Source organism: Lentzea alba (genome assembly GCF_011067745.1).
GTDB classification, from domain to species: Bacteria; Actinomycetota; Actinomycetes; order Mycobacteriales; family Pseudonocardiaceae; genus Lentzea; species Lentzea alba.
In genome coordinates this window covers 1-227684 of record NZ_JAAMPJ010000002.1, presented here as the reverse complement: position 1 = coordinate 227684, position 227684 = coordinate 1, and the positions used below count along the sequence as shown (strand labels likewise).

General features: G+C 68.0%; 228 protein-coding genes, 1 tRNA gene and 2 pseudogenes (1 of these 231 running past the window's edge). 141 read left to right on the top strand and 90 right to left on the bottom strand.

The features are described from left to right. On the bottom strand, positions 1 to 1012 hold the 5' portion of the coding sequence (locus G7043_RS09350) for an alpha/beta hydrolase family protein (RefSeq protein WP_166045193.1). 131 nt of this gene lie to the left of the window's left edge; only the first 1012 of its 1143 coding nucleotides appear in the window; the start codon lies at positions 1010 to 1012; the stop codon falls past the left edge of the window. 186 nt (positions 1013 to 1198) lie between these two features. On the opposite strand from G7043_RS09350, the gene G7043_RS09345 reads away from it, so the two are divergent. Next, complete coding sequence (locus G7043_RS09345) at positions 1199 to 2140, top strand: acyl-CoA desaturase (protein ID WP_166045192.1); 942 nt, start codon at positions 1199 to 1201, stop codon at positions 2138 to 2140. A 34-nt stretch (positions 2141 to 2174) separates the two neighbouring features. Continuing rightward, positions 2175 to 2774, top strand: coding sequence for a TetR/AcrR family transcriptional regulator (locus G7043_RS09340; RefSeq protein ID WP_166045700.1), 600 nt, complete (start codon positions 2175 to 2177; stop codon positions 2772 to 2774). Between the two features lie 156 nt (positions 2775 to 2930). Here the strand turns inward: G7043_RS09340 and G7043_RS09335 are convergent, their stop codons facing one another. Continuing rightward, positions 2931 to 4037, bottom strand: coding sequence for a PQQ-dependent sugar dehydrogenase (locus G7043_RS09335; RefSeq protein WP_166045191.1), 1107 nt, complete (start codon positions 4035 to 4037; stop codon positions 2931 to 2933). 7 nt (positions 4038 to 4044) lie between these two features. Further along, positions 4045 to 4578: a DUF4291 domain-containing protein gene (locus G7043_RS09330; protein ID WP_166045190.1), complete on the bottom strand. Its 534-nt coding sequence runs from the start codon at positions 4576 to 4578 to the stop codon at positions 4045 to 4047. A 25-nt stretch (positions 4579 to 4603) separates the two neighbouring features. Between G7043_RS09330 and G7043_RS09325 the strand changes: the two genes are divergently transcribed. From G7043_RS09325 to G7043_RS09305, 5 genes are all read left to right on the top strand, one after another. Continuing rightward, positions 4604 to 5359, top strand: coding sequence for a maleylpyruvate isomerase family mycothiol-dependent enzyme (locus tag G7043_RS09325; RefSeq protein WP_166045189.1), 756 nt, complete (start codon positions 4604 to 4606; stop codon positions 5357 to 5359). 115 nt (positions 5360 to 5474) lie between these two features. Then, positions 5475 to 9029, top strand: a complete 3555-nt coding sequence (gene mfd, locus G7043_RS09320) for a transcription-repair coupling factor (protein WP_166045188.1) — start codon at positions 5475 to 5477, stop codon at positions 9027 to 9029. A 14-nt stretch (positions 9030 to 9043) separates the two neighbouring features. Further along, the gene (locus G7043_RS09315; protein WP_166045187.1) at positions 9044 to 9985 is read left to right on the top strand and encodes a hypothetical protein; all 942 of its coding nucleotides are present in this window, start codon (positions 9044 to 9046) and stop codon (positions 9983 to 9985) included. Then, on the top strand, positions 9982 to 10902 hold the full coding sequence (locus G7043_RS09310) for a MazG family protein (RefSeq protein WP_166045186.1): 921 nt from the start codon (positions 9982 to 9984) through the stop codon (positions 10900 to 10902). The genes G7043_RS09315 and G7043_RS09310 overlap by 4 nt, the downstream gene beginning before the upstream one ends. Positions 10903 to 10931: 29 nt before the next feature. Beyond that, a complete protein-coding gene (locus G7043_RS09305; RefSeq protein ID WP_166045185.1) occupies positions 10932 to 14102 on the top strand; it encodes a S41 family peptidase in 3171 nt (1056 codons plus the stop codon). A 1157-nt stretch (positions 14103 to 15259) separates the two neighbouring features. Here the strand turns inward: G7043_RS09305 and G7043_RS09300 are convergent. Beyond that, positions 15260 to 16081, bottom strand: a complete 822-nt coding sequence (locus tag G7043_RS09300) for a lytic murein transglycosylase (RefSeq protein ID WP_166045184.1) — start codon at positions 16079 to 16081, stop codon at positions 15260 to 15262. A 130-nt stretch (positions 16082 to 16211) separates the two neighbouring features. Here G7043_RS09300 and efeU point away from each other — a divergent pair, with 130 nt between their 5' ends. The 3 genes from efeU to efeB are packed head-to-tail and all read left to right on the top strand — an operon-like array spanning position 16212 to position 19416. Continuing rightward, the gene (efeU, locus tag G7043_RS09295; protein WP_166045699.1) at positions 16212 to 17036 is read left to right on the top strand and encodes an iron uptake transporter permease EfeU; all 825 of its coding nucleotides are present in this window, start codon (positions 16212 to 16214) and stop codon (positions 17034 to 17036) included. Between the two features lie 17 nt (positions 17037 to 17053). Then, a complete protein-coding gene (efeO, locus tag G7043_RS09290; RefSeq protein ID WP_313887767.1) occupies positions 17054 to 18172 on the top strand; it encodes an iron uptake system protein EfeO in 1119 nt (372 codons plus the stop codon). Beyond that, positions 18169 to 19416: an iron uptake transporter deferrochelatase/peroxidase subunit gene (efeB, locus tag G7043_RS09285; RefSeq protein ID WP_166045183.1), complete on the top strand. Its 1248-nt coding sequence runs from the start codon at positions 18169 to 18171 to the stop codon at positions 19414 to 19416. The genes efeO and efeB overlap by 4 nt, the downstream gene beginning before the upstream one ends. Before the next feature lie 3 nt (positions 19417 to 19419). Here the strand turns inward: efeB and G7043_RS09280 are convergent, their stop codons facing one another. The 4 genes from G7043_RS09280 to G7043_RS09265 all read right to left on the bottom strand — a co-directional run bounded on the left by G7043_RS09280 (position 19420) and on the right by G7043_RS09265 (position 23292). Then, positions 19420 to 20628, bottom strand: a complete 1209-nt coding sequence (locus tag G7043_RS09280; protein ID WP_166045182.1) for a hypothetical protein — start codon at positions 20626 to 20628, stop codon at positions 19420 to 19422. 220 nt (positions 20629 to 20848) lie between these two features. Continuing rightward, positions 20849 to 21226 carry a tetratricopeptide repeat protein gene (locus tag G7043_RS09275; RefSeq protein ID WP_086668852.1) on the bottom strand — a complete coding sequence of 126 codons (378 nt, stop codon included), beginning with the start codon at positions 21224 to 21226 and terminating at the stop codon, positions 20849 to 20851. A 10-nt stretch (positions 21227 to 21236) separates the two neighbouring features. After that, complete coding sequence (locus G7043_RS09270; protein WP_166045181.1) at positions 21237 to 22130, bottom strand: DMT family transporter; 894 nt, start codon at positions 22128 to 22130, stop codon at positions 21237 to 21239. A gap of 28 nt (positions 22131 to 22158) precedes the next feature. Further along, positions 22159 to 23292 carry a MalY/PatB family protein gene (locus tag G7043_RS09265; protein WP_166045180.1) on the bottom strand — a complete coding sequence of 378 codons (1134 nt, stop codon included), beginning with the start codon at positions 23290 to 23292 and terminating at the stop codon, positions 22159 to 22161. Positions 23293 to 23343: 51 nt separating this feature from the next. Between G7043_RS09265 and G7043_RS09260 the strand changes: the two genes are divergently transcribed. The 4 genes from G7043_RS09260 to G7043_RS09245 are packed head-to-tail and all read left to right on the top strand — an operon-like array spanning position 23344 to position 26917. After that, positions 23344 to 23793 (top strand): Lrp/AsnC family transcriptional regulator, encoded by a 450-nt coding sequence (locus G7043_RS09260; RefSeq protein WP_166045179.1) that lies wholly within the window; start codon positions 23344 to 23346, stop codon positions 23791 to 23793. A gap of 40 nt (positions 23794 to 23833) precedes the next feature. Continuing rightward, a complete protein-coding gene (locus G7043_RS09255) occupies positions 23834 to 25372 on the top strand; it encodes a BTAD domain-containing putative transcriptional regulator (RefSeq protein ID WP_166045178.1) in 1539 nt (512 codons plus the stop codon). Positions 25373 to 25422: 50 nt separating this feature from the next. After that, positions 25423 to 26118, top strand: a complete 696-nt coding sequence (locus G7043_RS09250; protein WP_166045177.1) for an SDR family NAD(P)-dependent oxidoreductase — start codon at positions 25423 to 25425, stop codon at positions 26116 to 26118. Between the two features lie 58 nt (positions 26119 to 26176). Continuing rightward, positions 26177 to 26917: an SDR family NAD(P)-dependent oxidoreductase gene (locus G7043_RS09245; protein WP_166045176.1), complete on the top strand. Its 741-nt coding sequence runs from the start codon at positions 26177 to 26179 to the stop codon at positions 26915 to 26917. 61 nt (positions 26918 to 26978) lie between these two features. On the opposite strand, the gene G7043_RS09240 is transcribed toward G7043_RS09245, so the two are convergent. Together G7043_RS09240 and G7043_RS09235 are read right to left on the bottom strand one after the other, a co-directional pair. Further along, complete coding sequence (locus tag G7043_RS09240; RefSeq protein WP_166045175.1) at positions 26979 to 28334, bottom strand: jacalin-like lectin; 1356 nt, start codon at positions 28332 to 28334, stop codon at positions 26979 to 26981. A gap of 143 nt (positions 28335 to 28477) precedes the next feature. Beyond that, a complete protein-coding gene (locus tag G7043_RS09235) occupies positions 28478 to 29188 on the bottom strand; it encodes an alpha/beta fold hydrolase (protein WP_313887766.1) in 711 nt (236 codons plus the stop codon). A gap of 16 nt (positions 29189 to 29204) precedes the next feature. Here G7043_RS09235 and G7043_RS09230 point away from each other — a divergent pair, with 16 nt between their 5' ends. From G7043_RS09230 to G7043_RS09205, 6 genes and pseudogenes are all read left to right on the top strand, one after another. Beyond that, on the top strand, positions 29205 to 30419 hold the full coding sequence (locus G7043_RS09230; RefSeq protein WP_166045173.1) for a cytochrome P450: 1215 nt from the start codon (positions 29205 to 29207) through the stop codon (positions 30417 to 30419). Between the two features lie 201 nt (positions 30420 to 30620). After that, a complete protein-coding gene (locus tag G7043_RS09225; RefSeq protein WP_166045172.1) occupies positions 30621 to 34427 on the top strand; it encodes a LamG domain-containing protein in 3807 nt (1268 codons plus the stop codon). Positions 34428 to 34756: 329 nt separating this feature from the next. Beyond that, on the top strand, positions 34757 to 41089 hold the full coding sequence (locus G7043_RS49820; protein ID WP_166045171.1) for a polymorphic toxin-type HINT domain-containing protein: 6333 nt from the start codon (positions 34757 to 34759) through the stop codon (positions 41087 to 41089). 1 nt (position 41090) lies between these two features. Further along, positions 41091 to 41486, top strand: coding sequence for a hypothetical protein (locus G7043_RS09215; RefSeq protein ID WP_166045170.1), 396 nt, complete (start codon positions 41091 to 41093; stop codon positions 41484 to 41486). A 261-nt stretch (positions 41487 to 41747) separates the two neighbouring features. Beyond that, a pseudogene (locus G7043_RS50355) lies at positions 41748 to 42323 on the top strand (polymorphic toxin-type HINT domain-containing protein); the annotation flags it as partial. A 29-nt stretch (positions 42324 to 42352) separates the two neighbouring features. Then, complete coding sequence (locus G7043_RS09205) at positions 42353 to 42538, top strand: hypothetical protein (RefSeq protein ID WP_166045169.1); 186 nt, start codon at positions 42353 to 42355, stop codon at positions 42536 to 42538. Between the two features lie 364 nt (positions 42539 to 42902). Here G7043_RS09205 and G7043_RS09200 read toward each other — a convergent pair whose 3' ends face one another. Next, positions 42903 to 43043: a hypothetical protein gene (locus G7043_RS09200; protein ID WP_166045168.1), complete on the bottom strand. Its 141-nt coding sequence runs from the start codon at positions 43041 to 43043 to the stop codon at positions 42903 to 42905. 10 nt (positions 43044 to 43053) lie between these two features. On the opposite strand from G7043_RS09200, the gene G7043_RS09195 reads away from it, so the two are divergent. The 17 genes from G7043_RS09195 (at position 43054) to G7043_RS09115 (ending at position 57224) form a co-directional block, all read left to right on the top strand. After that, positions 43054 to 43599, top strand: a complete 546-nt coding sequence (locus G7043_RS09195) for a hypothetical protein (protein WP_166045167.1) — start codon at positions 43054 to 43056, stop codon at positions 43597 to 43599. Between the two features lie 156 nt (positions 43600 to 43755). Next, positions 43756 to 45042, top strand: a complete 1287-nt coding sequence (gene eno / locus G7043_RS09190; RefSeq protein ID WP_166045166.1) for a phosphopyruvate hydratase — start codon at positions 43756 to 43758, stop codon at positions 45040 to 45042. A gap of 11 nt (positions 45043 to 45053) precedes the next feature. Further along, positions 45054 to 45548 (top strand): FtsB family cell division protein, encoded by a 495-nt coding sequence (locus tag G7043_RS09185; RefSeq protein WP_242642079.1) that lies wholly within the window; start codon positions 45054 to 45056, stop codon positions 45546 to 45548. Then, entirely contained in the window at positions 45524 to 46021 is a 498-nt protein-coding gene (locus G7043_RS09180; RefSeq protein ID WP_166045165.1) for a DUF501 domain-containing protein, read from the top strand. Before G7043_RS09185 ends, G7043_RS09180 begins: the two co-directional genes overlap by 25 nt. 169 nt (positions 46022 to 46190) lie before the next feature. Next, complete coding sequence (locus tag G7043_RS09175; RefSeq protein WP_242642144.1) at positions 46191 to 47504, top strand: lytic transglycosylase domain-containing protein; 1314 nt, start codon at positions 46191 to 46193, stop codon at positions 47502 to 47504. A gap of 6 nt (positions 47505 to 47510) precedes the next feature. Then, the gene (locus tag G7043_RS09170; protein WP_166045163.1) at positions 47511 to 48467 is read left to right on the top strand and encodes a helix-turn-helix domain-containing protein; all 957 of its coding nucleotides are present in this window, start codon (positions 47511 to 47513) and stop codon (positions 48465 to 48467) included. Next, the gene (locus G7043_RS50350) at positions 48424 to 48597 is read left to right on the top strand and encodes a DUF397 domain-containing protein (protein ID WP_166045162.1); all 174 of its coding nucleotides are present in this window, start codon (positions 48424 to 48426) and stop codon (positions 48595 to 48597) included. Before G7043_RS09170 ends, G7043_RS50350 begins: the two co-directional genes overlap by 44 nt. Further along, complete coding sequence (locus tag G7043_RS09160) at positions 48576 to 49127, top strand: GNAT family N-acetyltransferase (RefSeq protein ID WP_166045161.1); 552 nt, start codon at positions 48576 to 48578, stop codon at positions 49125 to 49127. The genes G7043_RS50350 and G7043_RS09160 overlap by 22 nt, the downstream gene beginning before the upstream one ends. A 61-nt stretch (positions 49128 to 49188) precedes the next feature. After that, positions 49189 to 49347 carry a hypothetical protein gene (locus tag G7043_RS09155; RefSeq protein ID WP_207310908.1) on the top strand — a complete coding sequence of 53 codons (159 nt, stop codon included), beginning with the start codon at positions 49189 to 49191 and terminating at the stop codon, positions 49345 to 49347. Positions 49348 to 49355: 8 nt separating this feature from the next. Continuing rightward, positions 49356 to 50297 (top strand): Ppx/GppA phosphatase family protein, encoded by a 942-nt coding sequence (locus G7043_RS09150; protein WP_166045160.1) that lies wholly within the window; start codon positions 49356 to 49358, stop codon positions 50295 to 50297. A gap of 177 nt (positions 50298 to 50474) precedes the next feature. Beyond that, positions 50475 to 52094 carry a peptide ABC transporter substrate-binding protein gene (locus G7043_RS09145; protein ID WP_166045159.1) on the top strand — a complete coding sequence of 540 codons (1620 nt, stop codon included), beginning with the start codon at positions 50475 to 50477 and terminating at the stop codon, positions 52092 to 52094. A 118-nt stretch (positions 52095 to 52212) separates the two neighbouring features. Further along, positions 52213 to 53142, top strand: coding sequence for an ABC transporter permease (locus tag G7043_RS09140; protein ID WP_166045158.1), 930 nt, complete (start codon positions 52213 to 52215; stop codon positions 53140 to 53142). Continuing rightward, positions 53135 to 54109, top strand: a complete 975-nt coding sequence (locus tag G7043_RS09135) for an ABC transporter permease (RefSeq protein ID WP_166045157.1) — start codon at positions 53135 to 53137, stop codon at positions 54107 to 54109. Before G7043_RS09140 ends, G7043_RS09135 begins: the two co-directional genes overlap by 8 nt. A gap of 9 nt (positions 54110 to 54118) precedes the next feature. Beyond that, complete coding sequence (locus G7043_RS09130; RefSeq protein WP_166045156.1) at positions 54119 to 55105, top strand: ABC transporter ATP-binding protein; 987 nt, start codon at positions 54119 to 54121, stop codon at positions 55103 to 55105. Continuing rightward, positions 55098 to 56093, top strand: a complete 996-nt coding sequence (locus G7043_RS09125) for an ABC transporter ATP-binding protein (RefSeq protein WP_166045155.1) — start codon at positions 55098 to 55100, stop codon at positions 56091 to 56093. Before G7043_RS09130 ends, G7043_RS09125 begins: the two co-directional genes overlap by 8 nt. 121 nt (positions 56094 to 56214) lie before the next feature. Next, positions 56215 to 56439 carry a hypothetical protein gene (locus G7043_RS09120; protein ID WP_166045154.1) on the top strand — a complete coding sequence of 75 codons (225 nt, stop codon included), beginning with the start codon at positions 56215 to 56217 and terminating at the stop codon, positions 56437 to 56439. Beyond that, positions 56439 to 57224: a DUF6338 family protein gene (locus G7043_RS09115; RefSeq protein WP_166045153.1), complete on the top strand. Its 786-nt coding sequence runs from the start codon at positions 56439 to 56441 to the stop codon at positions 57222 to 57224. Before G7043_RS09120 ends, G7043_RS09115 begins: the two co-directional genes overlap by 1 nt. On the opposite strand, the gene G7043_RS09110 is transcribed toward G7043_RS09115, so the two are convergent. Genes G7043_RS09110 through G7043_RS09095 form a run of 4 tightly spaced genes read right to left on the bottom strand, consistent with a single transcriptional unit; the run spans position 57163 to position 60750 of the window. Beyond that, positions 57163 to 57702 carry a chloramphenicol phosphotransferase CPT family protein gene (locus G7043_RS09110; RefSeq protein ID WP_166045152.1) on the bottom strand — a complete coding sequence of 180 codons (540 nt, stop codon included), beginning with the start codon at positions 57700 to 57702 and terminating at the stop codon, positions 57163 to 57165. The genes G7043_RS09115 and G7043_RS09110 overlap by 62 nt on opposite strands. Then, positions 57699 to 58163: a GNAT family N-acetyltransferase gene (locus G7043_RS09105; protein ID WP_166045151.1), complete on the bottom strand. Its 465-nt coding sequence runs from the start codon at positions 58161 to 58163 to the stop codon at positions 57699 to 57701. Before G7043_RS09105 ends, G7043_RS09110 begins: the two co-directional genes overlap by 4 nt. A gap of 45 nt (positions 58164 to 58208) precedes the next feature. Next, the gene (locus tag G7043_RS09100; protein WP_242642077.1) at positions 58209 to 59237 is read right to left on the bottom strand and encodes a hypothetical protein; all 1029 of its coding nucleotides are present in this window, start codon (positions 59235 to 59237) and stop codon (positions 58209 to 58211) included. Positions 59238 to 59289: 52 nt separating this feature from the next. Continuing rightward, positions 59290 to 60750, bottom strand: coding sequence for a S10 family peptidase (locus tag G7043_RS09095; protein ID WP_166045150.1), 1461 nt, complete (start codon positions 60748 to 60750; stop codon positions 59290 to 59292). A gap of 30 nt (positions 60751 to 60780) precedes the next feature. Here G7043_RS09095 and G7043_RS09090 point away from each other — a divergent pair, with 30 nt between their 5' ends. From G7043_RS09090 to G7043_RS09030, 14 genes and pseudogenes are all read left to right on the top strand, one after another. After that, positions 60781 to 61407 carry a uracil-DNA glycosylase gene (locus G7043_RS09090; protein WP_390827112.1) on the top strand — a complete coding sequence of 209 codons (627 nt, stop codon included), beginning with the start codon at positions 60781 to 60783 and terminating at the stop codon, positions 61405 to 61407. Between the two features lie 264 nt (positions 61408 to 61671). Continuing rightward, positions 61672 to 61878 (top strand): hypothetical protein, encoded by a 207-nt coding sequence (locus G7043_RS09085; RefSeq protein WP_166045148.1) that lies wholly within the window; start codon positions 61672 to 61674, stop codon positions 61876 to 61878. A gap of 77 nt (positions 61879 to 61955) precedes the next feature. After that, complete coding sequence (locus G7043_RS09080) at positions 61956 to 62384, top strand: hypothetical protein (RefSeq protein WP_166045147.1); 429 nt, start codon at positions 61956 to 61958, stop codon at positions 62382 to 62384. 61 nt (positions 62385 to 62445) lie between these two features. Then, the gene (locus G7043_RS09075; protein WP_166045146.1) at positions 62446 to 63048 is read left to right on the top strand and encodes a DUF4129 domain-containing protein; all 603 of its coding nucleotides are present in this window, start codon (positions 62446 to 62448) and stop codon (positions 63046 to 63048) included. Continuing rightward, positions 63045 to 63395 (top strand): hypothetical protein, encoded by a 351-nt coding sequence (locus tag G7043_RS09070; RefSeq protein ID WP_166045145.1) that lies wholly within the window; start codon positions 63045 to 63047, stop codon positions 63393 to 63395. The genes G7043_RS09075 and G7043_RS09070 overlap by 4 nt, the downstream gene beginning before the upstream one ends. Further along, positions 63392 to 64333, top strand: coding sequence for an AAA family ATPase (locus G7043_RS09065; protein ID WP_166045144.1), 942 nt, complete (start codon positions 63392 to 63394; stop codon positions 64331 to 64333). The genes G7043_RS09070 and G7043_RS09065 overlap by 4 nt, the downstream gene beginning before the upstream one ends. Next, positions 64330 to 65559, top strand: a complete 1230-nt coding sequence (locus tag G7043_RS09060; protein WP_166045143.1) for a DUF58 domain-containing protein — start codon at positions 64330 to 64332, stop codon at positions 65557 to 65559. Before G7043_RS09065 ends, G7043_RS09060 begins: the two co-directional genes overlap by 4 nt. Further along, positions 65553 to 66014 carry a hypothetical protein gene (locus G7043_RS09055; RefSeq protein ID WP_166045142.1) on the top strand — a complete coding sequence of 154 codons (462 nt, stop codon included), beginning with the start codon at positions 65553 to 65555 and terminating at the stop codon, positions 66012 to 66014. Before G7043_RS09060 ends, G7043_RS09055 begins: the two co-directional genes overlap by 7 nt. A 142-nt stretch (positions 66015 to 66156) precedes the next feature. Further along, entirely contained in the window at positions 66157 to 67482 is a 1326-nt protein-coding gene (locus G7043_RS09050; protein WP_166045141.1) for an NAD(P)/FAD-dependent oxidoreductase, read from the top strand. Positions 67483 to 67680: 198 nt separating this feature from the next. Beyond that, a complete protein-coding gene (locus G7043_RS49285) occupies positions 67681 to 67803 on the top strand; it encodes a hypothetical protein (RefSeq protein WP_269083663.1) in 123 nt (40 codons plus the stop codon). Then, positions 67800 to 68903, top strand: a complete 1104-nt coding sequence (locus G7043_RS09045) for an ATP-grasp domain-containing protein (RefSeq protein ID WP_242642076.1) — start codon at positions 67800 to 67802, stop codon at positions 68901 to 68903. The genes G7043_RS49285 and G7043_RS09045 overlap by 4 nt, the downstream gene beginning before the upstream one ends. 118 nt (positions 68904 to 69021) lie before the next feature. Continuing rightward, a tRNA-Leu gene (locus tag G7043_RS09040) sits at positions 69022 to 69098 on the top strand. Between the two features lie 265 nt (positions 69099 to 69363). Beyond that, a complete protein-coding gene (locus tag G7043_RS09035; RefSeq protein ID WP_166045140.1) occupies positions 69364 to 70464 on the top strand; it encodes an MrcB family domain-containing protein in 1101 nt (366 codons plus the stop codon). Further along, positions 70461 to 71220: pseudogene (locus G7043_RS09030) on the top strand (SDR family NAD(P)-dependent oxidoreductase). The gene G7043_RS09035 and the pseudogene G7043_RS09030 overlap by 4 nt, the downstream one beginning before the upstream one ends. Here the strand turns inward: G7043_RS09030 and G7043_RS09025 are convergent. The 7 genes from G7043_RS09025 to pqqA all read right to left on the bottom strand — a co-directional run bounded on the left by G7043_RS09025 (position 71221) and on the right by pqqA (position 76011). Continuing rightward, positions 71221 to 71904, bottom strand: coding sequence for an SDR family NAD(P)-dependent oxidoreductase (locus G7043_RS09025; RefSeq protein ID WP_166045139.1), 684 nt, complete (start codon positions 71902 to 71904; stop codon positions 71221 to 71223). Then, positions 71901 to 72641 (bottom strand): inositol monophosphatase family protein, encoded by a 741-nt coding sequence (locus tag G7043_RS09020; RefSeq protein ID WP_207310905.1) that lies wholly within the window; start codon positions 72639 to 72641, stop codon positions 71901 to 71903. The genes G7043_RS09025 and G7043_RS09020 overlap by 4 nt, the downstream gene beginning before the upstream one ends. 265 nt (positions 72642 to 72906) lie before the next feature. Further along, positions 72907 to 73782: a pyrroloquinoline quinone biosynthesis protein PqqB gene (gene pqqB / locus G7043_RS09015; RefSeq protein WP_166045137.1), complete on the bottom strand. Its 876-nt coding sequence runs from the start codon at positions 73780 to 73782 to the stop codon at positions 72907 to 72909. Then, positions 73779 to 74858, bottom strand: coding sequence for a pyrroloquinoline quinone biosynthesis protein PqqE (gene pqqE, locus G7043_RS09010; protein ID WP_166045136.1), 1080 nt, complete (start codon positions 74856 to 74858; stop codon positions 73779 to 73781). Before pqqE ends, pqqB begins: the two co-directional genes overlap by 4 nt. Continuing rightward, entirely contained in the window at positions 74851 to 75129 is a 279-nt protein-coding gene (gene pqqD / locus G7043_RS09005) for a pyrroloquinoline quinone biosynthesis peptide chaperone PqqD (RefSeq protein WP_313887764.1), read from the bottom strand. The genes pqqE and pqqD overlap by 8 nt, the downstream gene beginning before the upstream one ends. Continuing rightward, positions 75126 to 75821: a pyrroloquinoline-quinone synthase PqqC gene (gene pqqC, locus G7043_RS09000; protein WP_166045135.1), complete on the bottom strand. Its 696-nt coding sequence runs from the start codon at positions 75819 to 75821 to the stop codon at positions 75126 to 75128. The genes pqqD and pqqC overlap by 4 nt, the downstream gene beginning before the upstream one ends. A gap of 67 nt (positions 75822 to 75888) precedes the next feature. Continuing rightward, positions 75889 to 76011: a pyrroloquinoline quinone precursor peptide PqqA gene (gene pqqA, locus G7043_RS08995; protein ID WP_166045134.1), complete on the bottom strand. Its 123-nt coding sequence runs from the start codon at positions 76009 to 76011 to the stop codon at positions 75889 to 75891. A gap of 243 nt (positions 76012 to 76254) precedes the next feature. On the opposite strand from pqqA, the gene G7043_RS08990 reads away from it, so the two are divergent. Together G7043_RS08990 and G7043_RS08985 are read left to right on the top strand one after the other, a co-directional pair. Then, the gene (locus G7043_RS08990; RefSeq protein WP_166045133.1) at positions 76255 to 77250 is read left to right on the top strand and encodes a PQQ-dependent sugar dehydrogenase; all 996 of its coding nucleotides are present in this window, start codon (positions 76255 to 76257) and stop codon (positions 77248 to 77250) included. A 126-nt stretch (positions 77251 to 77376) separates the two neighbouring features. Continuing rightward, positions 77377 to 78414 carry a PQQ-dependent sugar dehydrogenase gene (locus G7043_RS08985; protein ID WP_166045132.1) on the top strand — a complete coding sequence of 346 codons (1038 nt, stop codon included), beginning with the start codon at positions 77377 to 77379 and terminating at the stop codon, positions 78412 to 78414. A gap of 14 nt (positions 78415 to 78428) precedes the next feature. Here the strand turns inward: G7043_RS08985 and G7043_RS08980 are convergent, their stop codons facing one another. The 3 genes from G7043_RS08980 to G7043_RS08970 are packed head-to-tail and all read right to left on the bottom strand — an operon-like array spanning position 78429 to position 81725. Then, positions 78429 to 79595, bottom strand: coding sequence for a polysaccharide deacetylase (locus G7043_RS08980; RefSeq protein ID WP_166045131.1), 1167 nt, complete (start codon positions 79593 to 79595; stop codon positions 78429 to 78431). Positions 79596 to 79647: 52 nt separating this feature from the next. Then, positions 79648 to 80352: a class F sortase gene (locus tag G7043_RS08975; protein ID WP_313887763.1), complete on the bottom strand. Its 705-nt coding sequence runs from the start codon at positions 80350 to 80352 to the stop codon at positions 79648 to 79650. Next, positions 80337 to 81725: an MSCRAMM family protein gene (locus G7043_RS08970; protein ID WP_166045130.1), complete on the bottom strand. Its 1389-nt coding sequence runs from the start codon at positions 81723 to 81725 to the stop codon at positions 80337 to 80339. The genes G7043_RS08975 and G7043_RS08970 overlap by 16 nt, the downstream gene beginning before the upstream one ends. 318 nt (positions 81726 to 82043) lie before the next feature. On the opposite strand from G7043_RS08970, the gene G7043_RS08965 reads away from it, so the two are divergent. The 3 genes from G7043_RS08965 to G7043_RS08955 all read left to right on the top strand — a co-directional run bounded on the left by G7043_RS08965 (position 82044) and on the right by G7043_RS08955 (position 84103). Continuing rightward, a complete protein-coding gene (locus G7043_RS08965) occupies positions 82044 to 82844 on the top strand; it encodes a Bax inhibitor-1/YccA family protein (RefSeq protein ID WP_166045129.1) in 801 nt (266 codons plus the stop codon). Between the two features lie 94 nt (positions 82845 to 82938). Next, positions 82939 to 83361, top strand: coding sequence for a GNAT family N-acetyltransferase (locus G7043_RS08960; protein WP_313887762.1), 423 nt, complete (start codon positions 82939 to 82941; stop codon positions 83359 to 83361). Continuing rightward, entirely contained in the window at positions 83354 to 84103 is a 750-nt protein-coding gene (locus G7043_RS08955; RefSeq protein WP_166045128.1) for a class I SAM-dependent methyltransferase, read from the top strand. Before G7043_RS08960 ends, G7043_RS08955 begins: the two co-directional genes overlap by 8 nt. On the opposite strand, the gene G7043_RS08950 is transcribed toward G7043_RS08955, so the two are convergent. The 3 genes from G7043_RS08950 to G7043_RS08940 form a co-directional block, all read right to left on the bottom strand. Then, a complete protein-coding gene (locus tag G7043_RS08950; RefSeq protein ID WP_166045127.1) occupies positions 84100 to 84309 on the bottom strand; it encodes a hypothetical protein in 210 nt (69 codons plus the stop codon). The genes G7043_RS08955 and G7043_RS08950 overlap by 4 nt on opposite strands. Positions 84310 to 84477: 168 nt before the next feature. Then, the gene (locus G7043_RS08945) at positions 84478 to 85698 is read right to left on the bottom strand and encodes an acetyl-CoA C-acetyltransferase (RefSeq protein ID WP_086662848.1); all 1221 of its coding nucleotides are present in this window, start codon (positions 85696 to 85698) and stop codon (positions 84478 to 84480) included. Between the two features lie 91 nt (positions 85699 to 85789). After that, positions 85790 to 86662: an SGNH/GDSL hydrolase family protein gene (locus G7043_RS08940; RefSeq protein ID WP_166045126.1), complete on the bottom strand. Its 873-nt coding sequence runs from the start codon at positions 86660 to 86662 to the stop codon at positions 85790 to 85792. A 119-nt stretch (positions 86663 to 86781) separates the two neighbouring features. Here G7043_RS08940 and G7043_RS08935 point away from each other — a divergent pair, with 119 nt between their 5' ends. The 4 genes from G7043_RS08935 to G7043_RS08920 all read left to right on the top strand — a co-directional run bounded on the left by G7043_RS08935 (position 86782) and on the right by G7043_RS08920 (position 91003). Beyond that, the gene (locus tag G7043_RS08935) at positions 86782 to 88152 is read left to right on the top strand and encodes a cystathionine beta-synthase (protein ID WP_166045125.1); all 1371 of its coding nucleotides are present in this window, start codon (positions 86782 to 86784) and stop codon (positions 88150 to 88152) included. Between the two features lie 87 nt (positions 88153 to 88239). Next, the gene (locus G7043_RS08930; RefSeq protein WP_166045690.1) at positions 88240 to 89328 is read left to right on the top strand and encodes an RDD family protein; all 1089 of its coding nucleotides are present in this window, start codon (positions 88240 to 88242) and stop codon (positions 89326 to 89328) included. A gap of 119 nt (positions 89329 to 89447) precedes the next feature. Then, positions 89448 to 89861, top strand: coding sequence for a hypothetical protein (locus G7043_RS08925; RefSeq protein ID WP_166045124.1), 414 nt, complete (start codon positions 89448 to 89450; stop codon positions 89859 to 89861). Further along, the gene (locus G7043_RS08920; RefSeq protein ID WP_207310904.1) at positions 89858 to 91003 is read left to right on the top strand and encodes a cystathionine gamma-synthase; all 1146 of its coding nucleotides are present in this window, start codon (positions 89858 to 89860) and stop codon (positions 91001 to 91003) included. The genes G7043_RS08925 and G7043_RS08920 overlap by 4 nt, the downstream gene beginning before the upstream one ends. Before the next feature lie 70 nt (positions 91004 to 91073). Here G7043_RS08920 and G7043_RS08915 read toward each other — a convergent pair whose 3' ends face one another. Together G7043_RS08915 and hppD are read right to left on the bottom strand one after the other, a co-directional pair. After that, entirely contained in the window at positions 91074 to 91319 is a 246-nt protein-coding gene (locus tag G7043_RS08915; protein ID WP_166045122.1) for a hypothetical protein, read from the bottom strand. Between the two features lie 54 nt (positions 91320 to 91373). Further along, positions 91374 to 92555, bottom strand: coding sequence for a 4-hydroxyphenylpyruvate dioxygenase (hppD, locus tag G7043_RS08910; protein WP_166045121.1), 1182 nt, complete (start codon positions 92553 to 92555; stop codon positions 91374 to 91376). A 74-nt stretch (positions 92556 to 92629) separates the two neighbouring features. On the opposite strand from hppD, the gene G7043_RS08905 reads away from it, so the two are divergent. Continuing rightward, positions 92630 to 93139, top strand: coding sequence for an Lrp/AsnC family transcriptional regulator (locus G7043_RS08905; RefSeq protein ID WP_166045120.1), 510 nt, complete (start codon positions 92630 to 92632; stop codon positions 93137 to 93139). 28 nt (positions 93140 to 93167) lie between these two features. On the opposite strand, the gene greA is transcribed toward G7043_RS08905, so the two are convergent. Next, complete coding sequence (greA, locus tag G7043_RS08900) at positions 93168 to 93662, bottom strand: transcription elongation factor GreA (RefSeq protein ID WP_086662839.1); 495 nt, start codon at positions 93660 to 93662, stop codon at positions 93168 to 93170. Positions 93663 to 93849: 187 nt separating this feature from the next. Then, positions 93850 to 94272 carry a DUF4307 domain-containing protein gene (locus G7043_RS08895; protein WP_166045119.1) on the bottom strand — a complete coding sequence of 141 codons (423 nt, stop codon included), beginning with the start codon at positions 94270 to 94272 and terminating at the stop codon, positions 93850 to 93852. A gap of 96 nt (positions 94273 to 94368) precedes the next feature. Here G7043_RS08895 and mca point away from each other — a divergent pair, with 96 nt between their 5' ends. Next, positions 94369 to 95238 carry a mycothiol conjugate amidase Mca gene (gene mca / locus G7043_RS08890; RefSeq protein WP_166045118.1) on the top strand — a complete coding sequence of 290 codons (870 nt, stop codon included), beginning with the start codon at positions 94369 to 94371 and terminating at the stop codon, positions 95236 to 95238. A 2-nt stretch (positions 95239 to 95240) separates the two neighbouring features. After that, a complete protein-coding gene (locus G7043_RS08885) occupies positions 95241 to 95528 on the top strand; it encodes a hypothetical protein (RefSeq protein WP_166045117.1) in 288 nt (95 codons plus the stop codon). Here the strand turns inward: G7043_RS08885 and G7043_RS08880 are convergent. From G7043_RS08880 to G7043_RS08865, 4 genes are read right to left on the bottom strand one after another with little or no spacing between them, the layout of a single operon-like run. Continuing rightward, on the bottom strand, positions 95525 to 96283 hold the full coding sequence (locus tag G7043_RS08880; protein WP_166045116.1) for a nucleotidyltransferase domain-containing protein: 759 nt from the start codon (positions 96281 to 96283) through the stop codon (positions 95525 to 95527). The two genes, G7043_RS08885 and G7043_RS08880, sit on opposite strands and share 4 nt — an antisense overlap. Continuing rightward, on the bottom strand, positions 96280 to 96894 hold the full coding sequence (locus G7043_RS08875; protein WP_166045115.1) for a nucleotidyltransferase domain-containing protein: 615 nt from the start codon (positions 96892 to 96894) through the stop codon (positions 96280 to 96282). The genes G7043_RS08880 and G7043_RS08875 overlap by 4 nt, the downstream gene beginning before the upstream one ends. Then, positions 96891 to 99350, bottom strand: a complete 2460-nt coding sequence (locus G7043_RS08870) for a polynucleotide kinase-phosphatase (protein ID WP_166045114.1) — start codon at positions 99348 to 99350, stop codon at positions 96891 to 96893. Before G7043_RS08870 ends, G7043_RS08875 begins: the two co-directional genes overlap by 4 nt. After that, positions 99350 to 100687 carry a 3' terminal RNA ribose 2'-O-methyltransferase Hen1 gene (locus G7043_RS08865; RefSeq protein WP_166045113.1) on the bottom strand — a complete coding sequence of 446 codons (1338 nt, stop codon included), beginning with the start codon at positions 100685 to 100687 and terminating at the stop codon, positions 99350 to 99352. The genes G7043_RS08870 and G7043_RS08865 overlap by 1 nt, the downstream gene beginning before the upstream one ends. A gap of 55 nt (positions 100688 to 100742) precedes the next feature. Between G7043_RS08865 and G7043_RS08860 the strand changes: the two genes are divergently transcribed. Beyond that, positions 100743 to 102719 carry a thioredoxin domain-containing protein gene (locus G7043_RS08860; RefSeq protein ID WP_166045112.1) on the top strand — a complete coding sequence of 659 codons (1977 nt, stop codon included), beginning with the start codon at positions 100743 to 100745 and terminating at the stop codon, positions 102717 to 102719. A gap of 56 nt (positions 102720 to 102775) precedes the next feature. Next, complete coding sequence (locus tag G7043_RS08855; RefSeq protein WP_166045111.1) at positions 102776 to 103330, top strand: hypothetical protein; 555 nt, start codon at positions 102776 to 102778, stop codon at positions 103328 to 103330. On the opposite strand, the gene G7043_RS08850 is transcribed toward G7043_RS08855, so the two are convergent. Then, the gene (locus tag G7043_RS08850) at positions 103323 to 104210 is read right to left on the bottom strand and encodes a DMT family transporter (RefSeq protein WP_166045110.1); all 888 of its coding nucleotides are present in this window, start codon (positions 104208 to 104210) and stop codon (positions 103323 to 103325) included. The two genes, G7043_RS08855 and G7043_RS08850, sit on opposite strands and share 8 nt — an antisense overlap. Before the next feature lie 47 nt (positions 104211 to 104257). Here G7043_RS08850 and pdxR point away from each other — a divergent pair, with 47 nt between their 5' ends. Then, complete coding sequence (gene pdxR, locus G7043_RS08845; RefSeq protein WP_166045109.1) at positions 104258 to 105610, top strand: MocR-like pyridoxine biosynthesis transcription factor PdxR; 1353 nt, start codon at positions 104258 to 104260, stop codon at positions 105608 to 105610. A gap of 33 nt (positions 105611 to 105643) precedes the next feature. On the opposite strand, the gene G7043_RS08840 is transcribed toward pdxR, so the two are convergent. Further along, on the bottom strand, positions 105644 to 105784 hold the full coding sequence (locus G7043_RS08840) for a hypothetical protein (RefSeq protein WP_166045108.1): 141 nt from the start codon (positions 105782 to 105784) through the stop codon (positions 105644 to 105646). A 90-nt stretch (positions 105785 to 105874) separates the two neighbouring features. Here G7043_RS08840 and G7043_RS08835 point away from each other — a divergent pair, with 90 nt between their 5' ends. The 5 genes from G7043_RS08835 to G7043_RS08815 all read left to right on the top strand — a co-directional run bounded on the left by G7043_RS08835 (position 105875) and on the right by G7043_RS08815 (position 111738). Next, complete coding sequence (locus tag G7043_RS08835) at positions 105875 to 107404, top strand: ATP-dependent DNA ligase (protein ID WP_166045107.1); 1530 nt, start codon at positions 105875 to 105877, stop codon at positions 107402 to 107404. A 207-nt stretch (positions 107405 to 107611) separates the two neighbouring features. Next, positions 107612 to 108394, top strand: coding sequence for a GNAT family N-acetyltransferase (locus tag G7043_RS08830; protein ID WP_166045106.1), 783 nt, complete (start codon positions 107612 to 107614; stop codon positions 108392 to 108394). Positions 108395 to 108575: 181 nt separating this feature from the next. Beyond that, positions 108576 to 110015, top strand: coding sequence for a GuaB1 family IMP dehydrogenase-related protein (locus tag G7043_RS08825; protein ID WP_166045105.1), 1440 nt, complete (start codon positions 108576 to 108578; stop codon positions 110013 to 110015). Positions 110016 to 110017: 2 nt separating this feature from the next. Then, entirely contained in the window at positions 110018 to 110971 is a 954-nt protein-coding gene (locus G7043_RS08820; RefSeq protein ID WP_166045104.1) for an ABC transporter ATP-binding protein, read from the top strand. Next, a complete protein-coding gene (locus tag G7043_RS08815) occupies positions 110968 to 111738 on the top strand; it encodes an ABC transporter permease (protein WP_166045103.1) in 771 nt (256 codons plus the stop codon). The genes G7043_RS08820 and G7043_RS08815 overlap by 4 nt, the downstream gene beginning before the upstream one ends. 59 nt (positions 111739 to 111797) lie before the next feature. On the opposite strand, the gene G7043_RS08810 is transcribed toward G7043_RS08815, so the two are convergent. Both G7043_RS08810 and G7043_RS08805 read right to left on the bottom strand, forming a co-directional pair. Beyond that, positions 111798 to 113090, bottom strand: coding sequence for a PhoH family protein (locus G7043_RS08810; RefSeq protein WP_390827111.1), 1293 nt, complete (start codon positions 113088 to 113090; stop codon positions 111798 to 111800). A gap of 400 nt (positions 113091 to 113490) precedes the next feature. After that, entirely contained in the window at positions 113491 to 114741 is a 1251-nt protein-coding gene (locus G7043_RS08805; RefSeq protein ID WP_166045101.1) for a DUF885 domain-containing protein, read from the bottom strand. Between the two features lie 229 nt (positions 114742 to 114970). Here G7043_RS08805 and G7043_RS08800 point away from each other — a divergent pair, with 229 nt between their 5' ends. Together G7043_RS08800 and G7043_RS08795 are read left to right on the top strand one after the other, a co-directional pair. Then, positions 114971 to 115234, top strand: a complete 264-nt coding sequence (locus G7043_RS08800) for a hypothetical protein (protein WP_313887761.1) — start codon at positions 114971 to 114973, stop codon at positions 115232 to 115234. An 87-nt stretch (positions 115235 to 115321) separates the two neighbouring features. Further along, complete coding sequence (locus G7043_RS08795) at positions 115322 to 115588, top strand: hypothetical protein (RefSeq protein ID WP_166045099.1); 267 nt, start codon at positions 115322 to 115324, stop codon at positions 115586 to 115588. A 57-nt stretch (positions 115589 to 115645) separates the two neighbouring features. Here G7043_RS08795 and G7043_RS08790 read toward each other — a convergent pair whose 3' ends face one another. Next, a complete protein-coding gene (locus G7043_RS08790; protein WP_166045098.1) occupies positions 115646 to 116428 on the bottom strand; it encodes an isoprenyl transferase in 783 nt (260 codons plus the stop codon). A 77-nt stretch (positions 116429 to 116505) separates the two neighbouring features. On the opposite strand from G7043_RS08790, the gene trhA reads away from it, so the two are divergent. Further along, positions 116506 to 117177: a PAQR family membrane homeostasis protein TrhA gene (gene trhA, locus G7043_RS08785; protein ID WP_166045097.1), complete on the top strand. Its 672-nt coding sequence runs from the start codon at positions 116506 to 116508 to the stop codon at positions 117175 to 117177. Between the two features lie 85 nt (positions 117178 to 117262). Continuing rightward, positions 117263 to 117634, top strand: a complete 372-nt coding sequence (locus tag G7043_RS08780; RefSeq protein WP_166045096.1) for a hypothetical protein — start codon at positions 117263 to 117265, stop codon at positions 117632 to 117634. A 90-nt stretch (positions 117635 to 117724) separates the two neighbouring features. On the opposite strand, the gene G7043_RS08775 is transcribed toward G7043_RS08780, so the two are convergent. After that, positions 117725 to 119119 (bottom strand): class II fumarate hydratase, encoded by a 1395-nt coding sequence (locus tag G7043_RS08775; protein ID WP_166045095.1) that lies wholly within the window; start codon positions 119117 to 119119, stop codon positions 117725 to 117727. A gap of 63 nt (positions 119120 to 119182) precedes the next feature. On the opposite strand from G7043_RS08775, the gene G7043_RS08770 reads away from it, so the two are divergent. Further along, the gene (locus tag G7043_RS08770) at positions 119183 to 120151 is read left to right on the top strand and encodes an NAD(P)/FAD-dependent oxidoreductase (RefSeq protein ID WP_166045094.1); all 969 of its coding nucleotides are present in this window, start codon (positions 119183 to 119185) and stop codon (positions 120149 to 120151) included. Between the two features lie 16 nt (positions 120152 to 120167). Here the strand turns inward: G7043_RS08770 and G7043_RS08765 are convergent, their stop codons facing one another. Beyond that, entirely contained in the window at positions 120168 to 120629 is a 462-nt protein-coding gene (locus tag G7043_RS08765) for an Lrp/AsnC family transcriptional regulator (protein WP_166045093.1), read from the bottom strand. A gap of 109 nt (positions 120630 to 120738) precedes the next feature. Here G7043_RS08765 and G7043_RS08760 point away from each other — a divergent pair, with 109 nt between their 5' ends. From G7043_RS08760 to G7043_RS08750, 3 genes are all read left to right on the top strand, one after another. Then, positions 120739 to 121680, top strand: coding sequence for a Glu/Leu/Phe/Val dehydrogenase (locus G7043_RS08760; protein WP_166045092.1), 942 nt, complete (start codon positions 120739 to 120741; stop codon positions 121678 to 121680). A 62-nt stretch (positions 121681 to 121742) separates the two neighbouring features. Then, positions 121743 to 122492 carry a hypothetical protein gene (locus G7043_RS08755; protein WP_166045091.1) on the top strand — a complete coding sequence of 250 codons (750 nt, stop codon included), beginning with the start codon at positions 121743 to 121745 and terminating at the stop codon, positions 122490 to 122492. Positions 122493 to 122502: 10 nt separating this feature from the next. Further along, entirely contained in the window at positions 122503 to 122967 is a 465-nt protein-coding gene (locus G7043_RS08750; RefSeq protein ID WP_166045090.1) for a hypothetical protein, read from the top strand. A 32-nt stretch (positions 122968 to 122999) separates the two neighbouring features. On the opposite strand, the gene G7043_RS08745 is transcribed toward G7043_RS08750, so the two are convergent. From G7043_RS08745 to G7043_RS08710, 8 genes are all read right to left on the bottom strand, one after another. Further along, positions 123000 to 123410 carry a L,D-transpeptidase gene (locus tag G7043_RS08745; RefSeq protein ID WP_166045089.1) on the bottom strand — a complete coding sequence of 137 codons (411 nt, stop codon included), beginning with the start codon at positions 123408 to 123410 and terminating at the stop codon, positions 123000 to 123002. A gap of 74 nt (positions 123411 to 123484) precedes the next feature. After that, positions 123485 to 124027 (bottom strand): L,D-transpeptidase, encoded by a 543-nt coding sequence (locus G7043_RS08740; protein ID WP_242642074.1) that lies wholly within the window; start codon positions 124025 to 124027, stop codon positions 123485 to 123487. Between the two features lie 123 nt (positions 124028 to 124150). Further along, on the bottom strand, positions 124151 to 124921 hold the full coding sequence (locus tag G7043_RS08735) for a S1 family peptidase (protein WP_166045088.1): 771 nt from the start codon (positions 124919 to 124921) through the stop codon (positions 124151 to 124153). A 131-nt stretch (positions 124922 to 125052) separates the two neighbouring features. Further along, positions 125053 to 126093, bottom strand: coding sequence for a class II fructose-bisphosphatase (glpX, locus tag G7043_RS08730; RefSeq protein WP_166045087.1), 1041 nt, complete (start codon positions 126091 to 126093; stop codon positions 125053 to 125055). Between the two features lie 67 nt (positions 126094 to 126160). Beyond that, entirely contained in the window at positions 126161 to 126376 is a 216-nt protein-coding gene (locus G7043_RS08725; protein WP_086662806.1) for an exodeoxyribonuclease VII small subunit, read from the bottom strand. Further along, a complete protein-coding gene (locus G7043_RS08720; RefSeq protein WP_242642073.1) occupies positions 126373 to 126717 on the bottom strand; it encodes a sugar ABC transporter substrate-binding protein in 345 nt (114 codons plus the stop codon). Before G7043_RS08720 ends, G7043_RS08725 begins: the two co-directional genes overlap by 4 nt. Further along, complete coding sequence (gene xseA / locus G7043_RS08715; RefSeq protein WP_166045086.1) at positions 126707 to 127945, bottom strand: exodeoxyribonuclease VII large subunit; 1239 nt, start codon at positions 127943 to 127945, stop codon at positions 126707 to 126709. The genes G7043_RS08720 and xseA overlap by 11 nt, the downstream gene beginning before the upstream one ends. Further along, the gene (locus G7043_RS08710; protein ID WP_166045085.1) at positions 127942 to 128433 is read right to left on the bottom strand and encodes a lipid droplet-associated protein; all 492 of its coding nucleotides are present in this window, start codon (positions 128431 to 128433) and stop codon (positions 127942 to 127944) included. Before G7043_RS08710 ends, xseA begins: the two co-directional genes overlap by 4 nt. A 64-nt stretch (positions 128434 to 128497) precedes the next feature. Here G7043_RS08710 and G7043_RS08705 point away from each other — a divergent pair, with 64 nt between their 5' ends. Further along, complete coding sequence (locus G7043_RS08705) at positions 128498 to 129442, top strand: 4-hydroxy-3-methylbut-2-enyl diphosphate reductase (protein ID WP_166045084.1); 945 nt, start codon at positions 128498 to 128500, stop codon at positions 129440 to 129442. Here G7043_RS08705 and G7043_RS08700 read toward each other — a convergent pair. The 3 genes from G7043_RS08700 to G7043_RS08690 all read right to left on the bottom strand — a co-directional run bounded on the left by G7043_RS08700 (position 129439) and on the right by G7043_RS08690 (position 134639). After that, entirely contained in the window at positions 129439 to 132816 is a 3378-nt protein-coding gene (locus tag G7043_RS08700; RefSeq protein WP_166045083.1) for an nSTAND1 domain-containing NTPase, read from the bottom strand. The two genes, G7043_RS08705 and G7043_RS08700, sit on opposite strands and share 4 nt — an antisense overlap. Before the next feature lie 93 nt (positions 132817 to 132909). Beyond that, positions 132910 to 133638, bottom strand: a complete 729-nt coding sequence (locus G7043_RS08695; protein ID WP_166045082.1) for a DUF6542 domain-containing protein — start codon at positions 133636 to 133638, stop codon at positions 132910 to 132912. A gap of 89 nt (positions 133639 to 133727) precedes the next feature. Beyond that, entirely contained in the window at positions 133728 to 134639 is a 912-nt protein-coding gene (locus G7043_RS08690) for a DNA recombination protein RmuC (RefSeq protein ID WP_086662800.1), read from the bottom strand. 99 nt (positions 134640 to 134738) lie between these two features. Between G7043_RS08690 and G7043_RS08685 the strand changes: the two genes are divergently transcribed. The 4 genes from G7043_RS08685 (at position 134739) to G7043_RS08670 (ending at position 139827) form a co-directional block, all read left to right on the top strand. Further along, the gene (locus G7043_RS08685) at positions 134739 to 135878 is read left to right on the top strand and encodes an exonuclease SbcCD subunit D (RefSeq protein ID WP_166045081.1); all 1140 of its coding nucleotides are present in this window, start codon (positions 134739 to 134741) and stop codon (positions 135876 to 135878) included. Continuing rightward, complete coding sequence (locus G7043_RS08680) at positions 135875 to 138751, top strand: AAA family ATPase (RefSeq protein ID WP_166045080.1); 2877 nt, start codon at positions 135875 to 135877, stop codon at positions 138749 to 138751. The genes G7043_RS08685 and G7043_RS08680 overlap by 4 nt, the downstream gene beginning before the upstream one ends. A 9-nt stretch (positions 138752 to 138760) precedes the next feature. Continuing rightward, on the top strand, positions 138761 to 139252 hold the full coding sequence (locus G7043_RS08675; protein WP_166045079.1) for a hypothetical protein: 492 nt from the start codon (positions 138761 to 138763) through the stop codon (positions 139250 to 139252). A 131-nt stretch (positions 139253 to 139383) separates the two neighbouring features. Then, positions 139384 to 139827, top strand: coding sequence for a nuclear transport factor 2 family protein (locus G7043_RS08670; protein ID WP_278185718.1), 444 nt, complete (start codon positions 139384 to 139386; stop codon positions 139825 to 139827). Between the two features lies 1 nt (position 139828). Here the strand turns inward: G7043_RS08670 and G7043_RS08665 are convergent, their stop codons facing one another. Both G7043_RS08665 and G7043_RS08660 read right to left on the bottom strand, forming a co-directional pair. Further along, a complete protein-coding gene (locus tag G7043_RS08665) occupies positions 139829 to 140329 on the bottom strand; it encodes a methylated-DNA--[protein]-cysteine S-methyltransferase (protein WP_166045077.1) in 501 nt (166 codons plus the stop codon). Next, on the bottom strand, positions 140326 to 141612 hold the full coding sequence (locus G7043_RS08660; RefSeq protein WP_166045076.1) for a bifunctional transcriptional activator/DNA repair enzyme AdaA: 1287 nt from the start codon (positions 141610 to 141612) through the stop codon (positions 140326 to 140328). The genes G7043_RS08665 and G7043_RS08660 overlap by 4 nt, the downstream gene beginning before the upstream one ends. A gap of 80 nt (positions 141613 to 141692) precedes the next feature. Here G7043_RS08660 and ychF point away from each other — a divergent pair, with 80 nt between their 5' ends. Beyond that, entirely contained in the window at positions 141693 to 142772 is a 1080-nt protein-coding gene (gene ychF, locus G7043_RS08655) for a redox-regulated ATPase YchF (RefSeq protein ID WP_166045075.1), read from the top strand. Between the two features lie 56 nt (positions 142773 to 142828). On the opposite strand, the gene G7043_RS08650 is transcribed toward ychF, so the two are convergent. From G7043_RS08650 to G7043_RS08645, 3 genes are read right to left on the bottom strand one after another with little or no spacing between them, the layout of a single operon-like run. Next, entirely contained in the window at positions 142829 to 143263 is a 435-nt protein-coding gene (locus tag G7043_RS08650) for a Uma2 family endonuclease (protein WP_207310898.1), read from the bottom strand. 9 nt (positions 143264 to 143272) lie between these two features. Then, positions 143273 to 143401, bottom strand: coding sequence for a hypothetical protein (locus G7043_RS49280; protein ID WP_278185717.1), 129 nt, complete (start codon positions 143399 to 143401; stop codon positions 143273 to 143275). Positions 143402 to 143429: 28 nt separating this feature from the next. Beyond that, the gene (locus G7043_RS08645) at positions 143430 to 144221 is read right to left on the bottom strand and encodes an SAM-dependent methyltransferase (protein WP_166045074.1); all 792 of its coding nucleotides are present in this window, start codon (positions 144219 to 144221) and stop codon (positions 143430 to 143432) included. A 73-nt stretch (positions 144222 to 144294) separates the two neighbouring features. On the opposite strand from G7043_RS08645, the gene G7043_RS08640 reads away from it, so the two are divergent. The 3 genes from G7043_RS08640 (at position 144295) to G7043_RS08630 (ending at position 149106) form a co-directional block, all read left to right on the top strand. Continuing rightward, complete coding sequence (locus G7043_RS08640; RefSeq protein ID WP_166045073.1) at positions 144295 to 147402, top strand: AfsR/SARP family transcriptional regulator; 3108 nt, start codon at positions 144295 to 144297, stop codon at positions 147400 to 147402. A 57-nt stretch (positions 147403 to 147459) separates the two neighbouring features. Further along, positions 147460 to 147615, top strand: a complete 156-nt coding sequence (locus G7043_RS08635; RefSeq protein ID WP_086662791.1) for a DUF6131 family protein — start codon at positions 147460 to 147462, stop codon at positions 147613 to 147615. Between the two features lie 276 nt (positions 147616 to 147891). Then, a complete protein-coding gene (locus G7043_RS08630; protein WP_166045072.1) occupies positions 147892 to 149106 on the top strand; it encodes a mannosyltransferase in 1215 nt (404 codons plus the stop codon). On the opposite strand, the gene G7043_RS08625 is transcribed toward G7043_RS08630, so the two are convergent. Together G7043_RS08625 and G7043_RS08620 are read right to left on the bottom strand one after the other, a co-directional pair. Then, entirely contained in the window at positions 149023 to 150006 is a 984-nt protein-coding gene (locus G7043_RS08625) for a glycoside hydrolase family 88 protein (RefSeq protein ID WP_166045071.1), read from the bottom strand. The two genes, G7043_RS08630 and G7043_RS08625, sit on opposite strands and share 84 nt — an antisense overlap. A gap of 59 nt (positions 150007 to 150065) precedes the next feature. Beyond that, positions 150066 to 150359, bottom strand: coding sequence for a 4a-hydroxytetrahydrobiopterin dehydratase (locus G7043_RS08620; protein WP_166045070.1), 294 nt, complete (start codon positions 150357 to 150359; stop codon positions 150066 to 150068). Between the two features lie 137 nt (positions 150360 to 150496). Here G7043_RS08620 and G7043_RS08615 point away from each other — a divergent pair, with 137 nt between their 5' ends. Genes G7043_RS08615 through G7043_RS08600 form a run of 4 tightly spaced genes read left to right on the top strand, consistent with a single transcriptional unit; the run spans position 150497 to position 154863 of the window. After that, a complete protein-coding gene (locus G7043_RS08615; protein ID WP_166045069.1) occupies positions 150497 to 151495 on the top strand; it encodes a thiamine ABC transporter substrate-binding protein in 999 nt (332 codons plus the stop codon). 56 nt (positions 151496 to 151551) lie between these two features. Next, positions 151552 to 153141, top strand: a complete 1590-nt coding sequence (locus tag G7043_RS08610) for an ABC transporter permease (protein ID WP_390827110.1) — start codon at positions 151552 to 151554, stop codon at positions 153139 to 153141. Beyond that, the gene (locus tag G7043_RS08605) at positions 153141 to 154094 is read left to right on the top strand and encodes an ABC transporter ATP-binding protein (protein WP_166045068.1); all 954 of its coding nucleotides are present in this window, start codon (positions 153141 to 153143) and stop codon (positions 154092 to 154094) included. Before G7043_RS08610 ends, G7043_RS08605 begins: the two co-directional genes overlap by 1 nt. 10 nt (positions 154095 to 154104) lie before the next feature. After that, on the top strand, positions 154105 to 154863 hold the full coding sequence (locus tag G7043_RS08600; protein WP_166045067.1) for an SDR family oxidoreductase: 759 nt from the start codon (positions 154105 to 154107) through the stop codon (positions 154861 to 154863). Between the two features lie 64 nt (positions 154864 to 154927). On the opposite strand, the gene G7043_RS08595 is transcribed toward G7043_RS08600, so the two are convergent. Genes G7043_RS08595 through G7043_RS08585 form a run of 3 tightly spaced genes read right to left on the bottom strand, consistent with a single transcriptional unit; the run spans position 154928 to position 157805 of the window. Beyond that, positions 154928 to 155734 (bottom strand): ABC transporter permease, encoded by an 807-nt coding sequence (locus tag G7043_RS08595; RefSeq protein ID WP_166045066.1) that lies wholly within the window; start codon positions 155732 to 155734, stop codon positions 154928 to 154930. Beyond that, entirely contained in the window at positions 155731 to 156735 is a 1005-nt protein-coding gene (locus tag G7043_RS08590) for an ABC transporter ATP-binding protein (protein WP_166045065.1), read from the bottom strand. Before G7043_RS08590 ends, G7043_RS08595 begins: the two co-directional genes overlap by 4 nt. Then, a complete protein-coding gene (locus G7043_RS08585; protein WP_166045064.1) occupies positions 156732 to 157805 on the bottom strand; it encodes a LolA family protein in 1074 nt (357 codons plus the stop codon). Before G7043_RS08585 ends, G7043_RS08590 begins: the two co-directional genes overlap by 4 nt. 154 nt (positions 157806 to 157959) lie before the next feature. Here G7043_RS08585 and G7043_RS08580 point away from each other — a divergent pair, with 154 nt between their 5' ends. Genes G7043_RS08580 through G7043_RS48135 form a run of 3 tightly spaced genes read left to right on the top strand, consistent with a single transcriptional unit; the run spans position 157960 to position 160712 of the window. After that, complete coding sequence (locus tag G7043_RS08580) at positions 157960 to 158673, top strand: response regulator transcription factor (protein ID WP_166045686.1); 714 nt, start codon at positions 157960 to 157962, stop codon at positions 158671 to 158673. Then, complete coding sequence (locus G7043_RS08575) at positions 158670 to 159929, top strand: sensor histidine kinase (protein ID WP_166045063.1); 1260 nt, start codon at positions 158670 to 158672, stop codon at positions 159927 to 159929. The genes G7043_RS08580 and G7043_RS08575 overlap by 4 nt, the downstream gene beginning before the upstream one ends. Positions 159930 to 159938: 9 nt before the next feature. After that, positions 159939 to 160712: a (deoxy)nucleoside triphosphate pyrophosphohydrolase gene (locus tag G7043_RS48135; RefSeq protein WP_313887760.1), complete on the top strand. Its 774-nt coding sequence runs from the start codon at positions 159939 to 159941 to the stop codon at positions 160710 to 160712. Here G7043_RS48135 and trpS read toward each other — a convergent pair. Continuing rightward, positions 160705 to 161628: a tryptophan--tRNA ligase gene (gene trpS, locus G7043_RS08565; protein WP_166045062.1), complete on the bottom strand. Its 924-nt coding sequence runs from the start codon at positions 161626 to 161628 to the stop codon at positions 160705 to 160707. The genes G7043_RS48135 and trpS overlap by 8 nt on opposite strands. Positions 161629 to 161798: 170 nt before the next feature. Between trpS and G7043_RS08560 the strand changes: the two genes are divergently transcribed. Continuing rightward, positions 161799 to 162101, top strand: a complete 303-nt coding sequence (locus G7043_RS08560; RefSeq protein ID WP_166045061.1) for a YciI family protein — start codon at positions 161799 to 161801, stop codon at positions 162099 to 162101. Here G7043_RS08560 and G7043_RS08555 read toward each other — a convergent pair. Then, positions 162098 to 163015: a S41 family peptidase gene (locus G7043_RS08555; protein ID WP_166045060.1), complete on the bottom strand. Its 918-nt coding sequence runs from the start codon at positions 163013 to 163015 to the stop codon at positions 162098 to 162100. The two genes, G7043_RS08560 and G7043_RS08555, sit on opposite strands and share 4 nt — an antisense overlap. Next, positions 163012 to 163167, bottom strand: coding sequence for a hypothetical protein (locus G7043_RS08550; RefSeq protein ID WP_162185756.1), 156 nt, complete (start codon positions 163165 to 163167; stop codon positions 163012 to 163014). The genes G7043_RS08555 and G7043_RS08550 overlap by 4 nt, the downstream gene beginning before the upstream one ends. A 165-nt stretch (positions 163168 to 163332) precedes the next feature. Between G7043_RS08550 and typA the strand changes: the two genes are divergently transcribed. From typA to G7043_RS08505, 9 genes are all read left to right on the top strand, one after another. Next, positions 163333 to 165228, top strand: a complete 1896-nt coding sequence (gene typA, locus G7043_RS08545; protein WP_166045059.1) for a translational GTPase TypA — start codon at positions 163333 to 163335, stop codon at positions 165226 to 165228. 365 nt (positions 165229 to 165593) lie between these two features. After that, a complete protein-coding gene (locus G7043_RS08540; protein WP_166045058.1) occupies positions 165594 to 167258 on the top strand; it encodes an ABC transporter family substrate-binding protein in 1665 nt (554 codons plus the stop codon). 301 nt (positions 167259 to 167559) lie between these two features. Further along, complete coding sequence (locus G7043_RS08535) at positions 167560 to 169338, top strand: ABC transporter family substrate-binding protein (protein ID WP_166045057.1); 1779 nt, start codon at positions 167560 to 167562, stop codon at positions 169336 to 169338. Between the two features lie 94 nt (positions 169339 to 169432). Then, positions 169433 to 170431 (top strand): ABC transporter permease, encoded by a 999-nt coding sequence (locus tag G7043_RS08530; protein WP_166045056.1) that lies wholly within the window; start codon positions 169433 to 169435, stop codon positions 170429 to 170431. Then, the gene (locus tag G7043_RS08525) at positions 170424 to 171356 is read left to right on the top strand and encodes an ABC transporter permease (RefSeq protein ID WP_242642072.1); all 933 of its coding nucleotides are present in this window, start codon (positions 170424 to 170426) and stop codon (positions 171354 to 171356) included. The genes G7043_RS08530 and G7043_RS08525 overlap by 8 nt, the downstream gene beginning before the upstream one ends. Then, on the top strand, positions 171356 to 172528 hold the full coding sequence (locus tag G7043_RS08520) for an ABC transporter ATP-binding protein (RefSeq protein WP_166045055.1): 1173 nt from the start codon (positions 171356 to 171358) through the stop codon (positions 172526 to 172528). The genes G7043_RS08525 and G7043_RS08520 overlap by 1 nt, the downstream gene beginning before the upstream one ends. Beyond that, entirely contained in the window at positions 172525 to 173517 is a 993-nt protein-coding gene (locus G7043_RS08515; protein ID WP_313887759.1) for an ABC transporter ATP-binding protein, read from the top strand. Before G7043_RS08520 ends, G7043_RS08515 begins: the two co-directional genes overlap by 4 nt. Before the next feature lie 77 nt (positions 173518 to 173594). Then, positions 173595 to 174425, top strand: coding sequence for an N-acetyl-1-D-myo-inositol-2-amino-2-deoxy-alpha-D-glucopyranoside deacetylase (gene mshB / locus G7043_RS08510; protein WP_166045054.1), 831 nt, complete (start codon positions 173595 to 173597; stop codon positions 174423 to 174425). Then, positions 174422 to 174853: a hypothetical protein gene (locus G7043_RS08505; protein ID WP_166045053.1), complete on the top strand. Its 432-nt coding sequence runs from the start codon at positions 174422 to 174424 to the stop codon at positions 174851 to 174853. The genes mshB and G7043_RS08505 overlap by 4 nt, the downstream gene beginning before the upstream one ends. Here the strand turns inward: G7043_RS08505 and G7043_RS08500 are convergent. Then, positions 174829 to 175542: a GNAT family N-acetyltransferase gene (locus G7043_RS08500; RefSeq protein WP_449279967.1), complete on the bottom strand. Its 714-nt coding sequence runs from the start codon at positions 175540 to 175542 to the stop codon at positions 174829 to 174831. The genes G7043_RS08505 and G7043_RS08500 overlap by 25 nt on opposite strands. A 162-nt stretch (positions 175543 to 175704) precedes the next feature. Between G7043_RS08500 and fdxA the strand changes: the two genes are divergently transcribed. Next, positions 175705 to 176031 (top strand): ferredoxin, encoded by a 327-nt coding sequence (gene fdxA, locus G7043_RS08495; protein WP_086662771.1) that lies wholly within the window; start codon positions 175705 to 175707, stop codon positions 176029 to 176031. A 2-nt stretch (positions 176032 to 176033) separates the two neighbouring features. Beyond that, complete coding sequence (dapC, locus tag G7043_RS08490; RefSeq protein WP_166045682.1) at positions 176034 to 177125, top strand: succinyldiaminopimelate transaminase; 1092 nt, start codon at positions 176034 to 176036, stop codon at positions 177123 to 177125. On the opposite strand, the gene G7043_RS08485 is transcribed toward dapC, so the two are convergent. The 3 genes from G7043_RS08485 to G7043_RS08475 form a co-directional block, all read right to left on the bottom strand. Next, positions 177115 to 178020 (bottom strand): hypothetical protein, encoded by a 906-nt coding sequence (locus G7043_RS08485; protein WP_166045051.1) that lies wholly within the window; start codon positions 178018 to 178020, stop codon positions 177115 to 177117. The genes dapC and G7043_RS08485 overlap by 11 nt on opposite strands. Positions 178021 to 178114: 94 nt before the next feature. After that, the gene (gene dapD, locus G7043_RS08480; RefSeq protein ID WP_313887758.1) at positions 178115 to 179071 is read right to left on the bottom strand and encodes a 2,3,4,5-tetrahydropyridine-2,6-dicarboxylate N-succinyltransferase; all 957 of its coding nucleotides are present in this window, start codon (positions 179069 to 179071) and stop codon (positions 178115 to 178117) included. Positions 179072 to 179373: 302 nt separating this feature from the next. Continuing rightward, positions 179374 to 179787 carry a hypothetical protein gene (locus G7043_RS08475; protein WP_166045049.1) on the bottom strand — a complete coding sequence of 138 codons (414 nt, stop codon included), beginning with the start codon at positions 179785 to 179787 and terminating at the stop codon, positions 179374 to 179376. A gap of 59 nt (positions 179788 to 179846) precedes the next feature. Here G7043_RS08475 and dapE point away from each other — a divergent pair, with 59 nt between their 5' ends. Genes dapE through G7043_RS08460 form a run of 3 tightly spaced genes read left to right on the top strand, consistent with a single transcriptional unit; the run spans position 179847 to position 182241 of the window. After that, complete coding sequence (gene dapE / locus G7043_RS08470; protein WP_166045048.1) at positions 179847 to 180914, top strand: succinyl-diaminopimelate desuccinylase; 1068 nt, start codon at positions 179847 to 179849, stop codon at positions 180912 to 180914. 17 nt (positions 180915 to 180931) lie between these two features. Beyond that, positions 180932 to 181708: an LOG family protein gene (locus G7043_RS08465; RefSeq protein WP_166045047.1), complete on the top strand. Its 777-nt coding sequence runs from the start codon at positions 180932 to 180934 to the stop codon at positions 181706 to 181708. Then, positions 181708 to 182241 (top strand): LOG family protein, encoded by a 534-nt coding sequence (locus G7043_RS08460; protein ID WP_242642071.1) that lies wholly within the window; start codon positions 181708 to 181710, stop codon positions 182239 to 182241. Before G7043_RS08465 ends, G7043_RS08460 begins: the two co-directional genes overlap by 1 nt. Here the strand turns inward: G7043_RS08460 and G7043_RS08455 are convergent. Both G7043_RS08455 and G7043_RS08450 read right to left on the bottom strand, forming a co-directional pair. Continuing rightward, a complete protein-coding gene (locus tag G7043_RS08455) occupies positions 182212 to 183264 on the bottom strand; it encodes a winged helix DNA-binding domain-containing protein (protein ID WP_166045045.1) in 1053 nt (350 codons plus the stop codon). The genes G7043_RS08460 and G7043_RS08455 overlap by 30 nt on opposite strands. Positions 183265 to 183274: 10 nt before the next feature. Next, positions 183275 to 184768: a CocE/NonD family hydrolase gene (locus G7043_RS08450; RefSeq protein ID WP_166045044.1), complete on the bottom strand. Its 1494-nt coding sequence runs from the start codon at positions 184766 to 184768 to the stop codon at positions 183275 to 183277. A gap of 117 nt (positions 184769 to 184885) precedes the next feature. On the opposite strand from G7043_RS08450, the gene G7043_RS08445 reads away from it, so the two are divergent. Together G7043_RS08445 and G7043_RS08440 are read left to right on the top strand one after the other, a co-directional pair. Next, positions 184886 to 185224, top strand: coding sequence for a hypothetical protein (locus G7043_RS08445; RefSeq protein WP_166045043.1), 339 nt, complete (start codon positions 184886 to 184888; stop codon positions 185222 to 185224). Then, positions 185224 to 186135 (top strand): glucosyl-3-phosphoglycerate synthase, encoded by a 912-nt coding sequence (locus G7043_RS08440; RefSeq protein WP_166045042.1) that lies wholly within the window; start codon positions 185224 to 185226, stop codon positions 186133 to 186135. Before G7043_RS08445 ends, G7043_RS08440 begins: the two co-directional genes overlap by 1 nt. On the opposite strand, the gene G7043_RS49815 is transcribed toward G7043_RS08440, so the two are convergent. From G7043_RS49815 to G7043_RS08420, 4 genes are read right to left on the bottom strand one after another with little or no spacing between them, the layout of a single operon-like run. After that, positions 186067 to 187368: an amino acid ABC transporter ATP-binding/permease protein gene (locus G7043_RS49815; protein ID WP_166045041.1), complete on the bottom strand. Its 1302-nt coding sequence runs from the start codon at positions 187366 to 187368 to the stop codon at positions 186067 to 186069. The genes G7043_RS08440 and G7043_RS49815 overlap by 69 nt on opposite strands. Continuing rightward, positions 187365 to 188714 (bottom strand): ABC transporter ATP-binding protein/permease, encoded by a 1350-nt coding sequence (locus G7043_RS08430; RefSeq protein WP_166045040.1) that lies wholly within the window; start codon positions 188712 to 188714, stop codon positions 187365 to 187367. The genes G7043_RS49815 and G7043_RS08430 overlap by 4 nt, the downstream gene beginning before the upstream one ends. After that, positions 188684 to 189307 carry a cytochrome d ubiquinol oxidase subunit II gene (locus tag G7043_RS08425; protein ID WP_166045039.1) on the bottom strand — a complete coding sequence of 208 codons (624 nt, stop codon included), beginning with the start codon at positions 189305 to 189307 and terminating at the stop codon, positions 188684 to 188686. Before G7043_RS08425 ends, G7043_RS08430 begins: the two co-directional genes overlap by 31 nt. Then, positions 189307 to 190467 (bottom strand): cytochrome ubiquinol oxidase subunit I, encoded by a 1161-nt coding sequence (locus G7043_RS08420; RefSeq protein WP_166045038.1) that lies wholly within the window; start codon positions 190465 to 190467, stop codon positions 189307 to 189309. The genes G7043_RS08425 and G7043_RS08420 overlap by 1 nt, the downstream gene beginning before the upstream one ends. A 210-nt stretch (positions 190468 to 190677) precedes the next feature. On the opposite strand from G7043_RS08420, the gene G7043_RS08415 reads away from it, so the two are divergent. Genes G7043_RS08415 through G7043_RS08395 form a run of 5 tightly spaced genes read left to right on the top strand, consistent with a single transcriptional unit; the run spans position 190678 to position 192898 of the window. Continuing rightward, on the top strand, positions 190678 to 191016 hold the full coding sequence (locus tag G7043_RS08415; protein ID WP_166045037.1) for a PadR family transcriptional regulator: 339 nt from the start codon (positions 190678 to 190680) through the stop codon (positions 191014 to 191016). Next, positions 191001 to 191678 (top strand): permease prefix domain 1-containing protein, encoded by a 678-nt coding sequence (locus G7043_RS08410; RefSeq protein ID WP_166045036.1) that lies wholly within the window; start codon positions 191001 to 191003, stop codon positions 191676 to 191678. The genes G7043_RS08415 and G7043_RS08410 overlap by 16 nt, the downstream gene beginning before the upstream one ends. After that, complete coding sequence (locus G7043_RS08405) at positions 191675 to 191971, top strand: DivIVA domain-containing protein (protein ID WP_166045035.1); 297 nt, start codon at positions 191675 to 191677, stop codon at positions 191969 to 191971. Before G7043_RS08410 ends, G7043_RS08405 begins: the two co-directional genes overlap by 4 nt. Further along, positions 191958 to 192356, top strand: a complete 399-nt coding sequence (locus G7043_RS08400; RefSeq protein ID WP_166045034.1) for an SRPBCC family protein — start codon at positions 191958 to 191960, stop codon at positions 192354 to 192356. The genes G7043_RS08405 and G7043_RS08400 overlap by 14 nt, the downstream gene beginning before the upstream one ends. Then, complete coding sequence (locus tag G7043_RS08395) at positions 192356 to 192898, top strand: DNA-3-methyladenine glycosylase I (protein ID WP_166045681.1); 543 nt, start codon at positions 192356 to 192358, stop codon at positions 192896 to 192898. Before G7043_RS08400 ends, G7043_RS08395 begins: the two co-directional genes overlap by 1 nt. A gap of 16 nt (positions 192899 to 192914) precedes the next feature. Here G7043_RS08395 and G7043_RS08390 read toward each other — a convergent pair whose 3' ends face one another. From G7043_RS08390 to G7043_RS08380, 3 genes are read right to left on the bottom strand one after another with little or no spacing between them, the layout of a single operon-like run. Next, positions 192915 to 193151 carry a hypothetical protein gene (locus G7043_RS08390; protein WP_166045033.1) on the bottom strand — a complete coding sequence of 79 codons (237 nt, stop codon included), beginning with the start codon at positions 193149 to 193151 and terminating at the stop codon, positions 192915 to 192917. 47 nt (positions 193152 to 193198) lie between these two features. Next, positions 193199 to 193984, bottom strand: coding sequence for an enoyl-CoA hydratase-related protein (locus G7043_RS08385; protein ID WP_166045032.1), 786 nt, complete (start codon positions 193982 to 193984; stop codon positions 193199 to 193201). A 10-nt stretch (positions 193985 to 193994) separates the two neighbouring features. Then, complete coding sequence (locus G7043_RS08380; RefSeq protein ID WP_166045031.1) at positions 193995 to 194792, bottom strand: PaaX family transcriptional regulator; 798 nt, start codon at positions 194790 to 194792, stop codon at positions 193995 to 193997. 230 nt (positions 194793 to 195022) lie between these two features. Between G7043_RS08380 and G7043_RS08375 the strand changes: the two genes are divergently transcribed. The 3 genes from G7043_RS08375 to G7043_RS49810 all read left to right on the top strand — a co-directional run bounded on the left by G7043_RS08375 (position 195023) and on the right by G7043_RS49810 (position 198425). Further along, entirely contained in the window at positions 195023 to 195190 is a 168-nt protein-coding gene (locus G7043_RS08375) for a DUF3117 domain-containing protein (RefSeq protein WP_065914675.1), read from the top strand. 95 nt (positions 195191 to 195285) lie between these two features. Then, entirely contained in the window at positions 195286 to 196737 is a 1452-nt protein-coding gene (locus tag G7043_RS08370; RefSeq protein ID WP_207310893.1) for a leucyl aminopeptidase family protein, read from the top strand. A gap of 89 nt (positions 196738 to 196826) precedes the next feature. Further along, entirely contained in the window at positions 196827 to 198425 is a 1599-nt protein-coding gene (locus G7043_RS49810) for a membrane dipeptidase (protein ID WP_166045029.1), read from the top strand. Here G7043_RS49810 and G7043_RS08360 read toward each other — a convergent pair. Beyond that, a complete protein-coding gene (locus G7043_RS08360) occupies positions 198407 to 199300 on the bottom strand; it encodes a LysR family transcriptional regulator (protein ID WP_313887757.1) in 894 nt (297 codons plus the stop codon). The genes G7043_RS49810 and G7043_RS08360 overlap by 19 nt on opposite strands. 52 nt (positions 199301 to 199352) lie before the next feature. Between G7043_RS08360 and G7043_RS08355 the strand changes: the two genes are divergently transcribed. Next, positions 199353 to 200597, top strand: coding sequence for an MFS transporter (locus G7043_RS08355; RefSeq protein ID WP_166045027.1), 1245 nt, complete (start codon positions 199353 to 199355; stop codon positions 200595 to 200597). Between the two features lie 1329 nt (positions 200598 to 201926). On the opposite strand, the gene glgA is transcribed toward G7043_RS08355, so the two are convergent. Further along, positions 201927 to 203078, bottom strand: a complete 1152-nt coding sequence (gene glgA, locus G7043_RS08350) for a glycogen synthase (protein ID WP_166045026.1) — start codon at positions 203076 to 203078, stop codon at positions 201927 to 201929. An 88-nt stretch (positions 203079 to 203166) separates the two neighbouring features. Between glgA and glgC the strand changes: the two genes are divergently transcribed. Continuing rightward, positions 203167 to 204381, top strand: coding sequence for a glucose-1-phosphate adenylyltransferase (gene glgC / locus G7043_RS08345; protein WP_166045025.1), 1215 nt, complete (start codon positions 203167 to 203169; stop codon positions 204379 to 204381). Here glgC and G7043_RS08340 read toward each other — a convergent pair. Beyond that, positions 204378 to 206615 (bottom strand): SdrD B-like domain-containing protein, encoded by a 2238-nt coding sequence (locus tag G7043_RS08340; protein WP_166045024.1) that lies wholly within the window; start codon positions 206613 to 206615, stop codon positions 204378 to 204380. The two genes, glgC and G7043_RS08340, sit on opposite strands and share 4 nt — an antisense overlap. Before the next feature lie 104 nt (positions 206616 to 206719). After that, complete coding sequence (locus tag G7043_RS08335; protein ID WP_166045023.1) at positions 206720 to 207352, bottom strand: O-methyltransferase; 633 nt, start codon at positions 207350 to 207352, stop codon at positions 206720 to 206722. Positions 207353 to 207550: 198 nt separating this feature from the next. Here G7043_RS08335 and sigE point away from each other — a divergent pair, with 198 nt between their 5' ends. The 5 genes from sigE to G7043_RS08310 all read left to right on the top strand — a co-directional run bounded on the left by sigE (position 207551) and on the right by G7043_RS08310 (position 211105). Further along, positions 207551 to 208153, top strand: coding sequence for an RNA polymerase sigma factor SigE (gene sigE, locus G7043_RS08330; RefSeq protein WP_166045022.1), 603 nt, complete (start codon positions 207551 to 207553; stop codon positions 208151 to 208153). Next, a complete protein-coding gene (locus G7043_RS08325; protein ID WP_242642069.1) occupies positions 208150 to 208680 on the top strand; it encodes a zf-HC2 domain-containing protein in 531 nt (176 codons plus the stop codon). The genes sigE and G7043_RS08325 overlap by 4 nt, the downstream gene beginning before the upstream one ends. A 65-nt stretch (positions 208681 to 208745) precedes the next feature. Beyond that, positions 208746 to 210266, top strand: a complete 1521-nt coding sequence (locus G7043_RS08320) for a S1C family serine protease (protein WP_166045021.1) — start codon at positions 208746 to 208748, stop codon at positions 210264 to 210266. Between the two features lie 17 nt (positions 210267 to 210283). Beyond that, the gene (gene tatB, locus G7043_RS08315; RefSeq protein WP_166045020.1) at positions 210284 to 210658 is read left to right on the top strand and encodes a Sec-independent protein translocase protein TatB; all 375 of its coding nucleotides are present in this window, start codon (positions 210284 to 210286) and stop codon (positions 210656 to 210658) included. Between the two features lie 3 nt (positions 210659 to 210661). Further along, a complete protein-coding gene (locus tag G7043_RS08310; RefSeq protein ID WP_166045019.1) occupies positions 210662 to 211105 on the top strand; it encodes a hypothetical protein in 444 nt (147 codons plus the stop codon). On the opposite strand, the gene G7043_RS08305 is transcribed toward G7043_RS08310, so the two are convergent. After that, complete coding sequence (locus G7043_RS08305; RefSeq protein ID WP_166045018.1) at positions 211102 to 212247, bottom strand: Mrp/NBP35 family ATP-binding protein; 1146 nt, start codon at positions 212245 to 212247, stop codon at positions 211102 to 211104. The genes G7043_RS08310 and G7043_RS08305 overlap by 4 nt on opposite strands. A gap of 103 nt (positions 212248 to 212350) precedes the next feature. Here G7043_RS08305 and G7043_RS08300 point away from each other — a divergent pair, with 103 nt between their 5' ends. Further along, a complete protein-coding gene (locus G7043_RS08300; RefSeq protein WP_086662734.1) occupies positions 212351 to 212818 on the top strand; it encodes a MarR family winged helix-turn-helix transcriptional regulator in 468 nt (155 codons plus the stop codon). After that, positions 212815 to 213213: an NUDIX hydrolase gene (locus G7043_RS08295; protein ID WP_166045017.1), complete on the top strand. Its 399-nt coding sequence runs from the start codon at positions 212815 to 212817 to the stop codon at positions 213211 to 213213. The genes G7043_RS08300 and G7043_RS08295 overlap by 4 nt, the downstream gene beginning before the upstream one ends. A 6-nt stretch (positions 213214 to 213219) precedes the next feature. Here the strand turns inward: G7043_RS08295 and G7043_RS08290 are convergent, their stop codons facing one another. From G7043_RS08290 to G7043_RS08275, 4 genes are read right to left on the bottom strand one after another with little or no spacing between them, the layout of a single operon-like run. Next, positions 213220 to 213705 carry a DUF1003 domain-containing protein gene (locus G7043_RS08290; protein ID WP_166045016.1) on the bottom strand — a complete coding sequence of 162 codons (486 nt, stop codon included), beginning with the start codon at positions 213703 to 213705 and terminating at the stop codon, positions 213220 to 213222. Further along, the gene (locus G7043_RS08285) at positions 213698 to 214951 is read right to left on the bottom strand and encodes a magnesium transporter MgtE N-terminal domain-containing protein (protein ID WP_166045015.1); all 1254 of its coding nucleotides are present in this window, start codon (positions 214949 to 214951) and stop codon (positions 213698 to 213700) included. Before G7043_RS08285 ends, G7043_RS08290 begins: the two co-directional genes overlap by 8 nt. 14 nt (positions 214952 to 214965) lie before the next feature. Next, positions 214966 to 215805: an aminoglycoside phosphotransferase family protein gene (locus G7043_RS08280; protein ID WP_166045014.1), complete on the bottom strand. Its 840-nt coding sequence runs from the start codon at positions 215803 to 215805 to the stop codon at positions 214966 to 214968. Further along, entirely contained in the window at positions 215802 to 216140 is a 339-nt protein-coding gene (locus tag G7043_RS08275; RefSeq protein WP_313887756.1) for a hypothetical protein, read from the bottom strand. Before G7043_RS08275 ends, G7043_RS08280 begins: the two co-directional genes overlap by 4 nt. 110 nt (positions 216141 to 216250) lie before the next feature. On the opposite strand from G7043_RS08275, the gene G7043_RS08270 reads away from it, so the two are divergent. Both G7043_RS08270 and G7043_RS08265 read left to right on the top strand, forming a co-directional pair. Further along, positions 216251 to 217210 (top strand): HpcH/HpaI aldolase/citrate lyase family protein, encoded by a 960-nt coding sequence (locus G7043_RS08270; protein ID WP_166045013.1) that lies wholly within the window; start codon positions 216251 to 216253, stop codon positions 217208 to 217210. Positions 217211 to 217356: 146 nt separating this feature from the next. Further along, a complete protein-coding gene (locus G7043_RS08265) occupies positions 217357 to 217533 on the top strand; it encodes a hypothetical protein (RefSeq protein WP_166045012.1) in 177 nt (58 codons plus the stop codon). 14 nt (positions 217534 to 217547) lie between these two features. On the opposite strand, the gene G7043_RS08260 is transcribed toward G7043_RS08265, so the two are convergent. Then, on the bottom strand, positions 217548 to 217922 hold the full coding sequence (locus tag G7043_RS08260; RefSeq protein WP_166045011.1) for a DUF4190 domain-containing protein: 375 nt from the start codon (positions 217920 to 217922) through the stop codon (positions 217548 to 217550). Positions 217923 to 218124: 202 nt separating this feature from the next. On the opposite strand from G7043_RS08260, the gene G7043_RS08255 reads away from it, so the two are divergent. The 10 genes from G7043_RS08255 to G7043_RS08210 all read left to right on the top strand — a co-directional run bounded on the left by G7043_RS08255 (position 218125) and on the right by G7043_RS08210 (position 227561). Beyond that, complete coding sequence (locus G7043_RS08255) at positions 218125 to 219321, top strand: acyl-CoA dehydrogenase family protein (protein ID WP_166045010.1); 1197 nt, start codon at positions 218125 to 218127, stop codon at positions 219319 to 219321. An 80-nt stretch (positions 219322 to 219401) separates the two neighbouring features. After that, positions 219402 to 220223: a hypothetical protein gene (locus tag G7043_RS08250; RefSeq protein ID WP_166045009.1), complete on the top strand. Its 822-nt coding sequence runs from the start codon at positions 219402 to 219404 to the stop codon at positions 220221 to 220223. Positions 220224 to 220250: 27 nt separating this feature from the next. Further along, entirely contained in the window at positions 220251 to 220850 is a 600-nt protein-coding gene (locus tag G7043_RS08245; protein WP_166045008.1) for a hypothetical protein, read from the top strand. Between the two features lie 26 nt (positions 220851 to 220876). Beyond that, positions 220877 to 221371 carry a hypothetical protein gene (locus G7043_RS08240; protein WP_166045007.1) on the top strand — a complete coding sequence of 165 codons (495 nt, stop codon included), beginning with the start codon at positions 220877 to 220879 and terminating at the stop codon, positions 221369 to 221371. A 53-nt stretch (positions 221372 to 221424) separates the two neighbouring features. Next, positions 221425 to 221985, top strand: coding sequence for a general stress protein (locus tag G7043_RS08235; RefSeq protein WP_166045006.1), 561 nt, complete (start codon positions 221425 to 221427; stop codon positions 221983 to 221985). Between the two features lie 171 nt (positions 221986 to 222156). Continuing rightward, positions 222157 to 223410 carry an ABC transporter substrate-binding protein gene (locus tag G7043_RS08230; RefSeq protein ID WP_166045005.1) on the top strand — a complete coding sequence of 418 codons (1254 nt, stop codon included), beginning with the start codon at positions 222157 to 222159 and terminating at the stop codon, positions 223408 to 223410. Beyond that, on the top strand, positions 223407 to 224366 hold the full coding sequence (locus G7043_RS08225; protein WP_166045004.1) for a carbohydrate ABC transporter permease: 960 nt from the start codon (positions 223407 to 223409) through the stop codon (positions 224364 to 224366). Before G7043_RS08230 ends, G7043_RS08225 begins: the two co-directional genes overlap by 4 nt. Next, positions 224366 to 225211, top strand: a complete 846-nt coding sequence (locus tag G7043_RS08220) for a carbohydrate ABC transporter permease (protein WP_166045003.1) — start codon at positions 224366 to 224368, stop codon at positions 225209 to 225211. Before G7043_RS08225 ends, G7043_RS08220 begins: the two co-directional genes overlap by 1 nt. Before the next feature lie 8 nt (positions 225212 to 225219). Further along, entirely contained in the window at positions 225220 to 226404 is a 1185-nt protein-coding gene (locus G7043_RS08215) for an ABC transporter ATP-binding protein (RefSeq protein ID WP_166045002.1), read from the top strand. 269 nt (positions 226405 to 226673) lie between these two features. Then, positions 226674 to 227561, top strand: a complete 888-nt coding sequence (locus G7043_RS08210; protein ID WP_166045001.1) for an SDR family NAD(P)-dependent oxidoreductase — start codon at positions 226674 to 226676, stop codon at positions 227559 to 227561. Positions 227562 to 227684 lie beyond the last annotated feature (123 nt).

The window sequence follows — 227684 nt, the reverse complement described above, 5'->3', positions numbered from 1 at the left end:
CGCTCGCCGCGGTCGCGAGGTCGCGCGACGACTGGGCCGGCACGGTGCCGTCCGCGGAGCCGTGGAACAGCAGCGTCGGCGGCTTCAACGCGGGCGGGTTGCGGACGAGGTCGAACCGGTCGAAGTCGATGCCGGCCCGCCAGCCGGACACGAGTTCGGCGATCGGCGTCAGCCAGGTCGGCACGCCCCGGTTCTCCGCCTGCAGGTTCAGCGTCTGCGTCCAGTTCGTGACGGGGGAGTCGAGCACGACGCCGGACACGGCCGCCGCGACGTCGGACCGGGCGAGCGTCTGACCGACGATCGCGCCGCCCATCGACCAGCCGTAGAGCACGACCTTCTGCGCGCCCTGGCTCTGCGCGTACTTGATGGCCGCCTCGACGTCGCGCCATTCGGTGTCGCCGAGGTGGTACAGGCCGTCCGGGGACGCGGGCGCGCCGACGTCGTTGCGGTAGGTGATCAGCAAAACGGGCAATCCGGCACTGTGCAGCTGAGGAACCACGCGCAGTGCCTCTTCGCGCGACGCACCCCGCCCGTGCACGGTGATGACCCATGTGTCCTTGTTCGTCGACGGCACGAGCCACGCGGGCATCTCGCCGAGCTCGGACGGCACCCTGACCTCGCTGTAGACCAGACCCAGCGTGGTCTTGGGGGTGCCCTCGTAGACGTCGGTCTCGATGCGGACCTTGGTGCCCTCGGGAGGCGCGGTGCCTTCCAGCAGCGGGCGTTCGACCCGGCCGTCCTCGTTCGCGGCGATGTCCCCGACCTTGGCGGCGCCGCCGGGCCAGACGATGCCGAACGTGCCGCGTTGGGTCGTGAGCTTGGACTCGGCGAGCACGACGTTCTTGTCTTCCACGCCGAGCGAGGTCTCCGGGTAGCGCTGCGGCAGCGCCTCCGCCGGTTCGAGCAGCTCCCCGCTGTAGTACCAGCCGATGCCGCCCAGAGCCCCCGTGACCAGCACGAGCAGGACGAGCAGCGTGGTCACGGAGATCCGGATGATCTTGCGTCTGGCCATTTCTCGATGATGCCTCGTCGAGGTCTCGATTCCAGGCGACACAGCGTGCTGATCCTGAGAACTGCCCATGAGTTTCCACGCGAGGTCTGGCGAAGTAGGCAGCCCTAACCTACGCTTCCGTAAGTTACGGTTGCGTAGGTACGTCATTTCCCCCAAATACGCCCCTCATCCCCCAGAGGAATCCGTATGACCCAGACGATGGACTCGTCCACCGACCAGGGACCCAAACCGCTGTTCGACGGACGGCGAAACCACGCCGAACAACTCGGCGTGTACGTGTTCGTCATCGTTCCCTTCCTCGCGTTGCTGGCCGCCGTCCCGTTCGCGTGGGGCTGGGGTCTCGGCTGGGTCGACGTGGCCCTCTTCGTCGCCTTCTACTACCTCTCCGGCCTCGGCGTGACGATCGGCTACCACCGGTACTTCACGCACGGCTCGTTCAAGGCCAAGCGCCCGCTGAAGATCGCGCTGGCGATCGCCGGCTCGATGGCGTTGCAGGGCCCCGTCATCGACTGGGTCGCCGACCACCGCCGGCACCACGCGTTCTCGGACCGCGAGGGCGACCCGCACTCGCCGTGGCTGTTCGGCACCGGACCCGCCGCGCTGGTCAAGGGTTTCTGGCACGCGCACATGGGCTGGCTGTTCGACCGCGACAAGACCAACCACAAGCGCTTCGCCCCGGACCTGATGGCCGACAAGGACATCGTGTGGGTCGACAAGCTCTTCGTGGTGTGGACGACGATCTCGCTGGCCGCGCCGGGCGTGCTGGGCGGCCTCGTCACGTGGTCCGTGTGGGGCGGCCTCACCGCGTTCTTCTGGGCCGGCCTGGTCCGCGTCGCGTTCCTGCACCACATGACGTGGTCGGTCAACTCGATCTGCCACATGGTCGGAGACCGCCCGTTCGCCGCGCGCGACCGCTCCGCCAACGTCTGGGCGCTGGCGATCTTGAGCTTCGGCGAGTCGTGGCACAACCTGCACCACGCCGACCCGACCTCCGCGCGGCACGGCGTGAAGCGCGGCCAGATCGACATCTCGGCCCGCCTGATCTGGCTGTTCGAGAAGTTCGGCTGGGCGACGCAGGTGCGCTGGCCGAGCGAGCAGCGGCTGGCCAGGATCAGTGTGAAGAAGTGAGCTTTTGTAGGCTGACTCGATGACCAGGGTCAGGATGACGGGCAAGGAACGCCGCGAGCAGCTCCTGGACGTCTCCCGCTCCCTGTTCGCCGAGAAGGGCTTCGAGGCCACCTCCATCGAGGAGATCGCGCACCGCGCGAGCGTGTCCAAGCCCGTGGTCTACGAACACTTCGGCGGCAAGGAAGGCATCTACGCCGTTGTCGTCGACCGTGAGATGCAGCGCCTGATGGACCAGATCATCGAGGCGCTGGACGGCGGTAGCCACCCCCGTGAGCTGCTCGAACACGCCGCCGGCGCGCTGCTCGACTACATCGAGGGCTCGACGGACGGGTTCCGCATCCTGGTGCGGGACTCGCCCGTCGCCTCGTCCTCCGGGACGTTCTCCTCGCTGCTCAACGACATCGCCTCGCAGGTCGAGCACATCCTCGCGCTGCACTTCGCCAAGCAGGGCTACGACCGCAAGCTGGCCCCGCTGTACGCGCAGGCGCTGGTCGGGATGGTCGCGCTGACCGGGCAGTGGTGGCTCGAGGTGCGCAAGCCGAAGAAGGACGAGGTGGCGGCGCACCTGGTCAACCTGGCCTGGAACGGCTTGTCCGCGATGGACCACAAGCCCAAGCTGCGCAGCCGGTCCTGACCGGCCCGTTGTGCAGCTGCACAACTCACGGACCTTTTTCGTGCATTTCGTTCAAGCTCCGGAGAGCGATGAAACGGTGCGGGCGCGCTGGAGCGATGTCCAGGACGGCGAGGTTGTGTCCGTGCCGTTCGTCGAGGGGTCGAGCGGCACGGGGCCTCACGCGGTTCCGGTGAGCCTCAGCAGCTTGTCGTCGGAGCCGTTCGACGTCGTGAGGTAGAGCGAGCCGTCCGGACCGGTGCGGGCGGCGCGCAGGCGGCCGTACTTGTCGTTGAGCTCGTCGGGGATGCTGACGTTCTGCACCTTGCCCGCGTTGTCGAGTGTGAAGAGCAGCAGCTTCGAGCCCTTCAACGCCGTGATGGCGAGCTTGCCGTTCCAGAACGCCGCCTGACAGATCGCCTCGGTCTCCTGCCCGGACGACCACACCGCCGGCACCGCGTCCGGGAACCGTTGGAGGTCGGTCATCGGCACGCTCTCGTCGTAACCACCCCGCGTGCCGCCACGCGACGGGTCCCAGCCGTAGTTGGCGCCGGCCTTCAGCAGGTTGACCTCGTCGTCGATCGACGGCCCGTGCTCGCTGGAGAACGCCTGGTCGGAGCCGGGCCGGAAGACCACGCCCTGCACGTTGCGGTGGCCGTAGGTGTAGACCCGCCGCTCGTTGGCGTTGGCGGAGCCGATGAACGGGTTGCCGGCCGCGCCCTCGCCGGTCTCCGGGTTGATCCGCAGCACCTTGCCGCCGAGGCTGGTGCGGTCCTGCGGGTTGCGCGCCTGCGCGATGTCCCCGGTGGCGACGTACATCGACCCGTCCGGCCCGAGCGTGGGCCGGCAGCCGGAGTGGCGCCCGCTCGAGTTCGACGGCATGCCCGTGACCAGGTCCTTGACCTTGGTGGCCTTGGCACCTTCGAGCCGGAACGTCACCAGCCGGACGTCGCGCGAGGTGTTGTAGCAAACCGTGAACCGCTGGTTGTCCGGGTGGATCACCAGGCCCATCAGGCCGCCCTCGCCGCGCGCCTGCACGTCGCCCAGATCGACGTCGACGGGCGTGACCTGGCCGCCGCGGACCAGCTTGATCGTGCCGGGGCGCTCGGTGACCAGGATCGACCCGTCGGGCAAGAACCCGAGGTCCCAGGCGTGCTGGAACCCGCCGGCGACCTCTTCGACCTGGAGACCGGTGGGCGCGGGTGCCTTCGACGGCGCGTTGCCGCCTGAGACCGGGGTGGAGCAGGCGGCGAGGAGCAGCACCGACGAAGCAACGAGTGCGCGCATGTCCTAACTATGCGTTTTGTGTCGTGGAGGTTCCGTAAGGCCGTTCGACGGGCAACAGCGCACGTGCTCCGTCCAGGTCCTGTGCACGCACTCTCTCGTGGATCTGCCGCGCCAACGCGGTCACGTCGGTGATGCTGACCGTCCACTCGTGCACGTACTTCTGCACGGCCTCACGCGTGAGACCGATCTGGATGGACCGGTGTGGCAAGGGCTCGTGGTTCAGGCCGCGTTCGGGATCCCACTGCACACGCACGGACGGCTTGCCGGAGATGTTGCTCTCGACGGCGTGCGACACCGCCCAGTCGAACCCCTCGCGGGTGATCCGCACGGCCAGCACCCGTTCCTGGCCTTCCTTACGCGCGTACCCGCAGCGGTACATCATCCAGAGGAACGACGGTTTGATCCACGTCATCCGCTCCATCTTGAACGGCGGCACGAACCGTTGCGCGGCCACGGCAGGATCGGCGATCGCGGGCGAATATGCCTGGTAGACCACGATGGACTGATCGTCGTAGTCAGCCCGTATTTCTCTTTGCTCCACGGCGACAGGATGTTAGACATCGCGCGTGCACAACGCTCTGGGGTTTTCCGACCTGCTCCGTCTGATCGACGACCGGTCCACCGCCTTCCGCTCAGCCATCGCCTCCGCCTCCAGCCTCGACCTCCCGGTCCCGACCTGCCCTGGCTGGACGCTGCGAGACCTGGCCTGGCACATCGGCGAGCGCCGCCAGATCTGGGCCGCCACCGTCGCGGCAGGCCCCGCCGACGCCAAAGCCGATCCGGAGATCGAGCCCATGCCGGAGGACCGCGACGCACTGCCGGCCTGGCTGGAGAAGTCGACGCAGGCACTCCTGGACGCGCTCACCGAAGCAGGCCCGGACCGCGAGTGCTGGGTCGGCTGGACCGACTCGCAGTCCGAACGCACCACCGGCGCGGTGGCCCGGCACCAGATCCAGGAGATCGCGGTGCACACCTACGACGCCCAGCTCACCATCGGCGAACCGCAGCCGCTGCCCGAAGAGGTGGCGGTCGACGGCGTCGAGGAGTTCCTGCTCACCTGCAACGCGACGACGTCCCCGTGGCCGCACGAGCCCGCTGTGCTCGGATACACCGTCACCGAGGGCCGCTCGTGGGCGCTCTGGCTCTCCGAGAAGGGCGCACGGGCCGAACGGCTGTCCGGGCCTGCCGAGGCCGACCTCGTCGCCGTCGGTACCGCGAGCGACATCGTCCTGACCATGTACGGCCGCATCGACCTCGACGCGCTGAAGTTCGAGGGTGACGTGGAGGTGCTCCACCGGTTGGTGGCCTGGGAGCCCGCCTGAGCCGCGCTGGAAGCCACCCGATAAGGGGTCGCGGGAGGAGCTAAGGTGGGTGGTGAGATCCCTCGTCCCAGGCAGGGGTCTGTCTGGCGTCTCCCACTCGACCGGGGTTTCTCACATGCCGCTGCTCGGCCTGCTCTCCTGCGTGCTGCCCGACAAAGCCATCCGCACGTTGGTCGACTCCGCCGGTGTGCCCGAGCTGGAGCTGGACGGTCCGCTGGCCGCCCGCCCGCTCGTGGCCGCGGCGCTGTCCACCGCCAAGCCGGTGCTCGCCGTCACGGCCACCGGCAGAGAAGCCGAAGAGCTGACGAGCGTCCTCAAAGACCTCATCGGCGCGGACCAGGTCGCGTTCTTCCCCAGCTGGGAGACGCTGCCGCACGAACGGCTGTCGCCCCGCGCGGACACCGTCGGCGCGCGGTTGCAGGTGCTGCGCAGGCTCAAGCACCCCGAGGGCAACCCGGTCAAGGTCCTCGTCACGACCGTCCGCAGCCTCATCCAGCCGATGGCGCCGGGGCTGGGCGACCTCGAGCCCGTGCACCTGGTGGTCGGCGAGGAGCAGGACTTCGCCGAGCTGATCACGCAGCTCGCCGAGAACGCCTACACCCGTGTCGACATGGTCGAGAAGCGCGGCGAGTACGCGACCCGCGGCGGCATCCTCGACATCTTCCCGCCGACCGCCGAGCACCCGTTCCGCGTCGAGTTCTGGGGCGACGAGGTCAGCGAGATCCGGCCGTTCTCCGTGCAGGACCAGCGATCGCTGCCCGAGGAGGTCAGCGGGTTCGTGGCGCCGCCGTGCCGGGAGCTGCTGCTGACCGACGACGTGAAGCTCCGCGCGGCCGAGCTCGCGGAGGAGCACCGGTCGGACGCCCACCTCGCGGAGATGCTGGAGAAGATCTCAGGCGGCATCGCGGTCGAGGGCATGGAAGCGTTGATCCCCGCGCTCTGCCCCGGCGAGCTGCAGCTGCTCACAGATGTCGTTCCCGCCGGCACGCACGTGCTGCTCAACGACCCGGAGAAGATCCGGGCCCGCGCCGCCGACCTCGTCCGCACCGGCCAGGAGTTCCTCGAAGCCTCCTGGATGGCCGCGGCGGCCGGTGGCAAGGCGCCGATCGACCTCGGCCGCAGCGCCTACCAGGGGCTGGGCGAGATCTCGGACCACGCCAAGGCGAACGACCGTCCCTGGTGGACGCTCAGCCAGCTCACCACCGACGCGTCGGACGTGGTGCACCTCGACGTCAAGCCGGTCGAGGCCTACCAGGGCGACGTCGAGCGCGCGTTCGCCGATCTCAAGGCGCACACCGCGACGGGCGGGGCGGCCGTGCTGGTCGTGCCCGGTGCCGGTACCGCGCAGCGCGCCGTCGAACGGCTCAAGGAAGCGGACGTCTCCGCGGTCTGCGTCGAATCCCTCGACGAGGCACCGAAAGCGAGCACCGTCACGGTCGTGCGCGGCGCGCTCGAAGACGGTTTCGTGCTGCCGGACCTCGCGCTGGTGGTGCTCACCGAGACCGACCTGACCGGCGGCCGCGGTGGTACGTCCACCAAGGACATGCGCAAGATGCCGTCGAAGCGGCGCAACGCGGTCGACCCGTTGGCGCTCAAGGCGGGCGACTTCGTGGTGCACGAGCAGCACGGCATCGGCAAGTACGTGGAGATGGTCCAGCGCACGGTCGCCGGAGCCACCCGCGAGTACCTGGTCCTGGAGTACGCGTCGTCGAAGCGCGGCCAGCCGGGCGACCGGTTGTTCGTCCCGACCGACCAGCTCGACGAGGTCAGCCGGTACGTCGGCGGCGAGCTGCCGACGTTGAACAAGCTCGGCGGCAGCGACTGGAAGAACACGAAGTCCAAGGCGCGCAAAGCGGTCAAGCAGATCGCGGCCGAGCTGGTGCAGCTCTACGCGGCGCGGCAGTCAGCGCCCGGTCACGCGTTCGCGAGCGACACGCCCTGGCAGCGCGAGCTGGAGGACGCGTTCGCGTTCACCGAGACGCAGGACCAGATGGCCGCGATCGACGAGGTCAAGACCGACATGGAACGCTCCGTGCCGATGGACCGGGTGATCTGCGGTGACGTCGGCTACGGCAAAACGGAGATCGCGGTCCGCGCGGCGTTCAAAGCCGTGCAGGACGGCAAGCAGGTCGTCGTGCTGGTGCCGACGACGCTGCTCGCCCAGCAGCACCTCAACACGTTCGCCGAGCGCATGCGCCAGTTCCCGGTGAACGTCAGGGGACTGAGCCGCTTCACCGACCCGCAGGAGTCGGAGCAGACCCTCGCCGGTCTCGCGGACGGCGAGGTCGACATCGTGATCGGCACGCACCGGTTGCTGCAGAAGACCGTGCGGTACAAGGACCTGGGCCTCGTGATCGTCGACGAGGAGCAGCGGTTCGGGGTGGAACACAAGGAGCACATCAAGGCGCTCCGGACCCACGTCGACGTGCTGACCATGTCCGCGACGCCGATCCCGCGCACGCTGGAGATGTCGCTCGCCGGCATCCGCGAGATGTCCACGATCCTGACCCCGCCGGAGGAACGGCACCCGATCCTCACCTACGTCGGTGCGTACGACGACAAGCAGGTCGGTGCGGCCATCCGGCGCGAACTGATGCGTGACGGCCAGGTCTTCTACGTGCACAACCGGGTCTCGACGATCGAGAAGGCCGCGAAGCGCATCCGCGAGCTGGTGCCGGAGGCCCGGGTCGTGACCGGGCACGGCCAGATGAACGAGGACAAGCTCGAACACCTCATCCAGGGTTTCTGGGAACGCGAGTACGACGTCCTGGTGTGCACCACGATCGTCGAGACCGGCCTGGACATCTCCAACGCGAACACGTTGATCGTCGAACGCGGCGACCTGCTCGGCCTCGCCCAGCTGCACCAGCTGCGCGGACGAGTGGGCCGTGGTCGGGAGAGGGGCTACGCGTACTTCCTGTACCCGGCCGAGACCCCGCTGACCGAGACCGCGCACGACCGGCTCGCGACGATCGCGCAGAACACCGAGCTCGGCGCCGGCATGGCCGTCGCGATGAAGGACCTGGAGATCCGCGGCGCCGGCAACATCCTCGGCGCCGAGCAGTCCGGTCACATCGCGGGCGTCGGCTTCGACCTGTACATCCGGCTGGTCGGCGAGGCCGTCGAGGCGTTCCGCAGGCACGCGGGGGCCGACGGAGGGGAGATCGAGGAGGAGCTCGCCGAGGTCCGGGTCGACCTCCCGGTCGACGCGCACATCCCGCACGAGTACGTGCCGGGCGAGCGTCTGCGGCTGGAGGCCTACCGCAAGATCGCGGCAGCCTCCGACGAACCCGCGCTGCAGGCCGTCTGGGAGGAGCTCAAGGACCGCTACGGCACGCCGCCGGAGCCGGTGGAGCGGCTGCTCAGCGTCGCCCGGCTGCGGCACACCTGCCGCCGCCACGGCGTCACCGAGGTCATCGCGATGGGGCAGAACCTGCGGTTCGCGAAGCTGGAGCTGCTCGACTCGCAGCTGGTCAGGCTGCGCCGGTTGTTCCCGAAGGCCGTCTACAAGCAGGCGATGGGAACGGTCACGGTGCCTAGGCCGACGGAAGGAGCGGCGGGCGGCCGGATGGGCGCACCTCAGCTGCGCGACCAGGAGCTGCTGGACTGGTGCGGTGCGTTCCTCGACTCACTCGCGGGGACTCCCGTGACCCCGGTCACCAAGGCGTGAGAGGGTAGATCCTCGTGAGCACTGTTCTGAAGCGTTTCTCGCTGGTCGGTGTTGCCGTGGCGCTGCTCGCCACCGGTTGTGCCACCGGGCCCGCGAAGGCCAGTTCGGCCGCGATCGTCGGGGGTCAGTCGATCGGTCTGAGCACCGTCCAGGACCGGACCGTGAAGGTGCTCAAGAAGGAGCCCGCGGCCCAGCAGATGCAGGACCAGGGCAAGCTCGACGGGGTTTCGCGGCTGGTGCTGGCCGACGAGATCACCCACAAGATCGCCGAGTACGCGGCGCAGCGCGAGAACATCACGGTCGACGAGACCAAGGTGTACGACGCGGTGCAGGAGAAGGGCGGGCCCGAGGCGGCCGCCAAGCAGAGCGAGCAGGACGAGACCACGATCTACCGTCGCCAGCGCGACGTGCTGGTCATGGGTGAGCTCGCGAAGCGCAACCTCTCCACGCTCGAGGTCGTGATCGACTTCTTCCAGGTCAAGGACCCGAAGGAAGCCAAGGAGAAGGCCGCCGAGGTCACCGCCGACCCCTCGAAGATGTCGCGGTTCGTGCAGGAGGCCCCGCGCACCACCGGTGGTCAGCAGGCGTCGGCGTCGAACCAGAAGGTCCGCGTCACCGAGAACCCGTCGCTGGTGCACACGATGCTCTGGGGTGTGAAGCCCGGCACCGTCGTCGCCTTCCCTGCCGACGAGCAGCAGTCCAGCTGGATGGTCGCGCTGGTCAAGGAGCGCAACACGGTCTCGCCCGTGCCCGGTGAGGACGACCTGGCCGAGCGCATCGACCCGCGCCTGCTCGCCGCGTTCGGCCTGCGGATCGCCCAGTTCCTGGCGGCGGACCTGCCGGTCGAGGTCAACCCGCGCTACGGCGTGTGGGACCCGACCGACGCGACCGTGGTCGGCAACGCCGGTGAGAGGGCCGGGTTCGTCGGCGTGCCCGCGACCAAGAACAAGTCTTGATCACCGTCGTAGTCCTGAGCGAGCGGCTCGATGCCGTGCTGCCCGCTGCCGCCCTGCCCGCGTTGCGCTCGGCCAAGGCCGTGTACGCGGGCGAGGGCGTCGCGCTGGAGTTCTGGTCTTCCCTGGGCGTGGACGGGCCCGCGCCCGACGTCGTCGAGGACGGCGCGGTGGTGATCACCACCGACGCGTCCGCGTACCCGGACGCTGTCGTGATCACGACGCCGGAGCCGATGGGCGCGGCTCTGCTCGACGCGGCCGCGGTGATGCACCGGCTGCGTTCACCGGGCGGCTGCCCGTGGGATGCGGAGCAGGATCACCTGTCGCTGCGCCAGTACCTGCTCGAGGAGACCTTCGAGCTGCTGGAGGCGATCGAGGACGGCGACCGCGCGGCCATGCGCGAGGAGCTGGGCGACGTCCTGCTCCAGGTGCTGTTCCACGCGCGGGTCGCGGCCGAGGACCCCGAAGATCCGTTCGACGTCGACGCGGTCGCGTCCGAACTGGTGGCCAAGCTCGTCGGCCGTCACCCGCACGTCTTCGAGGGCCACGACCCGGCTGTGCACGACGCGACCTCGCAACAGCACCGGTGGGAGGAGCTGAAGCAGGTCGAGAAGCGGCGCGAGTCCAGTGTGGACGGTGTCGCACTCGGTCAGCCGGCCGTCGCGCTGGCGTCGAAGTTGGTGCAGCGCACCAAACGCGCGGGCTTCCCCGTCGATCTGCTGCCCGAGGGCGACGACACGGGCACGACGCTGTTCGCCGTGACGGCACTCGCGAAGCTCGCGGGTGAGGACCCGGAGACAGAGCTTCGCCAGGTCTGCCGCCGTTTTGTCACGAACGTCCGCGATGCCGAAGCCAAGGCACGGGCCGAAGGTGTGGATTCTCTGACAGCAGAGGACTGGCGGCGTTTTTTCCGCGCCTGAAACGGTGAGCGTGGGCTAACGTCGATCTCGTGACTTACCTGCGGTATCCGCACCTCTGCGGTGACTTGGTGACGTTCGTGGCCGAGGACGACGTGTGGCTCGCGCCCGTCGGTGGGGGAAGGGCCTGGCGCGCGTCCGCCGATCAGGTACCGGCCCGCACGCCGCGGTTCTCCCCCGAGGGCACACATCTCGCCTGGGCCAGCACGATCGACGGCGCGCCGGAAGTGCGAGTGGCGCCTGTGGACGGTGGCCCCGCACGCCGATTGACGCACTGGGGTGTGGGCCGCACGGCCGTGTCCGGGTGGACGCCGGACGGACGAGTGCTCGCCGTGTCGACCACCGGGCAGATGTCCAGGCATCGCAAGCAGGCGCACGCCGTTCCGCTGGACGGTGGACCGGCCGAGGTGCTGCCGTTCGGCTGGGTCAACGACGCCTCGTTCGGCCCGGACGGGCAGGTCGTCACGTCGTCGAGCTACATGCAGGAACCCGCGAACTGGAAGCGCTATCGCGGCGGTACCGCCGGCAAGCTGTGGGTGGATCTCGACGGCTCCGGCGACTTCTCCCGGATCCTGGGCGAGTTGAAGTCGTCGCTCGCGAACCCGATGTGGGTGGACGGGCGGATCGCGTTCCTGTCCGACCACGAGGGCGTCGGCAGCGTGTACTCGGTGCTGCCGGACGGCACCGACCTGCGCCGTCACACGGCCGGGGAGTTCTACGCGCGCAACGCTTCCACCGACGGTTCGCGGGTGATCTTCCACCAGGCCGGCGAGCTGTGGCTGCTGGAAGGCCTGTCGGACCTGCGCAAGCTCGACATCAAGCTCGGCGGCCCGCGCACCGGCCGGCAACCGCACCACGTCAAGGCTTCCGGCAACATCGACTCGTTCAGCGTCGACCACACCGGCCGGGCGTCGGTGGTCGAGGTCCGCGGGTCCGTGCACTGGGTGACGCATCGTGACGGCCCCGTGCGGGTGCTGGCCGACCGGTCGGACGTCCGCGCGCGGTTGCCGAAGGTGCTCGGCGAGACCGATCACGTGGTGTGGGTGACCGACGTCGAGGGCGAGGAGGCCCTGGAGATCGCGCCCGTCGGTGGCGTCGAGCCGGGCAACACCGCGCGCCGCATCGCCTCCGGTGTGCTCGGCCGGGTCATGTCGCTGGCCGCCGCACCTGACGGCTCGCGCGTGGCCGTTGCGACGCACGACGGCCGGTTGTTGTTGGTGGACATCGCTTCCGGTGAGGTCCGCGAGGTCGTCTCGGGTGCCAACGCGCACATCACGAACCTCGCGTTCTCGCCGGACTCCGCGTGGCTGGCCTGGTCGCATCCAGGGCCGATCCCGTTGCGGCACATCAAGATGGTGAACGTGACTGATCTGTCCGTTGTGGACGTCACGCCGCTGCGGTTCGCCGACTTCTCGCCGACCTTCACCGAGGACGGCAAGTACCTGGCGTTCCTGTCGATCCGCACGTTCGACCCCGTCTACGACGCGCACGTGTTCGACCTGTCGTTCCCGACCGGGTGCCGGCCGCACCTCGTGCCGCTGGCCGCGACCACACCGTCGCCGTTCGCGCCGATGCACGGCGGCCGGCCGGTCGGTGACGAGGACAAGGACTCCGACGACGAGGACGAGAAGGCCTCCGTCACGAAGGTCGACATCGAGGGCCTGGCGGATCGGGTCGTGCCGGTGCCGGTCGCGGCCGCCGAGTACGTCGGTCTGAAGGCGGCTCGCGGCGGGCTGTTGTGGCTGCGCCGGCCGTTGCTCGGCGTTCTCGGCGACAACCTGGCGTCGCCGGAGGCCCGGCCGCCGCGCACGGTGCTGGAGCGTTTCGATTTCACGAAGCTGAAGACCGAGTGTCTGGCGGACAGCGCGGAAGCGTTTGCGGTGTCCGGCGACGGCAAGCGGATGGTCGTCGAGGACCGCGGTGACCTGCGGGTGGTGCCGTCCGACAGCAAGGCCGACGAGGACTCCGCCGACTACGTGGAGATCGACCTGTCGCGGGTGCGGGTCGTGGTCGACCCCGCGCTGGAGTGGGCGCAGATGTACGCCGAGAACGGGCGCCTCATGCGCGACCACTTCTGGCGCACCGACATGGGCGGCGTCGACTGGCAGGGCGAGCTCGACCGCTACCGGCCGCTGGTGGCCGAGCTGGGCAGCCACGACGACCTGGTCGACCTGCTGTGGGAGGTGCAGGGCGAGCTCGGCACCTCGCACGCCTACGTGTGGGGCGATCCGCCGCGCGTGCCCGCGTCCCGGCGTCAGGGTCTGCTGGGTGCGGACCTGGTGCGGGACGGCGACGCGTGGCTCGTGCAGCGCGTGATCCCCGGCGAGACGTCTGACCCGCACGCGCGTTCGCCGTTGGCCGCGCCTGGGGTGGCCGTACGCGCGGGGGACGCGATTGTGGCTGTTGACGGCCGTCCGGTCGGGCTGGCCGGTCCTGGTGCGTTGCTGGTGGGTACCGCGGGCAAGCCCGTGGAGCTGACCGTGCGGCCTGCCGGTGGTGGCGAGCTGCGTCGGGTCGTTGTCGTGCCCCTGGCTGACGAGGAGCCTCTGCGCTATCACGACTGGGTTGCTAATCGGCGTGCGTACACACACGAGCTGTCCGGTGGCCGTGTGGGCTATCTGCACGTGCCGGACATGATGGGCGCCGGCTGGGCCCAGCTGCACCGCGACCTGCGCGTGGAGCTCACGCGCGACGCTCTTGTGCTGGACGTCCGCGAGAACGGCGGCGGTCACACGTCCCAGCTGGTGATCGAGAAGCTCGGCCGCAAGATCATCGGCTGGTCGGTCGCTCGTGGGTACACGGCCTCGGAGTCGTACCCGCAGGACGCGCCGCGCGGGCCCGTGGTTGCGGTTGCCGACGAGTTCGCCGGCTCGGACGGCGACATCGTCAACGTGGCCATCAAGGAACTGGGCATCGGCCCGGTCGTCGGCGTCCGGACGTGGGGCGGTGTCATCGGCATCGACATGCTCTACACGCTGGTCGACGGCACCATGGTCACCCAACCGAGGTACGCGTCCTGGTTCAAGGGCCACGGCTGGGCGGTGGAGAACTACGGTGTCGACCCGGACATCGAGGTGGTCATGACGCCGTCCGACCGCGTTAATCGTCGTGACCCGCAGCTGGAGAAGGCTGTTTCGTTGGCTCTGGAAAGCCTTTCATCTTCGCCCGCTGCTCACGCTCCGGAGTTGCCGCCGCTGGCCTGAACACCCCATCGTGTGACTAAAGAACTGTGACGGACTGTTCCATGTGGACGATCAACCAGATGGAACAGTTGTCACCGTTCGGGGGTGTGCTGGAGATGAGTCACCGTGAAGAACCGCGCAGTGGCCGCGGATGCTTCGGGGCCGTGGTCGTCGTGCCGTTCCTGGCACTGGGCGGCATGTTCGCGCTGATCGCCCTGACCGGGTCGCCGGACGAGGCACCGCTGGCCGCGCCGCCGCCTTCCCGGCCCACCTCTCAGTGGTGGACGGAGCCGTTCGAGACCGGGACTTCCTTGTCCACGGTCACGGAGACCGTGGTGGTCGAGGGGGCGGCTCGGGAGGTTCGGGCGGCTCGGTTGGCCACTGCTGGTGGGGCTGCTACTGCCACCGTCACGGAGACTGTTCGGGTCAGCTCTACGAAGCCTGCTGCTGTTGGGCGGAATGAGCCTCCTGGTGGGGATGCGGAGGAGGAGCCCGAGCCGCCGGTGGTCACGTCCACTTCGGACAGTGGTTCACCGCCGGTGGTGACGACGTCCAGTGTGGTTCCTGGGCCGCCTACGATGCAGCCGCCGGTTTCCACTGGGCCGGCTGAGCCGACTGTGCCGCCTGGGGAGGTGCCGCCTTCCACGCCTCGGGCTGAGGATCCGGTTCCGTCTGTTCCTACTTCGCCTTCTGTGCCGACTACTCCTGTTGAGCCGCCTTGTGATCGGGCTGAGCCGGGGCCGGTGGAGCCGTCCGAGCCGTCGGAGCCGTCCGGTGAGGTTGTGATCGAGGTCGAGTTGCCGATTGCTTCCCCTGCTGAGGAATCGTCCACGTCCTCCGCGCCCTTGGCAGGGGTCTGAGAGAGGGGGCTGGGATCCTCTTCCGCTGGGTCCCAGCTTCCTTCCGTTTCTTCTGGAACGCACAGATTGTTTGTGCAGTGCGGGGTTGGGTGGTTGCCCCCGTTGGCTGGTCTGCCTCGACCTGACCGGCCTGGATCTTTGGGGTCGCCTGGCCTGCGGGGCAGCGGTTTGGCCGCTGCCCCGTTTCTGCGTGCACGTTCCGGGTGGGTGGTCACCGTGCGAACTGCTCGGCTGCGCCTTCGCTGGTTGGCGTCTGCAAGTACCACCAACTCAACATCAACAGGCTTGTAACTACACCCAACTTGTGGTTGGCGTTGGCTAAGCCACGCTGGCTCGGGCGTAGGCGTCGGCGCCGCTGAACACGTTTTGGCCGTACTCCACCGAGTTGTTGTAGGCCAGTACGGCTGCCCACCAGCCCTGGCCGGTGCCCAGGTCTCGGGTGCCGCCGCTGCACAGGTAACGCGCTGCGGTCAGGGCTGCGTCGTCGATGTTCTGCGGGTCTGCTGGGAGGCCGTCGCCTGCTGCTCGTTTCGCCCAGCGGTTCCAGGTGCCGGGGATGAACTGCATCGGGCCCACGGCTCGGTCCCAGGTCGTGTCGCCGTCCAGGCGGCCGCCGTCGGTGTCGGGGATTGCTCGGACGCCTTTGCCGCCGTTCAGGGGGATGCCGATGATCGGGCGGGACGGTAGGCCGTTGTCTTGCAGGCGGGAGCCGTTGATGTGGCCGTGGCGTGATTCCACCCTGCCGATGCCTGCCAGGGTGGCCCAGGAGATGCGGCAGGCGGGGGCTTCTCGTTGCATGGCCAGGTCGGCTGCTGCGTAGGCGTGCAGGGCGCGGATCGGGATGTCGGTTTTTCCGGCGACCCTTGTTGCCCACTCGGTTAGAGGGTTCGGGTCTGCGGTGGTGGTGCTGCCTGGGGTGGCTGCGCTGCCGGGGGCCGCTGCGCCTGGTTCTACCTCCTGGATGGGAACCAGGAACGGGGGTGGGCCCAGAGGAGCGGCGTCCTTGCGGTTCAGGGCGCCCAGGCCCCAGGCGCCGGCGGCCACTACGACGATCAGCAGCAGCACCAGGACGATGCGGCCGAAGATGTTGCCGGAGCGGTTGCGGCGGGCGGGGGACTGCTGGGGCGGCTGCGGGACCACGAGACCCAGGCTACGTGCTCTGTTGAGGGGCCGAGCGGGTGAAGAGTGATGGAACCGGCACTGATGGCGGCTGGACAATCAGGTGAGGCTTACCTTAAATAAGGCCGACCTAATTCACGGAGGCGTCGGGATGCTGTTTGCCAATGGCTTGATCGGGCTGCGGGAAGGCCTCGAGGCCGCGCTCGTGGTGAGCATCTTGATCGCATTCCTCGTGAAGACGGACAGAAGGCATGCGCTCAAGTGGGTTTGGGTCGGTGTCGCGACGGCGGTGGCACTGTCCGTGGCGGCCGGGGCGATCATCACGTTCAGTGCCGCTGGCATGACGTTTGAGCAGCAGGAAGCGTTCGGCGGGAGCATGTCGATCATTGCCGTCGCGTTCGTCACGGGAATGATCTTCTGGATGCGCAAGGCGGCCAAGACGATCGCGGCCGAGTTGCGCGGCAAAATGGACGAAGCGCTGCAAATTGGACCTATCGCCATTGTTGCTCTTGCCCTTTTGTCGGTGGGGCGGGAAGGGCTGGAGACGGCCGTCTTCTTCTATTCCAGCGTGCAGGCCGCCGGTGGTGGGACGACTGAGCCGTTGATCGGGTTTTTGGCCGGGATCGCGGTGGCGGTGGTGATCGCGGCGCTGTTGTACCAGGGGGCGATCCGGTTCGATCTCGGCAAGTTCTTCACGGTCACGGGTGTGCTGCTCGTGTTCGTGGCGGCGGGCGTGCTGAGTTACGGGATCCACGACCTGCAGGAGGCCGCCATCCTGCCCGGGTTGAACACGCTGGCGTTCGACATCAGCGACGTCGTGCCGGAGGACTCCTGGTACGGGGCGCTGCTCAAGGGGTTCTTCAACTACTCGCAGCGGACGTCCGTGCTGCAGGCCATCGCGTGGGTCGCCTACGTGGGGGTTGTTCTGTCCCTGTTCCTCATCCGGCCGCGTCGGCGCGCTGCCGTGTCCAACTGATCGATGGAGTAGCAACCGTGCGCAAAGCAGTAGTCATCCTGGGCTCGCTCGCGGTGTTGGCGGCGTGTGGCAACGGCGGCACGAGCAGCAACGCGAGCGGCAACATCGCCGTCGAGGCGAGCGACGACGCGTGCAAGGTGGCCAAGACCGAGGCGAGCACCGGCAACGTCACGTTCGAGGTGACCAACAAGGGCACCAAGGTGACCGAGTTCTACCTCTACGCGGAGGGCGACCGGATTCTCGGCGAGGTCGAGAACATCGGGCCCGGGCTCAGCCGCAAGCTGATCGTCGAGGTCACCGAGTCCGGCAAGTTCCAGACCGCGTGCAAGCCCGGCATGAAGGGTGACGGCATCCGGGGCGACTTCACGGTCACCGGTGACAGCAAGAAGTCCACCGACGGCAACGCGTTGCTCGCCGAGGCGACCAAGAGCTACCAGCGTTACGTCAACTCGCAGGCCGACCAGCTGCTCGTGAAGACCGAGGAGTTCGTCAACGCCGTCAAGGCCAAGAAGGTCGACGACGCCAAGGCGCTCTTCCCCGTGTCGCGCACCTACTGGGAGCGCATCGAGCCCGTCGCGGAGAGCTTCGGCGACCTCGACCCCAAGATCGACGGTCGCGAGGACGTCATCGCGGAGGGCATGGAGTTCACCGGCTACCACCGTCTCGAGAAGGACCTGTGGGTGTCCGGGCTGCAGGCCGACTCCGAGAAGATCGCGGACCAGCTCCTGACCGACGTCAAGGAGATCGTGGCCAAGGCGAAGAGCGTCGAGCTGACGCCGGTGCAGCTGGCCAACGGTGCCAAGGAACTGCTCGACGAGGTCGCCACCGGCAAGATCACCGGTGAGGAGGACCGCTACTCGCACACCGACCTCTGGGACTTCGGTGCGAACGTCGACGGCTCGCAGGCCGCGGTCGCCGCGCTGCGTCCCGTCGTGGAGCAGAAGGACAAGGCGCTGGTGTCCACTTTGGACGAGAAGTTCAAGGCGCTCGACGAGGCACTGGAGAAGCACCGCAAGGGTGACGGCTTCAAGCTCTACACCGAGCTGACGCAGGACGAGATCAAGGCGCTGGCCGAGGCCGTCGACGCGCTCGGTGAGCCGGTCAGCAAGGTCGCGGAAGTGGTGTCGGCCAAGTGACCGGGGTTCCGCGTCGCAGGCTGCTCGGGTTCGCGGGCGCCGGTGTGGCGCTCGCGGGCGCGGGCGCCGCCGCCGGTGTGCTGGCCTCCAAGCAGGCACCCGAGGTCGAGAACGTCGCCGCGGCGAAGGTGCCGTTCCACGGTGACATCCAGGCGGGCATCACCACGCCCGCGCAGGACCACATGCACTTCGTCGCGCTGGACGTGAAGACGAAGAGCCGCGACGAGCTGGTCGACCTGCTCAAGCAGTGGACCGTGGCCGCGGAACGGATGACGGCAGGTCAGGAGGCCGCGGAGAACGGTGCCGTCGGTGGCAACGCCGAGGCGCCGCCCAAGGACACCGGCGAGGCGCTCGACCTGCCCGCGTCCGCGCTGACGATCACGATCGGCTTCGGACCCTCGCTCTTCGACGACCGGTTCGGGCTCAAGGGCAAGCGGCCGGAACGGTTGATCGACCTGCCGCGCTTCCCGCAGGACGACCTGGACCCGTTGCGCAGCAACGGGGACATCTGCCTCCAGGCCTGCGCGAACGACCCGCAGGTGGCCGTGCACGCCATCCGCAACCTGGTGCGCATCGGCTTCGGCCGGGTCGCGGTCCGCTGGTCGCAGCTCGGCTTCGGCCGCACGTCGTCGACCACGCGCGACCAGGCCACGCCGCGCAACATGTTCGGGTTCAAGGACGGCACGCGCAACATCAAGGCCGAGGACACCGAACACCTGAAGAACCACGTCTGGGTCTCGAAGGAGGACGGCCCGGACTGGCTCGTCGGCGGCACGTACCTGGTGTCGCGCCGGATCCGCATGCACATCGAGATCTGGGACCGCACGTCGCTGACCGAGCAGGAGCAGATCGTCGGCCGCACCAAGGGCGAGGGCGCGCCGCTGGGCCAGCAGAAGGAGTTCGACGAACCCGACCTGCACGTCAGGGGCGCGGGCGGGGTGCCGTTGATCGGCGAGATCGCGCACATCCGGCTCGCCTCGCCGGAGGCGTTGAACGGGGCCAGGATCCTGCGCCGCGGCTACAACTTCACCGACGGCTCCGACGGGCTCGGCCACCTCGACGCGGGCCTGTTCTTCGTGGCGTTCAACCGTGACTCGCGCACGCAGTTCGTGCCGATGCAGCAGGCTTTGTCCACAAAGGACGACATGATGGAGTACGTCGAACACACGGGTTCGGGTCACTTCGCAGTGCCACCGGGCGTGCAGCCCGGTGGCTACTGGGGCGAAACCCTCTTCAGGAGCTGATCGTCAGGAGATCGTCTTGACCCGGACGTTGTGGGCCGCGAGCTGGGCCGTGACGTCCGGGAAGATGATCCGCTGCGAGCACTTGCGGCCGTTGCGCTCCGGCACACCGCTGCACGGGCGGATGTCGGCGGCCGCGACCGAGATCGCGGTCAGCGTGCCGCGGGCGACGAGCTTGTTGTCGGCCTGCACCGAGAAGACCGGGCCACCGCTGTCACCGTTGCCGCCCGCGCTGAAACCACCGCGGTGCAGCGCCTCGACGGCGTTGTTCACGCAGCCGAAGCTGCCGAGGCAGACGGTCAGGCCGACGTTCACGACCTGGATCTGGCAGATGGTGCCCGAGTACGCACCCGAGTCGCACAGCCAGTCGCCGACGATCGTGGCGGAGGAGCCGGCGACGTCGAGGGCGACCTGGTTCTGCTCGTTCTCGATCGAGTCGCCGATCCAGACGCGGGCCTGACCCGTGGCACCGAGGATCTCGCTGTCCGATGCCACCGCCCGGCCCTCGACCGAGCCGATGAAGTCACCCGCGGCGTTGGTGTAGTAGCTGCCGGACTGGCCGCAGTGCGCGGCGGTCAGGAGCTTGTCGGCGCCAGTGGCGTTGTCGACCACCGCGAAGCCGGAGGTGCAACCGCCCTGGACGGCGCCGTCCGGGGCGGTGTTCTGGATGTACGCACCACCCTTGAACGGCGAGGTGTCGACGAGCCGGGACGCGGCGAGCTCGACGTCGCCGGCCTGGACCTCGACCGGGACCGCGCTCTGGACCGCGGCCTTCGCGGAGAAGCCCGCCGCCTGCTTGATCGTGAGGCCGCTGCCGTCGTGCTTGGCGGCGATGCTCTGGATCGGCGCACCGGCCTTGAGCATGCGCGCGGCCTCGGCCTTGAGCTCCGCCTGCGAGTACTTGGCCGGGTGAATCTTCACGACGAGGCCCTGCGCCTTGGCGACCGCGGCCGCCGCCGTCACCTTGGCGGGCGCCTTGCCCTTCCAGTAGACGTTCAGCGTCTTGCTGCCGGCGTCGACGGAGAGTCCGCCGAAGCCGTTGCCTCTGTCGAACCGGTCGGCGATCTTGTGCAGCTTGTCCTGGGTCGCCATCAGCGCCTTGACCTCGGGCGTGATCGCGGACGGGCCACTGGGCCCCTGTGCGAGTGACGGCGTGGCCGACGCCAGCAGAGCCGCGGTGGCGGCGATCGCCGCCACCGCCGAAAGCTTGACCATCTTCACTGCCAAAAACCCCTCTGTTCGCGGCGTAACGGCGGCGCACCAGAACACGGCAGCGCGAACAGACGCGCTCACGGTAGACAGATCCCCGGATTCTGCACGGCCGTCAGACGCTCTTCGCATCCCCCTGGTGGCCTCACAGAGAAGCTAGTCGCTCACTCACCGCTCACCACGCGTCCAAACGGAGCAACGTTGCCGAACAGTCCTCAAAGGACAGTCAGCGGTCGCGTTCCACGGCCATCCTGGCGCGCACTTCGCCGAGGGCTTCCTGATACTCAGGTGACGGGTTCATCGCGACGGCCATCCGCAGTTGCGCAAGCGCCTCGGGCAGCCGGGCCAGCCGTTGCAACGTCTTGCCCAGCGCGAACCGCGCGTAGTGGTCGCTCGGATCGAGGTCGAGGACCTTGCGGAACGCCTCTTCGGCCCGGTGGAGCTGCGCCGACCCGAGATACGCCCGGCCGGCCAGCAGTTGCACGGACGGCGCCTCCCCGGCCTCGGCCAGCACCTGCTTCAGCTCGCGCAGCGCCTCCAGCGGCCGGCGCTGGGCCATCAACGCCTCCGCCTTCCGGAACGCCTCGAAGGTGCTGTCCGTCATTCGATCTACGCTACCTACCGTTCGCTGGTTCTTCGACTGCCGTACGGGCGACAGAACTCGAAGGAGTGGACGTTCCCAGCCAGCACGCGAGGAACCCGAGCACCAGGCCCGCGACCACGCCGGCCGTCGGTGTCTGCCCGAGCAACGGCCACGCGATCAACGCCGTGACGGACGGGACCACAGAGGACAGCGTGGTCATCGCCGCCGCCCCGCCGTCGCGCACCCCGACCAGGAACAGCGACGCCCCGCTCATCGAGTTCACCAGCACCAGGAACACCAGCGTCAGCCACAGCTGCCGCCAGTCCGTCACCCCGGCGCTCTCGGTCAGCGCGAGCAACCCGACCACCGGCACCGACACGGCGTGCTGCACCGCGTTGCCGCTGCGGAAGTCCGTGTCCCGGCAGAACTTCTGCTGGTAGACACCACCGGCGACGAACCCGAGCATGCCCAGCACGGTGAACACCGCACCGGACCCGAACGACCCCAGCCGGTCCCACAGCGCGGCCAGCACCGCGGCGATGCCGAACGCGAGCCCCAGCAGTTGCTTGAGTCCAATTCGGACACGGAACACCCAAGCGGCCACCACGGCCGTAAGCACCGGCGTGCACGAAATGACCAACGCCGTCACGGCCGCCGGCACGCCGAGCCGCAGTCCCAAGTACACGCCGGAGAACTGGCAGGCCTGCACCAGCAGGCCCGCGACGCACGTGTGGACGAGGGACCATCCGCGTGGCCAGCGAGCGCTCGTCACCAACGCCACGAGCGCCATCAGGGTGGCGGCCAGGGCGAACCGGATCGTGGTCATCAGGAACGGGGGAGCCACGGCGACGGCCAGCGCGCCCACCGGATAGCCGGACGCCCAGACCAGCACCGTGACGACCGCGAAGCCGGGTTTGATCCGCACGATCCCCAGGACTACCAGTCAGATCCGCTCAGCACGAGCTTTCGTTCCAGGCGACGGCCATCCTGCGCACGGCCTCGGTGATCACCTCCGGCGTGGTGGCGAGGTTCATCCGCACGAACCCCTCGCCGCCGGTGCCGAACGGGAGCCCCGAGTTCACCGCGACCCTGCCGCGCTTCAGGAACGTCCTGGCGGGGTCGTCGCCGAGACCGAGACCACGGCAGTCCAGCCAGGCGAGGTAGGTGCCCTGGCCCGGCGTGTAGCGGACCGCGGGAAGCTGTTCGGCCAGGAGCACAGAGAGCAACCGCCGGTTCTCGTCGAGGTCGCCCAGCAGCGCGTCGAGCCAGTCGCCGCCGTCCCGCAGCGCCGCGGTGTGGGCGAGGATCCCGACGTGGCTGGGACCGTGGCTCACCTCCTCCGGCAGCCGCGCGAGGTCCTCCGCCGACGCGGGGCCGGCGATCGCGAGCGCCGCCTTGAGACCGGCGAGATTCCAGGCCTTGGAGGCCGACATCAACGACAGTCCGTCGTCCGCGACGCTGAGGTACGGCACGAAGTCCGCGGTCGTGAGCGGCGCGTGGATCTCGTCGGCGACCACGCGAATCCCGTGCCGGCGGGCCAGTTCGGCGACCTCTTCGAGCTCGGCGGCGGTGTGAACGGTGCCGGTCGGGTTGTGCGGGTTGCACAACAGGTACACCGCGCCCCGGCCCGCCCGTGCGAACGCCTCCTCCAGCGCGGCGAAGTCGATCCGCCAGGAGGCGTTCAGCGGCGCCTCGACGATCGACCGTCCGAGGGACTCGACGAACTGGTAGAAGGGCGGGTACACGGGGCAGTTGACGACGACGGGCGTGTCGCGGTGGGAGACCAGCCGGAACATCTCGACGACGCCCAGCATCACGTCGGGCACGATCGCGGTCCGTTCCACGGCCGGGGCCCAGTCCCAGCGCTTCTTCGCGAACTCGGCGAGCGCCTCGGCGTAGGCGGTGCCGTGGGGATAGCCCGTGTCACCCCGCTGCACGGCGTCGGTGATCGCCCGCGCCACGGGTTCGGCGAGCATGACGTCCATCTCGGCGACCCACACCGGCAGCACGTCTTCCGGGTAGTGCCGCCACTTCATGCTCGTGCGTTGCCTCAGCTGGTCCAAGGAAAGCTGACGTAACGGGTTCATAGGGCAAAGGTAGGCGAGCAAGCGGAGGAAGTGTTTGCCATTCTTTGCTGCATGGATGCCATCGACCGCAAGATTCTTGCTGAAGTGCAGGCCGACGGACGACTTACCGTCACAGACCTCGCCGACAAGGTGCAGCTGAGCATCTCCCGCTGCCAGCGCCGGCTGCGCGAGCTGGAACGCGCCGGGGTGATCCGCGGCTACCGCGCCGTGGTGGACGCGGCCGCGATCGGGTTCGGCTTCGAGGCGCTGGTCTTCGCCAAGCTGCGGCTGGAGGCCATGGACGACTTCGACCGCGCGCTCGTCGACGTGCCGAACGTGGTGGAGGCGCAGCGCCTGTTCGGCAGCCCGGACTACCTGTTGCGCGTGGTCACCGCCGATCTCGCCTCCTACCAGCGGCTGTACGAGCAGACGCTGGCGAAGCTGCCCGGCGTGCGCGGGCTGACCTCGACGATCGTCATGAAGCAGGTGATCGAGTCACGTCCGTTGCCGGCCAATCCGTGAGACGGGAAGCGGGGAATGCTCCCGGACGTTGTGGTGTTGCATGAGCCTGCGCTTCTCACTGATGGGTCCGGTACGAGCCTGGCGCGACGAAGAGGAGATCGACCTGGGCCCGCGCCAGCAACGCGCGGTGCTGGCGGCGTTGCTGCTGAACAACGGCATCCGCCTGAGCAACGACCAGCTGATCGGCATGGTCTGGGACGAACCGACGCCGAGCGCCGTGATGGCGTTGCGGACGTACATGTACAAGATCCGCAAGGCTCTCCCCGAGCTGAACCTGAAGTCGAAGGACGGCGGCTACACGCTGCACGCCGAGCTCGTCGACGACTGCCGCGGCGAGCCGTTGGAAGGCCTGAACAGCACCTACTTCGACGCCCAGCGGGTCCGGCTCGCGCAGTACCGGCTCAAGGCGCGTGAGGACTGGCTCGAGCGTGAGCTGGACGTGCTCGAACTGCAGAAACACGTCGGCATGTTCCCGCTGCGAGAACGCCCGCGCGCGTTGCTGATGCAGGCGCTGTTCCGGGACGGCAGGCAGGCCGAGGCGTTGGACCACTTCCACCAGGCCCGCGCGCTGCTGAACGAGGAACTCGGCCTCGAACCGGGTCCCGAGCTGCGCAAGGTGCACGCGCAGATCCTCAAGGGCGACCTCCACCTGACCCGCCGGCCGGAACAGCTGCCGCCGGACCTCGCCGACTTCACCGGACGCGCGCAGGAGATCGCCCAAGCCCTCCGGGCGTTGCCGGGCACGGTCGGCATCACCGGCATGTACGGCAGCGGCAAGACCGCGCTGGCCACCAGGATCGGGCACCTGGTGAAGCACCGGTTCAAGGACGGGCAGATCTTCGTCCGCGGCAAGGACGTGGCGAACGACCTGCTGCGCGCAGTCGGCGTGGAGAACCCGTCGGGCGACAAGGCCGCGCTGTGGCGGGAGAAGGCCCGCGGCAAGCGGTTCCTGATCATCGTGGACGACCTGCAGGACGCGGCCTCGGTCCGGGACCTCGCCTCGCCCGGCTCCGCCATGATCATCACGAGTGTGCGGCGGCTGAACGAGCTGCCGGGCGTGACCTGGTTGAAGATCGCCGGGCTCGCCGACCAGGAAGCGCACGAGTTCCTCGGCAAGATCCTCGACCCCGCCAGGATCGCCGCCGAGCCGGAACAGGCGCGCGAGGTCCTCGAGCGCATGTCGGCCATGCCGAACGCCATCCGCGTGCTCGGCGGCAAGCTCGCCGCTCGTCCGAACTGGACCATCACGATGCTGCTGGCGCAGATGGAGCGGGAGACGAGGCTCGGCAACGCCATCCCGTCCGACTGCCGGGCCGTGCTGGGCCCGATGATCAAGGCGGAGCAGCAGCTCGGCGACGAGGAACTGCACCTGCTGCGGTGCTTCTCGCGGCGGGAGACCGACGTGATCGACATCTGCGCGGCGGCGGAGATGACCGGCGTCGAGCCCGGCGTCATCGAGTACCTGCTGGAGGCGTTGGCCGACGTCCACCTGATCGAACCTCTGGTGCTCGGCCGGTACCGGCTGCCGCGGTTCGTGCGGATCTACTTCGGCTGGCGCGCACCGGCGTTGACCAGCTGATTCACTCCGCGTTTACGGTTCGGCGACGGACCGGCGGAACTGTTGGAGGCATGGAACTTCAGGGAAAACGAGCACTCGTCACCGGCGCGACGTCCGGCATCGGCCGGGCGGTGGCGGTGAAGCTGGCCGAGGCCGGCGCGACCGTCTTCACCACCGGGCGTCGGGCCGGCTTCGGCGACACCCACCACGTCGTCGCCGACCTCGGCAACCTCGACGACGTGCGCCGGCTCGCCGACGAGGTCGGCGAGATCGACGTGCTCGTCAACAACGCGGGCATCTTCCCGTTCGGGCCGACGCTCGAACAGGACGTCGAGACCTACGAGAAGGTCTTCGAGGTCAACGTGCGCGGACCGTACTTCCTCACCGCCGCGCTGTTGCCGAAGATGATCGCGAAGGGCGGCGGCAGCATCGTCAACGTCTCGTCGGTGACCGCCCGCACGGGCACGCCGATCATGTCGGTCTACGGCGCGACGAAGGCCGCGCTGGACTCGTTGACGCTGAGCTGGGCGGCGGAGTTCGGCGGCCACGGCATCCGGGTCAACTCCGTTGCACCCGGCCTCACCCGCACCGAGAAGGTCGAGGAGAATCTGGGCGACGCGATCGAGCACATCGTGGCGCCGACCCCGCTCGGTCGCGCGGCCGAACCGGAGGAGATCGCGGAGGCCGTGCTGTTCCTGGCCTCGCCGCGGTCGAGCTTCCTCACCGGGTCGATCGTGACCGCGGACGGCGGCGCCATCGCGATCTGACCTGGCCGTATATCCGGAATTTATGTCCTGACCATGCGGCGTCGGCAGTTTCGTAGACATGTCAACCAAGGAACTCGCAGGCAAGAAGGCACTCGTCACCGGCGCCACCTCGGGCATCGGCCGCTCCATCGCGGTCAAGCTCGCCGAGGCCGGTGCCACCGTCTACGTCAGCGGCCGCCGCGCCGAACTGGGCAAGGAAACCGTCGAACTCATCGAGCAGGCCGGCGGCACCGGTCACTACGTCGTCGCCGACGTCGCGAACCTCGACGACGTGCGCAAGCTGGCCGAGGAGGTCGGCGAGGTCGACGTGCTCGTGAACAACGCGGGCATCTTCCCGTTCTCGCCGACGCCCGAGCAGTCCCTCGACAGCTACCAGCAGGTGTTCGACGTCAACGTCCGCGGCACCTACTTCCTCACGGCCGCCCTCGTCCCGGCGATGGTGGCTCGCGGCAACGGCGTGATCGTCAACGTCTCGTCGATCGCCGCCGTGGTCGGCACCCCGGTCGGCTCCGTCTACAACGCCTCCAAGGCCGCCATGGACGCGCTGACCAGGTCGTGGGCCGTCGAGTTCGGCCCGGCGGGCATCCGCGTGAACTCGGTCGCTCCCGGCCCGATCGCCACCGACGCCGCCGTCGAGGGAGCAGGCGAGATGTTCGAGACGATCACCGGCCTGACCGCCCTGCAGCGCGTCGGCCAGCCCGACGAGATCGCGGAAGCGGTGCTGTTCCTCGCCTCCGAGAAGTCCAGCTACGTCACCGGCGCCGTCCTCACCGCCGACGGCGGCTACGTGGCCAGTTGACCCACGGCGAAAGGCCCGTTCGTACGCCCTAGACGTACGAACGGGCCTTTCGCCGTCCGTGTCATCTGCGGTTCGGGGTGTAGATGAAGCCGATCTTGTCGACCTCGGAACCGCTGCGGCCGGTGAAGCCGGTGATCTGCCAGCCGGCGGGCGCCGTGCGGGTGGTGCAGGTCGAGGTGGTTCGGCCGCCGGCGAGTGTGCGCCCGAGGTTGGTGGTGAACTTCGCGTAGAACACCCGTGTGTGGTTGTTGTGCTTGGCTTGGCAGAGGTACGCGCTGCTCACGTACTCCGTGCTGCCCAAGGTGAGCGAGGAGAACGAACCGCCCGTCCCGCCGTGCGTCAGCTTCGTGCCGTTGCTGAGCGTCACGCCCACCTGGTCGACACGTGCGTTGCTCCGCAACGAGATCTCGGTGGCTTGGGCGCCCAACTCCACCCGGTCGACGTCGTTGAAGTAGTCGCCGTGCGGGCCGCCGAACTGTTCACTGAACTGGTACGCCGGGTTCGTCGACCAGCTGAAGCCGACGCTGAGCGGGAAGTGGTCGGACAGCATCTTGCCGGTGCCGTCCTCCCGGAACCCGGCGTGGTTGTTCTTGTAGGAGGTCGCGTTGAGCGTCAGGGCCCGGCTGCCGCGATACCAGATCTTGTCGACGACCTCGCACGCGTCGGTTGGGTTGGCGTTGTCGCACACCAGGGCGTCGCTGCCCTCGGCGGGCGCGTTGCCACCGCGGACGAGCTGCACCCACGGGTCGGTCAGGCCGTTGACGGCGGCGAAGTCGCGGATCGTCGTGCCGTCGACGGTGCGGGTGTAGCGGGTGTTGGTGTCGCCCATGACCACCACCGCGTTCCCGGCCGAGCGGCTCTGGATGAACGAGCTGAGCTGGGCGAAGTTGGAGGCCCGTGCGGCCAGATCGCCGCTGTTGCTGCCCGCGTCCGCATGCAGGTTGTAGAAGTCGACGTAGGTTCCCTCGGCCAGCCGCGTCCGCATGAACGTGAAGCCCTTGGGCGTCAGGCAGTCACCGCTGTTGGTGTCGCAGTCGTTCCACTTGACGCGCTCGAAGTCGTCTTCGTCGTACGGCTTGTTGGACAGCGTGTTCAGCCCACTGCCGAAGGGCACGCCACCGCTGGTCGGAGTTCGGTACGCGTGTGTGGTGTCCCCCGCGTACAGGTAAGCGTGGTAGTTGAAGTCCTCTTGCACGTGGACGATGTCGAACGGTCCGAGCCGTTGCCCGATCGTCGTGGTCGCGGACTTGCGGGGAGTCGGTGCGCTCGACAGCGCCTCCGGCAGTCCCGCGATGTTGTACGTCAGCGCGGTGAACGTGCCGGACTCCGCAGCGGATGCCGTGGGCGCGGTCGGCAGCACCACGATGGCGGCCGAGGCGAGTGTCACCGCCACCGCACCAGCCAGTGCTCGTCGCATGATGGGCCCTTCTCTGTGCCCTGACGCCCTTCCGGGCGGCTTCGGCGCTGGTAGGGCGCGCCGATGCTGGCGAGACTGTAAAGCTCGCGGTGCCGAGGCAGGAAGAGAATGGTGAATGAATTTCGTGTTTTTCCGGGTGTGAATCACCCTGACGGGGTGGTCGGCTGAGCCAGCACGGTGTGCAGGGACGAGGGCGACTCGACGTGCACGTTGTGGCCCGCACCGGGGAACATCACCGGCTCGGGCACCAGCTCCTCCAGGTGCTCCTGGGGGCTCATCGGGTCGTTCTCACCCGCCGCCAGCACGACGTGGGCCTGCGCCGCCATGATCAGCCCAGGCATGTCCGGCTGCCCCACCCCGAAGGCCTTCATGTCCAGGCTCGGCACCCATCCGCCGTCCACTTCGGACACACCGTGCTCCAGCTTCACGCCCGCCATCCTGGACGCCCGCTCGACGGCTTCTTCCTTGCTCGCGAAGACCTTGGCGGGCTTGGTGCTCAACGCCGCGGCCTTCTCCAACTCCTCGTCCGTCCACTGCACCTTGATCCCGACCCCGACGCACGTGGTCACCTCGACGCCGAACCACCCGCTCGCCAGCGCCAGCCCGACCACGCCGCCCAGTGAGTGCCCGATGATCGTCACCGGCTCGCGTGGAACGACCTCCGCGACAGCTGCCGCGAGCGAACCGAACGAGTACCTGGGGATCGGTCGGCTGCGGCCGTGACCAGGCAGATCCGGCACGAGCCAGCTCCCGTGCCAGTCCTTTACGACGTCCTTCCACACCTCACCGGTCGCGCCGAGCCCGTGCAACAGCACCAGCAGCGGCCCGTTTCCACCACGTTCGACATGAAGCACGTCAGAATCCCGTTCTATGCGGACCGATGCCGAGCTGATCGTCGACCCGGACACGTATACCTCGGGCGTACCGCACGACGCACTAACCCGGCTGCGCGAAAAGAACGTCGTGCGCATCGACGACTTCTGGGCAGTCTTCCGGTACGACGACGTCCGCGCTGTTCTGCGTTCGCCCACCGTCTTCTCATCGCACCGCGGCGCCACCCAGATCCGCGACCCGCAGCCCGCCGACCTGGCCTACGTCCAACGCATGATGCTCAACCAGGACCCTCCTGCGCATTCGCGGCTGAGGCGCATGCTGACCAGGGCTTTCACCCCTCGCGCCGTGGCCCGGCTGGAATCCGGGATCCGCTCCAACGCCCGTGCGATCGTCGCCGGCTTGTCCGGCGACTTCGCCGCTGATGTGGCCGATTTGCCGCTGCTGACGCTGGCTGACGTCTTCGGCGTGCCGAGGCAGGACCGCGCGCTGCTCTACGACTGGAGCAACCGCGTGATCGGCTTCCAGGACACCGAGTACGCGCTGTCGTCGAGCTCCTCCGAGGGCATGACCGACATGGCTCTGGCGGCGTTGGAGCTCCGACCTTCTGACGGCCGTGACCCGCGCTCGCGTGACGGCATGCCCGACCTCTACGCGTATGCGCACGCTCTGGGGTCTTTTAAGCGTGCGCATCCCTCTGACGATGTTTTGAGCAACCTCATGTCCGAGGACATCTCTCTTGAGGAGTTCGAGAACCTCTTCTGGCTGTTTTCTGTTGCCGGTAATGAGACTCTGCGCAACGGCATCCCCGGCGGGATGATCGCTTTACTCTCGCATCCGGACCAATACGCGCGGTTGCGGGCTGACCGTTCGTTATTGCCTACGGCCGTTGAGGAGATGCTGCGGTGGTGGACGCCTGTGATGCATTTCCGTCGTACGGCTGTGCAGGACACTTCGTTGAGCGGGGTGAAGATCAAGGCGGGGGACAAGGTCGTGGTCTGGTTCTCCGCCGCCAACCGGGATGAGCTGGTGTTCACCGAGCCTGACCGGTTCGACGTGGGGCGGCGGGAGGCTGACCATTTGAGCTTCGGGCACGGGCCGCATTTCTGTCTTGGGGCGCAGTTGGCTCGGACTCAGATGCGGGCGGTTTTCGAGGCGGTTCTGGATTTGCCGGGCATGTTGGAGCTCGACGGGGAGATCAGCCGGTTGAGGTCGAACTTCCAGAACGGCGTGAAGCACCTGCCGGTGAGGTGAGCCCACAAATCGCTCACAGTTTGGTCACACTCACCCTCTGCTCAGCCAAATGGCCGCTTGCTGGTTGTTGAGCGGTGACCGAAGCTAGCGGTCGCTGGTGGGGGATTGTGTCCAAATTGGGGGGAAATCCTGATGTCGCGTCGTCGTGCGACGCGGCATGCGCATGCGCGTGTGCTGCGGGTTCTGTGTGCCAGTGTCGCGATGGCAGTGGTCGGGCTCGGCGGGCTACCCGCTGCTCAGGCCGGACCGTCGCCCGCGAAGGCGAAGGCTGCTGACGGACCCGTGGAGGTGGTCAGCGAAACCACCGAGAGATCGAGAGTCTTCGCCAATCCCGACGGCACAAGAACCCTGGAGACAAGCCCCCAACCGGTCCGGGTCAAGAAGAACGGCGAATGGACAGCGGTCGACACCTCGCTGCACAAGCGGGCCGACGGCGGCGTCGAGGCCAAGGCGACGACCGCGGATGTCGTCTTCTCCGGCGGTAAGGACGCGCCGCTCGTGCGGATGACCAAGGGCGACAAGAACATCGCGTTGTCCTGGCCGAAGGCGTTGCCAGCACCGACGCTCGCCGGGGACAGCGCGACGTACGCCGAGGTCGAACCCGGCATCGACCTGGTGGTGCACGCGAAGCCGGAGGGCTTTTCCCAGGTTCTCGTGGTGAAGAACAAGGAGGCCGCGAAGAGCTCGCTCCTGCAGCGGGTCAAGTTCGACGCCAGCACCAAGGGGCTCAAGCTCGGGAAGGACGAGGCCGGCAATGCCAAGGTGACGGATGACAGCGGTAACAACGTCTTCACCAGCGCCAGCCCGTTGATGTGGGACTCGTCCAGCGAAGACGAGAAGTCCACCACGAAGGGACCGGCTGCCGGCGCCAAGAGAGCGTTCATGGAGACGGTCGTCGGCGCCAACGCTGTCGAGGTCATCCCCGATCAGGGAATGCTCACCGCGTCGGACACGGCGTACCCGGTCTACGTCGACCCGCCCCTCGACGCGGGTCGTCTCGGCGGCACCGAGCTGTGGGGACAAGCGCCCGGTGACACCAACTGGAACCAGTGGTACGAGGGCGTGGCCCGTGCCGGACGCGAAAACGGTGACAAGGTCACGGTCAGGTCGGCCTGGACGTTCGACATCGAGCGCCTGCGTGGCAAGGTGATCAAGACCGCCACTCTCATCACCACCCAGGTGAGTGCGTACAACTGCACCAAGAGCTTTGTGAACCTCTGGCGGACCAGCGTTGTGGGTGCGGGGTCCAACTGGAACAACGTCGGCTGGCTGAACAGACAAAGCGGCACGGACACCAAGTGCGTGAACAACAGCGCGAAGATGGGGATCGACTTCGATGCCGTCAGCGCTGTGAGCGCGGCGGCTTCGGAACAGAACACGACGCAGGTCTCGTTGGGGCTCTGGGCAGGCGACGAGACCACGAACAACGGGTGGCGGAAGTTCGAGACGAACCCGGTCCTGCACGTCACCTACAACACCAGGCCGAAACCTCCGAGTGAGCTAAAGGTCGACGGCGTGGACTGCGCGGTCGGGGACAAGCGGCCGTTCATCCGCAACGCCAACCCGGAGTTCAGCGCTCGACTGGTCGATGATGACGGATCTGAGAACCCGATTCTGAACGCGCGCTTCTACTGGGGCCTCGTGGGCGGCCCGGACAAGGGCTCCGAAGGCGTCGGGGGCGTACCGAACGGGGGGATCGCGAGGCAGCGCCAGGCAGCAGGAACCTTCGCCCACGGCGGAAAGTACGGCTGGTCAGCGGCCGCTGGCGACAACTACGACTTGTCCGATCGCTCCGGGTTCTGCGAGTTCGAGGTGGACACCGAGCAGCCTGGTCGTCCGCCGATCGTCATGTCCACCGACTTTCCCAGCGACGACGAGTTTCACGGCTATGCCGGCACGGTCGGATCGTTCACCCTCGATGCCAACGGCGTCGCCGACGTCAAGGGCTTCTACTACGGCTACGAGAACCCACCGGCGAACTGGGCTCCGGCTGACAATCTCGGCGGCAAGGCCACGGTGAAGGTCACCGCGCGGCACCTCGGTCGCAACACGCTGTACGTGCAGAGCGTCGACCGGGCGGGCAACGTCAACGTCGCGCAGCCGGTGGCGTACCGATTCCAGACCGACCAGCAGCGGCCGTCCAAGAACCGTTGGCTGCTGGACGGCAACGGTGACGATCTCGCGGACGCTCCGCATCCGTTGACCAGCTCTTCGAGCGGTGTCACCTGGGTTGCCGGACGTGACGGCCAAGCCGCGCAGCTCAACCGAGCGCAGAAGGGGATTCTGTCCACTTCGGACACTGGTGTGAACACTGGTCAGAGCTTCAGCGTCGCGGCGTGGGTGAAGCTCGACCAGAAGGGTGACTGGAACAACGCGGTCAGCCAGGACGGCAACCGCAACAGCGCGTTCTCGCTGCAGTACTCGCACTCGCTGGGCAAGTGGGCTTTCAACACTCCCAGCAAAGACACCGACGGGGCGCCGGAGAGTTGGGTCGCGTCGACCCGTCCGGCCGAGACCGGCGTGTGGACCAGGTTGATCGGTGTCTACGACGCGGCGACCGAAGAGATCAAGCTGTACGTCGACGGTGTCTACCAGGGCGCGGCCAAGCGGCAGACGCCGTGGGATGCGACCGGTGATCTGGTCGTCGGCCGCGGGAAGCAGAACGGCAACCCGATCAGCTTCTGGGGAGGCGCTGTCGACGACGTCGCCCTCTTCGACCGTGCCTTGGTCGCCGAGGACATTGCTGAGCTGTCCAACCGGCCTGCGGTCATGGAGGCTCACTGGGCGTTCGACGAAGCTGCACAGCAGGGCCCAGCGACGAAGCTGCACTCCGGCGCGACCTGGACTGCGGGTCGTCCTGGACAGGGAATCAATGCGTTGGCGCTTAACGGGGACAAGGGACACCTGTCCGCCACCACGCCTGCCGTGCGCACCGACCAGAGTTTCAGCGTCGTGGCGTGGGTGAAGCTCGATCGCAAGGGCAGTTGGTTCAACGCGGTCAGCCAGGACGGCAGCACGAACAGCGGATTCGTACTGCAGTACTCGCACTCGTCGGACCGGTGGAGCTTCGACATGCCCAACACCGATACCAACTCGCCGCAGGAGACATGGGTCAACTCCACCGCAGTCGCTCAAACCGGAGTGTGGACGCACCTCGTCGGTGTCTACGACCACGCCGCACAGCAGATGCGCCTGTACATGAACGGATCCGCGTCCGCACCGGTGAGCAAGGTGTCGACCTGGAACGCTGCCGGCAACCTCCAGGTCGGCCGCGGCAAGCTCAACGGGGCAGACTTCGGATTCTTCCCCGGAACGGTCGAAGGTGCACAGGTCTACACCAGGGCCCTGACTGCCGGCGATGTGGCGGTGGCACTGAACTCGGGCCAACCGCCTGCCGACGCGGCCTTCGGCCTCAGCTCGGCCGGCAAGCTGGCGTCTGAGGAAACCGGTGAGCACGGCGCCACTCTGCTCGGCGGTGCGTCGCTCGGCGACGGTGCGCTGATGCTGGACGGAGACTCCGGCTACGCCACCACGGCGGGCCCGGTCGTCCGCACTGACCAGAGCTTCAGTGTCGCCGCACGGGTCCGCCTCGATCGGACCAACGGCTACTTCCCGGTCATGGCCCAGAGCGGCGGACACGTGAGCGGTTTCTACCTGGAGTACTCGAAGGACGCGGGTACATGGGTGTTCTCGATGGTGGAACCGGACCGAGTTGGTCCTGCGGAACATGCAGTGGTCGCGATTGATCCGGTATTCGTCGGCGAAAAGGTTCACTTGGCCGCGGTGTACGACGCATCGGCCAGCGAGCTGCGGATCTACATCAACGGAGTGCCGCAGGGCGCTCCTGGAAAACACACCTCCACCTGGCATGCGAACGGACCGCTGCTGATCGGCCAGGGAAAGTTCAACGACGGCCTGCTCGACGAGTTTCCGGGGAAGGTCTTCGACGCTCGGTTGTACCAGGGTGTGCTCACGCCCTCTGAGATCGCAACGCTGGCTGCAGGCTGAGGGGGAGATCAGTGATGTCGGGATTCAACTGGCGTACCAGAGGTCTTGCCGCTCTGAGTGCCACCTTGGTGGTGGCCTCGACCGCGGTGGTGCCGGCCTCGACGTGGCAGGGACTGGGCTTGAACGGCTTGTCTGCTCAGGCCGCGCACAGCGTGCCGACAGCGGAGCACCCTGTGCGACCGGCTGAACCGGACGAGGCGTCGAAGCGGGCGTCGACCGGTTCGCCTGGGGTCAACTGGCCTTCGGCAGGCGGAGCGCAGGTGAGCCTCGACGACGCGCAATCCCGTGTTGGCGATCTTCCGGTTTGGGTCGGTGGCCGAACTGGCGATGTGCGAGTTCAGGTACTGGACCGGGAGGCTGCGCGCAAGGCAGGCGTGCAGGGCCCGTTGTTGCGGATCGCCGGTGCCGGCGGGCCGTTGTCCGTCAGCGTCGACTACAGCTCGTTCCGCAACGCGTACGGCGGAGACTGGGCTTCACGGCTCGGAGTGGTGCAACTGCCGGAATGTGCCCTGACACAGCCTGAGTGCGCTGGGCGGTTGCGGCTCGACTCGACCAACGACGCGGTGAGTTCCAAGGTCACCGTCAAGCTCGTGCTTCCGGGCGGAGATGACCAGACCGTCGCCCAGAGCGCCTCAGGCAGCGCGGGCGGCGTGCTGCTTGCTCTCGCTGCAGGCCCGGTGTCGTCGTCTGGCTTGGGTGACTACTCGGCGACGCCCCTCAAGCCTTCGGCCACATGGCAGGTTTCCCAGCAGACCGGCGACTTCAACTGGTCGTACCCGTTGAAGGTTCCACCGGTGCCGAGCGGCCTCACACCGCCCTTGAACATCAGCTATGCCTCATCCAGAGTGGACGGTCACACCGCCTCGACCAACAATCAGTCGTCCTGGCTCGGCGACGGCTGGGACATGTGGTCGGGGTACATCGAGCGCAGGTTCACCTCCTGCGCGGAGAACACGGATGACGTCGCGAAGAAGACCGCGGACCGATGCTGGTTCGACGAGAACGTCTCATTGGTGCTCGCCGGCTCCGGTGGACAGATCATCTACGACAAGGACCAGCAGCTCTACCGGCTGAAGAACGACGACGGCTCCAAGGTGGAGCGTCAGTTCGGCGCGGCGAACGGTGACCGCGACGGTGAGTACTGGGTCATCACGAAGTCCGACGGCACGAAGTACGTGTTCGGTCGCAACAAGCTCGATGGTTGGACCGCGGGCAAGCCGGAGACGCAGTCGGCGTGGACCGTCCCGGTGTTCGGCCGTTATGGCGGACAGCCTTGCAACAACACGAGCTCTTGGAAGGACTCGTGGTGCGACCGCGCGTGGCGGTGGAACCTCGACCACGTCATCGACAAGCACGGCAACACGATGACGTACTACTACAACAAGGAACAGAACTCATACGGCCGCAACAAGAACGAGGCGGCCTCGGTCTACACGCGCGGCGGTTCCATCGACCGCATTGAATACGGCACCAGGCTTGGCCAGGAGTACTCGGGTGAGGCGCCGGCGAAGGTCGTCTTCACCACCGCGGATCGCTGTCTGCCCGGCAGTGGCTGCAACATCGGCAACGCCGCTGACTTCCCGGACGTGCCGATCGACCAGTTCTGCGAGGGCAACACCTGTCCGGACCGGATCTCTCCGACGTTCTTCACCACCAAGCGGCTGGCGAAGGTCACCACGAAGATCGGCGGACAGGACGTCGAGAGCTGGTCGCTGAACCACACGTTTCCCACGACGGAGGACTCGAGTTCCCCAGCGTTGTGGCTGTCGGGCATCAAGCACGCTGGTCACGTCGGCGGCACCGCTGAACTGCCAGAGGTCACCTTCGACGGAAAGAAACTCGCGAACCGGGTCGGCGCACAGGACGGCAGCTTCGGCGGCTATCTCCCGTTGTACAAGTACCGCCTCACTCGCGTGTTCTCCGAGTCCGGCGGCCAGGTCTCGCTCGACTACCTCGACAGCGACTGCGATCGGAAGACTCGGCTGCCCGCTGCGGTGGACGAGAACAACCTCCGCTGCTTCCCTGTGACCTGGGCACCGCCGGGCAGGCAGGAAACCGAAGACTGGTTCAACAAGTACGTCGTCAAGGAGACCGTCGAGACCGACCGCACCGGCGGTGCACCGCATCAGCAGATCACCTACACCTACGAAGGTGATCCTGCTTGGCACTACACCGAAGACGAGATCACCCCAGTACGGCTGCGCACGTGGTCGGAATGGCGTGGTTACGGCCGCGTGAAGGTCACGAAGGGCAACAGCCAGACCGAGCGCCGCTTCTTCCGCGGCATGAACGGCGACCTCAAGAAGGACGGCAGCAGGAAGCACGCCACGGTCGTCGACTCCAGGAACGGTGAGATCGACGACTGGCCCGCAGCACAGGGCTTCCAACGCGAGGAGATCACTCGCAACGGTCCTGACGGCCCAGCGATGCTGACCGTTGTCACCAAGCCCGAGCCACGCGGCCCAACAGCACGCAAGGGTGCCGTGGAGGCCTGGATGATCAGGTCGGGCGAGACTCGCACCTTCACCGCGCTGGCGGCAGGCGGCGAGCGATCGTCAACGACGACACCGACCATCGACGCGAACGGCTTGACCACCGACGTCACCGACTGGGGCGACGACTCCACGCCGAACGACGACATGTGCACCACCCACACCTATGCCAGCAATGACGCGTTGTGGGTTCGTCATTTGCCGGTCAAGACCGAAACGTTCGCCAAGAGCTGTGCCTCGTCGCGCAACTACACCAACGACCTGATCAGCAGCTCGCGAGCTTTCTTCGACAACAGCACGAACGAAGGCGCTGTTCCCGGCGTTGGCAACGTCACGAAGTCCGAGCAGGCGCCTCGCGTTGAGAACAACAAGCCTGTCTACGAGCAGGCAGCGCGTTCGAGCTTCGACCAGTACGGCCGTGTACTCGACGCGTGGGATGCCTTGGACCGCAAGTCGTCCATGTCCTACGAGCACACCGCGGGTCTGCTGACCAAGCTGACCGTCACGAACGCCAAGGGCTTCACGGCGACCACAGCGATGAACCCGGCGTGGGGCGAGCCGACCCTCAAGACCGATGCCAACAACGGCATCACCAGGCTGACCTACGACCCGCTCGGCCGGCTCTTCGAGGTGCGGCTGCCGGGTCGCCAGACCGACGATGCCGCGAACGTCAAGTTCGAGTACTTCGTCAACAAGGACGCCGTCACCGCGGTCGCGACCACCAGTCTGACCTGGACCGGTGCCAAGTCGACCAGTTATGCCCTGTACGACGGCCTGCTTCGTCCTCGCCAGACTCAGGAGCCTTCGCCGAACACCGGCAGGCTGATCACCGACACGTTCTACAACGCGCAGGGCCTGGTAGGCCGCACGGCATCGTCGTACTACGACAAGGCTTCGCTGCCCACCAAGACTCTCGCCGCCGTGCCGACTGGAAACGAACGAGATCTCCCGGCACAGACGATCAACACCTACGACTCCCTCGGACGTGTGCTCACGTCGACGTTCCGGGGCCTTGGCGTGGACAAGTGGACGTCGACGAACGTGTACGGGGGCGACCGCATCTCGACGACGCCTCCGCCCGGAGGCACGGCGACGATGACCGTGTCCGATGCACGCGGCCGGACCACCGAGCTGCGGCAGTACAAGAACCCCACGCCGACTGGTGACTACGACACCACCAGGTACGAGTACTCGCGTGACGGAGACTTGGAGAGAGTTACCGACCCCGCTGGCAACAAGTGGGAGAGCACCTACGACCTTCTCGGTCGCAAGACCAGTTTCCGTGACCCCGACCGAGGTCTTTCGACGTCGGTCTACGACAAAGCCGGTCAGCTGACGTCCACAACGGACTCGATGAACCGGACCCTGACCTACGGCTACGACGAGCTGGGCCGCAAGAAGTCCGTCCACCAGGGTAACACCCAGCTGACGGGCTGGACCTACGACACCTTGGCCAAGGGTCTGCTGACGTCGTCGACCCGCTATTCGGGTGGCCAGGCCTACACCACCGCGATCACCGGCTACGACCCGACGGGCAAGCCGCTGGGTGCGAAGGTCCTTCTCCCAGCCACTGAGGGCAAGCTCGCCGAGAAGCAGTACCAAACCAAGACGACGTACGCCCAGGACGGCAGCGTCCTCACGGTCGATCTGCCAGCAGCGGGCGACTTGCCAGCGGAGCAACTGCAGTACGGCTACCTGCAGACCGGCCAGCCCCTCTCGCTCACCGGCACCACGCCGTACGTCGAGAAGGCCGACTACAACGAGTACGGCCAGCTGTCGCTGCTCACCATGAACAGCGGCATCTCGCAGAAGACCAAGTGGGTCCAGCAGAACTTCACCTATGAGGCGGACACCCGTCGGTTGTCGCAAACCGCGGTGCTCCGCAACAACGACACCGACAAGATCGTCGGTCAGACCGAGTACCGCTACGACCCCGCGGGCAACGTGCGCTCGGTGTTGACGGCGCCGACGAACTTCAAGACGGACGCTGACGGCAACATCACCGAGCTGCCGAACGGCAACCCGCTGTCGGTTGACTATCAGTGCTTCAACTACGACCACGTGCAGCAGCTGACCGAGGCATGGGCGGGCATCTCCCGTTGTGCCGCAACGCCTTCGCAGTCTGCTGTTGGCGGCCCTGCCGGCTACTGGCAGTCGTTCACCTACGACAAGGCAGGCAATCGCCTCACCGAGGTCGACCACGCGGCCGCGGGTGACACGCGGTCTATCTATGCGTATCCGACTGCCGGTCACCTTCTTCAGTCGGTGACATCGGAAGGGCCGTCGGGTCAGCAGCTGCAGACGTACGGGTACAACGCTGCCGGCGAGACGACGACCCGCATGGTGTCCGGGACGACGCACGACATGACGTGGGACGCTGAAGGTCATCTTGCCACCGACAAGGCTGGCGGTCAGACGACGTCGTTCGTCTACGACGCCGACGGCAACCGGTTGCTGCGCAAGGATCCTGGTGGCACGACGTTGTACTTGGCGGGTCAGGAGGTTCGTCTCGCCGCGGGTTCTTCGTCGCCTGTTGCTACTCGTTCGTATTCGTTGGGTGGTCAGGTTGTCGCGGTGCGGACGAAGGCTGCGCTGACGTGGATGGCGGGTGATCACCAGGGCACGCAGCAGTATGCGATCAAGGCTCCGGATCTGGCGGTGGAGCGTCGTCGGCAGACTCCGTTCGGTGAGTCGCGTGGTGCTGCTCCTGGTGCGTGGCCGGAGGAGAAGGGCTTCGTCGGGGGCACGAACGATCCGAATGGTCTGACACATTTGGGTGCTCGTGAGTACGAGCCGTCGACTGGTCGGTTCATCTCGGCGGATCCGATCATGGAGCTGTCGAATCCCCAGCAGATCAACGGTTATGCGTATGGCAACAGTTCGCCTGTGACGTTCTCTGATGCGTCTGGGTTGTGGGCGACGAGTTGCTTGGACGATGGCCTGAACTGCTCGACGCACCACAACACCGATAAGCCTGCGTCTCCGGAGTACACCGCGTATGCGGCTTCGAAGACGCAGCAGAACCAGCAGCTTGAGGCTGCTGGTGTGTCTCAGGCGGATCTGGCTCGGGCACAGGAGATTGAGCGTCAGTCGTGGGTTGATGTGGCGTTGGAGGCCGGCGGTGAGGTGCTCAAGGAAGTCTTGGGCATCAACGACATGGTCAAGTGCTTCGGCGAGGGTGATTTCGGGGCGTGCGCGTCGATGGTTCTCGGCGCGATTCCGTGGGGAAAGATCCTCAAGGCCGGCAAGATCGTCAAGGCGTTGGAGAACGCTGTTGGCGCGGTGAAGTCGTTCCTGAAGCAGCAGGAGTGGGCGAAGAACCTGCTCGGCCGCGCCCGCGATGCGCTGAGCCGTAAGCGGGAGGTGACCGGCGATTCCTGTGAGGTGAACAGTTTCACGCCTGAGACACAAGTGTTGATGGCGGACGGGTCACGCAAGCCGCTGGCTGAGGTGAAGGTCGGCGACACGGTGCTCGCCACTGATCCGGAAACAGGCGAGACAGCAGCGAAGACCGTCGCGCGGGTGATCATCGGCGAGGGCTACAAGAACCTGGTCGAGGTCACCGTCGACACCGACGGAGTCGCGGGTTCGGCGACCGAGACCGTCACCGCTACCGATGGGCACCCGTTCTGGCTGCCAGGCGAGCAGCGATGGGCCAAGGCTTCCGAGCTGACCGCTGAGAAGGGGCTGCTGAACTCCGCCAGCCTTGAGTTGAAGGTCACGGCGGTGCGACAGTGGACCGAAAAGGCGAAGGTATTCAACCTGACGGTCGAGGGTATCCACACGTACTATGTACTGGCGGGGCTCACGCCGCTTCTGGTTCATAACTGCGGTACCGACGGTCCGAAGTTTGGTCAGGCATGCACCTGCAGTTCTGATCAGAGTTTTGCGAGGCTCGGGACCAGCAAGGAAAGCACTGGGCGCCTCGCCTCACAGGCGCAAAAGGCGGAAGAGAACCCGAAATCATTTGGGCATGGGGTTTCGGTTCGAGCGGTCGACGGTGCTGTTGAAGGTGCATCTGTCGCAACCCGGGGGCAAATAGAGGCAGCAGGGTTCTCGCTGATCTTCACTCCTACTCGAAATCTCCCAATGCATCACACTCTGATAGTTCCGAAGCCGGTAGACTCGGTAGTTCAAAGAGCGTTCAACGCTGTTTTTGGGCGGAGCTAAGGTGAGCGAGAGTTTGACTGAGAAGCTTGAGCGGCTGCAGGTCCTAGTCATCTTTGATTGGCGCGATGGGCCAATCGAAGGGGTCGTGAGGCGCGCGGGTGGAGACGCCTGCTGGTACTTCAAGTTGTTCGCGGAGCGGCTGGAAATGGAGACTCTCGACGATCGTCTCTTCGCCTTCTGGACGATTCCAGATTCGGATAGCTCGATCCTGCGCGAAGAGTTCGGCGAGGATGATCAAGGCGGTCATGTTTGGCCGGTGTCTGGCGGGCTCGGTTCGGCTAAGGTGCGCAGCATCGTTGAGGAGCTTCTGTCTGCCAGGACAGGATCGCCGAACCTGATAATTCGAACTCCAGATCTTGTTGAGATATTCGGCGTTTGGAATGTGGTGCCGGACTAAGTGGTCGATAGGCTCACCGGGGTTTGATTCCGGTGAGCCTATCGTGTGTGGCGGGCGTCTGATCATCGATCGTGGTTGTCTCTGGGAACTGCGCTGTGTCGCGGCTTCCGGTCGCAATTATGATTCGTGTCTGAATAGCTTCAAGCCTGGGATGCAGGTGTCGATGGCGGACGATCTGGTCGAGGTCACCGTCGACACCGACGGTGCTAAGGATGCGGCGACCGAGACGATCACCGCTACTGAAGGTCACCGTTCTGGCTTCCCAACGAGCAGCGCTGGGCCAACGCCTCGGATCTGGCCGCAGGGCAGGATCTGGCCACTTCAGCTGGTATGCAACTGCGGATCGTTGCGAAGCGAGCGTGGACGGAAAAGGCTCAAGTCCTCAACCTGACCGTCGAAGGAATCCATACCTACTACGTGCTGGCCGGCAATAAGCCCGTCCTTGTTCATAACTGCGGCGAAACGATGGATTTCGCGCACGGGACGACTACCTCTCATGCCGATAACATTGCTGCAAATGGGCTAAGTGGTGATGCCGCGCGAGCTGCGTCCAGCGGTGGATCGGTCGGACAGCCTGGGAACTTGTTCACTTATGAAGTAAATCCTGGGGACAGTGACACCCTTAGCGCAGCTGCGACGTTTGGTGGTACTCGGACCGGTCCGGGTGAGAGGCCTGCGCTGCTCGTCTTTCAAATGTGTAGGTGCCAGTACGATCGACTCACGGCTGCGGGGCATATCACAACCCGTGTAACTGACGAGGTCAGCGGTCGGGTAGAGCACATCTTCGGTGCTGAAGCCATGCCCTTCCTTACCCAGATTTACAGGAGAAATTTCTGATGACAGCTTCTGGCGGATATGACGCAGATATGCCCATCGTGGAGCGGCATCTGGAGAAGTATCAGCGCGCGCTTGCCAGCGTTCGGCGCACCCATCGGGGACGCCCGGTGGCGGAAGTGCGTGAGACTCTTGCTGTGGCGTTCGAAGCGGAGGGGATCCAAGTCTGGGATGAAGTGGTCGACGATGCGGCTCGCCTGATTTCCAGTGAGGAATAGGGCTGCGGGAAACTTCTAACCGGATTCGGGAGGGCGCTAAAGGCAAGTAGTGGCGGCGGCCTGGTTGCTTGCATGAGCTACAGTGTCTGGATTCATCCTGTGGAATCAGAAAAGGAAGGTGTGTCAGGAGAGTTGGTGCTCGTTTTCCGGAGTTAATCTGCTAAGTGTTTAGGCTGGCGGATTTGGCAGTCCAAAGAAGGTTCAATGCTGGGATTATAATGCGGCCTTCGATGGATTGGTGTGATGGTTTGTTTGCGTCCTTGGGTGAAAGTTGGGTGCCTTTGGGGACTTGTTGTTGAGTTGATGGATTATTGATGCTCATCGAGCGTTGGTCTCGCTGATCAGGATTTGGGTGTGCAGATGATTATGAAGAAGATTTGATGCGGTTCGTATTGGTATTCACCGTGGTTGTGCTTTCGGCCTGCTCGTCGGCACCGGCCGAGCCGCGGCCTGCGCCGCCCACGTCGACGACGACAGTCACGTCCACCATGTCGACACCGGACATGGTGCGAGCGATGGATCCGAAGGTGAAGGCGGCGCTCGTCGCGCCGGAAAGCTTCCAAGACATCGGCAGCGAGTTCCGGCTGGATCGACCGCTGCTGACTGACGCGATCGGCAACACCGACGGTTATCTCAGTGATGTGTGCCTGAAGACTCGCGTCGACACCGGCATCTCGACCTCGCGACGGCGCGTGTGGAATGGCTCCGTGGGCATCCAGCAGGATGTGTACGGGTTGATCGGCGTCACCAGCGCGCATGTCCTCGACACAGTGCGCGCCAAGGCTCGCTCATGTAAGACGTACGTCTTGACGCTCAACAAGCCCGAGCGGGTGGTCAAGGCCGACGTCGAACTACCCGGACTGCCTGGCGTCGATGGCTCGTACGGCGTCTGCGAAAGCATGGCTGACGTTTCGGAGCGAAACTGGAACTGCACGGCCTTCATCTCGCGTGGTGCCCTCGTCGTCTCGGTCTCGATCACCGCCCGCAGTGAAGATTCGGCGCGTGCGCACCTGGCCGTGGTGTTGCCCCGCTTTGCTGCGGGTCTCCAAAAAGAGGGCTGACCAGTGGGGTCTGGGCGGCAGGTGGAGGCGTCTGGCACGATTCAGACGACCGGCGCCTGCGGCCCCGCTGTGATCCTGAGGTGGCGAGCCCCGGCCGGTCACCTGGCCCAAGTAGGCTCGTCGCGAGACGAGACGCAGGAGAAACAGGGAGCGCAAGTGGCGGTCATCGAGCAGGTCGGAGCACGCGAGATCCTTGACTCGCGCGGCAACCCCACCGTCGAGGTCGAGGTGGCGCTGGACGACGGCACGCTGGAGCGTGCGGCTGTTCCGTCGGGTGCTTCGACCGGTGAGCACGAGGCGGTGGAGCTGCGCGACGGCGACGCCAAGCGGTACCTGGGCAAGGGTGTCGAGCGTGCGGTCACCGCTGTGCTCGACGAGATCGGCCCAGAGCTGGTGGGCATCGAGGCCGTCGAGCAGCGCGTGGTCGACCAGAAGCTCGTTGACCTCGACGGCACGCCGGACAAGGGCCGGCTCGGTGCCAACGCGATTCTCGGCGTGAGCCTCGCGGTGGCGAAGGCCGCGGCTACCTCGAGTGGTCTGGAGCTGTTCCGGTACGTCGGTGGGCCGAACGCGCACGTGCTGCCCGTGCCGATGCTGAACATCCTCAACGGTGGCTCGCACGCCGACACCGAGGTGGACATCCAGGAGTTCATGATCGCGCCGATCGGCGCGGAGACGTTCCGCGAGGGTCTGCGCTGGGGCACCGAGGTCTACCACGCGCTGAAGTCCGTGCTGAAGAGCAAGGGGCTCGCCACGGGTCTGGGTGACGAGGGTGGTTTCGCCCCCAGCCTCGCCAGCAACCGCGACGCGCTCGACCTGATCCTCGAGGCCATCGAGAAGGCCGGTTACCGGGCGGGCCGTGACGTCGCGCTCGCGCTCGACGTGGCCGCCACGGAGTTCTTCTCCGACGGCGCCTACACGTTCGAGAAGAACAAGCGGTCCGCCGAGCAGATGATCGGCTACTACTCCGAGTTGGTCCGCGACTACCCGATGGTGTCCATCGAGGACCCGTTGTCCGAGGACGACTGGGACGGCTGGGTGCAGATGACCGCCGAGCTGGGCGAGAAGGTCCAGATCGTCGGCGACGACCTGTTCGTCACGAACCCGGAGCGCCTGGAGGAGGGCATCTCCCGCCGCGCCGCCAACGCGCTGCTGGTGAAGGTCAACCAGATCGGCACGCTGTCCGAGACGCTCGACGCGGTCTCGCTGGCCACGTCGTACGGCTACAAGTCGATGATGTCGCACCGTTCCGGCGAGACCGAGGACACGACCATCGCCGACCTCGCCGTCGCGACCGGTGCCGGTCAGATCAAGACCGGTGCGCCGGCGCGTGGTGAGCGCACCGCGAAGTACAACCAGCTGCTGCGCATCGAGGAGTCGCTGGGTGACGCGGCGCGCTACGCCGGTGAGCTCGCGTTCCCGCGTTACACGCCGGAGAGCTGAGAAGCTGAGGTATGGCCGAGCGCGCGCGTCGTCCCCGTCGCCCCCGCGAAGAGCGGGAGGCGCGGCCTGCGCGCGCGCGAAAGCCACCACGTCCCAAGGCGCCGTCGCGTCGTGGTGACGGCACGGGTGGCGCGTTCGGCATGACCGGTACGCGGCGGGCCGCGATGTTCGCGATGGTGCTGTGCGCACTGGCGTTGAGCATCGCGGTCCCGCTGCGGACCTACCTCTCGCAGCGTGACGAGCTGCGTGACGTGGGTGCCGAACAGCAGAAGCTGCGCGAGACGGTCGCGGCGCTGGAACAGAAGAAGGCGCAGCTGCAGGACCCGGCGTACGTGGAGATCGAGGCGCGCAAACGGCTGCACTGGGTGCGGCCCGGCGAGACGCCGTACATCGTGCAACTGCCGGGTGACGAGAGTCGCAACACTGAATCGGAGAGGCCGTCGGGCAAGCCCGCGGCACAAGGGTCTTGGTACGAGGAACTGTGGGAATCGGTGACGCACAAGTAAGTGCTGCTGACCTGGAAACGGTCGCCAAGCAGCTCGGCCGCACGCCGCGCGGGACACGTGCGATCGCCTCGCGGTGCCCCAGCGGGCACCCGAACGTCGTGCAGACGAACCCGCGGCTGCCCGACGGGACGCCGTTCCCGACGCTCTACTACCTGACCTGCCCGAAGCTGAACTCGCTGGTCAGCACGTTGGAAGGCGGCGGGCTGATGAAGGAGCAGCAGGAACGGCTGGCGGAGGACGAGGAGCTCGCCGCGGCCTACCTGCGCGCGCACGAGGCGTACCTCGCGGAGAGGGACGCCATCGAGTCGTTGGGCACGCAAGTCACCGCGGGCGGCATGCCGAGCAGAGTTAAGTGCCTTCACGTGCACGTCGCTCATGCCCTCGCGAAGGGCCCTGGGGTCAATCCCATGGGGGACGAAGCACTGGCACTCTTGAAGGAACAGTTGCTCTGGCCTGCAGGGGACTGTGCCTAGCCTTCCGCCGAGTTAACAGTCAACGGAACCGAACACACGCTTCACTCCGTCTTGGGTACACCTAGTCTCCGGAGTGGGGCAGGGTGGAACGGGTCAGCGATGTGGGGGCGGCGCCGTAACTGCAGGACGGCGCGCCGCGATGACGCACGAGAGGTGAGTATTCGTGGCAATGGCCAAACTGCGCGGTCCGTCGGCGCTGAGCCCCAGGCAACGGGGCTTCGCCGTGGCTGCGCTGGCTGCGATGCTCGCGCCGGCGATGATCGTCGGCACGAAGCTCGTGGACTGGGTCAACCTCTCCAAGCACCAGGACATCAACGTCGCCCTCGGCCAGGCCGACGTCTACGGCGCCCTGCGCTACGACCCGGCTGAGCTTGGTGCCTCCGGCAGGCTGCCGCTCTCCGAGGAGCTGAGCGCCGCCCTGATCGCCGACCTCGAGGACGGCGACATCGATGGCGACCTGGACAACGACCCCGGCCTGATCGACGACCTCCCCGGCGAACACGGCATCCCCGGCGTCGTGCTGGAGGCGTACCTCCGCGCCGAGGACAAGATGGCCGAGCTCGTGCCCGGCTGCCACCTCGACTGGGCCCTGCTGGCCGGCATCGGCAAGATCGAGTCGAACCACGCCAACAACGGCCGCCTGAACGCCGTCGGCGACGCCGTTCCCAAGATCCTCGGCCCGGTCCTCAACGGCAGCCCCGGCGTGGCCGCCATCCGCGACACCGACGGCGGCCGCCTCGACGGCGACAGCGCCTGGGACCGCGCGGTCGGCCCGATGCAGTTCATCCCGGCCACCTGGGCGAGCTTCAGCGGCGACCTCAACGAAGACGGCATCGTCAACCCGAACAACATCTACGACGCCGCCCTGGGCGCCGGCCGCTACCTGTGCGCGGGCGGCGGCGACCTGACCAAGCAGAGCGACCGCGCCGCCGCCGTCTTCCGCTACAACAACTCCTCGTCCTACGTCCAGACGGTCCTCAAGTGGGCCAAGGAGTACGGCGACAACGTCGACACCCTGCCGCTGCTGCCGGACACCGGCAACAACCAGCAGAACCCGGCCCCGACCAACCCGGGCACCCCCACCACCCCGCCGAACAACGGCGGCACCACCCCGCCCTCGACCCCGCCGTCGACCCCGGGCAGCACCCCGCCGTCGCAGCCCTGCGGCACGCCGATCCCGTCGACGTCGACCACCACCTCGACGACGACCACGACGTCGACGCCGCCTTCGTCGACCCCGGTGTGCCCGACGCAGCCGACGACTTCCACCACGACGACCACGACGACCACCACGACCACGACGACGACCACGCCCGTCCAGTCGGACCCGCCCGTGCAGTCCTCCACCGGGAACACGGGAACGTCCTCGGGCACGTCGTCGGGTGCGTCGTCGACCGGTGGTGGCAGCAGCGCCAACACCAGCAGCGGCAGCAGCGCGGCCGAGTCGCCGTCGGTCAGCTTGGTAACGACCACGCCCAGCTAGTCCGGCGTGTCGCGTTGGAACGATTCCAAGTCGTACTTCGTTCGGGGCGATTCGGGCAGAAACGTTGGGGCTAAGGGGAGTTCGTCTCCTAGCTTCGTCGTCATGCCGAAGCGCAACTCAAGCGTGGTGGGCCGGGAGTTCGGTATTGGCGTGCGCAACGCCATCGAACAGAGCGGCATGACCCAACGCCAACTAGCTGAACTGTTGGACTGGCAAGAGGCCAAGATTTCCGACATGGTGCAGGGCAAGGGCGGCGTCACCGAGGCCGAGGTGCGTGAGCTGCTGGCCTACTGCCGTGTCGACCGTGACGAGGTCCGCCGGTTGCTCGCCCTCTACAACGAATCCAGGGAAAAGGGCTACCTGCGGTTCATGGAGGGTGGGGCGTTGGTCCCGTTGCGCACCCTGATGAATCACGAACGAGGTACCAGCAAGATCACCACGTGGTCGTTGACCGTGGTGCCGGGCCTGATGCAGATCGCCGCGTACATACGCGCCCTGATGGAGAGTTCGAGCGTGATCAAGCCCGCCGACATCGACGGTGCGATCAGGATGAAGCTCGAGCGGCAGGCGCTCTTCCACGGTGACCGGGAGTTCGTCTTCTACCTGCACGAGAGCGCGCTTCGGCTGCCAGTCGGCGGGCCGGCGGTGATGAGGGCGCAGTTGCTGCACATGCTGACGATGACGATGCGTCCGTACATCACCCTCAGGATCGTGCCGACGTCGATCGGCGCGCACGCCGGCGTGGCGACGTCGTTCATCAAGCTGGAGTACGAGAAGCACCCGCCGGTGATCTGGCTCGAAGCGCTCAGGACCGGCCTCTTCCTCGATGACGCAGAAACCATGAGCGCTTACGACGACCTGTTGAAGCTGCTCGACGTGCAGGCCCTCAGCGTCGAGGAATCCAGAGAACTGATCATCGGTGCACTGCCGCCAGAGCAGCAGCCACCACTCGACCACGAATGACCTCGTCGAGGTCGGCCGCGGCATCGGCATCCGTGACAGCAAGGCCCCCGCCTCCCACCTCGCGGTAAATCGCGAGGCGTGGACGGCGTTCCTTGGCATTGTGAAGGCGTGCGCCCTGACTACCCGCTGAAGACCGAACGCCTCGTCCTGCGCCCCTTCGAACCGGGCGACCTCGACGACCTCCACGCCTACCGCTCCGACCCCGACGTCTGCCGCTACCTCTACAGCGAGCCCGGCACGATCGAGGAGACCCAGCAACGCCTCGACAAGAGCCTGACCATGGACGAGCTGACCGAGGAAGGCCAGTGGCTGGTCTGCGCGGTCACGCTCGACGACCGGGTCATCGGCGACGTCGTGCTCAAGTGGGTCAGCGAGAAGGACCGCCAGGGCGAGCTCGGCTACGTCTTCAACCCCGCCTACCAGGGCAACGGCTACGCACGTGAGGCCGCGCAGGCCATGCTCAGGATCGGGTTCGAGGAGATGGGCCTGCACCGCATCACCGCCGTGTGCGACGTGCGCAACGAGCCGTCGTGGCGGCTGATGGAACGCCTCGGCATGCGCCGGGAGGCGCACTTCCGGGAGAGCGAGATGTTCAAGGGCGAGTGGGGTGACTGCTTCATCTACGCCCTGCTCGAAGAGGAGTACGACGGTACGGCCTGACTATCCGATCCGGACGGAGCGTCTCGTCCTGCGGCCGTTCGACCTCGGGGACCTCGACGACGTGCTGGTCTACCGGTCGCTCCCCGAGATCACCGAGGAGGGGCAGTCGCGGGGCATGCGCCGGGAGGCTCACCTCCGGCACTGCGAGATCGTCAAGGGCGAGTGGGGCGACCGTTTCGTCTACGCCATGCTTGCCGGGGAGCATCGGCAGCTGAAGTAGGGGTGATCATGTCGCGGGTTGCGGCCATCGACTGCGGGACCAACTCGATCCGACTGCTCGTCGCGGACGTGACGAAACGCGACGACGGCACCGCGTGGCTGCGGGACGTGCACCGCGAGATGAAGATCGTCCGGCTCGGGCAGGGCGTGGACGCGACCGGGCGGTTGCACCCCGACGCGATCCAACGGACCAAAGAAGCCCTTCTCGACTACGCGCGCACGATGCAGCGCAAGGGCGTGGAGGTCGCACGGATGGTCGCCACCAGTGCGACGCGCGACGCGAGCAACCGGGACGAGTTCTTCGGGATGACCGCGGAGATCCTCGGCGCGCCCGCCGAGGTGATCACCGGGGACGAGGAGGCGCGGCTGTCGTACCTCGGCGCGGTGGCCGATCTTGACCCGGAAGAGGGACCCTTCCTCGTCACCGATTTGGGTGGAGGTTCGACCGAGTTCGTCCTCGGCAGCGGCACGGAGGTCGAGGCCGCGCGGTCGATGGACATCGGGTGCGTGCGGCTGACCGAGCGGTTCATCAAGTCCGATCCGCCGGCGAAGGCGGAAATCGCGGATGCGGAAGCGTTTGCGCGTGAGGCGATCAAAGAAGCGTTCAACGCGGTGCCGGTGGAGAAGGCGGTGACCTGGATCGGGGTCGCCGGGACCGTCACGACGTTGTCAGCCCTGGTCCAGGGCCTGGAGGTGTACAACAGCGACGTTATTCACCTCAGCAGGATCACACTTGACAATGTTCGAGAAATCACCGACCGTATTCTCTCCATGACGCATGATGAACGTGCCTCGCTCGGGCCCATGCACCCCGGTCGAGTGGACGTGATCTGCGGTGGAGCGCTGGTTCTGCGTGCGATTGCCGAGGAGCTCTCGAATCGCGCGGGTATCCGCACGCTCGTGTGCAGTGAGCACGACATCCTCGACGGCATCGCGTTTTCGCTGGTCTAGCGCCGAATTAAGGTCGACTTGAGGTGATCGTGACGACTTTGTGACCGCTTTCGATGCGCGTACTCCTGGACACCCCGGTTAACGTCCTCTCACGTTTTGGGAGGTGGACGAGACCTCCCGGGGAGGCGTGCGCACGCAAATACCTGCGGCGGCGCCGGGGAAAGGCGGGAGAGACTGATGTCGCGATCACGGGTTGCGTGGGTGGCTCTGCCAGCTGCGCTCGCCATGACGCTCAGCGCATGCGGCGGTGGTGGTGGGACCAACACCGCCGATGGCAAGGAGAACCCGGACGGCACGGTGTCCATCTACGGCACCGAGCCCAAGAGCACGCTGTTCCCGGCCAACACGACCGAGGCGGGCGGTGGCAAGGTCACCGACTCCCTGTTCTCGCGGCTGGTCGGTTACAAGGCTGAAGACGGCGCGCCCTACAACTTGATGGCCGAGTCGATCACCTCGAGTGACGCCAAGGTCTACAACATCAAGATCAAGCAGGGCTGGAAGTTCCACGACGGCACCGAGGTCAAGGCGAAGAACTTCGTCGACGCCTGGAACTGGGCCGCGTACGCGCCGAACGCACAGCAGGCGGCGTCGTTCTTCGCTCCGATCGCTGGCTTCGACGAGGTCCACCCGGCCGACGAGAACGCCAAGCCGGCCAAGGACAAGATGTCCGGTCTCGAGCTCGTGGGCGACTACGAGTTCAAGGTCACCCTCAACGGCCCGACCTCGGTGTTCACCACGATGATCGGCTACACGCCGTTCGCGCCGATGGCCGACTCGTTCTTCGCGGACCCGAAGGCCGCCGAGGCCAAGCCGATCGGCAACGGCCCGCTGAAGTTCGTCTCCCGCACGCCGAACGCGCTGATCAAGATGGAGCGCTTCGACGACTACAAGGGCGAGGACAAGGTCCACTTCAAGACCTTGGACTACAAGATCTACTCCTCGCAGGAGACCGCGTACCAGGACCTGGTCGCGGGCAAGCTGGACTTCATGGAGGCCCTGCCCCCGTCGGCCAAGGTCGGCGAGAAGTACAAGGCCGACCTCGGTGACCAGGTCGTGACCGCGAACCTGCTGGGCCAGAGCGCGATCGCGTTCCCGCAGTACATCCCGGCGTTCCAGAACCCCAAGCTGCGCCAGGCCATCTCGATGGCCATCAACCGGGAGCAGATCACCAAGACGGTGCTGGCCGGCTCGTACGTGCCGTCCACCAGCTTCGTGTCGCCCGGCATCAAGGGCTACCGCGAGGGCACCTGTGGTGACGCCTGCAAGTACAACCCCGAGAAGGCCAAGGAGCTCCTGAAGGAGTCCGGCTTCACCGGCAAGGTGACCATCCAGTCCAACCAGGACGGTGGCCGCAAGGAGCCGCTCGAGGCCGCGTGCAACAGCATCAAGCAGGCTCTGGGCATCGAGTGCGAGTTCGTCGGCGCCACCAACTTCGGTGCGTTCCGGCAGATCGTCGACGGCAAGCAGCTGACCGGCATGAGCCGTTCGGACTGGTCGGCCGACTACCCGTCGATCGAGAACTTCCTCAACCCGCTGTACCGCACGGGTGGTTCGTCCAACGACTCGAACTACTCGAACCCCGCGGTCGACGCGCTGCTGAAGAAGGCCGACGAGACGGCCAACGAGGACGAGGCGATCAAGCTCTACCAGCAGGCCGAGGACCTCATCGCCAAGGACCTGCCGTCCATGCCGACCTGGAACGAGAAGGGCATCGGCGGTCGTTCCAAGAACCTCATCGCCGCCAAGATGTCGTTCAAGCGCCAGGGCGTTCTGGAGACGTTCCGCGTCAAGGCCTGATTGCCGAACACCTGAGTTCTGATTGACCTGTCCGGCCCCGCGTCCGTCGAACGTGACGGGCGCGGGGCCGGAGCGGTTTCGGGCTCGGGGCGCCCCCACCACGCAAGGAGCCGACCTCATGGGTCGCTATGTGCTGCGCCGTCTGCTGCAGCTGATACCGGTCTTCCTGGGGACCACTTTTCTGATCTACGCCCTGGTCTGGGCGATTCCGCAGGACCCCTTCGCGGGCAAGTGCGGCCAGCGGCCGTGTGACCCGGCCTACATCGCGGAGATGAGCCAAAAGCTCAACCTCAACGACCCGTTGCTGGTCCAGTACTTCAAGTACCTCGGCAACCTCGTCACCGGAGACTTCGGCACCACCTTCAACGGCGTGTCCGTCGGTGAGCAGATCGCCACCTCGTGGCCGATCACGCTCAAGATGGGCATCATCGCCCTGATCATCGAAGCCATCATCGGCATCACCGCCGGCATCCTCACCGGTCTGCGCAAGCAGGGCTTCCTGGACAACCTGGTCCTGGTCTCGACCCTGTTCCTGATCTCACTGCCGGTGTTCGTCACCGGTTTCGTGCTGCGCCTCTACCTCGGCCCGCAGGGCTTCGACTTCATGGACACCTCGGTCAGCTCCGATCCGACGATCGGTGAGCTGATCCTGCCCGGCTTCGTGCTCGGCAGCCTCTCCATGGCCTACGTCGCCCGGCTGACCCGCTCCAGCATCGTCGAGAACCGCCGCACGGACTACGTGCGCACGGCGATCGCGAAGGGCCAGCCGCAGACCCGCGTCGTCGGCATCCACCTGCTGCGCAACTCGCTGATCCCGGTGATCACGTTCCTCGGCACCGACCTCGGCGGCCTCATGGGTGGCGCGATCGTCACCGAGGGCGTCTTCAACATCAACGGCATCGGCGGCCTGATCTTCCGCGGCATCCAGGAGAAGGAAGGCATCATGGTCACGGGCATCGTGACCCTGCTGGTGCTGGTCTACCTGCTGGCGAGCCTGCTCGTCGACCTCCTGTACGCCGTTCTCGACCCGAGGATTCGCTATGAGTGACCCAGGATCCGTGTCCGGCGGTTCCGGACTCGAAGCGGCCGCGGCGGCCGGTGTCGACCAGCTCAGCCACGTCGACGACTCGTCGCAGAAGCAGCGCAAGCCGCGTTCGCTCTGGAGCGACGCGTGGAGTGAGCTGCGCACCAAGCCGACGTTCATCGTGTCGCTGGTGATCATCGCGATCATCGTGGTCATGGCGATCTGGCCGACGTTGTTCACTTCGGTCGACCCGCGCCACGCCGATCTCGACAAGTCGCTGCAGCCGCCTTCGGGTGCCGCGTGGTTCGGCTACGACCTGCAGGGTTACGACGTCTACGCCCGCGCCATGCACGGCGCCCGCGCGTCGTTGCTGGTGGGCATCTTCGCCACGCTGCTGACCGTGCTGCTCGGCTCGATCGTCGGCATCATCGCGGGCTACGCGAAGACGTGGCTCGACAGCCTGCTGTCCCGGTTCGCCGACATCTTCGCCGGCATCCCGTTCGTGCTCGGCGCCATCGTCATCCTGACGACGCTCAACGCGCCGACGGAGAACCCCGGCGTGGTCCGGATCATCACGCAGGTGGTGCTCTCGATCGCCGTGCTGTCGTGGCCGGTCGCGATGCGCATCATGCGTTCCGCGACGCTCGTGGCGAAGCAGCAGGACTACGTCAAGGCCGCGCGTGGCCTGGGCGCCTCTCCGTTGCGCATCGTGTTCCGGCACCTGCTGCCGAACACCGTGGCGCCCGTGCTGGTGTACGCGACGATCGCCCTGGGTGCCTTCATCGGCGCCGAGGCGACGCTCGCGTTCCTCGGCATCGGCCTGCGGCCGCCGGTCGTGTCGTGGGGCGTGATGATCTCGGAGTCGCGCGACTACTTCCAGTCGGCACCGCACATGCTGCTGTTCCCCGCGGCCTTCGTCACGATCACCGTGCTGGCCTTCGTCATGCTCGGCGACGCCGTGCGCGACGCCCTCGACCCCAAGTCCCGATAGGGGAATCCTGTGACTCAGCCATTGCTGGAGGTCGAGGATCTCCACGTGGAATTCCGCACCCGCGACGGTGTCGCCAAGGTGCTCAACGGCGTGTCCTACCACGTCTCGGCCGGTGAAACCCTTGCGGTGCTGGGTGAATCCGGTTCCGGCAAGTCCGTGACCGCCCAGACGATCATGGGCATCCTGGACATGCCGCCGGCGTTCATCACCAAGGGCTCCATCAAGTTCCGCGGTGAGGACCTGCTGACTCAGACGGCGGACGAGCGTCGCGAGGTTCGTGGCGAGGGCATCGCCATGATCTTCCAGGACGCCCTCTCGGCGCTGAACCCCGTGTTCACGGTCGGCTTCCAGATCGAGGAGCAGCTGAAGGTCCGCCGCGGGATGTCCAAAGCGGACGCCCGCAAGCGCGCGGTCGAGCTGCTCGACCAGGTCAAGATCCCGAACGCCAAGGGTCGTGTCTCGGACTACCCGCACCAGTTCTCCGGCGGTATGCGGCAGCGCGCGATGATCGCGATGTCGCTGGCGCTCGACCCGGAGCTGCTGATCGCGGACGAGCCCACGACCGCGCTGGACGTCACCGTGCAGGCCCAGATCATGGACCTGCTGGCGGAGATCCAGAAGGAACGCGACATGGGCATGATCCTGATCACCCACGACCTCGGCGTGGTCGCCGACGTCGCGGACCGGATCTCGGTCATGTACGCGGGCCGCATCGTCGAGCACGCCGACGTGTACGAGCTGTTCCGCGCGCCGGGCCACCCGTACACCGAGTCGCTGCTCGAATCGTTGCCGCGCCTGGACCTCAAGGGCCAGGAGCTCAAGACGATCAAGGGTCTGCCGCCGTCGCTGACCAACATCCCACCCGGCTGCCCGTTCAACCCGCGCTGCCCGCGCGTGTTCGACCGCTGCGTTTCCGAGGTGCCCGCGGTGCACAACCTCGGCATGGGACGCACCAGCCGGTGCCACATCGCGGAGGAGGTTGTCGCTCGTGGCTGAGCCAATCCTCGAGGTCGAGAACCTCGTCAAGCACTTCCCGGTCCGGGTCGGCGTGCTGTTCAAGCGCACCGTGGGCCACGTCAAGGCCGTCGACGGCGTCTCGTTCTCGTTGAACAAGGGCGAAACCCTCGGCGTCGTGGGCGAATCCGGTTGTGGCAAGTCCACGCTGGCCCAGGTGCTGATGCGCCTGGAGCCGCCGACGTCCGGTACCGCGCGCTTCGAGGGCCGCGACATGTTCGCCATGAAGGGCGCGGAGCTGCGCAAGCTGCGCCGCGACATCCAGATCGTGCTGCAGGACCCGTACACGTCGCTGAACCCGCGCATGACGGTCGGCGACATCGTCGGTGAGCCCTACGAGATCCACACCGAGGTCGCGCCGAAGGGCGACCGGCAGCGCAAGGTCCAGGAGCTGCTGGAGATCGTCGGCCTGAACCCGGAGCACATCAACCGGTACCCGCACCAGTTCTCCGGCGGCCAGCGCCAGCGCATCGGCATCGCCCGCGCGCTGGCGTTGAAGCCCAAGGTGATCGTGTGCGACGAGCCGGTGTCCGCGCTGGACGTCTCGATCCAGGCGCAGGTGATGAACCTGCTGGGCGACCTGCAGTCCGAGATGGGGCTCTCGTACGTCTTCATCGCGCACGACCTGTCGGTGGTCCGCCACCTGTCGGACCGCGTCGCGGTGATGTACCTCGGCAAGATCGTGGAGATCGGCACCGAGGACGAGATCTACGAGCGCCCGATGCACCCGTACACGCAGGCACTGCTGTCCGCCGTGCCGGTGCCGGACCCGACCCAGCGCGGCCGGCGTGACGTCATCCGTCTGACGGGCGACGTGCCTTCGCCGATCGATCCGCCGTCGGGCTGCCGGTTCCGCACGCGGTGCTGGAAGGCGCAGGACATCTGCGCGACCGAGGTGCCGGAGCTGGTCGTGCGCAACGACGGCCATCCCGCCGCGTGCCACTTCGCGGAGGAGCGCGCGGTCGTCTGACCGTGGCTAGCCGGTTGAGGGGTCGTGCCTGCGGGCGCGGCCCCTTTTCCGTTCTCGGGGACGGGCTGCTGCCGCGGTGCTAGCTTGGTTCCGGTTCTAACGATCGACCTGTGGAGTCGGTATGACGAAGCCCGACGACGGTCCTGGCGGTGGCACCCGCGAGGGGTTCCTCGGCGACATCCTCGACAAGGTCAAGGATCTGATCACCGACGACGAGGCCAAGCCGCTGGATCGCGAGGATCCACCTGTCACACCTCAATGCTGCGGATCGCCTACCTCGCACCCGATGTGCCAACACGACTCGGAGACTCTCCTGCCACCTCCGGTATCCGGCACTGTCGACTAGTGGTCCCCCAGACGATCGGGGCACTCGCCTCCTTTCTCGCGCTGGTCGCCCCTGGCATCGTCTTCGAGCTCCTGCGCGAGCGGCGGCGGGCGGGTGCGAGGGAGTCGGCGTTCCACGAAGCATCGCGCATCGCGGTCGGCAGTCTCGGGTTCACACTCGCCTCGACAGCAATACTGCTCACCCTGCACGCCGCCACGACGTCGTGGTTCGGCTGGAGGCTCGTCGTCGACGTACCGGCGCTGCTCACCCAGCCCACCTACGCCAAGCAACACGTGGTGCTCATCGGCTACAGCGTCGTCGCGGAACTCATGCTGGCGTGCGCGCTGGCCCTGTCGCTCGACACCGCGCTGGCCCGCACACGCCGCCAGCCGCGGTCGATGGGCAAGCAGTCCGCCTGGGTCAAGGTGTTCCGCGAGGATCGTCCCGAGAACGCCCTCTGCTGGGTGCACGTGATGATCGAGGACGGCACCTCGTTCTTCGGCTTCCTGCGCTCGTACGACGCGGCAGGCGACCCGGACACCCGCGAGATCGTCCTGGAGGGCACGAAGCTGACCTACGTCGGTGAACCCGTCACCGGCGGCGATGAGAAGAAGGTCACGATCATCGGCCGCGACTGGGAACGCGTGGTCATCCCCGGTTCCCGCATCAAGTTCATGCGCGTGCAGTACCTCGACGCCGAGACGGGCGAACGCGTCGACTCCAAGCGGCGCCAGCGGCGGGAGGTCACCGCAGACGCAGCTCGTCGAACGCCCGCAACGCCGGTGCCCGACCCAGGAACTCCTTGATGGCTTCCGCGCACTCGCGTGGGCTGCTGGTGCTCGTGTCGACCTCGAAGTCGTAGAGCCCGTGCTGGTGGACGACCTGGAACTGCTTCGCGGCCATGCCAGGCGTCCGGTCACCCCGGGCCTGTTCACGCCGCTCCAGCTCCTCCAGAGAGCAATGAACGCCCACGAGCACGACGTCCAGGCCCTCCAGCACCTCCAGACAGTCCTGGAGCCTCCAGGGCTCGCTGAACAGGTGGTCGACCACGACGTCGTTGCCGGCCTGCGCCATGGCCGCCACCGAGCGGTGGAAGCCCGCCCTCATGCGGCGCAGGAAAGCGTTGAGCTCAGGCTCGTCGAGCTCCATCACCCGGTCGCCGGGGCACATCGAGGCGAACGCGTCGATGCTCAGGTGGAAGTACCACGTGTCCAGCACCTGCAGGAGCTCCTCGGCGATGCTCGACTTGCCGGAGCTGGACGTCCCGTTGAGAAAGATGATCACTCGTGACTCAGCTCGGTGATCGTCACCCCTGGGGCGATCTCGCGCGTGCCGACCTCGACGAACCCGCGCCGGCGGTAGAGGTTCAGCGCCGGCTCGTTCTTCGTACCGGTGCTGACGATCTGAGGTCCGTCCGGCAGCGCGTCGAGAAGCTGGGATGCGATGCCGCGGCGATGTGCCCTCGGGTGCACCACGAGCCGACAGATGTCCACAGTGGATCCGACGAGCTGGTAGGACACCGCACCGGCGAGCCCTTCTTCGTCGTACACGCCGAGGAAGGTCTCTTCTGACGCCCTGAGCTCTTCGAGAGTCTCGTGCAGCGGCGGAATGCCGTCGAAGCCGATGAGCTCGGCCTCGACGGCGTACGCCAGCCGTTGCACCGCCCACAGCTCGCGCAGGACGCTGTCGTCGGACAGGTCGAGGATCACGTTGCCTCCAAGGAGGTTGATGAGGGGAGCTTTCATAAACCTCAGGTTGATGAAAGCTCCCCTCATCAACCTGAGACCCGCTCACGTCGCTCCCGTCGTTTTGATGCTCACCGCCGGTCGTGTCCGTGCTTGCGCGGCAGCGTAGGCCGCACGCAGTTCCGCGATCACTGCATCAGGCTTTGTGCGCAGACGCGACGGGAGTGTCTGCACGACGCTGATGCCAACTGAGGCGTACCTGGAGTTGCGCTCCAGGGTTCTTGCGTAGGTGTCCTTGCTGTAATGGAACTCGTTGCTGTCGATCTCCCAGGCGAGTCCGACCTCGTCACACCACGTGTCCGGCATGCCTATGTAGGCACCGTCCGCGTCAACGATGACGACGTTCCGATGTGGTGTGGGCAAGCCTGCTTGGTGCCAGATCTCCAACGTGTCGGCTTCAGCGACTGACCGCACCCCCAGACCGATCTCGTCCAGCACTCGTCTCGGCAACGCGGTTCCGCGCTTCGTTCCGACGTCCAGTTCACCGCGAAGGCTGTCCACATCGGTTAGTCCGCTTTGGACCGATTCGATCAGAAGGGCTCGTACAGCATCGAGCTCCCGGATACGGCGAACACCGTCCAACACTGCTCGTGTCGGCGGAGCCAGTGGTACACCGTCTCGGCACTTCGCTTTGGGAAGGAATCTCGTGCGCTCCAGGACTGCGAATCCGGAGCTGAGTACGCGGCTCTCGTGTGGGATCAGCAGGTGTACGAACTGCGGGTCTGGTCCGGTTCGAAGGCCGTACAGGCGCGCCGCCTGGAAGCCGGTGATCACGGCCTCGTGCTTCGCGAACGTGAGTGCTGCTTCGATCCGCTGACGCGCTGTGGGCAAGGACCGGGTCAGCAGCACAACGCCGGGCAGGAGGTGACGCCATCGTCCACCGGGCTGGCACTGTCGATATGTCGTTGTCTGGCTGATACCGAGGGCCTCGAGAAGCGATGCCCTGACCACGCCGAAGCGACTGTGCTTCCACAGCTCACCGTCGACACGATCCCACGTCCCTCGCTCCATGAGGACATGGTGCCCAGCACCCCTGACAATTTCGGTCACCTGCTTGATGAGGGGAGCTTTCATAAACCCCAGGTTTATGAAAGCTCCCCTCATCAACCACTCGATCGGGTGAGGATCACGTGTTGGACGAGTTGCGGACGAAGGCGGCCAGGTCCTCGGACTGCTGGATCCTGCTGGGCTCGTGGACGTACATCATGTGGCCGGCCGGGTAGTAGGCCGACTCGATGTTCGCGGTGAGCTCCTTCGGGATCTGCAGGTGCGCGATGAGGTGCTCGGCCGCGAAGTACGGCGTGGCGCCGTCGTACCAGCCGAACGCGACGTGGACCTTGAGGTGCGGGTTCGCCCGCATCGCCGCCGAGAGCTTGCCCGCGGTCGTGACGTGCCGGCCCTCGAACTCCTTGTACGACCACTTCTCGATGGCCGACCAGGCGAGGGTCTCGTACGGCAGGTCGTTGGAGTACCCGAGCTCGGCGTGCAGGTAGTGGTTGATCACCGCCGAGTACGGGCCGAGGATCGCGTCGATGGACGGGTCCGCGGAGATCTCCTCGCGGCCGTAGTCCTTGTCCCACCCGGTGAAGCGGCCGTCGAGGCGGCCGACGGTCTTGCGGTCGCGGCGCAGCAGCTCGGTGAAGAACCGGATGTGCTCGATGCGCAGGTCGACCGCGTCCACGTACTCCTCGGTCAGACCGGTGAGCCGGGCGAGCTTCTCGATCGTGGCGGCGCGTTCGACGTCGGAGAGCCGGTTGCCGCGAGCCAGCGCGTAGGGGTAGTCGCGGGCGGCGAACTCCTCGGCCTCGGCGAGCACCTCCTTGAGCGGACGGTCGCCGTGCAGGCCGTGGTAGTGCGCGATGGCCGCGTACGTCGGCAGGTAGAGCGTGTAGCCGAGGTCGTGGCCCTCGTTGAACTCCAGCGTCGCGAAGTCCAGCACCGAGGAGATCAGCATGAGGCCGTTGACGTACATGCCGTACTTCTTCTGCAGCTGCTCGGCCAGACCGGCGGCGCGCAGCGTGCCGTACGACTCGCCGCAGATGAACTTCGGCGACATCCACCGGCCGTTGCGCGACGTCCACAGCCGGATGATCTCGGCGATCGAGTCGATGTCGGGCTGGTAGCCGTGGTAGTTGGCGGGCTTCTCGCCCTTCGCGGCCCGGGAGAACCCGGTCGACACCGGGTCGATGAACACGAGATCGCTCTCGGCGAGCAGTGACTCCTCGTTGTCCGCGATCCCGTACGGCGGCGCCGTCAGGTTGCCGACGTCTCCGCTCAGCACCTTGCGCGGCCCGAGGAGCCCCATGTGCAGCCACAGGCTGGCGGATCCGGGCCCACCGTTGAACGCGAACGTGACCGGCCGCTTCAGCGGGTCGGCGCCGTCGAGCGTGTACGCGGTCAGGAACACCTCGGCCTTGGGCTTGTGGCCCTCGAACACGCCGTCCTTGAGCACTTCTTCCTTGAGCACGACACGCCCGGTGACGGCGGTGTAGTTCAGCTCGCGGCCCTTGACGGTGATGCTGTGCTGGGTGGTGACCAGATCATCAGCAGGAGTCTCGGGCTTCTCTTCGGTCTTCTCCTCGGACATAGGAGCAACACTACGGAACTCGACGATCGAATAACGGCCTGCCGAGCGTGCCCGCGCCTGGTCGCGTGGCGCGAGTTGGCCGCGGTCGAAAAACGCGCCGCGTTCCGCGATCAGGAGTACTGGGGCAAGCCGGTCCCGGGCTTCGGCCCCATGGACGCCTCGCTGCTGATCGTGGGCCTCGCCCCCGCCGCCCACGGGGGAAACCGGACGGGGCGGATGTTCACCGGCGATCCCTCCGGCGACTTCCTCTACCGGGCGTTGTACGAGGTCGGGCTGGCCTCCCAGCCGCACGCGTGGGCGCGCGACGACGGCATGGAGCTTCGCGGCGTGCGGATGGCCTCGCCCGTGCGGTGCGCGCCGCCGGACAACAAGCCGACGGCCGAGGAACGCGACCGGTGCTCGCCCTTCCTGCGCGAGGAGATCGCGCTGATGAAGAACCTGCGGTCCGTGCTGGTGCTCGGCGGGTTCGGGTGGAAGGCGTTCCTGCCGTTGCTGGGGCCGGAGCGGCCCAAGTTCGGGCACGGGGTGGAGGTGGAGATGGGCGGGCTGCGGGTGTTCGGGTGCTATCACGTGTCGCCGCACAACACCTACACCGGGAAGCTCACCCAGGAGATGCTTCAGGACGTGCTGCGGAGGGCGGTGAGCGTGAGCTCGTGAACAACGTTGGCACGTCAGAGCGGGAACTCTGCTGAAGGGCTGCACGTTCAAACAGGCAGCGCGAGCAGTGGCTTGCGCCCATTCGGGTGGTCTCCGCTCTGACGCGTAGGAACGTTGAACTGCCTGGGCGGGCATGTACGTACGAGCAAGTAGAAGACCTGCAACCTCGCACGCCTCTGTGACATGAGCCGCCTCGGCCAGCCGCAGAGGCGTTTTCCCGTTTGAGGGCACCTCACGCGGAGGTGCGGTCGGCGGAGGTGCCGCATGTGGTCTCAGATGGGTGAGCTCGTGGCGAGTGCCGGCCCCTTGGCGTTCGTAGCTCTGCTCAGTGTGCTGCTCATCTGGACCTACTTCCTTGTCGCGATGGTGCTCACCAAGAGTGTGCGGCCGAAGGGCAAGGCGGACGTGTCGGTCAGGGTGAGGCTGTTCCCGTGGCCGCGCATCGAGGTCGACGTTCGTGAATCCGGGTAGTCCGGACAGCAAAACGTTTTCACCGGGAAGCTCACCCAGGAGATGCTTCAGGACGTGCTGCGGAGGGCGGTGAGCTGATGGGGAAGCGGAGTCCCGCACACGTGCTGTGGACCGAGGGGCCGGCGGCGTTCTCGTTCCTGGTCGACAAGCACGGGTTCACCGGCCCCCACACCATCGAACCCAGCGGCTACCTCCAGCACGGCGGTCTCCGGTACGAGCGGGGAAGGCTGAGCGTCGAGATCAACGTGTGGAGCGGATACGGACCCGACCGCGGCGTCAGCACCACGGTGTGGGTGCGCGAGCGGAGCGCCTACGCCGGCCTGAGCACCCTCTACGTCGCCCTCGGCCTGGGCCCCGAGCGAGACGTCCCCGAGGGAGGGGGCAGCGGCCACGTCGTGCGCAAGCGCATCGGCGAGCAGTCAGCGGCGCTGCGCAAGGTCGTGCCGCACCTCGTCGACGTCGATCCGCGGGCGCCGGTCTGGAGGTTCCTGCCGTTTCCGGTCTGAGACCTTCGAGTTGGCCAAAAGGATCATCCCAACGGCGGCGAACCGTGTAAGGCTGACCAGCATGAAGTGGTGGCGAGCCGTGGTCGCGGTGGCGGCGCTGCTGATCGTCGTCGTGGCGGCCAGCGGTTCGTCGCCGATCACGCTCGTCAACCGCCTGGACGACCGCGCGCCGCCTCAGGACTCGTCGCCGGCGCTCGACGTCGTGGTGCCGCAGCACCTGCCGGACGTGGTGGCGGTGCCGTTCACGGCGTTGCTGCTGTTCCTCGCCGGGCTCGTCCTGTTCGGACTGGTCGGGATCATCCTCGCGCTCGAGCTGCCGCGCTGGCGTCGCCGCCGCGGTGTGCGCGGTGTGGAGATCGAGGACTTCGAGCTCGCGCCGACCGTGTCGGCGGTCCAGCGCGTCGAGAAGGCGTTGCAGGAGTTCACCGAGCACCCGCAACGGCCGCCGCGCGATGCCGTGATCGCCGCCTGGCTCGCGCTGGAGGAGGCCGAGCAGCGCTTGCCGCACCAGACGCCGACCGAGTTCACCGAGAAGCTCGGCGTCGACGCCGCCGTTCTCAAGGACCTGTACCAACGCGCGCGCTTCGGGCATGAGGACGTGACCGCGGAGCAAGCTCAAGAGGCGCAACGAGAGTTGAGCCGCATCGTCCGGGAGCTGGCATGAAAACCGCGCTCGCGCTGGTGGTCGGGGTGATCATCGGCGTCGTCATCTGGTGGTTCGGCGCCTCGCCGTTCTGGGCGACGGCGCTGGCCGTGCCGCCCACCGCGTTCGGCGTGCTGCTCACGAGGCTGCCGCGGGCCACGGACATCGTGTGGAGCTCGGCACCGCCGCCACCCGGCTCGATCAGTTCCGCGCACGCCAGCACGCTCGCGAGCAGGCTGGCCGAGGCGGCGGAGAACCCGCGGCGCTACCAGGAACGGTTCCGCGCCCGGCTCGCACGACTGGGGATCGAGGCATCCGAGATGCCGGACCCGAAGGAACTCGCCGAAAGGCTCAGGAGGGTCGAGTGAGCATTGAACTGGAGGCCAAGGCCGTTCTCGACGAGATCGGCAAGGTCGTCGTCGGGCGCACGCGGACGGTCCGACTCGCGCTGGCGGCCGTGCTGGCCGGTGGGCACGTGCTGCTGGAGGACGTGCCGGGGCTCGGCAAGACGTTGATCGCGCGGTCGCTCGCGCAGGCGTTGAGCCTCGACTTCCGCCGCCTGCAGTGCACGCCGGACCTGCTGCCCGCGGACGTCACCGGGTCGTTCCTCTACGACCCCGGCAGCCGCGAGTTCGAGTTCCACCAGGGGCCCGTGTTCACCGGGTTGCTGCTGGCCGACGAGATCAACCGGACGCCGCCCAAGACGCAGTCCGCATTGCTGGAAGCCATGCAGGAGCGGCAGGTCACGGTCGAGGGGCGCACGTTCGGGTTGCCCAAGCCGTTCCACGTGCTCGCCACCTCGAACCCCGTCGAGTACGAGGGCACCTACCCGTTGCCCGAGGCGCAGCTCGACCGGTTCCTGGTGCGGCTCGACATCGGCTATCCGCCCGCCGAGGAAGAGGTCGAGGTCCTGCGGCGGCGGATCGCGCGGCAGCGGGAAGAGGCCGAGGTGCCGCCGGTGCTGGCGCGAGGCCGCCTCGCGGAGCTTCAGGCCGAGCTGGAAAAGACCACAGTGGACGACGATCTCCTGCGGTACTGCGTCGATCTGGCCGTGGCGACGCGGCGGCACCAGTCTGTCGAGGTCGGCGCGTCACCACGAGGTGCGCAGGCGCTCGTGCTCGTCGCCCGCGCTGTCGCCACTTTGGACGGACGTGCGTACGTGACGCCCGAGGACGTCAAGGAGTGCGCGGTCGCCGTGCTGTCGCACCGGCTCGTGATGAAGCCCGAGACGTGGACGTCCGGTGTCAGCGGTGTGCAGGTGGTCACCGAGCTGCTCGGCAAGGTTCCGGGCCCGCCCAGCTCATGAGCAGAGCGGACAAGATCAGGGACGCGTTCGCCCGGTCGCACGGCGCGCACTGGCATCCGACGGACGCCTACTCGCGCGCGGTGTGGCTCGGTGTCGGGCTCGTCGTCGGCGGCCTGTTCCTGCACCAGGTCGAGATGGTGCTGTTCGGCGTGCCGCTGGTGCTCAGCGTGTTGCTCACGTCGAAGCCGACGGGCACGCCGACGGTCAGCGTCCGTCCGGTGCCGCGCGGTGCGGGCGCCGGAGTGGTGCACACCGTCGCGCACGTCGACGGCGCGGACGCGGAGATCGCGGTGATCAAGCTGCCGGGCGGCCCCGCGGCGGTCCCGGCGCACTCGCCCGATCTGCCCGTGGAGATCCGGCGGGACGCGTGGGGGCCCGGCGTCGACCTGCGGTTGGACCACCTCTTCGCCGGCCCGGACGGCATGCACGTCTACGGCCCGATCGTCGGCACCGAACACGTCCGCACGATCCTGCCTCCGGTCGAGCACCACCCGTCCGGCCCGCTGCCACCGCGCCCCGCCGGGCTGGTCGGCATCCACCGCTCGCCCCGCGCGGGCGACTCCACCGAACTGCGCGACATCAGGGCGTTCCAGCCCGGTGACCGGCTCAAGCGCATCGACTGGCGCGTCACCACCCGCACCGGCACGGTCCACGTCCGCGAACGGCACGCCGAGGCCGACGCGGAGATCGTGCTGGCCGTCGACACGCGCACCGACGTCGGCGCGAACGTGGCGGACTGGGCGTCGCCCTACTACGGGGCGACGACGCGTCCTGGAGGCAGCCTGGACCGCGCGGTGCGCAGGGCGGCGTCGATGGCGGCGGGGTACCTGCGGCAAGGCGACCGGGTGGCGTTGATGGACCTGAGCCGGCCGCAGCTCAACGTCCGGTCCGGGGTCGGCCGTCGGCACCTGATGCGGATCCGCACGCAGCTCGTCGTGTGCGTGCAGGCTGCCGGGTGGGCGTCGCGCGTGGCGTTGCGGAAGCTCCCGCACGGGTCGGTGGTCGTGTTGCTGTCGCCGTTCCTCGACGACGAGATCGCCGAGCTGGCCGTGCAGACGCGCAAACACGGACACGTGGTGCTGGCGATCAACACGTTGCCGTTGCCGTTGCGGCCTGATCCGGAGGCGCCGTGGGGTGAGGTGGCGGCGGAGATGATCGCAGCGGAACACCGGTTGCGGCTCAAGCGCATGAGCCGGCACGGGGTGGCGGTGACGCCGGAATGCTGATGCGACTGGCGATAGTGCTCGCCGCGGTGCCCGTGGCGTTGATCCTGCACCTGGAGTCCGACTCGATCGCGCCGCTGATCATCGTGACGGTGCTGACGGCGATCACCGCGCTGATGCCGGGAAGCGCGGGCGCGGCGTTGCTGATCGGCTACGCGGCGGTGGCGATGGCGTTCGCCGACGGGCACCCGTTGCGACTCGGCGTGCTGCTGATGATCCCGGCGCTGCACCTGATTCACGTGACGGCGGCGTTGGCCGCGGTCGTTCCGGTGAAAACGAGAATCGAGCCCGCCGCGCTGAAAGCTCCAGCGCGCCGGTTCGCCATTGTCCAGGCGATCTCATTCGCTGTCGCGGGGATCGCGGCGTTCGTCCCATCGGGGCCTAACATCGGACTCGTCGAGCTGCTCGGACTGGGTGCTCTGACGGTCGTGATCGCGGTCGTCGCGCTGAGGATCTGAATCGACCCTCTCAGCGAGAACACCTCAAATCTCACTCAAGGTGCAGGTCAGCGGTGAGGGTGTTCGGCATCACCCGGCGACGGTAGTCACAACGGCCCCTCCGGACGCGCGAAAAAGGGGCTCCTGGTGCGACCATATGTGTATGGCTGCTGTGAAGTCGCAACCCACGCGAATCGTCATTGTCGGCGGTGGGTACGTCGGGATGTACACGGCTCTCGGACTGCAGAAGAAGCTGCGATCCGGTGAGGCGTCGGTCACCGTCATCGACCCGCAGCCGCACATGACCTACCAGCCCTTCCTGCCTGAGGCGGCGGCCGGCTCCATCGAGCCGCGCCACGTCGTCGCCCCCCTGCGCAAGGTGCTCAAGCGCTGCCATGTCGTCACGGGCCGCGTCACCAAGATCGAGCACGCGCGCAAGATCGTGACCGCCGAGCTGTCCGACGGCCACGTCGAGGAGATCGAGTACGACGTGCTCGTCTCCGCGCTGGGTGCGATCTCCCGCACGCTTCCGATCCCCGGCCTGGCCGAGGTCGGCATCGGCATGAAGACGATCGGCGAGGCGATCTACGTCCGCAACCACGTGCTGTCGCGCCTGGACCAGGCAGCGAGCACGAACAACGCGGACCTGCGCAAGAAGCTGCTCAGCTTCGTCGTGATCGGTGGCGGCTTCGCGGGCATCGAGACGCTCGCCGAGCTCGAGGACATGACGCGGTATGCGCTTCGGTACTACGAGGGTGTCAAGCCCGAAGAGATGAACTGGGTCCTCGTCGAGGCGATGGGCCGGATCATGCCCGAGGTGTCCGCCAAGCTCGGCGCGTGGACCGTCGAGGCGCTGGAGAAGCGCGGCATCAAGATCTACCTCGACACCCGCGTGAAGTCGCTCGAGGGTGGCCACGTCATTCTCGACGACGGCACCGAGTTCGACTCCGACACGATCATCTGGACCGCCGGCATGAAGGCGAACCCGGTGCTGCGCAACACGGACCTCCCGCTCGACGAGCGCGGCCGCGTCCGGTGCACCGCCGCCATGCAGGTCCAGGGCCTCGACGGCGTGTGGGCCGCCGGCGACTGCTCCGCGGTGCCGGACCTCTCGCGCATCGAGGAGGACCCGACGGCGACGTGCGTGCCGAACGCGCAGCACGCCATCCGTCAGTCGAAGCTGCTGTCCAAGAACATCGTCGCGTCGCTGCGCGGCCAGAAGCCGAAGGACTACTTCCACAAGTACCTCGGCTCGGTCGCCGGCCTCGGCCTCTACAAGGGCGTGGCGGACGTGTTCGGCATGCGCTTCAAGGGCCTGCCGGCATGGTTCATGCACCGCAGCTACCACGTGGCGTTCATGCCGACCGTGAACCGCAAGCTCCGCGTCCTGATGGACTGGACGCAGGCGCTGTTCTACGGCCGCGAGATCGTGGCGCTGGGCCAGATCAACGACCCGAAGTCGGACTTCGACCGCGCCGTCCAGTCCTGATCGTTACTCCGCGTGAGTGCCCAAGTGCCCCGAACGTGACCACGTTCGGGGCACTTCGCTCGTCCAAGGGCGGAACTTGAGCGCCCAAACGGAGTAAGCTCCGGGGCCTGTCTTGACATTGCGTTACGTGAACCAGAGACTACCGCTGGTGCATCACCTGAATGCGTGATTCGCCGTGTGGGGAGAGAGGTGATCCCGATGTCTCTCGAGGAGCTGGCCGCACAGCTTCGTCGCGGCGAGATCGAGGACCCCGCGTTGGCGCAGTACGCCGCAGAGTACGCGCAGGCGGGGCAGAGTTTCCGCAGCAAGAAGGACGATTGAGCAGGTCGGCTGACGGGCGGGTGCCAGGTGCCCCGTCCGAGGCTGCCAGACCGCTGCTGCTGCAGGGTCAGGACTACCTCTTCCGCTCGCCGCCCAAATGCCTGGACTTCCAGGAACAGGTCCACCGTCTCGGCATGGTCGACGAGGGTGACGGCAATCCCCAGCCCTGCGTGCTGGTGCTGGCGCGCGCCGCAGACATGGAGATGAACGAGCTCTCCATCGCCCTGGCCGAGCGCGGCATCCGCATGGCCCGCATCGACGCCGACCGCTGCGTGGACCTGCCGCTGTCCGTCTACACCGACCAGCCTCTGATCGAACTGGACCGCTGGCTGCTGCGCCCCCTGCTGGTCTGGCGCCGCCACTTCGAACTCTCCGCCGTCCCCGTCGAGCCCGGCACCCTGGCCGGCGCCTACGCGGTCGACCAGTGGGCCTCAGTGGCCAACTGGCTGTCCTCACGCTCCGACTGGGCACATGTGAACCCATCGCGCTTCTCAACGCATCTGGACCGTCTGACGCAGCTTTCCGACGCTGCTTCCTTCGGCCTGCGTGTACCGCGCACGGCCGTGACAACCCGTCCAGGCCGTACGCGCCCCGGCGGCGGACGCTGCATCGTCAAAACCGCGGGCCGTCATCTCTTGGAGCCGCGCCCAGGCGTGCAGCACGGCCTGTTCCCACGGCCGTTGGAGACGTCTAGGGCCTCCGACGCACCCGAGCCAGCCCCGGTGATCGTCCAGGAGTACGTGCCGTCGGACACCGAGCTGCGCGTGTTCGTGGTGGGCGAGCGCTGCATCGCCTTCCAGGTCGACAAGCTCGACCCGGCCCAGCTCTGGGTGGACCCCGACGCCGTGCGCGTGACGCCGACCTCGGTCCCTTCTTCTCTGTCGGATCGGCTGTTGGCGTTGGCACGGCACTGGCGTGTGCAAGTGGCGGCGTTCGACCTGCTCGTCACCGGCTCCGACCACGTGTTCCTGGAGATCAACGTGAACTGCGACTGGCGCTGGTTCGAGCACCGCGCAGGCGACAACTCGGTCTCCGCAGCCGTCCACGACTGGGTCGCCCTCCGCTTCAAGGAGCTGCTCGGAGCGGGGAGGGCACGCTGATGTTCGGGTCCGTTCGACGCTTAGCCGGCTGCTCGCTCTAGTCCAATTCGCTGGGCCAGGCGGGCGAGAAAAGACCATCCGCTCACACAGGCCGACGATCAAGGCCTAGGCTCACCGCGCCCCCGTAGCCCAATCGGTAGAGGCAGGTCCCTTAAAAGGATCACAGTACGGGTTCGAATCCCGTCGGGGGCACCACGCGCTTCACCCGCTCGCGATGGTGCTGACCAGCGCAAGCGCTGTCGCATGATGATCTTGTAACTCCCCGTGATACCGGGCCCGTCCCGGCTCCGCGCCGTCCTCGAAGTCGACCCGGTACCGGCGTTGGCGGGCATGTGTCGTCCATCTCAACGACTGAGTCGACAGCACCGCGGGTGCCCGGCTCACTCGTTCGGGTAACACCCAGGCAGGCTAAGCACGATCTTGTGGTTACTGATCGTGTGAAGGTGGTGGCCCGTTCCTCATGCGTGAGCTTCTGCGCGACGTCTTGCTGCTTCAGCGCGAGTGGAGTTGGAAGAACACACCCGCCATGCAGAAGCGGGGGCGCCTGATCCATGGGGGCGTAGCGGACTGGCTGCGCGAGCAGTTGCCCGTGCTCAAGCGGGACGCGCCGGTCGAGTTGGACGACTGGGACGTCGAGGCGCGGGACGCCACCGGGAACAAGAGCGTGGTTCCGTGGGCTCGGGTGTACTCGGCCAGTCGTTCGGACTCGGCGACGAAGGGGTGGTACGTCGTCTACCTGTTCGGAGCTCAAGGCGACAGCGTCTACCTGTCGTTGATGCAGGGCACCAGCGAGTGGCAGAACGGCGAGTTCAAACGCCGACCTCTGGAGGGCACTCGTCTGCGTGCGCAGCGGGCGCGAGAGGTTCTGTCGGCCCGTTTGCGTGCACGACCTGACCTGGTCGAGCAGATAACCCTCAAAGCTCCCAAACACACGCTCGGGCCGGCGTATGAGGCCGGAACTGTCGCGGCGTTCGAGTACTCGCTGGATGCGTTGCCCTCGGAGGAGGTGCTCAGGGACGACTTGATCTTCCTCGCCTCCGTCCTGAGCCACCTCTACGACATCGCACCCGTGGTCGGTCTTGCTGACGACGTGGCCCCGGAGATCGTCGACGCGCTGGTCGAGGCCGACCGTTCCGCGGGGAAGGCTCGGCGAGGCCAGGGGTTTCGCCTCGATTCGGCGGAACGCATCGCGATCGAACGTCGGGCTGTCGCGGTGGCGACGGAGTACCTCACGGGGGAGGGCTACGACGTCACCGATGTGGGAGCCACCGAGTCTTACGACCTTGATGCTCGACGCGGCGAGCAACGGCTGTACGTCGAGGTCAAGGGCACCACGACGGTGTGGACGAGCGCTTCCGAGATCATCTTGACGAAGAAGGAAGTCGAGCTCCACCTGCGCGAGTACCCGAACAACATGCTGCTGATCGTCAGCAGCATCGTGCTCGACCGCTCCGCCACACCGCCGTCGGCTTCGGGAGGCGAGCTGCAGGTGATCCATCCTTGGCGGATCGTGCGGCCCAACCTCACGCCGCTGTCCTATCGGTACCTCGTGGCGGAATGACGTGTTCTGGCGCCGTCGCTAGCTTGAGGATCATGACTCTCTCCGGCAAGACCTGCGTCGTCACCGGTGCCGCCAGCGGGATCGGTCGCGCCACCGCCGAACTGTTCGTCGAACTGGGCGCCACGGTGGTCGCCTCCGACATCAACGCGGACGGGCTGGTCTCGTTGGAGGGCGTCACCAAGGTCGTGGGCGACGTTTCCGACGACGCGGACGCGCGGGCCATGATCCAGGCCGCGGTGGACGTGTCGGGGCGGATCGACGTGCTGGTGGCGAACGCCGGCGTGATTCCGTTGATGGACGTCACCGAGGCCACGGGCGACGACTGGGACCGCGTGATGGACGTCGACGGCAAGGGCATGTTCCTCACCTGCAAGTACGCGATCGAGGCCATGAAAGGGAAAGGCGGCTCGATCGTGTGCGTCGTCGATCTCCGGCATGGCGGGGCAGGCCAGGCAGGCCGTGTACGGGCCCGCCAAGTTCGTGGCGTCCGGGCTGACCAAGCACCTCGCCGTGGAGTGGGCGCCGCACAACATCCGGGTCAACGCCGTCGCGCCCGGCACGATTCGCACGGCGGTGGTGCGCGAGCTCGAGGATGCGGGTGACCCGTACGTCGACGAGGTGGTGGCGATGCACCCGATGCGCAGGCTTGGCGAGCCGGTCGAGGTGGCGCGGGCCATCGCGTTCCTGGCTTCGGATCAGGCCTCGTTCATCACCGGGGCGATCTTGCCGGTGGACGGCGGTTATCTCGCGCAGTGACTACCAGGTCGGGCGGGCCGTCACGCCGCCGTCGACCACCAGGTCGTGGCCGGTGATCCACGAAGCCAGCTCCGAGGCCAGGAACACGCACGCGTTGCCGATGTCCTGAGGGGAACCCAACCGGGTCAGCGGGGCCGCTTCTTCCCACCTGGCAACCCCTTCCGGCCACTCCGAAGAGATGCCGGGGCGGGCGATCAGACCAGGCGAGACCGTGTTGACGCGGATGCCGCGCGGGCCGTACTCCAACGCCGCCGCACGCGCGTGCATGATCAGACCTGCCTTCGAGGCGGCGTAGTGGGCGTGCCCAGGAGCCGGGTGCGTGCCCTCGATCGACGCGATGTGGGTGATGGAGCCGCCGGAGGGCAGGTAGGAGACCGCGGCCTGGGTGACGGCGAACGGACCGGTCAGGTTCGTGTCCACAACGGACTGCCATTGCCCGGTCGTCATGCCCGGCAACGGGTCCACGGGTTGCACGCCCGCGTTGTTCACGACCGCGTCCAATCGGCCGTGGGTGGCGAAGGCGTCGGAGACCACGCGCTCGGCCTCGGTGCGCAGGTCGCCGTCCGCCAGGCCGCGATGTGTCACCACCTGGGCGCCCGCGTTCGCGAACCGGGCGGCGATGCCCGCGCCGATGGTGCCGCCGGCGCCGGTGACCAGGACGACTTTGCCGCTGAGATCGATCACGAGACGATGCCCTCCAGACGTTCGGCCAACCACGAGACGATCTCACCTCGGCCGGCCACGAAACCGTCGGAGCCGACGGGCACGAACTCGCCGCCGGACGCGCGGACCAGCACCTCGCCCGCCGCGACGTCCCACGGGTGGATGCCCAGGTTCGCCGCCGCGTCCGCCCGGCCTGCTGCGACCCAGGCCAGGGACAGGGCCGTCGAGTAGACGCGGCGCACGTCGGCCACCGCCAAGAGGTCTTCCAGCAGTTGCATCTCGCCGCTGTACGGGCTGCCCGGCAACGGGATGTCGGTCAGCACGAGTGGGCGGGGACTGGAACCTGGAGGAATCACCAGGCCCGTCGAGCGGACGGTGAACGGGACGCCGTCAGCCGCCGTGAACAGCTCGTCGCGGAACGGGTCGAGCACGCAGCCCGCCACCAGTTGCCCATTCACCGCCGCGGCGACCGAGATGCACGACAGCGGGATGCCGCGCACGAAGTTCCTGGTGCCGTCGATCGGGTCGACGTACCAGGTGACAGGAGCAGAAGCACTCCCCAGTTCCTCGCCCACCACCGCCGAGCCGGGGGCGCCGGAGACCAGGGCGGCGCGCAGGAACGCCTCGACCTCGACATCAGCGGTGCTGACCTGGTCGAACGTGCCTTTCGGCGAGACGTCGACCTGAACGTCGTGCAGCAGCTTCGCGGCGTCCACGCAGGACTGTGCGGCCAGTGCGAGGAGATCCCCAGGAGTCACGCGTCCATTGTGATGCGTCACAAACACGACCGGATGACTCTGGGCAACGTCCCACCCGCCCACGTGACCAGAGCCACCACGATGAGCTGACCTGACGATGACGTTGGAGGTTCGGGATGCGGATCGTGGCGAGCACGACGTACCGGCCGGCTTCCGCGCTGCCGTCGAGCAACGACGTCAGCAACTCGGCCAGCACCTGCGCACGAACGACGGCAGCTCCGCGATCAGGCGGGCGGCCGGCGGACGTTCGCCGATTCTGCCCTGGCTAAAGCTCGATCACCGTGCCGTCGAGCGGAACCTCGACACCCGCCTCACGTAGTTTCAACGACTCGGGTGACGACGGGTCCAGCACCGGGTTGGTGTTGTTGAGGTGCGTGTAGAGACGACGAACGTGAGGGAATCGCCGCAGCTCAGGAAGGCTCGCAGAAATGGGCAGGTGGCCCATCGAGGCCTGGCCCGACGAGCTGCCGGTCGCCGAACCCATCTCGGACGCCGCGTAGAACGTGCCGTCGAGCAGAACGCAGTCGGCCGACGCCACCACCTCGTCGAACCCGGCGGGCCACGACGCCAGGCAGGGCGCGTAGACCAGCACGCCGCCCGTCACCACGTCGAGAAACCGGTACCCGACCACCCAGGGACCGTCCACAGTGGATGAGCGAGCGTACTTAGGACGCTTGTCGCTGATCGGTATCACCGACACGCGCAACCCGCCGAGGTCGAACTGGCCGGAAGCCGACCGCCACGACAAAGGCGAGTAGCCGTCGATCACCGTGCGCAGGTCGAACTGGTCCTTCAACGCGTGCAGCACCGCGTCAGGAGCCCACACCGTCAAATCAGCCCCGCCGCGCAACGTCAGCAGGCCCAGTGTGTGGTCCAGCTCGGCGTCGGTGAACAAAGCCCCGCGCAAAGGTGTGTCACGCGGGCCCGGACCGGGATTCAGCAGCGAACAAGAAGCGATCTGCGTGCGGATGTCCGGGGAGGCGTTGACGAGCCACCAGTCCGTGCCGTTGCAGCTGATCGCCAGGCAGTCCTGCGAGCGCGACGGCAGCGAACCGGATCGAGCGCGCACGCACAAAGAACAGGCGCAGTTCCATTGTGGGAAGCCACCACCGGCCGTCGTGCCGAGCAGAACCGCTTTCAACTCATCTTCCTCATGGCCATCGCGGGCACCTCGGACGGCGCCATCTCGGTCTCCAGAATAAGGTCCACAGTGGACCGTGCGGGCGACAACGAGCAGACCGGGTCGGTCGCGGCCGCGTCACCGGTCAGCTGGAACGCCTGGCAGCGGCAGCCGCCGAAGTCGATCTCCTTGCGCGGGCACGAGCGGCACGGGTCCTGCATCCAGTCGAAGCCGCGGAAGGCGTTGAAGGAAGGCGAGTTGTGCCAGATTTCGTGCAGAGAAGAGTCCCGCACGTTCTCGATCTTCAGCGACGAGATCACCGTGGCGGCGGGGCAGGGGAGGACGTCGCCGTTCGGTGCCACCGTCAACTGGCGTGCGCCCCACCCGTACATGCAGGGCTTCGGGTGCGCCTCGTGGTAGTCGGCGATGACGTAGACGATCTCCATCCGCCCACGCAACCGCGCCTGAGCCGCGGAAACGATCGGGTCGGCCACTGCCAGCTGTTCGCGCGTGGGCAGGAGAACGGCTCGGTTGCGCAGCGCCCAGCCGTAGTACTGGGTGTTGGCGAGCTCCAGACGTTCGGCGCCCATCTCCTCGGCCATCGCGATGATGCCGGCGATGTTGTCGAGGTTCTGCCGGTGCAGCACGGTGTTCACGGTGAGTGGCAGGCCTTCGTCACGAACAAAGGCCGCGGCTTCCACCTTCCGGTCGAACGCCTTGATGCCCGCGATCCGGTCGTTGCCCTCACGAGTGGCGTCCTGCAGGGAGAGCTGCACGTGGTCGACCCCGCGCGAAGCCAGGTCCCGCAGCCTGTCCCGGGACAGACCGACTCCCGACGTGACCAGGTTGACGTAGCAGCCGAGGCTGTTCGCGTGCACGACGAGCTCGGGCAGGTCCGGTCGCAGCAACGGTTCGCCGCCGGACAGGTGGATCTGCAACGCACCCAGCGCGCGGGCCTGGTCGAACACGCGCAGCCAGTCGTCGGTCGACAGCTCGGCGTTGCGGCGCACCAGTTCGACCGGGTTCGAGCAGTACCCGCACTGCAACGGGCATCGGTGCGTCAGCTCGGCCAGCAGGCCGAACGGGGCCTCAGCCATCGACGTCCACCACCCTCCGCTCGACGAGGCGAGCAACCAACGAGGCGATGTCCTCGGGTTCGACGCCGTCGTACTCGTCACCCAGGACGAGGGCGATGTCGCCGACCGACCGAACACCATCGCAAAGCGACACAACGGAAGCAGCGGTCTCGTTCAACACCAGCACGCCCTCGGGGAACAGGACGACGTGCGCCGATCGGATCTGGTCGTAGGCGCACTTCACGCCGCGCCGGATGTGCGGCACGGCGTCCAGCGCGACGACCGACGTCACGGCTTGCCCTTGCCCGAGTAGTAGTCGACGGCGTCCAGCACGGCCCTCAGCACGTCGCACTTGAACGACAGCGCGGCGACCGCGGCCAGTTGCTGCTCGCGGGTCACCGCGTGCTCGACCACGATGTCCAAGGTGGCCCGTCCCTCACCGGCGACCGCCTGGATGCGGTTGGTGAAGTAGGCGAAACCCTCCTCGGCGATCCACGGGTACTGCTCCCGCAGGGCCGCCAAACGCTTGCGCATCAACGCGCCTGAGAACATCTCGGTCAGGCCGGACGCGACCGCGATGACCCAGGGCTGAGTGCGCGCGAAGTTCACGTAGGCGTCGACGGCGAACCGCGTGCCGGGCAGCACGTGCCGTTCGTCGAGCACCTCTTCCCTGGTCAGCCCGACGGCTTCGGCCAGGCGGATCCAGTTCTCGGCGCCACCCTCGCCCGGTCGCGAGCCGTCGTGCCAGATGATCCGTTCGCGCCACTGGCGGCGGATGTCGGGCAGCGGGCAGTTGGAGAGGATCGCGGCGTCCTTCTGCGCGATGCAGCGCTGGTAGTACCAGCGGTTCGCGGCCCACGCCTGCAGCTCGTGCTTGCTCAGTTGGCCCGCGTGCATGCGCAGGTGGAACGGGTGACTGTCCCAGTACCGGGGGGCGAGGGCACGGAGCTCGGCGACGAACTCCTCAGGAGGAACGGCAGTCATGGGCGGAAACTCCTCGGAGTGGGGCCGGGGTTCCCGCGCAAGGCGGGAACCCCGGAGAAGCCTGACGTCAGCTGCGAGCTGCGTAGGCGGTGACCTCCATCGGCGTCTCGAAGTCGCGGAAGTCGGGCTTGACCCACTCGCGCTTGACCTCGGGAAGCTTCGTCTCGGTGGTGGTGACGGCAACGTTCATGGCGCAACTCCTCGGGTCCGGGCCGGCGAGCCCAAAGCGGGCGCGCGGCACTTCCGTGGGGGCGCGGCGGCGAACCACACCGTATGACGTGCGAGTGGTCAAGGTCTAGACCGTACATAAAGTTACCTAAAGTCATCGGAGGGGTTACCCGATCGGCGGATGCGTCGATGACTACACACCGTGGTTGTATCTGGGGGCCCTCCTCCGTCGCCGCACGACGCGAAAGTTTGAGGGGTCAACACAATGGGTGCTCGTCGAAGTGCATACGTCGGCGTTCTCGCGCTCGCGGCAGGACTGTCCAGCGGCACGCTGGCGTCCGCGGCCGAGAGCGGCGAAGTCGGCACGATGGCCGTCAAGACCATCGCCAGCGGCCTCAAGCAGGCCTGGAGCATCGACTTCCTGCCGGACGGCACCGGCATCTTCACGCAGAAGGACGCCAAGACCGTCTCCACCATCACCAAGGACGGCAAGGTCACCAAGGTCGGCGACATCCCCGGCGTCTCGGTGACCAAGGAAGCGGGCCTGCTCGGCATCGCGGTGTCGCCCTCGTACGCCGCGGACAAGACGCTCTTCCTCTACTACACCACCGGAAGCGACAACCGGATCGCCACCTGGCAGATCGGTGGCGGCGCCCCGAAGCCGATCGTCACCGGAATTCCGCGCGGTTCGCAGTACCACCACGGCGGCCGCATCAAGTTCGGTCCCGACGGGTTCCTCTACGCCGGTACCGGTGACGGCCAGAACGGCGACAACGCGCAGAACAAGAACTCCTTGGGCGGCAAGGTGCTGCGCATGACCAAGGACGGCAAGGCCGCGCCGGGCAACCCGTTCGGCTCGCTCGTCTACTCCTACGGCCACCGCAACGTCCAGGGCCTGACCTGGGTCGGCAGCCAGCTCTACGTCTCCGACATCGGTGCGAGCAAGGTCGACGAGCTCAACAAGATCGACGCCGGCAAGAACTACGGCTGGCCGAAGTGCGAGGGTTCCTGCGGCACCGCCGGCATGACCAACCCGGTCAAGCAGTGGCCGACCTCGTCCGCCACGCCGTCCGGCCTCACCACCTACAAGGGCTCGCTGTACATGGCCTCCCTCAAGGGCGGCACGTACAAGCTCGACACCAACGGCAACGGCGGCAAGATCTACACCAACCTCGGCCGCACGCGGGACGAGGTCGCGGGTCCCGACGGCTCACTCTGGGTGATCACGCCCGGCGGCATCCACCTCGCCGACGGCAGCTGACCACATCGGGATGGTCACGCAGAGATCCGATCACTGTTGTCAGTCCATGCGATGTGTGCTTGGGTGAACACGCCCTGCAACACCGCCGCCGCAGACAACTACGAGCGGACCCGAAGGAGAGCACACATGCGTGCTCGTCGTATCGCGGTGGCGGCAGCCTGCACTGCCGTGGCCGCATCTCTCTGCGTGATCCCCGGAGCCTCCGCCCAGGACGGCCCGTCCGCGCAGGCTGTGCGCACACTCGCCACGAAGCTGGACATCCCGTGGGACATCGAGTTCGCGCCCGACGGCAGCGGCATCTTCACCGAACGGGACACCCGGAAGATCAAGAAGATCAAGGGCACCACCGTGACCGACCTGGACACGGTGGAACAGGCCCAGACGACCGGTGGTGAGGGCGGCCTGCTCGGCCTGGCCCTGTCGCGGAGCTTCGCCACGGACAACACGGTCTTCATCTACTACTCGACGGCGAACGACAACCGTGTCTCCAAGCTCAAGCTCGGCGGAACGCCGGAGCCGATCGTCACCGGAATCCCCAAGAACAGGTACCACAACGGCGGTGGTCTCGAGTTCGGCCCGGACGGCTTCCTGTGGGCGACCACGGGTGACGGCCAGAACAAGCCGAACGCCCAGAACTGGAACTCGTTGGGCGGCAAGGTCCTGCGGTTCGACACGAGCGGCAGGCCCGCGGCCGGCAACCCTCGCGCCGGCAGCGTCGTCTACTCGATCGGCCACCGCAACGTCCAGGGCATCACCTGGATCGGCGCAACCGCGTACGCCACCGAGTTCGGCGACGCCAAGACCGACGAGCTGAACAAGATCGAGGCCGGCAAGAACTACGGCTGGCCGAACTGCGAAGGCAACTGCAACGTCGCCGGCATGACCAACCCCGTCAAGACGTGGCCCAACAGCCAGGCGGGCCCGACAGGCATCGCGCTGTACAAGGGTGCTCTCTACATCGGCGCCGTCACCGGAAAGCGGGTGTGGAAGATTCCGGTCAACGGCACCTCGCTCGGCACCCCCGCGTCCGTGTTCACCGGCTACGGCCGGGTGCGCGCGGTCGCCGCGGCACCGGACGGCACGCTGTGGCTCGGCACGTCCAACCAGGACGCCAACGGTTCGCCGGGCGCGAACGACGACCGGATCCTGTCGACTGACGGCTAGTCGCGTTAGTTGAGCTAGTTGCGAGCAGCGGGCATCCGGCGGAGCTGGTCCAGCACCGCCGGATCCTGCAGCTGCATCCACTGGATCACCTCGGTGTAGGTGGCACACACCGTTTCCGGCTTGTCGCACACGTACCCGAGGAACTGCTCCATCGCGTTGGAGAACGCCGAACCGTTCCACTCGTTGAAGTGGTTGCCGATCACGAGCGGCGCGCGGTTGCCGTTCAACGCGGCGAGGTGCACCGACTTGTAGGTGTCGAAGACGATCTGGGTGAACTCGGGGGCGCGCGCCGGTTCTTCCTTGGCGCCGTTGAGCGAGTACCAGAGGTTGAAGTCCATCATGACGACCTGCTTGCCCAGCCCCGGCACCCGCACCTCGGGCATCGGGAACTCGTACAGTCCGTTTTGGACGGACGGCCACTGCACGCCCAGCGCGACCTTGCTCGTGTCGTAGACGAGGCCGTGTGCGGCCATCGCCGGGAAAGCCTGGTCCCAGTTGCCTTCCAGGCACGGCGTCCGTCCACCCCGGACGGCGTCGACCGGCAGCTTGAACCCGGCGGCGCGCGCCTTGTCCACGATCTTCTTGAACTGCTCGAGCTCCGCTTTCCAGGCCGCGTTGTCCCACTTGTCGACGGACGGCTGGGTGCCGCCGGAGCAGAAGTGGCCGTTGTAGTGCGTGCCGATCTCGTGCCCTTCGTCGATCACCTGGTTCAGGTATCCGATGCGGGCCGTGATGTCCTTTCTGCTGCCGCCGAACGAGATGTCGGAGACGCCGCGCTTGAGCCCGGCCGGCGGCTGGTACTGGTTCCCGTCCTGGTCGGCGAGCATGTACACGCCGGACAGCAGACCGGTGACGTGCGCGCCCTTCTCCTTCGCGATCGGCAGGACCTTGTCCCAGTGCTGCTTGGACACCGCGCCGTCGAAGGAGAACAACACGAACTGCGGCGGCTTCTCGCCCGGCGCGAGCTTGTGCATCCACGGCTGCTTCTGCAGCTGTTCGGGAGTGGGGGCGGGGACTGTCGGCGTGGGCCCGGCGTCTTTGGGGGCGGGCAGGTGCGGCGCCATCGGCAAGGGACCGGTGTCCGCCTGGCTCTCCTGGTCCTTGTGCGGACCGAGAGTCATCACCAGCACGAGGGCCAGCGCGAGTGCCAAGCCCGTGGTCAGCCATCCCCAGCGTTTCACACTTAAGGAGACGACTGGTCACTCGAACGGGTTGCGCGGTGAGAGCAACTGACTACTGAACGGGTTCGGCGATCACCACGCGGTTCGCCTCGTACCCCTGCTGTCCGCCGATCCACGTCCCGCCGCAGGTGACCAGCACCAGCCGGTGCGGGCCACGCGGGCCGAAGAACTCGACGGCGCGGGCCGGCAGTTCTTCCTTGCGGACGGTCTCGATCTGCTTGATGCGGAACTTGAACTCGTTGCCCGCGCTGTCGGCGATGACGACCTCGCGGCCGTTCTGCGCCTGCCACAGCTCGGCGAAGGGGCCCCTGGCACCCTTCCAGTCGACGTGCCCGGCGAGCACCGTCGCACCCTCGGCGCCGGCCAGTTCGGTGCCCCACCAGGTGGCTTCACCGATGCCGTCCGGCACCGGCAGCACGCCGTCCTTGACCTCCTTGCGCACCAGCGTGGCCGAACCGCCCGCGGGCAGCCGGACCGAACCAGGGCCGGCCTTGGGCGGCGCGGGTTGTTGCGCGGTGGGCTCGGGTGTCGTGGCGTTGTCCGTGTTCGCCCCGCCGAGCAGCCCGGTGAGGTCGGCGCCGCGGCCGGTGCTGAGGCTGTCCGCGACCGGACCCGGTCCGACCACGGGGATCTCGTCCGCGACCGCGTGCCCCTTGAGGACCGCGGTCTCGGACGTGGTGACCAGCACGCTGGTGGCGGCGACGCCCGCCACCAGCACGCCGGTCAGAAAAGCTTTGGGACTCACTGCCTGCGCCACACCAGGAAGCCTGCCAGCGCCACGCCGAGCAGCACCAGGCCGCCCACCCCGAGCAGCAGACCCGGACGGAGCTTCGTGTCGAACGCGGCGGTCGCGACCGGTGTCTGGCCGTCCGCACCCGCCGGGATCGTGCTCGGCACGACGGGCTTGTTGGGCTTGTTCACCAGTTCGAGCGCGAGGGTCTGCCCGGCCGCGACCGTGCCGCACGCGGCCGGTGGTGCCTTCGGGTCGAAGAACTCCTCGTAACCCTTGGGCGCGGCCACTTCGACGAGACAGATCTCCTGCGGGGTGCGCAGGTCCGGCACGGCCACCGTGCCATCCGTTCCGGTCTGCAGCACCAGCGGCTTGCCGTCGGTGCCGACCAGCGGGGTGTCGTCCTGCTTGACGGCGGGGGACGTCTGGTCCTTGGCCGTGACGCGCAGCGCGACGCCCGCGATGGACTTCTTGGTCTCGGAGTCGATCTTCGTGATCTTCACGATGCCCGGCGCGGTCTTGGCCTTGCCGTTGGCGGCGGCGTTCAGCGTCTTCTCGCCACCGGTGGTGACCATGCGCTGCATGTTGTCCGTCGGGATCGGCTGGTGCACGACCGGCTTGTCGGCGGGGGAGGCCGCGACGGCCGTGATCGAGGGGTTCGGGCCGGTCGAGATGATCTTCACGACGGCCGGGCTGCCGTCCGCGCCGGTGGTGGCCTGTCCGCTGACGCTGCCGTCGGCGAGCTTGGCGTCGGTCAGGTTGAAGCCGATCGGGGCGTTCGTGACGCCCTTGCCGTTGGCCTTGAGCAGCGCCAGCGTCCAGCTCGACTCCGTGCCGATGATGAGCGGTTCCTTCGGCGCGGTGGCGGTGAGCGTCCACGGGCCGCGGTTGACCTCGGCGTCGGCCTTCAGGCGTGCCACGGCCTCCATGACGACCGGTGGCAGCTTCGAGGCGTAGAACGCCGAGTCGTAGGCGAGGTGCTTCGCGTCCTTGGCGTCGAGGTTCACGTCGCCGTCGACCGGGGAGGTCCAGGTGTGCAGCAGGTGCGCGAGGGCGGCGGCCTCGTCCGGCGACTTGGTCGTCGAGTAGCGCAGCAGCAGGTAGGAGATGTTCGCCGCGATGTCGGTGGCGAGCGGCTTGCCCGCCTTGGTGAGCAGCGCGTCGCCTTCCTTGTAACCGACGTTGCTGTCCGGCGCGGGCAGTGCGTACTGCACGCACCACACGTGCTTGTTCTGCCAGATGTATGACCCGTGCCACTCGCTACCCGGCGTGGCGTTGGGCTGGAGCCCTGACGCGTTGTGGCCGATGCCCTTGACGCCGACCGCGGTCGCCGTCGCGGGGACGGTCAGGAGCGCGAGCCCCGAAACCATCGCCACGGCGGCCAGACGTTTCCAGCCCATTTTGGATCTTGATCCCCTCTGACCTGTGTTAATCCCGCGTGCGAGCTTGTCGGTACCCCACATCGGGGACAAGCCGCCACGCGGGGGAAGTGTGTCGTCACTCTGGGTGTGAACGTGATCGAAATGTGACGGGGGTTACTCACTTCGGGTCGGACACGCCGCGACACGCCGTAGTCTTATTACGCTTCGGAGTTGGTGCAGTATTTGCGCACGTGTGATCGTCGTCGGGGGTAAAGTCGCCTTTACCGACGGGGAACCTGGCACCGAGCGTGCTCGTTGTACCCGTGACGGCGTAAAGCAACGCCCCAGGAGGACCAGGTGCGCTCCAGCAGCAACCCGGCTTTCCGTAACCTGCCGACCGGCGGCGGGTACGGAGGCTACGCAGGCTTTGGCCAGCCAGAAGCCGGCTACCAGCAGCAGCCGCCGCCGCTGACCAGCGAGCGGCCGATGACGATCGACGACGTCGTCACCAAGACCGGCATCACCCTCGGCGTGGTCGCCGTCGGTGCCGTCGCGACCTTCGTGACCGGGCTGTACGCCCTCGCGTTCCCCGCGGCCATCGTCGGCCTCGTGCTCGCGCTGATCATCATGTTCAAGCGCAACCCGAGCCCGCCGCTCGTGATCGCCTACGCCGTCGCCGAGGGCATCTTCCTCGGTGGCATCAGCTACATCATCGGCCGCGCGCTCGACAACGTGGTGCCCGGCAACGGCATCGCGGTGATCGGCCAGGCCGTGATCGGCACGCTCGGTGTGTTCCTCGGCATGCTCGTGGTCTACAAGACCGGCGCGATCCGAGTCACGCCGAAGTTCACCAAGTGGATCACCGGCGCCATCATCGGTGTCGGCGTGCTGATGCTCTTCAACTTGGTCTTGAGCTTCTTCAACGGTGGCGGCGGCATCGGCATCCGCTCCGGCGGCACGATCGCCATCATCTTCAGCCTCGTCTGCATCGGCCTCGCGGCGTTCAGCTTCCTGATCGACTTCGACGCCGCGGACCAGGCGATCCGGGCCGGCGTGCCGGCCAAGTACGCGTGGCAGATCGCGTTCGGTCTCACCGTCACCCTCGTGTGGCTGTACACCGAGATCCTGCGCCTGCTGTCGTACTTCAACTCGGACTGACGTCAGGGTTGTCCGGAGGGGCGTTCCGCTGCGGCGGGGCGCCCCTTCGGCGTTCTCGCGACGAACTCGGGGAATTCAACTTCAGGGGGAATTCGTGGACTCCGCATACCGGCTGGTCATGAAACCGCCGGCCGTCGACGACTATCTGCGGCTGCGCGAAGAATCAGGCTTGAGCGCGCGAACCCGCGAAGAAGCGGAGAACGGCGTCAACGGCGCCTGGGCCAGTGCATGCGTCATTCACGTGGAATCAGGCGAAACGGTCGGCATGGGCCGCGTGCTGAGCGACGGCGGCTGGTACTTCCACATCATCGACATGGCGGTGTTGCCACGTCATCAACGCAAAGGAATCGGCGACGCGATCATGACCGCGTTGCTGGACCGCATCGGCGAACAGGCGCCGAACGCGTACGTCAACCTGCTCGCCGACCCACCCGGCCGCCGGCTCTACGAACGGCACGGCTTCACCGAGAGCGCGCCAGTGTCTGTCGGCATGAAAAGGACTTCGGCCCATGGTTGATCACACGGAACTGAACCGCCGCCATTGGGACGAGGCAGCCGCCGCCTGGCACGGGCCGCTCGCACGTGACCACTGGTCGAAGACCGAACCGCGATGGGGTCTGTGGGCGACCCCGGAGGCCCAGCTCCGCCTCCTGCCCGCCGACATCTCCGGCATGGACGTGATCGAGCTCGGCTGCGGAACCGCCTACGTGTCGGCGTGGCTCGCGCGACTCGGTGCCCGCCCGGTCGGCATCGACATCTCGGCCGCCCAGCTCACCACCGCCCGCGCCATGCAGGCCGAGTTCGGTCTGGACTTCCCGTTGATCCTGGGGGACGCCCAGCGGGTACCGCGCGACGACGCCACGTTCGACCTGGCGATCAGCGAGTACGGCGCCTCTCTGTGGTGCGACCCGTACCGCTGGATTCCGGAAGCCGCCCGGCTGCTGCGGCCCGGCGGGCAGCTGGTCTTCCTGCACCGGTCACCGTTGCTGGCGCTGTGCGCCCGGCCCGGCGGCTCGGCGGAGACCTCGTTGGCGCGTCCGCAGTTCGGTCTCCGGATGGTGGACCACGGCACGTCGGCGGAGTTCACCCTGCCGCACGGCGAAATGCTGCGCCTGCTGCGATCGGCCGGCTTCGTCGTGGAAGACCTGATCGAGATCCAGGCGCCGGAACCCCCGCACCGCGAGTACGACGAGGTGTCGTCGGCCTGGGCCCGCCAATGGCCGAGCGAGGAGGTCTGGAAGGCCCGGCTGAGCGGTTAGGCCCGCCAGCGCACGTCCGGCAGTTCGGTGCCCACCTTGATCAGGCAGGTCGTGCAGAGGGCGCCACTTTGAGCACGGGAAACCCGCTCGTCGGGCACCGAGTGTTCGCAGACGGCCTCGTAAAAGCTGCGAGAACCGTCGGCTTGATCGCGAGAGAAAGCGTGGCACTGCAGGTCGTATTCGCTTTGCCACCACACGTAGGGCATGTCCGACCCCTCCTTGCTCGTCGGTAGGGACGGACTTCCCCTCGCCCGATGACGCGGTTGCGCGACGATTCATCTCATCGGCAGAAAGGGGGCAGGCAAGTAGCTCCGTTCGGGTGAAGCGGAGCTACTTGCAAGCGTCAATTTGCAGATCTTGAAGAAAACCCCAGCTCAGCTGAGGCGCTCGATCACCATTGCCATGCCCTGGCCGCCGCCGACGCACATGGTCTCAAGACCGAACTGCTTGTCGTGGAACTGCAGAGAATTGATCAACGTCGTGGTGATGCGCGCACCGGTCATGCCGAACGGGTGGCCGACGGCGATCGCGCCACCATTCACGTTCAAACGATCCAACTCGATTCCGAGGTCCTGGTACGACGGAATCACCTGGGCCGCGAACGCCTCGTTGATCTCCACCAGGTCGATGTCCGACACCGACAGTCCGGCGAGAGCCAGCGCGCGCTTCGACGCCTCGACCGGGCCGAGGCCCATGATCTCCGGCGACAGGCCCGAGACGCCCGTCGACACGATCCGGGCGAGCGGCGTGATGCCGAGCTCGCGGGCCTTGGTGTCGGACATGATCACGAGAGCGGCGGCGCCGTCGTTGAGCGGGCAGCAGTTGCCGGCGTTGATGCGGCCGTCGGGGCGGAACACGGGCTTCAGCTGCGACACGGCCTCGTAGCTGACGCCGGCGCGCGGGCCGTCGTCGGCGGAGACCACGGTGCCGTCGGGCAGCGTCACCGGGGTGATCTCGCGGGCCCAGAAGCCGTTGGCGATGGCCTTCTCGGCGAGGTTCTGCGAGCGGACGCCGAACTCGTCCATCTCCTGGCGCGAGACGCCCTTGAGCAGCGCCAGGTTCTCGGCGGTCTGGCCCATCGGGATGTAGACGTCCGGCACGACGTCGAGCGACCGCGGGTCCACCCACTCCGAGGCGCCAGAAGCAGCCGTGGCGGCCGTGCGGGCCTCGGCGTCGCCGAAGAGCGGGTTGTGGGTGTCCGGCCACGAGTCGGAGCTGCCCTTGGCGAACCGCGACACCATCTCGACACCGGCCGAGATGAACACGTCGCCCTCGCCCGCCTTGATGGCGTGCAGGGCCATGCGCGTGGTCTGCAGCGACGAAGCGCAGTACCGCGTCACGGTCGTGCCGGGCAGCGAGTCCTGGCCCAGCAGCACGGAGACGACGCGCGCCATGTTGAAGCCCTGCTCACCGCCGGGCAGGCCGCAGCCGAGCATCAGGTCGTCGATCTGCGCGGGGTCGAGCTGCGGCACCTTGTCGAGCGCCGCCCGCACCATCCGGGCCGCCAGGTCGTCCGGCCGCAGGTCCTTCAGCGAGCCCTTGCCCGCGCGGCCGATGGGGGAGCGGGCAGCGGAGACGATCACGGCCTCTGGCATCACGAAACTCCTCGTTGAGAGTCAAGGTTGCCGCCGAGCCTAGTTAACGCCCGCTCACCCCGGCCAGCGCGAGTGACGAGAATTCCGAAACTCAGGCGTGCCGCTTCTGCAGCCACGTCGGCCACCTGGAGGGCCCGACCGCCAGGGCCGCCGCGGAACGCAACGGCAGCGGCGCCACGGCCCAGCCCGGCCACAGGCCCGCCACCTGGCACAACGGCGCGAGCAGCACGCCCGCCGCGGCCTCGTAGCCGGCGGCGCTGGGATGAAAGCGGTCGGTGCTGAACATGTCGACGTGCCGTGCCATGAACTCGGGTGCCAGCAGGTTCGCCAACGACACCGGCAGGCCACCGGCCCGCTTGACGACCTCGGTCTGCGCCGCCGCGAGCCGCAGGCTGTACCGATGTCCGATCGCCCGCAACGGCTGCGGAATCGGCCGCACGATCCCGAGATCGGGGCAGGTCCCGACGACGACACCGCAGCCGATGGCGCGCAGCCTGCGGACCTGCTCGCCCAGCAGGAGCGCCGACTCGCGGACGCCCAGCCGTGACGTCACGTCGTTCGCGCCGATGATGATCAGCGCCGCCCGGGGTGCGTCCAGCACGGCCGCGTCGACCTGCGCCACCAGGTCGCGCGTGGTGGAGCCGCTGATGGCGTACGTGGACAGGCGCACCGGCCGTTCGGCTTCCTCGGCCAGTGCCTGGGCCAGCAACACGCCCGGCATCTGCGAGGGATGTGTCACACCGACGCCCACCGCCATCGAGTCGCCGAGCACGGCCAGCCGCAGCGGATCGGTGCCGTCGTCGAGATACACGCCGTCCGGTGCGGGCCAGAGGTGCTCCAGCAGGCCGATGGCCGCCCGAGCGCGTCTGCCCTGCTCGTTCAGCAACCCCACCAGCGCGCCCGAGAGACCTCCGAGCGTCGCGGCGGTCATCGCCACCGCTCGCAGCGTCCTGAGTCCGATCATCCGCAACACCCCCTTTCCCGGTGAATCGTCGGTACCGCTGTTCGAATTAACCTCCGCCGTCACTAGAGCTAGGCTTCGTTCCGCTATCTCGGAGAGTGGGAGCAGGGGAGTAGATACCGGTGGAGTACGTCGAGCACGTCGTTGATCTGGTCGGCAACACGCCGCTGGTGAAGCTCAACTCCCTGACGTCGGGAATCAAGGCCACGGTGCTGGCCAAGGTCGAGTACCTGAACCCCGGCGGCAGCGTGAAGGACCGCATCGCGCTTCGGATGGTCGAGGCGGCGGAGCGCTCCGGTGAGCTGCAGCCCGGCGGCACGATCGTCGAGCCGACCTCGGGCAACACCGGCGTGGGCCTGGCCCTGGTCGCCCAGCGCAAGGGCTACAAGTGCGTGTTCGTGTGCCCGGACAAGGTCAGCGAGGACAAGCGCAACGTCCTCAAGGCCTACGGCGCCGAGGTCGTGGTGTGCCCGACGGCCGTCGCGCCCGAGCACCCGGACTCCTACTACAACGTCTCGGACCGGCTCGTTCGCGAGATCCCGGGCGCGTGGAAGCCGAACCAGTACTCCAACCCGGAGAACCCGGCGAGCCACTACCACCAGACCGGTCCCGAGATCTGGCGCCAGACCGAGGGCAAGATCACGCACTTCGTCGCGGGCGTCGGCACCGGCGGCACGATCTCCGGCACCGGCCGCTTCCTCAAGGAAGCCTCGAACGGCGCCGTGCAGGTCATCGGCGCGGACCCGGAGGGCTCCGTCTACTCGGGCGGCACCGGCCGTCCGTACCTGGTCGAGGGCGTCGGCGAGGACTTCTGGCCGGAGGCGTACGACAAGACCATCTGCGACCAGATCGTCGAGGTCTCGGACGCGGACTCGTTCGACATCACCCGCCGCCTCGCTCGCGAAGAAGGCCTGCTGGTCGGCGGCTCCTGCGGCATGGCGGCCGCCGCGGCGCTGCGCATCGCGAAGGACCTGCCGGAAGACGCCGTCGTGGTCGTGATCCTCCCCGACGGCGGCCGCGGCTACCTGTCCAAGGTCTTCAACGACCGCTGGATGGCCTCCTACGGCTTCCTCCCGCCGGACTCGACCGGCGCGACCGTCGGCGACGTGCTCCGGCGCAAGGGCGGCATGCTCCCCGACCTCGTCCACGCGCACCCGAACGAGACCGTGGGTGACGCGGTCGCGATCCTGCGCGAGTTCGGCGTCTCGCAGATGCCCGTCGTGAACGCCGAACCGCCCATCATGGCCGCCGAGGTCGCGGGCGCGGTGAACGAGCGCGACCTGCTCGACGCCCTGTTCACCGGCAAGGCGCAGCTCGCGGACCGCCTGGACAAGCACATGTCGCCGCCGCTGCCCACGCTCGGCGCGGGCGAGCCCGTCGGCATCGCCATGAACGCGCTGTCGAACGCGGACGCGGCGCTCGTGCTGGAGGACGGAAAGCCCGCCGGAGTGGTCACTCGGCAGGACATTCTGGGGTTCTTGGCTGGTCGCTGAGCGTAGAAGCCGGTGCGTCCGATAGCGTGACGCCCCAGATCATCAGTCTTACTCACACACGGCCCAGCCAAGGGGGTTGGAAACCGGATGAACGCTCCGCAGCCGCCAGGAAACCAGTTCGGCGGTCAGCCGCAGCAGGAGCCCAACGCGGACGCCACGCAGATCGTCCCGGGAGGTGGCCAGCCCTCTGCGGCGAACCCGAACCCGGACGCGACGCAGGTCGTCTCGCCTGGTCAGGCTCCCGCCGCACCTCAGCAGAACGCGGACGCCACCCAGGTCGTCAGCCCCGGCCAGGTGCCGCCCGCGGCAGCCCACGGTTCGGGCGGCTTCCCGGCACAGGGGCCCGGCTCCGGCGGTTTCCCCGCCCAGCCGCCGTCGCCCCCGTACGGTGCTCCGCAGCAGCAGCCGCCGGCCTACGGCGCCCCGCAGCAGCAGCCCTACGGTGCTCCGCAGTCGAACCCGTACGGCCAGCCGCAGCAGCAGCCCTACGGTCAGCCGCAGCAGCCGTACGGTGCTCCGCAGTCGAACCCGTACGGCCAGCCGCAGCAGCCGTACGGCCAGCCCGCCTACGGTGGTGCGCCCGCCGGTTACGGCATGGCGCCGCCGCCCCCCACGGGCTACGCGGAGTGGGGCTCGCGCTTCGTCGGCTACCTGATCGACATCGCGGCGCCCTCGGTCGTCGCGACGATCCTGTACTACATCATCGTCGGCATCGCGGTCGGCGCTGACGCACCCGGTCTTCTCTTCCTGGGCGTCATCGTCTGGCTGGCCAACTTCGGCTTCATCATCTGGAACACGGTGATCAAGCAGGGCCAGACCGGTCAGTCGATCGGCAAGAAGGTCGCGAAGATCAAGCTGGTCTCCGAGGAGACCATGCAGCCGCTCGGCGGCGGTACGACGTTCGTGCGCCAGCTGTGCCACATCGTCGACGCCCTGCCGTGCTACGCGGGCTTCTTCGCCCCGCTGTGGGAGCCCAAGAAGCAGACCTGGGCCGACAAGATCATGAAGTCCATCGTGATCAACGCCCCGGAGACCGCTTCGCAGTACGGCGGCGGCACCGGCGGCTACCCGCAGCAGCCGGGCACCGGCGGTTACCCGCAGCAGCAGCCCCAGCAGCCGGGTGGCTACGGCCAGCCGCCGCAGCAGGGCTACGGCGGTCAGCAGCAGGGTTGGTGAACCCTCAGCAGCCGTACCAGCCCCCGGTCACTTCCCAGTGGCCGGGGGCTGGCCCGCATCAGGGACCAGGTCATCCGGGTCGTGGTCCCGGTCCGGCGCGCCCGAGTGGTGCGACGGGCGTGCTCGGCGGTGTGTTCGGCACGCTGGCCGGTCTTGTCATCCTGGTCGGCACGATCTGGGCGCTGGCGCAGTTCGGGGGGACGTTCGGGTTCCTGATCAACGCCGTGACCCCGCTGATCCTCCTCGTGCTGCAGGGGCTCGCCGCCGTGCTGTTGCTCATCGGCGGTCTGCTGCTGTGCCTGAGGGTGGGCTTCGGCAGGTTCCTGCTGCCGATCGGTGCCGTGGTGGTGCTCGGCATCGTCCTGGTCGCGATTCTGCAGGAGTTCCCCTTCGGCGCCATCGTCCCCGTGCTGGCGTTCGCCCTGCTGCACGTGCAGGACACCGTGTGGCTCACGCTGCTGTTCGCGGTTGTCGGTTCACTACTTGGACTATTGCCGTCGACCGCCAGATGGGTGAGTACCCTTCAAAGATGAGCACCCCATACGGCTTCGCCACCAGGGCGATCCACGCCGGTCAGGACCCGGACCCGACCACGGGTGCGGTGAACGTGCCCATCTACGCGACGTCCACGTACGCCCAGGACGGCGTGGGCGGGCTGCGTGAGGGCTTCGAGTACTCGCGCACCGGCAACCCGACCCGCCGCGCCCTCGAGACGTGCCTCGCGTCGCTGGAACGCGGGCGCTTCGGTCGTGCGTTCTCCTCCGGCATGGGTGCGACCGACGCGGCGCTGCGCACGTTCCTCAAGCCCGGCGACCACATCGTCATCCCGAACGACGCCTACGGCGGCACGTTCCGGCTGATCGACAAGGTCTTCTCGCAGTGGGGCGTCACCCACTCGCCGGCGCCGGTCTCGGACGTGGACGCCATCCGCGCGGCCATCACGCCCGCCACGAAGCTCGTGTGGATCGAGACGCCGACCAACCCGCTGCTGAACATCGGCGACATCGCGGCCATCGCCTCCGTCGCGCACGAGGCGGGCGCCAAGCTCGTCGTCGACAACACCTTCGCCTCGCCCGCCCTGCAGACCCCGCTGGAGCTGGGCGCGGACGTGGTGCTGCACTCGACGACCAAGTACGTCGGCGGCCACTCCGACGTCGTGGGCGGCGCCCTCGTCACCTCCGACGAGGAGATCGACGCGGCGTTCGGGTTCCTGCAGAACGGTGCCGGCGCGGTGCCCGGGCCGTTCGACGCCTACCTGACGTTGCGCGGCATCAAGACCCTTGAGCTGCGCATGGAGAAGCACTCCGACAACGCCGAACTGGTGGCCGAGGCCCTGACGCGTCACCCGCGCGTGAAGAAGGTCATCTACCCCGGCCTGGAGTCGCACCCCGGGCACGTCGTCGCGGCCAAGCAGATGCGGCGGTTCGGCGGCATGGTGTCGTTCCTCGTCGAGGGTGGCGAGGAGGCCGCGCTCGAGGTGTGCGCCCGCACCAAGCTCTTCACGCTGGCGGAGTCGCTCGGCGGCGTCGAATCGCTGATCGAGCACCCAGGCAAGATGACCCACGCCTCGACCGCGGGTTCCATGCTGGAAGTCCCCGCTGACCTGGTCCGCGTCTCCGTGGGCATCGAGTCCGGCGACGACCTGGTGGCCGACCTCCTCGAAGCCCTGGGCTAACCCCAAACGAAGTTGATGAGGGGAGCTTTCATAAACCTCAGGTTTATGAAAGCTCCCCTCATCAAGCTCGCTAAGGCTTCTTGGAGCCGCTGAACCTGTCCACGTTCTCGGCCTCGGCCGCGGGCGCCGCCGGAAGGTCAGCGCCGTTGACGCAGCCGCCGACGAACTCGATCGAATCGCCAGTGCGGACGAAGCGGCCGGCCTCGTCACAACCGGCGTGCGCCACGGTCAAGAACGCCGCTCCGGTCAGTGCCGCAGCCGTGGTCACGGCTCCGACCAGCGGAATCACCGCGGCCACGCGTCGTACGAGTGCCATGCCACCTCCCCACGATGTGTATCCCCCGTGAAGCAGCCTACCGGGGGAATGCCATCAGAGGTTGCCGCGGCGTTCCTGTTCGCGCTCGATCGCCTCGAAAAGGGCCTTGAAGTTGCCCTTGCCGAAGCCCAGCGAGCCGTGGCGCTCGATCAGTTCGTAGAAGACGGTCGGGCGGTCGCCGATCGGCTTGGTGAAGATCTGCAGCAGGTAGCCGTCCTCGTCGCGGTCGACCAGGATGCGGTGTTGTTTCAGCACCTCGATGGGGACGCGGACCTCGCCGATGCGCGCACGCAGCTCCGGGTCGTCGTAGTAGGAGTTCGGGGTCTCCAGGAACTCCACGCCCGCGTCGCGCATGGCGGTGACCGTGCGGATGATGTCGTTGGTCGCCAGCGCGATGTGCTGCACGCCCGCGCCCTCGTAGAACTCGAGGTACTCGTCGATCTGCGACTTCTTCTTCGCGACCGCCGGCTCGTTCAGCGGGAACTTGACCCGGTGGTTGCCGTTCGAGACGACCTTGGACATCAGCGCCGAGTAGTCGGTGGCGATGTCGTCGCCGATGAACTCCGCCATGTTCACGAAGCCCATGACGCGGTTGTACCACTCGACCCAGTAGTCCATCTTGCCGAGCTCGACGTTGCCGACGCAGTGGTCGACGGCCTGGAACAGCCGCTTCGGCGCACCTTCCGGACGCTTGACCGTGGACGTCCGCGCGACGTAACCGGGCAGGTAGGGGCCGGAATAGCGAGAACGGTCAACGAGCGTGTGCCGCGTCTCGCCGTAGGTCGCGATGGCCGCGAGACGGACCGTGCCGTTCTCGTCGGACACGTCGTGCGGCTCCTCCAGCACGGTGGCGCCCTGCTCACGTGCGTGCTTGATGCACTGGTCGACGTCGCCGACCTCCAGCGCCAGGTCGATCACGCCGTCGCCGTGCTTGCGGTGGTGGTCGAGCAGCGGGGAGCCAGGCTGGACGCCGCCGTGGATCACGAAACGGGCCGAGCCCGACTTCAGCACGAACGACTTGTGGGTGCGCTGGCCGGTCTCGGGGCCCGCGTAGGCCACGAGCTCCATGCCGAACGCCACCTGGTAGAGCCAGGCGGTCTGGGTGGCGTTGCCCGCGACGAACACCACGGCGTCCATGGCGCGCACGGGGAAGGGGTCCTTGGTCGCGTCGTAGTCGACCAACCCCACGAGCTGCCGGAGCTGGTCGTAGCTCACGTCGTCAAGCTGCTGCGTCATGCTTCACAGCATGATTCCACCTAGCAGGGTGAGCAACAGTCAGCGATTTTGCTGAGCAGTTTGTATAGTGATCTATGCCTTCGGATCAACAGAGTGAGCACTCTGACCAGCCTGTCGACGAACTCGACGCGAGGCTGCTGTTGCTCTTGACAGACGAGCCGCGGCTCGGCGTCCTCGAATGCTCGCGGCGGCTGGGGGTCGCGCGGGGAACCGTGCAGGCCCGACTTGATCGCCTTGTCGACAAAGGAGTGCTCACCGGGTTCCCGCCGGCGCTGGACCTCGGCGCGATGGGCTACGGGCTGACGGCGTTCGCGGTGGTCGAGATCGCGCAGGGCCGGCGCGCGGAGGTGTGCGAGGGGCTGGCCGCGATCAGCGAGGTGTGCGAGGTGCACGCGACGACCGGCCAGGGCGATCTCTTCGTGAGAATGGTCGCGAGGTCGAACGCGGACCTGCAGCGCGTGGTCGATCACATCGTCGACGTGCCGCACGTGCGTCGGCTGTCGACCTCCATCGCGTTGTCGACCCCCGTGCCCCCACGCGTGCGACCGCTCCTTGAACGTGTGAAGGGCCGGCCACAGAAGTGACCGGCCCTTCACGCGTCGTGTGGCGTGACTACGCCGAGTACGGAACAGCAGAGATCAACGTGACCTTCTGGAGCTTGCCGTTGGGCAGCTCGTACTCGACGGTCTCGCCGTCCTTCGCGCCGTTGAGCGCCTTGCCGAGCGGCGAAACCGGGGAGTAGACCTCCATCTCGCCGTGCGCGCCCTCTTCGCGGGTCGCGAGCAGGAAGGTCTCGGTCTCGTCGTCGCCGTCGTAACGGATCGTGAGCACCGTGCCCGGCGCCGCGACACCCTTGGTGGTGGGGGCCTCGCCGACCTTCGCGGCCTGGAGCAGCTCGTGCAGCTGGCGGATGCGCGCCTCCTGCTTGCCCTGCTCCTCGCGTGCCGCGTGGTAGCCGCCGTTCTCGCGGAGGTCGCCCTCTTCGCGGCGGGCGTTGATCTCGGCAGCCATGACCGGGCGGTACGCGATAAGTTCGTCCAGCTCAGCCTTGAGCCGGTCGTAGGCCTCCTGGGTCAGCCAGGTCACCTGGGTGTCGCTCACGGTCACCAACTCCTCGTCTTGCTCTGGCGCACACGTGTGCCCCAGATAGTTCCCGGGCCGGGGGCCCGGAACGGAAAAACACGGCCCGCGCCGGGGCCGTGCTTGAGCGGCAATAGTAACACGGAGACAACGTTCAGCGACGGCGATTTGTTCCCCATCTCGCCGTTTAAACCGCAGATCACCCGCTTGGCCGCTAGCTCGTGGACAAGTAGGCGGGAACCTGGTAGGAGCACCCGAACACCTCGCCGGTGACCGGCGGCTTCGAGGTGCGGAGAACTGTTGTCTCGACGACGAGCGAATTTCCCGGTGGGATCAGAACTTCGCGTCGGCCTGCTTCGTCCCCGTCTTTGGATCGGGCCCGAATGATGCAGACAGCCGCGCGCTCCGGTTGATCTCGGGAAACCTCGAAACTGACCTGTACGCGGTCGTCGCCGAGGAAGTTGAACGCGGTCTGCTTCGCCTCGATCGGCTTTGTGCCGAGATTTCGGTAACCGACGAAGGCGACCAGGGCACCCACCGCGACGGCTACAGCGAGTAACGCCCAGCGCGTCCACTTGGACAGCGGTTTGCGACTCTGCTTGCTGTAGCGCCCCTCGGGGAGCGCGCGCTGTGCCACTTTCCCGCGCCCTCCTCGGCCTCTGGGGAACAATGGTGCCCGACGTTCAGTTGTTGAGTGTCGCAGGATCGTTCACACAGGAGGACCACGGGGGTCATGGCCGACAAGCTGCGCCTTATGGCAGTGCACGCACATCCCGACGACGAGTCGAGCAAGGGCGCGGCCACGATGGCCCGCTACATCGCGGAAGGGCACGACGTGATGGTCGTGACCTGTACCGACGGTGGTGCGGGCAGCATTCTCAACCCGGCGATGGACAAGCCGGACGTGCTCGAGAACATCATCGAGGTCCGCCGCGAGGAGATGGCCAACGCGGCCAAGATCCTCGGCATCCAGCACCGCTGGCTTGGCTTCAAGGACTCAGGCCTGCCCGAGGGCGACCCGAAGCCGCCGCTGCCCGAGGGTTGTTTCGCCCTCGTGCCGCTGGAGGAGTCGGTGCCGTCCCTGGTGGAGGCCATTCGCGACTTCCGCCCGCACGTCGTCGTGACGTACGACGAGAACGGTGGATACCCGCACCCGGATCACATCCGCACGCACGAGATCTCGATGGCGGCCCTGGACGCGGCCGCCGACCCGTCGTTCGACCCCTCGCTGGGCGAACCGTGGGAAACCCAGAAGGTCTACTACGGGCACGGCTTCTCGCGCGCCAAGCTGTTGGCGTTCCACGAGGCCATGGAGGCCCGCGGCCTGGAGTCGCCCTACACGGAGTGGCTGGCGAACTGGTCGACTGATCGCCCGGACGTGATGGAGCGCGTGACGACCCAGGTCGAGTGCGCGGACTACTTCGACGTCCGCGACGAGGCCCTCAAGGCCCACGCGACCCAGATCGACCCGACCAGCCGCTGGTTCGTGGTCCCGATGGACCTGCAGCGCGAGATCTGGCCGACCGAGGAGTACGAGCTCGTGCGCTCCCAGGTCGACTCGACGCTGCCGGAGAACGACCTGTTCGCCGGAGTTAAGGTCTAGGGGTGATTCCCCAGCTTTCGCAGGACTTCGACCTCAGCAGCACGGTGGCCCTGGTCGCCGTGCAGCCGTCGAACACGAACGAGAACGACAAGGGCGGCCAGGGTGAGGACTTCGGCAAGTCCTCCCCGGTCGGCCTCGTCCTGCTGATCGTCTTCTTCATCGCGGTGTTCTTCCTCGTCAAGTCGATGAACAAGCACCTCAAGCGGGTGCCGGCGTCGTTCGACGAGCCGGCCGAGGCCCCCGCCGACAAGACGGCGGAGACCCCGGCCGAGCCGAAGAAGCAGGACTAGCTCAACCGCGTCGCGACCACGAACTCGTGCACCGCCTCGAACGCGGGCGGGTGCTCGGGCAGGTCGCTGTTCGTCCGCGCGTTCTGCAGCTCCTCCTGCCAGTGCGCGAGGTCCGCCTCCAGCCGTTCTGGTGCCGGACGCGCCTCGACGCCCGCCAGCGCCCGGTGCTCGCCGAGGATCTTGGCCTCGATCAACGCGGGCAGGTAGTCCGGTCCGTCGAGCTTCTCCAGCAACGTCGGCAGGTGCGCGATCACCTCGCCGGTGCGCAGCAGATGCACGCCGGTCAGCAGCGCGCGGAACGTGTAGAGCAGCGGCTTGATCTCGCCGGTCCGCTCGAACAGCCGCCACTGCGTGACCGCGAAGCCCCGGTAGTGGTGCCCGTGCCGTGAGGTCAGGCACCCCGCGGCGAGATCGGCCAGCTTCCGGTGCCCCTCGCTGGTGTGCACGACGAGCGGCGAGAGCAGCTGCTCCAGCACGTAGCCGTTGGGGCGGGTGAGCAGGCGGCAGAACTTCTCCACGTCATGCGTGACGAGGTCGATCTCGACGCCGTCCCGCACCCACATCCGTTCCTTGGTCTCCGGGCCGTGCCGCAGACCGACGATCTCGGAGAGCGGCAGGACGTGCACGCCGCGCAGGTCCACGTCCGAGTCGCGGGACGGGAACCCGTACAGGTGCGCGCCGGACACGGTCGCGAAGAGCAGGTCGTGCGACTGCTCCGCCACGACCGCGCTCAGGTCAGGAACCTCGTAGCTCACAACATCCTCCTGCGCACCGAAACCAACCAGTCCTCGACCCGCGCCCGGTCGGGCTCCTCCGGCAACGGCCCGTCCGCACTCGCCAGCTCGTCACCGAGCCGGTGTGCCCACGCGACGGCGTCGTCCCACGGCATCGAGCCGTCGCGGATCCTGAGCAACGAACGGTCCGCCGCGATGGACAGTTCGCCTGTGCGCACCAAGTGCAGCCCGAGCAGCCGCAACCGCACGACGTGCATGAGCTGTTTGGGCTTCAGGTTCCGGCCCGCGCGTGACAGCTGCATCTCCGTCGCGCGCGTGTAGGCCCGCACCGCGTACCGGGAGAGGAACGCGGGCAGCAGCGCCTGCAGTTCCTCCCCCATCGGCGTGTTGATCTCGATCAGCGGGCTCACCAGCGTTTCGAGCACCGTCGGGTTCGACTTCAGCCCCAGCTTGCAGAAGTGCTCGACCTCCCAGCTGAGCTGCTCCGGCGACGGGCCCTCGACCGAGGTCGACGGCTTTTCCAGCAGCCAGAAGGATTCCGTGGGCGCGACGAACACCCCGCGTCTGTCCACATCGGACTCCTCGGTCGCCAGCCCGTAGGCGTGCGAACCGATGATCGCTTCCAGGATCACAGTCTCGGGTCCACCGGTTCCGACTCCAGCGCGAGCACGCCGAAGACGCACTCGTGCACCCGCCACAACGGCTCGCCGCGCGCGACGCGTTCCAGAGCCTCGATGCCCAGGGCGTACTCGCGCAGGGCCAGTCCGCGCTTGCGGCCCAGGCCGCGCTTGCGCAACCGTGCGAGGTTCGACGGCGTCGTGTAGTCCGGGCCGTAGATGATCCGCAGGTACTCGCGCCCGCGCACCTTCACACCCGGCTGCACGCGTCCGCCGAGGTTCGCCAGCGGCTTCACGACCATGCCCTCGCCGCCGGCCGCGGTCAGCTCCTCCCACCATCGAACGCCGGCGGCGGGATCCGCGGTGTCGACCACGAGGTGCCGGGTCTGCTGGAACAACGGCCCCTCCAGTCGGCTCAGCGTTTCCAGGTGCCACAGGTGTGAACGGTCGTGGAACGTCCGTCCCTCGGCCGCGAGCAGCTGGAACGGCGCGATGCGCACGCCATCCAGCCCCTCGACCGGCCAGCAGTACCGCTCGTACGCCGCGCGGTAGGCCTCGGCGTTCGAGGCCCGCTGTGTCGTGCGCGCCAACAGTTCCGACACGTCCACGCCGCGCGCGGCAGCCGACTCCAGGGCGCTGACGGCCACGGGCAGCGCTCCGCCGGCCGCCGCGCCGACCGCCGCGTACTGCTCGCGGATCAGGCCGGAAGCCTTGGCGTTCCACGGCATCAGCTCGGCGTCGAGCAGCAGCCAGTCCGTCGAGAACTCGTCGAACAAGCCGGAACAGGCCGAGCGCACCCGGTCGAGCAGCTCGGTGCCCAGCGCGCCGTCGAAGAACGCACGTCCGGTGCGCGTGTAGATCGCGCCGCCTTCCTTGCGCACCAACAACACCGCGCGGGAGCCCATGTGCTTCTCCTCGCAGATCACCTGCGTGACACCGGCCGCCGCGTACTCGGCGAAGGCGTCCTCCGGGTGCTCCAGCACGTCGTCGCGCTGTGAGGTCGCGGTCGGTGCCATCGTCGGCGGCAGGTACAGCAGGTCGTGCGGGTCGATCGCGAACCGGCTCATGACCTCCAACGCGGAAGCGGACTGCTCCGCGCGGATCGTCACGGCACCGATCAGCGACGTGTCGATCCGGCGCAGGCCGGTGACATCGGTCAACGCCAGCACGTCCGGCGCGCGTTCGGCGACCGGAGGAGGGAACGGCCGGTCGTTCTCGTACCAGACCTGGTGCGCCTTCACCGAGACGATCTCGCGCGACGGGTAGCGCAACGCGGTCAGCTTGCCGCCGAACACCACACCCGTTTCCAGGCACATGGTGTTGTTGATCCACTCGGCCTCGGGCACCAGGACGTGCCCGTACAGCACCATCGCCGAGCCGCGGTAGTCGTTCGCCCACGGCAGGCGCACCGGCAGGCCGTGCGCGTCGGTCTCGCCGGTCGTGTCGCCGTACAAAGCGAAACTGCGCACCTTCGCCGACGCGCGACCGTGGTAGCGCTCGGGCAGACCGGCGTGGGCGACGACGAGGTTTCCGCCGTCGAGAACGTAGTGGGCGATCAGGCCGTCGCAGAACTTCTCGACCTCACGCCGGAACTCGGGAGTCTCGTGCGTGAGCTGCTCCAGCGACTTCTCCAGCCCGTGTCGGACCGTCACCTTGTGGCCGCGCAACGCCCGTACGAGCTTCTCCTCGTGGTTTCCGCGCACGCTGAGGGCGTGACCGGCGGCAACCATGCCCATGACCAGGCGCAGCACGCCGGGAGTGTCCGGGCCGCGGTCCACGAGGTCGCCGACGAACACGGCCTTGCGGTCGGCCGGCGGGACCGCGTCGATCGCGCGGCCCTCGTCGTCGCGCACCAGCAAGTACCCCAGCTCGACCAGCAGTTCCTCCAGCTCGGCGCGGCAGCCGTGCACGTCACCGAACACGTCGAACGGGCCGGTCTCGTGCCTGAGGTCGTTGAGCAGCCGCTCGTACACGATCGTCGAGCTGTCCACATCGGACTCGGAGCGCAGCACGTGGACGCGCTTGAAGCCCTCCTTGCCGAGGAACTTCAACGACCGCCGCAACGCGGCCCGGTGCCGCTTCACGACGTGTGCGCCGAAGTCGCGGTCGGGGCGCTGTGCGTTGCGCTGAAGGCACACCTCGGTCGGGGTGTCGAGGACGATCGCGACCGGCAGCACGTTCGCCCTCTTCGCGACCTCGATCAGCTTCGCGCGGTCCGGTGCCTGCACGTTGGTCGCGTCGATCACCGTGACGCGCCCTGCCTCCAGTCGCTTGGAGGCGACGTAGTGCAGCACGTCGAACGCCGCCGCGGACGCCGACTGGTCGTTCTCGTCGTCGGCCACCAGACCGCGGAAGTAGTCGCTCGACAGCACCTGCGTCGGGAGGAAGTGCTTGCGCGCGAACGTGGACTTGCCCGAACCGGAGGCACCGATCAGCACCACCAGGCACAGGTCAGGAATCTTCAGGTCCATCAGTTCTCGTCTCCCAAGCTGAACACGGCCATCTGGGTCGGCGCGCCGCGTTCGGTGTCCTCCGGTCCGATCGGCACATGACGCACGGTGTAGCCACGACGTTCCGCGACGCCCTCCGCCCACGCCGCGAACTCCGCCCGCGTCCACTCGAAACGGTGGTCGGAGTGCCGCATCTGGCCTTCTGGCAACGTTTCGAAGAGCGCGTTGTACTCGACGTTCGGCGTGGTCACCAGAACGACCGCAGGGCGAGCGACGACGAACACGGAGTGCTCCAGCGCGGGCAGGCGCGACGGATCGACGTGCTCGACGACTTCCATCAGCACCGCCGCGTCGTAGCCGGCGAGCTCGGGGTCGGCGTAAGTCAAAGCCGACTGCCGCAACGTGATCCGCTCGCGCAGCCGATCGGACATGCGGTCGAGGTGCAGCTTGCGCGCGGCCTCCTGCAGCGCCTTCGCGGACACGTCGACGCCGTGGATCTCGGTGAACTCGGGCTCCTTGACGAGCTCGCGCAGCAACGCGCCGCCACCGCAGCCGAGGTCGAGGACGCGCTTCGCCCGCGCCTCCTTCAGAGCCTTGATCACGGCCTCCTTGCGCTGTGCGGCAAGGGAGATCTTCGGCTCGGCCAGGGCGTTGTCCAGCTCCTCCGGCTCGACCTCGTCGACGTCCGCGAGGCGTTCGAGGGCAGAGGTGATCAACGGTCGCTTGCGCGCCAGGTACCGGGTGGTGATCAGCTCCTTGTCCGGGTGCGCCGCCAGCCAGCCGTCACCGGCCTTGAGCAGCTTGTCGACCTCGTCGGCCGCGACCCAGTAGTGCTTGCCGCCGTCGAGCACGGGCAGCAGCACGTAGAGGTGCTTCAAGGCATCGCTGACCTTGAGCGTTCCGGTCAGCGTGACGTCGCCGTAGCGCGAATCGCCGTGCTCGGTGACCTCGACGGTCCAGCCGAGCGGCGTGAACAACCGCTCCGCGAGCCGGTGCGGCAGCGCGGGAACGCGGACGACCAGCGGAATCGGCGTCCGGGCGAGCTCGGGGAAGCTCTCGCTGCGGCCGTTCATGGCCGTGCGGAACACGCTGCCGAGCGCGACGGTGAGCAACGACCCGGCCGCGTACGGCCTGTCGTTGACGTATTGCGTGAGCGTGCTGCCGGGACCTCGCACGAGCGCGATGGGGTCGACCTCCAGCAGGAGGGCGACCGTGCATTCCTCGTTCGTCGCCTTCGGGTAGAAGACGTGCGCGACGCCCGAGCTCGTCGAGAACGACTGAGCACGGTCCGGGTGCTTGTGCAGCAGGTGACCGAGGTCGGTCGCCGGCTGGTGGGTGGTGGTCATGGTCAGCAGCACGAGGTCGAGTCTGATCGAGAGTCGGCCTCTGCGCTGCTGATTTAGTGTGGTTCTCATGACGAACCGGCTCGTTGACGCGACCAGCCCCTACCTGCTGCAGCACGCTGACAACCCGGTCGACTGGTGGCCGTGGGGCGCGGAGGCGTTCGAGGAGGCACGACGGCGCAACGTCCCGGTGCTGCTGTCTGTTGGTTACGCGGCCTGTCACTGGTGTCATGTGATGGCGCACGAGTCGTTCGAGGATGAATCTGTGGCCGGGTTCGTGAACGCCCATTTCGTGCCGGTGAAAGTCGATCGCGAGGAACGTCCCGACGTCGACGCCGTGTACATGGAGGTCACGCAGGCCATGACCGGCTCCGGCGGGTGGCCGATGACCGTGTTCCTGACGCCGGACGCCCGTCCGTTCCACGCCGGCACCTACTACCCGCCCTCGCCGCGGCAGGGCATGCCGTCGTTCACGCAGCTCGTCGAGGCCGTGTCGGAGGCGTGGACCACCCGTCCGGACGAGATTCTGGAGTCGGCTTCCGTTGTGGTGGAGGAGATTTCCCGTCACACCGCGCCGCTGCCACCGTCCGCTGTGGACTCTGATGCGCTGGCGGGCGCGGTGGTGTCGTTGCTCGGCGAGTTCGACCGGCGCAACGGCGGATTCGGTGGCGCGCCGAAGTTTCCACCGTCGATGGTCGTGGAGTTCCTGCTGCGGCACCACGAACGCACCGGTTCGGTCGAGGCGATCTCGATGGCCACCAAGACGGCCGACGCGATGGCGAACGGCGGCATGTACGACCAGCTCGGCGGTGGGTTCGCACGGTACAGCGTCGACGCGTCGTGGGGCGTGCCGCACTTCGAGAAGATGTTGTACGACAACGCTTTACTGCTCCGCTTCTACACGCACCTGACGCGCGTCACCGGTTCTGAACGCCATGCGCGGGTCGCGCGGGACACGGCCTCGTTCCTGCTGCGGGACCTGCGCACGGCCGAGGGCGGGTTCGCGGCTTCGCTGGACGCGGACACCGAGGGCGTCGAGGGCCTGACGTACGTGTGGTCTTTCGAGGAACTCGGGGATTCCGCCGCCGCGTTCGGTGTCACTGCCGAACCGAACTTCGAGGACGGCAAGTCGACGCTGAGGTTCGTGTCGGAGCCGGGTGAGGACGTGCGGGCGTCGTTGCTGGCTGTCCGTGCTTCGCGGCCACAACCGGGCCGGGACGACAAGGTGATCGCGGCGTGGAACGGCATGGCGATCGCCGCTCTGGCCGAGGCGGGCGCCTTCTTCGGTGAGCCGTCGTGGATCGTGGCGGCTTCGGCGGCGGCGTCGTTGCTGGCGTCGGTACACGTGGTCGAGGGCAGGCTGTTGCGAACCTCACGGGACGGCGTCGCGGGGCCGTCGTTCGGTGTGCTGGAGGACTACGGCTGCCTCGCCGATGGTTTGCTCGCGTTGCACCAGGTGACGGGTTCGATCCGGTGGCTCGATCTGGCGTGTGGCCTGTTGGACATCGCTCTCTCTCGTTTCGCCGTGCCGGACTCACCGGGCGCCTACTACGACACCGCCGATGATGCGGAGGCGTTGGTGCGCCGCCCTGCCGACTCGACCGACAACGCGTCGCCGTCGGGGGCGTCTTCGCTGGCCTCGGCCTTGCTGACGGCCTCGTTGCTGGCGGGAGCCGATCGCTCTTCGCGTTATGCGACCGCCGCTTCGGAGGCGGTGACCCGCGCCGGACTCCTGGCTGCTCGGGCGCCCCGGTTCGCCGGCCACTGGCTGACCGTCGCGGAGACCCTGGTGGCAGGACCGCTGCAGGTGGCTGTCGTGGGCAACGGCGAGGACCCGCGCCGTGCGGCGTTGTGGGCGGCGGCGGTCGCGCACGTGCCCGGCGGCAGTGTCGTCGTGTCCGGTGAACCGGGCTCTGTGCCGTTGCTGGAAGACCGGCCGTTGGTCGACGAGGCACCCGCCGCCTACGTGTGCCGCGGCTACGTGTGCGACATGCCGGTCGTTTCCGCAGATGCGCTGGTCACTTCGCTGACGGCGAACACCCTCTAGCTGATTGCAGGCGTAACGTCGGTAACGACGTAATCATGTAATCAGGGATGGTTGAAATGGGACGTGGATGGCGAGGACGAGGCGGGTGGCAGCAGGCTGACCTGCCGTCCGCCGACGACGCGGCGGCGTGGTTCGCGGGCCGGCTGCCCGACGGCTGGTTCACCGGCGCGCCCGAGGTGATCGTCGACCGCGAGGAGATCACGGTCGTCGGCACGCTGGCTCCGCTGGAGGGCGAGTTCGACGAGGCCTCGCGCTCGGCGGCCGAGTCGGGCCGCATCGCCCGGTGGCGGGAGGAGACGCGCGACGAGCGCATCGAGATCGCGCGCCAGGCCGAGCACCGCTACGGCCGCAAGGTCGCGTGGGGCGCCTCGCTCGGCAGCACGCGCGAACTGTTCACGCACCTGGCCGTGCCGGTCATGACGCGCCTGCGCCAGCCGGAGCGTCAGGTGCTGGACACGCTGGTGGCCGCGGGTGTGGCACGGTCGCGCGCGGACGCCCTGGCGTGGGCCGTCCGCCTGGTCGGCGAGCACGCGGACTCGTGGCTCGGCGAACTGCGCGACGCCATGTCCAAAGTGGACGATCTGCGTTCGCAGGGGCCGGACCTCACGTAGCCCGCGCGGCGGGGAGCTCACAGGGTCGTTCGCTCGGCGAGACGTCGACGGCGACCCTGTCCGGCGCCTTCCTCCAGAGGGCGATGCCGCACCCGAGTGCGACCGTGGTGACGCCAATGACGGATACGAGCGTCAGTTCCTGTAGGCCCAGCAACACAGAAGTTGCGAGGCCGGACACCGGCATGAGGCCGATGAGCACGCCCGCGCGGTCCGAGCCCAGGCGGTTCACCGAGAAGTACCACAGGCCGAAGGCCAGGGCGGTGACCAGCACGGCCAGCGTGACCAGTGCGAACGTCTGCCGCGTGTCCGGCATCTGCCAGCCGCCGACGAACGTGCCGAGCACCCCGCCGATCGCCGCGGCCAGCAGACACGTCCAAGTGGCGACACCCAGCACACCCAGGCGCCGGACCACGCCGACGGCGAAGAGCGTGAAGCACACCTCGCCGGCCATCGTGAGCAACGCCAGCACGAGGCCTGGGCCGTGCCACGCGCCGCCGCCGGACAACACCACCACGCCCGCTGCCACCACCACTGCGCCGACCACGGCGGCGAGGGAGCGGTTGCGGGCCAGCAGGGCGAGGGCGATGGGCGAGGAGCCCATGACCGCGGCCACGAAGCCCGGTTCCGCGTACTGCTGGGCGGCGATGAGCAGGGCGTTGAAGCCGAGCATGCCCGTGGCGACCACGCCCAGCAGCGGTGGGATGTCGCGCCACGAGGGCATCGGCAGGCGGCGGGCCACCAGCAGCAGCACGGCGGCGCCGAGCAGGTAGCGCATGGCCTGGCCGGTCAGCAGCGGGTAGCCCTCGAGCATGCCCGTGACCGGAACCGACGCGCCGACGATCGTTGCCGCTGTAGCTCCCGCGGCCACTCCGATTTTCATGGTTCAGAGCCTTGCGTCGAACTGGTCCAGGTTTAAGCTCCACTTCGATGACTACGAACTGGTCCACTTTCCGCGAGCTGCTGTTGCCGGGGCATCAGCGGCGGCGCGGCGTGGAGGTCGAACTGCGCAGGGCCATCCGGGACGGGCGGCTGGTGCCGGGGACGCGGTTGCCGTCCAGCCGGGACCTGGCGGCGCAGCTCGGGGTGGCGCGCGGGACGGTGACGGCGGCGTACACGCAGCTCGTGGCGGAGGGGTATCTCACCAGCCGCCGCGGGTCGGGGACGACGGTCGCGAGCCTCGGGCCCGCCGGCGCGTGCGGTGTGCCGGAACCGCCGCAGCGGTGGCGGTTCAACCTGCGACCCGGCCTGCCCGCGTTGGGCGCTTTCCCGCGCGCTGAATGGGTTGCGGCGCACCGGGCGGCGCTCGCCGACCTGCCCGACGACGACCTCGCCTACCCGGACCCGGCGGGATTGGTGTTGCTGCGCAAGGAGATCGTCGACTACCTCGCGAGGGTGCGGGCGGTGGTCGCGCGGGATGCCGTGATCACCAACGGCGCCGCGGACGGGTTGCAGCTCACCGCCCGCATGTTGGACGGCAGCATCGCGATCGAGGAGCCCAGCCACTTCGGCGGCGAGAACATGCTGCGTTCTCATGGGTTGGACACCGTGCCGATCCCGGTGGACGACAAGGGGATCCGGGTCGACCTTCTGTCCAAAACGGACTGCCGGGCGGTGCTCGTCACGGCGGCGCACCAGTTTCCGCTGGGCGTGGTGCTGCACCCGGAACGGCGGCGGGCGCTCGTGGACTGGGCGCGCGAGCGCGACGCGTTGATCATCGAGGACGACTACGACGCGGAACACCGGTACGACCGGCCCGCGCTCGGAGCGTTGCAGGCGCTCGCGCCGGACCACGTGGTGTACCAGGGCACGACGAGCAAAGTGCTGGCGCCCGCGCTGCGCCTCGGGTGGCTCGTGGTGCCGGAGCGGTTGCGTGAGGGCATCGTGCAACGCAAGCAGTACAACGACATGGGCACTGCGACGATCCCGCAGGCCGCGTTCGCGCACATGTTGCGGACGGGTGGCTATGACCGTCATCTACGACGGACGCGCGCGCTCTACCGGAAGAGGCGTGACGCGCTGTTGGAGGCCGTCGCGGAGCATCTGCCGGCGTGGCAGTCCATCGGTGTCGCGGCCGGGCTGCACGTGGTGTTGCGCATGCCGGACGGGACGGACGACCTCGCGTTGAAGAGCAGGCTCGAGGAGCGCGGCGTGCACGTGTGGGCGTTGGCGCAGTACACGCGCACGCCGATGTGGCCCGGCTTGGTGCTGGGCTACGCGTCGCTCACCCCCGACCGGCTGCGGGAGGCCGTCAGGGAGATCGCGAACGTCGCTGTTGCCTAGGACCTGTATCGACCCCAGACGTCGATACAGGCCCTAGAGGATGTGCTCGCGCAGGACGCTCGCGTCGCCCTCAGCGCCCATGATGTGTTCGCGGTCGCCGGTGCCGGGACCAGCGAGCGCCGCGACGGCGGCGACCAGCAGAGCTGCGGCAGCGACGAGCTTGAAAGCCTTCATGGCGAGATAAACCCCCAGGTAGAACGGTTGTCCCGGCCAGCCTAGTCCGAGCCTCCAGAAATTGTCAGTGCTCGGGTGCACCATGAGTCCGTGCTCCTTTCCGAAGCAGTCGACACGTCGGCCGCCGTGGCGGCGACCCGGTCGCGCCTTGCCAAGGTCAAGGCGTTGTCCGCGTTGCTGCGGGCGGCGACCGCCGACGTCGTGGTCGCGGTGGTGTCGTTTCTCATAGGCACGCCGCGGCAGGGTCGCATCGGGGCTGGTTGGCGCACGGTCGTCGACCTGTCCGTGCCGCCGGTCGCCCAGGCCGGGCTGACGATCGCCGAGGTGGACGCCGCGCTCGCCGAGGTGGCCTCGACGTCCGGCAAGGGCTCGGCACAGCGCCGGGTCGACCTGCTGACGGCGCTGTTCGGGCGGGCAACTGCGGCGGAGCAGGACTTCTTACGCCGGTTGCTCACCGGCGAGCTGCGCCAGGGCGCGCTGGAAGGCGTGATGCTGGACGCGATCGCCTCGGCCGCGGACGTGCCGGGCGAGACGGTGCGGCGCGCGTTCATGCTGTCCGGCCGCTTACCCGAGACCGCCGTGGCCGCGCTGGAGGGCGGTGCGGCTGCGCTGGAGGCGTTCCGGCTGGAGGTCGGGAGGCCGCTGCGACCCATGCTGGCGTCGCCGGCGGAGTCGCTGGGCGAGGCGCTGTCCGAGCTCGGCAGCTGCGTGGTGGAGCACAAACTCGACGGCGCGCGCATTCAGGTGCACCGCTCGGGCGACGACGTCCACGTCTACACCCGCACGTTGCGCGAGATCACCAAGACCGTGCCCGAGCTGGTCGAGCTCGTGCGGGGCCTGCCGTGCACGTCGGTGGTGCTCGACGGCGAGACCCTGGCGCTCACCGACGAGGGGAGACCCCGGCCGTTCCAGGAGACGATGAGCCGGTTCGGCGCGCAGGACGAGCGCGAGCTGCTGCTGCACCCGTACTTCTTCGACTGCCTGCACCTCGACGGCGAGGACCTGCTCGACGAACCGCTGCGCGACCGCCTGGCCGCACTGCGGAAGGTGGCGGGCGAGCACGTCATTCCCGGCGTGCTGGACCCCTCACAGGAGGAGGCCGAGTCGGTGGTCACGGCCGCCCTGTCCGCGGGCCACGAGGGCGTGATGGTGAAGTCGCTGGCCTCGCCCTACGCCGCAGGCAGGCGGGGCCGCGCCTGGCAGAAGGTGAAGCCGGTGCACACGCTCGACCTGATCGTGCTCGGCGTCGAGTGGGGCAGCGGCCGCCGCCGCGGCTGGCTGTCGAACCTGCACCTCGGCGCCCGCGACCCGGACGGCGGCCCGCCGGTGATGGTCGGCAAGACCTTCAAGGGCCTCACCGACGAGCTGCTCACCTGGCAGACCAAGGCCCTGCAGGAGATCGCGACCGACCAGAACGACTGGGTGGTGATGGTCCGCCCGGAACTGGTCATCGAGATCGAACTGGACGGCGTGCAGGTCTCGCCGCGCTACCCCGGCGGCGTCGCGCTGCGGTTCGCCCGCGTCGTCCGCTACCGCCCGGACAAGGACCCGTCGGAGGCGACGACGATCGAGGAGGTGAGGGCGCTTCTGCCTGCCGCACAACCGAATCCCGAGGCCTGACGCCGATAGGTTCGGTGGGCTCGTCCAGGGCGCCGGCCTGATCGTGCGTGCGGTCATGCCGGTCGTGCTCGACACCGGACAGGCGGCGTCGTTCTCGAGGCGACGAGCCGGCGCGGGTGATCAGCACCGACCACGAGGTGCTCCAGCGCGTGCTGAGCGGCGAAAATCGGGTGCGGCTGCCCAGCGCAGCGCAATAGCGTCAGGCCAATGACTGACGCTGCCGCGCTGCTCCGCGCCTTCGACGACCAAGCCCGCGCCGAGGAATGGACGTTCCCCGAACCCAGAGCCGTGGTCGAACAGGACGGTCCCCTGTTCCGCGTGTCCTGGCCACACCGGCGAGGGTTCGTCGCGGGCCCGCCCGACCTCGGCGTCACCGGTGCCGAGCTGGACGAGCTCATCGCCCGGCAGCGCGACTTCTTCACCGCGCGCAAACAGTCGATCGAGTGGAAGACGTGGGGCCACGACCTGCCCGCCGAGCTGCCGGACCGGCTCCTCGCAGCCGGGTTCGTGGCAGAAGACACGGAGACGGTGGTCATCGGGCTCGCCGAGGAGATGGCCACACCGGTCGAGCTCGACGGGATCGTCCTGCGGGAGACGCGCGAGCCGGCGGACTTCCGCCGGCTCATAGCCGCGTCGAGCGAGGCGTTCGGCAAGGACATCGGCTTCCTCACGCCCTACCTGAACGACAAGAAGGACGACCCGAACATGGTCATCGTCGTGGCCGAGGCGGAGGGACAGATCGTGTCGTCCGCGCGGCTCGAGATCGTGCCGGGGACGGAGTTCGGCGGACTTTGGGGCGGCAGCACCCTCGCGCAGTGGCGTGGCCGGGGCATCTACCGGGCCCTCGTCGCGTACCGGGCCCAGGTGGCTCTGCGGCGCGGCGTGAAGTACCTGCAGGTCGACGCGTCCGAGGACAGCAGGCCGATCCTGGAGCGGCTCGGGTTCGTCAAGGTCACCACCACAACGGGGTACGTCTGGCCGCCGAAGTGAAGATCCGGATTGCCTGGGTGGACGGCCCGGGTCACGCTCGGGACGTGCGGCACGACGAGCCACGACTGGCCCGAGGTGCGGTTCGAGTGCCGGCAGGACCAGCTCGACCTGCCCCCGGTGTGCTCTGGTGGATCAACTCGGACTGAGCCCGAGCAGGACGCTGCGGGTATCGTGGAAGCACGTGCGGTTCATCGAAGGGCATCGACCCTCTTACGACCTGACCTACGACGACGTGTTCCTCGTTCCCGGCCGCAGTGCCGTGGAGTCGCGGTTCGGCGTCGATCTCTCCACTTCGGACGGCACCGGGGCCACCATCCCGATCGTCGTGGCGAACATGACGGCCGTGGCCGGGCGGCGGATGGCGGAGACCATCGCGCGGCGCGGCGGGCTCGTCGTCATCCCGCAGGACGTGCCGACCGAGGCGGTCGCGGAGATCATCGCGTGGGTCAAGGAGCGGCATCCGATCTGGGACACCCCGCTCACGCTCACCACGGGTGACGCGGTCGCGGACGCGTGGAACCTGCTGCACAAGCGGGCGCACGGGGCGGTCGTCGTCGTGGACGACGGGGGGCGGCCGCTCGGCGTTGTCGACGAGGCGGCGCTCACGGGCGTCGACCGGTTCGCGCGCCTCGGGGACGTGATGAACACCGACGTGCTGAAGCTGCCGCTCGGCACGTTGCCGCAGGACGTCTTCGACCAGCTGCACCACAGCGCGCACAAGATCGCGCTCGGCATCGACGACGACCTGCGGCTCAGCGGTGTGCTGACCGAGCTGACGGCGTTGCGGGCGGAGGTCTACCGGCCTGCCACCGACGACGCCGGCAAGCTGCGGATCGCGGCCGCGGTCGGGGTCAACGGCGATGTGCGGGCCAAGGCGGAAGCGCTGGTCAAGGCCGGTGTGGACGTTCTCGTCGTGGATACCGCGCACGGGCACCAGGACAAGATGCTCACCGCGCTCAGGGCCGTGAAGGACGCCAACCCCGGCGTGCCGATCGCGGCGGGCAACGTCGTCACCGCGGAGGGCGTGCGGGACCTGGTCGAGGCCGGCGCGGACATCATCAAGGTCGGTGTCGGGCCGGGCGCCATGTGCACCACGCGGATGATGACCGGCGTGGGCAGGCCGCAGTTCAGCGCGGTGGCGGAGTGCGCCGCCGAGGCGCGGAAGCTCGGCAAGCACGTGTGGGCCGACGGCGGTGTGCGGCACCCGCGCGACGTGGCGTTGGCGCTCGCGGCGGGGGCCAGCAGCGTCATGGTCGGCAGCTGGTTCGCCGGCACCTACGAATCGCCCGGTGACCTGCAGCGCGACGAGCGCGGAAACCTCTACAAAGAATCGTTCGGAATGGCGTCGAAGCGCGCTGTGACGGCGCGGACGAGGAGCGACAACGCGTTCGACCGGGCGAAGAAGGGGCTGTTCGAAGAAGGCATCTCCACGTCGAAAATGCGCTTGGACCCGGTGCGCCCGAGCGTGGAGGATCTGCTCGACGCGATAACCTCCGGCGTTCGCTCGGCCTGCACGTACGCCGGAGCGACCTCGCTCGAGGAATTCCACTCCAGGGCTGTTCTCGGCATCCAGTCGGCGGCTGGGTTCGCGGAAGGCAGGCCGTTGCCAGGGGGATGGTGACGATGGACGAAGCGGTAGAAGTAAGAGAACTCCGCAAAGTCTATAAAATCGGACAAAAACCGGCGGTGGACGGATTGAGCTTCACCGTCCGCCGCGGTGAGGTCTTCGGATTGCTCGGGCCGAACGGCGCGGGCAAGACGACCACGGTCGGCGTCCTGACCACGCGCGTCCGCCCCACCTCGGGGCAGGCGTTCGTGGAGGGCGTCGACGTGGTCGCGGACTCCAAGCGCGCACGGCAGCTGCTCGCCGTCGTGCCGCAGCGCAACAACCTCGACCGCTCGCTCAACGCGCGGCAGAACCTGCTGTTCCACGCGGCCTATCACGGCATCGGGCCGACCGAGCGCAAGAAGCTCGCCGACGACATCCTCGAACGGATGGGTCTCAAAGACCATCAGAACGCACTCGTCGACACGTTGTCCGGCGGGCAGGCGCAACGGCTGATGATCGCCCGCGCGCTGATGCACCGCCCGAAGGTGCTGTTCCTGGACGAACCGAGCACCGGACTCGACCCGCAGGCCAGGCTCTTCGTCCACGAACGCGTCGCAGCACTGCATGCCGACGGCGTCACGGTCGTGCTCACCACGCACGACATGGACGAGGCCACCAAGCTGTGCGACCGCGTCGGCATCGTCGACCACGGCAAGCTGCTCACGCTGGACACGCCGGCCGAGCTGACGAAGAGCCTGCCCGGCAGCAACACGGTCAGCGTCACGGTCGGCCTGAACGGCCACGAGATCGGGAAGATCAGCCAAGAACTGTCCGAAGTGGACGGTGTGCAGCGGGTCGAGGAGGTGAGCGGCATGTTCCGCGTCTACACCGACAGCGACACCGCGATCACCTTGCCCGCCGTGCTGAACGTGATGCGGGACCTCGACGTCGTCGTCAGCGACGTCGCGATCGGCAAGCCCAGTCTCGAGGACGTCTTCATCCACCTGACCGGCAGGGAGCTGCGGTGAGCCAACTCAGGACGTTCCAGGCGATCCTGTGGCGCGACGTCTTCGTCACGGGCCGCGAGCTGCCGAGCTTTCTCGCGCAGGTGATCATCCAGCCGTTCTTCATCCTCTTCATCTTCGCGAAGGTGCTGGGGGACATCGGGTACGTCCAGGACGACTTCGCGCAGGTGCTGTTACCCGGCATCATCGCGATGAACGGGTTCCTGGGCGCTCTGCAGAACACCACGCTGCCGCTGGTGCTCGACTTCTCCTGGACGCGCGAGATCGAGGACCGGCTGCTCGCGCCGATCTCCATCCCGCTCGTGGCGGTGGAGAAGATCGTGTTCGGCGCGGTCCGCGGATTCTTCGCGGCCGTGCTGATGGTGCCGGTCGGGTTCGTGATGCTCGACGTTTCCTGGGCGTGGTCGGGGATTCCCGGCGCGCTCGTGGTGATCGTCCTCGGCTGTCTGGCGGGCGGCGCGGTCGGCCTGGTCATCGGCACGTCGGTGCCCGCGCGCCGGGTCAACGTGATGTTCGCGGTGATCCTGACGCCGTTGCTGTTCACGGGTTCCTCGCAGTTCCCGTGGCGGTCGCTGAGCGACGATCTGCTGTGGTTCAAGGTGATCTGCGCGCTCAACCCGCTGACCTACGTGAGCGAGGGCATGCGCGCGGAGCTGGTGCCGAACGTGCCGCACATCCCGCTGCCGATCGTGCTGCTCGTGCTCGTGGTGGCGATCGCGGGCTTCGGCGGCCTCGGCCTGCGCGGCTTCATGAAGCGCGCCCTGGACTAGAAACCATGAACGGCGCTTTCGCGGACTTCAGGTCCACAAAAGCGCCGTTCATGGCTCATCTACGAGGCGTAGTCCTCCAGCATCTCGGTGACGAGAGCCGCGATCGGCGAACGCTCCGAGCGGGTCAGGGTGACGTGAGCGAAGAGCGGGTGGCCCTTCAGCTTCTCGATCACCGCCGCCACGCCGTCGTGCCGGCCCACCCGCAGGTTGTCGCGCTGCGCCACGTCGTGCGTCAGCACCACCCGCGAGTTGCTGCCCAGTCTGGACAGCACGGTCAGCAACACGTTGCGCTCCAACGACTGCGCCTCGTCCACGATCACGAAGGAGTCGTGCAGCGAGCGGCCGCGGATGTGGGTGAGGGGCAGGACCTCGAGCATCCCGCGGTCCATCACCTCTTCCACCACCGCCTGGCTCACCAGCGCGCCGAGGGTGTCGAACACCGCCTGCGCCCACGGCCCCATCTTCTCGTTCTCGCTACCGGGGAGGTAGCCGAGCTCCTGGCCACCGACCGCGTACAACGGCCGAAACACCACGACCTTGCGGTGCTGCCTGCGTTCCATCACTGCTTCGAGACCGGCGCACAGCGCCAGTGCCGACTTCCCGGTGCCCGCACGTCCGCCCAGCGAGACGATGCCGACCTCCGAGTCGAGCAGCAGATCCAGTGCGATCCGCTGCTCAGCGGACCTTCCGTGCAGTCCGAACGCCTCCCGATCCCCGCGCACCAGCCTGATCTTCTTGTCCGCGGTCACCCTGCCCAGCGCACTTGAGGTGCCCGCCAGCAATCGGATTCCGGTGTGGCAGGGCAGTTCCGCGATGTGCTCCAGGTCCTCGTACTGGGTCGGGTCGACGACGTTCTCCTTGAACAGGCTGTCCACCAGGGACTGCGGAACGTCCAGATCGGACATTCCCGTCCAGCCTGACAGGGTGACGTCGTGCGCCCGGTACTCCTCCGCCTGCAGGCCGACCGATCCGGCCTTGACCCGCAGCGGCATGTCCTTCGTCACGAGAGTGACGTTGCGTCCCTCAGCAGCGAGGTTGAGGGAGCAAGCGAGGATCCGGGCGTCGTTGGAGTCCGTTCGGAAACCTGATGGCAACACCTCCTGGTCGGAGTGGTTGAGCTCGACGTGCAAGGTGCCTCCCAGATCCCCGATGGGGATTGGCGAATCGAGGCGACCATGCCGCAAGCGCAGGTCGTCGAGCAGTCGCAGCGCTTCCCTCGCGAACCAGCCCAGTTCGGGGTGGTGGCGCTTGCCCTCCAGCTCGCTGATCACCACGAGCGGCAGCACGACCTCGTGCTCCGCGAACCGGGTGGGTGCGAGTGGATCGGACAGCAGTACCGACGTGTCCAGCACATATGTGGTGATCGCTGGGGCGGCGGACTTGCGCCTGGGGGAGGAACTGCGCGATGAGCCTGAGGAACGGCTCGCGGGACGTCGTGCGTTCACGGCAACTCCCTCACGAACGCGGCACCCGCGTCCGCTCCTCGCTGGGCCAGGCACAACCCTGATTGATCGTCTTGCCTTCCGCCGGTGAGGCGTCAGGCAGGTCGACCACGAGGGCCGGGTGCCGGCCCCCTCGCGACGTTGTCAGCCACGATCAGGACCTCCCTGCGCGGTCCGCAGTGGTCGCGTCCCGCCACTTTTGAAGTTACCTGCGGGAGTGCCCCGTATGCATGAAGCCACACAGGTGAATCCGAACTTGTCATCTGCCGGAAAGCTGGCCGAAACATGACCGCAGACGTGTTCTACCTGCTCAGATGGTGTTTTCGTGGGTGTTGCGAGCCAGCCACGACAGTCCGTCACGCACCTGGGATTCGAGTGAATTCGGCACCAACGGCTCGTCGAGAAGTCTCAGATACCGGGAGTCGAGCGACTCTCCGGGCGCCCGAACGTCCAACCAGGCCCTCACGAGACGCACCCCTTCGACGTACGTCGTGGTGTACGCGCGCCACAGAGGGTCCGCCAGAAAACGAACCATCTGCCGGGCGCGACGCTCGGGGACTAGCAGCCACCTGCGCAGATGCGCAACCACGTCATCCTGATCCGCACCACGATCGTGTAGCAGCAGCGCGGCGTCCTGTCGCACGGTGAGCAGGCCGGATGTCGCCGATTCCACCTTTTCGGACAGTTCGCCGTCCATTCGCAACCCGAGGTCGCGGAAGATCTGCTCGGTCCAGACGCCCCAGCCCGGCCCGACCGCGGCGTGCAGGCCCAGGTCCGCCATGCCCTCGGCCATCAGGCACTGCGGCGTGTTGATCAGGAAGATCGACTGCTCGGCGTGGCCGCGCTTGGCGACCAGGCCCGCGTCCTTGCGGCAGTGCTCGGTGTGGTGGCCCGGATACGACTCGTGCGCCACCAGGTGCGGCAGGTTCGACATGCGGTGGCCGAGGTCGGCGTTGATCGCGACCCGGCTGCGGTAGCCGCCGAGGTAGTAGTTGAAGCCGCTCCACGGCTTGTTCGTGACGATCTGGTACTCGACGATCTCCTGCTCGGGCAGCGCGTACTTGTGCCGCACGCGGTCCCTCAGGGCGCTGGAAAGGGCCTGTACGGCGCCCTGGAGCCGGCGCACGGGCACCTCGTCGGCCGCGCGGAAGGCGTTGAGGCGGTCGGTGAGCGAGCCGGGGCCTTCGAGGGTCGCGTCGAGCTTGCGGTGGGCCAGCGCGTACCCGTCCTCGTCACCAGGGCGAATGCGGACCTGGAAGTACCGCTCGACCTCGTCGACGAACGTGATGCGCTCGCCGGCGAGCTTGCGCGCGGTGCACTCCAACGCGGTGAGATGCGCCTGGAGGAACTGTTTGCGCTGGTCAGCGAGGTCGGTGCCGGGAAGTTCCCGCGCGAGCTGCCGCGCGTGCTGCGCCAGCGCCTTGGGGGCGAGGCGCGGCTCGTTGTCGACGGAGCGGCTCAGCGCCGGGTCGCCGGTGAACGAGTCGACGAACCCGGACACCAGGCGCCCGAGCCGCAGCCCCAGCACCAGATATCCGCGCACCAGCTCGTTGGCGTCCATAAGTGGGAGAGCGTAGAGCGTCTACCACAGCGACTTACTCGCGACCGAATCGTGAAACGACGACCACCTGATCGGGGATTGTTGTTGATCTTGGCGTCACACAATGGGGTCATGCGGGCCGCCAATCGAGATCTTCACCGATAGCGTCTCCGCCCGGAGACCCCACCGCTCCGGAGATCCCCGAAGACTCCGGAAATGACGGGGAAGACCCGACATGAAGGAGAATGACGTGAAGAAGGCTTGTGCCGCGGTTGTCGCCGCAGCTGCGCTGTCCCTCGCGTTCGCCCCGGCCGCCATGGCGGGCGAAGGCCACGGCCACCGCGGACACCACTGGAAGAACGGCCCGCTGCTGGTTCTGCTGAACGGCAACAACCTCAACGGCACGATCGGTGCCTGCGGCAACAACGTCGGTGTCCTGGGCGGCGCCGTGCCGATCAACTCGCCGTCGATCACCGAGACGTGCGCCGCCGGCGGCATCGTCGACGAGGGCTGATCTCCCTTTAGTTCCACGTCTGGGGGCGTCATTTCTGGCGCCCCCAGACGCGTTTTCCCCGTTTTAAACCTTCATGAGGAGAAAATCGTGCTGAAGAAGGCTGGCGCCGCCCTCGGTGTGGCTGCCGCATTCCTGGCTGTTGGTTCCCCGGCGATGGCCGTTCAGGGCCACGAGTGGGAGAACGCGCCGCTGCTGATCGTCGGCAACGCCAACAACCTCAACGGTGTTGTGGGCGCGTGTGGCAACAACGTCGGTGTGCTGGGTGGCGCGGTTCCGGTGAACTCGCCCTCCATCACCGAGACCTGCGCGGCCGGCGGCATCGAGGACGGCGACGACTGGGGCCACGACGACTGATCTCGTCTTGCCCGCGAAAGGGGGCGCTCACCTCGCGGTGAGCGCCCCCTTTCGCGTTCAGTTCCCGTAGCGGCGGTGGCGCTTGGCGTACTCGCGCATGGCCCGCAGGAAGTCGGTGCGCCGGAAGCCCGGCCAGTACGCCTCGCAGAACCAGAACTCCGAGTGCGCCGACTGCCAGAGCATGAACCCGGAGAGCCGCTGCTCACCGGACGTGCGGATGATCAGGTCGGGGTCCGGCTGGCCAGACGTGTAGAGGTGCTCCGCGATGTGGTCGACGTCGAGCACCTCGGCCAGTTCCTCGATGGTGCCACCGCGCTCGGCGTGCGCCTGCAGCAGCTTCCGCACGGCGTCCGCGATCTCCTGCCTGCCGCCGTACGCGACGGCGACGTTGACCTGGATGCCGGTGCGGTTCTTGGTCTTGTTCGCGGCGTTGGTGAGCCTCTCGGCGTGCTCCGCGGGCAGCATGTCGATCGCGCCGACGTGCCGTACGCGCCACGGCTTGTCGTCCTCGGCCAGCTCATCGGTGATGTCCGCGATGATGTCCAGCAACGGGGCCAGTTCCTCGATGTCGCGGTTGAGGTTGTCGGTGCTCAGCATCCAGAGCGTGACGACCTCCACTTTGGCGTCAGCGCACCACTCGAGGAGCTCGAGGATCTTGCGCGCGCCGGCCCGATGCCCGTGCGCGACGTCCGTGAACCCGGCCTCGCGGGCCCACCTGCGGTTGCCGTCGAGGACCACGCCAACGTGCTTGGGCACCTGCGGGTTCGCGCTCAGCTCGCGCCGGAGAATCCACTCGTAGAGGTGGATAGCGACGTCTTTCACACGGGTGCGGAGTGCCACGTCCGAACAGCGTACGCCGTGCAACGTTCATCACTGAGTCGCGGTAGGAAACCTACGGTCGCGTAACCTAGGTCCCTGTGACCACTGCGACCACCCCTCCACAGCCCGGACTGCGGCCGCGCCTTCGTGGTTGGCTGCACCTCTGGTCCTTCATCACTTCGGTGGCGACAGGCGCGACACTGATCGCTCTGGCAGCGTCCACAGTGTCTGCCCGCGCCGCGCTGGCCACTTCGGTCTACGGCCTGACAGTCCTCGGCCTGTTCGGCGTCTCGGCGCTCTACCACCGCGTCACGTGGGAGTCCGACCGCGTGCGCACGTGGATGAAGCGCCTCGACCACTCGATGATCTTCGTGTTCATCGCCGGGACGTACACACCGTTCGCCTTGCTGGCGATGGATCCGGGGACCGGGTACGTCGTGCTGTGGGTGGTGTGGATCGGGGCGTTGTCCGGTGTGACGCTGAAGATGGCCTGGCCGCACGCGCCGCGGTGGCTCGGGGTGCCGATCTACATCGCTCTCGGGTGGGTCGCGGTCTTCGTGCTGCCTGAGCTGCTGCACCACGCCGGGGTTGCCGCGTTGGTGTTGCTGCTGGTGGGTGGGGCGCTTTACACGGTTGGCGCGGTGTTCTACGCGACTCGGTGGCCCAATCCCTGGCCGCAGGTGTTCGGGTATCACGAGTTCTTCCACGCTGCGACCGTGGTGGCGGCGATCTGCCACTACATCGCCATCTGGCTCGCGATGTACTCCTGACCCGGTGATGTGCCGTCTAATGAACTGCTGGAGATCACCTCACCAGCGGTCGTGCAGGCGTATGCCGATTTGTACCGTCGAAGGCATGGCTCTCGAGCGGCCCACCGCAGCTGACGGCAAGCCGATCTACAGACCCGGCAGCGCGCCTCGCGGGCTGGCCACCAGCAAGCAACTTGCGGACCGCGGCCTCAAGCCCGGCGGTCGGCCGGTCGCGTATCTGGACATGGGCACGGTTGACGCCGCACTGTTCGACGAGCGCAATGTGATGCCGCACGATGCCGACGGCATTCGCATCGAGATGGACCGGGCCACGGTCGAGGCCCTGCACGCCGCGTTGTACGGCTTCGGCGAACACATCGCAGCCGGCGCCCCACTGCCGGACTTCAGCCCTGAGGACAACTCTCGTCTGGGGAAGGTGATTGAAGATCTTTGGTGGCACCTCCGGCACCAAAGGTGAGGGCGTCGCGGTCGTCGCTTCGCGGGCGCTTGCAGGTGGATTCGCTGGGGAATGGTGGTGGAGCCGCCAGGCAAGCGGCTCCACCCGCGTTCAGCGGCCGCCGCGGGCCATGTGCAGCACGTCCAGGGCCGCGTCCAGCTGCTCCTCGCTCAGCTTCGACGGCACGTGCCCCCGCTCCAGCACCACCTCACGGATCGTCTTGCGCTCCTTCAGCGACTGCTTGGCGATCGACGCCGCCTCCTCGTAGCCGAGGTAGCGGTTCAACGGCGTGACGATCGACGGCGACGACTCGGCGTACTCGCTCATCTGCGCGACCTGCGGCTCAGCCCCGACCAGGACCTTGTCGGCCAGCAGGCGGGCCACGGCCGCGAGCAGGCGGGAGGACTCCAGGACGTTGCGGGCGATGACCGGCAGCATCACGTTGAGCTGGAAGTTGCCCTGCGAGCCGGCGAAGGCGACGGTGGCGTCGTTGCCGATGACCTGGGCCACCACCATCATCGTGGCTTCGGAGATCACCGGGTTGACCTTGCCGGGCATGATCGACGAGCCGGGCTGGAGGTCGGGCAGGGCCAGTTCGCCCAGACCCGTGCGGGGGCCGGAGCCGAGCCAGCGGAGGTCGTTGGCGATTTTGAACAGGGCCACGGCCGAGGCGCGGAGCTGGCCCGAGATCTCGACCACGCCGTCCTGGGTGGCCTGGGCCTCGAAGTGGTCGCGGGCCTCGACCAGGGGCAGGCCGGTGGCAGACGCCAGTTCGGCAGCCACCAAAGCACCGAAACCCTCAGGTGCGTTCAGGCCCGAGCCGACCGCGGTGCCGCCGATCGGGAGCTCGGCCAGGCGGGGCACGGAGGACCGCAACCGCTCCACCGAGTACCTCACCTGGGAGGCCCAGGCGCCGGCTTCCTGGCCCAGGGTCACGGGCACGGCGTCCATCAGGTGCGTGCGGCCGGATTTGACCAGGTCGGACCACTCCGACGAACGCGATTCCAGCACGCCGAGAAGGTGCTCGAAGGCAGGGATCACGTCGTGGACGACGGCCTCGGTGGCGGCCACGCGCAGGGTGGTGGGAAAGGTGTCGTTGGACGACTGCGAGGCGTTGACGTGGTCGTTCGGGTGCACGTCGCGGCCCAGGGAGCGGGTGGCCAGGGTGGCGATGACCTCGTTGGCGTTCATGTTCGAGGACGTGCCGGAACCCGTCTGGAAGACGTCCACCGGGAAGTGGTCGTCCCAGGAACCGGCGGCCACCTCGTCGGCGGCGGTGGCGATGGCTGAGGCCACGTCGGCGTCCAGGACGCCCAGTTGGGCGTTGACCCTGGCCGCGGCGCCCTTGAGCAGGCCCAGGGCTCGGATCTGGGCGCGTTCGAGGCCTCGACCGGAAATCGGGAAGTTCTCGACCGCGCGTTGGGTTTGGGCGCGCCACAATGCGTCGACCGGCACGCGGACCTCACCCATCGTGTCGTGCTCGACGCGGTACTCCTGTTCAGACATGCCTTCGAGTCTCTATGGTCGATCACAGCACTGCCACCCACCACTGGCAGAAGGGCACCACTCATGGAGCGTGACGTCGACCTCCTCATCGTGGGCGCTGGTCCCACGGGGTTGTTCGCCGCTTATTACGCGGGCTTCCGGGAGCTGAACGTCGCCGTGGTCGACGCGCTGCCGGAACCGGGCGGTCAGGTGACCGCGATGTATCCGGAGAAGATGATTTTCGACGTGGCCGGGTTTCCCGCGGTGCGCGGGCGCGATCTCGTCAACGGTCTCGTGGAGCAGGCCGCGCAGTTCAAGCCGACATATCTGCTCGGGCATCAGGCCCGCACCTGTGAGTCCATTGAGGACGGTCTGCGGATCGGTCTCGCGGACGGGTCGGTGATCAACGCCAGGGCCGTGCTGATCACGGCCGGCATGGGCGAGTTCAACCCGCGGCCGCTGCCCGCGGGTGACGGTTGGCTGGGGCGCGGGATGGTGCACTTCGTGCCGGTCCTCGCCGAGCACGCCGGGCAGCACGTGGTGATCGTGGGCGGTGGCGACTCGGCGTTCGACTGGGCGCTGGCGCTGCACCCGATCGCCGCCAGCGTCTCGATCGTCCACCGCAGGGCCAACTTCCGGGCCCACGCGGCGACCGTGCGGCAGGTGCGGGAGCTCGGCGTCGAGATCATCACGGACGCCGAGGTGCTGGCGTTGCGCGGCGAGCCGCTGTCCGAAGTGGACGTCCAGGTCAAGGGTGAGGACGTGAAGACGTTGCCCGCGCAGACCGTGGTCGCGGCGCTCGGGTTCACGGCCGACCTCGGGCCGATCGAGTCGTGGGGGCTGGAGCTCGACCACCGCGCTGTGGTCGTCGACACCACGATGAAGACCAAGCTGGACCGGGTCTACGCGGCCGGCGACGTCGCGCAGTACCCCGGCAAGGTCAAGCTCATCGCCACAGGGTTCGGGGAGGCGGCGACGGCGGTCAACAACATCGCGGTCGCGCTCAACCCCGCGGCGCACCTCTTCCCCGGGCACTCCAGCAACGCGAGCTGACGGACCGGCGCCGCTGTCAGGCTTCCGGCAGCGGCGCCGGGTCGTGCTTCGCCAGGTGCTGGAAGATGATCGACGTGCGCCAGCCGACGATCTCCTTGCGCTGGCTCAGCCGGTCGACCAGGAACGCGTGCAGGTGCTCGTTGTCCTGAGCACTCACGTGGATGACGAAGTCGTCGCTGCCCGCCATCACGAACACCGCCGTCACCTCGGGCAGCCCGGCCGCGAAGGTCTTGAAGTTGTCGATGACGACTCGGCTCAACGGGCGGATCTGCACCGACACCAGCGCCTGCACGCCGCGGTTCAGCGCGGACGGGGCGATGTCGGCGTGGTAGCCGCGGATCACGCCGCGTTCGCGCAGCAGCCGGATGCGTTCGAGGCTCGTCGACGGCGCCACGCCCACCTTTCGCGCGATGTCGCGGTTCGACTGCCGGGCATCGCGCTGCAGTTCCCGCACGATCGCCGAATCAAGTTCGTCCATCTCACTCCCCGAACTCCTCTGCCGAACAACGTTCGGCAGAGCGACTAACAAGCTGGTGATCACCCTAACTTCAAGGCCAGAGCATGGCGGAAGTTCGGGAGGAACGCAGATGTGGGAACACGAACAGCTGGTTGTCCGCACCGGGAGGCGGTCGGGGATGACCACGATGGTCGCGCTGCACTCGACCGAGGCGGGACCAGCGGTCGGCGGGTGCCGGATGAAGTCCTACGACCAGATCACCGACGCCGTCACGGACGTCCTGCGGCTCTCGAAGGCGATGACGCTCAAGTGCGCGGCCGCCGGAATTCCCCACGGCGGGGCCAAAAGCGTGATCGTGGTCGACCGGCCGCTGACGCAACGACTGCGCCGCGAGGTGCTGCTCGACCACGCCGACCTGATCAACGAGTTCGCCGGCGCCTACCGCGCGGGACCGGACGTCGGCACAGGTCCGGACGACATGGCGGTGCTCCGGGAGCTCACCCCGCACGCCTACTGCCTGCCGGAGGAGCAGGGCGGCACGGGTTCGTCGAGCGGACCGACGGCGCGAGGTGTGCTGGCCGCGCTGAAAGCGGCTTCACAGCACGTCTTCGGGACGCACGACCTGACCGGGAAGAAGGTCGTGATCAGCGGGTTCGGCTCGGTGGGCGAGCTGATCGCGCGAGGACTCGAAGGCGCCGAGATCGTCGTGTCCGATGTGGACGAAAGCAGGCGGACGGGCGAGTTCGGCTGGGTGCACCCGGCTCAGGCGTACCAGGTCGAGGCCGACGTGCTCGTGCCGGCCGCGGTGGGTGGCGTGCTGAGCCCCGAAACGGTGGCACGGCTGGACGTCCGGCTGATCGTCGGACCCGCCAACAACCAGCTCACCGACGACAGCGTGGCCGGACTGCTCGAGCAACGCGGCGTCGTGTGGGTCCCGGACCACGTCGCCAGCGCGGGCGGGGTGATCTACACGCTCGCCAGGGAGGACGACGGGGCCGACCACGAGACGGCGCTCAAGAGGGTCGACGGCATCGAGGAGACGGTTCGAGAGCTCCTCCGGTCGCGCCAGTGATACGACAGCGGCGCGTCGGCGCCGGCCCATAAACTCCAGGTCGATGGATTCTGGGGGAATTCGTGATTCACGTCTATTGGGCCGACGTGGTGACCGGAACGCCGTGGTGGGCGGGTCCGGTCACGCGTGAGCGGCCGCGCACGGTCTACTGGCAGCCGCTGTCCGACCTGGTGGAGAGGCGGGTCAACGCCGAGGTCGACACGTCGGGCTGGGGCTCGAACGTGCTGGTCGAGCTGACGGTGCCGAGTCGGCTGGTGCCCGACATCGGGGTGATGGCGGGGTTCACGGTGGCGCAGCTCGCGTTGCCGGACGCGCTCAACCGGTCGCGGGACGTCGAGCTGGTGGTGGCCGCGCTGGAGGACGGCGTGCACGCCACCGTCGAACGGGTCGCGCGGCGGCTGGGAGTGCCGTACGTGCGGACGAGGGCGGAGCCGAGGAGGTTCGAGCACCCGCTGCGGCTGAGCACGCTGGCCGGGCGGTTCGGCGGGACGATCGCGCTGGTGTCGCCGTCCGTGGCGGCGGACGAGTTCATGGCGTTGTTGCCCGCGGAGGAAGTCCCGTGGGAGCGCCACGAGGGCTGGCGGATCGTCCGGCCGCACCGGGACACGGCGGGGCGGCCGGTGTCCGATGTGGACTTCAGCGCGGTGGACGTGCCGGTGTTGCTGGACGACCTGTCCGCGGATCCCGGCACGGCGCTGGTCGTGGTCGGCAAGGAGCTCGAACGGCTCACCGGCTGGCTGCCCGCCGGCCTCGCGGGCCGCGTCTCGGTGCTGGGACGCGATGATGGATGCTGGTGGGCAGCCATCGGGTGAGGGAGCGGACATGAGCCGGTTGAAGCTGGTAGCGGCACTCGCCGTCGTCACCGCGCTGGGCGGGTGTTCGCCGTTGCCCAGCTGGGCGGCGAAGCTCACCCCGACCGGGCTGCCGCAGTTCGTCGACACCGACTGCGAGACGCTGGGGGCCGAGTGGATGCAGGTCCAGGCGACCGACGACAACGGGGTTGTGGACGACAAGGACCCGGTGATCTGGAAGATCGAGTTCGCGTCACCCTCGCAGCTCAAGGAGATCACCGTCGGCCAGAAGCCGGCAGGTGCGGAGGAGAAGGTCGCCTGGCAGCCGCCGAAGGGCGACCAGGACCTGGTCATGGCCGTGCAGCGGAAGAACGGGGCCCCGCTGCGCATCGAGTTCACCCTCGACGCGCTGAAGGACGGGAAGGTCCGCTACCACAACGAGTACATCACCGCGGACGAGTTCGCGAAGGAGCGGGTGAGTTGCGAGAAGACCTGACCGGAGCCGGTCAGGCCCTCTCGGACAACTGTTTACGGCAGCACCTGGACCTTCTCACCGATCATCAGGTTGTCGTAGAACACCAGCGACGCATCGGCGGACAGCCGGATGCAGCCGTGCGACTGGACGTTCGTGTCACCCTGGTGGAACGCGATGCCGCTCGTGGTGAAGTACACCGCGTTCGGCATCGGGCCGTTGTAGGGGACGCTCCAGTCGTTCTTCACCTTGCGCAGCACGGAGAACGTGCCCACTGGCGTCTCGTACCCCGGCTTGCCGTGACTGATCGGCACCGGGCCGTAGCTCGTGTTGCCGTTGAACACCAGCCACGCCTGGTTCGTGGACTTCACCAGGCACGCTCCGTTGTAGACGGTGCATCCCGCCTGAGCCTGCGCGGGTACCGCGAAACCGAGGATCAGGAGCACCGTCGCGATGAGTACTCGCATCTCACATCACCCCTCGGTAGCGGGGTAACCACTACAGGGTGATCTGAATCATCCGCTGATGGAAGTGGGCGTGATCAGGAGACCACCTGGACGGTCTCGCCGATCGCGAGGTTGGTGAAGTAGAACTGGGCCGCGGCCGGGTCCAGGTGGATGCAACCGTGCGACGGGACGTCCAACTCGCCCTCGTGGAACGCGATGCCGCTCTCGGTGAAGTACGTCGACCACGGCATGGGCGCGTTGTACGGCCGGCTCCACTCGTCCTTCACCTTGCGCAGCACCGGGAAGTTGCCGAGCGGCGTCTCGAATCCCTTGCGCCCGTGGGTGATCGGGTTCGGGCCGTGGACGATCTTGTCACCACGCACGATCCACGACTTGTTCGTGGAGAGCTGGATGCACGCGCCGTCGCTGATCGTGCACGGCGTGGGCTTCACGACCGGCGGGGGAGGAGGCGGCGGTGGCGGCGTCTCCGAGGACGGCACGGGAGACGGCGACGGCGACGGCGAAGACGGCGAAGCGGAAACCGAAGATGGTGGCGCCGCAGGCGTCTCAGCGTGCACGGCCCCCTGCGCGCACCCCGCCACCGACATCAACGCGACCGCTGCGAGCAACACCCGCATCGCGCACCCCCTAGTGATTCATCCTTTGCCGAAGTAGACGACAGGACGATCACTCAGGTTGCAACGCGGAGGGCCCGCCTCCGTAACAGTTGGGAGACGGGCCCTCGGAATGCGTTTAGCGGACTACAGACCGCCGACGTTCGAGCTGATCCACGAGCGGTAGTACGAGACGTCCACGTAGATCGACGGAGCCACCGCGCACTGCGCGCCGCCACCGGAGCGGCTGGTCGCACCGATCAGCTCCCAGCGACCGGACACGGACTTCACCTGCGGGCCACCCGAGTCGCCGTAGCAGGCGCCCTTGTTGCCACCGGTGTTGTTGGTGCAGATCTCCGACGCGGCGCTGATGCCGGAGCAACGGCTGTCCGCCACGATCGACGTGTTGAGCTCCTGCAGGGTCACCGGGGCACCACAGGCGCCGCGGACCGGGCAGGTCTGGCCCCAGCCGATGATGCGGGTCGCGGTGCCGACCGGGCCGGACGCCGCCGAGATGGCGATCGGGGCCTGGCTGACCGAGGTGTTGAGCTGCACGACCGCGAGGTCGGCCGACGGGTGCAGGATGATCCGCGAGGCGCCGGTGGTGGTGCCGCCGCTGGTGCGGTTGGTCGTGCCGATCCGGGTGCGGATCGACGCCGCCGACGAGCCCTGGACGCAGTGCTTCGCCGTCACGACCCAGTTGGCCTTGACCAGCGACGCGCCGCAGAAGTGGCTGCCCGAGGTGCTCTGCAGCGACACCATGAACGGGTAGACCTGAGACGCGTTGGTGCCGCCGACGATCATCGGCGAGACCTCGCCGTCAGCGGTGGGAGCCGGAGCCGCGGTGGCCGCAGCGGCCGAAGCGAGCAGGGCGCCCGCGGCCACGACGACTGCGGAGAACAACGAACGTGCCCTCATCGTTGAATGTCCTTTCCTGAACCCGGCGCAGGGTTGCCGGGGTCAGGTCGGAAACTAAGGACGAAAGTGACTTCGTCACTAGGGTCACTCGGAGGGTGACTGTCCGTTGACGGTTCACACCTTCACAAGGACTACGGCAGCGGCTGCTGCGCGTCCTCGGGCAGATCGAAGTCGACGCTGGCGTATTCGCGCAGCTTGTGCAGGCTGTGGAAGCCGTCGATCATCCGCACGGTGCCGGACTTCGATCGCATGACGATGGACTGGGTGGTGCAACCACCCGCCCGGTAGTGCACACCGCGCAGAAGGTCGCCGTCGGTCACGCCCGTGGCGCAGAAGAAGACGTTGTCGCCCGCCACGAGATCGTTCGTGGTGAGCACGCGGGACAGGTCGTGGCCCGCGCCGATCGCCTTCTCGCGCTCCTCGTCGTCCTTGGGCCACAGCCGGCCCTGAATGGCGCCACCGACGCACTTGAGCGCCGCCGCCGCGATGATGCCCTCGGGGGTGCCACCGATGCCGATGAGCATGTCCACGCCCGACGTGGGGCGTGCGGCCGCGATGGCGCCCGCGACGTCGCCGTCGGAGATGAAGTGGATGCGGGCGCCCGCGCGGCGGACCTCCTGCACGATCTCCTGGTGCCGGGGGCGGTCCAGGATGCACACGTTCACGTCGGACACGTCGCTGTGCTTGGCCTTCGCGACCCGGCGGATGTTCTCCGCGATCGGGGCGGTGATGTCGATGACGTCGGCCGCCTCCGGGCCCACGGCGAGCTTCTCCATGTAGAACACGGCCGACGGGTCGAACATCGCCCCGCGCTCGGCCACGGCCAGCACGGCCAGCGCGTTCGGCATGCCCTTGGCCATCAGCGTGGTGCCGTCGATCGGGTCGACCGCGACGTCGCAGTCCGGGCCCTCGCCGTTGCCGACCTCTTCGCCGTTGAACAGCATGGGCGCCTCGTCCTTCTCGCCCTCGCCGATCACCACGACACCGCGCATCGAGACGGTGTGGATCAGCTTGCGCATCGCGTCGACCGCGGCGCCGTCACCGCCGTTCTTGTCGCCGCGTCCCACCCACCGGCCGGCGGCCATCGCCGCTGCCTCGGTGACGCGCACGAGCTCCAACGCCAGGTTCCGGTCCGGGGCTTCGCGACGTCGTTCCGCGGGGGTGTTCACCATTGCGCGCCTCCATGCGACTACTCAGCGTGCCGGATTTTGTGATCGGCAACTGAATCCTTGCACGGGATCACGCCTCGGAAACGTCCTCCTCGACCACAGCGAGAGCTGCATCGATTCGCTCACGTGCGCCGGCGAGATGCTGCTCACAAGTCTTGGCGAGCGCCTCACCGCGTTCCCACAGGGCGAGTGAGTCCTCCAGCGAGAGGCCACCGGCCTCCAGCTTGCGGACCACGTCGACCAACTCGTCACGGGCGGCTTCGTAACCCAGTGTTTCCGAACTCACGCGGACTGGCTCCTCAGACGGCTCAACACGGTCGCGACGGCCAGGTCGTACCCGACCAGCGCCTCCGCGAACTCCTCGCCGTCACCCTCTCGCACCGCCTCGTCGATGAGCGCCTCGGCCTCCGCGACGCGCCGGTACTGCACCGTCCCAGCGGTGGCCTCGCTCAGATCGTGCAACGTGAGGATCAGCGTGCGGCGGCTCTTGCTGTCGCAGTCGCCCACCAACGCCGTCCAGCACTCCGCCGCGGCCCTGTTCGCCGCCTCCGCCTTGTGTCGCAGTCCCGTCGTGCAATTGCCGGCCGCCTCCATGGTCAGGGGCAGGAACACGGCATCACGCATCATCGGTACCTCCCCCTTCTGCCTTGGTGACCAGTGCCTGCACTGCTCCGTCAACGACGCGTACCCGCAGCTGTGTTCCGCTCGGGGCGTCCGTCACAGACCGCAACACGCCGTCGGGCCCATCAGGTGTGACGAGTTGCACAACGGCGTATCCGCGGGCCAGCGTGGCGGCTGGTCCGAGGGTCGTCAAGCGGGCTTTCGTCCCTGACAGGTGGACGTCTTCCCTGTCGAGACGTTGCGTGACGGCCCTACGGCCTTGGTCGCGAAACCGATTCACTTCTTCGGCTCTGCGGTCCAACGGGCCGTACGGGTCCGAAAGTACTGGTCGGGAGCGCAGCGCGTCGAGCAGTTTGCGTTCCCGGTCGACCCAGCCGTGCAGCGCGCGCCGTCCGCGATCGCGCATCTGGCGAACGCGTTCACTCTCCTCAGCGACATCGGGAACCACCCGTTTGCCTGCGTCGGTGGGCGTCGAACAACGCAGGTCCGCGACGTGGTCGAGCAGCGGGGTGTCCGGTTCGTGCCCGATCGCCGACAGCACCGGCGTGCGGCACTGGGAGACCGCGCGGCACAGCGCCTCGTCGGAGAACGGCAGCAGGTCCTCCACGCTGCCGCCGCCGCGGGCGATGATGATCACGTCGCACTCGGGATCGCGTTCCAAAGTGGACAACGCGGTCATCACCTGGGTGACCGCCATCGGGCCCTGCACGGCGACGTTGACGACGCGGAAATGCGCTCCGGGCCAACGGTTGCGCGCGTTCGTGAGCACGTCTCGTTCCGCCGCCGACGCACGCCCGGTGATGAGCCCGATCTTGTTCGGCAGGAACGGCGGCCGGCGCTTGCGGCGCGGGTCGAACAGGCCCTCGGCGTGCAGCAGCTTGCGCAACCGCTCGATGCGCGCCAGCAACTCACCGACGCCGACCGCGCGGATGTCGTCCGCGCGCAACGACAGCGTGCCGCGGTTCGGGTAGAAGCTGATCTTGCCGTGCGCGATCACCCGGCTGCCCTCGGTCAGCTGCAGCTCGCGGATCATCGAGGCGTTGCAGGTGATCGACATCGACATGTCGACGCTCGGGTCGCGCAGCGTCAGGAACGCCGTCGAGCTGCGTGCGTTGAGCTGCGTGACCTGGCCCTCGACCCAGACGTCACCGAGCCGGTTGATCCAGTCGAGCAGCTTGCGGGCGACCGTCCGCACCGGCCACGGGTTCTCCGGCGTGGACTTTCCCTCGGTCACTGAGCTTTGACCGTGGCGATCCGGCGGTTCAGCATGCCGACGAACTCGGGCCTGGACTCGTGCGCCTGCTCGTAGCGCAGCAGTTCTTCGAGCTGCTCCACGTCCAGGTTGCGCAGCCGGGCGCGCAGCTGGGCGATCGACAGGTCGTCGTAGGCCGGCAGGAACTCGGGCACCTCGGCGATCGCCCGCTCCTCCTCTTCCCACGGATCGTCAGCGGGAATCTCCGGAGAACTCGTGACCGGCGTCTCGTCCTCGTCGAACGTCGCCCACTCCGGCTCTTCCTCCGCCGGCCTCAGTCCGGAGAGGACGTCGTCACCCTTGATGGCGAGTTCGGTCACATGCTGCTGCACGCGCATGGACAACTGCATTGCCTCGCTGACCACCGTGAGGGGGAGTCCGGCGAGCTGCTGCGGCAGCTTGCGCGCCTGTTCGAGGGCGGTCACCGCGAGTCCGGCGGCGACGCGGACACCCAGAGGCAGTGGCTTCATGCCCGTAAGCCTGCCGCAACTGCGCGCCGAATGCACTGGCCCGAGCCCTGGGTACCCTGGAGGCATGCCCAAGCGAGTCCTGTTGGCGAAGCCGCGTGGTTACTGCGCGGGCGTTGATCGTGCCGTGGAAACGGTCGAGCTCGCCCTCGAGAAGTACGGCGCACCCGTCTACGTGCGCAAGGAGATCGTCCACAACAAGTACGTCGTGGAGACGCTGTCCGACCGCGGTGCCATCTTCGTCAACGAGACCGACGAGGTTCCTGAGGGCGCACTCGTGGTGTTCTCAGCACACGGCGTGTCGCCGGCCGTGCACGAGGAAGCCGCGAACCGTTCGTTGCGCACCATCGACGCCACGTGCCCGTTGGTGACGAAGGTCCACAAAGAAGCGGTGCGGTTCGCCAAGGAGGACTACGACATCCTCCTGATCGGCCACGAGGGCCACGAGGAGGTCGAGGGCACCGCGGGTGAGGCCCCGGACCACGTGCAGCTCGTCGACACCGCCGAGGACGCGGCCAAGGTCGAGGTGCGCGACCCGTCGAAGGTCATCTGGCTGTCCCAGACCACGCTCTCGGTCGACGAGACCATGGTGCGCGTCCGGCAGCTCAAGGACCGCTTCCCGGAACTGCAGGACCCGCCGTCCGACGACATCTGCTACGCCACCTCGAACCGCCAGACCGCGGTGAAGACGATGGCGCCGTCGTGCGACCTGGTGTTGGTCGTGGGCTCGAAGAACTCCTCCAACTCGGTCCGGCTGGTCGAGGTCGCGCTGCAGCACGGCGCCAAGGCCTCGTACCTGATCGACTACGCCAAGGAGGTCGACCTGGCGTGGCTCGAGGGCGTCGAGACCGTCGGCGTCACGTCGGGCGCGTCGGTGCCGGACCTGCTGGTGATGGAGCTGCTGAAGTTCCTGGAGACGCACGGCTACGACTCGGTCGAGGAGATCACCACGGCGAACGAGAAGATCGCCTTCTCGTTGCCGCGCGAGCTCCGCAAGGACCTCGTTCGCTAGTTCTCGACGATTCTGAGGGCCTGGGCCATGTCCAGGCCCCACACCTGGATCGCGTCCGCACCGGCGGACACCAGTTGTGAGCCGTCCGGGCGCCACGCCACGTGCGTGACGCCACGGCTGTGTCCGCGCAGGGTTGCCCACGCCGTTCGTTCGCGCACGTCCCACACGATCACCGAACGGTCGGTGCTCCCGCTGGCGAGCCGATTGCCGTCCGGGCTGAACTCCAGGGCCTTGACCGCGTCGGTGTGCCCGCGCAGCTCGCCGATCTTCTGCCAGGTGCCGGTGTCCCACAACGCGATCAGGCCGTCGTCGCCGCCGGTCGCGAGAATCGTGCGACCTGGGGACAGCGCCAGTGCCCGCACCGCCGCGGAGTGCGTGCGGGGCAGCGCCATGTTCTGGTTGTCGATGTCGTTGTCGCGCACCAGCACCTCGCCGTCCTCGCGGGCGAACACGAGCTGGTTGTCACTTCGGCCGAACGAAACGGCGGTGCGCGGGCCGCTGGAGTCGCCGCCGATGAAGTCCGGCTTGCTCTCCTTGTCCAACGACCACAGGGCGTCGGGTTCCGCGGAGCTCACCACGGCGATCCGGTTCTCGCCGAACGCGATGCCCGTGGTCGTGCTCCCGGCCGGAACCGCCGGTTTGCTGACCGTCTCGCCGGTCATCGCGTCGCGCACCTGGAGTGCGCCGTTCATGACGACCAGGTCGTGGTTCTGGCTGAAGCGGCCCGAACGGCTTTGCGGCACACCGGTTTCGACGCGTTTGACAGTGCGCAGCGTGCTGTCCCGGCGTTCGATCACGCCGGCGTCGTCGAGGGTGACGATCGTGCCGTCGTCGTCGACGGTGAGCGCGCGGACGGTGTAACCGGCGGTCCGCGGCACGCTGCCGGGCGGCCAGAACCGCAGGGCTCGCGGGGTGAGCACGGCCAGCCCGCCGTCCGGCGAGAACTTCACGCTCCTGGCCGGTTCGTTGATCGTGATCGTCGTGATGGCGTTGCCGTGTGCGACGTCCCAGATGTGCGCGCGGCCGTCCTCACCGCCGGAGACCAGCATGCTGCCGTCCGGGCTGAGCGACAGACTGTTGACGACGCCGGTGTGCGCGGGTGGCGTGGCGACCACGGCGCCGGTCGCGAGGTCCCGGACCTGCACCTGGCCTTCGGTGGTGGCGAGCGCGGCCAGCTTGCCGCCGGGCAGCAGCCGCACCCTGGTGATCTCACCGGACTGCACCTGCAGGCCACCGGTGCGTTGCTGCGTCCGCAGGTCCCACAACGCGATGGAGCCGGCGGTCACCAGCGCGAGCACCCGGTCGTCCGCGATGTCGAACGGGCCGTTGATCGCCCCGACCGGCAGTGAATGGCGCACCTGGCGGGTGGCGAGGTCCCAGACGTCGCCACCGACGACGAGGGAGCGGCCGTCCGCGGTGAAGGCGACGCCACCGCGCGTGCCCTGGCGCTGGAGCACGACCTGCTGGGCGTCCGGGCCCGCCCACAACACGATCCGGCCGTCGTGCAGGCACACCGCGATCGTGCGGCCGTCCGGAGCGATGTCCCAGGAGAAGACCACGCCGGTCATGCTCGGACGCCACCTGGCCTTCAGCGACAGGGTGGCCGTGTCGTGCACGACCAGGCCTTCCGGGCCCATCAGGCCGATGAAGTCCTTGCCGAACCCGAAGCTCCACCCGCCGAGGTGGTCGAGCCTGCGTCCACGTGCGGACGCGGACGCGCTCAGCACACGGCTGCGCGCCTCCGGCGTCGGGTAGGTCCGGTAGGCCTCGGCGGCCTTGCGGGCGGACTGGCGGGGGTCGCTGACGACGAGTGCTTCCGACGCCGCCGCGAGTTGCTGCGACTGCGTGATGAGGCCTAGCCGTTCGACCTCACGGCGCTGCTGGACGGCGACGACGGCGCTCGCGGCGGTGGCCACCAGCAGGGCCGTCAGCCCGCTCGCGATCCAGCGCAGGCGACGGTTGCGACGGCGTTCCAGCGACTTCGAGGCGCCGATGAACTCGCGTTCGGTGGCGGTCAGCTCCGGCTTGGTCCGAGTGATCCACTCGGAGGTCTCGATGAGCCTGGTGTTGCGGTAGAGCGAGTCGGCGTCCCGGCCCAGCTCCGCCCACGTGCGCGCGGCGTCGGTGAGCCTGCGGTGCGTGCTGAGGCCCTCGCGGTCCTCGTCCAGCCACGCCCTGAGCCTCGGCCACGCCTGGAACAGGGCCTCGTGCGTCACCTCGACCGTGTGTTCGTCGACGGTGATCAACCTGGTGTCGGCGAGGACGTCGAGGACCTCCTCGCCCACGACGTCCTGGCGAGGGACGGGACGTTTGGTGCCGTCGGCGCTGAGCCGGAGCAGGAGTTGCTTGGCCAGCCGCTGTTCGGCGTCGTCCAGGGTGGCGAACGCGGCTTCGGCGCTCTGCGCGAGCGCTCCCTGGATGCCGCCGGCGGACTGGTAGCCGCCCAGGGTGAGGGTGTTGCCACGTCTGCGGTGCCACGTCTCCAGCAGCGCGTGGGAGACGAGGGGGAGCACACCGCTGCGTCCCGCGGCCTCGGCCACGAGCGTGGTCAGCAGGGCCGTTTCGACGGTGCAGCCGACGGTCGCGGCGGGCTGGGTGATCGCGCGGCGCAGTTCGTCCGGGGTCATCGTGCCGAGCAGCACCTGGGCGTCGGTCAGCGCGTCCGCGAGCTTCGGGTACTGGGCGCAGTGCGGGTAGAAGTCCGACCGGACCGCGATCACCTTCTTGCAGCCGGCGGTGAGCAGCGCGTCGAGGAACGCCGTGCGCTGGACCTCGTCCTCGCAGAGCGTGAAGAGCTCCTCGAACTGGTCGACGACCAGCAGGTCCGGGCATCGCGCGAGCGCGTCGGCGATCGCGGCGTCGGGGTCCTGGCCGGGCGTGCACACCACCGCGTTGTCGAACCTCGCCGCGATGCCCGCCCGCAGCAGCGACGACTTGCCCTCACCGGACGCGCCGAACACGGCGAGGAACCGCTGCCGCTCCAGCCGGTCGAGCAACGTGCGGGTCAGCGCCTCACGGCCGAAGAACCGGTCGGCGTCCTCGGTGGTGAACGAGTTCAGGCCCACGTACGGCGACGGCCCGTCGACGGCCCTGCTCTGCGCCATCGCGACGGCCAGGTCGTGCCAGCGCCGCTCCCACGCGGGTTCGTCGCCGTCGCACGCCCGGACGTAGGCGAGCGTGACGTCGAGGCCGGGCAGCTTCCGCCCGCCCGCCGCGTCGGACAGCGTGCTCGCCGAGAAGTGCGCCTTGCGGGCCAGGTCCCGATAGCTCGGTTTGCCCGCATTCGTGCGCAGTTGTCTCAAATCTGCGGCGAACAGCAGCAACGGACTGTCGCCCTCGTCCAGTGGACGTTCTCCCCTAGGCATCGAACTCATGCTGGCAGAGTGCGTGCTGGCCAGGGGGTTGTTGTCCGGGATCCGTTGTACGGCGTTCGCGGGGGCGATCACGAACAACGGGCGTCGGTGAGGTTAGCGGTCCTCGCGCGGAGGGCGGGGCCTGCGCTGACCGGCCGGGCGCTCGCCACGGGCGGCACCGTCCGGACGCGGACGACGCGCGGGTGCGCCCTCGGGGCGCGGACGCCGGGCCGGGGTGCCTTCACGGCCTTCACGGCCTTCCGGACGGGGGCGGCGCGGACGGTCCTCGTCCTGCTCCTCACGCGGCCGCCGGGCCGGCTTGCTGCGCTCCCGGAGCTCCGCCTTGGCCTCGCGGAGCTCGTCCTTGGACGGCCGGTTCGGGTCCTTTTGGATGACGATCCGCAGGATGCCCACCGCGACGGTGGCCGCGGTGGTGACGGCCATGACCGGGAAGCTGTCGACCAGCGGCTGACCCAGGCCGAGCGCCATGGCGGCCAGGCCGCCCTTCTTCACGCCGCCGGTGAGCAGCACCAGCGTGGGCACCGTGGCGGCCAGGATGAGTGGCGGCTGCACCATAGGCGCGAACAGGCTGCGGCGCTGGACCAGCAGGATTCCGGCGAGCGCGCCGACGAAGAACACGGCGATGAACGTCCAGCCGACGGTCTTGCTGGAGTTGATGTCGATGAACGCGCCGATGAACGCCGGGACCAGGGCGGACAGGATGGCCGCCCACCACGGGATGCCCTTGAACTCGCCGAAGATGGCCCGGTAGTTCCACGGGACTGTGTCGTAGTCTTCGACGTCGTCCTCGAAGGCTGCTGAACGCTCGCGCAACGCACTCACGCCGCACACGGTAGCCGTTCGGCCAAACGGTGTTCGTGAGTCGGCGAGTTTCTCACCCAGAAGCAACCTTTGCGCACGCTGCGTGCGTTTTAAGCGGACTGTTCGTCCGCCCTTCGGACCAGGGGGAGGGGCGTTGGGGTGGCTGAGGCGTCGGTCAGCGGCTCGACGCTCGCCCGGAAGCCTTCCAGGGCGTCCAGTTCGCGGCGGCGCGCGCTCAGGAATCGCTGGAGGTGGGTGGTGGACAGGTTGACCGCCTCGATCGCGGTGTCGGCGGCCCGGTTGGCCCGGCCCGCCTGCAGCCTGACCTGCTCCACGTCGTCGGCCAGCGCCCGTTCGGTGACCGCGAACATGGCGCTGGAGGCGATCACGGCGAACCCGGTCGGGCCGCACAGGAAGACGCGGCGGTCCAGCAGCCAGCGCAGCAGTTCGGGGTCGGTGTCCAGGGCGGCGACCACGGCGCCGTCGTTGGGGACGAACATGATCGTGCCGTAGATGGCGTCCGCCCAGCGCTGGTAGCCCTTGCCGGCCAGTTCGGCGGCGCGCGAGCGGATGTTGCGGACGTGCACCCGCAGCGCGTCCTGACGTTCCTGCGGATCGTCCGTTTCGACCGCTTCGGCCCAGCAGGCCATGGACATCTTCGAGTCCACGGGGACCGCACGGCCGCCGCCGACGTTCAGCACCATGTCCGGACGCACGGCTCCACCACCGGCAACGTCCGTTTGCAGCGTGTAGTGGAGGTTTTCCCTCAGGCCGAGTGCGCGCGCCGTTTCTACGAGCACCTGTTCACCGAGTTCACCGCGGCCACTCACGCTGGAGAACGCCACTTCGTAGCGTTGCAGGGCTTGTTGCTGGGCGTCGTAGCGCGCGCGTTCCGTGCCGATGGCGGCGAGCGCTTCGTCGGTGCGGCGGACGCTGTCCTGGTAGAGGCGCCAGACGAACAGCAGCGCCCCGGCACTCACGAGAGCCAGGACGAGCGAGGCGGTGATGATCACTGCGGTCACGGCACCGATGATGCTCCCCCAAAGATGTTGAACTCGATCGGGTGACACGCCGGGAACCCTCCCGGAGATTTGTCAGACCCCGTCTCTACGGTTGGTGCCATGCGGATCCTGCACACCTCCGACTGGCACGTGGGGCGCACCTTCCACGGCCGCGACCTGCTCGTGGAGCAGGAGTCGGTGCTGAGCGGCCTCGCTGACCTGGTGTCTTCCGAGAAGGTCGACGTCGTGGTCATCTCCGGCGACCTCTACGACCGCGCGGTGCCGTCCGCCGACGCGGTGTCGTTGTGCGCGCGGGTGCTGATGCGGATCCGCGCCGCCGGGGCGCGGATCGTGATCACCCCGGGCAACCACGACTCGGCGGCGCGCATCGGGGTGTTCGGCGAGTTCGCCGAGGCGGGCGGACTGCACCTGCGCACGCAGATCTCGTTGCTGGACAAGCCGGTCGAGCTGGAGGACGAGCACGGGCCGGTCGCGGTGTACGGGATCCCGTTCCTGGAGCCGGAGCCCGCGCGGCACGTGCTGGGCGTGGCGGACAAGGGGCACGCGCCGGTTCTCGGTGAGGCGATGCGGCGGATCCGGGCCGATCTGGCGGGGCGTTCGGCGCGGTCGGTGGTGCTCGCGCACGCGTTCGTGACCGGTGGGGCGCCGTCGGAGTCCGAGCGGACCATCGCGGTGGGTGGCGTGCAGGACGTGTCGATGCAGGTGTTCTCGGGCGTCGACTACGTGGCTCTCGGGCATCTGCACGGTCCCCAGACGCTGGCGGAGAACCTGCGGTACTCGGGTTCGCCGCTGGCGTACTCGTTCTCCGAGGCGCGGCACCGCAAGTCGGTGTGGCTGGTCGAACTGGACGCGGGCGGGCTCGTCGGGGTGGAGCGGCGGGATCTGCCGGTGCCGCGTCCGCTGGCCTCGCTGACCGGTACGTTGGCCGAGGTGCTGGAGGATCCGGCGCACAAGCCGTTCGAAGACCACTTCCTGTCGGTGGTTCTGACGGACCAGGTGCGGCCGATGGACGCGTTGCGGCAGTTGCAGAAGCGCTTCGAGCACGCGGTGCACGTGGAGTGGCGGCCGGAGCAGGGGCTGCAGCACACCATGACGTACGCGGACCGGGTGCGCGGCCGTTCCGACGAGGAAGTGGCCTGCTGTTTCGTGTCGGACGCGCGGGGTTCGGAGCCTTCTGAAGCCGAGAAGGCGTTGTTGCGCGAGGCGTTCTCGTCGGTGGCGAGGGAGCAGGAGCAATGAGACTGCACCGCCTGGAGCTGACCGCGTTCGGCCCGTACCCGCGGCCGGAGACGGTCGACTTCGACGAGCTGGGCGCGGACGGGTTGTTCCTGCTGCACGGCGATACCGGCGCGGGCAAGACGACGTTGCTCGACGCGGTGGCGTTCGCGCTGTTCGGCCGGGTGCCGGGCGCGCGTGGCGACGTGAAGAAGCTGCGGTGCGAGTACGCCGATCCCGAGGTGCCGACGTCGGTGGAGCTGGAGCTCACCGTGCAGTCGCGGCGGTTCCGGATCGTGCGCTCGCCCGAGTTCGACCGCCCGAAGAAGCGCGGCGGCGGCTTCACCACTCAGCCCGCGAAGGCCTCGCTGACCTGGCTCGAAGGCTGGGACGGCGAGGGCATCACCCGCATCGACGACGTGGCGCGCGCCGTCGAGGACATGCTCGGCATGTCGTACGAGCAGTTCTTCCAGGTCGTGTTGCTGCCGCAGGGCGAGTTCGCGCGGTTCCTGAGGTCGGACACGGCCGAACGCGAGGTGTTGCTGGAGAAGCTCTTCGGCACCGAGCGGTTCCTCGACGTCGAGAAGTGGTTCCGCGACAAGCGGGTCGTGGCCGGTCGCGTGCTGGAGGAACGCCGTCAGGGCGCTTCCGAGCTGATGCACCGGGTGGCCGAGGCCGCTTCGGAGGAGCCGTCGTTCGAGCCGGGCTGGCTGGAATCGGTGCTGGAGCGGCTTTCTCTCGCGGTGGCCGAGGCCGAGGAGCTGTCCGTCGAAACGGCCGGCGTGGCCGACGGCGCGGACGCCCTGCTGGCCCAGGCTCGCGTGCACGCCGACCAGATCCGCCGCGTCCGCGAGGCCCGCGACCTGCTGGCTCGCGTGGAAGCCGCCGACTCGGCGTCGTGGTTCGCTGAACGCGACGCGGCCCGCCGTGCGATCCCGGTCGTGCCGGCGTTCGGCGAGATCGCGAAGCTCCAGCAGTCCTACGAGTTCGCGGTGCGCGACGAGACCCGCGCTGCGGAATCGTTGGCGCGCTTGGGTTACACCGGTTCGTCGTTGCGGGAAGATGCCGAGCGCCACCGCGAGGAAGCCGGTGGTCTGGGAGAACTGGCCGCGGAGGCCGAACGGCAGCAGGCCGACGTGCGCAAGCTGTCGGTGCTGAAGAACTCGTCGTACCAGGTGGAACGCCGTCTGCTGGCCCTGAACGCCGAACTCGAGGTGCTGCCCGAGCGCCTGGCGCAGTGCCGCCTGCAGCTGGACGCGGCCGCGGAGGCCTCGGCCCGGCTGGAGGGCCTGAAAGCCCGCGCGGACGCCGCGTCAGCGCTGCCGGACGCAGGAGTTGCGTTGGAACGCACCAAGAACGAGCTGCACCAGGCCATCGACGTCCACCAGAAGGCCAAGGACGTCCTCCAGCAGGTCCGCCACCAGCGCCTCGAGAACATGGCCATCGAACTGGCCGCGGCCCTGAAACGCGGCAAGCCCTGCGCGGTCTGCGGTTCGCCGTCGCATCCCGCGCCCGCGCAACCGATGCTGGGCGGCGTGGACGCGACCGACGAAGAGGAAGCGGCCCACGACGAACAGCTGGCCCTGGACCGCCGCAACGAGGCCGAACACGCCGTCCACGCCGCCGAACTGCGCATCCAGGCCTGCTGGGAGGCCCTGGGCTCGGACGAGCCGGCGTTCGTGCTGGCGGAGTACAACGCGGCGCTGGAGCTGGCCCGCACCAGGTCGCAGCGCCAGAACGAGTTCGTCGGCCTGGAGGCCAAGACCCGCGAGCTGGGCGCCGAGAAGGCCCAGGTCGAACAGGACCTGGTCGGCCTCCGCACCGAACACGCGTCGCTGGTCGCGGTCGTGTCGGAACGCGGTGATCGCCTGGACAAGGCCCGCGGCGAGCACGAGGACGTTCTCACCCGTCGCGACCACCTGCTGCGGCTCTCGAAGGCGTTGGTGGAGCTGGCCGATCGTCGTGCGGCCCGCGACGCCGCTCTCCAGCGCGTCGAGGAACAGCAGGCGTCGGTCGCGGCGTTGGCTGCCGAAGCCGGCTTCCCCGACGTGGACGCTGCCTTGTCCGCCGCCCGTCCCGCCATCAAGCTCCAGGCTCTCGACGAGAAGATCGCGGCCTGGGAACGTGCCCGCGCCTCGGCTCTCGCGACCCTGGAGGAACTGGCCGAGGTCGACCCGGCCACCGAGGTGGACCTGAACGAGGTGACCGCTCAGGCCTCGTCCGCCCGCGCCGCGGCTTCCTCCGCCGCGACCCGTCTGGCCCGGGCAAGGGCCGCGTTCGAGCGGGTGGGTGAGCTGGCTGCCCGGTTGCGTGCCGAGTGGAAGTCGTTGGAGCCGTTGGAGGCTTCGTACGCGGAGCTCGACGCGCTGACCGACGTCATCAACGGGCGTGGGCAGAACTCGAAGAAGATGACGCTGCGGTCGTACGTGCTGGCGGCTCGCCTGGAGGAAGTCGCCGTCGCCGCCTCCGCACGGCTGCACCGCATGAGCCAGGGGCGGTACAGCTTCGTGCACTCCGACTTGGCCGGGGCACGCGGTACCCGTGGCGGCTTGAACCTCGACGTGCTGGACGACTACTCGGGGCGGTCACGACCTGCCAAGACGTTGTCGGGCGGGGAGTCCTTCCTGGCGTCGTTGTCGCTGGCTCTCGGGCTGGCCGACGTCGTGGCCAACGAGACCGGTGGGGCGTTGCTGGACACGTTGTTCGTGGACGAGGGCTTCGGCACGCTGGACTCGGACACGCTCGACATCGTCATGAACACGTTGGACGAGCTGCGTGCCGGCGGGCGCGTGGTCGGATTGGTGTCGCACGTGGAGGAGCTGCGGCAGCGGATTCCCACTCGGTTGCGGGTGCGCAAGGCGCGTTCTGGATCCACATTGGAAGTCTCGCTGGGCTAGCCTCGGCTCGTGCTGTCCCACGTGGAAGTCACCGCGCGAGTCACCGTCACCCCGGCTGCCCATTTCGTGTGGTCGAACCGGTTGGACTACCGCCACGACTGCTTTGTGTGCCAACGCGTTGCCCGTCTTGTACAGCTGCAGCACGGAATGCCGTACGGCCTCTGCACGCCTGACGAGCATCAGGCCCCGATCCGCGTCAGCGCGTTCGACACCACGGATCACGGCGGCGAGCGCGGACTGCGGTGCCGCATCACTTCCTGGTGGGCGCCGTTCAACGACCTGGTGGAGCCCGACGTCCAGGCGTCGGAGCTGGCCGCAGAGCCGTGGGTTCAGCTGAACTACCGCGTCGGCTGCCACGTGTGCCGGGACAACGGAGTCAGCGACTGGCTGGGCATCGAGGGGTTTCTCCGCTCCGGCTCGGCCCCGGCCACCAGCTCGTGCCCGCGATGCCGGACCGAGCTGGTCGCCACGGGCGGTGCCCCGGAGATCAACCTGGCTTGAGGCGCTGTTGGACACAGGTGCCCTGACAACGTCAACGCCAAATTTGGCGGTATTTGACACACGCCCAATTCAAGAGAATCGGGAGTAGCGTCGTGTTCAGAGGGATGGAACGTTGAGATAGGGGCCAAGCGATGAATGAAGTGGCTTTGCAGCGCGTGATTGACGAGTCGGAATTGCGGAATCTCATTCAGGAGCTGCTGCGAGCTCTCGACGACAGGGATTTCGACGCTTTGGGACCGCTGTACACCGAGGACGGTGTCCGTGAGGTCGGCGGACGGGTCTACCGCGGCCGGGAGGAGATCGTCGCCGGTCCCAAGAAGTTCCTGGCGGCCGCCTACGAGGCGACGTTCCACCACCTGGGGCAGGTCTACGTCGACGTCGACGGGGACGAGGCGTCGATCGTGGCCTACATCCTCGCGTTCCACCTGCCGAAAGCGGCGGAGCCGGCCCGGCACGAGGACGGTGGCGGCAAGTACCACGCCACCGCCCGACGAACCGAAAACGGCTGGCGACTCACGCACGTCCGTCTCGAAATGGTTCTTTTCCAGGGCGAGCCGATGACCTTGAAGGTCTGATTCACGCCTCTTCGTGGGCCAGCAGCCAGCGCTTCACGTCGAGCCCCCACCGGAAGCCGCCGAGATTGCCGCCGATTCGGATCACGCGGTGGCACGGCACGAACAACGCCACCGAGTTGCGGGCGCAGGCCGAGGCCGCGGCGCGGATCGCCGCCGGGCGGCCGGAGAGTTCGGCGTACTCGCTGTAGGTGACGGGGTCGCCGGCCTTGACGGTGCGCAGGACGTCCCACGCGTGCTGCAGGAACGGGCCGGACTTCTGGCGCACCTCGATCGTGTCGATCGAGGTCAGGTCGCCCTCGTGGTAGGCGACGACGGCCTTGGTGACGTCGCCCAGGTCGGCGCGCGAGCTGATCTCGGACGGCATCAGGGACGCGTGGATCTGCGGCGTCAGCAGGGCGATGTCGTCGGTCCAGCCGCTCGCCAGCACCGCTCCGTCCGGCGCGACGATCGCGGTGAACGGCCCCGCCAGGGTGTCCACAGTGGACGTGTGTGCGACGCTCATGATGTAGCTGCCTTCCTCGTCAGGTGTGCTCCGGCGTAGGAGCGCCACGGCCGCCACTCGGGGCCGTGGGAAGCCAGGTGTTGCAAGCCCGGCGGGAGCACCAGCACGTCCGGTGTGCCCAGGACTCGCATGGCGACCTCGTCGGCGACGGAAGCGCCGACCAGGGCTGTCAGTTCTGCGGTCAGGTCTTCTGGCGAGCGGCCCACGTCCACGGCGAGTCTGCCGTTCGCCAGTGCCTCGGTGACGGGGTGGTCCCCCGCCGAGTAGAGGTGGGTCAGCGCGCCGTCCGGGATCTGCAGCGGCACGCCGGCGAACGGGGCCACCAGGCGCAGCAGGGTTTCCGCTCCGTCGACACTGCCCGGCACGCGGATGCCGGGGACCGCGCGGACCAGCGGGCCGATGATCGGGTCCGCGCCCAGGAACGAGTCCACGGCCATCGGGTCGGCGTCGAGGTCCAGCAGGCGGCGCACGCGGGAGACCGCGGCGCCCAGATCGCGGACGTCGGTCAGCCTCAACGAGCACAGGACGTGGTCTGTCGGGAACGTAAGCCGGACCGTTGCCTCGCCGTGTGGCAGCGACAACGTCCGTGCGTAGGAATCGGCGGTGACCTCCTCCACGCCCGGCAGTGCGTTCGCGCGGAAGTGCATCAACAGGCCGTCAGCGTCGAACGGCGGTCGGTACGGGAGTCGCAGCACGATCCGGCCCGGGGTGCCGACCGGTGCCTTGCCGCGGCCCCGCATGTCCGACGGTGTCGAGGCGAACACCATGCGGATGGTGTCGTTGAACTGCCGCACGGACGCGAAACCCGCGGCGAACGCGATGTCCGCGAACGGCAGTTCGGTCGTCTCGATGAGCAACCGCGCGGCGTGAGCGCGGTGCGCGCGGGCCAAGGCCAGCGGTCCGGCGCCCAGCTCGGACGTCAGCACCCTGGTCAGGTGGCGTTCCGAGTAGCCCAGGCGCGAGGCCAGGCCGGTCACGCCGTCGCGTTCGACGACGCCATCGCTGATCAGGCGCATCGCGCGGCCGGCCAGGTCGGCGCGGAGGTTCCACTCGGGCGAGCCCGGCACGGCGTCCGGAAGGCACCGGCGGCAGGCGCGGAAGCCGGCCGACTGCGCGGCGGCGGCTGTCAGGAAGAACTGGCTGTTGCGGCGCTTCGGGGTCACCGCGGGGCACGACGGCCGGCAGTAGATGCCGGTCGTGCGGACCGCGTGGATGAAGCACCCGTCGAACCGGGCGTCACGTGCGGCGCAGACCCGGTAGGCGTGTTCTTCGTCAATGACCATGCCGTCGATCCTGCCAGCGGCAACGGCCGATGGCTCGCGGGAATCGGACACGACCGTCGCCTGCCGTAGACTCGCTCCCCGTGAGTTTGACCCTCGGTATCGTCGGCCTGCCCAACGTTGGCAAGTCCACCCTCTTCAACGCGCTCACGCGCAACGACGTGCTCGCCGCGAACTACCCGTTCGCGACCATCGAGCCGAACGTGGGCGTGGTGCCGTTGCCGGACGCGCGCCTCACCAAGCTCGCCGAGATCTTCGGCTCCGAGCGCGAGGTGCCCGCCGTGGTGTCGTTCGTCGACATCGCGGGCATCGTCAAGGGCGCGTCGGAGGGTGAGGGCCTCGGCAACAAGTTCCTCGCGAACATCCGCGAGGCGAACGCGATCTGCCAGGTCATCCGCGTCTTCGACGACCCGGACGTCGTGCACGTCGACGGCCGCGTGGACCCGTCGAGCGACATCGAGACGATCAACACCGAGCTGATCCTCGCCGACCTCCAGACCCTCGAGAAGGCCATCCCGAGGATCGAGAAGGAGGCGCGGATGCAGAAGGACCGCCGCGCCGCGCTCGAGAACGCGAAGAAGGCCAAGGACATCCTGGACTCCGGCCGCACGCTGTTCTCGGCACAGTCCGAAGTGGACGGCGAGCTGCTGCGCGAGCTGTCCCTGCTCACCACCAAGCCGTTCCTCTACGTCTTCAACGCCGACGAGGGCGTGCTGACCGATGAGGCCCGCATGAAGGAACTGCGCGAGCTGGTCGCCCCGGCCGACGCGGTGTTCCTCGACGCCAAGGTCGAGTCCGAGCTGCTGGAGCTCGACGAGGAGTCGGCCCGCGAGCTGCTGGAGTCGATCGGCCAGCACGAGCCGGGCCTGTACTCGCTCGCCCGCGCCGGCTTCCACACCCTCGGCCTGCAGACCTACCTGACGGCAGGCCCGAAGGAAGCGCGCGCCTGGACCATCCCGCAGGGCGCCACCGCTCCGCAGGCCGCCGGTGTCATCCACACCGACTTCGAGAAGGGCTTCATCAAGGCCGAGGTCGTGTCGTTCGACGACCTGGTCGCGGCGGGCTCGAAGGCGGACGCGAAGGCGGCGGGCAAGGTGCGCATGGAGGGCAAGGACTACGTGATGGTCGACGGCGACGTGGTGGAGTTCCGCTTCAACGTCTGACCAAGCGTTCGAAGGGCCCCTCCGCTGGAGGGGCCCTTCGCGCGTTCGAGGGCGCTTCAGCGGCCGTCGAGCTCATCCAGCTCAAGGCTGATTTCGAACGGCACCGAGACCTTCAGCGCATGCCGAAAAATGCCAGCCGGTGCGTATGCCCTGGTGGGTTCGTCCAGCTCGTACACATGCACTACCGGGAGACTGCCTTCCTCCTCGATACACCAGTAGTGCTTGATACCCGCTTCGGCGTACTTGCGGAGTTTGACGGTCCGATCTCGATGCGCGGACTCCGGCGAGACGACCTCTACCACCAGTTGGACATCGACGGGCTTGAACCACGTCCGGGCCGGGGCATAGGGAGCTGTTGTAGCCAGAACATCAGGCTCAGGACGGTTGCGTTCGTCGAGCCGGGTGGTGACCTCGCGGTCCACCTCGACACCTGCGGGCGCCTGATCGGAAAGGGCCGTGGTCAGGGCCGTGACGACGCGGGCGTGCCACACCCGCTGCGGTCACATCTTGAAAACAAGAGCTCCGTCGATCAGCTCGGTGTGGCGGGGCGCCTCTGGGAGGCGGTCCAGGTCCTCCGCGAACCACCCTTCCGCGCGGGGAGGGCGCATCCAGTCAGGCAGAGCGGTCATGGCACCAAGATAGCGGCTGAGCAGCGGGTCAGGCCAAGTCAGCCGTGCAGAGCGCGGTCGCGTTCGCCGCCGCCGGATCCATGAAGTCCGGCAGCGGCCGCCCGTAGGCCTCCGCGAGCGCCGGCACCCGATCCGTCGACACGGTCCAGCCGTGCGCGGCCAACCACCGAGCCGGGTCGTCGACGGTCGCCACGAACTCCGCGCCCATGCTGCGGATCCGGTCCAGTGTGTCCACTACTACCTCGCGGTCGTCGGCCGAGCTGTCCATGTGGTCGAACGCGAACCGGCTGCCGGGTGCCGACAGCGCCGAGATCGCGTCCAGCAGGCGCTTGCGGTCCGGCTCGGTCAGGTACTGGAGCAGGCCTTCGGCGATCCACGCGGTGGGCGAAGCGGCCGAGAAGCCGGCGGCGGTCAGCACGGTGGGCCAGTCGTCGCGCAGGTCTACGGGTACGACGACGCGTGAGCACGCGGCGGTGAGGCCTGTGTCGGCTACCAGTTGCGACTTGAAGTCGAGGAGTTCGGGCAGGTCGAGCTCGAACAGGCGGACGTCGGATGGCCAGGGCAGGCGGAACGCGCGGGCGTCCAGGCCGGCGGCGAGGATGACCACCTGCGTGGCGTTCGAGGACAGCAGGAAGTTGTCGTAGAAGCGGGTGCGGACGGCCATGAACTCGGCCGCGCCCGGTGGGGCCGGGGGGATCGGCTCGATGGCGGTTGCCACCACGGCGGTGGCGAGAGGGTCGTGGTGCAACCGGTCCGGGCGGGCGGCCTCGGTTGCTCGCATCGAGGCGACCCACAGCGCTGTCTTGCTCACTGCCTGCATGAGATGAAGGCTGGCATCGCATCGGGGCCGCGTCGACCGCCTGTCTCATCTCGCCCACCTAGACTTCCAGGGCGTGAGAGCTGAGTACCGGGTGCTGGGACCGCTGGAGGTGCTGCTCGACGGGGAGCCCGTGGCTGTTCCCGCCGGGCGCGGACGTGTGCTGCTCGCGACGTTGTTGTTGCGCGCCAACCGGTTTGTGTCGGTCGATGAGCTGGTCGAGCGGGTGTGGGAGGGGCAGCCGCCGGACCTCGACCGGGCGCACAAGACGCTGCAGACGGTCGTCATGCGGCTGCGGCAGGCGCTCGGCGAGGCCAACTGCGTGCGCACCGAGCTCGGTGGGTACCTGGCCGAGGTCGCGCCGGAGCAGCTCGACCTCGCGCGGTTCCGGCGGCTGGTCGAGGAGCAGGAGTTCGAGGGTGCGCTCGCGTTGTGGCGCGGGCCGGTGCTCGGGAACGTCGCCTCGGAGTCGTTGCACCGCGACGAGGTGCCGCTGTTGATGGAGGAACAGCTCGCCGCGTTGGAGAAGCGGATCGAGGCGGACCTCACGACTGGGCGGTCGGCGGAGCTGGTCCCGGAGCTGCAGGACCTCACCCGCAGGCATCCGCTGCGTGACAGGTTCTGGGCCCACCTGATGCTGGCGCTGTACCGGTCCGGGCAGCAGGCCGGCGCGCTCGCCGCGTATCGGCAGGTCAGCGAGATGCTGGCGGAGGAGCTGGGGATCGATCCGGCGCCCGCGTTGCGCGAGCTGCACGAACAGATCCTGCGCGGCGAGGTCACGTCGCCCAAGGAGAAGACCCCCATGCCCCGGCAGTTGCCGCCGGAGCTGACCACGTTCGTCGGGCGCGAGGGCGACGTCGAACGGCTCGGCGCGAGTGCGGCGCGGGTGCTGGTCATCACGGGCACCGGTGGGGTCGGCAAGACCTCGCTCGCCGTGCACTGGGCGCACCGTATCGCCAGCCGCTTCGGGGACGGGCAGATCTTCGTCAACCTGCGCGGGCAGGACCCGGTGCGGGCGATGTCGCCGCAGGAAGCCCTGACGCTCGTGCTCAAGGGACTGGGCGTCGACTCCGTGCCGGTCGGCCTGGACGAACAGGTGGCGCTCTACCGCACGTTGGTCGCGGACCGGAAGCTGTTGCTGGTGCTCGACAACGCCGCGAACGCCGAGCAGGTGCGGCCGTTGCTGCCCGCGGCCGCCGGAGTGCTGGCGATTGTCACCAGCCGCAGCGACCTGCGCGGGCTGGCCCTGCACGACGCGGAGCTCCTGCGGTTGCCGACGTTGAGCGACGACGGCGGCACGCGGCTGCTGGAACGGGTGCTCGGCGAGGGACGCGTGCGGGCGGAGGCGGACGCCGCTGCGGCGCTGGTGCGGTTGTGCGGTGGGTTGCCGCTGGCCTTGCGCATCGCGGCCGCCGACCTGGGCGCGCAGGAGTTGATGACCATCGCGGACAAGGTCGCGCAGCTGGACGACGACCGGCTCGGCGAGCTGGCGGTGCCCGGTGACCCCGCGGTCGCGGTCAGCGTCGTCTTCGACGAGAGCTACTCCTCGCTGCCCGAGGACGCGCGGCTGGTGCTGCGGCGACTGGGGGTGCTGCCCGGCGCGGACTTCACCGCCAACGATGCCGCGGTGATCGCGGGTCTGCCCAACGCCCGACGTCACCTCAACCAGCTCGTCGGCGTTCATCTCGTCGAACAGCGCGGCACCCGCTTCGCCCTGCACGACCTGTTGCGGGTGTACGCACGGGAGCGGTGCACGAGAGAGGAGACCGACGAGGCCATGGGGCGGTTGTACGACTTCTACCGCCGCATGACTGACGACGCCGCTGAGCTGCTGTTCCCGGACCAACGACGGTTCCCGCTCTCCACCACCACGACCCAACTACCCGGCGTGGTGCTGCAGACGCCGGAAGAAGCGTTCGCGTGGATGACCGCCGAGTACGAGAACCTGCTCTCGGCGGTGGTGGTCGCGACCGAGCGCGGCGAGTACTGGCCCGCCAACGAGATCGGTGCCGTGCTCACCGCGTACTGCTACGAGACCCGCGACGACTCGCGCTGGTCGGCGTTGTGCGAGATCCGGGACCGCGCGGCCCACGAGTCCGGTGAGGACGTGCTGATCGCCAACGCGGACCTCTCCTACGCGATCTACCGCTTCTCCCAGGGAGACTTCGCCCGGGCCAAGGAGCTCACCACCGTGGCGCTCGGCTTGGCCGTGGGCATGGGCGATCTGCGGGTCCAGGCGTCCGCGCACAGGGTCCTGGGAGGGGTGTACCGCTCGGCGGGCGACGTGAAGACCGCGCTGCACCACCAGCACCAGGCGCTCGCGATCGACGAGCAGCGAGGTGAGACCGAAGGCCAGGCCCTGGTACTGCTCGCCATCGCCGCGATGTCGTTCAACATGCCCGACCTCCTCGGCGCGGAGCAGTCGCTGCTCAGGGTGCTGGAGCTCAGCAACTCGCCCGGCGTCCGCGGACACGCCCATGCCTCGCTGAACGGCGTCTACACCGAACTGGGCCGGTTTCCGGACGTGCTGGCGCACCAAGCCGCGTACGTCGCACTGCAGGCAGAGCTCGGGCACCCCAGGCAGCTCACGATCGGCACCATCGCCGCCGTGCGGGCCAAGCTGGGGCTCCGCCAGGTCGACGAGGCGTTCGACCTCATGATCGACGTTCTCGACGAGGTGCGGCTGCGGTCCGGTTTCGAGGAGGAGCTCGACGCCTGGCACGCGTTGGCCGACCTGTTCGACGACTGCGACGCACATGAGGACGCGTTGGCCGCCGTACGCCTGCAGTTCAAGATAGTCGACAGCGAGAAGATGACCGAATACCGAATCACTGCTCATTGGTCGGCCGCGCGGGCGTATCGCAAACTGGGCGACTACGAGAACGCGGCGCACCACCTGAGCGAAGTGCGGGCACGTCTCGACAGCGACCACCTCTTGTACGCGGGAAGTGAACTCAAGGAGCGCGCGTTGCTGCACCTCGCGCTCGGCGAGACGGAGGAGGCGCTGCGCTGCGCGGAGGAGGCCGTCGCCACGCACCGCCGGTATCACCAGCGGCACCTCGAAGGGCAGTCACTCCAGGCACTCGCGGAAGTACTCCGCGCGACCGGCGACGCCGACGGTGCGGCGGACGCGGAACTATTGGCCGCCAATGCTTATCGGGATTGCGGAGTATCCGTGTCCTGAGGTTTGTACCGACACCGGTGGGGTAGCCCAGAGAAGGATTCCCCACCTGGAGGTGTCATGATCGTCCTCGGTCTGATTCTGCTCGTCGTCGGATGGCTGGCCGGTATCAGCATTCTGACGACCATCGGAGTGGTGCTTCTGGTGATCGGCGCCATCCTCGCCGTCCTCGGCGCAGTGGGCAAGCCGGTCGGCGGTCGCGCGCACTACTTCTGATGCCGCCTGGCATCCCTTTCCTCCCCTCGGAAAGGTGAAAGGGGGAGCCTCCCATGTGGAGGCTCCCCCTTTCCTTGTCTCACAACGTTTTACACGTTGTTCTTGGCGCGCGCGGCAGCAGCGAACACTCCGAACGCGACCCCCAGCATGGCCAGAGCGGCGACAGCGGCAACAACAAGATCAACAGACATGATCAGAAAAACTCCCTCTTGCGATCTCTCCCGTCCTTATGACGCCGGGGTACCCGCGAAAGTTGCCTCGGGTAACGTTTTCGGGGTGAAACTCCGTGCTGTGGAAGCGCGTGTGCTCTCCGTAGCGCCGTGGCTGCTCGCCTTGTCGGTCGTCGGGCACCTGCTCATGGTCGCTTTCCAGGCGAAGATGACCATGATCGACCTGCTGGTGTACCGCAACGGATCGCCGCACCTGTTCTCCGGCGACCTGTACGAGTGGCGGCTCGACCAGTACGCGGACGTGTTCCCGCTGCCGTTCACGTACCCGCCGTTCGCGGCCGCGATCTTCACGCCGATGAGCTGGATCCCGTGGGAGGCGTCCCGCTGGGTCTGGCAGCTGATCTGCCTCGGCTGCCTGTACTTCATCGTGCGCACCAGCCTCAAGCTGCTGAAGCTGAACGACCCGCGCCGCGCGATGATGTGGACCGCGCTGGTGCTGTGGATCGAGCCGGTGCGCACCACGCTCAACTACGGCCAGATCAACCTGGTGCTGGCGGCGATCCTCATCGGCACGCTCGCGAGCGCGCGCAACTGGGTCGGCGGCGCCGGTGTGGGTTTCACCGCGGGCATCAAGCTGACTCCCGCCATCTCCGGTCTGTACTTCCTCATCCAGCGCCGGTGGATGGCCGCCGTGTGGTCGTTCGTCGCTTTTGTGGCGGTGTACGGCATCGGCTGGGCGATCTCACCGTCGCAGTCGGACAAGTTCTGGTTCCAGCTGCTCGGTGACGCGAGCCGGGTCGGGCCGGTCGGCAGCGCGATCAACCAGTCGATGCGCGGCGCGCTGAGCCGCACGTTCGGCTACGACGTGCAGACCGGGAAGATCTACCTCGCCGCCGTGCTCGTCGCGGCCGTGCTGACCTGGTTCGCGGTCAGCAAGACCAAGGACGCGCTGGCGTTGATCATCAGCGTGCAGATGCTCGGCCTGCTGGTCTCGCCGATCTCGTGGAGCCACCACTGGGTGTGGATGGTGCCCGCCCTGCTGTGGCTCATCTACGAGGGCGGACACCTCCTGTGCAAGATCACCGCCGGCCTGTGGGTGCTGCTGACCGGCGGCTACCTGATCTCGTTCCTGCTGCTCGCCCAGCCGAACATCTGGGACTTCCCGCGCCCCTGGTACTTCGTGGTGCTCGGCTGGGGCTACCCGGTGGCGGGCATGCTCACGCTGGTCGCGATCGGTCTAGCAACCCGGCGTGAGAGGGACCAGCTGCTGCCCCGCGATGAGGAAGCTGCCGACGGCGAACCCAGCCGAGTCGCCGGCTGAGGCGGGCTGCCAGGAGTTGCGGGCCGCCGTCCAGCCGAGCAGTCCGTCGGCGTCCAGCGCGGTCTGCAGCGCCTGCCAGCCCCGTTGCACGTGCGGCAGGTAGGTGTCCCGGTCGAGCACGCCCGCGTTGATGCCCGCCGCGAACGCGTACGTGATCATCGCGGTGGCCGCCGAGTCCTTGCCGGTGGCGCCCCAGAAGCCGTCGTGACGCTGCAGGTACCGCAGCGTCTGGGCGGACTTGCGCAGCGTCTTGGCGTAGTCGGCGCGGTACGGGTTGTCCTTCGGCAGCATCTGGATCGCCTTGGCCAGGCCCTGCACCGCCCAGCCGTTCGTCTGCACGTTCCGGCTCCACAGGCCCGTGACCTCGCTGAACGTCCGCTTCTTGAGGTCGCGGTACGACTTGAACGAGTAGTCGAGCAGGTCCTGGTCGAGGTCGCGCACGGCGACCTCGGTGAAGGACGGCAGCGACATCGTCAGGGCGTCCGGCGACTTCCAGTGGTCGAACCTCCCGGTCTTCGCCTGGGCCCGCAGGTTGTCCCGCAGCGGCTGGAGCACCTCGGGCTCCGGGTGGAAGAACGAGACGGCCAGGTAGGCCTCACCGCTCGCCTGCGGGTCCGGGGCGTACGGGTTCGCCGGGTCGACGGGCAGCAGGAAGTTGTTCGCCTTCACCCACGGCCACGTCTTGTGGTTGCTGATCCCGGTCGTCCGGACCTGCGCGATGTTGCCGGTGTGGAAGTTCGCGTTGGACCAGTTGTTCGCCTTGAGGTCGGTGCCCTTGGTGACCCAAGCCGCACTGGCCTTGATCATCACGTCCGTCACGGCGCACGGCACGGCCTGAGCCGCTGCCGGAGTGATCAGAAGACTGCCCGCCAGCGCCACGACGAACAAAGGTGTGCGCAACCGCATGAGGGTGTTCCCTCTCCTGTCCGCGGGCGGCGGCAGCGCACATCTTGACCGAATCAGGCCATGGCGTCCAGGACTCCGTCGATCTCCTCGGCGAGGGAGACGTCGAGTGCGGTGATTCCTCCCTTGTAATGGGTGCTCAGGCGAAATGTGAGGGTCTTGTAGCGGATGTCGATGTCAGGGTGGTGGTTGTCGTTCTCCGCGATCTCGGCGATCCGGTTCACGACCATGATCGCCTGCGGGAAGCTCGCCAGCTCCACGGTCCGCACCAGCGCCGCGTCCTGCGCGGTCCAGTCGGGCAGTTTGGGCAGCGCGTCGTTCAACTGATCGTCGCTCAACAGCTCGGCCATGTCCTGATCGTCCCACCACGTCACGTAAGCTGCGCGTTTGCCACGGGAGTCCGGTGAAGCGCCGGGCTGAGAGGAGGGCTCGCAAGCCCTCGACCGTCCACCTGATCCGGGTCATACCGGCGTAGGGAGAGATTGACGTGAGAAGGATTTTTGCTGTCGTCGCTGCTCTGGCGTTGACCGGTTGTTCGGCCGGTACCTCGACCGGACCGCAGACGCACGAGGTCACCTTGGTGACGCACGACTCGTTCGCGGTGAAGCCGGAGGTGCTGGAGGAGTTCCAGAAGTCCTCCGGGATCACCGTGAAGCAGATCGCGAGCGGTGACGCGGGCGAGCTCACCAACAAGCTGGTGCTCACCAAGGCGAACCCGATCGGCGACGTCGCGTTCGGCGTCGACTCGACGTTCGCCTCGCGGGCGTTGAGCGAGGGCGTGTTCGCCGAGTACGCCTCGCCGGAGGCCTCGAAGGGCGCTCAGCGGTACAAGGCCGACGACACGAACCGCCTGCAGGCCGTCGACGTCGGCGACGTGTGCCTGAACATCGACCCGGCCAAGCTCGGCGGGGTCGAGCCGACCTCGTACGAGGACCTGGTCGACCCGAAGTTCAAGGACATGCTGGTCGTGGAGAACCCGGCCACGTCCTCGCCGGGGCTCGCGTTCCTGCTCGGCACGATCGCGAAGTTCGGCGAGAACGGCTGGCAGGAGTACTGGACCAAGCTCAAGGCCAACGGCGTCAAGGTCGTGAGCGGCTGGGAAGAGGCCTACAACCAGGAGTTCTCCGCCACCAAGGGCACGCGGCCGATCGTCGTCTCGTACGCGTCGTCGCCGTCCGCCGAGGGCGGGAAGACCAAGGCCGTGCTCGGCACCTGCTACCGGCAGGTCGAGTACGCGGGCGTGCTGGCCGGGGCGAAGAACTCCGCCGACGCGCAGAAGGTGCTCGACTTCCTGCTGGGCGAGAAGTTCCAGGCCCAGGTGGCCGAGCAGATGTACGTCTACCCGTCGCGTGAGGGCGTCGCGCTGCCCGAGTCGTGGGCCAAGGACGCTCCGTTGCCGACGAACCCGCAGAGCCTGCCCGCGGACAAGGTGAAGGACAACCGCGAAGCGTGGGTCGAGCAGTGGCGCAAGCTCGTGCAGGGCTGAGCGACACCGGCTCCGGTCCTGGTGGCGGCGGGTCGGCGGCGCGAGCCCGCCCCGGCCTGATCTCGGCGCGTTCGGGCTGGTCGGCGGCGGCGTTGCTGCCGCTGGCCTTCCTCGGGCTGTTCTTCGCCTGGCCCGTCCTCGCCATCATCACCCTGGGTCTGCGCGAGGGCGGCGTCACCACCGTCCTCTTCGCCGCGGACACCTGGGAGTTGGTCGGGTTCACCCTCGGGCAGGCTTTGGCGTCGACGGTCGTGGCAGTCGTCGCCGGCCTGCCGGTGGCTTTCGTGCTGGCGCGGTGCCGGATTCGCGGGCTCGGGCTGGTGCGGGCGGCCGTGATGGTGCCGTTCGTGCTGCCGACCGTGGTGGTGGGCTTGGCGTTCCGGACGTTCTGGCCGGACGGCGGCGTGCTGCCGATCGTCCTGGCGAACGCGTTCTTCAACGTGGCCGTGGTCGCGCGGACCGTGGGCGGGCTGTGGGCGCACACCGATCGGCGGGCCGAAGACGCGGCTCGGGCGTTGGGTGCCTCTCGGCCTCGGGCTTTCCTGTCGGTGGTGCTGCCGGCGTTGGCGCCGGCGATCGGGTCCGCCGCGGCGGTCGTGTTCCTCTTTTGCGCCACGAGTTTTGGTGTGGTGCTGGTGCTGGGCGGGTCGCGGTACCGGACCCTGGAGACCGAGATCTACCTGCGGACCGTCGAGCTGTTCGACCTGTCCGGGGCGGCGGCGCTGTCGTTGCTGCAGTTCGTCGCGGTGCTGGCGGTTCTCGTGCTGGGCGCGTTGGCCCGGCGACGGCGGGAGACCGCGCTGGCGTTGCGCGACAGGGAAGAGCTGGCGCGACGGCCTTCCGGTGGTGAGTGGTACGTCGTGCTGGCTGCTTTCGCTGTCGTCGTGGCGTTGCTGACGCCGGTCGTCGGGCTGGTGACGAGGTCACTGTCCACTCGGGACGGGTGGAGCTTCGCCGGGTACGTCGCGTTGACGACCCGGGGTGATCGCGGCACGTTGGCGGTGACCGGGATCGACGCGGCGCTGAACTCGGTGCGGACGGCGTTCGACGCGACCTTGGTGGCGTTGGTGGTCGGGGTGTTCTCGGCCGTGGTGCTGGTCGGGTTGCGACGCTCGGGGTCGCGGATCGCCGAGGTGCTCGACACCGCGCTGATGCTGCCGCTCGGGGTGTCCGCGGTGACCGTGGGCTTCGGCTACCTGGTCACGATGGACGCGCTGCCCGGCGATTTCCGGACTTCGCCGCTGCTGGTCCCGTTGGCGCAGGCGTTGGTGGTGACACCGCTGATCGTGCGGATGGTGCTGCCGGTGCTGCGGGCCGTGGACGAACGGCTGCGGCAGGCGGCGGCAACGCTGGGCGCCTCACCGTTGCGGGTGTGGCGCGAGGTGGATCTGCCGCTGGTCGGGCGGTCGCTGGTGGCGGCGGCCGGGTTCGGGTACGTGGTGGCGCTGGGGGAGTTCGGGGCGACGAGCTTCCTGGCGCGACCGGATGCGCCGACGCTGCCGGTGGTGATCGCCCGGCTGATGTCGCGGCCGGGGGAGTTGAACAGCCAGATGGCTTATGCGGCGTGCGCGCTGCTGATGGTCGTGACGGTCGGGTGCGTGCTGCTGATCGAGCGGTTGCGCGTGCCGAGCAGCGGGGAGTTCTGATGGCGCTGGAACTGGACTCGATCACCGTCCGTTATGGACAGACCGCCGCCGTGTCGGACGTGTCGCTGACCGTGGCGGACGGCGAGGTCGTCGCGTTGCTCGGGCCGTCCGGGTGCGGGAAGTCGACGCTGCTGCGCACGATCGCGGGACTGGAGAAGCCTTCTGCGGGTTCGGTGCGGTGGGACGGCGCGGATCTGGCCGGCGTGCCGGTGCACCGGCGGGAGTTCGGGCTGGTCTTCCAGGACGGGCAGCTGTTCCCGCACCGGTCGGTGGCCGGGAACGTGGCTTTCGGCCTGCGGATGAAGAAGGTCGAACGCGAGTCGCGGGACAAGCGGGTGTTGTCCCTGCTGGAACTCGTCGGCCTGGAGGGGTACGCGGATCGGCGGGTGACGCAGCTGTCCGGCGGCGAGCAGCAGCGCGTCGCGTTGGCGCGGGCGTTGGCTCCTTCGCCGCGGTTGTTGCTGCTGGACGAACCGTTGTCGGCGCTCGACCGGGCGTTGCGCGAGCAGCTCGCGGTCGATCTGGCCCGGTTGCTGCGGGAGGCTCAGACCACCGCGCTGGTCGTGACGCACGACCACGACGAGGCGTTCACGCTGGCCGACCGGGTGGCGATCATGTCGCGCGGCCGGATCGTCCAGGTGGGGCCGCCGGCCGAGGTGTGGTCGTCGCCGGTCGACGTGGAGACCGCGAAGTTCCTGGGGTGCAACAAGTTCGTGCCCGGCTCGTTCGTGGGCCTCGACGTGGGACGGGTTGGGTTGCGGGCCACGGCGTTGCGGGTCGATCCGGCGGGTGCGCTGGAAGGTGTTGTGCTGGAACGGGTGCACCGGCGTGATCACGTGCGGTTGCTCGTGGAGATCGACGGCGAGGAGTACGAGGCGGTCGGGCCGATGAGCGAGATCGGCGACCGCGTGCGGCTCGAAATCGACTTGGACGGTGTCGCTCGAATCGGTTAGCTGGGGGCCTATGGGGCTTCTAGAAGGACGAGTCGCGCTCGTCACCGGAGTGAGCAGGCGGCAGGGCATCGGCTACGCGATCGCTTCCCGGCTGGCGGGGCTCGGCGCCGACCTGTTCGTGCAGCACCACGTGGCACACGACGCCGCGCAGCCGTGGGGCGCCGACCCGATCGACGAGGTGATCGCCGGCATCGACGGCCGCGTCGAACACCTCGGCGTCGACCTGGCCGAGCCGGATGCACCGGATCAGCTGGTCGCGGCGGCGGTCGAGGCGTACGGGCGGGTCGACGTCCTGGTGTGCAACCACGCGCTCAGCGGGTCGGACGGTCCGTTGGGGGAGTTGGACGCGGCCATGCTGGACAGGCATTACGCGGTGAACACGCGGTCGTCGATCCTGCTGACGCAAGCGTTTGCCCGGCAGCACGACGGCGCGAAGGGCGGGCGGGTCGTGTTCATGACGTCCGGACAGAACCTCGGGCCGATGCCGAACGAGGTCGCGTACGCGGCGTCGAAGGGCGCGCTGGTGGGGATCATGTCCACGTTGTCGCACCACCTGATCAGGCAGGGGATCGCGATCAACGCCGTGAACCCCGGCCCGACCGACACCGGCTACGCGAACGCGGAGACGAGGGAGTGGGTGCGGGAGCGGATGCCGCTCGGCCGCTGGGGCCAGCCGGACGACGCCGCCCGGCTGGTCTCCTGGCTCTGCACCGACGACGCTGAGTGGATCACCGGTCAGGTGATCAACAGCGAAGGCGGGTTCCGCTGATGAGCTTGTTGATGAGGGGAGCTTTCATCAACCTGAGGTTGATGAAAGCTCCCCTCATCAACAACTAGCTGTCCTTCGTGATCAGGCGTGTTGCGGCCAGGCCCGTGCCGATCAGCAGGTAGCAGCCGGCGAGCAGCGTGCTGTCCCAGATCTGGCCGAACGGGATCGGGTCGCGCATCACGTCGACCAGCCCGGGGAAGCCCGTCGTGATCAGGAACGGGTGCAGCCAGTCCAGCGAGGAGAACTGCCCCAGCACCTGGAACACGATGATCGTCGTCATCGTCGCCGCCTGCACCACCAGCGGGTGTTCGGTGGTCGCGGAGACCGCGAGGGCCACCGCGCCGATCGCCACCATCTGGAACGTCACCAGGACGATGAACAGGGCGATGCGCAGCAGGCCTTCCCCGGTGGACAGGGTCGTGCCGGTCAGCGTCACCATGCCGTTCGTGCCGAGGAACGCGGTGCCGGCGATGATGCCGACGACCGCCATCAGCGTGACGGCGAAGAGCGACATCGCGGTGAGCCCGAACAGCTTCACGAACAGCAGCCGCACGCGGGAGACCGGTGCGACCAGCAGTCCGCGCAGGGTGCCGTGCTGCGCCTCGCCCGCCAGGCCGTCCGCCGCCCAGATCGACGCCACCAGCGGCAGCAACAGGTTGAGCGACAGGAACAACGTGAAGATCGGCACGACCAGGCCGTTGCCCTGGAGGATCGCGCCCAGGCCGGGCGGGCCGCCGCCCTCCTCACCGCCCGCGGTCCAGATGCCGAAGCTGATGATGATCGGCACGAGGACCAGGCCGAACAGGCCGATGATGGTGCGCGGCCGGCGCAGCATCCAGCGCACCTCGGAACCGAACTGACGCGTGATCATCGCGGTCCCCCGTCCAGCGTGTCGACAGCGGACATGCCCCGCTCGGCCTCCTCGGCCTCGGTGAGCCGCGCGAACAGCTCCTCCAGGCCGGTCTTCCAGCGCGTCGCCTCGTACACCCCGACGCCGGCCTTCACCAGCGTCTCGATCACCTGGGGCGCCGAGGTGCCGGCGAGCTCGACCCGCAGGCCCTCACCCAGCGGCCGTGCGGAGATCTTGGCCTGCCGCAGGGCGCTCAACGCCGTTTCGACGTCCGGTGTGATCACCTGGAGCGCCGAACCGCCCGCCTGCAGCAGTTCGGTCAGCTCTCCCTGCGCCACCACGGTTCCGCGGTGCAGGACCGCGACGTGCGTGCAGGTGGCCTCGACCTCGCTCAGCAGGTGGCTGGACACCAGCACCGTGCTGCCCGCTTCGTGCAGCTCCGCGATGATCTTGCGGATCTCGCGGGTGCCGGCCGGGTCGAGGCCGTTGGTCGGCTCGTCGAGCACGACCAGCTTGCGCGGCACGAGCAACGCCGCGGCCAGGCCGAGGCGTTGCTTCATGCCGAGCGAGTACCCGCGGTACCTGCGGTGGGCCGCCTGGGCGAGCCCGACGCGTTCGAGTGCGTCCTCCACCGCCTGCTTGATCTGCTTCTTCGGCAGCAGCGGCTCGAACGCGGCACAGCGGATGAGGTTCTCCCGCCCGCTCAGGAACGGGTGGAACCCCGGACCCTCGACCAGCGCGCCCACGTGCGGCAGCGACTGCTCGGCCCCGTCCGGAAGCGGCCTGCCGAGCAGCTCGATCTCCCCCTGCGTGGGGCGGACCAACCCGAGCAGCATCCGGATCGTGGTCGTCTTGCCCGACCCGTTGGGGCCGAGCATGCCGAGCACGGCTCCTTCCGGCAGCTCGAGGTCGACGCGGTCCACGGCGACCGTGCTCCCGTACTCCTTGCGCAGACCTCTGGTCCGCGCGGCGACGGCGGTCTTGGTGCTCGTCGTCACCGGCGCGCTGGTCGAGGTGGTCACTTCACCTGTCCGATCGTGTCGAACAGGACCTGCTCGGGCACGGCACCCGCGACCACACGGCCGTCGTCCGCGATCAGGATCGTGGCGACCTTGGTGTTGAACAGCTTGCCGCTGCCCCAGCTGCCGCTGACCTGCTTGGTGAACCGGTCGACCAGACCCTGCGCCTCGGCGGGCACCTGGGCCATGGCCTCACCGGGGATCTTCGCGCCGACCACGGTGTCCCAGCCGGTGCCGAAGATCTGCGGGTCCTTGCCGTGCAACGCCTGCTCGATGCCGACCTCGGGCTTGCCCTGCTGCCGCTGTTCCTTGGCCTCCGGCGTGGTGACCTTGGCGGTGGCGGGCGGGGTGAACTCGAACAGCTTCGGGTCCTGCGGGCCCACGTCGATCTGGCTGAACCCGACGGTGCCCGCCGGCTCGCTCGTCCCGTTGGTCAGGACGGCGACCCGCAGCGGCATCTTGAGCTCGGAGTCGACGGCGATCCGCACCTCGCGGATCAGCGTCTTCTCGCTGGCCTTCGGGGTCAGCACGAGCTCGTAGGCAGCGCGGTTGGCGACCCTCGCGGTGCCGTCGACGCTGATGTCGCTGAACTCCTTGGTCAGGCCGACGATCTCTTTGGCCGCGGTGGCCGGGTCGATCGCCTTCTGGCCGGTTTCCGGCTTCTCGGCCTTCTCGTCGGCCTTGTGCTCGGACTTCGTGACCTCGTTGTCCTGCGAGTTCCACGACCACGTGGTCGTGCCGTCGTCGACGATGGTCTGCTCGGACTGGCCGTTGGGCAGGGCGAGCCGCAGCTTGCCGTTGCCGTCCGTCCAGATCCGGGCGCTGTGCTTGCCGTCCGCGAGCTGCGGGATCTCCGAGATCGCGGGGAGGCCCAGCTTGTTGTCGACCTCCACGGTGCCGCCGAACGCGCCGGGTTTGCTCGTCAGGACCTGCTCGACGAGGGACTCCGCGGAGACGTCCGGTAGTGATGGTGGCTGGCCTGCGCCTGCCGGCATGGCGAGCAGGCCGAGGCCTGCCGCACCGGTGAGCACACCGGCCGCCGCAGCGGCCAGGGTCACCTTTCGCTTGTTCATCTAGGTCCCCTCCTCCAAGGGCTTGTACTCATAGCTTGGATCGAGGTTGCTGAGATGGTGCTGAGACTACTTCTAGCTGCGGTTTTACGCCCGTTGCAGGGTGCTTGCTGAGAGTCGGCTGAGATCATGCGCGCGGCTGAGAGCCGTGCGCGGCATGCTGTGCGGTGTGAAGCCTCGGGTGCTGGTCGTGGACGACGAAGTCGGCGTGCGTCGGGCGTTGGAGCGTGGCCTGGCGGCGGAGGGCATGGAGGTCGTGACTGCCGCGGACGGGCCCACCGCGCTGAGGGTGGCGTTGACCGGTGCGTTCGACGTGGTGCTGCTCGACATCATGCTGCCCGGGCTGTCGGGGTACCGGGTGTTGCAGCGCATGCGGGCGGACGGCGTGCGGACGCCGGTGTTGATGGTGTCGGCCAAGGACGGCGAGGTCGACCAGGCGGACGGGCTGGACCTCGGGGCCGACGGGTATCTCGTCAAGCCGTTCAGCTTCGTGGTGCTGGTGGCGCAGGTCAGGGCGTTGCTGCGGCGTGGTGGTGGGGCGCGCCGAAAGCTGACGCTGGGGAACCTCGTCATCGACCGCGGGTTGCGCGAGGTCAGCTGGGCCGGGCAGGACGTCTCGCTGAGCCCGCGGGAGTACGCGGTGCTGGACGTCCTGGCGTCGCGGGCCGGGTCCGTGGTCACCAAGGACGAGCTGCTGCGGACGGTCTGGGGAGACGAGCAGGCCGCCACCCGGAACGCGGTCGAGGTCTACGTGGGGTACCTCAGGCGCAAGCTGGAGGCGGTGGGGGCCGGCGAGGTCGTGCGGACGATTCGAGGGCACGGGTACATCGCGTCCACCGCGGACCTCGACAGCGCGTTGGGCAACAGGTGAATCCTCGCCGCTGGTGGTTCCGGCGCACGTTGCGCTTCCGGATCACCGTGGTCGCCACCGGGGTGGCGTTGTTGTGCCTGCTGGCGTTCACCGGGCTGGCACCGGCGTTGATCGGGCTGGTCCAGATCACCGCGGTGGACCAGGAACTGGCCAAGGAAGCGCCGCGCGTGCTGGACGTGTCCGGGGTGCCGGTGGACGGCAAACCGCCGCTTCCGTTGACAGCACAGGACATCCGGTCGCTGAAGTCCGGGGAAACGGTGCTGCGGCTGGAGGGGGCCTCTGCCTACCGGTGGCGCGGGCAGGTGGTGTTCGCGGCGGACGGGTCGCCGCGGCTCGAGGTGTACGGGGACAAGCTGCTCGGGTACGAGAACGCCAACACGCTGGGGACCCGGTGGCTGCTGGTCGCGGCGGTGCTGGTCGCCGGGCTGGTGGGGATCGCCACGTGGTTGTCGGTGCGGTCGTCGTTGCGGCCGGTGGAACGGATGCGGGTCGCCGCCGGCGAGCTGCCGCACGGGGAACGGTTGCCGGTGCCGCCGTCGCGGGACGAGCTGCAGGCGTTGGCGGAGGCGCTGAACGCGTTGCTGGCCCGGCGGGACGAGGCGTCGGACCGGCTGCGGCGGTTCACCGGGGACGCGGCGCACGAACTGAGGTCGCCGGTTGCCTCGGTGCGGGCGCAGGCCGAGGTCGCGGTGGCGCATCCGGATCCGGACTTCTCGATCGAGGTGCTGGAGTCGGTGGTCGAGGAGTCGATCAGGCTCAGTGCGCTGGTGGACTCGCTGTTGATCCTGGCGCGGGCGGACACCGCGGCACCGCCCAGGGCCGAGGCCGTGGATCTGGTGCTGGAGGCCGAGGCGGCCATCTCCCGGCTCGACACGGATCTGTTGGTGCGGTTGAACGCTCCGCCGTCGGCCTGTCTGGTGTCGGCCACCCGTTCCGAGGTCGAGCTGGTGCTGGACAACCTGCTGCGCAACGCCGCCCGGTACGCGTACTCGACGATCACGCTGACGTTGGTGCCGGTGGGACGAGACGTGCGGTTGCTCGTGGACGACGACGGGCACGGGATTCCCGTCGAGCACCGGACGAAGGTGTTCGACCGGTTCTACCGGGTGGACGAGGACCGCGGCCGGCGGTCCGGTGGTTTCGGGCTCGGGCTCGCGCTGGTGGCGCATCTCGTGCAACGGCGGGGCGGTTCGGTGCGGGCCGCGGAGTCACCTGCCGGTGGTGCGCGTTTGGAGATCCGCTGGCCGTCCTGGTAGCAAGCTCTGGTGCCAGAATTGCGAGCGTCGGCGCTGGTCGACGCGCCAGTTGCCGCTGTTGCCGGAGCCCTGCTGGAGACCTCACTGATTACGGGGTTCGGGGTGAAGGTGCGGGGTTCCCTGCTGTGCCTGGGAGACGAGCTGGCCGGACCGTTCGGGGTCCGACTGACGGTCACGCGGGCTGATCTGTCCGGTGTGTCCGCTGCCGGGGAGTTTCTGGAGCTGCACACGGATCTGGTGGTGACCGGGGCCGGGACGATGGTGATCGACCGGGTCAGCTGGACGACCGTGGGTGGCGTGGTCGGGCGGTTCGCGGACGTCACGGTCGGGCGCGGGATGGCGTTGCGGGTGCTGCAGAAGCGGTCGGCGTTGCTGGCCGCGCGGTGTGAGGAACTTCGGGCGGCCCGGGTCGTGGTCGGGGCGGCGATCGTCCGGGATGGACGGTTGCTGGCCCAGCAGCGGTCCTATCCGGAAAGCCATGCGGGGCAGTGGGAACTGCCCGGTGGGCGGGTCGAGCCCGGCGAGAAGCCGACGGACGCGTTGGTGCGCGAATGCGTGGAAGAGCTCGGCGTGCCGGTCGCCGTTGGCGAGCAGGTCGGGCCGGACGTGCCGTTGAAGAAGGACATGGTGTTGCGGATCTACGCGGCATCGCTCGTCGGCGGTGAGCCGGAAGCGTTGGAGCACAACGCTGTCCGGTGGCTCACCGCCGACGAGCTGCCCGGGGTGGACTGGCTGCCGGCGGACCGGGTGCTGGTACCTGCCCTTCAAACGCTCCTCAACTGAGTCCGGACAGGCGCAGCGCCGCGTTCAGCCGGTGCTGCGCGCGTTCGCGGGCCCGTTCCGCGCCCGCCTGCCGGACGCGGTCCAGTTCCGCCGGGTCCGCGAGGAGTTCCAGCGTGCGGTCGCGCACGGGCCTCAGTTCTTCGATCACCGCTTCGGCCACGACGTTCTTGAGGTCCGCGAACCTGCTCGTGTAGTCCTCGGGGTCCTTGCCGGTGCAGGAGACGAGGATCTCGGTCAGGTTCGCGATGCCCTCGGTGGACGACACGGCCCGCCGGACCTTGCGCCGCACCAGGTCCGGATCGTCCAGGACGAACACGACGCCCGTGGAGTTCTGGGCGGACTTGTCCATCTTGCGCGTCGGGTCCGAGAGGTCCTTGATGCGCGCTCCGACCTTCGGCACCACCGCGGTCGGGACGATGAACGCCTCGCCGTACGCGTGGTTGAAGCGGCGGGCGAGCGCACGGGCCAGCTCGACGTGCTGGAGCTGGTCCTCGCCGACCGGGACCTCCGCGGTGCCCTGCAACAGGATGTCCGCGGCCATCAGCACCGGGTAGGTGAGCAGGCTGAGGCGGACGGAGTCGCGCCCGAGCGACTTCTCCTTGAACTGGATCATCCGCGCGGCCTCCCCGTACGTGCAGGTGCACTCCAGCACCCAGTTGAGCGCCCCCAGTTCGCGGATCAGGTCGCTCTGCACGCAGGTGCTCTCCGGGGCGATGCCGGACGCGATGAGCACCGCGAACTGCTCCCTGGTCAGGGATCGCAGACGTTGTGGGTTGTGCGACGACGTCATCGCGTGCAGATCGCTGATGAAGTACACGTCCTCGTCGGTGCCCTCACGAGCCCACGTGCGCAACGCCCCGAGGTAGTTGCCCAGGTGGACTTGGCCCGACGGGGTGATGGCGGACAAGCGGATCATGGTCGTTGGTCCTTCCGTGAAGGACCGCCCGGACGAAACGCACAAAAAAGCCGCCCGTCTCGGGCGGCCTGTGAACGCGTCAGCGCACAGCTACTCCGGCCGCCTGAAAGCGGCCCACCAGTAGGCGTTCATCGTGCGCATGTTCGGCAGTATAGGACTACCGTTGAAGGATGTTCATCGTGCTGCTGAAGTACGTCGCGCCACTGGAACAGATCGACTACGCCCTGCCCGACCACCGAGCGTGGGTCGAGCAGCAGTACGAGCGAGGTTTGTTCCTCGCCTCCGGGCGTCAGGTGCCGAGGGTCGGCGGTGTGATCATCACGCGGCCCATGCCCCGCGGGAAGCTCGATGCGCTGCTCGCCACGGACCCGTGGGCCGAGCAGAAACTGGTGAAGTACGAGATCTGCGAGTTCGAGGCGACGCGGACGGCGCCCGAGCTCATGAAGCTGAACGAGGCCGTGCTGCAGGGCTAGGTCTGTTCGGACAGCCACTCGATCGCCGCTGTGAGCGCGTCGCCGTCGCCGACGAGCGTGTGCGGGGTGATCGGGGCGTTGCCGTACGTCCGGCCGGTGCGGTCGGCCATGAGCGCTGTCGTGATCGCCAGCTGGGCGCCGTCGGGCAGTTCGAACAGCTCGTTGCTCGACGCGTAGCCCGCGGTCGGCCCGCCGAAGCTGCGCGCGTTCTGCGCGCCGATGAACGAGATCAGCACCGCTTCTCCCGAGCTCGCGGTCCGGCCGTCGACCAGCAGCGCGACCGCGCCGTTCGCCGCGGGCATCTCCACCTGCGGGAACCGGACGAGCTCGCCGTTGAAGACGTGGCCGTCGCGCACACCCCAGTCGGTCCTGGTGCCGTCCCGGCCGACGAACGCCCCCTTCTTGCCCTCGCCGAGCAGCGGCGCGACCACCGTGAGCATCGGGGCCATGTCGCCGCCGAAGTTGCCGCGCAGGTCGACCACCCAGCCGCCGGGGTGAGCGGCGACGAGGTCGTGCATCAGGCGCCGGCCCGAGTCGACGTACACGTCGCCGTCCTCGGAGGCGGTCGGCGGCAGCGTGAGGTAGGCGACGGAGCCGATCATCCGGCCGCCCGGGACGTTGCGCTCACCCGACGACGGCGCGCCGCCGTCGGGTGAGGCGAGCAGGTTGGTGTGCGGGTTGCCGAGAGTGGTGATAGCCCGTTCGATCGCCGGGTAGGTGTCGGCCGGCCGCCGTGCGTGTGCGGCGTCACGGTGAGCTTGGGCACGCAGCCTCGGCCAGTCAGCCTCCAAGCTCTCGAAGGAGTGCTGTTGGAGCAGGTCGAGGGCGGTGTCGAGGTACGCGCGGGCCTCGGGGACGGGTTCTCCCGCGGTCGTGGCCGTCAGCAGCAGGACCAGGAGCGCACGGCGGATCAAGCGGCCTTCTTCAGCGCCTTCTTGGCTGCCTTGGCAGCCTTCTTCGCTGCCTTCTTGCGCGCCTTGTCACGCTCCTTGAGCAGGAACGGAACCGGGCAGCGCTTGCACTGGGGCTTCGACCTGCAGCACTTCTTCTTGAGCTTTTTACCCACTGGTTGAACTCCACTCCGACACGTATCGCTAGAGTAGGTGAGGCTCACTTCACTGGCACTCTTGTGTGGTAATGGCGACGTAGCCGGTAAGATGAGTAACGGCCCTGCGCATCGAAGTGTCCGGCGCGAGCCCCTCCAACGCCTTCGAAGCTCTAGGAGTTCTGCGTGCCCACGGCCACCGCGTCTGCCCTTCAGACGCGAACTGACCTGCGAAATGTTGCGATCGTCGCGCACGTCGACCACGGCAAGACGACCCTGGTCGACGCCATGCTGCGCCAGTCCGGCGCCTTCTCCGCGCGTGCCGAGCTCGTCGACCGGGTCATGGACTCCGGCGAGCTCGAGCGTGAGAAGGGCATCACGATCCTCGCCAAGAACACGGCTGTGCGTCGGCACACGCCGGACGGTGACGTGATCATCAACGTCGTCGACACTCCCGGCCACGCCGACTTCGGTGGTGAGGTCGAGCGCGCTCTGTCGATGGTGGACGGTGTCGTGCTGCTCGTCGACGCCTCCGAGGGCCCGCTGCCCCAGACCCGGTTCGTGCTGCGCAAGACGCTGGCCGCCGGTCTGCCGGTGATCCTGCTGGTCAACAAGGTCGACCGCCCCGACGCCCGGATCTCCGAGGTCGTCGACGAGGCCCACGACCTGCTGCTCGACCTGGCCACCGAGGTCGGCGCCGACGAGTCCGTGCTGGACCTGCCGGTCGTCTACGCCTCCGCGCGCGCCGGTCGTGCGTCGCTGACCCAGCCCGAGGACGGCGGCCTGCCGGACGAGGAGAACCTGGACACGCTGTTCCAGGTGCTGCTCGACCACATCCCGGCTCCTCACGTCGACGTCGACGGCCCGCTGCAGGCGCTCGTCACGAACCTCGACGCCTCGACGTTCCTCGGTCGTATCGCGCTGTGCCGCATCCACCAGGGCACGATGCGCAAGGGCGAGACCGTGGCGTGGTGCCGTGAGGACGGCGAGCCCGTCAAGGTCCGCATCACCGAGCTCCTCATCACCGAGGCGCTGGACCGCGTCCCCGCCGAGTTCGCGCGGGCGGGCGACCTGGTCGCCATCGCCGGCATCGCGGACATCACCATCGGTGACACGCTGGCCGACGCCGAGGCCCCCGAGGCGCTGCCCCGGATCACGGTCGACCAGCCGGCCATCTCGATGACCGTCGGTGTGAACACCTCGCCCCTGGCCGGTCGCAACGGCGGCACCAAGCTCACCGCCCGCGTGCTCAAGGCCCGCCTCGACGCCGAGCTCGTCGGCAACGTGTCGGTGAAGGTCCTGCCGACCGAGCGCCCGGACACCTGGGAGGTGCAGGGCCGCGGCGAGCTGGCGCTGGCCATCCTGGTCGAGCAGATGCGCCGCGAAGGCTTCGAGCTGACCGTGGGCAAGCCCCAGGTCGTCACGCACACGGTCGACGGCAAGATCCACGAGCCGTTCGAGCGCCTGTCCGTCGACTGCCCCGAGGAGCACCTCGGCGCCGTCACGCAGCTGCTGGCCAACCGCAAGGGCCGCATGGAGAACATGTCGGGCCACGGCACCGGCCGCATCAAGCTCGACTACGTGGTCCCGTCGCGCGGCCTCATCGGCTTCCGCACCGAGTTCCTCACGGAAACCCGCGGCACCGGCATCGCGAACGCCGTCTCCGAGGGCTACGGCCCCTGGGCGGGCGAGATCCGCACCCGCCACAACGGTTCCCTGGTCGCCGACCGCACCGGCTCCATCACCGCCTACGCGATGATCCAGCTGGCCGACCGCGGCACGTTCTTCGTGGAGCCGGGCGCCGACGCCTACGAGGGCATGGTGGTGGGCGAGAACCCGCGCGCCGAGGACCTCGACGTCAACATCACCCGCGAGAAGAAGCTCACGAACATGCGCTCCTCCACGGCCGACGTGATGGAGACCCTGGCCCGCCCCCGCAAGCTCTCGCTGGAGGAGGCCCTGGAGTTCTGCGCCTCCGACGAGTGCGTAGAGGTCGCCCCGGAGGTCATCCGCGTCCGCAAGGTGACCCTCGACGCCAACCTGCGCGGCCGCGAGCGCTCGCGGTTGAAGCAGCGCGGCTGACCCACCCAGCGTCGCCGCTGACGTAACGCCTGACAGGGGCGGCCGGGCCGATGGCCTGGCCGCCCTTCGTCGTGTCCGGGCGGGCGTTGATGGCGTGACCTCATCTTGATGAGGGGAGCTTTCCTAAACCTGAGGTTTGGGAAAGCTCCCCTCATCAAGATCTCGGCGGGCCAGACGGCGGGGCGCCGATCAGTTTCAGCCGGTCGAAATCAGCCGACCCCAGCCCCGAACCACTCGACCAGGTGAGCCGTACTACCCACCGTGCGGGCAACCCGCCGCCACCCCGGTACGTCCCTCTAGTGGCGCGGGTGACAAAACCTGGGTTGCTCGAACGCCACCACCATCCTTCTGGCAATGTGAGGACCATGAGGCGACTCGGGGGAGTGCTGGCTGCCGCCATCCTGTGCGGCACAGCCGCAGCGTGCACGAACGCGCCACCTCCGCCCCTCGTCCCCAAGTCCGAGGCGCCGGTCATCACCACGACCGGGCCCAAGGTGACCGAGATCGTGGTGGGCGTGGACGACGTGGCGGGCGGTTACAACCCGCACTCGTTGGCGGCCCAGAGCCCCATCACGACCGCGCTGAGTTCGCTCCTGCTGCCCAGCGCTTTCCGCGCGGGGGCGGACGGCACGCCGCAGCTCGACCGGAACCTCATGGTGAGCGCGAAGGTCACCAAGGCCGAGCCGTTCACCGTCACGTACACGATCCGCAAGGACGCCAGCTGGTCGGACAGCGCTCCGATCGCCGCAGAGGACTTCTACTACCTCTGGCAGCGTATGCGGAGCGAACCCGGCGTGGTGGATCCGGCGGGTTACCGGCTCATCAACAACATCAGCGCGCGCGAGGGCGGCAAGGTCGTCGAGGTCGCGTTCGGCAAGCCGTTCCCGGGCTGGCGGAGCCTGTTCGCGAACCTGTTGCCGGCGCACCTGCTCAAGGACGCGCCCGGTACGTGGTCGAACGTGCTCAGCAGCAACTTCCCGGCCACCGCGGGGCCGTTCGCGGTGCGCAGCCTGGACGAGCCGCGCGGTGAGGTGATCCTCGAACGCAGCGACCGGTACTGGGAGGTGCCGACGACGCTCGACCGCGTGGTGATCCGCAGGGCCACGCACACCGCGATGGCCGAGTCACTGTCCAAAGGGGACAACCAGGCGGCGCTGCTGCGGGCGGACGCCTCGGATGTCAACCTGCTCAAGGCGATTCAGGACCTGACCACGAAACCCGTGCCGCGCAACGAGGTCGCGCAGGTGCTGCTGCGGCCCGTCAGCGAACAGCTCAAGGACGTCAAGACGAGGAAGGCGATCGTGGCCGCCCTCGACCGGGACGCGCTGATCGCGTCCGGCACCCAGAGCGGGCCGAGTGCGCAGTTCCGGGCCGATTCGTACGTCGTGCCGCCGAGCCGCACCGGTTACCAGGCGACGATCACGGGCAACACGCTCAACGCGGCGGTCAGCGACCAGCTCCTCACCGAGGTGGGCTACGCCAAGAACGCGCAGGGGTCTTGGGAGAAGGGCGGCAAGGCGCTCAAGCTCCGGATCGCCGCGCCCGAGAAGGTCGAGCCGTACGTCGTCATCGCGAACCGGATGAAGGCGCAGCTGGCCGAGCGGGGCATCCAGGCGGAGGTCGTCACGCCGAACGCCGAGGACCTCTTCAGCAAGCAGCTCCTCGAGAAGGACATCGACCTCGCGGTGGTGCCGCGGGTCGACGCCGGTGACTCGGCGGCGGGGCTGGCGAGCGCTTACGGCTGTGTCGGTGACGCTCCGGACGGGGCGACCCCCAGCCCGCAGAACCCGGCCGGGTTCTGCGATCCGGCGATCCAGTCGGACATCGACGCCGCGCTGAACGGCAAGGTTCTGCTCAGCGACGCGCTTGCCCGCATCGAGCCGCAGATCCAGGCCCAGGCGGTGGCGTTGCCGTTGTTCCAGGTAGTGGATCTTCTTGGTGTGTTGCCAACGGTTTCCGGGGTCGACGCCGGTGCGCCGCTGGCCGGCGTGCTCAGCGGAGCACCCGAATGGCGGCGTCGCGACAAGTAGTGGCGGGCCGGAAAACCAGTTGCCAGCGCCGTTGCGGCGTTGGTACGTTCGGCCGCCCTTGTTGACAGAATTTCAAGCGCCCGGTTAACGAACGCTTTCGCCCGGTAATCGGGCCATTGCGGCGCGCTACAAGGTGTTTCCTTTGGGTCACGATCGCCCTCCCAGGTAGTGACCGCTCCCTCGGCGGGTTCTTACCGTGCTGCCCACGATGTGCCGGTTCGGGGCGCGGATGGCACATCACGGTTATGGGTGTGCCGACCGACCAGGTCACGGCCGCCCGGTGCTAGGAGGGCACGTGTCGATGAGGAGAACCAAAGCACTTCCGGCGATCGCGCTGGTCGCCAGCGCGTCTCTCGTGCTGGGTGCCTGTGGTGGCGGTGGCGGGAACAACGACGCGAACGGTGGCGACGCCACCATCGCGGAGATGGCTGTGGCGCGCGGCGAGTCCGCGGACGGCTACACCGCGCCGGAGACGAAGCAGAGCGGTCAGATCGTCGTGACGACGGACAAGCCGTTCACCTCGTACAACAACGCGACCGAGGACGCGAACCAGTCCTACAACACGTTCGCGCTGGTGCTCGTGCAGCCGGGTGTCAACATCCTGAACGGCAACAACAAGTACAGCCTGAACAAGGACGTCATGGAGAGCATCGAGGTCACCTCGAAGTCTCCGCAGGTCGTCACGTGGAAGCTGAAGAAGGGCGTCAGCTGGTCCGACGGCGAGGCCTGGGACTGCGACGACCTGTACATGGCGTGGTTCACGCAGAGCAACTCGGCGAAGAAGGCCGACGGCGGCAAGTTCTTCAAGCCCGCCGCTCCCACCGGGTACGACCTGATGACCGGTCAGTGCAAGGACGACCAGACCTTCGTCGGCACGTTCTCCGGGCCCTACCCGGACTACATCGGTATGTTCAACAACGACGTGCTTCCCGCGCACATCCTCGAGAAGCAGACCGGCATCGCCGACGTCACCAAGCTGACCAAGGACAGCCCGGCCGCCGACATCCAGAAGGCAGCCGACTTCTGGAACGAGAAGTGGAACGGCTTCACCAAGGAGCTCATGCCGGGTGCGGGCCCCTACGTGCTGACCGGCTTCGAGCCGAACCAGTCGGTCACGCTGGAGCGCAACCCCAAGTGGATCGGCAGGCCCGGCGGTCCCGAGAAGATCGTCCTGAAGGCGGTCTCGGACCCCGTCGCGCAGGCGCAGGCGCTGGAGAACGGTGAGGTCGCCGTCAACTCCATGGCCCAGCCCGACGCGAACGCGGCGACGCGGCTCAAGGGCCTGAGCGCCCAGGGCGTCACGTTCGGCGCGGCCTCCGGCCTGGCGTTCGAGCACCTCGACATCCAGTTCAAGAACCCGGTGCTGGCGAAGGAAGAGATCCGCAAGGCCTTCTTCATGTGCGTCAAGCGCCAGGACATCATCGACAAGCTCATCACCGAGGTGCAGTCCGACGCCAAGCCGCTCGGCAGCCTGATCTTCTTCCCGAAGGACGAGGGCTACAAGGACGTCTACGCGGACAAGGCCAAGGGTGACCCGGCCGCCGCGAAGAAGATCCTGGGCGACGCGGGCTGGACGCAGGGTGCCGACGGCGTGTTCGCGAAGGACGGCGTGCGTGCCTCCTTCCGGATCAGCCACACCGACATCCCGCGGCGCAAGCAGACCGTCGAGCTGATCCAGGGCCAGTGCAAGGAAGCGGGCATCGAGGTCAAGGACGACACCGACGCGAACTTCCTCGACGAGCGCGTGAGCAACGGCGACTACGACGTGGCGCTGTTCGCGTGGACCGGCGGTCCGCTCAAGAGCGACAAGAAGTCGATCTACGAGACCGGTGGTGGCCAGAACTGGGGCAACCTGAGCGTTCCGGCGGCGGACGAGGCCCTCAAGCAGGCCGTGTCGCAGACGTCGATCGCGGACTCGCTCAAGTACTTCCAGCAGGCGGACGAGGCAGTCGCGAACTCCTACGGTTCGCTGCCGCTGTTCCAGATGCCGAACATGTGGGCATTCAAGGGTCTCGACCGCGTGTACTTCCAGAGCTACTACGGCGCACTGTGGGACGCCAACGAGTGGCAGACCAAGTAAATCGCCATAGCTGAAGTGCGCAACGCCTGACCGGGCGGGGCCGGACCACGAGTCCGGCCCCGCCCGAGCCGGGTTGCCCCCTAGGAGCCCGCCCGTGATCCGCTACATCATCCGGCGCCTGCTGATCTCCATACCCATCCTGCTGATCGGCAGCTTCGCCTGTTACGTCCTCGTCGCCTCCGCCGGAAACCCCTTGGCGGAAATGCGATTCCGGCCCGGTGTCACCGAAGCCGACCTCAAGGCCGCCGAGGTCTCCCTCGGTCTGGACAAGCCCGTCGTCGTTCGTTACTGGAACTGGCTCACCGACTTCCTGTCCGGTGACTGGGGCCAGAGCATCGCGCTCGGCCAGGCCAAGACCGCCGTCTTCCCCGCCGTCACGGACGCGCTGTGGACCACCGGACGGCTCGTCATCGGCGCCGAACTCCTCGCTCTCACACTGGGTGTCTCGGTCGGCGTGCTCGCCGCCGTGCGCCAGTACTCGATCTTCGACTACCTCGCCACCAGCACCGCGTTCCTGATGTTCTCGATGCCGATCTTCTGCGTCGCGGTCATCGTGAAGAACTACGGCATCCAGTTCAACAACGTCCTGGAGTCGATGGGGCTGGACCGCTGGCTCACCACCGCGGGTCCGCGGCCGGGTGGGTTCACCGGCAGCTTCGGCGAGGTGATCTTCAAGTACACCGGCACGTTCCTGCTGCCGACGATCGCGCTGATGCTGATCAGCTTCGCCGCGTACAGCCGGTTCGAGCGCGCCTCCATGCTGGAGATCCTGCACTCGGACTTCGTGCGCACCGCACGGGCGAAGGGCATCTCGCAGGGGCGCGTGATCTTCAAGCACGCGTTCCGCAACGCGCTCATCCCCGTCGCCACGTTGTTCTCGCTGAACTTCGGCGCCGTGCTGTCCGGTGCGATCATCACGGAAACCGTGTTCGGCTGGGCCGGCATGGGCACGCTGCTGGTGAGTTCCGTGCGGCAGTTCGACCCGCCGATGCTGATGGGCTGGCTCGCCGTCACCGCGACCCTGATCGTGCTGTTCAACCTGATCGCCGACGTCGTGTACGGCATCCTCGACCCTAGGATTCGCCTTGGCTAACATCAACTTGGCGTCCGAGGGCGGCGTGGTGAGCAGCGCTCCCGAGTCCGGTTCCCACGAGTTCGACGCCACCAAGACCCGCACGCAGGGCCAGCTCGTCCTGCGGCGTTTCCTGCGCCACCGGCTCGCGATGGTGAGCTTCGGCGTCTTCGTCTTCCTCGTGCTGTTCGCGTTCCTCGGACCGTTCATCTGGACCTACGACTTCGAGGACGTGTCCAGCAAGTCCTACCAGCCGATGAGCGGTACGCACCCGCTCGGCACCACCCAGGTCGGCAAGGACATGCTGGCGCTGCTCATGCGTGGCACCGGCTACTCGCTGCAGATCGCGTTGATCGTGGCCGCGCTCGCGACCGCGATCGGCGTGGTTTTCGGTGCGCTGGCGGGATATCTGCGCGGCTTCGTGGACACGGCGCTGATGCGCCTGGTCGACCTGCTGCTGATCATCCCGCAGATCGCGGTCGCCGCGATCGTGGTGAAGGGCTTCTCCGGCAGCTGGTACGTCGTCGCACTGGTGCTCGCCGCGTTCGCCTGGATGCAGATCGCCCGCATCACCCGCGGTGAGACGCTTTCCTTGGCACAGCGGGAGTTCATCGAGGCGGCGCGGGCCTGCGGCGCCACCACGCCGCGCATCATCTTCAGGCACCTGGTGCCGAACATGATCGGCAGCATCACCGTCAACGCCACGCTGGCGGTCGCGACCGCGGTGCTGACCGAGGCCGCGCTTTCGTTCCTGGGCCTGGGAGTTCAGCCTCCCGACACTTCGCTGGGCGTGATCGTGCTGGAGAACTACGGCCAGTTCCTGAACCGGCCGTGGCTGTTCTGGGGTCCGTTCATCGTGCTGGTGGCGCTCTCCCTGGCCGTCAACTTCATCGGTGACGGCCTGCGCGACGCGTTCGACCCGAGGCAGACGAAGGTGCGTGCCTGATGACCAGTGTTTCCGAACTGTCGGAGGACTTCCTGCCCTCCGGTACCACCGCACCGCTGCTCTCGGTCAAGGACCTGTCGGTCACCTTCCCGACCGACGACGGCGACGTCCGCGCCGTGCGCAACGTCTCGTTCGACCTCAACGCCGGCGACGTGCTGGGCATCGTGGGCGAGTCGGGCTCCGGCAAGTCGGTGTCGTCCATGGCGATCATGGGCCTGCTGCCCAAGAACGCGATCATCGAGGGCTCCATCCGCTACCGCGGCGAGGAGCTGAACGGCCGCACCTACAAGCAGATGCAGCCGTTCCGCAGCAAGCACATCTCGATGATCTTCCAGGACCCGATGACGTCGCTGAACCCCGTCTACACCGTCGGGTGGCAGCTCGCCGAGACCTATCGCGCGCACCACAACGTCTCCAAGAAGGCGGCGTGGGCCAAGGCGGTCGAGTCCCTGGAACTGGTCGGCATCCCGCAGCCGGACAAGCGCGCGGGCCAGTACCCGCACGAGTTCTCCGGCGGCATGCGGCAGCGCGTGGTCATCGCGATGGCGATCATCAACGACCCCAGCGTGATCATCGCCGACGAGCCGACCACCGCGCTCGACGTGACGGTGCAGGCCCAGATCCTCGACACCATGCTGCGCATCCAGACCGAGACCGACGCGGCGATCGTCATGATCACGCACGACCTCGGCGTGGTCGCGGGCATGGTCAACCGCGTGCAGGTGATGTACGGCGGCACGGTGGTCGAGTCCGGCCCCGTCGACGACGTCTTCGAACGGCCGCGGATGCCTTACACCGTCGGGCTTCTGGGTTCGGTCCCGAACCCGGCCACGCTCGGCAAGCGGCTCACCCCGATCAAGGGCGCGCCGCCGTCGCTGGTGAACCTGCCGACCGGTTGCTCGTTCTCCCCGCGCTGCCCGCTCGTCACCGACGTGTGCCACGAGTGGGAGCCGCTGCTGGAGGAGGCCGGCTCCGCGAACCACACGACGCGGTGCCACCGCTGGGAGCACCTGGCGACGATCGACCACTCGCAGAGGTTGTTCCTGCACGACGAGATCGGCACGGTGGAGAACCCCGCGGTGTTCGCCGCGGCCAACCCCGACGAGTCGCTCGAGGTGACCGCCGTGCACGGATCGTTGATCACGGATCTGAAGGACGAGGAGGCGAAGTGACCGCGCCACTGCTCGAGGTCACCGACCTCGTCAAGGAGTTCCCCGTGCGGGGCAAGGGAATCATCCCGCGCAACATCGGCACGGTTCAGGCCGTGTCCGGGGTGTCGTTCACGCTGCACCCCGGCGAGACGCTCGGCCTGGTCGGCGAGTCCGGTTGCGGCAAGTCCACGACCGGCCGCGCGATCCTGCAGCTGCACAAGCCGACCTCGGGCTCGGTGAAGTTCGAGGGCCGTGAGCTCACCTCCATGAGCAGCAAGCAGTTGCGGCCGCTGCGCAAGGACATCCAGATCGTCTTCCAGGACCCGTACGCGTCGCTGAACCCCAAGTGGCAGGTCAACGACATCATCGCGGAACCTTTGGTGATCCACGGTGTCGAGGGTGGCGTGCAGCGGCGGGTCAACGAGCTGATGGAGCTCGTGGGGCTCAACCCCGAGCACCGCGGCCGGTACGCGCACGAGTTCTCCGGCGGTCAGCGGCAGCGCATCGGCATCGCCCGCGCGCTGGCGCTGAACCCGCGGTTCCTGGTGCTGGACGAGCCCGTGTCCGCTTTGGACGTCTCGGTGCAGGCCGGTGTCGTGAACCTGTTGGAGGAGCTGCAGGAACGGCTCGGGCTGGCCTACCTGTTCGTCGCGCACGACCTCTCGGTGGTGCGGCACATCTCGGATCGCGTCGCGGTGATGTACCTCGGCAAGATCATCGAGATGGGCGAGCGGGAAGCCATCTACACCAAGCCGATGCACCCGTACACGCAGGCGTTGCTGTCCGCGGTGCCGATGCCGGATCCCAAGCAGGAGCGCAAGCGTCAGCGGATCGTGCTGACGGGTGACGTGCCGTCGCCGGTCAACCCGCCGTCGGGCTGCCGGTTCCGCACGCGGTGCTGGAAGGCGCAGGACATCTGCGCCACCGAAGAACCGAAGCTGGAACGACGTGGTGGGCCGGAAGGAACGTTGTCCGCCTGCCACTTCGCCGAGGAGCGTTCGGTGGTTTAAAAGCTTCACCGACCAAATGAGACCCTTAGCAAAGGCCGCCTTTATCAACTGATGAGGGCGGCCTTTACTCTGGTTCAGTGACGCTGACTGCCCCACCACGGTTGCTCTTCGTGCACGCCCACCCGGACGACGAGAGTCTCTGGACCGGCGGCACCATCGCGCGCTACGCCTCGGCCGGCGCGCACGTCACTGTCGTCACCTGCACGCTGGGGGAAGAGGGCGAGATCATCCCGCCCGCGCTGGCGCACCTGGCCGCCGACGCCGCCGACCAGCTGGGTGGATTCCGAGTGGGCGAGCTGAGATCAGCCTGCGCCGCACTCGGCGTGACGGACCACAGATTCCTCGGTGGCATCGGCCGCTGGCGCGACTCCGGCATGGTCGACGTGCCGTCCAACGCGCACGCGCGCGCGTTCATCCAGGGCTCCCTCGACGAGCAGACCGGCCAGCTGGTCGAGATCCTGCGCGAGGTGAAGCCTCAGGTCGTCGTCACCTACGACGCGTTCGGCGGCTACGGCCACCCCGACCACATCCGCGCGCACGAGATCACCGTGGCCGCCTGCGCCCAGGTCTCCGAGGTCGAGCGGGTCTTCTACGCGGTGACGTCCCGCGACGCCACGAACGCCGGTGTGCAGGCGCTGGAGAACGTGCCGGAGCAGTTCCGGCTGCCGGAGCCCGGCGAGCTGCCGGTCACGCCGGATGAAGAGATCACAACGGTTGTGGACGTGTCCGAGCACCTGACGGCTAAACGCCGCGCGTTGCGGGCACACTCGACGCAGGTCAGTGTGTGGGACGACGGGTACGCGCTGTCGAACAACATCGCGCAGCCGCTGGTCGGCGGTGAGTTCTACGTGCTGGCCAAGGGCTCGGCGGAAGGCGCCGCCACGGACTTGTTCGGAGGACTTGGGTGACCGGTAGCGCGCGAGTGTTCCTGCTGCTGCTTCTGTGTGTCGAGGCAGCAGTGCTCGCCGTGCTGGAAACGATGTTCCTGCCCCTGCGCTTCGACGGCACACTGCTGCCGAAGCTGGGCGACTTCCCGTTCCCGATCATGATCGTGGTGGCCGCCGTCACGACCCCGTTGCTGGTGTCGTGGGCGGCCGAGCTGTCCGAACGGGTGCTGACCGCCGCGCTGCCGCTGATCGTGTGGTTCCTCACGCTGATGGTCGTCGGCTACCTGGAACCGGGCCGAATCCCCAGGCAGGTCCTGCTGTTGCAGGACTGGCGCGGGCTGCTGATGTTCGCCGGTGGTGCTCTGACGGGTGCGGTGGCCGTGGGCGCCGTGATGGCGCGCAACGCGGCCAACCGCCCCGGCCTCTACGAGACCGCCGGCACCCAGTAGCGGTAGCGGTGGTGCTCGGTGCAGCCGAGCTCCTCGTACAACCGGATCGCCGGCTCGTTGTGCTCGGCGACCTGCAGCACGCACGTCGTGGCGCCCTGCTCCAGGCCCCAGCCCGCCAGCTCACCCATGAGCCGCCTGGCGAGGCCCTGACGGCGATGTGACGGCCGCACGGCGAGCCGGGCGACGTGCACCACGTCCTCGACGACAGCGCCCCGCACAGCCGCGACCACGGTGCCGTTCTCGGTGATGCTCGCGAAGCACACGTTGCCGCCGCTGCCGAGCACGTGCCGCTGGGCGGCGGAAACCTCGGATCCGGCCGCGAGTTCCCACCATCCGGGAAGGTCACGACTCTCGGCTACGCCGTCGGCGAACTTCTCCAGCGCGCCGGTCATCACCAGCGACTCCGCGCCGCCGGGATGATCGAGATCCACGTGCCAGCCCGCGTCCTCGATCGCCTGTTCGTGGGCCGAGGCGACGACCACGTGCGTGGTGGGTTTGATCCCGTGCTCGCGCGCGAACCCTTCGACCGCGCCCAACGCGCGTGGAATCGGCAGGCCGGGATCACCGCAGGTCAACGTGCTGTTGGCGCGGCCGGTGAAGCCGTCGGCGGCGCGCATCAACCAGTCCCCGAGCGGGACTTCTGCCAGGGCGGGCCATGCTCGCGCGCAAAGCGATTCCAGATGATCCACGGTGTGCACGCGTCCATCCTGACTACGTTGGAGAGGGAATTTCCCGGCAGGTGATGTGACGTGGCGCACCGTGCAGCTAAGGCAGGCCTGACCGGGTGATACTCGAACGTGCCGCGTACTCTCCGGCTTGCGCGGTGTGACCAGATGAAGTTGGAGAGCGCAGTGACTTATGTGATCGCCCAGCCGTGCGTGGACGTGCTCGACAAGGCGTGCATCGAAGAGTGCCCGGTCGACTGCATCTACGAAGGCGACCGGATGCTCTACATCCACCCGGACGAGTGTGTGGACTGTGGTGCGTGCGAGCCCGTGTGCCCGGTGGAAGCCATCTACTACGAGGACGACGTCCCCGATGAGTGGAAGGACTACACCAAGGCGAACGTGGACTTCTTCAACGAGCTCGGTTCGCCCGGTGGTGCGTCGAAGGTCGGCAAGGTCAGCGCCGACCCGGAGTTCATCAAGGTGCTCGAACCGCAGGCTGAGGGGCATTGATCATTCAACGCAGGGGCCCGGCGCTGCCGGACTTCCCGTGGGATTCGTTGTCCGACCACGCCGCCAAGGCGCGCAAGCACCCCGGTGGCGTGGTCGACCTGTCGGTCGGCACGCCCGTCGACCCGGTTCCCGCGGTGATCCAGTCCGCGCTGTCCTCGGTCGCCGACATCCCCGGCTACCCGACCACCCACGGCACGCCTGAGCTGCGCGCGGCCTTCGTCGCCGCGGTGGAGCGCCGGTACGGGATCGTCGGGCTTCCGGCGGCCGCGGTGCTGCCCACGATCGGCTCCAAGGAACTCGTGGCGTGGCTGCCGTCCCTGCTCGGCGTCGGGCCCGGTGACATCGTCGCCGTCCCTTCGGTGGCGTACCCGACCTACGAGGTGGGCGCGCTGCTGGCGGGGGCCACCGTTGTGCGCCTGGCCGACGGCGAACTGCCGCCCGCCGGCACGAAGCTGGTGTGGCTGAACTCGCCGTCGAACCCGACCGGGCGCGTGCTGTCGGCGGCGCAACTGCGTGACGCCGTTGCCGCTGCTCGTGAGGTGGGCGCGGTGGTGGCGTCGGACGAGTGCTACCTGGCTCTGCCGTGGGACGCCTCGCCGGTGTCGGTGCTGCATCCGTCCGTTGTGGACTCCTTCGACGGTGTGCTCGCCGTGCACTCGTTGTCGAAGACGTCGTCGCTGGCCGGGTATCGGGCCGGGTTCATCACCGGTGACCCCGAGCTGATCTCAGGTTTGCTGGAGCTTCGCAAGCACGCCGGGATGATCGTGCCCCGGCCCGTGCAGGAGGCCATGCGAGCGGCCCTGGAAGACGACACGCACGTGGTCGAGCAGCGTGCGCGCTACGAGGCTCGCCGCCAGGTGCTGAAGCCCGCGCTGGAAGCGGCCGGGTTCACCGTGTCGCATTCCGAGGCGGGGCTCTACCTGTGGTCGTCGCGCGGTGAGGACGCCTGGGAGACGATCTCCTGGCTGGCCGACCGCGGCATCCTCGCGGCTCCCGGCACGTTCTACGGACCGGCCGGCGCCCAGCACGTGCGGATCGCTCTGACGGCCACGGACGAGCGGGTCGCGGCCGCGGCGGAGCGACTCAAGGCTTGAGAGCCGACCAGACCCTGCGGGTGAACTGGTTGGGTGGCACGGCGTCCGTCGTGAGGCGGACGCTGGTGCTGATCTCCTCGCCGCTCAGGCCGAGGCCGAGCACGAGGTGCCAGTGCAGGTCCCAGAGGTCCTGGAACGCGTCGAGTTCCACGTCGGCGTCCGCGCTGACGTGGAGCACCGCTGGTTCGGCGACTCTCACCACCCGCTCGACCGCTCGTACGTCCCGTGTGTTCGTGCGGAAGCTGAAGGCCAGGTCGACCGTTTCGCTGTCCAGGCCGTACGTCGCGTACGAGTGGCATCTGTGGTGTGGCAGCGACAGCGGCTGGTTCGTCTCCAGGTAGAGGTCGCCCTCGAATCTCAGCGTCGGCGAGTGCTGGCTGAGGGTGGCTCTGGCGCTGACGAACTCCCAGCCCGGCATGTCCAGCTTGGGGATCAGGAGTTCGAGGACCTCGCCTCTGCGCGCGGAGCGGGTGCGTTCACCCGAGCGCCACGGGATTTCCCTGCTGTAGGGCTCTTTCTTCGTGACGAAGACGTACGGGGCGTTGTCGGTCTGCAGGCTCAGGACGACGACGGTTCTTCTCGGTGCCCAGTCGAACGCCACCGTGGTGAGCCCCGGCGCCACGCCGTCGAAGTGGCTTTCCACCCTGGGCCACCAGCTCGACAGCTCCTCGGCCGGCGCACCCTTGACGTAGCGGCCCTTCTCGTCGACGCCGACGATCCACATGGCTTCGGAGCCCCTGGCCGCGTTGCACAGGGCCGCGATCTGGCGTGCGGCCTTGCCGTGGTCGATCGGCCACTGGGTCTTGAACTCCACGAACGAGTCCTCGGACTGCGCCCCCTGCAGGGCACGCTCGATCGCGGCGCGAGCGTTCAACTCGAGTCGCTGTTTCAGCACGCGCACCTCCTTGAGCCGGCCCCGAAGACGGCACGGGCCCAGCCTGCCTCAGCAGACCGGGCCCGAGACACCGTTTATCGCTCTCAGTCGTTTCTCAGTCGTTCGCGTGCAGCGCGGCGTTCAGTTCGACGCCGGTGCCCTTGCGCGGCTTCACCCGGACCGTGCCGGTCACGGAGTCCCTGATGAACAGCAGGTTCGATTGTCCGCTCAAAGTGGTGGCTTTGACGACCTCGCCGTCGGGGAGCGTGACCTTCGTGCCGGCGGTGATGTAGAGGCCCGCCTCGACCACGCAGTCGTCGCCCAGGGAGATGCCGAGGCCGGCGTTGGCACCCAGGAGGCAGCGCTCGCCGATCGAGATGACCTGCTTGCCGCCTCCGCTGAGGGTGCCCATGATCGAGGCGCCGCCGCCCACGTCCGAGCCGTCGCCCACGACCACGCCGCCGGAGATGCGGCCCTCGACCATGCTGTTGCCCAGGGTGCCGGCGTTGAAGTTGACGAAGCCCTCGTGCATGACCGTGGTGCCGGCGGCCAGGTGGGCGCCCAGGCGGACTCGGTCGGCGTCGGCGATCCGCACGCCTGTCGGGACCACGTAGTCGACCATTCGCGGGAACTTGTCGATCGAGTAGACCGTGACCGGTCCTCGGGTGCGCAGGCGGGTTCGAGTTTGTTCGAAGCCTTCCACCGCGCAGGGGCCGTGGTTCGTCCAGACGACGTTGGTCAGGAGGCCGAAGAGGCCGTCCAGGTTGGCGCCGTGAGGTTGGATCAGGCGGTGGCTCAGGAGGTGGAGCCTCAGCCAGACGTCGTAGGTGTCGCGTGGGGCCGCGTTCAGGTCGATGGCCACTCGTACGCCTACTACCTCGACATCGCGCTCCGGGTCCTCGCCCAGGAGCTTGGCCGCGGATTCGCCGAGGGCTTCCGCGATCTCGGTGGACGACAGGCGGATGGTTTGCACGTCCGTCGTCTCGCCCAGCACGGGGGACGGGTACCAGGTGTCTAGGACGGTGCCGTCCGGGGTCACAGTGGCCAAGCCGATGCCGTATGCGGTGCTCACGGGGGTGAGCCTAGTCCCTGCTGGTGAGGGGTGCGGTGGGGTGCGACCGGGTGGGCGGTCGGCTTGCATTGGGCGCGTCACGTTCCGATTCGGGGGCGCGACTCATGCGGGTGGTCGCCTTGCGGGCGGCGAGCTTGCGTCGCGTGCTTCCCCTGGGGACTCCGTCCCCCGGACCCCCTGCCAATCTGATCAGGCGATCCCGCCACCACATCGTCTCTGTTGCGTTGGGCGGCTGCCTGTTCCGTAGGGGGTGCGGAGCGCACGGGAAAAGCAAGAGCGCCTCGGCTTCGCCATCGGCGGTGTTAGTCCGGTACGTCTGCCGAGAAGTAGAGGGAGCCCAGGTCGCCTCGTGTTGCGATTAGTGCTTCGTTGCACTTCGACTGGCGGGCGTCGGTGCTGGAGACGTTGTCCACTCGCACTTCGCCGCACTGGTGTGCCTCGAAGTCGCCTACTGCGGTCATCAGGCGGGGGAGGACTTCGTTCACCGCGGGTTTGATCTGTTTGCCCTGCAGGGACTTGTCCAGGTTGCGGGTCATGGTGTTGACGCTGGTCACCCAGGTTGCGCAGTCGGCTGGGGTGAAGCTGTGTTGGGAGCCGCAGGGGGCGGTGAAGAGGGTTCGGATTTCGCCGCACTGGCGGGCGCAGGTGGCTGGAGGATCGCCGCAGCCGGTGGTCATCAGCAGGAGCGAGATGACCAGGAGTGTGCGCTTGATCACGATGTGCAAGGTATCGGCCGATTGGGGTAGTGCCCAAGTTCGGTTAGTAGGGTGGTCGGGTGTCCGACACCCTTGATTTGCTGGCCGATCCCGTTGAGTTGACTGCTGCATTGGTGGATGTGCGCAGCGTGTCCGGGGAGGAGGCGGAGATCGCGGATCTTGTCGAGCGGTCGTTGCGGGTGCATGCGCCGCATTTGGAGATCACTCGATCGGGGAACGCTGTGCTGGCCCGGACTGGCCTCGGGCGGGAGCGGCGTGTGGTGCTGGCCGGGCACCTGGACACGGTGCCGATCAACCAGAACTTTCCCAGTCGGCGCGAGGGCGATGTGTTGCACGGGTGCGGGACCGTGGACATGAAGGGTGGCGACGCGGTCATGCTCGCCATCGCGGCGCTCAGTGAAGGTGCGCGGCACGATTTGACGTTCGTGTTCTACGACTGCGAGGAGATCGAGGCTGAGCGCAACGGGCTCACTCGGATCCAGCGGGAGCTCGGGGAGTGGTTGCGGGGAGACCTGGCGATCGTGTGCGAGCCGTCCAACGGGACGGTTGAGGCCGGGTGTCAGGGGACCATGCGGATCGAGATTCGGACGCGAGGGAAGCGGGCGCACACGGCTCGGGCGTGGATGGGGCAGAACGCCATTCACGGGATGGGGGAGGCGTTGCGGCGGCTGGAGGCGTACGTGCCTCGGCAGCCTGAGATCGACGGGTGCCGGTACCACGAGGGGCTGCAGGCCGTGAAGATCAGCGGTGGGGTGGCCGGCAACGTGGTGCCGGACGAGTGCGTGCTCACGGTCAACCACCGGTTCGCGCCGGATCGGACTGTGGAGCAGGCTGCGCAGCACCTTCGTGAGGTGTTCGAGGGGTTTGAGGTCGTGGTCACGGACTTCGCCGCTGGGGCGTTGCCCGGGCTGCAGGCGCCTGCTGCGCAGGAGTTGGTCGTGGCTGCTGGGGGGACGCCGGTGGCGAAGCTCGGGTGGACGGACGTGGCCCGATTCGCGGCGCTGGGGATGGCTGCGGTGAATTTCGGGCCTGGGGATCCCACGTTGGCGCACACGCAGGAAGAGAACGTGCCGGTCCAGCAGATCACCGGGTGTTTCGACGTGCTTAAGCGATTTTTGCTTGCCTGATCACTAATATCTCCGTGATGACGGAAAAAGAGAACGGCGTGGTGGACGAGCGTCCCAAGGAGAAGATGCGCGGGCCTGTCGTGTTGCGACGGGACCGCAGGGACGAGTTGACCACCACGGACCAGCGGTTGCTGGATTCGCGGGGTCCTTCGGACTGGGTGCACACGGATCCGTGGCGGGTGCTGCGGATTCAGGCCGAGTTCGTCGAGGGCTTCGGGGCGCTGGCCGAGGTGCCCAGTGCGGTCACGGTGTTCGGGTCGGCTCGGACCGGGCGGGATCACCCCGAGTACCAGCTCGGGCGGGATCTTGGCGCCGCGTTGGCGCAGGCCGGGTTCGCGGCCATCACCGGGGGTGGGCCCGGTGCGATGGAGGCGGTCAACCGGGGGTGCTCTGAGGCCGGTGGGTTCTCGATCGGGCTCGGCATCGAGTTGCCGTTCGAGCAGGGGTTGAACCCGTGGGTCGACCTCGGGGTGAACTTCCGGTACTTCTTCGTGCGCAAGACGATGTTCATCAAGTACTCGCAGGCGTTCATCTGCCTGCCGGGTGGGTTCGGCACGCTCGACGAGCTGTTCGAGGCGCTGACGCTTGTGCAGACGAAGAAGGTCACCAAGTTCCCGGTCGTGCTGTTCGGAACGCAGTACTGGCAGGGGCTTTACGACTGGATCAAGAGCTCGGTGCTGGAAGGTGGCAAGGTGGGGGAGAAGGACCTCGCGCTGCTGCACCTCACCGACGACATCGAGGATGCGGTGCGCGTGGTCAAGGAAGCGCACCAGGCATGGGCGGACACGCACTGATGTATGTCGCTGTTTACTGCGGGAGTCTGGCGACCGTGCCGCAGAGCTATGTGGACCTCGCCGCCGAGGTGGGGCGTCAGATCGCGGCTCGCGGCTGGCACCTCGTCTGGGGTGGCGGGCAGACGTCGATGATGGGGGCGGTGGCTCGGGAGGCCAGGGCTGGTGGGGCGCACACGTACGGTGTGATTCCCAAGGGCCTGGCCACCAGGGAGATCGCCGATCGCGAGTCGACCGAACTGCACGTCGTCGACACCATGCGCGAGCGCAAGAAGATGATGGACGACAAGGCCGACGCGTTCCTCACGCTGCCCGGTGGCATCGGGACCGCCGAGGAGTTCTTCGAGGTGTGGACGGCCGGGGTGCTGGGCATGCACGCCAAGCCGGTCGTGCTGCTCGACGTCGACAACCACTACAAAGGACTCGTCGAGTGGCTGGGCGAGTTGCGGGACAAGGGTTTTGTCTCGCACGCCGCGTTGACGTCGCTGGTCGTGACGGACGACGTGTCAGTTGCTCTTGACGCTTGCGTCGTCTAGTCCCTTGGCCTGAGCGAGGATCTGGGCCTCCGGCAGGAGGTCCGGCAGCGGGCGGTACGGCGTGGCCGTGACCTCGAAACGCTTGCCGGACACCACCCTGCCCTGCCAGGAGCCCGCGATCTCGCCGTCCACCAGGATCGCGCCGCGCCGGCCGAGGATGCGGAAGATGTCCTTCTGCGCGGCCTTGTCCGGCAGCAGCAGGTCCCGGTCGCGGGCCTGCAGGTACGGGTCGGTCGGTGGGAGCAGGCGGACGTCCGGCGGTTCGGCGTCGGCGATCTCCAGGTCTTCGGGCAGCCAGGCCTTCTGGCCCTCGACGGTGACCTCGACCAGGCCGGTCTTGGGCCACTGCTTCTTGACCTCGCGCGTGGTCGTGCCGAAGTAACTGGCCACTTCGGACGGTCCGGCGGGGCCGTGCAACGTCAGGTAGCGGTGGATCAGCTCGTCGAAGCCCGCGGTCTTGCGCGGCACGCCCGGCCAGCCGTGGACGCGCTCGAACGTGACGGTCTTCTCCTCCGGGATGATCCGCAGGCCGGCGGGGAGTGCGCCGAGCCGGAAGATCGGGTCGCTCACGTGGTCGGTCTGGCAGCCCCGGCACGGTTCGATCGTCTGCTTGGGCGCCAACGGGGTCAGGGCCTTGCTCACTTCGCCCTTGGTCATCGGCTTGGTGACGATCGACCTCATCGCGGTGGCGATGTGCCGCAGCGAGTCCACCATGTCGTCCACCTTCGGGCGGGACGCGCGGGCACGGGCGTCGGCGTCGCTCCACGGCCACAGCGCGCGGGAGAACGCCTTCAGCTCACCGGCGCGGTGCAGGTGGGGAGCGCCGCGCACGGACCAAGTCAGGACGAAGTCGTCCACCGTCGGCTCAGCGAGTCTGGCGGCGAGACTCGACACGGCCGAGCCGGAGGTGTTGTCCTGGACGCCCAGGGAGAACACCGCCAGCTCGGCCGCGTCGGAAACCCGCCGGTCCAGCTCGTGCTGATGGATCCGGTGGAAGAGCACCTGCTGCCGGGTGAAGTCCACCCGGACATTCTTACGCCTTCGGAACCGTGAGGCTCGACGGTCCGAAGGTGACGGTTGAGCCACGGGTCGACTCGGTGAGGTAACGCGGGTCGGCCGTGTCGATCACCAGCGCCAGCCGGTTGCCGGAACCGACGTTCCACACCGTCGGCTCGAGTTCCACGTCGAGCGTCTGCGTGCGGCCGGCGCCGGTCACCTTGATCGGCTTGTGCGTGACCAGCGCGCCGAGGCCCAGCGGTCCGACCTCGTACAGGTACGCGAACAGCGTGGTGGTTTCCGCGCTGGGCGTGACCTGCAGCTTGAGCTTCGGCGTGCCGGCGAGCGTCGCGCCCCTCGGGTACTGGGGTCCGCTCCACACGCCCGCCACGCTGCGGTCGATGAACGGCAGCGCCACCCCGGTCGGGATGTTCAGGAACCCTTGCAGCGCACCGGAGACCAGGACTGTGCCGCTGTCGGCGACCGTGTTCCAGCCCGCGTGGATCTTCCTGCCGTCGAGCTGCACCGTGTCGGCGTTGCCCGCAGGCCACGCGCCGAACTTCTTCCACGTGCCGCCGTTGTTGGGCTTGAGCTGCACCGGCTGTTCGGCGTCGATGCCGTTGGCCGTGCCCTTGACGTAGCGGTCGAACCAGCGGCCGACGGACTCCCAGATCTCGTTGGGCAGCCCTGCCGCGCCGAAGAGTTCGGCGGTGGCGTGGTCACCCGGCGAGAGCATGAGCCGCTTGGGACCGGTGAGCTTGCCGTAGAAGTCCGCGACCTGGCCCGGTGCGAAGAGGCCGTCGTTCCAGGCGTTGCCGATCATCACCGCGGTGCCGTTGGCGTTGATCTGGTCGATCTTCGAGGCGGCCGACCGTCCCGCGGAGATCGGCACGACCTCCCAGAACCTGCCGTCGCGGTAGGCGTCCTCGGCTTCCTGCAGGACGGGTCCGGGACGTCCGGTGGCGTGTCCCGCGGCCAGCAGGAGCTCGACGGCCTGCTTGCTGACGGTGTTGTTCGGGTAGAGCGAGCGGGCCAGGTCGGTCCACGTGCTCAGCGCGGCCGCGGCCTTGATGCGCTTGTCGTTCGCCGCAGCCAGCAGGGACTGCCCGGCGCCGTAGGAGATTCCGGCCGCGCCGACCTTGGTGCCGTCGGCGTGCGCGTTGGCGATGGCCCAGTCGATGACTTTGCTGACGTCACCGACCGTCTCCGGACCGGCGATGTCGATCTCGCCGCCGGAGTCCCAGAAGCCGCGGCTGGTGTAGCTCACCACGACGTAGCCGGACTCCTTGGCGAGCTTGGCCGCCGCGCCGACGTACTCGATGTTCGGCACCGCCCAGCTGGACGGCAGGACGAGCAGCGGGAAGGGGCCGCTGCCCTGGCCGGTGGGTTCGACGACGAAGGCCTTCAGGGACGTGCCGCCGACGCCGGGGATGGTCTCGTAGGAGATCTGGTGTCCGGGAGCCGCGACGGCAGCCGGAGCACCGAGCAGGGTTGAGAGGAGTACCAGGACTGAAACAAGTGATCGTCGCACGCTGGTCCTCCTTGACCATGACGTAGATCACACAGGGTTGTTACTGGGGAGTAAAGCAGATTGCTACTCGTGGGTAGCAAGAAGCTGTGAGCCAGCTCACTGTTTACGCTGAGTGGCGTGAACCGATTCCGCGTCAGTGAGCTGCCGAACGACCGCGTGCTCGTCGTGGCGCATCTGACCAGCGCGGATTCCGTGAATCAAGCGATTGCCGACGGCGCCGATGTCGTCGAGTTCAACGGCGATCTGGAATTGCCGAAGCTGTCCGAAACGTTGGATGTGGTGACGATCCCGCCAGGGGATGAGGATTTCACTCTCGCGGCTGCCACAGTGGCTGCGATGTCCGGAGCACGCGCCGTTCGTGCATCCGACGTGCGGCAGGCGAGGAAGGTCGTGGAGATGGTCGCGAGCGTGACGGGAACCCGTCCGCCGGCCCGAGCGGTGCGGGCGCTCGCCTGATGCTGCCCTCCGTCGAAGCCTGGTTCGCCACGCACACCTGGCAGCAGCCGTCCTGGACCGTCGACGAACTGGTGGCCCTGAAGCGCGGCCGGACCGTGTCCGTCGTCCTGCCCGCGTTGAACGAGGAAGACACCGTCGGTGACGTCGTCGCCGTGGTCCGGCCGTTGCTCGGGACCCTCGTCGACGAGCTGGTGGTGATGGACTCCGGGTCGACCGACCGGACCGTTGCCGTTGCCGAAGCAGCCGGAGCGCGGGTCGTGTTGCGTTCCGACGTGGTGCCGTGGCTGGAACCGTTGCCCGGCAAGGGTGAGGTGTTGTGGCGGTCGCTGGCCGCGACCTCCGGGGACCTGATCGTGTTCCTGGACTCCGATCTGGTGGAACCGGAGACGGCCTTCGTGACGGCGTTGCTGGGGCCGTTGTTGCTGGACGCCGACGTGCACCTGGTGAAGGGGTTCTACCGGCGGCCGTTGCGGTTGGAGAGCTCCGGCGGTGGCCGGGTCACCGAGCTGGTGGCGCGGCCGTTGCTGAACACGTTGCGGCCGGAGCTTTCCGGTGTGGTGCAACCGCTCGGCGGCGAGTACGCGGCCACGCGGTCCTTTTTGGAGTCCGTGCCGTTCGCGGCCGGGTACGGGGTGGAGATCGGCCTGCTGCTCGACGTGCACCGGATCTACGGGCTGTCGGCGTTGGCACAGGTCAACTTGGGTGTGCGCAAGCATCGGAACCGGTCGCTGCTGCAGCTCGGGGTGATGTCCTCGCAGATCATGGGAACGGCATTGGCTCGGTGCGGGGTTCGTGCGGAAGCCGGGCCGCTGACGCAGTTCGTGCAGGTCGGCGGGGAGTGGCTACCCGACTCGACCGACGTGCTCGTGGCTGATCGGCCCCCGATGACGCACGTGGTCGAAGAGTCGTAGCTGCTCCTCGCGGTGGGTCACGACCAGTGCGGTGCCCTGGCAGTTGTCGAGGATCTTGCCGAGCACGCGGTCGGCCTGTTCGGGGTCGAGGCCTTCCGTCGGCTCGTCCATGAGCAGGACCTCCGGGTTCGCCAGCACTGACCTGGTGAGGATCAGGCGCTGACGCTGGCCGCCGGAGATCTCCTCGCCGCGTTCGCCGACGACCTGGTCCCAGTCGAGGTCGAGCTCGGTCGTCGCGGCCGCTCGGTCCAGTTCTTCCTGCGTGGCATCGGGTTTGGCGAGCAGGACGTTCGTGCGGACCGTGGTGTGGAAGACGTGTGCGTCGGCCAGTGCGCCTTTGCTCGGTTCCAGCTGGCGCGCGATGGCGTTGAGCAGCGTGGTCTTTCCCGCGCCACTCGGGCCGACGATCGCGGTCTTGCCTTGCAGCTGCGGGGTTTCCGGGTGGTGGGGCGGTTCGGGTTCGTCGGTCGGTTCCGGGTTCGGCTTCGACAGCGCGGCCAGCGGGACGGTGATCTCGAACGTCGCGATGGCCGCCATGATGAGCCAGGCCGGTTCGTGCTGGGCGAGCATGAGCAGTGCGGCGCCGAACTGGACGGCGATCGCCAGCGGAGTCAGGTCTCGGGTGCGTTCCTGGCGGGACAGCTCTTTCGCGGTTTTGGTGGCTGTGTGGAGTTTTTCGTCGAACAGGCCGTAGGCGATCAGTTCTTCTTTGCTGTGGACCAGTTCGGTGGTTTGTTCGGTCAGCCTGGCACGCAACGGGGTGAGGTTTTGCGGGTTGCGGATCGCGAGCCAGGGCAGCACCGCCAGGTTGATCAGCAGGCCCGCGATCAGCGGCAGCGAGAAGCCCGATGCGGCGATGACCGTGGCGCTCACCAGTGCCGCGGTGATCCACGGCAGCGTGGTGCGCAGCTGCGTGTCGAGGTGCTGGTCGACGTTCGTGACGATGCGGGTGAGCGCCGTGCCGGACGGGACGTGCCGGCGGTGCACGAGGTCGTCGTAGACCCGGCCGCGCAGTTCGACGGCTTCGCTGAGCACGGCCTTGTGGCTGGTCAGGCGTTCGAGGTAGCGCAGGGCGCCCTTGGCGAGCGCGAGCGTGCGGACCGCGACGATCGCCACGGTCAGCGCCTGCATCGGCGGGTGCTCGGCGGCGCGCATGATCAGCCAGGTCGCCGTCGCGGTGAGGCCGACACCCGCCAGTTCGGCGAGCGTGCCGACGAAGATCGCGAGCTTCACACCGTCACCACCCTGTTGACTTCGTTGAGCAGCGTTGGCCGGTGCGCCACGATCACGGCCGTGCGGCCTTTCGTGAACTCCCGGGTTGCTTGCAGCACCAGGGATTCGGTCTCCGCGTCGAGGTGCGCGGTCGGTTCGTCGAGCAGGAACAACCCGGCGTGCTGACGGTCCAGCGCCTTGGCCAGTGCGACGCGTTGTTGCTCGCCGGACGAGAGGTTCGCGGGGACGAGCGTGGGCCGTTGCGGTACCCACGACAGCGCTTCCAGCCACTTGGTCCTGTCGATCTTCTGCAGGTCGACGCCACCGACGAGGACGCGGCCGTCATCAGGACGCACGAAACCCAGCAACAGCCCGAGAATCGTGCTCTTGCCCGCGCCGCTCGGGCCGACCAGCGCGATCCGCTCGCCGGGCTTGATGGTGAGCGAGAAGTTCTTGAGGCTGCGGACGCTCACGTTGTCGAACACGATCTCGGCCTGGGCGAGATCCGGCGGGGTCTGGCCGGTGTGATCGGTCGTCGCGGGCAGTTTGGTGAGCACTTCGCGGCCCTGTGCGCTCGCGTGGTACTGCGCCCCGGCGGCCCTGAGCGGCAGAAACGCTTCCGGGGCGAGGAAAAGCACGAGGAGCGCGGTGTGCAGCGGCACGCCGCCGTCGAGCAGCCTGAGCCCGACCGGCACCGCGACCATCGCCACCGACATCGTCGCGACCAGTTCCAGCACGAACGCCGACAGGAACGCGACTTTGAGTGCGGACATGGTCTCGGTCATGTGTTGCGCGGCCAGTTGCCGGACGGTCCTGGACTGCGCCTCGGCCCGGCCGAACGCCTTCAGCGTGCCGATGCCTTTGACCACGTCGAGGAAGTGCCCGCCGAGCGTGGCCAACGCGGTCCACTGGCGGGCGGTTCGCTCACGCGTGTGCGCGCCCACCAGTGCACCGAAGATCGGGATCAACGGCAGCGTGAGCAGGATCGTCAGGGCGGCGGTCAGGTCCGCGAAGGCCAGCCTCGTGACGACCGCCAGTGGTACCGCGATCGCCAGGATCTGCTGTGGCAGGTACCCGACGACGTACGGCGTCACGTCGTGCACGCCGCGCGTCACCAGCGTGGCGACCTCGCCGGCTTTGGTGCCCGGCTCGCGCAGGAACGCTTGTCGCAGTCGCGTACGGGTGCGTTCGGCGGCCCGGTGCGCCCACTCGCGGTGGACCCACCACACGAGCACCCGTGCACCGATGACCAGGCACAGCAACAGAAGTCCGGCACCGCCGCTGATCACCGACGCCAGGAGTTCGGCCTGGGCCAGCACCAGGAACGGGATCGGGATCAGCGCGAGGAGATGGCGACGGTCGACCATTGCAGCAACACCACCAGCGGGATGATCGGGATCGCGACCCACGCGAGCAGGCCGAGCGTGTCGACGTGCGCCATCAGTCCGGTCGTGTCGATCGAGCTGAACGCGAGCGGGATCGGCAACGCGCAGAGCAGCGCGGTGACCGGGAACAACTTCCAGTTCCTGGTTTGGAACACCCAACCGTGCAGCGCGAACAGCACTGGCATGACGAGCGCCAACGGCCAGGGCGCTTCCATCAGATGCGCCAGGAACAGCCCCCAGCCAACGGAAACCATCAGTGCACCGGTGAACACCAGCCACCACCACAACCGCAGCTGCACCGCGGCCATGAACAGCACCAACCCCGCCAGCACCAGCGTGAACGTGCTGTGTGCGCCGGACAGGAGTTCGCCTTCGAGCCGCGGGAACGCCGCGAACAGCACCCCGATCGCGGCGACCAGCCACACCTCGTTGCCCAGGAAGAACGGCGTCATCCGTTGCAGTGCTTCTTCGCGGCGACGGAACGGCAGCAGCAACCCGGTGCCGTAGTCGAAACCGGCCAACGCGAAGTAGCCGACGGTCAGCGTGCCGAGCACGACGAGCCAGAGGGTTTCCATCAGAGCGACACCACCAACGGCGAGACAGGAGCGGGCGCGACGTCAGGACCACGACGGACCGCACGTGCGATCAACGCCCAGTCGACGCAGGCCAGCAACACGAACAGGGACGTGAAGACGATGAGCGACAACAGGATCTGCTGAGGTTCCACATGGGACACCGCGTCTTCGGTCTTGAGCAGCCCGTAGATCAGCCACGGCTGGCGCCCGATCTCGCGGAACATCCACCCGAAGATGGCCGCCATGAACGGCAGCGGAATGCCGATCACCATGAGGTACAACGGGAATCGCAGCCGGATCACCGCGTCCTTGATCAGCAACGGCAGCGTGACCCAGCTGACCATCGTGAGCGTCATCCCGATCAGGATCATGAACCCGAGCGGTGCCCCGACCCAAGGCGTCGCCTCGGTCTTGCCCGGCTGGAACTCCGCGATGATCGGGAACTGCGCGAACCCCGCCCCGATCAGCGACGGCGTGGCGAGCGCGGTCGTGATCACGCCCATCCGCAGCGACCGCCGGAAGAAGTCGACCTCGGGAGTCCGCTTGATGAAGTGGTACGCCGACACCCCGGTCAGGAACACGCCGCCGACCGTGATCGACGCGAAGATCACGTGCATCAGGGCGGAGTTGAACGTCGGATTGCTCAGCAACGCGCTGAAGTCGTCGAGCCGCAGGACGTTCCCCTCGACCCGGTAGCCCACGGGGTGCTGCAGGAACCCGTTCGCCGCCATGATCCAGAACGCCGACGCGTACGCGGTGAGCGCGGTCAGGTACAGCAGCGCCAGGTGGACCCAGCGGTTGAGCTTGCCCCAGCCGAAGATCCACAGCCCCAGGAACGTCGACTCCAGGAAGAACGCGATCAGCGTCTCCAGCGCGAGCGGTGCCCCGAACACGTCGCCGGCGTAGGTCGCGAGCCCCGACCAGTTCAGCCCGAACTGGAACTCCATCACGATGCCGGTGACGATCCCGAGCGCGTAGTTGATCACGTAGATCCGGCCCCAGAACCGCGTCATCCGCTCGTGCACGGGCGCGCCGGTGATCGTGAACCGCGTCTGCATGATCACGAGCAGGGTGATCAGGCCCAGCGTGAGCAGCACGAACAGGAAGTGGAACGACGTCGTCAACGCGAACTGGAGTCTGGCGAGGTCTACTGCGCTCATGAGTAGGGACGCTATATGTAGGTCCGCTACTTATGAACGCTCGCGCCGCGATCTCAGGGGGATCTCAGGGACGTCCCTGACGGGAGCTCGAAGCCCCGTCGGGCAGTCTTCATGGCAACAGCTTCGGTACCTCGCGCACCAGCGGAAAGGCCGGAAATCAGGGAGATCTCAGGGGTCGCCCGAGGCCTCGCATCAGTAGAGTCGCTACTCATGAAGCCCGACGCCCTGCGCGGACACCTCGACGCGTTGCTGCTGGCGACGCTCGACGGCAAGCAGCTGCACGGTTACGCGATCATCGAGGCGTTGCAGCAGCACAGCGGGGGCGCGCTGGACCTCCCGACGGGCACGGTCTACCCCGCGCTGCGCAGGCTGGAACGCGCCGGGCACGTCACCAGCGACTGGAGCACGGTCGGCGGCCGCAAACGCCGCACCTACAAGCTGACGCCGACCGGGCAGAAGGCGCTGCACGCCGAGCGCAACGCCTGGCGCGAGTTCACGACGGTCATCGACGGGGTGCTGGGAGGTGGTGGCAAGTGGGCACAGACGTGATCGACAGGTACGTGACCGACCTCGGATCACGGCTCCAGGGCTCGAAGAAGCAGGTTCGCGACCTCATCACCGAGACCCGCGACAGTCTCGAGGACGCCACCGAGGCGCACCTGGAACAGGGCCTCACCGAAACCGAGGCCAGGAAGAAGGCGGTCGAGGAGTTCGGGCCGGTCAAGGAGATCGCGAACGAGTACCAGGCCGAGCTGGCCGTCGCGTACGGCACGAGGACGCTCATCTGGCTGGCGATCATCCTGCCGTTGATGCACATGGCGTGGGAGTACGGCCGGATGCTGCTCATCGGGCCGTGGCAGGACTTCGGCACGCCGCCGCCGTCCTGGTACCTGTTCATCGCCAAGGCCAACGACCTGACCAGCGGTGTCGCGTCCGGGGTCGCGCTCGTGGCGTTGGTGCTCGGCCGGATCCTGGCCCGCAAGTACGACACGAAGCTGCTGGCCAAGCTCGCCGCGGCGATCGCGCTCCTGGCCGTCGGCGTGGTGCTGCTGGGCAACGTCGCGATCCTCGTGGCCACCGCGCACCTGGACGTGAGCAGGCTGATGCAGTCGTTGCCCATGAGCATCGCGAGCCTGATCAGCTGGACCGTGATCATTCGACTCGGACTGCTCGCTCGCCGCTGTCTGAGCTGTGCCACGATCGTCGGGTGACCAACGCCCTGATCTACCTGATCGTGATGGTGGCCGTCGCGGCAGTGGTGTTCCTGCTCGCGGCGTTGGTGTTCGGGCGCGGCGAGGAGCTCGCGCCGCTGCCGCCCGGTGCCTCGCCGACGCGGCTGCCGTCCGACACCATCACCGCGGACGACGTCCGCGAGCTGAAGTTCCAGCAGGTGTTCCGCGGCTACAAGATGAGCGAGGTCGACTGGGTGCTGCAACGTCTGGCGACCGAGGTCGGGGAGCTGCGGGCACGCGTCGAGGAGCTGGAGAGCAGTGACCGAGCTTGAGCTGTCCGTGCAGGTGGCGGCGCCGCCCGCGACGATCTTCAAGGCGATGACCGACTGGGAACGCCAGGGCGAGTGGGTCTTCGGCACTCGTGTCCGGGTCGTCGCCGGGGACGGGGAGTCGGTCGGCAGCGAGATCGACGCGGTCACGTTCGGCGTCAGCGACCGCATGCGGATCACGCGCTGGGACCCGCCGCACGCCGTCGAGGTCGAGCACCTCGGCAAGGTGGTTCGCGGCACGGGCGTGTTCGCGGTCAAGGGCAGTCGTTTCGTGTGGACGGAACGCCTCGACGTGCCGTTCTTCTACCCGTTGGTGAAACCGCTCTTCGTGCTGATGCTGCGCCGGTCGTTGCAGCGGTTCGCCCGTTTCGCCGAGGAGTACCGGTGATCTCGCGCTGCCCGTGGGGTGACTCGACCCCGGACTACGCCGACTACCACGACACCGAGTGGGGCGTGGAGCTGCACGGCACGAACGCCCTGTACGAGCGGATGTCGTTGGAGGCGTTCCAATCCGGGCTGTCGTGGATCACGATCCTGCGCAAGCGGCCCGCGTTCCGCGCGGCTTTCCTCGACTTCGACCCGAAGTTGGTGGCGGAGTTCGGGCCGGCCGACGTGGAACGGCTGATGGCCGACGCGGGGATCGTCCGGAACCGGATGAAGATCGACGCGACCATCCACAACGCCCGCACGATCGTCGAGACCGACGTCGACCTGGACGCTCTGCTGTGGTCGTTCGCGCCTGCCGAACGGAAGAGGCCCGCCACGATCGCGGACGTGCCGGCGATCACGGACGAGTCCAAGGCGATGGCCAAGGAACTGAAGCGCCGCGGCTTCAAGTTCCTCGGCCCCACCACGTGTTACGCGCTGATGCAGGCCACCGGGATGGTCGACGACCACATCGCCACGTGTTTCAGGGCTGACCGCGATTAGAGCCGATGCTGGTCGTTCACGTCGCGCTGTGGCGGGCTGACGTCACCCTCGGCTTTCTGGTGGAAGCCAAGTGGAAGCCGACGAGAAATGGCGACGGGGAAGCTCCCTCGGGCACTTCGGATGTCCGCTGCCCACAGCCGCCGTGCATCAGGAGCCACCAGCGATCATCCAGACAGGAACCAATGAGTTCCAGCACTTCTTCGTCCACAACGGAAAGGTGATCCAGCGAGCCAAGTCGGGCACGGGTGCCCATCGGGCCACCGTGAGGCCCGACGAGCCCGCTATCACACCCGCGCGGCGTCAGCGGCCGATGAACTTCGGCGCCCTCTTGTTCACGAACGCGTCGACGGCCTCGCGGTGATCCTCGGTCGCGCCGCAGTCGGCCTGGGTGCGGCGCTCGGCCTCCAGCGCGTCTTCCAACGTCCCGTCCGCCGCGGCAGCCAGCGCTTCCTTGATCTTCGCGTACGCCGTGGTCGGTCCGGCGGCGAGCTTGGCCGCGAGAAGGTGCGCGGTCTCCTGCAGTTCCTCGTCCGGCACGACCTGGTTGACCATGCCGACCCGCAACGCCTCCTCGGCGCCGACCGGCTGGGCGAGCAGCATCATCTCCATCGCGCGGCCGTGGCCGATCAGCCGCGGCAACGTCCACGACGCGCCGGAGTCCGCGGTCAGGCCCACGTTCGCGAACGCCATCAGGAACTTCGCCGACTTGCCCGCGATGCGCAGGTCCGAGGCGTACGCGAGGGACGCGCCCGCACCGGCCGCGCTGCCGTTGACCGCGGCGATCACCGGCTTCGGCATGCCGATCAGCTCGCGCACGATCGGGTTGTAGTGCTTCTCCACGGTGTGCAGCGGCGCGGGATCACCGGCCTGCAGCAAGCCGATGTGCTCCTTGAGGTCCTGACCCGCGCAGAACGCCCTGCCCGCACCCGTGATCACCACCGCGCGCACCGAGGCGTCGGCCGCGGCCTCCTTCAGCGCGTCGAGGAACGACTCCTTCAGCGCGATGGTGAAGGCGTTGAACGACTCGGGGCGGTTGAACGTGAACGTGCGCACACCATCGGCGTCGTCGACGAGGAGCTCGGACACTGGACCTCCATCAAGCAGTGGAAACGTTGCGAACCGGCCGCAGGCACTCGTCGACGAAACGACTCGTGCCCGGCGCCAGCCGCAGTGTCTGTTCGTCGAAGAACGACGCTGCCGCGTGCCCCGGCCAGTCCGGTGGCAACAGTTCAGCAGGAAGACCGGGATCGCGGAACAGGAACTTCCGCCACGCGTGCAGCAGCTGCTGTGACGCCGCGAACGCCGCGGCGTCGTCTGTTTCGTCCACAACGGACACGGCCGCCCGCCACTGCGCGACGAACGCGGCGTAGTCGCGGCCCAGTTCGGCCAGGTCCCAGGCCTTCGCGGCCAGTTCCGCGTCCGCGCCGTCGTGTGAACCGTGAAAAGTTCGTGCGAGAACCTGCTCCGCGGCCAGCACGTCGGTCAGCTCCGGCGACGGACGCGGCGCGATCCACGTCACAGGGCCGAGCGCGCCGTAGCCGAGCAGTTGCAGCTCCGACGCCAGGTGGTCGCGCGAGTCGCGGCCCGGCATCTCCTCCAGCACCACCACGTGCCAGCGACCGTCCCACGTGGACGGCCCGGTGCGGTAGATGCGGGCGGCGGCCTCGTCGAGCCTTCGTTCCCCGCGAGGTGTCATCGCGTAGCCCGGTCCGTCGGGCAGGCGCACGGGGTGCAGCCAGCCCTGCCGGACCGTGCGTGAAACAGCCGTGCGCACGGCCGGCGCCGCGAATCCCAGGGGTTCGAGCAGCCGGACGAGGGCGGCGATGGTGGCGGCACCACCTCGTTCGCGCAGGTGGCCGCCGTAGACGTCGAAGAGCGCGGAACGGGCTCGCACCCTGCCCAGTCTGTCACGCCGCGCCCGAGAGCGTGCCCCGCCGGTCCGTCCGTGCCGAAAGTGTTGCCTTGTCGTGAAAACGGGTAGTTAACAGGCACAAATCAAGATCCACAACTATCACCCGAACTCGCCAAAAGATCGGTTCGGTTTCGCCCCTGAGTCGCGATAGGGGAGAATGGGGCAGATCCGGCCTGGCCGGACGGGGAAGATGTTGACGGAGGGAGCACGCGATGGCGGCCATGAAGCCCCGGACCGGCGACGGTCCCCTCGAGGTCACCAAGGAGGGACGCGGCATCGTCATGCGCGTGCCGCTCGAGGGTGGTGGGCGCCTTGTCGTCGAGATGTCGGCGGACGAGGCCAGCGCCTTGGGCGACGCGCTGAAGGCCGCCGCCGGCTGAGAGGCATCCCGGCGAGAAGCACGTGAGCCCCGGTTTCCACAGTGGAGACCGGGGCATCGCTTCGTTCTGCCTTGAGTCAGAATGAACGGTCGTTAATGCACAGGGGAGGTCAAGTCGTGGCGTCGACGGTTCCGTCAGTGCCGACCAAGCTCGTCGACGTGGAGGTGGCCACCGCCGCACGTCGCAACACGCCGGCGGTCGTGCTCGCGGCCACCGGACCGGCGCTGGGACCGGGTGGCGACGGCATCGACGCGTCCGAGCTGACCGGCAAAGCCGGCGAGACGGTGCGCCACGACGACGCCTGGACGCTCGGTGTCGGCACCGGTTCGCTGAGCGACTACCGCACGGCGGGTGCGTCACTCGTGCGGGCGCTGAGCGGGGACGACGCGCCCAAGTCCGCCGACGTCCTGCTGACCCCGGACTTCGACGCCGAGAAGATGCGCGCGTTCGTGCTGGGCGCGGCGCTCGGCGGCTACCGCTTCAAGGTCACCGGTGAGGACGGCCCCAAGCGCGTCGGGTCACTCCGGCTCGTCACCGGCGACACCGGCTTCGACGAGGTGCTGACCTCGGCCGCGCTGAAGGCCCACGCGCTCGCCACGGCCACCTCGCTGGCCCGTGATCTCGCGAACACGCCCTCCAACGTCAAGGACCCGCGCTGGCTCGCCACCACGGCCGCCAAGCTCGCGGAGAAGCAGGACGGGCTGTCCGCCGTCGTGCGCGACGAGAAGTGGCTGGCGCAGCAGGGCTTCGGCGGCGTGCTGGCGGTCGGGGGCGGATCGGCGCGCCCGCCGCGGTTGCTGGAGCTGACGTACGGCACCACCGGCCCGCACCTGGTCTTCGTCGGCAAGGGCATCACGTTCGACACCGGCGGCATCTCGATCAAGCCCGCCGACGGCATGCACCTCATGCGCACCGACATGGCGGGCGGCGGCGCGGTGATCTCCGCGCTGCTGGCCGTGGCCAGGCGTGGGCTGCCGGTCCGCGTGACCGGGCTCGTGCCGTGCGCGGAGAACCATGTGGGCGGCGCGGCGTACCGGCCGGGCGACGTCGTGCGGCACTACGGCGGCGCGACCACCGAGGTGCAGAACACCGACGCCGAGGGCCGCATGGTCCTGGCCGACGCCATGGCGTACGCGGTGAAGAACCTCAAGCCGGACCTGATCGTGGACGTCGCCACGCTGACCGGTGCGATGAAGATCTCGCTCGGGCTGCGCACGGGTGCCGTGTTCACCGCGTCCGACGAGATCTCGGCCAACGTGATCGACGCGGGCGCGAAGGTCGGCGAGAAGTGGTGGCGGATGCCGTTGCTGGAGGAGCACGTTGCCGCCGTCAGCAGTGAGATCGCGGACTACAAGCAGTGCCCGTCCGGCCCCGGCGGCATCGCGGCGGCGCTGTTCCTGCAGAAGTTCGTCGGTGACGTGCCGTGGGCGCACCTCGACATCGCGGGGCCCGCACGGTCGGAGAAGGTCTACGACGAGGTCGTCGCGGGTGCCACGGGCTTCGGCGCGCGCACGCTGGTCGAACTGGCCGAAAAATATTCGCGTTAGGCCCTGGATTACCTACGATCGGCCATACGAGACGGCGACGTTCCACGGCATGATGTGAGCTCCTTCACAACGTTGTAGAGGAGCACCTCGTGTTACTCCGCCTGGCTCTCGCCGTCTCGCTGGTCCTGGCGGCGCTCACCCCCGCGTCGGCCGCCACGCCCTGGTGGGAACCAGTGGCGCGGCCGGCGCCGGACTCGCAGATCAACGTCACCGGTGAGCCCTTCAAGGGCACGGACGGCCAGGGCCGGGTGCGCGGGTTCGTCGACGCGCACAACCACCTCATGACCAACGAGGGGTTCGGCGGCCGGCTGATCTGCGGCGCGGCGTTCTCCGAGAAGGGCGTGGCGGACGCGCTCAAGGACTGTCCCGAGCACCACCCGGCGGGCCTGGGCGCGATCTTCGAGGCGATCGTGACGGGCGACTTCGACGGCCACGACCCGGTGGGCTGGCCGACGTTCAAGGACTGGCCGTCCTACACCACGGTCTCGCACCAGCAGAACTACTACGCCTGGCTGGAACGGGCGTGGCGCGGCGGTCAGCGCGTGCTGGTCCAGGACCTCACCAGCAACGCCACGCTGTGCATCATCCACCCGTTCAAGGACCGGTCCTGCGACGAGATGGCGTCGGTCCGGCTGCAGGCCCAGCGCACCTACGAGCTGCAGGCGTTCATCGACAAGATGTTCGGCGGGCCCGGCAAGGGCTGGTTCCGCATCGTCACGTCCGCCGAGCAGGCCCGCGACGTGGTCACGCAGGGCAAGCTCGCCGTGGTGCTGGGCATCGAGACCTCTGAGCTGTTCGGCTGCCGGACGTTCCTCGACATCCCGTTGTGCAACAAGGACAGCATCGACCGCGGCCTCGACGAGATGTACGCGCTCGGGGTGCGCAGCGCGTTCCTGTGCCACAAGTTCGACAACGCGCTGTGCGGTGTCCGGTTCGACTCGGGCACGCAGGGCGGCGTGATCAACGCGGGCCAGTTCCTGCGCACCGGCCAGTGGTGGCAGACCGAGGTGTGCAAGGGCCCGCAGCAGGACAACCCGATCGGCACCGTCGGCCCGAACGCGCTGATCCCGGCGAGTGCCGTCGCGCCGCAGTACGACCCGGCGAAGCGGTGCAACGTGCGCGGTCTGACGTCGCTCGGCGAGTACGCGGTGCAGGGCATGATGAAGCGGCACATGATGATCGAGATCGACCACATGAGCGTGAAGGCCGCCGGTCGCACGCTGGAGCTGGCCGCGCAGAAGAACTACCCCGGCATCGTCTCCAGCCACAGCTGGATGGACGCGCAGTGGACCGAGAAGGTCTACCAGCTCGGCGGCTTCGTGGCGGGTTACGAGAACGACCCCGGTACCTACGTCGCGCAGGCTGCCGCGTACGAACCGTTGCGGCGCAAGTACGACGTGGCCATCGGGTTCGGCTCCGACTACAACGGCGTGGGCTCGCACCCGGCACCGCAGACCGGCGTGACCTACCCGTTCCGCAGCTACCCGGACGGTCCGCTGGTCGACCGGCAGCGCACCGGCGAGCGCGTCTGGGACATCAACGTCGACGGCGGCGCGCACGTCGGTCTGCTGCCGGACTGGGTCGAGAAGGTCCGTCAGCTCGGCGGTGACCAGCTCGTCCAGGACATGCTGGGCGGCGCCGAGTCGTACCTGCGGACGTGGTCGAGCACTCAGCGCTGGCGTTCGTGAGTTTTCAGGGCGTGCTCGCGGAAGGCGCGGACGGCGGGCGGCAGCGGGTGGTTCTTCAGCCATGCCAGCCCGAACGCGCGACCGATGCGCGGGGTCAGCGGTAGTTCACGCACTCCCGCCGGCGGGGTGAACTCCGGGTGGGGCAGCAGGGCGACGCCGAGTCCTGCTGCCACCAGACCGCGCACCGTCTCGGTCTCCTGGCCCTCGAAAGCGATCTTCGGCGTGAACCCGGCGGCCTCGCACAGGTCGTCGGTGATCTGCCGCAGCCCGTAGCCGTGTTCCAGGACGATGAACTCCTCGTGGGCGAGTTCCCCGAGCCGCACGGCCTTGCGCGACGCCAGCCGGTGCGTCGAGGGCACGACGACGATCAGTTCCTGTTCGAACAGGACGGCGGAGGCGAACTCGGGACCGTCGGGCGGCGGAGCGATCAGGGCGAGGTCGATCTCGCCGTCGAGGAGCTTGTCGACCAGCGTCTGGCGGGCGTTCTGGATCAGCCCGAACCGGACGTGCGGGTGCTCGACGCGGAACCCGCGGACCAGTTCCGGTACGACGGACCGGCCGAGCATGTGCAGAAACCCCAGCACCACCCGGCCCTTCTCCGGATCCAGCTCCTCCTCGACCTCGCGCAGGCCGGGTTCGAGCGCGGCCAGCGACCGGGCGGCGGCGTCGGCGAGCAGCCGGCCGGCGCGGGTGAGCCGGACCCTCCTGCCGCTCCTCGTGATGATCGGCGCACCGAGTTGCTCACCGAGCTCGCCGAGCCAGCGGCTGACCGTCGGCTGGGGAAGCCCGACGCGTTCTGCGACACGAGTCACGTGTTCGTCGGCGGCAAGCGCTTTCAGCACTGCCAGCTTCGGGGCCAGCTCCAATTCATCCACGAATTGATTCTGACTCATTTCCGTATTGGACGTATGGCTTAGCGTCGAATGCGTGAACAGGTTGACCGCGTCCATCGCCGCCTCGGGCTTCGCGTGCTTCGCGCTGCTTTACACGCCGCAGCCGGTCATGCCGCAGATCGCCCAGGAGTACGGGCTGGGGCCCAGCGGTGCGTCGCTCGCGCTCTCCGCAGCGACCCTCGCGCTGGCGGCGGCGGTCGTGCCGATCGCGATGCTGTCCGAACGGACCGGGCGCCGGGCGGTGATCGTGGTCAGCGTGCTGACGGCGGCGTTGCTGGGGCTCGTGCTGCCGTTCGCGCCGAACTACGAGCTGTTCCTGCTGCTGCGCGTGCTGCAGGGGATCGCGGCGGCCGGGGTGCCCGCGGCGTCGATGGCCTACCTCGCGGACGAGCTGGACAGCAGGCGGCTCGGCGCCGCGGTGGGCGCGATGATCGCCGGGAACAGCCTGGGCGGCATGTCCGGCCGGATGGTCACCGGCATGACCGCGGACTGGCTGGGATGGCGTGGCTCGGTGCTGCTCGCCGGCGTGTTCGGACTGGTCGCGGCACTGGTGGTGGTGTTCTTCCTGCCCAGGGCGCACGGCCGGCCGAAGCGGGCGCCGCGCGGCATGAAGGCGGCCTTGACGGACCCGGTGCTGCTCTCGCTGTACGCGGTGGCCGTGCTGCTCGTGGGGTCGTTCATCTCGTTCTACAACGTCGCGGGCTTCCAGCTCACCGGTCCGGCATGGCTGGAGACGCTGGTGTTCCTCTTCTACGGGTTCGGCAGCACGTCGGCGGCGTTCGCGGGCAGGCTGGCCGACCGGCACGGCCGTGGTCGCGTGCTGCTGCTGTGCATCGGTGTGCTGGCCCTCGGTGCGCTGGCGAGTCTGCTGTGGGTGCCGCTCGGACTGGCGATCGTCACCGCCGGGTTCTTCGCGGCGCACGCCACGGCGAGTGGCTGGGTCGCCGCGCGCACGCCGGAACATGCCCGTGGCCACGCGTCCGGTCTGTATCTCTGCGGGTTCTACGTGGGCAGCAGCGTCGGTGGCACGTCCGGCAGCACCGCGTACGAGGAGTGGGGCTGGAGCGGCCTGGTCCTGGTGATCCTCGGCTGGCTGCTGCTAGCCGCCATGCTCGCTCAGAACTCCAGGGCGAGGGTGATGCGCGAGTCGAGGGGCGAGATCGCCGTCGTGCCCAGTCGGGGCAGTTCCAGCGCCCCGGACTCCATGCCGACCGTGACCGAGCGTGTGTCCGCGGGGATCTCGACCACGACCGCGAACGGCAGCGGGCCGCCGTCGTAGCGGGCGCCGACCTGCGGAGCGGTCGAGCCGTCCGGAAGTTTGACGGTGATCAGGTCCTTGGTCAGCAGGCCACCGGCGGTGTCCGGGAGGTTGCCGACGGCCTCGACCCGCACCTCCAGCAGTGCCTTGTCCGGCGCGGAGATCGTGGCGACGTCGTACTGGCTCTGGCCGAGTTTGATCGGACGCTGGCGGCCGAGCCGGATGCCGCTGATCTTCATGCCGAGCTCGCGCTCGCCGAAGCGGATCTTCTGGGCCGGCTCGGCGAACTCGGCGGGGGCGGCGGCGCGCTGCAGCACGTGCGGCGGGGTGTCGGTGCGCTTGCCGGACGAGATCTCGACGCGCTGCTCCAGCGACTTGGCGCCCAGGGTGCCGAGGGCGAGGATCTCGGTGCCGGCCTGCGGGTCGGGCACGGTGTAGACGACGAACACCGAACCGCTGGCCGGCAGGCGGTCGGCGGGCAGCAGGTGGCGCTTGCCCGGCACCTCCAGCGCGAGCTCGGACGGCTGCGGGGCGAAACCCTGCCAGTTGGTGCGGTGGAAACCGCTGTCCGTCTCGTAGTACTTCTCGACCTTCATCCGCAGCACGCGCAGCCGGGTGCCGGGCTCGGCGCGCACCGTGCCCTCGGCGGTGAACCAGATGTCCGGGTTCGCCAAACCGGTGACGGCGGTGGCCAGGAGGTCGTCGCGCATCTTCATGTCAACGTTGCCAAGACCGAGGTCGACGTTGGTGCGCTTGCCGTCGTCGGGCAGCACGGCGAGGAAGTCGCGACCGGCGATGAGGTCCTGCTGCTTCGACGGGTCGAACTCCTTGCCGTCGGTGCGCACGAGCTTGCCGGTCGGGGTGCTGCGCTTGCCGCTCTCAGGCACCTGCGGCGACTGCACCTCGTAGCGGATCTCGTCATCCTTCTTGGTGACTTCCTTCAGCGGCACGGGCACCCAGTCGGTGCCGGCGCCGGTGCCGGGGACCTGAACGGGTCCGCACCACAGCCGCTTGTCCACCTCGGCCTCGAGGCCGGTCTTGGCGAACCAGCAGCTGACCGCCGCGGCGCCCGCCCGTGCCACGTAGCCGTAGTCGAGCGTGTAGGCGAGCTGCGCCTCGGCCTGTGCCTGCAGCTCAGCGGCGTCGGCGAGCTTCCTGCCCTCGACGGTGAGCTGGACGGCGGTCGGCTGTGGTGCGGGAGCTGTGGCGCATCCGGTCACTGCGAGGAGGACCGTCAGACCCAGCAGCGCACAACGCACAGTTCTCGCGCCCCTCACCAGTTGAAGTCAAAGCGTCACTACTGGTTAAAGGCGGCGGTAACCGTTTGGGGTTGCCCCGACCGAGTGTGGCTCAGATCACAGCGCGGTAGACCTCGACCGTCTGCTCGGCCATGGCGGACCAGGAGAACTCCTGCTCGGCCCGCTTGCGTCCGGCGGCCCCGAAGCGCCGGGCGCGGTCCGGGTCGGCGATCAATTCGTTGATCGATTGGGCAAGATCAAGTCGATATGTCGACAAATTGTGCTCGTCGTAGTGGACGAGCAGACCCGTCTCGCCGTGCACGACGACCTCCGGGATGCCGCCGACATCACTCGCGACGACCGCCGTGCCGCACGCCATCGCCTCCAGGTTCACGATGCCGAGCGGCTCGTAGACCGACGGGCAGACGAACACCGTCGCGTGGCTGAGGATCTGCCGCACCTCGGCGGGCTGCAACATCTTCTGGATCCAGAAGACGCCTTCCCTGCCCGACGCGAGCTCGCTGACCGCCTGTTTGGTCTCCTCGGCGATCTCCGGCGTGTCCGGGGCACCGGCGCAGAGGACGATCTGGGCGTCAGGGTCGATGTGGTGCGCGGCGGCGACGAGGTGACCGACACCCTTCTGCCGGGTGATCCTTCCCACGAAGGCCACGATCGGCTTCTCGGGATCGATGCCGCGCGAGGTGAGCGCGTCCGTCTCCGTGACGGGGTGGTAGGCGTTGGAGTCGATCCCGTTGCGCACCACGTGCACCCTCGCCGGGTCGAGCGCGGGGTAGGCGTCGAGCACGTCGGCCCGCATCCCCTCGCTCACGGCGATGATCGCGTCCGCGTGTTCGTACGCGGTTCGCTCGGCCCACGACGAGATCCGGTACCCGCCGCCGAGCTGCTCGGCCTTCCACGGCCGGCGCGGCTCCAGCGAGTGCGCGGTGACCACGTGCGGGATCCCGTGCAGGAGTTTGGCCAGGTGACCGCCCATGTTGGCGTACCAGGTGTGCGAGTGGACGAGGTTCGCCGCAGCCACCGCGGAGGCCATCTCGAGGTCGACCGCGAGGGTCGTGAGAGCCGCGTTCGCCTGCTCCAGGCTGTGCGGTGGGTTGTGAGCCGTCGCGTCCGATCTCGGCGCACCGAAGCAGTGCACGTCGACGTCGACGAGCTCGCGGAGATGGGGCACGAGGAATCCCACGTGCACGCCAGCGCCGCCGTAAACCTCCGGTGGGTACTCCCGCGTCATCAGCGCAACTCGCACGCCCCCACCGTAGATCACAGCGGTACTTGTTGGGACAAAGCAGTTTGCGTCTGGTTGAAGCGCGATCGCACAGATAGGGTCACATACCGTGAAGGGGCAGCCGCACGTTCTCGGAATTGTGCTTGCCGGTGGTGAAGGCAAGCGCCTGTGGCCACTGACGGCCGACCGCGCGAAACCGGCTGTGCCCTTCGGGGGCAACTACCGGCTGGTCGACTTCGTGCTGTCGAACCTGGTCAACGCGGGGCTCGCGAAGCTCTGCGTGCTGACGCAGTACAAGTCGCACTCGCTGGACCGCCACATCTCGACGACGTGGCGCCTGTCCAATGTGCTCGGTCAGTACGTGACACCGGTCCCGGCGCAGCAACGCCTGGGCCCTCGCTGGTACACGGGTTCGGCAGACGCGATCTTCCAGTCGCTGAACCTCGTCCACGACGAGAAGCCGGACCACGTGGTGATCTTCGGTGCCGACCACGTGTACCGGATGGACCCCGGCCAGATGATCTCGCAGCACATCGAGTCGGGCGCGGCCGTGACCGTGGCCGGCATCCGGGTGCCGCGCACCGAGGCCAAGGCCTTCGGCTGCATCGACAGCGATGCCTCGGGGAAGATCACCCGGTTCCTGGAGAAGCCGTCCGAGCCGCCGCACGTACCGGACGATCCGGACGTCACTTTCGCTTCGATGGGCAACTACGTCTTCACGACCGAGGCGCTGCTGGACGCGCTGCGCGGGGACGCGTTGAACCCGGACTCCGACCACGACATGGGTGGCGACATCATCCCCATGCTGGTGGACCGGGGTAAGGCGCACGTCTACGACTTCCAGGACAACGAGGTTCCCGGCGCCACGGACCGGGATCGCGGGTACTGGCGTGACGTGGGAACCATCGACGCCTACTACGACGCCCACATGGACCTGGTTTCGGTCCATCCGATTTTCAACCTCTACAACCAGTTGTGGCCTATTCGGACGGCCACGCCGCCGTTGCCTCCCGCGAAGTTCATCGCGGGAGGGTCCGCTGAGGACTCGATGGTGGGACCCGGGTCGATCATCTCCGGGAAGATCCACGGGTCGGTGATCTCTTCGGACGTCACGGTCGAGGTCGGGTCCGTGGTGCAGGGGTCGGTGCTGCTGCCCGGGGTTCGAATCGGCAAGGGTGCCGTGGTGCGACGGGCTATTTTGGACAAGAACGTCGTGGTGCCGGACGGTGCGTTGATCGGTGTGGACGCGCCGATGGACCGTGAGCGCTACACGGTGTCCGCGAGCGGGGTCACGGTCCTCGGCAAGGGCGTCCGGGCTTACTAGCAGCCGGTCAGCTTGATGTCGTCCTGACCCTCGAACCGGCGGCCGTCGACCGTGCGGCCCATGAGGGTCGCGCTCGTCATGCCGCACGTCAGACCGGTCCTGGTCGCGTCGAACTGGCAGACCAGGTCGGCCCTGCCGTCGTCGTCGACGTCCTCACCCGGCGATCCGCAGCGGATCAGGCTCTGCTCCAGGCCGGTGGCGCCGAACGTGAGGCTGGTCCGGTCGACGCTCGCCACGGCGTCGAACTCCGCGGTGGACAGGATCGCCACCGGGATCACGCCCTCCTTCTTGAGGTTGATCGAACTGGGGAAGCTGCGCGGCTTCACGTCCGGCGGCACCCACGAGATCGAGCGGACGTCGTTCGCGCGGTCCGTGTCCTCCGGGTGCGGTTCGTCGGCGGCGATCACCGCGGTCGTGGTGAGCAGGTGCCTCCGGTTCTCGGTGCAGGACACCGTCCAGTCCTTCGTGAACGTCGCGGTGGTGCCGACGCCGAGGACGTGCGTCTGCTGCTGGCCGGTGTTCGGCGAGACCGTGCAGTCCGCCGGTGCGCCGAGACTGACCGTCGTCAGCGTGTGCACCGCGTCGGCCGGTCCGGCGTTGCTGACCGTCGTCGTGGTGGTGCAGGCGAAGTCCTGCGTGCGGTACTGACGTTCGGTGCAGGTCAGGCGGATGTCGCTGACGGAGAGGTCGACCCGTTCGAACACCTCGACGCGGTCGGTCGCGCTGCCGTCGTTGTTGGCGGGGTCGGGGTCGATGACGTGCAGGTGGTCGAGCACGGCCTTCGACGACGCGGTGAAGTCGTGGTAGCTGCGGTTCGCGCAGGTCACGTTCCACTTCGACGAGACGGTCACCGGGCTGCTGATCGACACCTCGTGGGTCGTGGCGGTGGTGGGGGTCAGCGTGCAGTCGGCGGGGCCGGTGAGGCCGAGCGCGACGTCGGTGTTCGCCGGGCCGTGGTCACCGCGGTTGATCGCCACGGTCGTGGCGGTGCACTCGAACTGGTCGCGGACGTAGGTGCGGCTCGCACAGTCGAGCTGAGTGCTGTCGATGCCGACGTTCGCCTCGTCGATCACGGCGATGGTGGCGCTGGTGGTCCGGTGGTTGCTCGCCGGGTCCGGATCGGTGACGCCGGGCGTGGTGATGGTCAGCGTGTTCTCGAACGACAACGGGTGGAAGCTCGGATCGAGGCAGGTGACGGCCACCTCGAAGATCACCTCGACCGGCCGGCCGAGCACGAGCTGCCGGGTTGCGGGCGGCGGTGTGGTGAACGAGCAGTCCGGCGGGCCGGAGGCGGAGATCGCGTCCTGGACCTCGATGATCGGGGCCGGGCCGCGGTTCTCCAGCAGCGCGCGGACGCGCAGGGTGTGTTCGGTGTCGGCGGTCATCTCGGTGGGCGGGTCGACGACGTCGAAGGCGACCTTCACGGCGTCGGCCTTGGTCTCCACGTTGCCGAAGTCGCGGCCGTCGAACCGGGCGTCGCCGATGTTCGGGGCCACGTTCAGGGTGTGCCGCTCGGGTCCGCTGGTGCGGGTCCAGCCGTCGCGGCTCTCCTCGGTGAGGGCGTAGTCGCCGGGCAGGTGGCCGTCGAGGCGGAACTCGTAGTAGCCGTTGCCGTCGGTGGTCGTCGTGGCGACCGCGCCGGTGCCCTGACCAGCGTCGGAGCGGTCGCGGTGCAGGGTGACGGTCCAGCCGGCCAGGCCGGGCTCACCGGCGTCGCGGACGCCGTTGCGGTTGGCGTCGTGGTACTTGTGCCCACTGATCACCGGCACCGGCTTGCCAGACTTGTCCAGCGAGAAGTTTCCGCAGGCCAGCCCGATGAAGCTGCCGCCGTACGTCATCGAGTGCAGCACGACCGGGCGTTCGGAGAAGGCGTCGACGACCGCGCGGTAGTGCTCCTGCCCAGGCGTGCACGGGACGTCCTGGGGCATGTCGACGTCGCAGCCCGACCATTGTTCCGCATTCGTGTGGAATTGTCGGAGGCCGGTGGGTGCGTACCAGAGGAAATTGCGGTTGAAGCCGCGTCCGACGTAGTAACCCTCAGCGTCCCGGATGTTCTGCGGAGTGAGTTCCGTGTGGATTCCGGGATCGATGATGTAGGTGTTGCGGCCGCATGAGGAGTTGACCATGTCGTCGCCGTTTCCCCAGCAAGGGGTGGTTGCGGCGGCGGGTGTCGTCAGGCCGATGACCGGTATCGCGGCAGCCGCCAGTGCGGCGAGAACTCTTGTTGGTTTCACCTGAGCCCCTTTCGGGGAATTGGCCGTCCCCGACCCTGCGGAGGGCATGTCGAATCGTCGTGAAGCGTTGTTACCACTTCACTCAGGTGGGCCAACCGGCTTTCTTATGGCCTGCGCGCCGCGACCAGCAGTCCGTCGCCCAGCGGGAGCATGACCGGGACGAGCCGGTCGTCCTCCTTCACCAGCCGGGCGATGTCCCGCATGGCCTGGGTCGACTCGTCCCGCTTGGTGGGATCGACGACGGCGCCGTGCCACAGCACGTTGTCGAACGCGATGACGCCGCCGGGGCGCAGCATCCGCACGCCGTGCTGGAGGTACTGCGGGTACTCGGGCTTGTAGGCGTCCACGAACACGAGGTCGTAGGCCGCGTCGGTGAGACGGGGCAGCACGTCCAGCGCCTTGCCCATGATCAGGCGGGTGCGCGAGGGCGAGATGCCGGCGGACGCGTAGGCCTCGCGGGCGGCGCGTTGGTGCTCGGGGGCCACGTCGATCGAGGTCAGGATGCCGGAGGCGGGCATGCCCGCGAGCAGGTAGAGGCCGCTGGTGCCCGCTCCGGTGCCGATCTCGACGACGGCCTTGGCTTGCAGCGCCGTGGCCAGGAACCGCAGTGCGGCCCCGCCACCTGCGCCGATGGGCACGCAGCCCAGTTCCTGGCCGCGTGCTCGTGCTGCCAGGTGCACGTCGTCCTCGGGGAGGTACTGCTCGACGTACTCCCGCAGGGCCGATTCCGCTGTCACGGGTACGCAGGCTAGTGCCACAGGTGCCCAAAACGGGTGAACGCGGCCCGAACCGAGATTCTCAGGATGCTCTCAGCCCACTCTCACGATCGTTTAAAGAGAGCAGGAGAAGGTACAGAAGCAAGAAGCCAGGCTCTAGTCGGGAACAAGCCGGACTCGACGTCCGTTGAGCCGCATAAGGGTCGCCGGGCGGCCCACATGGAGGTGCCGAAACACCTGATGCGCACGCAGTCGAGTTCGCTGGAGGCCGTCGCGCCCATCGAGACGGCCGACTGGACGCCGCCCTCGTGGGACGCCATCGTCCGCGAGCACGCGGACAGGGTCTACCGGCTCGCGTACCGCCTGACCGGCAACCAGCACGACGCCGAGGACCTGACCCAGGAGACGTTCATCCGCGTCTTCCGGTCGCTCGCGTCGTACAAGCCGGGCACCTTCGAGGGGTGGCTGCACCGCATCACCACCAACCTCTTCCTCGACATGGCTCGCCGCCGCAGCCGCGTGCGCATGGAGGCGCTGCCCGAGGACAACGACCGCCTCGAGGGTGACGACCTGTCCCCTGAAGAGATCTACGACGAGAACCACCTCGACCCCGACCTGCAGGCCGCGCTGGACGAGCTCCCGCCGGAGTTCCGCGCCGCGGTCGTGCTCTGTGACGTGGAAGGACTCTCCTACGAGGAGATCGGCGCCACGCTCGGGGTGAAGATGGGTACCGTGAGGAGCAGGATCCACCGGGGTCGTCAGGCTCTGAGGGTCGCGCTCGAACGTCGTCGTCGGGAATCGTTGCTGGAGGACTCTGCATGACCGACCTCCGTGGTTGGGGCCTGCCTGAGCAGCACCTGTTGCCGGACGCCGTGGTCGCGTTCGTGGACGGAGAACTGTCCTCGATCGCACACGAGCGAGCCTCGTCGCACATACAGCGCTGTGGCTTCTGCGCTTTCGAGACCTACACCCAGCAGCAGGCGCGCGCCGCGGTGCGCACCGCCGCCGCGCCCACGGCGTCGGCGTCGCTGCTGGACCGGCTCGGGGCCATCCCGCAGGAGGTCGAGCTGCCGTCCGCACCGGACGGGCTCGCGATCACCGAGGACGGACAGTTCGTCGCCGTGCAACGCACCGACAAGCCCGCGTTCGGCTCGGGCCCGGTGCTGGGGTCGTCGAGACCTCTGGGCAGCAACGGCTGGTTCAGCGCCCGCCGCGCCCGCCAGGGTGCCGGGGTCGTCGTGAGCGGCATGCTGCTCGGCGCGCTCGCGTTCACCACGCCGGACAGCGACGCGCCTGTTTCGCCGTCCGCGCCGCAGAACGCCCGCGCGGTCTTCGCGACCACCCCCTGACAGTCATTTCACCGCTCTTCAGGCAGGCTGTAGCTCAGCACTCCTAGCGGAAAATTCGGGGAGAGATGAGCCAGCAGTCGCCCAACGGCCAGACGCCCACACCCGTTTCCGGAGTGGACGACGGAGCGCATCGCAGGCTCCGGCCACGGCCCTTGGCGCAGCCGCCGGTCGACCCCGCGTACGCGACAGCCTTCGGCCGCCCGGACGGTGTCTCCAGCGCGTTCGCCGCGCGTGACGTGCCGGTGCCCGCCGTTCAGTCGGCGCCGCCACCTCCCGAGTCGCTCGTCAGCGCGTTCGGCCGGCAGGGCTCCGCGGAGCTGCTGCAGCGGCCCCCTCAGCCGATGTCCGACCCCGATCCGGACATCGATCCGGTGTTCTGGGGCGACAAGCCCGCCGGTGACCCGTGGCGCGACCCCGCCTCCGGTGCCGTGATCGGCCCGCCCGCCGTGGGCGAGGACCCGCCGGGCGAACCTGAGAAGAAGGCCGAGCCCGGTCCGCAGCTGAGCGTTCCCGAGCTGATCTTCGGTCGTCGCGTGAAGTCGACCGCCCTCGCGTTGCTGATGGTCGCGGCGCTGCTCGTCGGCTCGGTCGGCGGCCTGATCGGCTGGCTGATCGGCAGGGCCGGAAACCCGCTCACCGACTCGACGGTCACCCTGGCCGAGGTCGAGGAGGGCAAGGAGCGCCCGGCCGGTTCGATCTCGGACATCGCCAAGCGCGTCACGCCCAGCGTGGTGTCGATCGAGTTCAAGGGCGCCAACGTCGCGGGCGTCGGCTCCGGCGTCGTCATCGACGGCGGCGGCTACATCCTCACCAACGACCACGTGGTGGCCCCGGCCGCCCAGGACTCGTCGGCCAAGCTCAGCGCCGTCTTCACCGACGGCACCCGCGCCCAGGCCCGCGTCGTCGGCCGCGACCCGAAGACCGACCTCGCCGTCATCAAGGTCGAGGTCACCAACCCCACGGTCCTGCAGTTCGGCAACTCCGACGAGCTCCAGGTCGGCGACAGCGTGATCGCCATCGGCTCGCCGTTGCAGCTGTCCAACACGGTCACCGAGGGCATCGTCTCCGCGCTGCACCGCCCCGTGACGGCGGCCGGCGAGAACGGCGGCCCCCAGGTCACCTACGACGCGATCCAGACCGACGCGGCCATCAACCCTGGCAACTCGGGCGGCGCGCTGGTCGACTCGCGCGGCGCCCTGATCGGCATCAACTCCTCGATTCGCACCGAGACCGGCGGTTCGGTCGGCCTCGGCTTCGCGATCTCCGGCAACCAGGCCCGCAAGATCAGCCAGGAGCTGATCCGCAGCGGTCAGGTCAAGCACGCGGACATGAACGTCAACGTCAAGTCCGTGTCCGCGGAGACCTCCGAGGGCGCCCAGGTGCAGAACGTCCCCGCCGGAGGTGCCGCGGCCGCCGCCGGCATCCAGGAGGGCGACGTGATCACCAAGGTGGGCAACCGCATGGTGCGCAACGCCGCGGAGCTCGTCGTGGCCGTGCGCGAGCACGAGATCGGCCAAACGGTCCAGGTCACGCTCGCCCGCCAGGGCCGCGAACTCAAACTAGACGTAACCCTCAAGAGCGACTGACAAGTAGGCTGGGACCCGTGTTCGACAGCATCGGATGGGTAGAGATCCTCATCATCGTCGTCGCGGGTCTCTTCATCCTGGGACCCGAACGCCTGCCGTCCGCGGCAGCATGGCTGGGCAAGACGGTGCGCCAGGTCCGCGAGTACGCGACCGGCGCGCGGGAGCAGCTCAAGCAGGAGATGGGGCCGGAGTTCGAGTCGCTCCGCAAGCCCCTCGAAGACCTGCGCGAGCTCCGCAACTTCGACCCGAAGCGCGCGGTCACCAAGCACCTGTTCGACGATCCCGAGCCCACCAAGGCCAACGGCTACCCGACGCCCTCGACGCCGACCGCGCCCGAGCAGCGGCCGCTCGCACCCGGCGAGCGCCCACCGTACGACCCGGACGCGACCTGACGGGTGGCGCCTTGCCTCGACGTCTACGTGCGGCTGCCGCGCCTGGACCGCCTTGACGTGCAGAGCTTCCTCGAAGCGCACGTGGCGAACTGGCGGGAGTCGCACGCATGGCTCTCAGACAACGCCTCCGAGATCCTGCAAGCCGGCCTTGCCGGCTCCCCGTCCGGCGAGACGTTGTACGCCTCGGCAACCAGCGGAGTTCGCGATCCCGAGCTGGACTTCGTGATCGTCGCGTTTCCCCGGGACGCGGGCATCGTCCTGGGAGTGTCGATCGACCTGGAACCAGACCAGGACGCCGCGGCAGGGCTGGCCGAGCGGTGGCTGGTCCGGCTGCTCGACGAAGTAGGTGCTCAGCAGGGGTTCGTGCAAGCCGAGGAGCCGCCACCGCTGACCGAGGCCGAGTGGCAGGCCGAGATGGAGCGCGCCCTCATCGCGCGCTCCGTCTAGCGGCCGGCGGGGGAGACGTTCAGCAAGCGACCCGCCAGGCCGCGGGAGCGGACGGACAGCTTCGTCGCCACCTCGGTGAGCACCTTGGCCGCCGCCGAGTCCGGCACGGCCTGCACGATCGGCGTGCCCGAGTCGCCGTTCTCCCGCAGGCGCGGGTCCAGCGGCACCTGGCCGAGCAGCGGCACCTCGGAGCCGATGGTCTTGGAGAGCGACTCCGCGACGGCCGCACCGCCACCGGAACCGAAGACCTCCATGCGCGAGCCGTCGGGCATCTCCATCCACGACATGTTCTCGATCACGCCCGCGACCCGCTGCCGCGTCTGCAGCGCGATCGACCCGGCCCGCTCCGCCACCTCGGCGGCGGCCTGCTGCGGCGTGGTGACGACCAGGATCTCGGCGTTCGGCACCAGCTGGGCCACCGAGATCGCGACGTCGCCGGTGCCGGGCGGCAGGTCGAGCAGCAGCATGTCCAGGTCGCCCCAGAACACGTCCGCGAGGAACTGCTGCAGCGCGCGGTGCAGCATCGGGCCGCGCCACACGACCGGCGTGTTGCCCGGCGTGAACATGCCGATCGAGATCACCTTCACGCCGTGCGCGGACGGCGGCATGATCATCTTCTCGACCTGGGTGGGACGGCCGTCGGCGCCCAGCATGCGCGGGATCGAGTGGCCGTAGATGTCGGCGTCGACGATGCCGACGGACAGGCCGCGCGCGGCCATCGCCACGGCGAGGTTCACGGTCACCGACGACTTGCCGACGCCGCCCTTGCCGGACGCGACGCAGTACACGCGCGTCAGCGAGCCCGGCTGGGCGAAGGGGATGACCGGCTCCTCGGCGCCGCCGCGCAGGGTCTTGCGCAGCTCGGTGCGCTGAGCGTCGCTCATCACGTCGAGGTCCACCCGGACCGACGAGACGCCGTCCAGGGCCTGGACCGCCTCGGTCACGTCCTTGGTGATCTTGTCGCGCATCGGGCACCCGGCGACCGTCAGGAACACCCCGACGACCACGGCACCGTCGGAGCCCACCTCGACGTCCTTGACCATGCCGATCTCGGTGATCGGGCGCCGGATCTCGGGGTCCTGCACACCGGCGAGCGCCTTGCGGACGTCCTCGACGGTGGGGAGGGGCTGCGTGGTGGTCACCCAGCCATGCTACGTCCGGTTCAGGCCTGTCCTACCGGCTGGTCACTTTTGACGACAGGCCCAGGTCGTAGCCGGGTCGGAGCTGTCCGTAACATCGACGTCCGTGCCGGAATCGGGTAGTTCCCGGTTGCCCACCCGTGTCGAGCTAGGGGTGTGGCGATCGTTCCTCCGCGCGCATGCACGGATCACGAGGGTCCTCGAGGCCGAACTGATTGCTGAGCAGCGCCTATCGCTCGCGGCGTACGACGTGCTGGTCCAACTGGCCGAGACGCCTTCCATGCGCATGCGCATGACCGAACTCGCCGATGCCGTCCTGCTGTCCCGCTCTGGCGTGACCCGCCTGGTGGACCGCCTGGAACGCGCCGGTCTGGTCGGGCGGGAACGCGCCGACGGTGATGGACGCGGCATCGTGGCCGTGCTCACACCGCTCGGGGCAGAACGTCTCCGCAGCGCGTCCGCGACACACCTCGCGGGTGTCGCGGAGCACTTCGGGGAGAGCTTCGGGCCAGGTGAGCTCGAAGCCTTCGGCCGCACGTGTGATCGCTTGGCAGCGGACGACATCTTTCCGTGATCACCGTGGTGGGACTTGTGCACGTCGAGGCTGGCCGCCTCCTCGTTGCGCGCTCACGCAACAAGAAGGCCTTCTACCTTCCCGGCGGCAAGATCGAGGCGGGAGAGTCCCCTGAGGACGCTCTGCGCAGGGAGGTCCGGGAGGAGCTCGGGATCGGGCTCACTCATCCCGCGGTCCTCAAGCGCTACGTCGCCCCGGCGTACGGCGAGGGTGAAGGCGCGATGGTCGACATGACCTGTTTCACGGCACGGCTTCTGGGCACGCCGCGGCCCATGGGCGAGATCGCCGAACTCACTTATGTGACGCACGACGAGTACCGCGAGCACGCCGAGACGGCGCCCGCGATCCACGAGGTTCTGGCAGACCTGGTCGCGAATGGACAGATCAACGGGTGATTCGGCTCACGGCCGGACTTTCCTCTGGTTGTTCTGCTCCTTCACCAGCTTCTCCAGCTCACCCCGGATGAAGTCGCGCGTCGCCACCTCACCCACGGCCAGCCGCAGCGCCGCCAGCTCCCTGGCCAGGAACTCGGTGTCCGCCTTCGTCTGCGCGGCCCGCGCCCGGTCCTCCTCCAGCGACACCCGGTCCCGGTCGTCCTGCCGGTTCTGCGCGAGCAGGATCAGCGGCGCGGCGTAGGCGGCCTGGGTCGAGAACGCCAGGTTCAGCAGGATGAACGGGTACGGGTCCCAGCGCAGCGACACCGCGACGAGGTTCACCGTGATCCACGCGATGACGATCATCGTCTGCCAGAACAGGAACTTGCCGGTGCCGAGGAACCGCGCGAGCCGTTCGGAGAACTGACCGAACGCGTCGGGGTCGATCGAGAAGCGCAGGCCGCGCGGCTCGCGCGGCTGGTCGAGTCTGCGCCTGGGCAGCAGTTCAGGCATGGCTCAGTCCCGTCTCGCGCCAGTTGTCCGGCAGCAGGTGGTCCAGCACGTCGTCCACGGTGACGGCGCCGAGCAGGTGCTCGGTCTCGTCGAGCACCGGGGCGCACACCAGGTTGTAGGTGGCGAAGTAGCGCGTCACGTCGCTCAGCGAGGCGTTCGGCGACAGGTACGCCATGTCCGTGTCGAGCACGCCGGCGACCAGGTCGAACGGCGGTTCGCGCAGCAGCCGTTGGATGTGCACGCAGCCCAGGTAGCGGCCGGTCGGGGTCGCGGAGGGGGAGCGGCACACGAAGACCATCGACGCCAGCGCCGGCGTGAGGTCGGGATTTCGCACTCGTGCCAACGCTTCCGCGATCGTCGCGTCCGGGGTGAGGATGATCGGCTCCGGGGTCATGAGACCGCCGGCCGTGTCGAAGGAGTACTCCAGCAGGCGCCGGACCGGTTCGGACTCCTCGGGTTCCATCAGTTCCAGCAGCCGGTCCTTGGTGTTCTCGGCCAGCTCCGCCAGCAGGTCCGCCGCGTCGTCCGGGTTCATCGCTTCCAGGATGTCCGCGGCGCGTTCTTCGTCCAGGTGCGCCAGAACGTCCTTCTGGTCCTCTTCGGACAGTTCCTCGATGACGTCCGCGAGCCGTTCGTCGTCGAGCGCGTCGGCGACCTCGTAGCGGCGCTTGGGCGGCAGTTCGTGCAACGCGTTCGCGACGTCCGCGGCACGCATGCCCTCGAACACCGCGACCAACTGCTGCGCGCCCTGCGGCTGGCCCGCGATCTCGTTCACGCTCAGGCCGCCGACGTCCTCCCACTGGAACACCTGCACCGGACCCTTGGGGCTGAACCGGCCGGTGCGCTGCCGGGCGGCGACGCGGACCATCCGCCAGTCGCGGGTGCGGGTGAGCTCCATCGCGGCGTCCACGACCACGGCCGTGTTGCCGTCCTCGAGCTGGATCCTGGCGTCGAGCAGCTCGCCGATCACCAGCACCTCGTTGACGCGCTGGTGGAACGGCCGCAGGTTCACCGAGCCCGTCGCGAGCGTCACGGCGTTCGGCTCGATCGAGGTGAGTCGCAGCATCGGCACGAAGATCCGCCGGCGCGTCACCAGCTCGACGACCATGCCGAGCACGCGCGGTGGCTGCCGGTCTATTCGGAGGCTGATCACGACGTCACGGGCTTTGCCGACGGGTTCGCCGTCGGGGCCGAAGACGGGAAGTCCGGCCAGCTGAGCGATGTAGACCCGGTTCACAGCCACCACATGACCAGGCTAGATCAGGACCTGACCGCCCACCCGGCGATCTCGGCGAGGTTGGCCGCAAAGTCCTCGAAGTCCTCTTCCAGACACCAGGTCCAGTTCGCGACCGCCCGGTACAGCGTCCAGTCCCGTGCCTTCGTCACGTCCAGCTCGGCGGCGTCGCAGATCGTGAGGAAGCGGTCGGTCAGGCCCTTGCGGCCGTCGAGCTCGTCGAACCTGTTCCACAGCAACGGAATCACGCTGTACTCGGGGTCGCCGGCCAGCGGCTTCGGGTCGATCATCAACCACGGCTCGCGGTCGCCGCGCAGCACGTTCTCGTAGTGCAGGTCCTCGTTCACCAACGTGGTGCCCATGACCCTGTTGTCGGCAACGTCACGTGCCGCGGCGAACAGTTCGCGCGGGATCGCCGGGTGATCTCGCAGCTCGCCCTGGAACCTGCGGATGTCCGCGGGCGCGGGCAGATCGCGGTGCCGGCGCAACAGCCCGCAGATCACCCCGATTGCCTTGTCGATCGGCTCGTCGTCCAGCGAGTGCGTGTGGTCGAGGCGTTCGAGCAGGAGAGCGCCGAGCTCCTCGTCGTGGTCGAGCAGCCGGACCGCGCCGTCGCCGTTGTAGGCCCGCAGCGCCAGCGGTTCGTCCTCGGTCTCCTCGTCGACCCAGGTGATCTTGAGTGCCGCCGGGTGTCCGTCGGCCTGGCGCACCGGGAGCACGACGGCGCACATGCCGTTCAGCAGCGGTCCGGCCGGGGTGAGCTGCCAGCGGGAGCACGCCTTCGTGGCGAGCTTCGGCAGCGAGGCCACCCACTCGTCCGCCCGGTCGCCGAGAGCCTGGCCGAAGCCTTCCGGAACGGTGATCATGCGCTGAACTCCAGCCGGTACACCGCTTCCCACTCCGGCTTGGTGTTGAGCCGCGCGGTCTTGAGGGCCTGCGTCGTCTCCTCGTCGGGTTCAGCGAGGTGCGCCGTCGCGGGAGCGTCGATCAGGTGCGAGTGCGTGCTGGGGGAGCGGACGGTGACGGTGACCTTGGCCTGGTCGCTGAGGCCCGGCACCTGCTGTTCGCTGCCGCCGGTGATGACCCACAGCGCGTCGTCGCGCCAGTGCGCGTGCACGAGACGGGGTTCGTGGCCGGGTGAGGTGATCCAGACGGCTGCCGCCTTGCGCAGCGCCGCATCGAGGATTCGAGTGATCTCCACCGGTTCAGCCTGCCAGGGTTTGTGAAACGGGACTCAGCGAATATGCGCCCGGAGATGATGCGTGCCACTGTGGCGCACATAGTTACCGGCCGGTACGAGGAGGTACTCCAGTGGTCGACCAGCAGCGTCCCCGTCGCTCGTGTCTGGCGGTCCCCGGCTCGAGCCAGAAGATGATCGACAAGGCGCGCACGCTGCCGGCGGACCAGGTGTTCCTGGACCTGGAGGACGCCTGTGCGCCGCTGGCCAAGCCGGACGCCCGCAAGACCATCGTCGCCTCGTTGAACGAGGGTGGCTGGGGCGACAAGGCCCGCGTCGTCCGCGTCAACGACTGGACGACGGAGTGGACCTACCGCGACGTCATCGAGGTCGTCGAGGGCGCCGGTGCGAACCTCGACTGCATCATGCTGCCGAAGGTCCAGACGGCCGAGCAGGTCGTCGCGCTCGACTTCCTGATCACCCAGATCGAGAAGACGATGGGCTACGAGGTCGGCAAGATCGGCATCGAGGCGCAGATCGAGAACGCCCTGGGCCTGAACAACGTCAACGCGATCGCCACCGCGTCCCCGCGCGTCGAGACGATCATCTTCGGCCCGGCGGACTTCATGGCGTCGATCAACATGAAGTCGCTGGTCGTCGGCGAGCAGCCGCCCGGCTACGACGTGGGTGACGCCTACCACTACATCCTGATGCGGATTCTGATGGCCGCGCGGGCTCACGACAAGCAGGCCATCGACGGCCCCTACCTGCAGATTCGCGACGTCGAGGGCTACCAGCGCGTGGCCGGTCGGTCCGCGGCGCTGGGCTTCGACGGCAAGTGGGTGCTGCACCCCGGCCAGATCGACGCGGCCAACGAGGTCTTCAGTCCGAAGCAGGACGACTACGACCACGCCGAGAACATCCTCGACGCGTACGAGTTCTACACGTCGGAGGCCGGCGGCAAGCGCGGTGCGGTGATGCTCGGCGACGAGATGATCGACGAGGCGTCGCGCAAGATGGCGTTGGTGATCTCCGGCAAGGGCCGTGCCGCGGGCATGTCGCGCGCGAACGTGTGGACGCCGCCGGAGGACTGAGGTCCGTTACGGATTGTGCGCTACTTCACCCCAAATGTTACTGGACGTGTTCGACCGTCACAGGTTGCATTCAAAAAGGGTGAGGTGACGCACAATCCGTCACCGAAGTTTGCGATCTTGCCCCGGTGTGGGGGCATGCTCTTGGCATGTCACATTCGAGTAACGGCAAGGCGAGCAGACGGTTGCGGCTCTTCAAGCGCCGTGAAGACGACCTGCTCGAGCGCAGCATTCGCAGCTGCCCGGGATGCGATGCCGACGTCCACGTGTTCGCCGACGTCTGCCGCCACTGCGGTGGCGCTCTGGAGATCGCCCTCGCGGGCTGAGTTCCCCGGTCAGGTCAGCGATAGCCCCCGTTGACGGCCGCGACGATCGCGACGATGTACAACGCGACGACCAGCAGCCAGCCGACGATGACCACGTAGCCGATGATGATGCCGGCGAGCGCCATGCCGTGGCCCTCTTCCTCGCCGCGCTTGATCTTCCCCATCGCGATGTGCCCGAAGATGACGCCGACGATCGCCGTCACGCCACAGGTCGCGAAGCCCACGAGTGACAGCACGAGCGCCAGAATCGCGTTCGTCTGCGACTTCGGCGGTGGCGGGTATCCGTAGCCGTACATGGGCTGCTGGCCGTACGGGCCAGGCTGGCCGTAGGGCTGTTGCTGGCCGTACGGATCACCCGGCTGCTTCGGGCTGTACGGGTCGTAGGTCATCGCTGGTCCCCCTAGATGTGGTGAGCCGGGATCTTAAGGTCCGCCCGGCGAGTTCGTCGCGTGCGGGTGCGCGATTCCGCCAGTCAGGGATGCTGTTTCGGTACAGCTGACGCAGCTGTGTTGCGGAGAGCACACCGCTGTCGCAAACGAGCGTTAACCGGTCCATACTCGCCGGTAACTCTTGTTTTGGAAGGGAAGTGCGATGGCGCGCCTCGCCCAGACCGCGGGTCTCACGGACATCCAGGAAGAAATCCTCGCGACCGTTCGCACGTTCGTGGACAAGGAAATCATTCCGCACGCCCAGACGCTGGAGCACGGCGACACGTACCCCGCCGACATCGTCGAGGGCATGAAGGAAATGGGCCTCTTCGGCCTGACGATCCCGGAGGAGTACGGCGGCCTCGGCGAGTCCCTGCTGACCTATGCACTGGTCGTCGAGCAGATCGCACGCGGCTGGATGAGCGTCTCCGGGGTCATCAACACGCACTTCATCGTGGCGCACATGCTCAAGCAGCACGGGACGCCCGAGCAGAAGGAGAAGTACCTGCCGCGCATGGCCGCCGGCGAGGTGCGCGGATCGTTCTCCATGTCCGAGCCAGAACTGGGCTCCGACGTGGCGGCGATCCGCACGAGGGCCGCCAAGTCGGACTCGGGTTACGTGATCAACGGCCAGAAGATGTGGCTGACCAACGGTGGCACGTCGAACCTGACCGCGGTGCTGGTCAAGACCGACGAGGGTGCCGACAAGCCGCACCAGAACCTCACGACGTTCCTGGTCGAGAAGCCCGAGGGCTACGGCGAGGTCCTGCCGGGCCTCACGATCCCCGGCAAGATCGACAAGATGGGCTACAAGGGCGTCGACACCACCGAGATGGTGTTCGACGGCTTCGAGATCGCCGCCGACCAGGTGCTCGGCGGCGTCACGGGCCAGGGCTTCCGGCACATGATGGACGGCGTCGAGGTGGGCCGGGTCAACGTGGCGGCCCGCGCGTGCGGCATCGCGATCCGCGCCTTCGAGCTCGCGATCGAGTACTCGCAGCAGCGCAGGACCTTCGGCAAGGCCATCGCCGAGCACCAGGCCATCGCCTTCAAGCTCGCCGAGATGGCCACCAAGGTCGAGGCGGCGCACCTGATGATGGTCAACGCCGCCCGGTTGAAGGACTCGGGCCAGCGCAACGACGTCGAGGCGGGCATGGCCAAGCTCATCGCGTCCGAGTACTGCGCCGAGGTCACGCAGGAGTCGTTCCGCATCCACGGCGGCTACGGCTACTCCAAGGAGTACGAGATCGAGCGCCTGATGCGCGAGGCCCCGTTCCTGCTGATCGGCGAGGGCACGTCGGAGATCCAGAAGACGATCATCTCCCGCGGCCTGCTCCGCGACTACCAGTCGCGCGGCTAGACGTTCCTCCGTTAGGGGCCATTCTTTCACGAGAGTGGCCCCTAACGGTTTTTGTCTGGGAGCCATAGGGTTCGCTCACTTTGAGCACAGATCTGACGCTTCCGAGACCTGTGTCGCCGCCGCACGTGGTCCGCCTGGAGCTGGACACGTTCTCCGTCGTCGACCGTCCCGCGCTGGCCACCTGGTTCGGGGCCCTGTTCACCGAACTGCTCGAACCCCTCTGCCCGGCCTCGGTGACGGAGCTCGTGTCGGTGGCCCGCGACTACCGGCCATCAGACACAACGCCCTGGGGGCCACCGGGTTATGCGCGCCTGCTGCTCTCTTCGGGTGAGTTCACCCTTCCGTCGTGGGAGGCCGCACTGACGGAGCTGCCGTCGTTCCTGCGCGTGCAACTGGTCCAGCTCGACTTCCAGGGCCTTCCCCTGGTCGACGACGGCTGGTGCGCGGAGATCCTGTTGAAGGACGACCCCGCGTTCCCGCACCAGATCGTGGTCACCGCTGCCCGCTCGTTGTTCGGCGGCTGGATTTCCCATGCCGTGCAACAGGATTGGCTGTCGATGTTCCGGTCGGGCGCGTCGCTGGTGCGCGCGTCGGGCGGCTGGATCACCCTGGACCGGGTGGGAGTGCGGACCGCACACGAGGTAGCGGTGGGCGTGGGCCTCGACGAATCTCTTTTCATGGCAGCGGAACTGGCTCGCGGCCCGCACTGGGCGACGTTGCTCGGCCCGCGTCAGGTCGCTGCTTTGGGTGGTGTGCAACAGGTTTGCTCGACGGCGCCCTGCTTCTCGGTCACCGATCTGGGTGGCGGGCGGCTTTTGTTGCAGCTCACCGAACACCTCGACGAGGTCCCCGCGGAGGCGGTGGACGCGCTGGCGAAGTTCCTCCAGCCCGTGCTGCACTGACCGATCATCGGTGGGACTCTGTCGTTCGTGAGGCCATCCCCCAAAACCGACGCGCTGGTAGCCGTGGACACCGCCCTGCACCCGACCGGCTTCGTCCGCCGGGGTCACGTCTGGCGGCAGGACCGCGGCGACGGCGTGTCCGGCTGGCTCGGTTTCGCCGTGGCGGGCTCGCTGGAGCTCACCCCGCTGGTCGGCGTGTGCTTCGCGCGCTACGACGAGGTGTGCCGCACGCTCGGCGTCGGCATCCCCGGGACACCCCTGCTGTCCACTCCGCTCGGGTGGCTGATGGGGGAGAAGCCGGTCTGGAAGTGGGTCTTCGAACCCGGCGGTGACCACGCGGCTGTCGCTTCGTCGCTGGTGAGCGCGTTTCTCAAGCACGGCAAGCCGTACATCGACAAGCGGGCCGAGTGGGGCGCGGTGTCGAAGGAGCTCGTCGGCAAGCCCGAGACGTTGCTCGACTTCGAACGGGCGCGGAAGCTCGCGATCATCCACGTCCTGAACGGCAATGCCGGGGCGGCCGGTGAGGTGCTGAAGAAGGAACGCGAGCGGGTGGCGGACAAGGCGGACGTGTACGCGCGGTCGTACCGGGCCTTCGCGCACCGGTTCGAAATCGCCTTTCCCGGCTGACGGGGCACGGCAACACTGTTCGGGTGATGGAGAGGGCACGCCAGTCGCTGGCAGAGCTGGTCGGTGAGCGGTGGCGTCAGGTCGGCCGCGCCTGCGACCTCGTGTGGCTGGGCTTCGGGCCGCTTCGTGAGACGACCGACCACCGGGGCGGTGCTCGCGAGAGGGCCGAGTACGCGCTGCACCTGCAGTGCGGGTGGCGGCTGTCCCTCGGGGACAAGCGCCTCACCGGGGCGTCCGACGTCTACCTGCCACCGTCCGGCCGGACCGGTGAGGGCAAGTTCGACTGGGACGTGCAGGGGGCCAACAGGTTCGACGTCCGGGCCGCGAAGCTGACCACGCTCCTGGCCGCCGAGCAGATCCTCGTGACGTCGGTCGAGGTGACCGGGGAGGGGAGCCTGACGGTGTTCCTCTCGGGCGGCCTCCGGATCGAGGCACCGCGCGGCGATTCGGGCAGCGAGGACTGGCGGTTCTTCCGGCCCCACCGCGACGAAGACCACGTGGTCATGCCGCCCGAGGACTGAAACCGGCAAAACACCCGCAGGCGTCTCAGCACGCCGCAGCGGGCACTGGCAGGATGGAACGATCAGCGCGTCCGACAGAGGTGGTCCCTGTGACGAGTCCGTTCGCCAACCCGAACCGGCCCGGTGTCCCGCCCCGCCTGCCCACCCCGCCGACGGGGTGGCCGATCGGCTCGTACGCCACGTACGAGGAAGCTCAGCGCGCGGTCGACTTCCTCGCCGTCGAGGACTTCTCGGTGCAGGACATCACCGTGGTCGGCGTCGACCTGATGCTCGTCGAGCGCGTCACCGGCAAGCTCACCTGGGGACGCGTGCTCGCGACGGGTGCGGCGAGCGGTGCCTGGTTCGGTCTCTTCGTCGGCCTGCTGCTCACCCTCTTCAGCCCGGAACCGGGAGTGACGGTCGGGCCGGTGCTGACCGGTCTGATCACCGGTGTGTTCTTCGGGCTCGTGTTCGCGGCGGTCGGGTACGGGTCGGCGCGCGGCAAGCGGGACTTCCAGTCGGCGAGCCAGTTGGTGGCGGGGCGGTATGACGTGCTCTGTCACCCGAAGTCGGCCGAGAAGGGGCGTGACCTGCTCGCGAAGCTCGCGATGCGGCCGGTCAACCCCAACAGCTGAGACTACGAAAAAACCCATTGGTTCTGAATCGTTGCTTCCCTTGGTTGCGGCTCCTGATCACCGGGCCTAGGTTCGGTTGACCGGTTCGCCCGGTGCGGCCGGTGGCACGACGAGGTGCCGGGCAGAAGGGTGGTCTGGCTCCTCCGTGTAGTCGGGAAGGAGGCAGGGCCGATGGGTGGGACACGGCGCTATCGACTTGCCGCCGGAGTGGGAGCCGCGGTGCTCGCGGCAGGAACCCTCACGGCGTGCGGGTCGGGCGACGGCGGCATCACCGTCAACGTCTACAAGTATCCCCAGGAGAACTTCCAGGCCGTCGTCGACAGCTGCAACGCGAAGGCCGGTGGGCGCTACCACATCGTCTACAACAAGCTGCCGCGCGAGGCGGACGGTCAGCGCGAACAGATGGTGCGCAGACTCGCGGCCGAAGACGACAGCATGGACGTGCTCGGGCTCGACGTCACGTGGACCGCGGAACTGGCGAAGGCGGGCTGGATCAGGGAGTTCACCGGCTCGGTCAAGTCGCAGGTGGAGAGCGGCACGCTGAAGACACCGCTCGACACGGCGACCTACGAGGGCAAGTTGTACGGAGCGCCGGACAACACCAACGTCCAGTTGCTCTGGTACCGATCGGACCTGGTGCCCACGCCGCCGAAGACGTGGGACGAGATGATCTCCATGGCCGAGGCGCTGGTGGCGGAAGGGAAGCCCGGCCGGATCGTGGGGCAGGGCAAGCAGTACGAGGGGCTCGTCGTGCTGTACAACACCCTCGTCAACTCCAACGGCGGCACCATCCTCGACGAGAACGGCACCAAGGCCGTCGTCGACGACAAGGCCGTGCAAGCGTTGGCGGCGTTGAAGAGGCTGGCGACGTCGAAGGCGATCGACCCGTCCTTCTCCAACGCGGCCGAGGACACCGCGCGGCTCGCCATGGAGGCCGGCAACGCGGCGTTCCAGCTCAACTGGCCCTACGTCTACGCGGCGGCGCAGAAGAAGCCGGACTTCGCGAAGAACTTCAAGTGGGCGCCGTATCCCACGGTGAGCGGTGAGGCCGCGAAGGTCACCGTCGGTGGGATCAACTACGCCGTCAGCAACTACACCACGCACCCGGACGAGTCGTTCGACGCGGTGTTGTGCTTGCGCAGTGCGGAAAACCAGAAGCTCGCCGCGCTCAAGGACGGTGTGCCGCCGACCATCGAGGCCGTCTACGACGAGCCCGAGATGGCCGAGGCGTACCCGATGCGCGACGACATCAAGGAGACGTTGAAGAACGCGAGTGTGCGGCCGCGCACGCCCGCGTACCAGAACGTCTCGACGGTCATCTCCACGATCCTGTCGCCGCCCGCGAGCATCGACCCGCAGGCCACGGCGGACAGGCTGCGCAAGGAACTGCAGGACGCTCTCGACTCGAAGGGGGTGCTGCCGTGAGTCAGACGACGACAGAAGGCACGGCGAAGACCGAGACGTCACCGGAAACCGTTGCGCCGAAGAAGAAAGTCGCGCTGAGCGAGGGCAAGAGGGCCGAGCGCAGACTCGGCTGGCTGCTCTGCGCGCCGGCCGCGATCACCATGATCGCGGTGACCGGCTGGCCGATCCTCTACTCGCTGCTGCTGTCGATGCAGCGGTTCGACCTGAAGTTCCCGGACCGCACCGAGTGGATCTGGTTCGACAACTACGTCACGGTGCTCAGCAGCCCGTACTGGTGGAACGCGGTCTGGGTGACCGTGTTGCTCACCGTCGTCACGGTCGCCGTCGAACTGGTGCTGGGCATGTCGCTCGCGCTGATCATGCACCGGGCGCTGGTCGGCCGGGGCATCGTCCGCACGACGACGCTGATCCCGTACGGCATCGTGACGGTCGTGGCCGCGTTCTCCTGGCGCTTCGCCTGGACGCCCGGCACCGGCTACCTCGCGGAGGCGCTCGGCGGCGATCCCGTGCTCACGGAGAAGATCCCGGCGCTGATGGTCGTGGGTCTCGCGGAGATCTGGAAGACCACGCCGTTCATGGCCCTGCTGCTGATGGCGGGCCTGGCGCTGGTGCCGGACGACCTGCTCAAGGCCGCCGCGATGGACGGTGCGAGCGGCTGGCAGCGGTTCATCAAGATCACCGTGCCGATCATGAAGCCGGCGATCCTGGTGGCACTGCTGTTCCGCACGCTCGACGCGTTCCGCATCTTCGACAACCTGTTCGTGCTCACCGCGGGTTCGCAGGGCACGTCGTCGGTGTCGATGCTGACCTACAACAACCTCATCAAGGGCTTGAACCTCGGCATCGGATCGACGATGTCGGTGTTGATCTTCATCATGGTCGCGATCATCGCGTTCGTGTTCATCAAGCTCTTCGGCACCGCTGCTCCCGGCAGCGACGACGGGGGGAAGCGCTGATGGCTGGTATCGGAGGAGCGGAGACCACCGGCAAGAAGGTCGGCTGGGGCGTGCTCAACACGGTCGTCGTGATCTACGCGCTGGTCCCGGTGCTGTGGATCGTGTCGCTGTCGTTCAAGTCGTCGGAGACGTTGGCGGACGGCAACTTCATCCCGCGCGAGTGGAGTCTGGAGAACTACCAGAACATCTTCTCCACGACCGAGTTCACGCGGGCGCTGGTCAACTCCATCGGCATCGCGATCATCGCGACCACGATCGCCGTGGTGTTCGGCACGATGGCCGCCTACGCCATCGCCAGGCTGGACTTCCCCGGCAAGAACCTGCTGGTCGGCGTCTCGTTGTTGATCGCGATGTTCCCGCAGGTCTCGCTGGTGTCCCCGTTGTTCGAGATCGAGCGCTCGCTCGGCCTGTTCGACACGTGGCCCGGCCTGATCCTGCCGTACATCACGTTCGCGCTGCCGCTCGCGATCTACACCCTGTCGGCCTTCTTCCGCGAGATCCCCTGGGAACTCGAGAAGGCGGCGAAGATGGACGGCGCGACACCGGGGCAGGCGTTCCGTCGCGTCATCGCACCGCTGGCCGCGCCGGGCGTGTTCACGACGGCGATCCTGGTGTTCATCTTCTGCTGGAACGACTTCCTGTTCGCGATCTCGCTCACCTCGACCGAGCAGACGCGGACCGTGCCGGTGGCGCTGTCGTTCTTCACCGGCAGCTCGCAGTTCGAGGACCCGGCCGGGTCGATCGCGGCGGCCGCCGTCGTGATCACCATTCCGATCATCCTCTTCGTGTTGTTCTTCCAGCGCCGGATCGTCGCCGGCCTGACCTCCGGCGCCGTCAAGGGGTGAGTTGACCAATGGCAGAGATCGTTCTGGACCAGGTGACCAAGCGGTATCCCGACGGCGCTTTGGCCGTGCAGGAAGTCAACCTGGAGATCGCGGACGGCGAGTTCATCATCCTGGTCGGACCGTCCGGCTGCGGGAAGTCCACCACGCTCAACATGATCGCGGGCCTGGAGGACATCACCGACGGCGAGCTGCGCATCGGCGGGCAGCGCGTCAACGAGCGGGCGCCCAAGGACCGCGACATCGCGATGGTGTTCCAGTCCTACGCGCTCTACCCGCACATGACGGTGAAGGAGAACATGGCCTTCCCGTTGCGACTGGCCAAGGTGGACAACGCCACGGTCGAGCGGAAGGTCCAGGAAGCGGCCGAGATCTTGGACCTCACCCAACACCTGGACCGCAAGCCGTCCAACCTGTCCGGTGGCCAGCGGCAGCGCGTGGCGATGGGCCGCGCGATCGTGCGCAGCCCCAAGGCGTTCCTGATGGACGAACCGCTGTCCAACCTGGACGCCAAGCTGCGCGTGCAGATGCGCACCTCGGTGTCGCGCCTGCAGAAGCAGCTCGGCACGACCACGGTGTACGTGACGCACGACCAGACCGAGGCGATGACCCTCGGCGACCGGGTCGTCGTCATGCGCGGCGGGGTCGTGCAGCAGATCGGCGCACCGCAGTTCCTCTACGAACACCCGGCCAACCTCTTCGTCGCCGGCTTCATCGGCTCGCCGTCGATGAACTTCGTACCGGCGACGCTGGAGAACGGCGCGCTGAGGTCGGTCCTCGGCGACTGCACGCTGACGGACCGGGTGCGGCAGCTGGTGGAGGGTTCCGACGCGCCCCGCGAGGTGATCATGGGCATTCGCCCGGAGCACTTCGAGGACGCCGCCCTGGTCGACGCGGCGGCGTTGTCGTCGGGAGGCAAGTTCACCTCGCAGGTGGACGTGCTGGAGTCGATGGGGTCGGACAAGTACGCCTACTTCAACCTCACCGGAGAGCAGGCGGCCTCGGCCGAGCTGCAGGAGCTCGCGGCGGACGCCGGAGCGGACGACGTGCCGGGTGACGGCATCTCGCTCGTGACGCGCCTGTCGTCGGCGTCCGGCGCGGTCGAGGGAGCCTCGGCGGACATCTGGTTCGACGCGGACAAGGTGCAGCTCTTCGATCCGTCCAGCGGCAGGAACCTGACCTACACGGAACGGTGAATTCTCGTTTTCCCGGCCGCCTTCCCCTCGCGGGAAGGCGGCCTCTTTTTGTCACTCGATCGGGTTAGGTCCAAAGGCCTTGGTCCGGAGGGACTGATTAGTCGGGGCCAACTGCCGGGCCGAACTCGGTTCGCCATTGGGCGCTCGGCAGCGACATCTCATCGAAACATGTTCTACGCCGCTTCGGTTAGTCCGCACGCTTGTCGAAGGCGGGTACAGGGCCACAGGGGGGTTCCGGGGAACCGCCGCTGAGTGAAAGAGAGCGTGCAATGGGGATCCTGGACGGAAAAGCGGTTGTCATCACGGGGGCCGGCCGAGGGCTGGGTGAGGCCTACGCCATGCACGCCGCCCTCGCGGGCGCGTCGGTCGTGGTCAACGACAACGACGGTGACCTGGCAGAACGGGTCGCGGAGCACATCCGCGGCTACGGCGGCCGGGCCGTCGCCTCGAACCACACGGTCGCCGACCCGAGCGAGGCAGCCAAGATCGTCGACCTGTGCGTCGACGAATTCGGCCGCGTGGACGGCCTGGTGAACAACGCGGGACTGAACTACGAGACCGCACCGTGGGAGGACGACCCCGAGACGATCAAGCACGTCGTCGAGGTGAACGTCCTGGGCGTCATCTACGTCGGAATCGCCGCGATGAGGGCGATGCGGGCGTCCGGTGGTGGCTCGATCATCAACATTTCCTCCGGCGCCTCCTTCGGCCAGCGCAAACTCGCCACCTATTCGGCGACCAAGGGCGCGGTGGCGTCGCTGAGCTACTCGTGGGCGCTCGACCTGGAAGCCGAAGGCATCCGCGTGAACGCCGTGTGCCCGGTCGCGCACACGCGGATGGTGTGGAAGTCGGAACGTTCGCTGCGCGCCATTCCGGCGGACCGTACGCCGGGCAAGGTGGCGCCGCTGGTGCTGTTCCTGCTCTCGGACCGCGCCGAGGGCATCACCGGTCAGGTCATCCGCTGCAACGGCCGTCAGCTCCACATCGTGGGGCAGCCGTACTTCAAGCAGCCGATCCTGGAGAGCGACAACTGGGACACCGCTTCGGTGGAGCGGGCGTTCACGGGCGTGCTGCAGGCTCACCTCGAACCGTACGGGTTGGAGAAGAGGATGCCTCCCCGGCTCCGTGCGCTGGTGGAGCCTTCGCAGACCGCCTAGTGTCGTGCGCCGGAAATCCGCCAGGTAAGTCTAGTGTGGGTTGATGGCGCGGATTGGACGTCCTCCTGCTGTGGTGACGTTGACCGAGCAGGAGCGGGAGACGCTGCAGCGGTGGGCGCGGCG

What these genes read in the sequence shown, in the direction of transcription:
- G7043_RS08915 (WP_166045122.1), bottom strand. Translation starts at nt 91,319, where the DNA reads ATGGCACTCGTACGACGCGTGGCCGCGGTGATTCCGCTGGTCGGAGCC.
- G7043_RS09050 (WP_166045141.1), top strand. Translation starts at nt 66,157, where the DNA reads ATGGCTGCTGTGAAGTCGCAACCCACGCGAATCGTCATTGTCGGCGGT.
- G7043_RS08370 (WP_207310893.1), top strand. Translation starts at nt 195,286, where the DNA reads ATGCACAGGGGAGGTCAAGTCGTGGCGTCGACGGTTCCGTCAGTGCCG.
- G7043_RS08230 (WP_166045005.1), top strand. Translation starts at nt 222,157, where the DNA reads ATGGGTGGGACACGGCGCTATCGACTTGCCGCCGGAGTGGGAGCCGCG.
- G7043_RS09245 (WP_166045176.1), top strand. Translation starts at nt 26,177, where the DNA reads ATGTCAACCAAGGAACTCGCAGGCAAGAAGGCACTCGTCACCGGCGCC.
- G7043_RS09205 (WP_166045169.1), top strand. Translation starts at nt 42,353, where the DNA reads ATGCCCATCGTGGAGCGGCATCTGGAGAAGTATCAGCGCGCGCTTGCC.
- G7043_RS08465 (WP_166045047.1), top strand. Translation starts at nt 180,932, where the DNA reads ATGACGGAAAAAGAGAACGGCGTGGTGGACGAGCGTCCCAAGGAGAAG.
- efeU (WP_166045699.1), top strand. Translation starts at nt 16,212, where the DNA reads ATGCTGTTTGCCAATGGCTTGATCGGGCTGCGGGAAGGCCTCGAGGCC.
- G7043_RS09260 (WP_166045179.1), top strand. Translation starts at nt 23,344, where the DNA reads ATGGATGCCATCGACCGCAAGATTCTTGCTGAAGTGCAGGCCGACGGA.
- G7043_RS08280 (WP_166045014.1), bottom strand. Translation starts at nt 215,805, where the DNA reads ATGATCACCGTTCCGGAAGGCTTCGGCCAGGCTCTCGGCGACCGGGCG.
- G7043_RS08580 (WP_166045686.1), top strand. Translation starts at nt 157,960, where the DNA reads ATGCTGTGCGGTGTGAAGCCTCGGGTGCTGGTCGTGGACGACGAAGTC.
- pqqA (WP_166045134.1), bottom strand. Translation starts at nt 76,011, where the DNA reads ATGAACGTTGCCGTCACCACCACCGAGACGAAGCTTCCCGAGGTCAAG.
- G7043_RS08520 (WP_166045055.1), top strand. Translation starts at nt 171,356, where the DNA reads ATGACCAGTGTTTCCGAACTGTCGGAGGACTTCCTGCCCTCCGGTACC.
- G7043_RS08985 (WP_166045132.1), top strand. Translation starts at nt 77,377, where the DNA reads ATGCGTGCTCGTCGTATCGCGGTGGCGGCAGCCTGCACTGCCGTGGCC.
- G7043_RS08950 (WP_166045127.1), bottom strand. Translation starts at nt 84,309, where the DNA reads ATGCCCTACGTGTGGTGGCAAAGCGAATACGACCTGCAGTGCCACGCT.
- G7043_RS09120 (WP_166045154.1), top strand. Translation starts at nt 56,215, where the DNA reads ATGACGAAGCCCGACGACGGTCCTGGCGGTGGCACCCGCGAGGGGTTC.
- pqqC (WP_166045135.1), bottom strand. Translation starts at nt 75,821, where the DNA reads ATGACTGCCGTTCCTCCTGAGGAGTTCGTCGCCGAGCTCCGTGCCCTC.
- G7043_RS09185 (WP_242642079.1), top strand. Translation starts at nt 45,054, where the DNA reads ATGGCCGAGCGCGCGCGTCGTCCCCGTCGCCCCCGCGAAGAGCGGGAG.
- pqqE (WP_166045136.1), bottom strand. Translation starts at nt 74,858, where the DNA reads ATGGCTGAGGCCCCGTTCGGCCTGCTGGCCGAGCTGACGCACCGATGC.
- G7043_RS08600 (WP_166045067.1), top strand. Translation starts at nt 154,105, where the DNA reads ATGGGGCTTCTAGAAGGACGAGTCGCGCTCGTCACCGGAGTGAGCAGG.
- G7043_RS08535 (WP_166045057.1), top strand. Translation starts at nt 167,560, where the DNA reads ATGAGGAGAACCAAAGCACTTCCGGCGATCGCGCTGGTCGCCAGCGCG.
- G7043_RS09080 (WP_166045147.1), top strand. Translation starts at nt 61,956, where the DNA reads ATGGGGAAGCGGAGTCCCGCACACGTGCTGTGGACCGAGGGGCCGGCG.
- G7043_RS08770 (WP_166045094.1), top strand. Translation starts at nt 119,183, where the DNA reads ATGGAGCGTGACGTCGACCTCCTCATCGTGGGCGCTGGTCCCACGGGG.
- G7043_RS08955 (WP_166045128.1), top strand. Translation starts at nt 83,354, where the DNA reads ATGGTTGATCACACGGAACTGAACCGCCGCCATTGGGACGAGGCAGCC.
- G7043_RS08740 (WP_242642074.1), bottom strand. Translation starts at nt 124,027, where the DNA reads ATGCGGGTGTTGCTCGCAGCGGTCGCGTTGATGTCGGTGGCGGGGTGC.
- G7043_RS08750 (WP_166045090.1), top strand. Translation starts at nt 122,503, where the DNA reads ATGAGCCGGTTGAAGCTGGTAGCGGCACTCGCCGTCGTCACCGCGCTG.
- G7043_RS09135 (WP_166045157.1), top strand. Translation starts at nt 53,135, where the DNA reads ATGAGTGACCCAGGATCCGTGTCCGGCGGTTCCGGACTCGAAGCGGCC.
- G7043_RS08805 (WP_166045101.1), bottom strand. Translation starts at nt 114,741, where the DNA reads ATGGACGCCAACGAGCTGGTGCGCGGATATCTGGTGCTGGGGCTGCGG.
- G7043_RS08220 (WP_166045003.1), top strand. Translation starts at nt 224,366, where the DNA reads ATGGCTGGTATCGGAGGAGCGGAGACCACCGGCAAGAAGGTCGGCTGG.
- G7043_RS08830 (WP_166045106.1), top strand. Translation starts at nt 107,612, where the DNA reads ATGACTGACGCTGCCGCGCTGCTCCGCGCCTTCGACGACCAAGCCCGC.
- G7043_RS08240 (WP_166045007.1), top strand. Translation starts at nt 220,877, where the DNA reads ATGGAGAGGGCACGCCAGTCGCTGGCAGAGCTGGTCGGTGAGCGGTGG.
- G7043_RS08290 (WP_166045016.1), bottom strand. Translation starts at nt 213,705, where the DNA reads ATGCCTGAACTGCTGCCCAGGCGCAGACTCGACCAGCCGCGCGAGCCG.
- G7043_RS08685 (WP_166045081.1), top strand. Translation starts at nt 134,739, where the DNA reads ATGCGGATCCTGCACACCTCCGACTGGCACGTGGGGCGCACCTTCCAC.
- G7043_RS08705 (WP_166045084.1), top strand. Translation starts at nt 128,498, where the DNA reads ATGCCCAAGCGAGTCCTGTTGGCGAAGCCGCGTGGTTACTGCGCGGGC.
- G7043_RS09105 (WP_166045151.1), bottom strand. Translation starts at nt 58,163, where the DNA reads ATGAAAGCTCCCCTCATCAACCTCCTTGGAGGCAACGTGATCCTCGAC.
- G7043_RS08660 (WP_166045076.1), bottom strand. Translation starts at nt 141,612, where the DNA reads ATGGTCATTGACGAAGAACACGCCTACCGGGTCTGCGCCGCACGTGAC.
- G7043_RS08560 (WP_166045061.1), top strand. Translation starts at nt 161,799, where the DNA reads ATGTTCATCGTGCTGCTGAAGTACGTCGCGCCACTGGAACAGATCGAC.
- G7043_RS08665 (WP_166045077.1), bottom strand. Translation starts at nt 140,329, where the DNA reads ATGAGCGTCGCACACACGTCCACTGTGGACACCCTGGCGGGGCCGTTC.
- G7043_RS08635 (WP_086662791.1), top strand. Translation starts at nt 147,460, where the DNA reads ATGATCGTCCTCGGTCTGATTCTGCTCGTCGTCGGATGGCTGGCCGGT.
- G7043_RS08680 (WP_166045080.1), top strand. Translation starts at nt 135,875, where the DNA reads ATGAGACTGCACCGCCTGGAGCTGACCGCGTTCGGCCCGTACCCGCGG.
- G7043_RS49285 (WP_269083663.1), top strand. Translation starts at nt 67,681, where the DNA reads ATGTCTCTCGAGGAGCTGGCCGCACAGCTTCGTCGCGGCGAGATCGAG.
- G7043_RS08930 (WP_166045690.1), top strand. Translation starts at nt 88,240, where the DNA reads ATGAACGCTCCGCAGCCGCCAGGAAACCAGTTCGGCGGTCAGCCGCAG.
- G7043_RS08920 (WP_207310904.1), top strand. Translation starts at nt 89,858, where the DNA reads ATGAGCACCCCATACGGCTTCGCCACCAGGGCGATCCACGCCGGTCAG.
- G7043_RS09250 (WP_166045177.1), top strand. Translation starts at nt 25,423, where the DNA reads ATGGAACTTCAGGGAAAACGAGCACTCGTCACCGGCGCGACGTCCGGC.
- G7043_RS08700 (WP_166045083.1), bottom strand. Translation starts at nt 132,816, where the DNA reads ATGAGTTCGATGCCTAGGGGAGAACGTCCACTGGACGAGGGCGACAGT.
- G7043_RS08840 (WP_166045108.1), bottom strand. Translation starts at nt 105,784, where the DNA reads ATGAAGGCTTTCAAGCTCGTCGCTGCCGCAGCTCTGCTGGTCGCCGCC.
- G7043_RS09195 (WP_166045167.1), top strand. Translation starts at nt 43,054, where the DNA reads ATGGATCCGAAGGTGAAGGCGGCGCTCGTCGCGCCGGAAAGCTTCCAA.
- G7043_RS08540 (WP_166045058.1), top strand. Translation starts at nt 165,594, where the DNA reads ATGAGGCGACTCGGGGGAGTGCTGGCTGCCGCCATCCTGTGCGGCACA.
- sigE (WP_166045022.1), top strand. Translation starts at nt 207,551, where the DNA reads ATGGAGGTGCCGAAACACCTGATGCGCACGCAGTCGAGTTCGCTGGAG.
- G7043_RS09340 (WP_166045700.1), top strand. Translation starts at nt 2,175, where the DNA reads ATGACGGGCAAGGAACGCCGCGAGCAGCTCCTGGACGTCTCCCGCTCC.
- G7043_RS08970 (WP_166045130.1), bottom strand. Translation starts at nt 81,725, where the DNA reads ATGGGCTGGAAACGTCTGGCCGCCGTGGCGATGGTTTCGGGGCTCGCG.
- G7043_RS09150 (WP_166045160.1), top strand. Translation starts at nt 49,356, where the DNA reads ATGTCGCGGGTTGCGGCCATCGACTGCGGGACCAACTCGATCCGACTG.
- G7043_RS08425 (WP_166045039.1), bottom strand. Translation starts at nt 189,307, where the DNA reads ATGGAAACCCTCTGGCTCGTCGTGCTCGGCACGCTGACCGTCGGCTAC.
- G7043_RS09345 (WP_166045192.1), top strand. Translation starts at nt 1,199, where the DNA reads ATGACCCAGACGATGGACTCGTCCACCGACCAGGGACCCAAACCGCTG.
- G7043_RS08605 (WP_166045068.1), top strand. Translation starts at nt 153,141, where the DNA reads ATGGCGCTGGAACTGGACTCGATCACCGTCCGTTATGGACAGACCGCC.
- G7043_RS08745 (WP_166045089.1), bottom strand. Translation starts at nt 123,410, where the DNA reads ATGCGAGTACTCATCGCGACGGTGCTCCTGATCCTCGGTTTCGCGGTA.
- G7043_RS09200 (WP_166045168.1), bottom strand. Translation starts at nt 43,043, where the DNA reads ATGTCCGGTGTCGACATGGTGGACGTGACTGTCGTCGTCGACGTGGGC.
- G7043_RS08905 (WP_166045120.1), top strand. Translation starts at nt 92,630, where the DNA reads ATGCCTTCGGATCAACAGAGTGAGCACTCTGACCAGCCTGTCGACGAA.
- G7043_RS08645 (WP_166045074.1), bottom strand. Translation starts at nt 144,221, where the DNA reads ATGCAGGCAGTGAGCAAGACAGCGCTGTGGGTCGCCTCGATGCGAGCA.
- G7043_RS08855 (WP_166045111.1), top strand. Translation starts at nt 102,776, where the DNA reads ATGGGACGTGGATGGCGAGGACGAGGCGGGTGGCAGCAGGCTGACCTG.
- trpS (WP_166045062.1), bottom strand. Translation starts at nt 161,628, where the DNA reads ATGATCCGCTTGTCCGCCATCACCCCGTCGGGCCAAGTCCACCTGGGC.
- G7043_RS08760 (WP_166045092.1), top strand. Translation starts at nt 120,739, where the DNA reads ATGTGGGAACACGAACAGCTGGTTGTCCGCACCGGGAGGCGGTCGGGG.
- G7043_RS08850 (WP_166045110.1), bottom strand. Translation starts at nt 104,210, where the DNA reads ATGAAAATCGGAGTGGCCGCGGGAGCTACAGCGGCAACGATCGTCGGC.
- G7043_RS08765 (WP_166045093.1), bottom strand. Translation starts at nt 120,629, where the DNA reads ATGGACGAACTTGATTCGGCGATCGTGCGGGAACTGCAGCGCGATGCC.
- G7043_RS09280 (WP_166045182.1), bottom strand. Translation starts at nt 20,628, where the DNA reads ATGGTCAAGCTTTCGGCGGTGGCGGCGATCGCCGCCACCGCGGCTCTG.
- G7043_RS09175 (WP_242642144.1), top strand. Translation starts at nt 46,191, where the DNA reads ATGGCCAAACTGCGCGGTCCGTCGGCGCTGAGCCCCAGGCAACGGGGC.
- G7043_RS08945 (WP_086662848.1), bottom strand. Translation starts at nt 85,698, where the DNA reads ATGCCAGAGGCCGTGATCGTCTCCGCTGCCCGCTCCCCCATCGGCCGC.
- G7043_RS08440 (WP_166045042.1), top strand. Translation starts at nt 185,224, where the DNA reads ATGCTGCCCTCCGTCGAAGCCTGGTTCGCCACGCACACCTGGCAGCAG.
- G7043_RS09060 (WP_166045143.1), top strand. Translation starts at nt 64,330, where the DNA reads ATGAGCAGAGCGGACAAGATCAGGGACGCGTTCGCCCGGTCGCACGGC.
- G7043_RS08775 (WP_166045095.1), bottom strand. Translation starts at nt 119,119, where the DNA reads ATGTCTGAACAGGAGTACCGCGTCGAGCACGACACGATGGGTGAGGTC.
- G7043_RS09035 (WP_166045140.1), top strand. Translation starts at nt 69,364, where the DNA reads ATGCGTGAGCTTCTGCGCGACGTCTTGCTGCTTCAGCGCGAGTGGAGT.
- G7043_RS09275 (WP_086668852.1), bottom strand. Translation starts at nt 21,226, where the DNA reads ATGACGGACAGCACCTTCGAGGCGTTCCGGAAGGCGGAGGCGTTGATG.
- G7043_RS08215 (WP_166045002.1), top strand. Translation starts at nt 225,220, where the DNA reads ATGGCAGAGATCGTTCTGGACCAGGTGACCAAGCGGTATCCCGACGGC.
- G7043_RS08990 (WP_166045133.1), top strand. Translation starts at nt 76,255, where the DNA reads ATGGGTGCTCGTCGAAGTGCATACGTCGGCGTTCTCGCGCTCGCGGCA.
- G7043_RS09100 (WP_242642077.1), bottom strand. Translation starts at nt 59,237, where the DNA reads ATGAAAGCTCCCCTCATCAAGCAGGTGACCGAAATTGTCAGGGGTGCT.
- G7043_RS08210 (WP_166045001.1), top strand. Translation starts at nt 226,674, where the DNA reads ATGGGGATCCTGGACGGAAAAGCGGTTGTCATCACGGGGGCCGGCCGA.
- G7043_RS09055 (WP_166045142.1), top strand. Translation starts at nt 65,553, where the DNA reads ATGCTGATGCGACTGGCGATAGTGCTCGCCGCGGTGCCCGTGGCGTTG.
- G7043_RS08255 (WP_166045010.1), top strand. Translation starts at nt 218,125, where the DNA reads ATGGCGCGCCTCGCCCAGACCGCGGGTCTCACGGACATCCAGGAAGAA.
- G7043_RS49280 (WP_278185717.1), bottom strand. Translation starts at nt 143,401, where the DNA reads ATGACCGCTCTGCCTGACTGGATGCGCCCTCCCCGCGCGGAAGGGTGG.
- G7043_RS08595 (WP_166045066.1), bottom strand. Translation starts at nt 155,734, where the DNA reads ATGATCACGCGTCAGTTCGGTTCCGAGGTGCGCTGGATGCTGCGCCGG.
- G7043_RS08870 (WP_166045114.1), bottom strand. Translation starts at nt 99,350, where the DNA reads ATGGACCTGAAGATTCCTGACCTGTGCCTGGTGGTGCTGATCGGTGCC.
- G7043_RS09255 (WP_166045178.1), top strand. Translation starts at nt 23,834, where the DNA reads ATGAGCCTGCGCTTCTCACTGATGGGTCCGGTACGAGCCTGGCGCGAC.
- glpX (WP_166045087.1), bottom strand. Translation starts at nt 126,093, where the DNA reads ATGGTGAACACCCCCGCGGAACGACGTCGCGAAGCCCCGGACCGGAAC.
- hppD (WP_166045121.1), bottom strand. Translation starts at nt 92,555, where the DNA reads ATGACGCAGCAGCTTGACGACGTGAGCTACGACCAGCTCCGGCAGCTC.
- G7043_RS08940 (WP_166045126.1), bottom strand. Translation starts at nt 86,662, where the DNA reads ATGATCGGACTCAGGACGCTGCGAGCGGTGGCGATGACCGCCGCGACG.
- G7043_RS08460 (WP_242642071.1), top strand. Translation starts at nt 181,708, where the DNA reads ATGTATGTCGCTGTTTACTGCGGGAGTCTGGCGACCGTGCCGCAGAGC.
- G7043_RS09335 (WP_166045191.1), bottom strand. Translation starts at nt 4,037, where the DNA reads ATGCGCGCACTCGTTGCTTCGTCGGTGCTGCTCCTCGCCGCCTGCTCC.
- G7043_RS08265 (WP_166045012.1), top strand. Translation starts at nt 217,357, where the DNA reads ATGTCACATTCGAGTAACGGCAAGGCGAGCAGACGGTTGCGGCTCTTC.
- G7043_RS08585 (WP_166045064.1), bottom strand. Translation starts at nt 157,805, where the DNA reads ATGAACAAGCGAAAGGTGACCCTGGCCGCTGCGGCGGCCGGTGTGCTC.
- G7043_RS09075 (WP_166045146.1), top strand. Translation starts at nt 62,446, where the DNA reads ATGAAGTGGTGGCGAGCCGTGGTCGCGGTGGCGGCGCTGCTGATCGTC.
- G7043_RS08820 (WP_166045104.1), top strand. Translation starts at nt 110,018, where the DNA reads ATGGACGAAGCGGTAGAAGTAAGAGAACTCCGCAAAGTCTATAAAATC.
- G7043_RS08710 (WP_166045085.1), bottom strand. Translation starts at nt 128,433, where the DNA reads ATGAAGCCACTGCCTCTGGGTGTCCGCGTCGCCGCCGGACTCGCGGTG.
- G7043_RS08260 (WP_166045011.1), bottom strand. Translation starts at nt 217,922, where the DNA reads ATGACCTACGACCCGTACAGCCCGAAGCAGCCGGGTGATCCGTACGGC.
- G7043_RS08325 (WP_242642069.1), top strand. Translation starts at nt 208,150, where the DNA reads ATGACCGACCTCCGTGGTTGGGGCCTGCCTGAGCAGCACCTGTTGCCG.
- G7043_RS09070 (WP_166045145.1), top strand. Translation starts at nt 63,045, where the DNA reads ATGAAAACCGCGCTCGCGCTGGTGGTCGGGGTGATCATCGGCGTCGTC.
- G7043_RS09145 (WP_166045159.1), top strand. Translation starts at nt 50,475, where the DNA reads ATGTCGCGATCACGGGTTGCGTGGGTGGCTCTGCCAGCTGCGCTCGCC.
- G7043_RS08390 (WP_166045033.1), bottom strand. Translation starts at nt 193,151, where the DNA reads ATGGGCACCCGTGCCCGACTTGGCTCGCTGGATCACCTTTCCGTTGTG.
- G7043_RS09240 (WP_166045175.1), bottom strand. Translation starts at nt 28,334, where the DNA reads ATGCGACGAGCACTGGCTGGTGCGGTGGCGGTGACACTCGCCTCGGCC.
- G7043_RS08235 (WP_166045006.1), top strand. Translation starts at nt 221,425, where the DNA reads ATGGAACGATCAGCGCGTCCGACAGAGGTGGTCCCTGTGACGAGTCCG.
- G7043_RS08670 (WP_278185718.1), top strand. Translation starts at nt 139,384, where the DNA reads ATGAATGAAGTGGCTTTGCAGCGCGTGATTGACGAGTCGGAATTGCGG.
- G7043_RS08320 (WP_166045021.1), top strand. Translation starts at nt 208,746, where the DNA reads ATGAGCCAGCAGTCGCCCAACGGCCAGACGCCCACACCCGTTTCCGGA.
- G7043_RS08420 (WP_166045038.1), bottom strand. Translation starts at nt 190,467, where the DNA reads ATGAGCGCAGTAGACCTCGCCAGACTCCAGTTCGCGTTGACGACGTCG.
- G7043_RS08735 (WP_166045088.1), bottom strand. Translation starts at nt 124,921, where the DNA reads ATGAGGGCACGTTCGTTGTTCTCCGCAGTCGTCGTGGCCGCGGGCGCC.
- G7043_RS08860 (WP_166045112.1), top strand. Translation starts at nt 100,743, where the DNA reads ATGACGAACCGGCTCGTTGACGCGACCAGCCCCTACCTGCTGCAGCAC.
- G7043_RS09225 (WP_166045172.1), top strand. Translation starts at nt 30,621, where the DNA reads ATGGCAGTGGTCGGGCTCGGCGGGCTACCCGCTGCTCAGGCCGGACCG.
- G7043_RS09230 (WP_166045173.1), top strand. Translation starts at nt 29,205, where the DNA reads ATGCGGACCGATGCCGAGCTGATCGTCGACCCGGACACGTATACCTCG.
- mca (WP_166045118.1), top strand. Translation starts at nt 94,369, where the DNA reads ATGGCCGACAAGCTGCGCCTTATGGCAGTGCACGCACATCCCGACGAC.
- pdxR (WP_166045109.1), top strand. Translation starts at nt 104,258, where the DNA reads ATGACTACGAACTGGTCCACTTTCCGCGAGCTGCTGTTGCCGGGGCAT.
- mfd (WP_166045188.1), top strand. Translation starts at nt 5,475, where the DNA reads ATGCCGCTGCTCGGCCTGCTCTCCTGCGTGCTGCCCGACAAAGCCATC.
- G7043_RS08415 (WP_166045037.1), top strand. Translation starts at nt 190,678, where the DNA reads ATGAAGCCCGACGCCCTGCGCGGACACCTCGACGCGTTGCTGCTGGCG.
- G7043_RS08620 (WP_166045070.1), bottom strand. Translation starts at nt 150,359, where the DNA reads ATGGCCGAGCTGTTGAGCGACGATCAGTTGAACGACGCGCTGCCCAAA.
- G7043_RS08780 (WP_166045096.1), top strand. Translation starts at nt 117,263, where the DNA reads ATGGCTCTCGAGCGGCCCACCGCAGCTGACGGCAAGCCGATCTACAGA.
- G7043_RS08430 (WP_166045040.1), bottom strand. Translation starts at nt 188,714, where the DNA reads ATGGTCGACCGTCGCCATCTCCTCGCGCTGATCCCGATCCCGTTCCTG.
- G7043_RS09085 (WP_166045148.1), top strand. Translation starts at nt 61,672, where the DNA reads ATGTGGTCTCAGATGGGTGAGCTCGTGGCGAGTGCCGGCCCCTTGGCG.
- G7043_RS09140 (WP_166045158.1), top strand. Translation starts at nt 52,213, where the DNA reads ATGGGTCGCTATGTGCTGCGCCGTCTGCTGCAGCTGATACCGGTCTTC.
- G7043_RS09265 (WP_166045180.1), bottom strand. Translation starts at nt 23,292, where the DNA reads ATGAACCCGTTACGTCAGCTTTCCTTGGACCAGCTGAGGCAACGCACG.
- G7043_RS08375 (WP_065914675.1), top strand. Translation starts at nt 195,023, where the DNA reads ATGGCGGCCATGAAGCCCCGGACCGGCGACGGTCCCCTCGAGGTCACC.
- G7043_RS08720 (WP_242642073.1), bottom strand. Translation starts at nt 126,717, where the DNA reads ATGATGCGTGATGCCGTGTTCCTGCCCCTGACCATGGAGGCGGCCGGC.
- G7043_RS09095 (WP_166045150.1), bottom strand. Translation starts at nt 60,750, where the DNA reads ATGTCCGAGGAGAAGACCGAAGAGAAGCCCGAGACTCCTGCTGATGAT.